Source organism: Niallia taxi (assembly GCF_032818155.1).
Taxonomy (GTDB): domain Bacteria; phylum Bacillota; class Bacilli; order Bacillales; family Cytobacillaceae; genus Niallia; species Niallia taxi_A.
Map to the genome: position 1 here is coordinate 114,490 of NZ_CP102590.1, position 230,686 is coordinate 345,175.

The following is a 230,686-nucleotide window of genomic DNA, read 5'->3' on the forward strand; positions in this document are numbered from 1 at the left end:
TGACTGTATAAAAGGAACATTAAATTGGACAAAGCCACTGAATAATTCAGTGGCTTCCGTTATTCTGATAAACTTATTGTTCAGATTTAACAAGTATTTTCACTTGGTTCTTTTCTTTGATTAAGCTTTCAAAGCCTTCTTCAATAACATCGTCTAAGGCAATTTTTTTCGTTACTAGTTTTTCTGCTGAGAAATAGCCTTTTTGCATTAGTGACAACACTGCAGGGAAGACATTACGGTAGCCAATTATTCCTTTGACAGTTCGTTCTTTAATAACAATGTCATTTGGCAAAATTTCAGCGCCTTTTTCCCAGATGCTAACGATAATTGTTTCTCCGCCAATTCCAGTAGATTGAATTGCTTGACGCAAGACGACTGGCACTCCTGTAACTTCAAATGAAACATCCACTCCGCCGTCTGTTAATCTTGCAATTTCAGCAACTGTATCTTCAACCTCTGCAGGGTTAATGATGATTGCTCCTAATTCTGCTGCTTTCGCTTGGCGTTCAGGAGATAGCTCAACAGCATATATATCTGTAGCACCTGCAGCTTTAAGTGCTTCGATTACTAGCAAGCCGATTGGACCACAGCCAAATACAGCAACTTTGTCACCAGCTTTAACTCTGCTTGAACGTACAGCATATAAAGCAACTGCCGCTGGTTCAACTAATGCACCTTGCTCATAGGATAAATCATCTGGAAGCTTAAATAGGAGCTCCTCATCGACAGCAACATATTCACTAAGACCTCCGCCACCACCGGCAAGTCCTAAGAATCCCATGTTTTCATCTAAATTGTATGCACCTTGATGTCCGTGCGTAGCAAAAATCGGTTCTACAACGACACGATCGCCAACTTTATAATTGTTTACTCCTTCTCCAACCTCGACAACTTCACCGGAAAATTCATGACCAAGTGTTACAGGTGCAACCTCGTTCGTAAGTGGATGAGGCTGATCAACTGGTATGAAAATCGGTCCGCCTAAGTATTCATGTAAATCACTGCCGCATATACCGCACCATTTCACTTTCATTTTTACTTGACCTGGATTTAATTTCGGCTCGTCTATTTCCTCCAAGCGAATATCTTTTTGATTATGCCATCTTAACGCTTTCATCTAAAAACAACCCCTTATGTAGTTTATTTACATATATTAGTATACAGCTAACAACACTTATGATAAATTTAGTTAATATTAACTAAGGTTAAGTACTGCTTAACTAAAAAATGAGGTTTATATGAATATTGAACAATTAAAATATATGGTTGAAATTGCACGAACAGGCTCCTTGAAGGAAGCGGCAGAAAATTTACATATAACATTGCCAGCATTGAGTCAATCGATTAAAAATCTTGAAAAAGAATTAAATATTAGTATTTTTCACAGATCAAGACGAGGATCTGTTCCGACAGAAGAAGGTCACAAGCTAGTAGAAAAGGCAAATTCTGTTTTACAGAAGCTTCAGGAGTTTATGGAGGAAGCAGAAGCCTACACAAATACAATGAATGGTGAAATGAAGATAGCGACATATCCAGGGCCAATGGAAATTCTCGTTGATCTTATTTCAGACATTAAAAGGGAATATCCTAATATTAAAGCATCTATTTATGAAAACAGTACAGAGCATATAATTGAGAAAGTGCTAGAAGGGGAAGTGGATGTTGGCTTTATAACATATACAGAAAAAGAAGAAAAGAAATATCGGAATCTCGTTTTCAAAAAGCTGCTCGATGGCCATATGGTTGTGGCGGTAAACAAAAATTCGCCATTGGCACAGAATAAACTAATAACTGCAGAGATGTTAATTGATCAGCCAATCGTATTATATAATGATGTCTACATTAACGAATTCATGAAAGGCTTCAGCTCACTGCCTTTTGATATTTTATTTACTACAAATAATGTCGATACAATACGGCATACTTTGGAAAACAATACAGCGATAAATATAGGGTTTGACTATGCATTTAAAACAGATGCAGGTTTGTCTAGAAGTGATAAGTATGTAGTCATTAACTTTGCTTCTCCTCATTATAAAACGTATTCCTTCGGATATTTTTATAATGCAAATAATGGTCTATCGAGGATATTACGAGAGTTTTTGAAGCGGATACATATAACGATAATTGATAATGAAGAAGAGGCTGAGACTGCAAAAGGACAAAAATTAAGCTATCGAAATTCTAAACTTTGAAATGATGAATCTTGGGATTATATAGAGAGATAGGTTTTTAGATTAGTCCGTTTCATTGCGCATACGTCCCCTCGCTTTCCGCGGGGAGGAAGATGAGCCTCCTCATCTTCGCCTGCGGGGTCTCATCCTTTCCTCTATTTCCCGCTGGAGTCGAGTGGCCAACGCTCCATTCCACTATGCAGTTTAAATATTGTATTCCAACAGAAATACAAAGACACAAACTGAACTATTATTCAGAAATACTTAAATAGGTGGTTTGTGATTGGTCTTAGTTACTTATTGTAAGCTCTTTTAACTTTATGGAATTTCTCCTCTTTAAAATAAGTCTGTGCGCTCTAACACATGATGGACTAAATGAAACAGGGCTGGATTATGATTTTCTCTTTTGTAGGAAAGAATCCATTCTGCTGTTAATTGTTCTTGTGCGAATTTTTTGTATAGTACATCTAAATTAAACAGGCGTTTAGCTGAATCAGGTACAACGGCAATCCCGATGCCTGCGGTGACTAATCCAATGACCATTTGATATTCAGTTGATTCCTGCACGATATTCGGATGGAAGCCATTTTTATTACATAGTTGGATAAAGTCCTCATACAGAGAGGGCCATGCCTCTTTTGACAAGGAAATGATTGGCTCATTTTTAATATCAGACATGGAAATGGCAGGTTTATCTGCCAAGTGATGATTTTTGGGGATGGCAAAAACACATTCACTAGTTTTAAGACTTCTGCTGATGAGTTCACAGTTAGTAACAGGAGGATGTGAAAAACCTACATCAATATCGCCATTTAATAACGCGGTTAGCTGATTTGGGGCAGATAATTGGCGTAATTCAATCTCAATCGACGGAAAAATAGCTCTAAATTCCTTTATGGCTGGCGGCAAAATCTCATATGTTGCTGTACCGACAAACCCGACTACAATCTTTCCAAGTTCACCTCTTGCGGTATGGCGCGCTGTATCAACGGCTCTGTCTAATTGATTTAATACAGAAGTTATTTGTCCTAAAAAAACGTTTCCGGCAGTTGTTAATTCCACAGCCCGACTGGAACGATGAAAGAGGGGAAAACCCAGTTCTTCCTCCAATTGCTTTATTTGCTGGCTGAGAGGTGGCTGTGTCATATTAAGTTTTGAAGCTGCCCTTCCGAAATGAAGCTCCTCTGCCACTGTTTTAAAATACTGCAAGTGTCTAAGCTCCATGATTATAACCACCTTACTGATTCATTCGTAATACATATCAATCCCACGTTTAATGGATATTGGAAAAAATATCATGTGAAATGTATAGTAAATCATATCATGAAATTCCAAATTTTATAAGGAATTCAATTTAAGGAGTGAAGCTGAATGAATCTTCAGGACCAAACAAATATCACAAGACGAGGAGCAGAACTAATTGTTGACACACTGATTGCTCAAGGTGTCACACATGTTTTTGCTATACCAGGTGCAAAAATAGATGCTGTTTTTGATGTGCTTCAAGACAGAGGACCAGAGCTAATTCTTTGCAGACATGAACAAAATGCAGCATTTATGGCAGCAGCAGTTGGAAGACTGACAGGAAATCCTGGAGTATGCTTGGTAACCTCAGGACCTGGAGCTTCAAATCTAGCAACAGGCTTATTGACGGCTAATACAGAAGGAGATCCAGTTGTGGCGATTGCAGGTAATGTCATTCGAGCTGACAGATTGAAACGCACACATCAATCACTGGATAATGCTGCATTATTTAAACCAGTAACAAAATACAGTGTGGAAGTACAGGATGTCAAGAATATCCCTGAAGCATTAACAAATGCCTTTCGTGCAGCTAAATCAGGCCAGGCAGGCGCAGCATTTATCAGCTTTCCTCAAGATGTCGTCACAGAAGAAACATCTGTCCAAGCAATAGCAGCACTGCCAGCACCAACACTTGGTGCTGCAGCAGATAGCAGCATCCGTTCTGCCGTCGCAAAAATTCACAACGCCAATCTTCCTATTGCCATAGTAGGAATGAAAGGAAGTAGGCCAAAAGCAGTAAAATCAATCCGGAAATTTCTCCATACATTAGGAATCCCCTTTGTAGAGACATATCAAGGAGCAGGCACTCTTTCAAGAGAGCTCGAAGCTCAATATTATGGACGTATCGGGCTTTTTGCCAACCAGCCAGGTGATCTTCTCATTGAACAGGCAGATCTCATTATTACTATCGGCTTTGATCCAATTGAATATGATCCAAAGTTTTGGAATGTAAATAATAATCCGAATATTATTCATGTTGATGAAATTCAAGCAGATGCTGACCATTTTTATCAGCCCTGCCTTGAATTGATCGGTGACATTTCTGCAACAGTTGCCGAATTAGACTTTTTCTCTGTTCCGGCAAAAATAAGTGGAGAGAAAAATGAATTTCTTGCCAGACTTAGAGATCTTCATGAAGAAATGGAATCACCAAAGCCAATTCAAAAGCAAGGTCTGTCCCATCCATTACAGGTAATCAATGCGTTAAGAAGCCAAATTGCAGATGATGTGATTGTTACATGTGATATTGGCTCTCACGGGATTTGGATGTCACGTCACTTTCGCTCCTATGAACCAAATACACTGCTGATTTCAAATGGAATGCAGACACTTGGAGTTGCTCTTCCTTGGGCAATTGGTGCAGCTATATTGCACCAAGACAAAAAAATCGTTTCTGTATCTGGTGACGGGGGCTTTCTGTTCTCTGCGATGGAGCTTGAAACGGCTGTTAGGATGAAGGCTAACATCGTTCATTTAGTTTGGAATGACAGCAAATATGATATGGTATCCTTCCAGCAGATAATGAAATATAACCGAGATTCCTGTGTCGAATTCGGACCAATAGATATCGTTAAATACGCAGAAAGTTTTGGTGCAACAGGACTTAGGGTAAACTCTCCACAAGAGCTGTCAAAGGTTCTTGAAAAGGGTCTGCAGCAGGAAGGACCTGTCATCATTGACATCCCAATTGACTATAGCGAAAATATCGATTTGGCAAATCAAAAATGGCCGGATTATTTCAAACAGCAAGCAGTTGAAAGAGAGCTTTGGCATTCATAAAAGGCATCCAAGCAATATATTTTTTAAGATTGAGGTGATGATGCATGGAAATGGTTAAAACTTTACATGCTGACATAATAGAGAACAACGAAGACCAGAAGCAGGAGGTTTATCAGGTTTCGACAATGACGGCGCTTCTGGATGGTGTTTACGACGGAGACTTTTCATTAGGTGAAATTCATGAACATGGGGACTTTGGTATTGGTACCTTTAATAAACTCGATGGTGAATTAATCGGGTTTGATGGTGAGTTCTACCGACTCCGCTCAGATGGAACAGCAACACCAGTTAAGGAAGAGGATAAATCACCATTTTGCTCGATTACATTTTTTGAAACAGAGATTACACACCGTGTAAACCGCCAATTAACATTAGAAGAACTGGAGCAGGAATTAGACAAACTTCTCCCTAGTAAAAATGTTTTTTATGCGATTAGAATGGATGGTGTCTTTAAAAAGGTTCAAACGAGAACAGTTGAGGTACAGGAAAAGCCATATGTGCCGATGATTGAAGCGGTAAAAACACAGCCGATCTTTGACTTTGAAAACATCGAGGGAACGATTGCTGGCTTTCGCACTCCACAATATGCCCATGGAATCGCAGTTGCTGGATATCATTTGCATTTTATTGATAAAAATAGAAGTACCGGCGGTCATGTTTTTGACTATACGGTGGAGAATGCTACAATCCGCATTTCTAAAAAGCAGTACTTGAATTTAAGACTGCCTGAAACAGAAGAATTTTTCAAAGCTGATATAGATCGTGCTGATTTAGCCAGTGATATAGCTGAAGCAGAAGGAAGCCCTGAAAAAAGATAACTCAGTTAGTGGAGTAATGTATAAATATAATATTATAGTAGAAAACTGTCTTCCTTTGTGGGGAAATCTGCAATTGGAAGGCAGTTTTTTATTAAACTTTTAGTGTGTGAATGTTTAGAGAAAAGAAGTACCATTACACATCATTCTCTTATCTTTTGTTATGACTTGGAAATTAAAGCTTATTAGAAAGGAATAAATGAATGATATAATAGCTGAAATTTTGTCTCATAATATAAAATTTAATATAAATAAAATTTAATATAAAAAATTAATTTCTAAGTTATATTCTAGTCAAAAGAGAAATACCTTGTTATATATCTTATTTTAAGTTAGAATCAATTGTAGATATTGAGGGTCTTTAATATATTTATATAATCTATTGTTTTTTAGTTTAATAATAGATATAAGGAGTCTTTAATAGATTTAATAGGAGAGGATATAATATGGTATTAGATTGCGTAATTATTGGTGGAGGCCCAGCAGGACTTAATGCAGCACTTGTGCTTGGAAGAGCAAAAAAGAATATCATACTTTTTGATGATAATAAACCAAGAAACGCTGTTACTCACGAATCTCACGGGTTTATTACGAGAGATAAAATTAAACCGGCTGAATTTAAAAGATATGCTTTAAAGGATTTAAAGGAGTATCCTAATATAATCATCAAAAATCAAAGAGTGTTTGATATAAAGACAGAAAATGATCGTTTTCTGATTTTAACGAAGGATGGCAATACGTTTGAGGCAAGAAAGGTCATTTTAGCTACTGGCCTTACAGATATTCTTCCTGCTATTAAAGGAATCCATGAATTTTATGGAGCAAGTCTGTTTAGCTGTCCGTTTTGTGATGGATGGGAATTAAAGGACCGTCCATTAGTCGTCATTGCAGAAAATGAGCGAGCATTTCATATGACAAAAATGATTAGAAATTGGAGTAAAGATGTTGTTCTGTGTACAAATGGACAAAAGGTTTTGTCAAGTGAGCAAAGAGAGCTTTTTGCAGATAAGGACATCGAAGTGATTGAAGAAGAAATAGAATATCTGCAGGGAGTGGACGGCAAATTGCGGAAAATTATCTTTAAGAGTGGAAGAGAAGTAGCAAGAGAAGGCGGCTTTGTCACCTCAGGTTTGCAACAGGCATCTCCATTAGCACAACAATTAGGCTGCAGTCTGAATAGTATGGGAGGAATTGACACAGATAATTCTGGTCGAACGACCATTGCAGGAGTTTATGCATGTGGAGATAATTCCATTATTGCCCCTGCTCAATTGATTATTGCAGCTGCAGAAGGAAGTAGAGCTGCGATGGCTGTTGTAGGAGATTTAGTGAATGAGGACTTTTAATAGTAAGAAATGATAACACCCCCAAGGCCAAAATCATCATTTTGGTCTTTTTATTTTGGCAAAAAAATAAAACGATAAAGACAATTTACAGTGGGCTCGGAGAATTAAAGTAGAGAAAATCGTTCACTATATACAATATAATTATTTACAATCCATTTACTATATTTACTTACAGATGTTTTTATAGTTGTTTTACAAAATGCAAATTACATTACTAGTCTCATTCAGACCAGTTTTCTTCTAAAGTTAATAGTATTATTAGGTTAGATGATTTACACAATCTATTATTAGTTCCAGTTAAATTAGGAGGAATTCACTCATGACAAAACTTACTTTTCCTGAAAATTTCTTATGGGGTGGAGCTACTGCTGCCAACCAATTAGAAGGTGGATATAATGAAGGCGGTAAAGGATTAAACCTTGCTGACGTATTGCCAGGAGGCAAAATTCGTTTACAAGTTATTGCACAAACAGGGTTTGATTTCGAAATAGATAAATCTAAATATGTATACCCTAACCATGATGGTATTGATTTTTATCACCGCTACAAGGAAGATATCGCGCTATTTGCTGAAATGGGCTTTAAATCATACCGTATGAGTATTGCTTGGTCTCGCATTTTCCCTAATGGTGACGAGCTTGAGCCGAATGAAGAAGGCCTTGCGTTCTATGACAAAGTATTTGATGAACTTGCTAAATACGGCATTGAGCCAGTTGTAACAATTTCTCACTATGAAACACCACTTCACTTAATCAAAGAATATGGCGGCTGGAGAAGCCGTGAACTAGTTACATTCTTTGAGCGTTATGCTACTGTGTTGTTTAAACGCTATAAAGATAAAGTGAAGTATTGGTTAACATTCAACGAAATTAATGGTGCAACACATATGCCTATTTTAGGTCTAGGATTCTCGCCTGAAAACCAAGAAACAAAACTGCAAGACAGCTTCCAAGGCTTGCATCACCAGTTCGTTGCTAGCAGCTTAGCTGTTAAAGCAGGACATGAAATTATTCCTGATGCGCAAATCGGCTGTATGCTAATTTATGCACCAGTATATGCATTTGACAGCAATCCTGAAAATATCCTGCATGCACTTAAAGAAGAGCAAGTATTTAACTACTTGTGTGGTGACGTTCAAGTAAGAGGAGCATACCCTACTTTTGCTAAACGCTACTTTAAAGAAAACAATATTAACCTGAAAATCGAAGATGGCGACTTGGAATTGTTAAAGCAATATCCAGTTGATTTCATCAGCTTAAGCTACTATATGTCTCGTACAGAGAAAAAGGTAAAAACAGACGAAGAAAAAGCGCAAGGAAACCTTATAGGTGGCATTAAAAACCCATTCTTGAACGCAAGTGAGTGGGGCTGGGAAATTGACCCGACAGGACTTCGCATTTCCTTAAACAACCTGTATGACCGTTACCAAGTACCATTGTTCGTAGTAGAAAATGGTTTAGGTGCATACGATAAAGTGGAAGAAGATGGTTCTATCAATGACGACTATCGCATTGATTACCTGCGTGAGCATATTAAAGCAATGGGCGAAGCAATCGAAGACGGCGTTGAGTTAATGGGCTATACTTCATGGGGCTGCATTGACTTAGTTAGTGCATCATCAGGAGAAATGTCTAAGCGTTATGGCTATATCTACGTTGACAAGCATGATGATGGAAGCGGAACATTCGACCGCAGCAAGAAGAAATCCTTCTACTGGTACAAAGATGTTATCGCTACAAACGGAGCGAATCTATAAAACAACGGGGCTGCTTTTTATAAAGCAGCCTTTTATTTATTTACAAGCAAATGATCAGTTCCTTTTTGGTCTATTTGGTATAGACTTATGATAAATATGATAACTTAAGGAGCTTTCATGACGAAAAAAATTGTGTTTCATTATGATTATAATAGCCAGAGTAAATGGGCAACGGGGTATTTAAAAATAGGTGATAACAAATTTGAATTCGTATGTTCGTATTTGTTCTCCGATCCATTAGAAGACATTCTTGCTTCCATATGTCAGCTGCTTCCAGGTGCGGTTCCGTATCCAAGAAATTATTTAACTTTTACTTTATTGGAAGAGCCTGAAGAATATCACTGGGAACTGCATAGAGTTGGTAAAGATGAAGTAAGTATAAAAATTCATCTAAAAGAAAATGATGATGGCAAATTAGAATTGGTTTATGAGGAATTATGTGATATAAAAAGGTTGGTAGTAGCAATTGGGAAACATCTATATTCTAATAAGGAATTACTATCAAATCAGAAAGTGAACCGCCTTTATCAAGACTTACAAAAAGGCATAAGATACATGAAGAATATTTAGGATTATACGCAGAAGCGAGGTTAATATGGAGTCAGAACAACGGTATAAGAAATTAAAAGAGTTTCAAGAGCTATATGAAAGCATCTTTAGAAAAACAAAAACCAAAAACGACTTTTTTCCAAAAACAGATTTTAACTTAAGTGACGGTCATATTTTAATTTTGACATATCTCTATAAAGTGAAAACTTGTACAGCATCTGAAATCACCAAGTATTTAGGAATTACTTCAGGTGGAGGTACAGTTCTTACAGATACGTTATTAAAGCATGATTTAATAAATCGATATCGCTCAAGTGAAGACAGGAGAGTAGTGAAGCTGTCTTTAACAGCTGAAGGGGAGAAAATTGTTAATCAGATTATTGAAAATAGAGCAGCAGTATTTGTTGAGCTTCTGCAGGACTTGGAAGAAACAGAAATTGATCAAATGCTGAATGTTTTTCACAAGTTAAATAAGAAGCTGAAATAATTGAGAGAAGTTCTCATTGACTAATAATAAAAATCTATGTTAACCTTACTAATACTTAATATCTTAGTAAGTAAGATATTTATTTAATAATATATATGGAGGTATGTTTGATGTTTGTTAATCAAGCGAGCTTTGAAGGGGATAAAGCGAATGAAGCTAAAATTATCGCAAAGATGAAAAAGACGTTTGCAGAATTACAAGATGTGTCTGGTTTGCTAAGTTCTGAATGCTGGAAAAAAGAAAAAAATGACGTTGTAGAATATTCGATTGTGACAAAATGGACGGCAAAACAAGATTTCATTGCATGGCTTTCAAGAGAAGAACATGTAAATGAGCATAAAGAGATGAATAAACAAAGGAAGCAAGGGATCAGTGAAAACCCAAGTATGAAAAAGACGATTACTCAATATGAAGAAGTAGAGATCGCAAACTTATAAAAGTATTGTTAAGGGGTAGTTATGAAGATTCATATAAAATATAAACAGCTTGTTTTTGCTTTCTTTATGTCGTTAAGTATGAGTGTATTTATTTCATTTATACTTGTTTCGATTAATTTTGGGTATAACAGTCATTTTCTTCCACAATGGTTAAAAACATGGAGCCAAGCATTTATTTGTGCATTTTTTGGAGCTTATTTTTTCCCGAAATTTATTCATAAAATTATGGTAAAAATTCGATTTGTGGAAAATGAAATAAAAGATTCAGAGATTGGTTGAATGCTTGCATTTGCTGGTAGACATAAGTAATAAAGTAACAACACCCTGCGTAAAAGGGTGTTGTTTTTTAGCGAGGAAGAAAGTCTTTAAAGCTTTTTCGAAGCTTATCAAGCTGTTCCATATTTTCTAATGAAGGAATTGCCTTTCCAACTTCCACAATAAGATTTTCCATTAGGAAAAGAGGGGCAATCATCGAATGAAACTCATTTTTTTCGCCTCTGTCAGCATACAGAAAGATATCATATTTAATAGGGGCTTCGAGTCCAGGTTGGTCACTTATCACAATTGTTTTACAGTTTTTGTGATGTGCATGCATTAAAAGCACCTCTGCTTCCTTAAGTAGCCTTCCAAAGCTAAAAAGCATAACAGTGCAATACTCATTTATGTGTAAAAGCTCCTCCAATATTTCACTTCCAAGCCATCTTACAATCCGCACATCAAGACCATATCGCCGCAATCTATAGCTTAAAAGCTCACCAAGTCCAAGGGAAGGACCTGGTGCATAAATATATAGCTTATTTGATGTACAAATGGAGGAAACGGCTTGTTCAAATGCTTCCTTTTGAAATAAGTTTAATGTGGCCTGCAGGTGGTGAATACTTCGGTTTAAATGATGACTTTGCAAGCTAGAATACTCTAAATCTGTCATTGTATTCAACAGCTTTTTTGCTGGTGTAATTTCTCGTTTTTCCTTTAAAAATTGCTTAAAGGCTTTCAAATTATCAAAGCCTACTGCCTTCCAAAACCGTGATACAGAAGCAATGCTTACACCAGTTGCAGCCGCAATATCCTTTTCCGTAGAAATAAGGACCTCTGCTTCATTATGGACAATCCAGTTACCTATTCGCCATTGACTTGAAGACAGCTCATTTAAATTAAACACTGGTTTTCTCCTTTTTTCTAATATCGTAGCATTTCCTGCAAAAAAAATATCAAAATGAAAGAAAATGATAAAAAGTTTACAGTTTTCTTACAATTGCAATATTAGCTATTTATATTTGTTTTTTACAATGTAATAGAAATGACAAAGGAGGGAACCAAATCTATGAAACGAAATTACACGCTTACCCAGTCACAGAAAATGATGGTATTTATTTTATCGATGTCTCTTTACGGCCTTTCTAACATGATTACGGAACTTGTACCTTCTATTTATCTTGGTCCAGTTGAATTCTCCATTGAGTATTTTGCATTTATCCCACTCACACTATGTATTTTGTTTCACCCCCTTTATGCTGGGATTGGAGCTGCATTGGGCGAAGTAATTTTTGGAGAAATTATGCTCGGCCAATTTGGAGGCTTTGGAGAGTTAGAGAAATTTATCTCCTTTTCCCTTGCGATGTACATAGCTGGCAGTCTGGTTAAGGATCCAAGGAACAAGCGTCATGTTGGTATTGCCGCAATGACCGGCGTAGTTATTCATCAACTGATAAGTATGATGGTCGATATAGGAAAGGTTTGGGTAGGTGTTGATGATTTTGAAGCACTTCCTGGACTTGCTGAGAGTGTCGTAGTAGTTGAAGGATTCTCATTCTTGAATGATGTGCTTTTTTCCGGTATCTTATTTGCACTCTTGCCAACACTCTATCTTGTGCCAAGACTTTACGGAAAAATAGAACCATTGCTGGGAATGAAGCCTCGTACTCCTGATAACGCTTATGCTATTCGTGGGATTTTACACCCAAGGTTTTTGATTCCAGTTATTTTATTGGCGATATCAGCATTCGGGTTTGAATATTTATCAGAAACAGAATGGAACATCTTCGAATGGGAAGCAACATTTTCTTATATTTCAGAATCAACGTTAACCTTGATTTCCTTAGGCATTGCAGCGGTAGTTTCTGCCACTATTGTATATGTACTTATTAAGCGTTCTAAAAAGGAAAGGAATAAAGCAGCATGAACACAATAATAGACATTCAGAATGTAAGTTTTACTTATCCTAATGAGGAGGAAGCAATCTTAAAGAATGTCAGCATTACTGTTGAAAAGGGAGAGTTCTTAGCTATTATTGGGGGGAATGGGAGCGGCAAGTCAACACTATGTAAGCTTCTGAATGGTTTAATTCCCCATTATTATACTGGTGATTTTGAAGGAGAAGCTTGCATTAATGGACTGAATATAACCTCAAATACTGTAGCAGATCTTTCCGAGCATGTAGGCTATGTTTATCAAGATTTTGAGAATCAAATAGTTCAAGCAAGAGTAATGGAAGATGCAGCATTTGCTCCACTTCACTTTGGTTATGCTGATTATATGGAAAGAGCACGTGAAGCACTTAAAATTGTCGGATTAGAAGATTATGAGAATGAATTTGTGTGGCAGCTAAGTGGGGGGCAGAAGCACTTGCTTGCATTGGCAGGATGTTTGGCATTAAATCCAAAGATTATCGTGCTTGATGAACCGATAGCACAACTAGATCCATACCATGCAAAATCTATGTATGATGTATTAAAGAAACTGCATCAACAATACGAGAAAACAATCATTGTTATTGAGCATCACACAGAATTTATTGCCGAATATTGCTCGACCGTTTTGTTAGTCGATAAAGGAAGGGTCGTATGGAAAAGACCAGTTCGGGAGGCTTTAACTGCTGTTGAAGATTTAACAGCGCGAAATATATATCCGCCGCAAGTAACACAGGCTGCATTTGGGTTAAACGTGCATCAGGCAACTGTTCCGATTACATTGGAAGAAGCTGGGGAAAGTTTTGCGCATCTCGTGAAGAAGGAAATTCCCATAACTGATGTCCCGTCTATGAAAAGCAGCGAAGCAATAGCAGAATTTAAGGATGTCCGTTTTTCTTATCAAACTGTTGAACGATCGTATAAGCAAATTTTACAGGATATAAATATTACTTTTTCCAAAGGAGAAAAGGTGGCGCTTGTTGGAAATAATGGTGCTGGAAAATCGACGTTGCTTCGTTTGCTGACAGGGTTTCGAAAACCTAATGCTGGAACTGTTTCTATTAAAGGGAAGTCAACAGCAAAACAGTCACCAGAAAAACTGGCAGACATTGTTACATATATATACCAAAATCCAGAACAGATGTTTATTGAGGACTCTGTGCGCAAGGATGTAGAGTTTTTCTTGAAGGCACGTAAACAACAAGGATACGAAGAGATAGTAGATCATATTCTGGAGCTTTTCCATCTTTCCGAGCTACAGCATAAAGACAGCAGGCTAATGAGTGGTGGCCAGCAGCGGAGAGCATCTCTTGCCATTGGTGCTGCTATGAATCCAGCAATTATTCTCCTTGATGAACCAACTGCCAATTTAGATATTGCTACTCGGAAGCACCTCACACAATTCATTGATAAGCTGGCAGTTAGAACAGAGTTAGTGTTAATTGCCACACATGATATGCAACTTGTCAGTGAATGGGCTACACGAGTTGTCGTTATGAACAATGGCCAAATTATTTATGATGGTGACAAGGAAGGATTATTCTCTAATTCCTTACTGATGAGAAGGGCGGGAATTATTCCTCCGCAAATTGTGGAGTTATCACATAAGCTCAACATAACACCTGCTAAGTATACGATTGATTCATTTATAGATTTTTTTCAGGAGGAATCTGCATGGATTATGCAAAAAACATGATCGACAAGCTGAATGTGGAGCAAATGAAAATCGAGCTGATGAATACGGCATATGCCAATGACCAAACATTCATTGCGAAATTAGACCCGCGTATCTTGTTCATCTGGTATGGTTTTTTTGGAATTGCACCATGGTTTATTGATGAACAAGTTGTATTACTAGGGATGCTCCTTGCGACAATTATCACTACCGTTATGACGAAAGTAAGCAGGTTGATTTTGTTTATTCTTATTCTTGGCATACTTGGTCAAGGCGGCTATATGTTTATTGCTACCTTATTTTTTGGTGGAAATATCACTGTATTACTCCCATTAATTATGCTAACAGTGAAGCTGGCAGTTATTTCTTTAGCAAGTATCACGGTCTTTTGCTCCATGAGTCCTGAAAAGCTAAGTGTTGGGTTATTGAGTATTGGGGTGCCAGGACAAGTTTCATTTTCGATTTCGTATGGCTATAGAATGCTTCCACTGTTGCTTGAGGAGTATAATCATGTATTTATGTCCTATCGGTTAAGAGGAAGAGCGCCTGATAAGAAGGGGTTTCTTTATTGGAGAATTACCTATTACTTCATTAGGCTTGCAGTATTGTCCTTTTATCCGCTGCTTCTTAGTGTAGCAAAACGTGCACGGACAACGGTTGAGGCACTTGAAACAAAGGGAAGCAAAAATGCATTCAAAAATCCAGTTGTTAAAAAGCTGAAGCTCCAAACACTTAAAATTGGCAGAAGTGATTATGGATTTCTAACAATCAGCATAGTTTATATTGTTTCCCTGTATATCGTGGCTTTCCAATTATAAATGAAAAGGAGCTTCTAACATGAAAATTGATTTACACACACATGTAAAAATATCGAAAAAATCGGAATTTATGCCAGATTATTTTCAAACAATGGTGAAAGAAGCAAAAGCAGCGGGCCTTGATGCAATTGCCTTAACAGAGCATTTCAACACACTAAGATTTCTGGATGTTTATGATTATTTAGACCAGCAATACCTTTATAAAGATGATTATTATGAGGTAGAAGGACTGAAGATATTTCCAGGCATGGAGGTAGATGTGGAGGGCGTTGGTCACATTCTGCTGATTAGCAATCGTGATGCAATATTACATATGTTTAAAAGTTTACAGCCTCATTTAGAGGAAGATAAATTTATTGCACTTGCTGCACTACTCGACATTGCTGATTCCTATGAAACTATTACAATTGGGGGACATCCGTTTCGTCCGAGTACACCACTTACCCAGCATGAACCAAGTGTATTAAGAAGGTTAGATGCCCTTGATTTAAATGGAAAAGATCTTTATTCCATTGGGGTCGAAGAAAATAAAGAAAATGTGTATTGGCTAGCAGAAAAATTAGGACTTCCAGTCACAGCAGGAAGCGATACACATCAATTTCTTCAGTATGGTGCCGTTTTAAACGATTTAGAACAAGACTGTTCCACGATAACTGAATTAAAAGCAGCAATCAAAAGCAGGCAATACTCAGTTGAAATTTCTCCAGATTTACATTTGCGCGTGCGCTCTGCAACGCTAGCAAAAAAACTGATGAAGCAGCTCCTTGCTAAAAAGGAAGTTATCAGTTAAAAAGGACAAAAAGAAATAACTAATACTTCATTAAGAAAGATATTAAATGATATCCACCTTAATTACATTCATGTTTGAGATAAGCTAGAATTCCCGAGGAGATGAACGTATATATAAGCTGTAATATTAAAACAGAATAAAACCGAACAAACTAGACTTGTTCGGTTTTATGAGTTGATATTACTAGTATTTATTATACTTCTCTATGAAACTAGCTTTAACCCAACTGCTGCACCTAAAACCATTGCGATAAATATAAGTCTTCGCCAGTCTTTGGACTCCCCGTAAAGAATCATACCAAGTATTGCTCCACCTGAAGCACCAATTCCTGTCCAAATGGCGTAGGCAGTACCCATAGGAAGTGTTTCCATTGCGTATGCAAGGAAAACAAAGCTTAATCCAAATCCAAGAATCAGTAGTAGGACAGACTGCCAGTTGCGGTCTTTATGCAATTTATTTATCATTGTTACACCAAACATTTCACAAATTCCTGCTGCAATTAAAGCGATCCAGGCCATGTTAAGATACATCTCCTTTTTGCGTTTTATCCTTTGTTACTAATTTCAATCCGATTACTCCTGCCAACAAAAGCAGGATCAAAAGAACTTTTTCTATCTTAAATGGAACACCAAAGAATAGAATTTCAGTAAAAATTGTTCCAGCAGTCCCCAATCCTACAAAAACAGCATAAACTGTTCCGACGGGCAGTTTTTTTCCTGCCATAATCATGACGTAAAAGCTAATAACGATACATATAGCAGTTCCTGTCCATGTTAGAAAACTATCAGAATGCTTTAAGCCAATAACCCAAAATACTTCAAAAAATGCTGCAATAAAAACTTGAATCCAAGTGGAATTCATGTCATGCACCTCCAAATTTATTTTTGCCCGAAAAAAAAACAAAAGCCTGAGAGTAAACTGTAAACAGTTTCTCCCAGGCTTTTGTCCTTCCGTGACACAGCAATTGCTGTGAGTTTTCTCTCGGACCAGACCAGCAAAAATTGCTGCGGAACCCTAGAAAACATTTTCGAGCTATATAATTAATTTTTATTATACTGCTATCTTTTTATTATTCAAGGAAGATATAGTGGTGGAAAAAGGAGGTTTTTTCAAAAAAGAAGAGAAAAAGAGAGATAATGAGAAGAGAAGGGTTATTTTAACCCTTCTCGATTATTTATAAAACGGAATGCGCAGACGGCTTGCTAGCTGAATATTGATGCCAGCCACCGAAGCGAGTAATGTCCTTTCCTTCATCTACAGCCCATTGTTCACACAAAAATCCTTTAACAAATGTACCGTCTTTAAGTTCAATCGTACCAATGCTAAGTGGTGATGGGATGAGTGATACGAAAGCACCAAGTTGTTCAACAGGCATTTCCCATAATTCGAGATCAATTTCAGCTCCATTATGTGGTTCACGAATGAGGCCTGGCTTTGCTGGAGCAGTATTTAATGCGATCAGCTGATAGTTTGCAGAAGTTTTAGTCTTTCTTTTAAATTTGGCATCATGCTCCTTCATTTGCACTTCAAGGGGGTACCCTTGCATGTGCAGGCCACAAACTGCAATCGTGACCGTATTTGTTTGCGCCGGCACAGGAGGCTCATTTAAAAATTTTTCTGCAAGACCTGTAATAAGATGTTCATCATTAGCACCTGAAAATAAAGTAATTCCAAATGGCAATTTATCCTCTATAGGTTCAGAAGGAATGTTAATTGCAGATAAATCTAGTAAATTACAATGATTTGTATATAGTCCCATTTGACTGTTTGTTTGAAGGGGATTACTGCGAACCTCAGCTCGTGTCCATGTTCCTCCAGCAGTAGGCATTATTAATACTGCATCTTCGAGCTGGAGATGTGCTTTCCGTTTTGATGCTTGCAGCTTATGCATTGCTTGAAACAGAGAGGAGGCAGTATATGCTGATTTGGCACCGGTGCGTAACAAGGTTTCTGTTACAGTCAGGCTTGAGTTTGGATGCTCCTCAATAAACGCTCCTAAATCAGACCATCTTTCTGCAACCCAAGGCCCATCATATAAAACAGATGCTGCTTCTAACAAGTAGCTTACATCTATCTTTTCGATAAGGATTCCGAGTTTGTTCATTTTTGTTAAAGCTGTTTGCCAGGCTTGTTCATATTCCTTTGCAAAAGGTCCGTAAAATTCAGGCAAATCCTCTGGGATTAATAGGCGCTTAGGCAGGGAGGAAGGCTCTCTCTTTACAGTCTTTGACCAAGGATCTTCTTTATCAAAGCCTCGAACAACTTCATCCACAAAAACAGTGTCTTGAAGATTATTAGAAAAAACAGTGACACAATCTATGCTTGCACATGCAGGGACAACCCCTTTAACTGGCCATGCACCAACACTTGGCTTGAACCCGATAAGTCCGTTTAAGGCTGCTGGGACACGACCAGAGCCGGCAGTATCTGTTCCAAGGGAAAAGGCTGCTTGACCGCGCGCCACAGATACTGCAGAACCAGAGCTTGAACCACCACTGATTAGCTCTGGTCTTAATGCGTTTTGTGTTTCGCCGAAAGGACTTCTCGTGCCGACAAGTCCAGTGGCGAACTGGTCTAAATTTGTTTTTCCAATCGGAATGGCGCCTGCATTAATTAAGCGTTGAACAATAGTGGCACTTTTTTCTGGTGTATAGGCAAAATCAGGACAACCAGCAGTTGTTGGAACGCCTGCAAGATCAATATTATCCTTGATGGCAAAAGGAATACCCCATAAAGGTGACTTTTCTCTGTCGATTAAATCGAGATTATCAATATAGGAACGAATAAAGCTCCAGGAAGGGGGAGTAATCCAAATATTGAATTCTTTATCAGCCTCTGCCCGTTCGATAATAAGCTCTATAAGTGCTTCAGGCGTTAACGTGCCGTTTTCATATCCTGCCTGAATTTCATGAATGGATAATGTCTTTAGGGAATTTGTCTGCACTTAAATCACCTCTTTCTGCTCTTTTTATTGAAACAATTAACTGGCCTGCATATACCTCATCACCTGGGGCAACATGAATAGATTCAATGGTTCCATCAAAAGGAGCTGCTTGTGGAAATTCCATTTTCATGCTTTCTTCAATTATTAATGTATCGCCTTTTTGAACGCGGTCTCCAGATGAAACTAGTACCTTCCAAACACTTCCTGGCATGGAGCTGCGCACAGCTTCTGCACCATCTGGAAGTACTTCCTCTGCAGGCTCAGCTGTTTCTTGCTCTGACACATACTCTGCCAACCCAAGCTCCTGCCATCTTTCACGCTCTTCATGGAAGGCGGCTTGCTGTTTGCTCCGGAATGTATTTGTACTTTCCTCAATTGAGGATAGAAATGCTAAATAATCACCAAGCTTAAAGGTTGTTTCGGTTATATCAATTTCAAATCTTCCGCGCAGGAAGTCTTCGCGCATTACTAGTAATTCATCTGCACTTACTGGATAAAATGAAATTTGATCAAAGAAGCGAAGCAGCCATGGCTTTCCAGCCTGAAAGCTTTCTGTTTCCCGCAATTTGTTCCATACCTGAACAGTTCGGCCGACAAATTGATAGCCTCCTGGTCCTTCCATACCATAAACACACATATAAGCACCGCCGATACCAACTGCATTTTCTGGTGTCCAAGTTCGGGCAGGATTATATTTTGTTGTAACAAGACGGTGGCGCGGGTCTACTGGTGTTGCGACAGGTGCGCCAAGATACACATCGCCAAGGCCAAGAACAAGATAATTGGCATCAAAGACAATTCGCTTCACGTCTTCCATATCATTTAATCCGTTAACACGTCGTATGAACTCTAAATTACTAGGACACCAAGGAGCATCAGGTCTAACATTCTTTTGGTATCTGTCGATAGCCAATTGTGTTGATGGATCATCCCATGAAAGGGGAAGGCGGACAATACGTGATGGCACTTCAATTTCCTCTAATGGTGGGAGTGAGTCATTGATAGAAGCAATCATGTTGCTTAGTTCTTTAACTGTCATTTTGGATGCATCAATATGAATCTGCAGTGAACGTATGCCTGGTGTCATTTCAATGATAGGCAAATCAGTTTCTTTTTGCATGGCTTCCATTAAGGCATGAACTTGAAAACGCAGCAGTAAGTCAAGCTCCATCTCACCATATTCGACTAACACATGCTTATCACCAGCCGCTCTGATTTTCATCGGAATTCTTCCTGTTGACTGTTCCAGTAAAACAGGGTAATCGCAGGGAAGCTGGACAATATCCTCGGTAAGTGCTGGCAGAACCGCTACTTCCCTTTCTCCAATGCTTTGAAGATATTGCTCCTGCGAGTCGCGAAGCGCTTCTGCCTCTTCCAGTGTAATCAGCTTGAAGCGGATTTTGTCACCAGCATGAAGCTGGCCAATTTTCCAAAATTCTGCTGAAGCAGTTGTGACAGGGCAAACAAATCCACCGAGACTTGGCCCATCAGGACCGAGTAATATCGGCATGTCACCAGTTAAATCAAGTGTACCAACTGCATAAGCATTATCATGGATATTTGATGGATGCAGTCCAGCTTCACCACCGTCACTGCGTGACCACAAGGGAGCAGGACCAACTAAGCGAACTCCTGTACGTGAACTGTTAAAGTGAACCTCCCAGCTTGTATCTGTAAGCTGCTGCAAATATTCAGGCAACAAAAACTCTGTTGTGCAATGCGGACCAGGGATGACACCAATTGTCCATTCTTTAGTAATCACTGGTTTACGGTCATTTATGACTGCAGTATAAGCAGGCAGGGAAGCATCGTTAACAGATAATACGTCACCAGTTCGTAATGCTCTGCCGCCATGTCCACCAAAACCACCAAGAGTAAAGGTTGCAGCACTGCCTAAATAAAGGGGCATATCCAATCCGCCTGCAATAAGGAAATACGTCCTCATACCTGTATCAGCTTCTCCGAATGTTAACGTTTGACCTCTTTTTGCATTGATTACAGTGTACATTGGCACTTCCACATCCCCAAGCGTGGCATGCATATCGGCACCAGTTAAACAGAAGGCAGTGTCAAAGCGGAAGCGGTATGTGCCGCCGCGGAGAGTTAACTCCAATCCTGATGCATTTTCGGTATTGCCTAATAGTTTGTTTCCAATTCGGAAGGATAGTGGGTCCATTGGTCCGCATGGAGGAACACCAACGTCCCAATGACCAATTCTTCCTGGCCAATCCTGCACAGTAGTTTGAATACCACCATCAAGCACCTCTATTGCTTGTTCAGCAGGTGAAAAGCCTTCAAGCATCCGCGTATAAACAAGTCCGTTTCGGCAATTGTCTTCCATTAAAAGTGCGCGAATGTAGGACAGATTTGTAGTGATACCATAAAATCTTGCCTCTGCTAGGGCTGTGTCCAGCTTATGAAGCGCTTCTTCCCGAGTGTCTCCATGCACAATAATTTTTGCAAGCATCGGATCGTAAAAAGATGTAACCGTAAGTCCGTCACGTACCCACGATTCTACCCGAGCATTTTCAGGGAAAACTACTTGATCTATCTGACCACCGCTTGGACGGAAGTCATTTAAGCAATCTTCAGCATAAATTCTTGCTTGGATACTGTGACCAACTGGTTTTTTGTATAATTGCTCAAGGCCACGTAACTCGCCGGCTGATTCTCTGACCATCCACTCGACTAAATCAATTCGAAGAACTTCCTCTGTCACGCCATGCTCTACTTGCAGTCTTGTGTTTACTTCAAGAAAGTAAAATTGCTCTGTGTCTGGATCATACAAAAATTCAACTGTTCCTGCACTGCGATAACCAACCTCTGCTGCAAGGCGCTTTGAAGCCAGCAGCATTTGTTCACGAACTGCAGAAGACAGGCAGGGAGCTGGACTTTCCTCAACGACTTTTTGATTGCGGCGTTGAATCGAGCAATCTCGTTCACCAAGTGCTGCCACCTCGCCAAATTCATTCCCAAATATTTGGACTTCAACATGACGGGCCTTTTGAATATATTTTTCTAAAAAGACGCCACCGTTGTTAAAGTTCGTTTGAGCCAGCCTGCTTACAGACTCGAAAACATTGCTTAATGCTGCTTCATCCTCGCAAACGCGCATGCCGATACCACCGCCACCAGCTGTGCTTTTCAGCATGACTGGATAGCCGATTTTTGCTGCTTCTGACAGAGCTGCTGAAAGCTCCGTTATAAGCTGTGTACCAGAAAGCATCGGAACATTTGCTCTTTCGGCAATTTCCCTGGCGGAATGCTTTAAGCCAAACAGCTCGATTTGCTCTGGTGTTGGCCCGATAAAGGCAATGTTATTCTCAAAGCAGGCCCGTGCAAAATCAGCATTTTCACTTAAAAAGCCATAGCCAGGATGGATTGCTTGGGCACCTGTTTCCTGCGCTATATTAAGAAGAAGCTCTCCATTTAAATAAGAATCCTTTGCAGCACCTTCACCAATCAGAATGGCTTCATCTGCCAAATCAACATGAAGGCTGTCTTGGTCAGCCTTCGTATAAACAGCCACAGACTGAATTCCCATTTTTCGAAGAGTACGTTCAATGCGAACAGCAATCGCTCCGCGGTTGGCAATTAATACTTTTGTATACATAGTTGTCACTCCTTTATCATTTATCCCAAACAAGCACTTGTATTGGGGTTGGGTTATAAGCATTACAAGGATTATTTAATTGTGGGCAGTTGCTGATTAACACAAGTACACGAGCTGCTGCTTCCATTTCTACATAATAGCCAGGAGCAGAAACACCATCAGCAAACGTTAAGCCGCCATCTGGTGTGACGGGAACATTCATAAAAAAGTTAATATTTGGAGCCAAGTCCCGTTTTGTAAAGCGGGGGTCATTGTTTGATAGCTGCAGCATAAAGGTATCTCGGCAGTTATGCATTGGCAGTGTTTCATGTGCATAGCGGACAGTATTGCTTTGAGCCGAACATGCGCCGCCGAGTGTATCGTGGTTACCACATGTATCTGCGACAATTTTCACTAACTCCTTGCCAGACTCTGATAAAAGGACAGAACCAGTCGTTAAATATACATTGCCTTGATTGGTAATCGTATTGACTGCACTATAATGGTCAATAGGATTCTCCGCATCATAAAAGAGCGTATCAGCAGCTTGATTTCCTTCTAAATCGACGATTCGCAGAACCTGCCCTGGCTCTAAAGTGTATGTCCAGCCATCGCCAGCCGGAATTGTTTCTGATATGAAGGCATTTTCCTGTTTACGTTCGCTTTCAACTCGGTAAAGTACTGCCATTATTGCATTCCTCCTATCGTAAGTGCTGAATAATTCCATGTGTTTTCAAAGGCACGCCTGTTTTCTGGACAATAATTGAGGCAGCAATCATCCTCACTAATTGGAGTCGCAGCTGTGACCTCCAGTTTTACTGGAACAGCAGGATAATTGGTGCTTGGATTTAAAGGATTCGGTGTATTGGATGTAATAAGGAGGACATCCATTTCTGTTCTTAGGACAATAAAGTCGCCTTTTTTTGCATGCTTAAGGGCATAATGCATGTTTCCATCCTCTGTGCAATAGACCTTAGAGAATAAATTGACAACAGGCACAAGATCACGAACAGTCATCCCATTACGGAACAATTCAACTGCAAAGTTCTCCTCACCACTGCGGTGCCAGTCATTTCTAAATTCCTGATAAGTTGTTTTGCCATAGCGCTCATCGACAAGTCGACGTGAGATATAGCCCGATATAGTGTCATGCCAGCCCAATGAATCGTCAATAATACTTGCAAGGACGCGGCCGTTATCACTCATCAGCACATTTCCCTTCGTTAAGTGAGAGGTATGCTGTGCCTTTAATGTATCTGGCATATTATACCTTTCAGCAGTATCTGCAGCAGAATACAAAAGCAGGGAAAGATTTGCACCATCCTCAGTTGCTGTAAATTTAATCGTTTTTCCACGGCTGATCACACCAGACCATTTTCCACCACCAGGAATGTTAATAACTGTATCCATAAATAGAACCTCCTTAAAAAAATAAAAGGACAAAAGCGTAAGAGAGATTATCATCTCCCAGGCTTTTGTCCTTCCGTGTATACAGCAAATGCTGCACGCTCTCTCTCGGACCTGACTTTAAAGAAAACTCTTTAAACGGAACCCTAGACAGCTTTTTGTTTTCAACGATATTGTGATTGTGAAAACCTTTATTAGATTGTTAATAAACTAAAGTATAACTATTCTGAAAATAAAAACTACTAATCTGTCAGATTATCTGACATAGTTTTTTGTTGCAGCAATTTTTTCCTTGTTGTGGAGCTTTTATCTTTTGATGTTATCCATGCTTTTCTTATGGCCATGTAAATAAAGCCAATAATAAGCCAAGCCAATCCATACATGAGTGTTTGTTTATTAAGCAGTGTCAACAGCCAGCATATAAAACCAGCGCCAATTAAAGGGAAAACAAGATAGACAAAGGTTCCCTTCAAGGAACGTTCTTTTTGCTTAATATAGTAGTGTCCAATAACAGAAATATTCACAAAGGTAAAGGCAGTCAAAGCACCGAAGCTGACAAATGTTACAGCTGTATCAAGATCAAAAAAGACAGCAGCGAAGGAAATTACTCCGACAAAGATGATGTTAGCAACAGGAGTTTTGTATTTTGGATGAATGGCTGTAAACAGCTTCACAGGGAGAATCGATTCACGACCTAAAGCGAACAGGAATCTGCTCACACTTGTCATCGAGGAAACTCCTTGAGTGAAGGTAGCAATTATCAACACCATAATAAAGATAGAGCTTAATAGATTACCACCAACAAGCTGAACAAGTGCGTATGCAGCATTATCTGGATTCGAAAATGCAAAGTTAGGAAAAGCAACTTGTGTTAAATAAGAAATTGCAATATACATGACAGCCGCAATAAGGACGATCAGAAAAATTGCTTTCGAAACGGTTTTTTCCGCTTTTATTGTTTCTTCAGACATGGTAGTGACTGCATCAAAGCCAAGAAAACAGAAGCAAATTAGGGAAGCACCAGTGAATACTGCGCTTAATGAACTATGATCACTTAAAAACGGTGCAAGGGAAAAGAGCGAGCTAGCAGCAGTGTCACCAGAAAGAACATCCTTAACAATTAATGCACAAAATAACACGATAAAGGCAATTTGCACAAGGACAGATATACCGCTGATACGGGCTGCAGACTTAATGCCGATGATGTTAACAATAACTAGCACGATGTTCATGATAATAATCCAAACGAATACCGGAATAGAGGGGAATTCTGTATTCATAAAGATACCAAACGTTAAAATAGCAATAATAGGGGAGAATACATAATCTAATAAAAGTGCCCAACCGACTAAGAAACCGACCTTCGGATGAATGGATTTTTTTGTATACGTATAAGCGGAGCCAGAAATAGGGTAAGCCTTTACCATGCGGCTATAACTGAAGGCGGTGAAAAAGATCGCTATAAAAGCAATCAAATAAGCAGGAGTCATCATGCCATCTGCAGCTTCAAATGCCACTCCATAAACGGTAAAAAATATCATTGGTGTCATCCACGCAAGCCCCATGAATACAACTTGATGGAGCTTTAAGGTTTTTGCGAGTGTCGGTTTTTGATTAATCATATTATTCATCCTCTTTTCCAAAATAAATTTGAAAAAATAAAAGCCCGGGAGAATTTTTATACAAAATTCTCCCGGGCTTTTATCCCTCCGTGTATACAGTATTGCAATACCGTACGCTACCTCTCGGACCAGACGTTTTACAAACCGGAACCCTAGGCGGCATCTTTGTTCTATGACAAGAACCAATATTAATTGATAGTTATGAGTATAAAGACAAAAACCAAGACGTCAATTAAGTTGTCAGATTATTTAACATACTATTTTTGAAAATTTAGAATATACAAATAAAAAGATAACGCTCTCATTATGATGCGCAGAGCATTTTTAACTAAAATTACTTCTGTTAGGAAAGAAAGTAAACAACATGGCTTTTACCTTAAAGGGGATTTTGGGAACTTTTCTAATATTGATTCGTATTAAGTTGTAGCGAAGTTTAAAAATTGCAGTTCTAAACTACATAAATATGGAGGAATCTATATGGTCGAATGGGTTCAAAGCACAGATGGGTTGTGGCAATATTTTGCCTTATTTATTATTTCGTTGTTACCATTTTTAGATGTTTTTTATATAATTCCAGTTGGTATTCTTTTTGATATGTCACCAATTGCAGTTGGAATTATTGCCTTTTTAGGTAATTTTTTAATGGTGTTAGTTTTCGCGATATTTTTTAGACAAATAGCTGAATGGCGTAGGAAAAGAAAAGCGAAAAAAGGAATAACAGAGCCATCCAAACGAGAAACACGAGCCAAACAAATTTGGGAAAAGTACGGTTTGCCTGTGTTTGCTTTGTTATCACCTTCTATCCTTGGCACAGACCTTGCTGCATTAATGGCACTTTTATTTGGTTCTTCTAGAAAGAAGGTTGTTACTTGGCTTGGTGTTAGTTTAGTTATTTGGTCTGTTGTAATGACAGTGGGCTCTGTTTATGGCTTGCAGTATATAAAATGGTATGAATAAACGGAAGCATTTTAGCATGAAGGATGGAGAGTAATTGTGAGGAATAAATTAAAAAAATCAGCAACAGATAAGGCGTTAACAGGTGTTTGCGGTGGAATCGCAGAATACTTTGGGATATCTTCATTTGCAGTGAGACTAATATTTATTGTTCTGTTACCTTCCAATATCATTATATATCTCATTCTTGCTAATGCGATGGCAGATAGTCCCCGCTCATTATAAGCGTAAATATATGTTGAACTCTTAAGGGAATAGTGAAATAATTTTATTAGTATAAAACTGGTTTGTGAGAGAGATGGTTGAAGTAATTGCTGCTAAAAATGTGTCTTCATTTTCAAAGATACCTTTATGTACTTATTATTTAGGCCGTCTTAAAGTAGGATTATTTAAAAGGGAAGGTATTATATGAGAATAATTCATTTGCTACTAGCCATCGTAATAATAGTTATAGGCAGTGTTTTTAGCAGTATCACTTTTAATGACGAATTAACTAATACAATCATTATAAAAACAATTGGAATTATTGTACTTATTGGCGGTGCTTACTATCTTAAGAAAAAGGTAGTTATGCGAAAAAAGCCAGCAATAATATTAAAGGACAGGGACAATGAAGGTTAATATTAGATTCTATGAAATATCAGATGCTCACATGAAGCTGCAGCTGGAATTAAACAATAAAGAGCATTTCGAAAGATGGTCACCAATTAAACCAAGTGAAACGTTTTATACTTTAGAGGGCCAAACAGATTGGATTGAAAAAAGTAGAGAAAAAGCAAAAAATGATGAAAGATACGATTTTGGTATTTTCCTAGAAGCAGAATTAATTGGTGCAATCAACTTTTTCTTTGTCGAGAGAGGCCCAAAGCAAACGTGCATGGTAGGATACCAGTTAGACTCCAAGCATAATGGAAAAGGCTATATGCAGCAGGCTTTAACGGAAGGATTGAAAATCATCTTTACAGAATTGAATTTTCATCGGGTAATCGCAGGTGTTAGCCCGCAAAATCCTGGTTCGATTAGAGTGTTGGAAAAGGCCGGATTTGTGCAAGAAGGCTTAGAGCGGAAGAGTCTATTGATAGATGGAGAATGGCGTGATCATATCCTTATGGCAATACTGGAAGAGGACTTTACCCATCATCCACAAAGGAGTTTCTAAACTGTTCTTACAATAATAAAGAAAATGGCTGTCCGTTAGCGGATAAGCCGTTTTTTTGCTTTTGAGGAATTCATGTTTATAAACAAGACAAGCAACCCTTTAAGCAGACAATAATTTTTAATTTACTGTTTACTTAAAGGGGGAGATTATTTAACAAATAATTTATTTTCGTTTCTTGCCTGCTTTAGCTGCTTCTGTATTAGGAACAGATTGTGGAGAATGGTGCTCTGCACTTCCTCCGTTCGAAGGCCCATATGTATGAGCATCATCAGTGACTTTTGCTCCTTCTAAGAAATCATCTTTTGTTTTCATCTCTTTCACCTCCCATATTGTTAGTATGTGATTTCATATTCATATTATTAGTTGGATTTGGATGGAGCAGGTAAAAATAAATTGAAAGACCCCACTCAATAGAGTAGGGTCTTATCATAAATGTATTGATTGTTTATCATGACTTCAAAAGAAGTGGTGCTTTATCTCCATTCTGTAATCGTATCAACAGGCAGACGATAAGATTGGAAGCCTTCATTTGCAGCTTTACCAATTGTTAGCAGCATAATTGGAATATAACGATCCTTTTCTAAACCAAAGCTTTCGGCAATTTGGTCTTTTTCATAACCGCCGATTGGATTTGTATCATAACCATGTGCACGAGCAACTAGCATAAGCTGCATGGAAACAAGACCAGCATCAAGCATGATAGTATCCTTCATTACATCATCTGACATATTTGCGTAGTAAGGTGTGAATGCGTTTATTTGAGCATCCTTAACTTCTTGAGGCATGTAGCCAAGCTCAACAGCATTACTGTAGATTTCTTCAGCATAATCAAAGTTTTTCTTGTCTCCGAAAATAGCAATTACTGCAGACGAGCTTAATACTTTCTCTTTATTAAATCTAGATAGAGGAGCTAGCTTTTCTTTACCTTCTTCCGTATCAATCACTACAAAGCGCCAAGGCTGCATATTAATGGAAGAGGGAGCTTTGGAAGCTTTCTCTAAAATTTCGCTCATTTCCTCACGGCTGATTTTTACTGTTGGATCATATACTTTAATGGAACGACGACCATATACAATTTCATTGAAGTCATTTGTTTTTTGGAATTTACTCATAATATAATAATTCTCCTTTAATATTATTTGATGTATCAATAGTTGACTTATCAATAATTGATATATCAAATAATATTATATTTTTGCTTCGATTGCAATCAAAAAGTATTGGAAAGATGTAATTTGCATTTTTTAAAAGGAAAAACCGAAGTTAAAAGACAAAATTAGCAAAAAAGAAGAACAGTGTTCATGGTAAAGGTGGTATGAAGAGCAATAATTTTATAATATTTGGATAGTTTTAAATAATTGTAATAGAAATATAGTTTTTTCTATTATAAACTGTTATAGCAGTACTATTTATTACTAATAATTCATTTGGTAAACAGAAAAGGAAGAAATAATATGAAATTATTTAAACGAATGATTTTAAAACGTCCTGCCGAAAAACGGCTTATCTATTTTTATACAATAGTATCTATGGATGAGCAGGTTTGGTTGCTGCGCGATGAAAATGGTGATTTGTTAACGCTGGAAGAAGAGGGCGATTTTGAATTTTCATTGCCTGTTTGGCCAAGGAGAAGCTTTGCGGAGATGGAGGCTGAAGTGATAGGTGGGAAGTATGAGGCATTCAACATTCCATTGAATGAGTTTATGGATGATTTACTTGTTGAAATAGAAAAGGATAATGGCGTGGCTGCCATATTTCCAAGTGAAAAAGGGGCAATCCTGCAAACTCGTGATGAGATAAAAGAAATGCTTCGTAATATATAAAGGTTTTTTTACTTTTTCTCTTGAAATAAAAGTAGCATGATTGGTAAAAAGGGGCTAATTCAATCCATTAGTCCCTTTTTTGTTTTCTAAGATTATTAGCCCATTTATTAAAATGGTACTTGAATTAATGTAAAGTGTATTATACATTGTGTATAAGAAACTTTACCTTATGTCAAACTAAATATACAAAGGGTGATGATGGATGACTTATCAAGAAAAGAAAAGTATTGTATCAATAGTCAGTGCTGTAATCATTTTTGTATCATTTTCTTTTTGGATGTACCCACAATATCCAATAGGGGGTGTGCTAGAAGATCAGTTTCTTCACTTTTGGGGCAGATTCGTTCTGCTTTTGACACTAGTTTCCATTATTGCACATATCATTATCAGCATTATTTTTAACATCATATTTAGTGTAACAACTAAAGAAAAGCAGCCATCATTTGAAGATGAGCTCGACAAGTTAATTGCGCTTAAAGCAAATCGAAATTCCTTCTTTATTTTTATCCTCGGTTTTCTTTCATCAATGACAGCATTAGTAATTTCACAACCATTGCAAGTAATGTTTATCATCCTAATTATTTCAGGTTTCCTTGCTGATGTAACTGGATCAGTTACAAAATTTTATCATTACCGGAAAGGAGTTTAATATGGGAAAGCATCTTGTCGGCAATCATATTAGAAGATTGCGATTTAACCATAATGAAATGACACAGCAGCAATTGGCTGACAAGGCAGGCGTGACAAGACAAACTATTGTGGCACTCGAAAAAGGTAACTACTCCCCATCTTTAGAATTAGCCTTTCGTATTGCCCATGCTTTTGATTTGCCATTAGAAGAAGTTTTCTTTTACGAAAAAGACAATTAATAATTTTTTAGTTGTGCGGTTTCAACGTTTTTGAATTTATTAACGAGAAGGGGATTTTTATGAATTCAAACAAAAAAGCTGCTAGATTAGTCGGAATTCTGTTTATACTTGCTGCCGTTACAGCAGTCATAGGGCTATTACTATATGATCCGATTCTAAATGAATCAGATTATCTTACTGCAGGTGCTGAACATTCAAGACAGGTAGTATTAGGGGCAGTTTTGGAATTAATACTTGTTGTATCAGCAGTTGGTACTGCTACAACGATGTATCCGATATTGAAAAAGTATGATGGAACAATCGCACTTTGGCATGTTTGCTTCCGGTTTCTTGAGGCTGTTGTTATTATAATCGGAATAATCAGCGTGTTGGCATTACTAACATTAAGCCAGGAATATATAGCGGGTGGTGCGCAAAATTCTTCTGCCTTTGAAGCATCTGGAACCGTACTAAAAGCGATACATGAATGGACATTTTTACTTGGTCCGAATTTCATGCTTGGCATCAACACAATGATGTATAGTTTTATCTTTTATAAATCGAAGCTCGTACCGCGGTTTATCCCTATAATAGGAATGACAGGTGGAGCGCTCGTATTTATTTGTTCTATTTTAGTAATGTTTGATGTGATTGAACAAGTTTCAGTCTGGGGTGCTTTATTAGCTATGCCGGTAGCAGCTAATGAAATGATTCTAGCAGTTTGGCTTATTACTAAAGGCTTTAATGATGCCCCACTTCTAAAAATGATAAAAGAGAAACAAAATATGAGCAGTTAATATTATCGGTTTAATAAACGATTGTTCATTTATCTGCAAAAAGCCTGCTGGTTGAAATGAAAAACAGCAGGCTTTTTGATGTTTGGATGATACTCTTCATTTTGATGAAGAAAAAGCAATGCAGGAATTTCGTTGAATGATTTCTGTATTCACAAGGGTTTGTGTTCCGCCATAATTATTGCTAGAAATGGATTGAACAAGCTTTTCCACTGCTGTTTTTGCCAGTACATCTTTTCTGACTTGAACAGTTGTTAATTCAGGACTAATAATGTTTGCTTCATATATATTGTCAAAGCCTAAGACAGAAACTTGTTCAGGTACTTTAATGCCAAGCTCATGCAATGTTTTAATTGTACTTATCGCCATATAATCATTTTCGCAAAAAAACGCTGACGGAAGACTTTTAAGGCTTGCAATTGATTTTTTTAATGATTCTTGAGATAAAACCTGCATCGGTGCAACCTCAAAAACGTACGATCCATTCAAGCTAAGTCCATTTTTGTCCAACGAATGCAGGAATCCTGCCTCTCTTTTTGAAAAATTGTATATACGTTCATTTGATTTAATAAAGCCAATTTTTCGATGACCTAGCTTGTACAAAAACTCTCCAGCTTGAAATCCGCCTAGAAAATTATTTATGGACACAAAGCTCATTTTAGAAGCTTCGAATAAAGTATCCAACACAACAATGTTAGGGTGTATGGATTCAACTTCTTCAATCTTCTCTAGCGGCAGGTCTGTTCCCAACAGAAGAATACCTGCTGATTCTTGGTCTGCTTCCAATTGAGATAGGTTACTTTCTAGTTCATGTATGTTTATTGAAGATATGGCTAATGTATATCCATTTTCCCTCACAATATCAGTCAAATAATTAAGCAGTTCTCTAAAGAAAGGCTGGGAATCGTATTGGTCTGTAATTACATCTGTATTTTTACAAGCGACAAAGCGAATAATATGGTTCTTCTTTAAAGGGCTATCATTCCTTTTTTTAACGGTTCTAGGTGTATAGCCGTGAATAGCTGCTGTTTTTAAGATATGCTCCTTTGTTTGTTCACTGATGCCAGGTTTATTATTAAATGCCAAAGAAACAGCTGATTTAGAAACACCGGCTAATTTTGCGATATCATCGATTTTCAATCGTATTCCTCCTATATATACTATCGTTCCTTAATTATACCACCACTATTCTATTTAGTTTAGTATAGTTTAGTAAAACAATGGGAGGGAAAAAACATATTGCTTATAAATTATTTTATTATTTATAACTAATGATGCATGTAAGTGTATAACTATTTGCCGATTAAACTTTTGAAATTGAATGAGCTTTTAGAGGATGGATGTTTTAAGTTTATATTATTTTGGTAGCCTGCTTCTTTTTATTCTGTATTCCTTTTATTAGGATTTTTTTATACAAGTGCTTATTAGAGAGTTGTTTTAATAAAAGATTTGAAAAAACGCTTACAACGCGATATGGTGTTAACAGGTTAACTAGCAGTTTTAGGTTTAGTAATTTTAGGAGATGAATGTATGGAAAGTGTTGTATTAAAAGAATTTTGTGCAGAAAACCTGACCAACATTCCTGCTGCAATAAAAGCGGGAGCAAAAAGAATTGAACTTTGTGACAACTTAGCTGTAGGGGGAACGACTCCATCTTATGGGGTAATTAAAAAAGCGGTTGAGATAGCCCATAATGCCGGTGTCACGGTTATGACTATGATCAGACCAAGAGGTGGAAGCTTTGAATATAGTCATGCAGAGGCAGAGATAATGGCAAATGATATTGAAATATGTGTGCAGCTTGGTTCCGATGGGGTTGTATTTGGGTGCTTGGAGAATGGGTGGATTGATGAAGAGTTGACTTCTCAGTTGATAAGTAAATCAGAAGATATGGAAATCACTTTTCATATGGCATTCGATGAATTATCAGAAGAAGATCAGTTTAAAGCAATTGATTGGCTTGCTGAAAAGAAGGTTAGCAGAATTTTGACACATGGTGGCAGTGCAGACCAGAGCATTGAAGCTAACTTCCCACATCTAAAGAAGCTAATTAAATATGCAGGTGACCGGATTATTATCTTACCAGGTGCTGGTGTTAATTATCAAAACTTAGAAGGTCTATTAGATGCTTTGCAGGTGAAAGAAGCACATGGAACAAAAATAGTAAAGCTATGATGAGTATATTAAAGTATCCCCCTTCCACAAAATTGGAAGGGGATATTTCTACTTATCTTCTTTAATAACGAATAACACACCTATTAAAATCAGGATAGAACCTATCCAAAACATAAAGCCGATTTTTTCATCTAATAACAGCCAACCAAGCAATGTTCCCACTACTGGCTGAAAGAAGAAATAAATTCCGCCGCTTGAGGCATTAAGCATTTGTAATCCACGGTTCCAAAGAAGAAAGCCGCCTGCTGTTGAGATAATACCTAAATATAATAGTCCGCCCCAAATAGTCGGATGAGTCAGTTGTATCATATTCAACTCAGGTAAACGCGGTAAAACAAATGGTGTTAGCACAATAAGTGCGACCAAAATAGAATAGGTTGTTACTACAATTTGCGAGTAACTGCTTGGAATGCGTTTCACTAGAACAGACATAAGTGCCCATGTTAAGGCAGCAATCACAAGAGAAACCCCGCCAAGTGTGCTGGACAAATTGATATCCCCTATGCCAACAATAAGAATAACTCCTATTGTGGCAAGGCATACTGAGATTCCTTTTTTAATAGTTAAGCTTTCTTTAAGAATGAGGCGGGCAAAAATAACCATAAATGCAGGTGTTGAAGCTGTGATGATTGCCCCCATTTGCGCTGTTGACAGCATCGTCCCTGTTTCTTGTGCAACAATCGAAATCGCATTGCCTATAATCCCAATGGCAACGATTATCCAAATAAAACGCTTTTCGATTCGCCATTTTTGTTTTGTCACAAATCCTATGAGGAGAAGTGTCAAAATAGCAATTAAATAGCGCAACCACACAAGCTCAAGTGGGGGAATAACCGCCACCACAATCTTCACGACAACATACATGCCGCCCCAAATACTAGAAGCAAGAATTAAATATAAGGAACCTAATAAGGTGTTTTTCATTTTTTATACCCTCCGATATTTTGTTTAAGGTCAAAGTTGCCCCTATCGGAGAGATTCAGTCATTTCCCTCCATTAGAAGCTGAAGGGTACTGCTGGTACGTCATTTTCAAATAAAGGAGTCCAATACATGTTTTTCTCACCTCATATCACTTAGTGTATTACTTATATCCTATCGTATTTTACTAGATTTTCACAGAGGAAAACCTAGAAAGATATTGATATACTCCATCTTCATCACAAGTGAATTCTGTTACATCATTAACGATTTTTTTGATCGGCTCTGCAGCATTTTTCATTGCTACCGCATAATCAACAAACTCAAACATTGGCAGATCATTATAACTATCCCCAATTGCTAAAATGTCTTCTTCTAATATCCCGAAATGAGCCAGCATCTGCTTAATGCCAGTTGCTTTATTTACATTTGCGTACATCAATTCCACATTATGGCTTGAAGAAGTTGACGTAGTAAAGTCAGTTTCTTGCTTTAGTTCGTTAAGTATATCTTTCCATTCATTAATATGCTCTTTTGTTCTTGCAAAGAAATAAAACTTCGAAAACATATTTCCTTCAATAGAATCCTTCCAAGCAATCTCTTCTTTTATTGCTTGTTTACGTGAAAGCCATTCATTAATCTCAACACCTTCGGGCTGTGGATCTCTAATCTCGTTTTGAACATAATCTTTATCTTGATTTAATGTGATACGTGCTGAATCGTATGGAAAAAGCTCGTAATATATTTTATTTAGTCTTGCCTTTTCAATAACTGATTCAACTAATTCGCGAGAAAGGGAATGCTGAAACACAGGCTTATCCTCGATATATCCTGCCATTCCATTTGATGTAATAAAGCCATCTACCTGGAATCCTTCCGGAACTAGTTCGGCTATCTCATCGAATGCTCTTCCTGTCGCAATAAATACAAAGATTCCTTGTTCCCGTAAATTATCAATAATTTCTTTCGTTTTCAAGCTGACTTTATTAAATGAAGTTAAAATTGTACCATCCATATCTAAAAAAATTGCTTTAGGTTTAAAAGACAAGGTTATTCCTCCTATATTGCACTGTTTATTTGTGAGCATTTTTCGTAAGTCTCCATATTATAACGACTATTTACAGTTAATTGTAAACCATTTTGCCTATATACTTCGTTATTTTTTTGTAAAAAATGCTTTGCGCTCATTTGTAATCCATTTTTCTAAATCATCTGAACTGCGCCGCACTAGACGATTAACTAATACATCATGCCATACATAATCCTCTAAAAGATAAATATGAACAGGATCATCTGTATAAAAAGCAATACTTCGCTCCTCAAAGGATGGTCCGTACAGCATTTCTTTTGAATCAATAGATATGATGAACCAATGCTCAGTAGAGGAAGTCTCTGTAAAAGGAGTAATCCGGTGGCTCTCTAAATTATTTAGCGGATTCTCTACATGAATGGTTATCCCTTTTAAGGAAACTTTATTGGAAGCTTCTGCAAGATCATCCTGCAGCTCACTGTATAAATCATCCCATATGGAAATAATAATCTGCTTTTCAGCTTTTTTAATTAATGTTTTACAATAGCTAATTATTGTTTGATAGTCCTTTAATGTAATTACCCGATTATCTGGTTCATTAGCAGATGTTTCAAGCTCCCTCAATGAGTCGTTTAAAACATCATAGGTATTTTCCCATTCTGATTGTGCTTTTTGAAGAAAAATTTCAACAGGGAGGGGGGAATAACGAGCAGCATCATTTATTTCCTCTTTTAAGACAATCCCTTTTTCGACAAGCGTATTTAAAACATCATAAATTCTAGCTCTTGGAATGCCTGAAGCCTTGCTGACTTGATAAGCAGTAGCTGGTCCTAATTTTACAAGCGCAACATATGATTTAGCCTCGTATTCATTAAAGCCTAGTTTTTTGAGCTGTTGTACAATATCGCTCACAATTTTTATCCTCCAATTATTCCTGTACTATAGTTTAACGATACAATAACTATTTACATTTATCAAATGATTAGTTACTATTTTGATAGTGACTAGTGAAGGAAGTGTTCAATCTTGTTTGATATAGACCTATCATTATTAATAATTTTAATTATTTTTGGATTTTTAGCCGCATTTATTGATTCGGTAGTAGGTGGCGGTGGACTGATTGCTTTGCCTGCATTATTATTTACAGGATTGAATCCAGCTGCTGCAGTTGCTACAAATAAATTAGCTTCTACAATTGGCTCGTTAACTAGTACATATATGTTCTATCGTTCTGGGAAACTTGACATAAAATCAGTATATAAATTATTTCCGCTTACCTTTATTGGTTCCATGCTGGGAGCTTGGTGTGTTCACTTAATGGATCCCGAAATGCTGAAACCATTGATGCTTATCATGCTTGCAGCAGTAGCGATTTATACTATCTTTAAGAAAGATTGGGGCAGTATTTCATCACCAAAAAGCTTATCTCCTCGCCACTACATCATGTTTTTAGCTGCCATTTTCGCCATTGGCTTTTATGATGGATTTCTTGGTCCAGGTACAGGCTCGTTTTTAATGTTTGCCTTCTTATTAATTGGATTTGATTTTTTAAAGGCTGCAGGAAATGCTAAATTCTTAAACTTTGGCAGCAATATTGCTGGCTTATTGATGTTTATGTTCCTAGGACAAGTAAACTATACATATGGATTAATTATGGGAGTTGCCCAACTGGCTGGTGCGATTTGTGGTTCAAGATTTGCTATAAAGAAGGGAAGCAGTTTTGTACGAGTATTGTTTATTGCGGTAACCTGCTTATTATTAGTAAAAAATATTTATGATTATATTCAATAAACTTTTAATAACTAATGCTTTCATGCCATTTTACACTACATATTTTTGAGATTAAGGCTGCCATAGGGCTGCCTTTTTTTCATTTTGAATAGTTGATGAAAAGAAATCATACAAGGGTAAATTGATTTGTGTGGTTTCATCTGTATATTTGTAATTCAAAATAGTAGATCGATTTATTAATAGAAAAATTAGTTGAATCAATCAAAAACAAAATAGGTGGCTTAATAAAGGATAGTAGCTTATTCAGTATTTTCATTTTTCCATAGTATGTAAGGATATTAAATCTTTGTATAGGAAAGGAGAGAAAAATGAGTTTACTGAATTTAATTAGTAATGGCGGTTTTGAAACAGGAAACTTGAATGGCTGGATTTCTTCCTCCAATGCAACCACGACAAATCAATTCTCAAATTCAGGCACATACTCAGCATTGCTTCCACAAGGAACAGAAACCTCTTATATTGGTCAGTTTGTTCCTGCTAGTACAGGAGATGCACTTGAATTGAATTTATCATTAGCAAGACCAAGTTCACTTCCTGCACCTGCAGTGTTAATTCAGATTTTCTTCTTTAATGCAAGCTTTCAGCAGTTAGGGACAGGCTTATCAACATTTATTCCAGCAAACAGGCTTCCAAATGCTCAGAATAGCACATGGCAATCAATTAATTTAACAACGGTTGTAGCACCTTCGGGAACAACTCAAGCATATTTGCTTATCAACTTAATACCTTTACAGGGTGGTTCTGGTGTTTTAGTTGATGATGTATCGTTGTTGACTGCTATTGGGATTGTTGGTCCAACTGGGCCAGCAGGTCCGGTTGGTCCGACAGGAGCAACAGGTCCAGCAGGAGTAGCCGGCCCAACAGGAGCAACGGGTCCAGCGGGAGTAGCGGGTCCAACGGGAGCAACAGGTCCAGCGGGAGTAGCGGGTCCAACAGGAGCAACAGGTCCAGCAGGAGTGGCCGGTCCAACAGGAGCAACAGGTCCAGCGGGAGCAGCCGGTCCAACCGGAGCGACAGGCCCAGCGGGAGTAGCGGGCCCAACAGGAGCAACAGGTCCAGCAGGAGTAGCGGGACCAACGGGAGCAACAGGTCCAGCAGGAGTAGCGGGTCCAACAGGAGCAACAGGTCCAGCAGGAGTAGCAGGCCCGACAGGAGCAACAGGACCAGCGGGAGTGGCAGGCCCAACGGGAGCAACAGGTCCAGCAGGAGTAGCCGGCCCAACGGGAGCAACAGGTCCAGCGGGAGTAGCGGGTCCGACTGGAGCGACAGGCCCAGCCGGAGCAGTCGGAGCAACCGGAGCGACAGGTCCAGCCGGAGCAGTCGGAGCAACGGGAGCGACAGGTCCAGCAGGAGCAGCCGGTCCAACGGGAGCAACCGGTCCAGCAGGAGTGGCCGGCCCAACGGGAGCAACAGGCCCAGCAGGAGTGGCAGGCCCAACGGGAGCAACAGGTCCAGCGGGAGTGGCAGGTCCAACAGGAGCAACAGGTCCAGCGGGAGTAGCAGGCCCGACAGGAGCAACAGGGGCAACAGGCCCAGCCGGAGCAACGGGTCCAGCGGGAGCAACAGGTCCAGCAGGAGTAGCCGGTCCGACAGGAGCAACAGGTCCAGCAGGAGTGGCCGGTCCAACAGGAGCAACGGGTCCAGCGGGAGTAGCCGGCCCAACGGGAGCAACCGGCCCAGCGGGAGCAGCAGGTCCAACCGGAGCGACAGGTCCAACAGGAGCAACAGGGGCAACAGGCCCAGCCGGAGCAACGGGTCCAGCGGGAGTAGCCGGCCCAACAGGAGCAACAGGTCCAGCAGGAGTAGCCGGTCCGACAGGAGCAACAGGTCCAGCGGGAGAAGCGGGCCCAACCGGAGCAACGGGTCCAACAGGAGCAACAGGGGCAACAGGCCCAGCGGGAGAGGCCGGTCCAACGGGAGCAACAGGCCCAGCGGGAGTAGCGGGACCAACGGGAGCAACAGGTCCAGCAGGAGTAGCCGGTCCAACGGGAGCAACAGGTCCAGCGGGAGAAGCGGGTCCAACGGGAGCAACAGGTCCAGCGGGAGTAGCCGGTCCAACGGGAGCAACAGGCCCAGCGGGAGAAGCGGGTCCAACCGGAGCAACAGGTCCAGCGGGAGTAGCCGGTCCAACGGGAGCAACAGGTCCAGCAGGAGTAGCAGGCCCAACGGGAGCAACAGGTCCAGCGGGAGGGGCCGGTCCAACAGGAGCAACGGGAGCAACAGGCCCAGCGGGAGTAGCCGGTCCAACGGGAGCAACAGGTCCAGCGGGAGAAGCGGGACCAACCGGAGCAACAGGTCCAGCAGGAGTAGCAGGCCCGACAGGAGCAACAGGTCCAGCGGGAGAAGCGGGTCCAACAGGAGCAACAGGTCCAGCGGGAGTAGCGGGTCCAACAGGAGCAACAGGACCAGCGGGAGTAGCGGGTCCAACAGGAGCAACGGGTCCAACAGGAGCAACTGGGGAAACAGGCCCAGCGGGAGTGGCAGGTCCAACGGGAGCAACCGGTCCAGCAGGAGCAACAGGCCCAGCGGGAGTGGCAGGCCCAACGGGAGAAACGGGTCCGACGGGAGCAACCGGTCCAACGGGAGCAATCGGTCCAGCAGGAGTAGCGGGCCCAACGGGTCCGACAGGAGCAACAGGCCCAGCGGGAGTGGCAGGTCCAACGGGAGCAACAGGTCCAGCAGGAGTAGCAGGCCCGACAGGAGCAACAGGTCCAGCGGGAGAAGCGGGACCAACCGGAGCAACAGGTCCAGCAGGAGTAGCAGGCCCGACAGGAGCAACAGGTCCAGCGGGAGAAGCGGGTCCAACAGGAGCAACAGGTCCAGCGGGAGTAGCCGGTCCGACAGGAGCAACAGGTCCAGCAGGAGTAGCGGGTCCAACGGGGGCAACAGGTCCAGCGGGAGCAGCCGGTCCAACCGGAGCGACAGGTCCAGCGGGAGAAGCGGGACCAACCGGAGCGACAGGTCCAGCAGGAGTACCGGGTCCAACGGGAGCAACAGGTCCAGCAGGAGTAGCGGGCCCAACAGGAGCAACAGGTCCAGCAGGAGTAGCCGGTCCAACAGGAGCAACAGGCCCAGCGGGAGTAGCCGGTCCAACAGGAGCAACAGGCCCAGCGGGAGTAGCGGGCCCAACGGGAGCAACAGGTCCAGCAGGAGTAGCGGGACCAACGGGAGCAACAGGCCCAGCGGGTCCAACCGGTCCAAGTGGTTTGCCGTCTGTAGCAGCTTTATTTTATGATCAACCCACTACTACCTTGGCAGTACCGTTAGGAACAGAAACAACAGTCAATACGGTGAGTGTTCCTGTTACTGCAGGTAATGAAATTAAAATAGATACTTCTCAGCAGGTCGCGGTTGTAACTACTGCAAACTGGGCATTGTCTTTTAATATTAATATTAGGAGAAATGGAACTCTAATTACGCAACAGACAATTGCTAGAAGTGGAAACACCGCAGGGACTCAAAAGTTTATTGGATCAATTTCCTTTGTAGATGTTCCCCTTGCGACCGGAACTGACACTTATACAGTAAGTATTCAAACAACAATTGCTACATCCGTTACTTCTGCTACCTCTGAGCAGAGATTAATCAATATTACCCGATTTGTCTAATAATCTTAGGAGGAATAGGGAAATCCCTTTCCTCCTTTTTCTATAATTGATGGAGTTTATGAGGGTCTCAAGATTATAGAAAAATACGGCCTAAGCTCAGTGGTACGCATTAATTCGCTGTACATCGAATGCTTACATAATTACTACATAATGTACGAAGGTTCTGGAATAAACATGGGGAGAGGTGATGTAGATGCTCAATATTATTGAGGATACAGTGCGTTTCCCTGAGGCTTTAGAAAAAGGGAGAACTATTACTAGAACGTATAAAACCTATCCCTATCGTGTTTATCAAGCAACCAGTGTTATAAGCGGCATTGATTATGGATTTTCCGACGAGGAAGGTATGTTTTTTAGGAGTACCATTGACACAAAGACGCAAATTGTCAATCCATATGAAGTGAAGGTAAGTGTAACGTTTGGATTTCGTTCAAGGGAATTTGATAAAAGAACAGATGCAACTATTAAATATTCTGTTTTCATGCAGTTTATCAATTACTGACGATAGTAGCCATCAATGAATTTTATATAAAAATGAAAAAAAACAAGTAAAACACTGGGTATTTTACTTGTTTTTATAGTACTTAATTTGTTGATTCTTTACGATGTGCATTTGAATGCACTGTTGAATAATTTCTATTTACCGTTTTTCTTGTTATTGAAAAAAGTGCACATAATAAAGAGACAATAACAATAATACCCCCAAACCAAGCTGTTTGGGAAACAGTTCCGGTTTGTGTTAACACAAAACCGCCAAATCCAGAGCCAATAGAAATTCCTATTTGTAATGCAGAATTATTAAAGCTTTGCTGAATGTCAGATGTAGCAGGGTCTGTTTGTATTAAATAGCTTTGCTGAGGTGGTGCAAGGCTCCAGCTTAATGCTGCCCATATCATCATGACAGGTATGAAAACTATTAGGGAAAATGTAGTGAATGGTACTAAAAATAAAATAACAGCAAACGCACTGATCACGGCGATAATGCTTTTAGGTGCTCCGATTCTATCAGAAAGAATCCCTCCAAATGCTCCGCCGCTTACCGCTGCAATTCCAAACAATAAATAACAAAGGCTGATCCAATTGGCATTAAGATGAAGCTCTGTTTCTAAAAACGGAGTGAAATAGGCATAAAGTGTATAATGTCCTGCTAGCATAAACATCGTGGCAAGATGGGCACTGCCTATTTTGAAACTAGCAACAGCTTTAAGCTGCTGTGTAAGTGGTACAGTGTTTTCACCAGGAATTTTTTCTAAAAAGACAGATATTAGGATGAAGGAACCTATTGATAATATAGCAATACCAAGGAATATGATGCGCCATCCAAAATTAGTGGCAATCAAAATTCCGAGTGGTACACCCATGACAAGTGATGAGCTAATACCCATATAGATAAGTCCTAATGCTTTTGCTCTATGTTCTGGTGACACAACCTTTGCCGCAATGATTAATGATAATACAACAATAAGAGCTGTACTCATCGCAGTAATGATTCTTGCAATCATCATGAAGGTGAAATTGGGACTAATATAAGTCAAAATATTTCCAAGAAAGAATACTGCTAAAGAAGCAAGATATAATTTTTTTCGTTCCATTTTACTTGTTAATACAAGCAACACTGGCCCTGAAATTGCATAGATAAGTGCGAAAATCGAGATTAATTGGCCGGCAGAGCTTATGGAAATATGGAAATCATCAGCGATAGTTGGCAATATACCACCTAAGATTAGTTCAACTAAACCTACAGCAACAGTTGATATTGCTAGGATAATAACTTTTAAATTCATATTTACATCCTTTCTTAAATACATATAATGAATTTTTTTAACAACAAAAAAATCCTGATTACAAAAAATGAATTAAATTCATTTTCTGTAATCAGGATTTTAAGGTTCCTGGTAGAGACCCTCAAGCCATATTCTTGAGGTTATACAGGTAATATTTTTCGTTGTAAGAAGTACCTTAGTAAGTCTACTAGGTTTTCTGTGGATTTTCAAGTCTCATTTTTTGGCATTGTTTATTTTAATGCAGATACAAAGAACAAGTAGTTAAATCTCACTTCAACACAGTAAAGTAACATTCGCTTTTATATTTCTTTCGTTAATCGGAAGAAGAAGTTAATGAAATATAGCTAAAAACATACATATAAGAGAATATATAATCTCATTGTCTTCATACTAAAAATAAAAGTAATAATATGGTGATATCGATATGAATTTTGAAAGATGGTTTCTTATTGGCTTTACAATAATATGTATCATTTCGTTGTTTAAATTTGTGCCAAAGGATAAAAGGCGAGATGCATGGGTGTTATTTTTATTTCTTCAGCTTATCACTTGGCCGGCAGGACTGTTTACTGTTGAAAAGGGTTGGATTGAGTATCCTATACAGCTTCTTCCACAAACAAACACATATAATAAAACTAGCTTCTCCTTTGAATTTTTCTTTTTTCCTGTCGTAGCCATTTTTTTCAGCTTATATTTCCCGCGAAGGAAGAATTGGATGATTATATTATTATATTACGTAGGTATAGCTGGTTTTTTTACTATTCTGGAAGGGTTTTTAGAAAGATATACTGCATTGGTTAATTATAAGGAATGGACGTGGTATTGGTCCTTTATAACTGTCGTGATTTCACTTGTCATAAATGACAGTTGCTATAAATGGTTCAAAAAAGGATTTACAGCAGGTACAAGTGAATGATAAATATATTAATTCTTATCATCTCTTGGTTACTGTCCATTTGTTTATTATGGCTGTTTGTTCCTAGAAAACAACTGAGATATTATGTGATCACTTTCTTATTTTCCTCAACAGTTGCTTGGGCATATGAATATGTACAAGTTTCCTTTGGGCTAATAGAATTTCCTTTTAGAGAGTTTGAGAAGGCTTCAAAAATGAGCTTTTCGCTTCATTATGCAGTCTATCCTACTTTTTGTGTCTTCTATATTTTATATTTTCCAGTCAGCCAAGGGAAAATGAAGAAGTTTTTACATACCTGCCTTTTTAATTTACTATTAGCCTTATATACTTTCCTGTTAAATAAATATAGTTCATTAATTGAATTTAGGCATTGGAACTTTATCTATAGTATTGGCATAAACTTTATCCTTTTATATAGCATAAAAAGGTTTGCTTTTTGGTTTAAAAAAGGATTGAACGAATAAGCTTAGAGCTTTGTACACTAGGCTTATTCTTTATGAAAAACTATAAATTTCCTTTGCGTTCCTTTGAATACAGGAAATATAATAAAAGGATGTAATATCTTTGTTGAGTATATATGTGCTATAAAAGCACAATGTCGTTAAAGGTGGAAAGTTGAATGGTTTTGCAAAAAAGTATATTGGAACAACCTGGTGTATTTCAAAGCTTTTATAAAAATCATCCTGACGGAATAGTATTTTTGGATGAAAATGGACGAATTATGGAAGTTAATGATTCAGCTTTGAATATGCTCGGTTACACAAGGGAAGAGCTGTTTGCGGATTTGGATCAGCTGCTGAATTGGTCGAGCCTCATTTCTGCTGACATTGGTGTTTTTAGAAGAGAAATGGCGATACCTCATAAAAAAGGAAATCTTCTTTATGTTAAATTGACTTGTATGCCTCTGATAGACAATGAAAAAGAATGCGGAAAAATAATCACTTTTGAAAATATTACGCAGTACTTTAAACATCGCAAGGGTGCTTTAAATATCCACGAAATGTTTACACTCATTTCTGAGAAATCTCAGAATATTATATCAGCTTTTACAAATGATGGGGTATTTACGTATATATCTCCGACAGTAAAAGCACTTCTTGGCTATACACAAGAAGAAGTCATAGGACAGCCACAAGTGATTTTTAATCATCCTGATGATTTTAAGAGACTAAAGGATGTTCAAAACACCTATTTTATTGATCAAGATACCGTGCGATTTACAGGGCGCGTTCTTCATAAAGACGGCGAATATCGCTGGTATGAAACAACGGTAGAAATGATTCGTAATGAGTCTGGTGAAATTGTGGAGAAAATATGTGTTGGTCGGGACGTAACAGACCGAATTGAAGCTGAAAAGACCATTTCACACTTAGCTTATCATGATGCTGTTACAGACTTGCCGAACCGCCGTTTATTTAAAAAGGAAGTGGAGAAGCATCTGCAGGAAAGTAAATCTAAAGTCCACTGTTTGATGTTACTTGATTTAGATGGATTTAAGCATGTGAATGATAACTTTGGACATGAAATAGGTGATCTACTCCTAATTGAAGTTGGAAAAAGACTGACAAATGCTGTTGGAGAAGCAGGCTTAGTTGCTCGTTGGGGTGGAGATGAGTTTACAATCATATGTGGAAATATTAAAAACAAAATAAATGTTAACAGTTTAATAGAAAAGATAGAGGATAAGATTGCTAAGCCCATTTTAATTGCAGGAAATCAACTTTTTATTGGTGTCAGCATTGGCTTCGCCTTAACTAAAGAATTTGGCAGCACGATGGAGGAGCTTTTGAAAACAGCAGACGCTGACATGTATCGAACGAAAAATAAACGGAAATAGAAAAAGAACTAAAGGCTGTCGCAGAATGGATAACATGATGCAACAGCCTAATTCTAATTTAAAGACTAAAAAGGAGAAACTATGAATATCATCATAACAAATATACATAAAGAAGAAGCATGGGAAATAAGGCATAAAGTGATGTGGCCAGATAAAGAATTTGAATTTATTAAGCTGGATAATGATGAGTCAGGCATCCATTATGGATTATATAAGGATAACCAAATCGTTTCTGTTCTCTCCTTATTTGTTACCAATAATGAAGGGCAATTTCGGAAGTTTGCTACACTAAGCGAAGAGCAGGGGAATGGTTTTGGAAGTGTACTATTAAACTATGTAATTAAGGAAGGTGTAAACCTAGGTTTAAAAAGGATATGGTGTAATGCCAGAGAACAAAAGGTCGGCTTCTATCAGAAATTTGGCATGCAAGCAACAGGAGAAGGCTTCATGAAAGCAGGCAAAGCATACATAATAATGGAAATGACTTTAAATAACGTATAATCAATTCCTATATAAAGGATATAGCGACATTAGTTGGAATATATATAATAGGGTGATTTGTATGATTGGAGGCGTTGGAATGAAAAAAGAGGATAAGGAGAAGGAAAACAGTAAAATAGATACAGACGATGGCTGGAATAGAGCTGTTTATGGAAGTCCCACAATTGGCGGTTTTATTGTTGTAGCAATTATTATTGCGGTCATCATCTATAATGTCTATTTATAATGTCGTCAATTTATCCCTTTTGATTATATGAGGGGTCTTTTTTTAGAAATGCAACTATTCCTCTATATAAGATAGCACTTTTTGATAGTTTCTCACTCCATTTATAATTGCAGCTAATTATCCAAAGTGGTTATGGTTCCACTTGCGGAGTTCTCAAAAAACCAATTTTTTTACTTAATTACAATCCATGTTGTTAAAAACATTAATATGTTAAAAAAATCGCCAGCCTTGCCGAAATATATAAAAGGGAGTAACACTTGCTGACGATAAAATAGATAGATTCCAATTACAAGAATGAATTCGTCATTAATCGACAAAATATGATAAATTTAGAGTATAATTGTGGAATGATCTCCAGCTTATATAGCGAAAGTTAAAATACTAGTCGTGCGATAGCCAAAAATAAAGTTTAACTTAGGAAAGGTAGCGAAAATGAGTATAATAAAAGATTTTTTGTTGCAAATGACTCTTATGGTTTTACCCATTTTCATATACTTTACAATCATTACAGAAAGGGTTAAACATGATCGAAATAAAACCATTCTGATGACTGTTTTCTGGGGGATTTCCATCCTGTTATGCATGTCCTTTCCGCTGAATTTTGGGCACGATTCAAGATTAGATATTCGTATTATCCCATTATTGTTTGGAGCATTATACGGTGGGTTCGGGCCAGGTGTGTTTCTAGCAGCATTGATTATCCTTTATCGGCTTAATTTTGGGGGCATAAGTATTGGGTTTTACAATACGGTGCTTGTTTTGGCAGTTACTTTACCTGTTATCCTGTTTTATCAAAAATTATTTATGCGCTCACGGAAATATAAAAGGGTTTTGATTGCCGTTTGTCTTTCCTTCTACTATTGTTTTGTTGGAATATCCTTATTAGGTATAATAAAAGGATTTTCCTTCGATGCGATAAAAGTGCAAGTTATTCATATGGTTTTTGTAGTTGGAGTGACTTGGTTTTTTGTAATGCTATATGAAACAATCCGAGAAATTCAGCAGCTTCGTTTAGATATTCAAAATGCAGAAAAATTGCGTGTTATAAGCGAACTGACGAGTGTTTTCGCACATGAAATCAGGAACCCAATGCAAGTTACCAGAGGATTCCTGCAACTACTTGACGACCCTGACATGTCAGAAAGTAAGAAACAGTATATCAAAATATCTATTGAAGAGTTAGATCGAGCGAATGATATCATTAATGAATTTTTAGCCTTTGGAAAACCAACTGTAGATAACAGTACAAAAATTAATGTTGGCCAGCAACTGGAACAGGTAGTGAATATCCTTGAAAACTTTGCTTTGAATTTTGATGTAAAGATAAAAAAAGATATTCATGATAGCTGCTGTATATATGCAAATCCACAAAAACTGAATCAGTCACTAATTAATATATTAAAAAATGCAGTTGAATCTATGCCAAATGGTGGAAGTGTTTGGGTTGCTTGTATGTCTACAGAAGATGGCTATATTAAGGTTATGATAAAGGACGAAGGCATTGGCATGACAAGAAAGCAATTAGATAGTCTTGGTTCACCATTCTATTCCTTGAAGGAAAAAGGAACAGGATTAGGAATGATGGTAAGCTATCAAATAATCCATTCGTTTAAAGGAAAAATCAAAGTGAACAGCAATCAAAATATAGGAACAGAATTCACTATTTTGTTCCCGCAATATCCATGAATTATTAGAAGTTGAAAACAGCTGCTGTGAGCGGCTGTTTTTTTTGTGTAAAGAAGTAACAATCTTTTTATCAAGTCTGGCAGCAACTGACAAGTATAAACAGAGTTTAAAAATGTACAATTTCAAACATAATTTTAGTTAACGGCTCATAAGTATCTTGTAACCGTTTTCATTAATTATGAGGAGGTATTTTATGAGTAAAGTTAATACGTTTTTAGAAGAAAAAGTAATGCCGGTTGCAGCGAAAATTGCAGAGCAAAGACATTTACAAGCATTAAGAGACGGTATTATCCTTGCAATGCCTCTTATTATCATCGGTTCTGTTTTTTTAATTTTGGCTAATTTGCCTTTTCAAGGGTATCTAGATTATTTAACAGAGCATCCGAAGCTTAAAGCAAGCTTGCTTTATCCATACAGGGGAACATTTGAAATCATGGCTTTAGTAGCCACGTTTGGGATTGCCTACAGGTTAGCAGAATCCTATAAAGTCGACCCATTAGCTTCTGGAGCGATTTCTCTTGCTGCCTATTTTGTTGGTACACCGTTTGTTTCATATGTTATTGGTAAAACACCAGAGGGAGTTGATATCGTTGAAACAGCTTATCAAACAGCCCTCTTCACAAGTAAAGGCTTGTTTGTCGGGATGGTTATTGCTGTTTTATGTACAGAAATATACCGGAAAATTCTGCAGAAAAATATCGTAATCACATTACCTGATGGAGTTCCTCCTGCTGTTGGTAAATCCTTCACCGCATTGATACCTGGTTTTTTTGCAATTGTTGTTGTGTGGGTTTTACGTTTATTAGTAGAAAATCTAGGAGACTTTGGCAGCTTGCATAATATTGTAACAGTCCTATTACAAGAACCGCTAACACGAGTTGGAACGAGCTTTTTAGGGACAATTTTTATTTTCTTCCTCATAACGCTGTTATGGACAACAGGATTGCATGGGGCTAGTATAGTTGGTGCAGTGATGACCCCTGTTTGGCTCACTTTAACGAATGAAAATGCCATTTCCTTTGGAGCTGGGGAACCAGTGAAGCATATTGTCACAGATCAATTTAATGACATCATCTTTATTGGAGGATCTGGAACAACCTTAGGCTTAGTATTTGCCATGTTATTTTTTGCAAAAAGCCAACAAATGAAGCAGCTTGGGCGTTTAAGTATAGGACCGGGAATCTTCAATATCAATGAACCAATTACTTTTGGAATGCCGATTGTTCTTAATCCATTAATGATAGTTCCCTTTATATTAACGCCAATAGTGTCTGTAATTATTGCTTATGTATCAATGGATATAGGACTTGTCGCCAAACCGATAGGCATCGTACCACCTTGGACAATGCCACCTATCATACAAGGGTATTTGATTACCGGCAGTATTTCCGGGGCGGTCCTTCAGCTTGTAATCATCCTGCTTTCGTTTATTATTTACTTTCCGTTCTTTAGAATTTGGGATAAACAGAAGGCAGAGGAAGAGAACAGCTTGGTCAATACGGAGAAGGAGTAACATTATAGGAATACTTCGGGGTGCGTGCCAAAATGCCACGCATCTTTTTATTGGATTTTTTTATTATGAAAGTATCAGGCAAACATCTCTAAGCATTGAAACAACGAGACGAGGTTAATATTTTGATACGCCAGATGTATTACAACTTTTTTGTAATTGAGGGAGGAGGAGAGTTAGCACCTAAGCTTTTCCATTAACAGTTGTAAAAATGGGAGAATCATCAGTAGGATTAATTATCTATTCTTCTTAGGTAAAAGTGGAGGGGAATCTAAGTATCCAACTTTAAACGACCGTGATTATGTTCTACTAGTTATGTTATAGCCAAAAATAAAAAGTGAAGGTCAATTATACTTAGTTTATAAAAAATTTACGCACTCATAATACAATAAAAAAATTTCTTACCATTAGAGTAAGAAAAATTATGTTACCAAATCAATGAATACACCAAGATCGGAATTAGAAAAAACCTTACGGGGCAGTATTCCTGAACCTTCCTAATGGTGGGAAAGAGGCAGGTTAATGAAGAAAAGAATACCAAAATGAAGTCGAAATCTTAATTATAAGGATAATGAGAGGGATATATCGTTAAAAAAATGGGAACTATTTTGTTTGCAATTGGTAAAATAATGAATTTAATCGGTATGCCTTATTTATTGGGATATTCAATTACCAAAATTTAAAAATACTCTTTATATTCAGAGTTTATGATAAAAGTTATATTTGCCCCTACAATAAAAAAGCCAAAAAGTAAAATAAGATAATTCTATTGAATTAACGGGGTGGGAGTTCCTTAAATAAAAGGGAAGCCTATTTTTATGACACTATAGGGGCAGTTTTGTGAATAATTCCTTTTGAAAATTGATGCATCAGATTCCTAAGCTTTGATTAGATGATGATTTATTAGCGTTTGTTTTATGTTTTACAATTTTTGTCCTGTGAGATGAGCATCAAATAAGTCTATAATTTCAATGAATCTTTCTGCTTCTCTAAATGTATGGTCCGCTAAAAGTGGGTGGATATTACTTTTTATTCGGCAAGCTTCGATTAAATCCCTAGCTGTCTTCTTGAAGTCCCTTAAAGAAGCTACAGATATTCTATTCTGATTCAAAAATTGGTCTAAGATTGGCACTGTCTCTGACTGGGGTCTCATGGAATCTAAATCGATTGCCTGAAATACTAACTGGTCAAAATCGTGGCTAAACTCATTCGCTTGTTGTACTAACTTTCTCTCTGATGGGTCTAAAAGGTGTCCGATGAATTTAGCGTGGTCGGCCATAATTCTCAAAAAGAACACATTCTCTTGAATGATTTTATCCGGTTCAGGGGTGAGCTTTCCATCATTAAGTTCTTTAAGCCTATTCGCAAAAAAAGCCGCTTCTCTGCTAATATGGTCTACTAACAATGGGAAGTTATTTGTCCGAATTTCACATCTTAAAGTTAGCCCTAGAACTTTCCTTTTGTACCCCCAAATGTCAACTGCTGCTTGATAAACCTCACTGTTAAATGCTTGAATTTGACGAATATCAGAGTTGACAGAAAATCTTGCTAATTTTTCCTCTATTCGTTCAAAACGTGCAATAAATTGTTTCGCTTCTTCTATCAATTGTTGTTGTTCATATGTAAATCCAAGGCTTAAAAACAAAGCATGTTCCTTCATGATCCTTGACCAAAACTGTATTTCGTCCAATGATCTAGCGACAATAGGGTTAGCCATGGTATTCACCTCTTTTTAGACTTTATCAAATGATATGTGGAAGAATACCTGTCCTATTCTTAATTTTTTAATATTTAACCTGGGAAATGTACCTGTTCCCATACTGAAAACGGAAGTTAAGATTCTCAGCACCGATTGTTAGTTGGAAGTTGTTCTCCTTGTAAGAGTCTTGGTATATTAGCTTAGTTGGGAGAGCATCTAGCTTACAATCAGAGGGAATGGCGGTTCGATTCGAACGTCGATGTAGCTAAATTGGAAATGTAATGTCGTGCAATCAGGTTTGGGGTTCAAGTCCGTTCTAATTCTCTCCTGTCCAAAAAGCATGGTGTTAATCGTGTTCACGTTCACATTAAACTACATTAATTTGTACTATACTTAATGAAATATAGAACGGAAATGCGGTCTTTTTTATGCAGAATTTTTTAGAAAACCCTTTATTTATATATTGTAAAGGTGTGTAGAGTACAAATTTTTGAAACACTACACTTAAACAATCAAGGGTTACGATATATAAAAGGAAAGCTATTTTCTTATGTTTCAATAGTGGCAGCATTCCTGTTATAACTGAAAATGTGGTTTGATTAAAAACACTTTAAATGGACTTACTTCATAACGCAAATATATTCATTTTGACCGCTAAACTAATTGCGGTCTTTTTTACAAAACTTATTATTGACAATATACCTATAGGGGTATATTATAAAGCTTGTAAGTGAAAATATTTCATTTGCTGATACTTTATCAATGAAATCCTGATATAAAAATGCTAAAAATTTAAATACTAATAATAAAATGCATCAATGCATGATTATTTATTATGAAAAGGGAGGAAAAAAATGGATTATAATGAACAAATAAAAAATAGAGTTAAACGAATAGAAGGACAATTAAGAGGAATTTTAAAAATGATGGAAGATAATAAAGATTGCAAAGAGGTAATTACACAATTATCTGCATCAAGAACTGGAATTGACCGAACGATAGGACTAATTGTTAGCTCAAATTTGATTGAATGTGTTAGGGAAGCTGATAAAAATGGCGAGAATACAGAGGAATTAGTAAAAGAAGCTGTAAACTTACTTGTAAAAAGTAGATAAAAAAGAGTCGATACCTTCTCTTTTTTTAATTGGTATTATACCCATAGGGGTAAAGGTATAATGAAAGGTGGTATCTATTGAAAATTGACAAATTGTTAGATGGAAAGGATTAGCATATCCGTTGCCAATTGTAAAAACAAAGAAGGCAATGATGGAATTAGAAACTGGTAAAATACTAGAAATTCATACTACTGATATAGGGGAATAAATGATCTTTCTGTGTTGTGATGAAAATGGTATATGAAAGTTTTGGATTAAAGTATGTTAATTTTTTTTGCTATTTATAATACCCATACGGGTAATGGTTATATTTTATACTGGAGGTAACAACATGACTGAAAAGAAAAAAACAACCATAGTATTATTTAGTGGTGATTATGATAAAGCAATGGCGGCGTATATTATAGCTAATGGTGCTGCAGCTTATGATCATGAGGTAACTATTTTCCACACTTTTTGGGGGTTAAATGCCTTACGTAAGGAAGAAGATATTGCGGTGAAAAAAGGATTTATGGAAAGAATGTTTGGCAAGATGATGCCTAGAGGTGCTGATAAAATGGGGCTATCCAAAATGAACTTTGCTGGAATGGGCCCTAAGCTGATTAAGGATATTATGAAAAAGCATAACGCTATGCCTTTACCACAATTAATTGATTTGGCTAAAGAACAAGATGTAAAACTTGTAGCTTGCACCATGACAATGGATTTATTAGGACTAAAACAAGAAGAGTTATTAGGTAATATAGAATATGCAGGTGTAGCTGCTTATTTAGCGGATGCTGAGAATGGAAATGTTAATCTATTTATCTAACGAAGTAAAAATTCCCCAGTTTAAAGGAGGTTTTAATTTGGCATATTTAAATTATATTGTCCTTGCATTATTACTATTTTTCTTAATGAAAAGGGTTCTGACGATAAAGGGAGTTAACAATATTACCACTAAAGAATTAAAAAAAGAATTAAATAATAAGAACAAACAATTTGTTGACGTTCGAACAAATGGAGAGTTTAGAGGAAACCATATTAAAGGTTTTAAAAATATACCACTCCATCAACTTGCTCAAGTTGCTGGAAAAGACCTTTCGAAGGAAAGAGAAGTTATCGTAATTTGTCAAAGTGGAATGAGAAGTCAACGAGCAAGTAAAGTCTTAAAAAAGTTAGGTTTTAAAAACATAACTAACGTTAAAGGCGGCATGAGTGCTTGGTATTAGAATAAATAGAAGGAGAACTAACTAATGAAACAAATGACCGTAAAAGAAGTAGAGGCTCTAATAAACGAAGGAAAAAAATTTAATATTATTGATGTACGAGAGGTGGATGAAGTTGCCACTGGGAAAATACCAGGTGCGGTTAATATTCCATTAGGGTTAATTGAGTTTCGCATGCATGAATTAGAAAAGACTAATGAATATATCATGGTATGCCGTTCTGGTGCAAGAAGTGGCCGTGCCACACAATTTCTTAAGGAATATGGATTTAATGTAATGAATATGACTGGTGGAATGCTTGCTTGGGAAGGGAAAATAGAATAAATTTTTTTGAAATAAATAATACCCTTGTGGGTATAGATGGAGGATGGAAAAATGAAGAATTTAAAAGCTAACACAATTTTAGATGCTAAAGGTTTAGCATGTCCCATGCCAATTGTTAAAACAAAAAAAGAAATGAATAACTTAGAGGCAGGGCAAGTATTAGAAGTTCAAGCGACAGATAAAGGCTCTAAAGCAGATATGAAAGCTTGGGCTGAAAGCACTGGACATCACTATCTAGGAACAATGGAAGAAGGGGAAGTGCTGAAGCATTATTTGCGAAAATCTTCTAACGAAGAATCGAATGAAAAAAAACACCCAAATGTTATTAGCAATGAAGAACTAGAGAAGAAGATGGAAGCAGATAAGAACATTGTAGTTATTGACGTTAGAGAAAATGCAGAATTTGCTTTTAACCATATTCCTAACGCTATCTCTATCCCATTGGGTGAATTGGAAAACAAATTGAATAAGTTAAACAATAATGATGAAATTTATATAGTTTGTAGAACAGGAAATCGTAGCGATCTTGCTGCACAAAAGTTAACTGAAAATGGATTCAAGAATGTATTTAATGTTGAACCAGGTATGAGTCAATGGAGTGGAAAAACAAGTAGTATAAATGATTAAAAAATGGGGGAATTAACGATGAATAAAAAAGTAGCAATTATTGCAAGTAATGGTGGATTATTTGATGCTTATAAGGTTTTTAACATTGCAACTGCGGCAGCTGCAACCGATCAACAAGTATCTGTTTTCTTTACTTTTGAAGGGTTGAATTTGATTCATAAGGAAGCATATAAGCAATTAATCATGCCTGAAGGTAAGGAGCAGTTTGCAGAGGGATTTATTAAGGCAAATGTTCCTCCCATTCCAGAATTAGTGGCTATGGCAAAAGAAATGGGAGTTAAATTTATAGGTTGTCAAATGACAATGGATGTTATGGGATTGGAAAAAGAAAATTTTGTCGATGGAGTGGAAGTAGGCGGAGCAGTAACATTTCTGGAATTTGCAAATGATGCAGATGTAACTTTAACTTTTTAACATCATATATTTTTTAAATAAGATAATACCATAGGGGGTATTTGGATGACTGTTAATGTAATGACTTCAAAGGATGTAACGAAAAAAGTTTTGAATAAAGAAGAGTTGTTTATTCTGGATGTTCGTAATGAGAGTGATTTTATTGATTGGAAGATTGAAGGAGAAAACTTTGAATTTTTAAATACTCCTTATTTTGAATTACTTGATGGCGTGGATGAAATCATAGATGAAATCTCCACTAGTAAAGAAGTACTGGTTGTTTGTGCAAAGGAAGGTTCATCTGTAATGGTAGCAGAAATGCTTTCTGATGTCGGATTAAATGTTTCCTATTTACAGGGTGGAATGAAGGCATGGAGTGAACATTTAGAACCGGTTAAGATAGGTGACTTGAATGATGGTGGTGAAATTTATCAATTTGTTCGAATAGGTAAAGGTTGTCTATCCTACATGGTGTTATCGGAAGGAGAAGCAGTAGTAATTGATTCAACGCGTATGACGGATATCTATCTTGATTTTGCAGTAAGTAAGGGAGTGGAAATTAGACACGTATTTGATACTCACCTTCATGCTGACCATATTTCCGGAGGACGTACAATTGCTGAGAAAACTGGTGCTGTCTATTGGTTACCACCTAAGGATGCAACGGAAGTGACTTTTTCTTACCAGCCATTAGAAGATGGAAATGATGTAACAATTGGTAATACAACCATTAATATTGCAGCCTTGTATTCACCTGGACATACGATTGGATCTACTTCCTTTATTGTGGATGATAAATACTTGCTGTCAGGCGATATTTTGTTCATTGATTCTATCGGAAGACCTGATCTTGCAGGTATGGCAGAAGACTGGGTGAGTGATTTAAGAGAGACTTTATATAAACGATACAAAGTATTGTCAAAAGAGCTAATTGTCCTTCCAGCACACTTTATGATAATAGCTGAGTTGAATGAGGATGGAAGTGTTGCAGAAAAACTAGGGGAATTGTTTGCAAAAAACCATGGACTCCATATAGATGATGAAAACGAGTTTAGAAAAGTAGTAACTGAAAACTTGCCGCCACAACCAAATGCATATCAAGAAATTCGTGAAACAAATATGGGGAAAATGAACCCGGAATTAGATAAACAACGTGAGATGGAAATTGGACCTAACCGTTGTGCCGTTCGTTAATTAAAAAATAGGGGGAATAACAAATGGATTCAAATAAAGTATTAGATGCAAAAGGTTTAGCGTGCCCAATGCCGATAGTAAAGACAAAAAAAGCAATGGTAGATATCGAAACAGGTGAAGTATTAGAAGTCCATACAACAGATAAAGGAGCGCTTAACGATTTAACAGCTTGGGCTAAATCAGGAGGACATGAATTAATAAAACATGAAGACGATAATGGAGTATTAAAATTCTGGATTAAAAAGGGTTGAAAATAAAGGGGACCAAATAAGGTTCCCTTTTTATAAAGAGGTGTAACAACATGGATATTACTATTATATCTACAATTTTTGTTATTGGATTTGTCGGTTCTTTTATTTCTGGGATGTTAGGAATTGGTGGTGCTATCATCAACTATCCCATGTTGCTATATATACCAATAATGTTAGGAGTAGGACATTTTACAGCACATGAAGTTTCAGGGATTACTGCCATTCAAGTGTTTTTTGCAACACTTGGAGGTGTTTTAGCTTATCGTAAGGATGGATTTCTAAATAAAACGTTGATCATTTACATGGGAGTAAGCATATTAATTGGAAGCTTTATTGGAGGACTCAGTTCTACTCATATGCCGCAGAATGGAATAAATATTGTTTATGGAATCTTAGCTCTTATTGCCGTTATTATGATGTTTCTTCCTAAAAGACGGGTTGAGGATGTTCATTTTAATCAAATAAAGTTTAATAAATGGCTTGCATCCTTGTTTGCGTTCATAGTGGGTATTGGTGCAGGAATTGTAGGTGCAGGTGGAGCATTCTTGTTAGTACCTATAATGCTTGTAGTCCTTAAAATACCAACAAGAATGACGATTGCTTCTTCCTTGGCCATTACATTGATCTCATCCATTGGGGCTGTTTCTGGAAAAATCACAACAGGAAATATACCTATACTACCTGCATTAATTATGGTTGTAGCGAGCTTAATCGCTTCGCCTATAGGTGCCAACATGGGTAAAAAATTGAATACAAAAGTATTACAAGGGACAATGGGTCTATTAATTTTAGCAACTGCAGTGAAGACTTGGTTATCTATCTTATAAAAATGAGGCTGGGACATAAGTATGTGAATCTGCGCAAAAACCGAACTAATTAAACCCATATTCTATTTAGTCTCGGGATTCATTTATAAAATTTAGATGTAATCTTATTATTCGTGTTTAGAAAGTTTATCTTTTGTTTTGTCCCAGCCTCTTCTATTTAATCAATGGTACGAAGAGAATTTAGGTTTTTAAATACAGCTTATATCTGGTTTTTCTCAAAAATATCTTTTAAAAAAAGGATTACTGGATTATAAATTAGACAAATACCTATTCTTAAATAGACAACCTTCCTTGACCTGCATCATGCATAGTATAAATTAAAAAATGGAGGTAAGTTTATGTATCCTTCTGTAACAACTGGCCTAAATGGAGTAGTTTATCAGGGTTATTCTCATGCTCATCACGGTCCTTGGGGGCAACCTTTACATTGCTCTGGTCCTTCCTGTCACGTTCACTTTGGTCAAAAAATGTATAATATACCACATCCACCCCTTTCCCCATTTAATTACTATCAATATCTTGGACCAATGGTTCCAGCAGCCCATAGGCAAAATGACATAATCCCTTTAATTGAGAAATCTATAGATGGTGAGTTTTCTGCAATAGCGTGTTATCAGCAACTAATAAATATGGCACCAACAAGAGAACAAAAAGAAATAATCACTGAAATTAGGAAAGATGAAATGAGACATTTAAATACCTTTTCTAAAATTTATAGTCAACTAACAGGGCAAAAATACAACCCGAAAATAACTGAAGAGTGTCCTAGTAACTTTAAAGCTGGATTAGATTTTGCTTTTCATGATGAACAAAAGACTGTTGATCATTATTTAGAGATAAGTTCCAAAACAAATAATGAATATATTAGAGAGCAATATAAAAGAGCGGCCAGTGACGAACAAAATCATGCAGTTTGGTTTCTATATTTTCTAAAGTAATATTCATTGGTCTTAAATGTAAAGTTGAAATGGAATTGATTCTACTCTTTATCTATGGGTGAACTAATAAAGTCATTATAACAATCGATATAAAGGTTGTTTTGTGTAAGTAAAACAGCATAAAATACTTCTTTTATGTCTACTCGACTTCTCTTGAGTTCATCATCTAACCACTGTGTTTTAAGGTTATTTTGTTGCAAATTTGCATCTATAACCTTTCCATCCATAATTAACTCTATAGGCAGTTTTTCTTGAGAAGATATGTATAAGTGCAAGTCCTGCATGGTAACATTTCGATACTGTGGTTTTTTTAATACGGTTAAAGTACCTTTTGTCTCCACTAATGCATATAACACTTCCTGTATATTAAAAACATTTTTCTCTCTTAGCTGTTGATTTAAATAGTCAATTGTATAACGCATTTTTTTCATATTATCTTCTAATATCTTTCCATTTTGTATAACTACAGTAGGATCTCCTGATTTCAATATTTTTTTCTTGATAATGAGTTATTATTCTTCCAGCACATAATTCAGTAATTAGATAGGTTAAAGCTAAAAAGGAGGGGAGATACATATGTTGTCTTGTCTATAGGTTCTGTGAACCCAAAAAGTAATAAAATTTGCCTCCCATAATGGATATGTTGATGTGTTAATTGATAATTAACCTGTTTTCAGGGGAAATTAACACAGCAATTAATTGCATTGGAGGTTTAAAAATGAGAATAAGTAAATATCCAAAATCAATGGCACTGTTAATTTTGGTTATTCCTTGGTTATCAGCACCTTTGCTAGGAAAAGAATCTATAAAGCGTTTTCTGCCCGCTGGAATATTTATATCGTTCATAGTCCATATGTTCAATTTTATAGCCAAAAAGCGTAAATGGTGGCTATGGTACCAAGTACTTTCTCCAAAGTTAACTTGGGTATTACCTTTTACATGGGGTCCATTTATAATCGGTTCTTTGTGGATATTAAAGTATACATATGGGAAATTTTTTAGTTATTTAGTGTTAAATTTAATTGTAGATGGAGCATTCACTTATATTTTTGTTTATTATTTTAAAAAAACCAAGGTATTTTCGTTGTTGAGATTCAAAAAAATTCAATTACTAAGTATTTTTATGATTGATACCTTATTATTGTATTTATTTCAATTTTTTCTGGAGAAGCAAAAAGGAAAATGAATTTTTAAAAAAAGCGGGTTGTTATTTTGGTGACCTTTGATTCAGGAAGAAATAATGCTCTGTTTGACTTTGATCCTATCGTGGCAGCATTCCTGTAATAAAAGAAATAGCGAAAAGACAAATTTGTGAAGAAAGTACGTACATTGACGAGGGCATTATTTAAGTTAATTAATTCACAAAGCATTTAAAGTCGATGTTCCAACTTAGTACATCGACTTGTACCATTTTAATTATCAATAATACACCTAATGAGAGGGCGGCATTATATCTTTTAGCTATTTAACTGGATTGGTATCATCCGGAATGACTTGAATGATAATTTCATGGTAATGTTTTTCTTCTATCAATTGGGCTCACGCAGCTTCTTTCTGATTTAAGATAATTTCATAACGCTCTTGAATAGTAGAATAACCTTCTAAACATAAATCTGCATAGTATTTAATTTCATCCAAATATTCCACATTTTTTTAAATTAGGTGATTATTCGCTATATCCACTTTTGGCATGTGCATATGGAATATGTATAACGTTAACTGTTAAGATAATAAGAAAATGCGCTTTTACTGTCATTTTCCTCATTATGATAGCAATAGTTTATTTAAGGGTGCTTGCTCAATTTACAGGTGATGACACAGCAGGTCCAATATCACTTGGTCTAATGGGGATTTTAGCAACAAGCGTAGTCGCAACTTTTGTGAACGTTCTTCAAAAACAATCAAAAATGTCTTGGATGAGAGACCAAAAAACGATTAACATTTTTAAAAATAATGTGAGGCATTATTATGAAGATATCAACCAACCACATGTGTTTTTGAGATGGCAAGAGAAAATACAAGCGGAATCCTGCTACCGAATTAGGATGTATCTAACAGCAGAACTAATGATCATCTTTTGGTGATACTAAAACTAATAGAAAATATTAGAGTTTCTTTGCGGTAGTTTACCATTTAAAGAGGGAAGTTATGCTTAATAAGTGATTTTAAGGGAATAGGAAACTTATAAAATATTAAAAGAGGTGATTATATTGGGTGAAAGAATAAATTTAACAGCAGAACAAGAAGGACTTAAACAGCGTTTGCAAGAAAGCTTTAACCTAGTTAGAGAGGGTAACAGTGCAGGAGGTTATGGAGAAGCTTATAATGAAGAGTTTAACGAAATGACTGAACTTGCTTTTCAACTAGCTACATCATTAAATACGCTACCAGTATTTTCTCAGGATGTACTAAATGGAGCAGATGATTTAACACCTGCAGACAGAGCATTTTATAACCATCAGCATGTTGTTGAAGACTTACTAAACTATTTAGAGGATGATGAAGCAAACAATCAGCCTGCTGATGTCACTCTAAATAAAACTCTTGATTTTTGAGTCACACGAATAGATGGGGGTTTGATGATGTAATCCGGCTTACACGTAATGAAGAAGGATGGGAAGCATCGGCAAATTTACAGGGTGGATAAGCAGATATTGAAGATAAAAGTACTACAGCATGACAGTGTAAGCTATCCTTACGACCTAAGCAGAAATATGGAATGCATCTAATGGAACAAGTAGAGAGGAAATTCAGGACAGCTTATTGCTGTTGCTAGAAGGTTTTCTATAGACAGGAAGAAGTAAGCCAGATTTACGATAAATGATTAATCCAAGTAAAATAATACCCACATATAATAAAATGTACCCTATAGAGTAGACGCTTTGAAATAATGTCTATCTATAGGGTGTTTTTTTGATAATGGATTAAAAATAATTTAATATTGAGGGGGTTATTATGTCTTATTTACTAATAAGAAATTGCAGTAGTATCAAATAATCTGTATGTAAATTCGGTTAATCCAAAGGGGATTACTTATTCGGAGGAAATAAAACAAGAACATCATAAAGGAAAGTTAGCAAGAGAGATTTTTTGAGGAGGCAGGATTTGACGTGTTAATATACAAGAAACTGATGCTATTAAAGAAAAAAAATTTTAGATTAAATTCCAGAATTAACTCAAGAGACAGTAGAGTTTTTTAAAGAGACCTAATATAGACACTATAAACAGACACTATATTTTGCTGTTTGTGTTGTGTTGAGTAATATATCACCAAATGCTGAAGTAGCATTAATTAATCTATGGAGGGGAATTCTGAAATTTCAGTAGTTATGCAGAGCAGCTTGCCCCATTTGTATAGTGTTCCAGTTGGAAAGTAAAAGCAATCTAGACATAGTTTAAGTCACCATCCATTGTTGATGATTTATCATTGTTAACTTTTTATTTTTTACAGACTCCACCTTTGTACACTACCGTGTTCACTTTCTTTCATACTATAAGAAAAGTATGAATTTACAAAGGAGGCAAGAAATAGTTGAGTGACCGTGCTACTTTATTTAAGTCTGCAAAAGGACCAAAGGGGAAATTTCTTACAGGTAATTTGGATGCATTCCGTTCCGATCCACCAGCATTTCTTCAACAAATGGCGGAGGAATATGGCGATCTTGCAAAATTCCGTTTAGGTCCATTGAAAAAAGTTTATTTAGTTTCTAATCCAGATATGATTAAGCAAATTCTTGTAACAAAACAGCAAAATTTTGTGAAATCTGATGATTTTAAGGTATTAAAGCCTATTTTCGGTGAGGGGCTTCTGACTAGTGATAAAGAATTTCATATGAAGCAAAGAAGACTTATTCAACCAGCCTTCAAAAAAACACATATCATTGATTATGCTCAGGATATGATCAATATAACAAAGGAATATTTGTCAACCTGGAAGGATGATGAGGAACGGATAATTACCCAGGATATGATGAATATCACCCTCGGTATTATTTGTAAGACGATGTTCAGTATGGATTTTAAAGAAGGATATCAGGTTGTTGGAAAACCACTTGAAACTGCTTTAAAATTAACCGTTAAAAGGATGAGAAGCGTAATTAAGCTGCCATTATGGATTCCGACGCGTACTAATCGAGAGACTAAGAAGGCAATTAAGGAGCTTAATCGTGTGATTTTAGAAATAATCCAAAAAAGAAGAAATGATCCAGTAAAGTATGAGGATATGCTTGGCATCTTAATGGATGCAAGGGATGATGAAAATGACATTGGTATGTCAGACAAGCAGTTGCGTGATGAAGTGATGACTATTTTTATCGCTGGACATGAAACAACAGCTAACGCCTTGTCATGGACTTGGTATTTACTTTCCCAAAACCCCGGGGTGGAAGCAAAGCTGTACGAAGAAATCGATAACGTTATAGGAGATAACGAGCCAACTCCAGCAGATTTCATGAAATTAACTTTTACTCAAAATCTTATATGGGAATCCATGCGTATGTTTCCTCCATCCTTTGTCACTAGCAGGAAAGTGGATAAAAATGTAGAAGTAAATGGATATCACTTCAAAAAAGGTGACATGATTCTTGTCAGCCAATATGTGATGCATAGAAAAGCCGAATATTTTGAGAGTCCAGAATCCTTCATTCCGGAACGCTTTGAAAATAATTTTATAAAAACCATTCCACAATATGCGTATTTTCCGTTTGGAGGAGGACCAAGGGTATGCATCGGAAATCACTTCGCATTAATGGAGGCAGTTCTAGTATTAGTGTCAGTGGCACAGCGTTTCAAACTTAACTTAGCTCCAAACCATCATGAAATTAAAACATTCCCTTCTATTACACTGAGACCGAGGCGTGGTATACGGATGATACTGCAAAAGAGAAAGACGACAGGCCAATAACGACTGTTATAGAGTTCCTCCTCAAATAATTGTTCACAACTTTCAAAAAAAATAAAGACTAAAAAGCAGCAATTAAATGTAGTAACATTATTATAACAATATAAGATGGGGAGATGAGTGACTTGGCAGGTTTTGAATTACAAAACAGCATAATAAACAACATCATAAAGGAAGAAAGATTTGTAACCGTCTATACAACCAAAAAAGGTGTTCCCATCCGCTGCAAAATAACGGGAAATGATAAGTTCACATTATTGCTGGACGTGGAAGGCAAACAGCAATTAGTGTTTAAAAGCGGGATCAGCACGATTTTAGCAGGTAAACAGGTAATAAAATTTTAATGAAAAAAATAACTCCCTACTGCGTAGTAGGGGGTTATATCATTTAGTCAGCTTATTCCGATCCTCCATTTGTGGAGGCTCCTCCATCCACCCGTTCTTAATCATAATTTTCCCGCCATCTTGCGCAAATGTGTATATGTCTTTTGCAAGTAGTGACATTTTTGTAGGAAGATCATTGCGCAAGCTGAATGCACCGCCTAATGCATTTGTTCCAAGTCCAAATGAAGTTAATAAGCTAGTATTATACATCATTAATTTGTCTGAAAAAGGCGCGACTTTGGAGGCAGTTGCTTTTCCTGCATGGGTTGCTGGAGGTTCTATATAGCTGTGCCGCAGAAATTCTCCTAGATCAACCTCGATTTTTTTTGATAATTTCATGCCTTTAACAAGGTAGTCTTGAACAGCTTTGTTTTCCGCTACTTGAGCAAACCCAATCATTAATTGCATACCTACAAGATTTGTTTCAATTGCATGATGAATGAGTGAAACCTCTATCGTATTTAAAGACCTTTTTTCACCTAACAAACCAAAACCATTTCTGTATTGATTTTCTTGCACAAAATGCACTTCTTTTGGCATGGAAACAAATGGTGGCCGAACTAAAACGCCTTTCTTTAACAAATATTGTGTTACTTGGTTGTTAATTGCTTGTGATTCAGCCGTCAAACTAATAAAAAGATTATTAATATCCTCCCGATAGGAAATCCCACAAAAAAGGGAAAATAAGCTCATTTCCACTTTCGTCATCATATGTAAATACATGATGTCAAAAAGGAAATCAAACAGCTTAGGTACACCATTATTGACATCATTCGCAGTAAAACCGATTGGGATTGCAGCTCCTTCTTCCTTGAAAATTTCCGTAATCAAATCAACTGCTTTAATAGTGCTATCATAATGCATTTGTAAAAGCGGCTTCGCTTCCACATCAGCATGCTCTATAAAATGTTCCAGCATTCTTAGCAACATCGTTTTTTCTTGATACGTCATCCATAAATTCGCCAATTCAGATGATGTAATTGGAACTTCACGTGAAGTCATATTAATGCCTCCCTAGTTTTATTCATTTATTTTAACCACAATAAAATATTTTACTAAAATAAATTTCGGGAGGGAAAGGACAAGTGCTGATACAAGGATGGACAAGAGGCATAGGATAATATCAGGATAATTCATCACATATCTCTATGTATGAAAACCCCAAACTCCTTTAACATCCTTTGAGATGCGCTTATGCGCATCTCTTTTTTTTGAATATTTCTTAGTGTACCAACACTCCTTTGCTCGATAAAAGCTTGAAAGCATAACTGTAAAAACACATGAAAGCGTTAATTCGCTTTATTGCACTAAAGTGAATTTCTGTTTATAATGGCTTGAAAGAAAGGTGGGAATAGTTTGAAACAAATAAATTATTATACGTCACTAGTGGTAGGCACTCTTATTATTTCTTTATCATTTACCTTATTACAGGGCCCGAATCAAATTGCTTCTGGAGGGCTTACAGGTGCATCGCTAATTATAAGCAATATATTACACTTGCCTTCATCCTTGGTTTTATGGGGAGCTACAGTATTTTTATTATTAGTTTGCTCTTATTTTCTAGGAATACAATTGTTGGTGAAATCTATTGTCGGTTCACTGTTAATACCGCTTTTCGTCTATTTAACGAATGGGATGCCGGTTCTAACAAATGATCCATTATTGGCATCGATATTTGGTGGATTAGGTGTTGGGATTGGATTAGGTATTGTCTTCCGTGCAGGTGGTAATACAGGAGGATTCACATTAATCGCACAATTGCTTTTTCAGTTAAAATCGGTTAAGCACAGCACAACGGTACTATGCTTGGATGCACTTGTTATGATTGCTGGTGGAATAGTGTTTTCGCCTGAAAATGCATTGTACGCCTTAGTTGGAGCCTTCATAACACGTAAAACAATGGATGTCATCCAAGGTAATAAAAAGGGTTCAAAAGTTGCGTACATTATCTCTTCCAAGGAGTATGAAAATGAAATAAGCAATAAGGTATTACATAGGCTTGACAGAGGCTTAACAAAACTGACAGGGTCTGGCGGTTATACAAATACGGAAAGAATTATTATGATGATTGTCCTTCATCCATCAAAAGTAAATGACTTAAAAAACCTGGTTCAAAGTATAGATCATCAGGCTTTTATTATTATGAGTGATGCAACTGAAGTGTTTGGCGAGGGGTTTAACTCTTCTGGACTTTCATTAGGAAAAGGTTAAGGAAGTATAACAAAGACTTGTGCACAAGAATGTCATAAAGGAATGAAAAAAGCTGCTAAAGAATACTTATTAATAACTAATCAGGGGCAATATAATTAGTATCTCTATTGAAAATAGTTTATGAAGGGATGATGAATGATGAAAATATCAACAACATGGACAGGCGGGATGGCGTTTTTAGGGAAAACACCTTCTGGACATGAATTAAAAATGGATGCTGCAGAACAAGTAGGTGGCAATAATACTGGTGCAAGGCCAACAGAATTACTTCTCCAAGCAGTCGCTGGTTGTACGGGAATAGATATCGTCTCAATTTTAAGTAAAATGCGTTTAGAAATAGTTTCCTTCGAAATGGAATTGAACGGTACACGTGCAGAGGATTATCCGCAGCGATTTACAGAGGTCCATATTCATTACTCACTTGAGGGTGATTTGCCCGAAGAAAAGGTAGTGCGTGCTATTCAACTTTCAAAGGATAAATATTGCTCAGTATCTAATTCCATAAACGCGAATATTACTGTCAGCTATTCCATTAATGATAAGGAGCGCAAACAGCTATCGTAATTTAGTGATTAATTTCATGAAAATGGTATCCTCTCGTTGCAACAGCATAAAATCCTCCTATATAATATTTTTTTTGGAGGTGCAAAATGCAGGAAGGGCAAATTCGAGCAATTGTTATATGTGTATTTAACAAAAATGATACAATCCTAGTATGTGAAGGCTTTGATGAGGTTAAGCAGGAGTATTATTACCGGCCGATTGGCGGTGGAATTGAATTCGGAGAAACAAGTAAGGAAGCATTAATTCGGGAAGTACAGGAAGAAATTAATGCAAAGATAGAGCATGTAAAGTATTTAGGGACAATTGAAAATATCTTTTCATATAATGGGATGCATGGACATGAAATGGTTACAGTTTACGATGCCATGTTTGTAGATGAAACATTTTATGAAAAACCTGTCTTTTTTGGCCAGGAGGATAATGGAGAAACATTTAAACTGCTATGGAAACCTATTAGTGATTTCGGAACAGGAAGGTTAAGATTAGTTCCAGAGAATTTGCTACGGTTGCTGTAAGAAGCATTTTACTTTGTATAAAATTGTCCTTTTTTACAAAATATATATATAAATTATTTATTTCATTCATCGAATGAAGGTGGGTTGATTTATGTATGTATTATGGATAACTTTTGCTATCTTGATTATTGTCCTATTTGTTATGCCGAAAAGGTTAACGTGGCGGGAAAATATCCTTGCCATTTCAGTTGTAAGCTATTGTGCTTGGATTGCCCATTTTCTTATCGCCGTAAAACTAGATTACGTAGATTTCGGCCCAACAAAAGAGGTAGAGTATACGGATTTTTTTCTAGTGACACTTATACCTCCATTACTTGCGATTACATATTTAAACTATTTAAAAAATAACCATTATATTATGTATGCTGTTATTTGGTCGGTAGGATCTTTTTTAATTGAGTATTTACTATCTCTATCAGGATTTATGAAGCATTATGAGTGGAGGTTATGGTATTCCTTGCCTGTTTACCTTCTTTGCTATTTAGGATTAAGAGTAGTGTACAATAAATTGATAAAATGTCCTTCGCAGGTTTCGTCAGAAAATTGACATGTAAAAGGTTTACTTACTACTTGTTTTGAATTAAATTGAAATTATTCCTTTAAAAACCAATAAATACCATGTTATAATAATAGTGTAGCTGTCGCATAAAAAATGTGGCAAGAAAAGAACTTCCACCTGTCCTACGTGGAAGTTCTTTTTTATTATCAATTTTAGGAGAAAAAATAATGAAACTTGTTGGATTTGTTATTGCAATCATTTCAATTATTATTGTCTTTTTTCAATATAATCTTGCAGTATTACTCTTTGGTACGGCATTGGTCTTTTTTGGGATTGACGATCATAAATCAAAAAACAAGTCCCTTTCATACATCTTTATGACAGCTGGTTTTGTATTTATTATTGGAATCTTGATTAAAGGTCTTTGATGTTGGCAGGAACGAATATTTTGTTTCTATTGAAATTATGCCTATAAAATTAGGATTTAAGTCTAAGGTGAAAACGAACTATTTTATCGGTTAATAGTTCGTTTTTTGTATTTTCATTTTTTAAGTTCACCATTTATATATATTAGATTATGCATCTTTCTTTTTGTTACTGTAAATGCAGAAAATGAAACCCATTTCAATGTTAATCCGTATACTTACTATCAGCAAAAAAAATTAATAGAAAAAGTAGCACTCAAATGGAGGTATTCTAATGATTTCTGTTATTCCATGGAAGTTCCATTCACTTATGCAAAGGACTACTGACAGTGGTTTTCCTATTTTAGATGCACAAGCAAACCAAATAGGATTAATTGAATTGTCGTTTGGACTGTTTTCTAGAAAAAAGGAAGAAGGCAATTTATTTTCAAACAAAGAGGTTCTAGTAAGGCAAAATTGCATTACCCTGCAGGACAATCGCAAGGAGAATATTGTCACCATCACATGCAATACGCGTCCTAGAACAATAGGTAATCAAGTACTAGAAAGAAAAGTCAATTATACTCATGATGGAGAGACACATACATTTCATATTGATTATCTTAATGCATCAGCTAAGTATTACTATCAATTTCATTTCAATGATGACACATATCAAGTGTTTTTTGACGATGATGGCTTAATATTTGAAATCCAAAAAAATAGTGCGTTTGTTGCTAAATTTGAACAGGGCAATAACAATAAACAAAGTTATGAAGTAGAGGCTCATTACGAAAAGGATGTATGGCTGTGGCTCGCTTTGTTTGTTCATTTGCAGTATAACTTTCCAAGAAACAATGGCATTATATTTCGAGGATAATAATTATGCAAGAAGGAAAAACGACTACTTATGCAGTCGTTTTTTTTACTGTATATTCGCGGAAAACTGTAAATCTTATCTTAAAAAGAAGTGAGAATACTAAAACTGCGTGCGTTATTTCTGATCAACCGTACAGTATGATTGCTAGTATTAAACTCCATTCCTTTTATCAAAGCTTAGATTCTACTTTGCTGTATGCGTTAACTTCTTTTGTTTAGTTAGCTAGTTAGTTGGGAATAAGTAACTATCCTAAAAGATAATAATGCGTGCATGAGCGCAAATACATACTATTTTCGGACAGGCATCGAAAGGGAAGGAGCATACATGAAGAACAATGCAAAAGAAATAACAATCCCAAGAAGTATAGGCTATGGATTAACGGATATTATGGGAGGCGGAGCATTTACCATTATTTCAGCATGGCTGCTGTATTACTACACAACCTTTGTTGGATTAACTCCTGTTGAGGGAGCATCTATCATTGCGATTGCTCGAATAGTTGATGCGATTGTCAGTCTTGCTATTGGCAGCATAACAGATAATTTCTATAAATATAAAATCGGCAGGAAATTCGGCAGGAGAAGATTCTTTCTTTTAATTGGTGCTCCGTTAATGTTTACTTATATTTTGCTATGGGTAACAGGCATGAATTACTGGTATTATTTAGTTAGTTATTTATTATTTGAAATAGTGATGGCATTAGTGTTAATTCCATGGGAAACATTACCGTCAGAAATGACAAAAGACTTTAATGGGCGCACGAAATTATCGACAGCCAGAATGTTCTTGTCCAGTTTAGGCGTGTTTTTAGCGACATTTATTCCTGGAAGACTAATTGCGTTCTTTGGTGAAGACAATGGCTATGCTTATTTTATTAATGCAGTTATTTTTGCCATTATATTTGCCATTTGTATCTTCATTTCTTATAAGGTTACTTGGGAAAAACAGCTGAGTCCTGAAGAAGAACGAGAGTGGATAAATAGAAGTAAAACAGGCGAACGAAAAGGTGCTAAAGAATTACTTGCAGCCTTTTCCGAAACGGTAAAAGCGTATATTTCCACTTTAAAAATCAGAAGTTTCAGAAAACATTTAATGATCTATTTATTTTCTTATACGGCAAAGGATGTATTTAATGCTGTGTTTGTTTATTTCTGTGTATTTGCATTAAGTATTTCTTCGTCAGTAGCAGGAAATATGCTTTCTTTAAGCATCATTGGTATTCCTATTACAATTGTTGCTGGGTTCCTTATGATTAAAATTGGCCCAAACAGTTTATATAAGGTTTCTTATAGTTTGATGATTATGTGTTTAGCAGCCTTTTATGCAGTTTATGTTATAAAACCAGACTCGATGATAATGTACATATTTATTATTTCAGCTCTTTATCAAATAGGCAGAGCAATATTGGACTTTACTCCTTGGAATGTTTTCCCGTTTATTCCGGATATTGATGAAATTGTAACACAACAGCGACGTGAAGGTGTTTTTGCTGCAGTAATGACATTTACAAGAAAAAGTACTGTCGCGCTTGCAACCTTCTTTGTAGGGATTATATTACAATTTGGTGGTTACACTGCTGGGGCAACGACGCAAACACCTCAGGCAGTTCAAACCATTGTATATACGATGGTAATTGGTTCAACATTGCTTCTTATAGCAGCATTGGCAGTTGTATTTACCTTTAAGTTAAATAAAAATACACATCAAATTTTAGTGGCAGAGATTGATCGATTAAAAAATAACGGTTCTAAACGAGAGGTTGACCCAGAAACAAAAGCAGTAGTAGAAGACCTGACTGGATATAAATATGAAGATGTTTGGAAGGAAACGAAGGGAAATTCTATAAAATCTGCTTGCGGTTAATACCATCATATCATAAGCTGCTAAAGGACATTGTCGTGTAAAAATAGACAAACCTTTGGCTTTTTTCTTGTCTTTAAAAGCTTAAGGAAAACAACCTGACCACTGACATGAAGAGGTGCGTTTTTTCATACTATATTTTGGGGGTGGGAAAATGCCGCGAGTAAATTATAAAAGCTCGGATGATGAGAGCGGAAGCAGAAGGCGAAGGGCAACAAGGAATGTTATACGTTGGAAATGTTATTGTAAACCGCCTGAAAGCAAATTGCTCCGACTTTGAAGGATTGCGAACAATTCCACAGGTTATATATCAGGTTCAAGGAAATAATTATTCATTTGAAGCCGTACAAAAAGGCAATGTTTTTTATCAAAGAGCGAGAACAGCAGAAAAAAAATTAGCAAAAATGAACTTGGATTATTGGCGAGATCATCCAGGAAAATTTGCTCTTTGGTATTTTAATCCATATGCTCCATGTCCCCCGACTTGGTACGGTCAGCCTCAATCAGGTCAATATAAAAATCACTGTTATTATGAACCAAAGGCAGGCACGTGTGAAGGTGTTTATACAGGGGGATAAGCAAGGCTTCCATACTATTAAGGGGATATTCCTGAACATGCAGGCAATCCCTTTTTTTAAAGGACTCTTAGAGAGCACCTGTTAGACTCATAATCTCTCTATCTATTTTATAAGTATATGTATATAATAATGGTGTGTATGACATGAAATAAGTTTAGTTAAAATTTAGGAGATTATAATGCATTTTCAATACAACCAGCTCCTGCTTCAAATGTTAATCGTTCAAATTCCTATTATTCTCTATTTAGTGTTAGCAAATGGCCGAATAGACGATAAAAAGGAAAAAGTCATGTGGGGATTATTTTGTACTATTACACTGGCACTATCCATTACTTTTTCCATTATTCTTGATGGAGTTCGTCTTGATGCTCGTGTGGTGCCTTGGTATTTAGCGTTTATATACGGGGGAACAGGTGCAGGATTATTTGTTTCGATTTCGTTCTTTTGTGTTCGATCCTTATTTGGTGGAGTCGGTATGATTCCCTCCTTTGTCGCAATGCTGATTTCTATTATGTTTATTTTCATTGCACAGAAGAAGTTTCATTCTTTGCCTGTTAAGAAGAAAATTTATTTATCTGTTTTTTATGTTACCATTTGTTCTGCGATGCTGCCGTTTATTGCGGTATTATTCGGTAACGATATAATGACTATGACAATATTATTAAATTATCTTTTGTTTATCCTAGTCAACGGTATTCTAGCTTGGTTTTCGATCTACTTAATCGAGTCACACCGTGAAAAGGTGCTGTTAAGAAAAGAAGTTCAAAGAAATGAAAAGATGCAGGTTGTTGGCGAGCTTGCTGCTAGTGTAGCACATGAAATAAGAAACCCGATGACGAGTATTAAAGGCTTTTTGCAGCTTCTCCATACAGCTGATAATATATCAGAGCCGCAAAAAGAGTATTTAAAAATAAGCTTAGAGGAAATAAATAGAGCTAATGAAATAATTTCTGATTATCTCTCTTTAGGAAAAAATCAAACAAGAAAAAAACATAGTGTTATGGATTTAGAGCTAGAAGCAAAAAAATCAATTTCCTCCCTATCTTCTTATGCACTTATGAGCAATGTGGAGATTTCCTTAGAAGTAGATGGACGAGCGGTCATTTCGGGAAATTCATCCCAGATTCAACAAATGTTTATCAATATTATTAAAAACTCCATTGAAGCAGCTGCGAAAAATGTTAGTGTAAAAATCAGCCAGAATAAGAAGCAGGTTGATATTTTTATTGTAGATGACGGAGAAGGCTTAACAACAGACCAAATCGATAAGCTTGGTTTGCCTTTTTACTCAACAAAGGAAAAAGGGACAGGCCTGGGGTTAATGGTAACACTTCAAATAATTGGTGAGATGGGAGGAAAATGGCGCGTAACAAGCGATAAAAAGAATGGAACCATTTTCCAAATAACTTTCCATGAAATTTAACAAAATACTGAATAAAGCGGTTTTCCGATATAAAGGAAAACCGCTTTATTTTTTTATAATTTTCAAATTCATTAAAAGAAATGCTTGAATGTAAGTAAATGTTTAGTAAATATGAATTGGTATCTATATTAGAACCTGATATTTTTTACGTTTATTTAGTAATTAAATTCTAATTTTACTTATAAAATAAGTGTAAGAACAAATATTTAAGTGTTTTTTTAAGAATCTATTGAATGTAAGCGTATTCCATGTTATATTTTCGTTAGAATATTTAGTTAATATAACTAATGGTGGTAGGTGAACTAGTGGCAACTATAAAGGATATTGCAGAAAAAGCGAATGTTTCTACTGCAACTGTCTCAAGAATACTTAATAAAGATCAAAGCCTGTCTGTAACAGAGGAAACGAAAAAGCGTGTAATGAAGGTGGCAAGTGAGTTAGATTATAAACCAGTAAGAAAAAAGCAGACGAAAGAAATAAAAAAAGTAAACAATTATCAAATCGGGATTATCTTTTTGAATGATGAAGCAATTGATCCTTATTTTCAATCCATCCGCCTTGGTGTAGAAACCATTTGCAGTCAATTTTCTATTAATCTTGCAGTAATGATGACAGTCGGAAACACTCCCGTTTCATCAGAAGGTCTTGTTGGGTTAGATGGATTGATTGTGATTGGCGACATTGATATAGCGGATCTGCAAACACTATATATGGAAAACGAGCATATTATTGCCGTAGATCAAGTGCCAGCAGTTTCGAATATTGATGTTGTTGTTGCAGACTTGAAAGGAGCAACACGGAATGTGCTTAATCATCTCTTTGAATTAGGGCATACAGATATTGCCTATATCGGAGGAGAGGGAAAGGTATTTAGTGTGAGCAATCTTCATACAGCTGCAAAGGTAGATATAAGAAGAAAAACGTATGAACACGTTATGAAGGAGAACGGGTTAATCTGTCACGTGCTTGAAGGAGATTGGGGACCAAGTGGAGGCTATTCCTTAACAAAGCAACTCATTGACTCCAACCAAATTCCAACAGCTATTGTTGTTGCAAGTGACCCGATGGCTTTAGGTGTTCTTCGTGCATTGCATGAAAATGATATAAACGTACCGCAGGACATCTCTGTATTCAGCTTTGATGATATTGAAGCAGCTGCATTCATGAACCCGCGGCTTTCTACTGTAAAAGTATATGGGGAGGAAATGGGGAAAACAGCGGTAAAGCTGCTTTATGACAGATTGAATGGCAGAAGTGTTCCAATGAAAGTGACAATACCTACTGAACTAGTGTTTCGTGATAGTGTAAGTGATGCAAAAAAATCAGTATAGCGAATTATCTATTATATAAATGTTTTGGAAAAGAAAACAGTGTGACTATTAATAGAGGGAGTTGGCCGTTTATGGGGATTTTTTTTGATGCGAAGAGGAAAATTTTTCATTTAAAAGCAAAAGATACAAGTTATGTTATGGAAGTGGTCAGAGACGGTTATTTAGTTCATCTTTATTGGGGCAGAAAGGTTCAGGAATACCATCATCCTAACTATTTGCAGCAAATGGACAGAGGATTTTCGGGAAATCCTTATCAGCATAAGGAGGACAGAACTTTTTCACTTGATACATTGCCGCAAGAATATCCGCAATATGGAAACTCTGATTTTAGAAAGCCAGCCTATCAAATTCAGCTGGAGAATGGATCGACAGTGACCGATTTGCGTTACGATTCGCATACTATTCATAAAGGGAAAATGCCGTTAGATGGGCTTCCTGTTACATATGTTGAAAAGGAAGAAGAAGCGGAAACATTGGAAATCACAATGATTGATAAGCTAATCGGGTTAAAGGTCATTTTAAGCTACACGGTGTTCAACCATTTTAATGTGATTACCAGATCAGTGAAAATTGTTAATGATGGCAATACCTCACTCAAGCTCTTAAATGTTCAGAGTCTTTGTGTAGATTTTCGGGAGGCTGACTTTGATTTTCTGCATCTTCATGGAGCACATGTAAGAGAGCGTCATATAGAAAGACAGCCATTGCGACATGGCATCCAATCAATTGAAAGTGCACGTGGTTCGAGCAGTCACCAGCATAACCCGTTCATCGCCTTGCTTAGGAAGGACGCAACAGAACATGCAGGTGAGGTATATGGGTTTAACTTTGTCTACAGCGGCAATTTTCTGGCACAAGCGGAGGTAGATCAATTCAGAAACACAAGGGTCACAATGGGAATTAATCCGTTTGATTTCAGCTGGAAGCTTGATCCGGGAGCAGTTTTTCAAGCACCTGAGGCTGTTATGGTGTATTCATCAGCAGGGCTTGGGGATATGTCGAGGACCTTTCACGACCTGTATCGAACACGTTTAGTAAGAGGAGAGTTTAGGGACAAGGAACGTCCGATATTGGTTAACAACTGGGAGGCCACTTATTTTAATTTCACTGCAGACAAAATCCTTGAAATAGCTGATGCTGGAAAAGAATTAGGTATCGAATTATTCGTTCTTGATGATGGCTGGTTTGGAAAGCGAGATAATGATAAGTCATCCTTGGGTGATTGGTTCGTCGATCTTCGTAAGCTTCCAGACGGACTTGATAACTTGGCCCTTCAAGTAAAAGAGAAAGGTATGCAATTCGGCGTATGGTTCGAACCGGAAATGGTCTCTGTTGACAGTGATTTGTTCCGTGAACATCCAGATTGGTGTCTTCATGTACCAGGACGTGAATCCTCAGAAAGCCGCAATCAATTAGTGTTAGATCTTTCGAGGGAAGATGTTCGCAAAGAAATTATAAAACGAGTTAGCGACATTTTAACAAATATCCCGATTTCCTATGTAAAATGGGATATGAACCGTAATATGACAGAAATTGGATCAGCTCAGCTTCCCGCGGACAGACAGAGAGAAACGGCACATAGATATATGCTTGGTTTATATAAGATACTTGAGAAAATTACTGGAGATTTTCCACATGTCCTTTTTGAAAGCTGCTCAGGCGGTGGTGGAAGGTTTGATGCGGGGATGCTCTATTATATGCCGCAAACATGGACCAGCGATAATACTGATGCAGTCTCAAGACTGAAAATTCAATATGGAACAAGCTTGGTTTATCCGGTTTCTTCTATTGGAGCACATGTCTCTGCCGTTCCAAATCACCAGGTACAGCGAATAGCTTCTATTGAAATGCGCGGACATGTTGCTATGTCCGGCAACTTTGGCTATGAACTAGATTTGACGAAGCTGACAGCAGACGAGAAAACTGCAGTGAAAAACCAAGTGTCAAGCTATAAGGAAATTCGCAAGCTCATACAGTTTGGTGATTTTTACCGCTTGAAAAGTCCATTTGAAGGAAATGAAACAGCATGGCTGTTTACCAATAAAGACAAAACAGAAATGATTGTTTATTATTTTAGGGTGCTCGCAGAACCAGCAGCCCCAGCTTCTGTTCTGAAATTAACAGGGGTTGATGTTCAGAAAATATATCAAGTAAACGGTACAGATATTATCTATGGTGGAGACGAACTCACATATGCTGGAATGAGCATACCAATAGAATTGCAAGGAGACTTTCAAAGCTATTGCTGGCATTTAAAAGCAATTAAAGAATAGGTTCCTAAAGGCGATCGTCATGCACCACAGTTTAGCAAACGTTAATCATTGTTATATCAACGTTTCAAAGCACTTCTCTTTTTCGAGGGAAGTGCTTTTTAATTTTTGGTTACGAGTTTGGTTACGACTTTTTTTAGAGCCGTTAACAAATTATTCTTGCCTGCGATAGTTCTCTAATGCATGAATAGTATCGACTCTTGTTTTTTCGTTACACACTAAGGGTTACAAAGAATGAGGCAGCTGTTCATACAAGTGATAGCGGTAGTTCGGAAACCTATAAACACCTAAACTTGAATGACATAGTAGAAGTGGTAGAACAAAGAGGTACTTGGTTTAAAATTAAAGATGGCGCCACATATGGATGGATATGGGATCAATATGTATCCACCGATTTAACACCAGAAAAGATTCTTTACAAATTAAGGGTTACTAAAGACGAAGCTGCTGTCCACATAAGTGATAGTGGAAGTTCGGATACTTATAAACATTTAAAATTCAATGACATAGTTGAAGTGGTAGAGCAAAAAGGTACTTGGTATAAAATTAAAGACGGTACTACATATGGATGGATATGGGATCAACATTTTGTAGGGGAGAGGGAATATCGCTTATTGTATTTTCCTGCTTTTTTTCTTCCTGGAACAATTCATCGAATGATATTTGGCTCATTATATTACTCCGATCTTTTAAATTACTGTTTAAAAATATACTTAAAAAGAGGGAAGAGGTTATTTATTTCGATTTTCTTCCATCTTCTCAATAATCTTTTTACCTTCATCCCTTGAGAGGTTTGTATACTTTGAAGTTGTTTCAATGCTGCTGTGCCCTAACTGATCTCTAAGTGTGATTATATCTCCACCTTGAAGTATCCAGTCATTAGCAAACGAGTGCCTCATTTTATGAGGACTTAAACCTTTACCAGTACTAAATTCATTCTGGGCATAAAATTCTTTGGTATATTTACTAACTAAAGTCTGTATTGACCTAACGGAGAGAGGTTGGACCATGCCGCCTTTATATTTACTCACAAATACATAGATATCCGATTCCTTTGTGTTAAACGTTTCTTGTCGGACTCTCAGATAGGCTTTTAACTCCTCAAGTGCAGCTTGTAGAACTAGTACCGTATCTTCTTTATTACCTTGACATTTCGATAAAAATAACATTCTCCATCTTCATTTTCCGTCTTTGTGGTTAAGTAGCTAAAGAGGGATTTTAATGCATTTATATTGCTATCTACTGCATCTTTGCTCCGGCGACAAATAGGGGCAGGGGGAGACTTGGTTTTTTCCTTTTCTGTTCTAATGTCTTCGTTTTAGTTAAAAAACTTTAAGTATTCATGTACATATCCTAATAGAGAAGAGGGAGAATATTTAGCTCTTCGTTTAGACCAAATATACTCATGTACATAATCAGGCATGCATTTGAGGGAGCATGAAATTTCACGCAGACTTAATTAAATTAGAAATAAGGAGGCTGAACAGTCTTGCCCATTGAATCTAGGCAAAGAATTATACATGAAGAACATTAGTTGACATATTAATATTATTATAAACTATAATAGCTACTTTTATTAATTACTCTGATTTTGTGTATTATTAGAAGTCTTCTTTTCTAATGTAATTAGTACCAGAAAGGATAAAACGAAAACTAGTATATCAACAATAGATAAGAGTACTGTATTTGCAGCTAGATATGTAAATGAATACGCAGCTGAGAAGAAAAAATAAAAACAAACCAGTTGCATTACTTATTACTATCTAAATCGAGTTAATTATTGAATTAATGTACAAAACTAGAGCACTACGACAATACATTACTAAATGAACCATATTATAAACGTATATCTCTGCTTAACGATCTATCATACTACCCAAACCAAACAATTTATCTGTCGCCCCTGTATATTCAGATGGAGACACTTAGATTTAGAGAGAGCAGTAGCAAGAGATAACAATAAGCCTTATTACTTGGACCCTCGTCCTAACAATGTCATTTTTATAACCAAATATTATCAATATTCCACTGTCTCTATAAGTGGAATAAGAGAAGAAAAATTTGGCTGACTTATGGAGGGAGATTCCAAATATAGAGGAATATTAGAATTTGTTCCACCCGATGAAAGAAAGGCTGATACTTCAGAAGCTTATGAAATCTTGAATAGAATATTAATTACTAAATTTATTAAATCAAATAAAGAGAAAAGTGAAGTATTTACTTAAAATATTAGATTATTGTTCAATATATTCTAATAAGGAATATCTAGCTTTTATTAATATTTTAATCCATTTGTTGAAAGAGAAGAGCCTAATCACTATAAATATAATTGGACATACCCAGTTTGTTGGTGGACTGGTAAAAATAGATTGAATAGAAAAGCGTTTAAGGTGTTTTTTCCTAATTCTATAGAAATATTAAAATGAAAAAGTACTTTCACCACAGTATAGAAATGTACTTAAATAATCAGGGGCATTGATTCAATAAACATTATTGCTCTTTTCTTATATTTCTTAGGAGACTATATTGCATTACAAATTGTAGAATAAGTACAGTTAATTAATTTGAGGGCTGACCGTTATAGTTTTCTTTGCTATGACAAGATATGTCTAAGCAAGTATGGTAGAGGAACTTTCACAAAAAGTCTGTAAAAATAAAAAAGAGTAGCCTTTGCTACTCTTCAATAAAATAATTTCTGCAATTTCCAATCAAAGGATCAAAAGGATCAAAAGGATCAATCCTTATTATCATTTTCTTCAAAAATTATTTTTTTAACCACAAAAACACTTTTTTATAACCTAATATTAATAAAATGAATATAAAAGCAATAATCATTAAAAAAATAGGCACTATGATTTTCAAAAAGAACACTCCCATATATATATGTTATAAAACAACAATAAATTTCCCGATAATTTGCATCTCTTCTATATTTCCAATCATGCGGCTATCTACAGACACATCTCTATTATCTCCTAATAAGAAATAAGAATTATCTGGTATAATAACTTCAAAATCTTCAGTGAACCTATATGGCATTAACTCTATATTTTCGTCTAATTTTTGCCCATTTATATAAACTTCATTATTAATTATACTTAATTATTCACCAGACATTCCTATAATTCTCTTTACATAAATTGAATTCTCATACTCGAAAAAAATTATATCAAATCTATTTAAATCATGATACTTTATACCCAATTTTAATTAACGTTGACATTTTGTCAACTGATGATATCTCCAAATCTCCATGTCTACCCTGTAATAGTAAAATATTTTATGTAAGTTGACTCTTCTCCTTTAATAACAGGTTCCGTAGACGTTACCTGGCCTTCTATGTATGGAGCTAAATCTTACGAATTACAAATGTATAATGGAAAAAGTTTTGAGACTGTATATACAGGTTCAGGGACAAGTTGGTCTTCAAAAAATAAAAAAATGTTTCCTAAATCACCTTACTCTACAAGCAGTAGTTACAAACTTGATGGTACAGGTTTGAACTTCCAGTAGATCCAAGTGCTTTTTATTCGGCAAAGAATGGTACTTCAACAACAAGAAAAGAATATGGATTTAAAGTAAAGGCTATATATGAAAATGGGTCAAGTGCTCTATCTTCTGAAGTGAAAAAGGCAATTCCAGCTAATTTGGTAGATATACCTGATATTCCGACAGTAAAAGCCTATTCTTATGCTGAAAATGATTCTGTGAATAAAGGAAGAGGATGGCTTGATATCTCATGGGATTCGGTTCCTGGTGCTACAGGATATAAAGTTCTAATCCTCAATGGTGTTAAATACGAAGAGTATTCGGTTGGGAATGTAACAAAATGGTCAACCAAAGGACAAAAAATATGGCCAACTGACGCAGAAATTGCTGCAGGAAAATATGCTCTTCATAAAGATAAAATGGGTGCAGAACTTACTATTAATCCGTACTCTATTTATCTAAATTCAGGCGATTATTTCATGTTCAAACGCTATTCTATTAGAGTTAAAGCAGAATCGGCTTTAGGAGATACTATTCAATCTGATTCTCAGTACGGATATATACCTTTACCTACAGTAAAAGATATCTCCGTAACAAATGAAATTGTGGATGATGTAAATAATCGTGGAATTCTTAATATTAAATGGGATAAGGTAACCGATGCTGGGGGCTACATCGTAGAAATCAATGATGGAAGTGGCTATCAAAGTTTTGATGTTGGGAATGTCACGTCTTGGTCTACTTTGAAAGATAAAGATGGAGAAACTTTTAGTTTATTCCCTGATGTAGACTATCTTCCAATGGATCCTACCCCGTACTATAAGGATACTGACTCATCTTTACTTAAAAAGGGTTATGAAGTAAGAGTAAGAGCTTATACAATAAACGATAATACAGAACCACCAAGTGAAAGGGATAAAATTGATGGACCAAGAGGTTTAAGCGCAGCATCTTCAACAATCACTAGCTCTTTTGCTCCAAATGATGAATTAGCTGGGATAGAAGATTACTATACTGTTGGAACTCACACAATGGGTAACACTACAGCATCAGTTAACGTAACAACAGGGAACGTTAACCTAAGCTTTAACGACCATTCTTTATATGCACGAGGAGTATTAGATTTTGATTTTAGTAGATATTATAACTCCAAATCAAGCCAAACTTCTGCATTAGGTAAAGGGTGGACATTTGATGGAAACGAATATTTTGTAAAGAAATCAACTGGTTCTTCAGATTTTATTACTTTGATGAAGATGGTACTCGACATGAGTTTGTTTATAATTCTAGTACTGGTGTATATACTTCGCCTAAAGGTAAGTATCTACAATTAAAAGATGCTATAGTCAATAGCAAAGCTGGATTCATATTGACAGATACTGACGGTTTCTCAAAGTATTTTGAAGCAGATCCAACAGAAGCTAACAAATACAGACTATCTTACTACCAGGATAAAAATAATAATAGAATTGCTTTTAAATATACTTCTGATAATCTATTATCCGAAATTGCAGAAGTAGATACAGACTTGCAAGAAATAGTTTTTTAATAGAGAGCTGCCGAATGGCAGCTCTTTTCTATTTCCATTTATGGCTGTTTCCACCATTAGTTGTATATTCATGTGAAAATTATAGTAAATCAACCGATAAAAGAATGAAGAGTATTATTAAACGATTGTATTGTAAAGAAGGAAGAGGTCAATATGGATAATCCAGTAAGTGAAAATTCGTTATTTGATACTTATAAATCACTATTTAACTATAATAGTGAAGCTTGTTTTGCTTTAAACATGCGCGGTGAGTTCCTATTGGTTAATCCGGCTGCGGAAATCCTGACAGGTTACTCTGATAAAGAGTTTTTTCATTTGTCGTATGAGGATTTAATTGAGAAACAGGATAGGGAAGCAACAATAAAAAAACTGGAAGGCTTGCTAAATGGCGATAAGGATAGTGTTGAGGTATCTATTCGTAATAAACAAGGAGAAAAGATTGATTTATCAATAGTTGCTGTGCCAATTTTTAGAGCTAAAAGGCCAATGGGGATTGTAGGTGTTGCCAAAGATGTCACACAGCAAAATTATATGGAGTTTCTTGTAAAGGAACAAAATAAAATCCTCAAAATGATAGTGGATGGCACAAATTATACAACCATTTTAGATGAGATTGTTTCGATAGTGGAAAAAGTTGCGAAGGATAGTCGCTGTTCAGTCATGATTGCTGACAAAGAACAAAACAAATTATATACGGCTTCATCGCCAAAGCTGCCAAGTGAATTTGCTGCCTTCATCGATGGTATTTCCATTGGCCCAAACAGCGGGTCCTGCGGTACAGCAGCTTATTTTAAGCAGCGGATTATTGTTTCAGATATTGCTGTTGATCCATTATGGGAGGATTTCCGCGATGAAGCGTTATCACATGGACTGCAGGCTTGTTGGTCAACACCGGTATTTGATAGCTTTAATAATGTTATTGGCTGCTTTGCGATTTATCATTCAAAACCAAATACTCCAAACCCTAAATATATAAAGCTTATTGAAGAAGCTACATATCTGACGAGTTTAGTCATTCAAAGAAGTATGGCAGAAGATAAGATCCAGCATCTGGCTTACCATGATGAGCTGACAGGGCTGCCTAACAGACGCTTCTTTGAGGAAAAGCTGAAAGTCGCGATTGCTGATTTTCAGCCTGCTAATAATAATCAACATTTAGCACTGCTATTTATGGATCTGGATCGCTTTAAATTTATTAATGATACACTTGGTCATCATGTGGGAGATATTCTTTTAAAGCAGTTTTCAGAGCGGTTAAATAAATGCATTCAAAAAAAGGAGACAGTTTCAAGACAAGGCGGGGACGAATTTACGGTACTGCTTAGAAATGTTACGGAAGAGGAAGTAAGAAAAAAAGCAAAAAAAATCATCCAAATCCTCTCCTCTCCATTTCTTATTGATGGACATGAAATTTTTATTACACCAAGTATCGGGATTGCTATGTATCCAAAGGATAGTGAAAATAATGTGACATTGATTCGAAATGCAGATATCGCTATGTATGAAGCAAAAAAAGAAGGAAGAAATAATTATCAATTTTACAATGAGAAGTTCGACTTTCAGTCATCTGACCTGTTTCTTTTAGAAACGGAGTTAAGAAAGGCTGATATTTCTAAGCATTTTAAACTACATTTTCAACCAATAGTAGATTTAAAGACGAATACTGCTACAAGTGCTGAGGCTTTAATTAGGTGGCAGCATCCAGAGCTGGGTCTTATTTCACCTGAAAAGTTCATAAAAATTGCGGAAGATACTGGTTTAATCATTCCGATTGGTGAATGGGTGCTAAGGAAGGTTTGCCAGGAACTGAAAGCAAGAAAAGAAAGGGGCCTTTCCCCAATGAACTTTTCTGTCAATCTATCTTTACGGCAATTTTTTGACAGTAGCTTTGTTTCTACAGTGGCAAGCATTTTAACTGAGGAAGGTATAAATCCTTCCTACATTACGCTGGAAATTACGGAAAGCATGACAATGGATGTTGAAAAAGCCACTCAAATTCTTTATCAACTGAAGGATTTAGGAGTAGAAATTTCTATCGATGATTTTGGAACTGGTTACAGCTCTTTGCAGTATCTGCAAAAGTTTCCGATTGATTATCTGAAAATAGACAAATCCTTTATTCAAAACATCGGGGAAAATATGGACGATTGCAGTATTGCCTCCACAATTATCGTAATGGCTCATAATCTAGGTCTGAAGGTTATTGCCGAAGGAGTTGAGACAGAGGAGCAAGTGAATATATTAAAAGAAATGAATTGTGAAAAAGCACAAGGCTACTACTACAGCAAGCCCTTGCCACTTAATGAGCTTCATTTAATAGAATCTGACTTGGGCAGTTGGTTATAGAAAGAAAAGGATCAGTTTGACATGTAAAGCTGATCTTTTTTTATGATTGGAATAAGGAAGAGATATAAAAATCGTTTTTTTTTAGTTAAAAGACTTGCAAATACCATTTTACTCAACTAAAATATATATTTATATAACAACAAATCGTAATTATTACGATTTGTAAGCAACTGATAATCACTTATCGGTATTATGATTAGGAGGAATTATAATGAGAGTAAAAATTACTTTAGCATGTACAGAAACTGGGGACAGGAATTATATTACAACCAAAAACAAGCGGAATAATCCAGATCGTTTAGAGTTTATGAAATATTGCCCTCGGTTACAAAAAAGGACACTGCATAGAGAAACAAAGTAAAAATTAAATGGTTAATGGAAAAGTATAGATTTTAAATCGTAATAATTACGATTAAGAAAGGGATGAATGGAATGGCAAAAAAGTCTAAAGTAGTAAAAGAAAAAAAACGCCAAGTTATGGTAGAAAAATATGCGGCATTAAGAATGGAGTTGAAAGAAAAAGGGGATTATGAGGCACTTAGAAAACTCCCAAGAGATTCTTCGCCAACACGATTAAAAAACAGATGTGAAGTGACAGGAAGACCAAGAGGTTACTTGAGAAAATTCAAAATGTCGCGGATTGCTTTTAGAGAATATGCACATAAAGGACAAATTCCTGGTGTGAAAAAGGCTAGCTGGTAATAATAAAAACAGCCGTCATATCTAGTATTGACGGCTTGAATATCTTTACTGGAGGATGTTATGGATATGAATTTGATTAATCCTATTCTGGTTGAGTTCCTTTATAGGAGTACAATTGAAAGCCTGCCGCCAACAATGCGAGAAATTTACCAATTCATTGAATTCGAAGAGGATGAATTAGAAAGGATGGCAGTAAATGAAAGCCATTTTATTAAACTAATGAGTGAAAAACCTCCTATAAGAAAAGCGGCAGAGCATTTTTCACTGAAGGTAGCACATATTAAAGCAGTAATTGATCAAGCACAAGGAGAAATTGACCGGGCAATGATAGAGAGATACAAACAAATAAAATGGGTTGATATGACAGATTACAAGCCAGCAGCCAAAAATAAAACAAAAAGTAAATGGTCGTTTGTTTTTGTGAATTAATCCATATACATAAAATATGAAAAAGAGGGCGATGAGAAATGAAAAAAATACCTGTAACAGTGCTAAGTGGCTATTTAGGTTCAGGGAAAACTACCTTGCTTAATCATGTGTTAAATAATCGAGAAGGGCTGAAGGTAGCAGTTATTGTTAACGATATGAGTGAGGTTAACATTGACAGTGAAATCATCCAGACACAAGGTGGCTTTTCCAGAACAGAGGAAAAGCTAGTTGAAATGTCTAATGGTTGCATTTGCTGCACATTACGAGAAGACTTGCTAGAAGAGGTAGAAAGGCTTGCTAAGGAAGGAGATATTGATTATATCCTGATAGAATCTTCAGGAATCAGTGAACCAATTCCTGTTGCTCAAACCTTTTCCTATATTGACGAGGAGCTGGGGATTGATCTTACGAAATTTTGCGAATTAGATACAATGGTAACAGTTGTGGATGCTAATCGGTTTTGGCATGATTATGAATCTGGAGATTCCTTACTAGACCGAAAAGAAGCAGTTGGCGAGGATGATGAGCGTAATATTGCAGATCTTTTGATAGACCAAATTGAGTTTTGCGATATTCTGTTATTGAATAAATGTGATTTAGTATCAGAGGAAGCAATTGAAAGTTTAGAAAAGGTGTTAAGAAGCCTACAGCCTGAGGCAAAAATTATTCGCACTGTAAATAGTTCAATAGATATTAAAGAAATTTTACATACCAATTTATTTGATTTTGAGAAAGCGAGTCTTTCTGCTGGGTGGCTGAAGGAGTTAAACGCAGGACCTGCACAACATACGCCAGAAACAGAGGAATATGGAGTGAGCTCCTTCGTTTATTATAGCAGACGGCCATTTCATTCAGAACGATTTAATGCGTGGTGCGGACAAATGCCCATGCAAATAGTCCGTGCAAAGGGGATTGCATGGTGTGCATCTCGTAATAATATAGCTATCCTTCTTTCACAAGCTGGTCCTTCTGTGAAAGTCGAGCCTATTTCCTATTGGGTTGCTTCCCTCTCTAAAGACAGGCAAGAGGAGATAATGCAAACAAACCCCCAATTGATTGATAGCTGGGACAAAGACCATGGAGATCGTCACACAAAATTAGTGTTTATTGGAATGGATTTAGATGTCGATTTAATCAGAAAAGAATTAGATGAGTGCCTATTAACAGAGGACGAATATGCTGATGACTGGTCTGCACTAGGTGACCCATTCTACTGGGAAATTGCATAAGGCACAGAGGTTCGAATAATAAATAATTACATCTAACCCTGAAACAATGGAGCTTTGGATTGTAAATAGAATAAGACTTCAAATCGTTTCATTGCGCGCAAAGCTTGAGACTCCCTGGCTTCAATTGCGGGGTGTCTCATCCTTTCCTCTATTTCCCGCAAGAGTCGAGTGGCCTCCGCTCCATTCCACTGAGATTTTTAAAATTGAAAACACTAAAACCGAACTATTAACGATTAAATAGTCGGGTTTGTTTCAGATTTGCCACCTTATTTCTCAGCCCCTGTTTTCCACTTCGGTTAATAGCAGCATGCTATCAGATCTATTTCCATTCTTCAGTTTGAGTGCTACTCTCCATAGTCCTAAGTCTTCTAATAATTAATATTCGAAAACCATATCCCTTACAGATAAACTAAACATGAATATATACATGGAATCTCCCTAAATTGTTTCGGATTAATCTATGGTGGTTATGCTTTTGACCCAGCTGCTTCTACACTTTTATAGGTGGATAGTGGAACAATATGCTGCCATATCGTATAATACGTTATAATGCTATGGAATTCGCTTACAATAGATGGAAACTAATTATATGGAAGAAATTGTAGTGAAACTTTTTACTTCTTTTTTACGTATAATTAATAAAGGGATTAATAGTGAATAAAAAGCAGTGGTTATGGAGGTATGTACCAAAGCATAATTTTTCGGAATTATTAGGTGTATCCCATTTTCTCACACTCTCCATCCTATATAATTTACTAGACCAAAAATGGTACACTTGTAAATGATAAAAAAATTCATATGGAGACGGATATAAAAGATAGAGGTTGGTGTTAAAAATAAAAAATTTAAATATGTACAAAGACACAAATAAACAATATTTATACTTCTTTTTTGCTGCAGTGTTTCTGCTATGGATTAAAACATATGTGGTACAGCTGACGCAATTTGATTTAGGATTAGGTAATTCACTTCAGAAATTTTTGCTTTTCTTAAATCCGCTTGGTTCATCCCTTTTATTTCTGGGGTTAGCCCTTACATTCAAAGGCAGAAAAAAATATGTTATGCTAATTGTTATTGATTTTGTCCTTTCATTCCTGCTTTATGCGAATGCACTTTACTATCGCTTTTTTAATGATTTTATTACATTGCCGACACTTACTCAAACGCAAAACTTTGGAGATGTCAGCGGCAGTATATATTCATTATTAAAGCCATTAGACTTTTTGTTTTTTATTGACAGTGTGCTGCTAGTTTTATTGCTTGTTTTTAAAAGGGTGAAAGTCAATGTTAAGCCCATCGGCTTTAAACAAGGTCTAAGTATTTTCGGCATTGCCTTAGGAATTTCAGGCATGAATTTAGCATTAGCTGAAGTAGACCGTCCTGAGTTATTGACAAGGGGATTTGATCGAAATTATATTGTTAAATATTTAGGGATGTATAATTATACCATATATGATGCAGTGCAAAGCACAAAGGCTTCAGCTCAGCGTGTTCTTGCAGATACAGATGATATGGCGGAAGTTATTAATTATACTCAATCAAATTATGCAGAACCAAATGCTAAGTATTTTGGTGTCGGAGAGGGCATGAATGTTATTTATGTCCATATGGAATCAATTCAAAATTTCATTATTAATTATGAATTAAACGGGGAAGAAGCAACTCCATTTCTTAATTCTTTGACAAAGGAAGAAAACACATTGTACTTCGATAATTTCTTCCACCAAACAGCCCAAGGAAAGACAGCAGATGCTGAATTTATGATTGAGAATTCCTTATACGGTCTTCCACAAGGCTCTGCTTTTACTACAAAAGGCTTGAACACATACCAGGCAGCTCCTGGAGTATTAGGTCAGCTTGGTTATACGTCGGCTGTATTCCACGGAAATACTGGTAGCTTTTGGAATCGAGATGAAATTTATAAATCGTTTGGATATAACAGCTTTTATGATTCAAATTCATATGACATGAATCCTGAACAGTTGGCAGACTATGGTTTAATGGACAAACCGTTCTTCGAGCAATCCATGCCGTACTTGAGTTCGATGAGTCAGCCTTTCTATACGAAATTCATTACAGTGACAAATCATTATCCTTTTACAATGAAACAAGAGGAAGCAACAATCGCACCAAACAATACTGGCAATAAGGTTGTAGATAACTACTTTCAAACAGCACGTTATGCGGATGAAGCGATGGAGCAATTCTTCGCAGACCTGAAAGAAAAAGGCCTATACGACAATTCCATTATTATTATGTATGGTGACCATTATGGTATTTCTGAAAATCATAATGCAGCAATGGAAAAGGTTATCGGTAAAGAAGTAAATTCCTTTGAAAGTGCCGGACTGCAACGTACTCCACTTCTGATTCGGGTTCCAGGAATGGAAGGCGGAACAATGCATCAATATGCTGGTCAAATTGATCTTCTGCCAACATTGTTACATTTGTTAGGTGTTAATACGAAGGATTACATCCATTTTGGGACAGATATTCTCTCGGATGAGCATGATGAAGTAATCCCATTCCGGAACGGAGAATTTGTCAGTCCTGAATTTACATTAACAGATGGTATATACTATGATTCCAAATCAGGTGAGTTAATTGATGATGAGGAATTACTTGAAAAAGCGAAGGATTATCAAGCGAGCGTGGAGGAAACATTAAGACTTTCCGATAAGGTAGTTAATGGTGATTTACTACGCTTTTACACACCGAAGAGCTTTACTCCGGTAGATCGTTCTGACTACAATTACAGTAGTATCCAAAAATAATAAAGTACTGCACTCTGATTGGAGAGAAACCAATGTAAGGGTGCAGTTTTTTTAGGATTAACAGTAAAGGGGTATCTTTATGAAGGATTATTTTACAATTGGCGAAGTGTCCAAACTGTTTGATATTAAAGTGGCGACACTCCGTTATTATGATGAAATAGGGTTACTGCATCCAGCCTATATAGATGAAAAAACAAACTACCGTTATTATTCGACACAGCAATTTGAACGGTTAAATTCAATTAAATACTTAAGAGCATTGGATTTACCTATAAGCAAAATTATCGATTTTTTTACACTTCGAGATATTGATTCGCTTGTTAGCATGCTAAAAGAACAACAGGATGAAGTGGCAAAGAAAAAAAGAGATCTGGAGATAATTGAAAAAAAAATCTCTCATCGAATTATGCAGATAGAAGATGCTGTCCATACACCACTTGACGAGATTACGGAGATAAAGCTGCCTGAGATGCGATTAGCTTACTTAAGACATCAATATGTGCTTGGGGAAGATCTTGAGCACCCTATAACAGAACTAAGAAGTAATTTCGGCATAAACGGGGGTGTGTTTTTAGGGAAGATAGGAATATCTATTTCTATGCCTCAATTAGAAGCTGCCAACTTTTCTACATATTCAAGTGTGTTTATGGTTTTAGAGGAGGGAGATCAAATCGATTCTGACTCAATAACGATACCTGCGAGAGAGTATCTTAGAATTCGCTTTAAAGGTACCCATATGGAAGCTGCCCATCATTATAAAAGATTACTTACTTATATAAAGGATTGCGATTACAAACTTATTGGTGATTCAATTGAAATTACCATCATTGACTCTGGGTTAACAAATGACGTGGAAAAATATGTAACAGAAATATTGCTGCCATATAAAAGATAATTTTTTTCTTGACCCTCTAGTTACTTGAGGGTTTATTTTTAATTTTAGGTTCATTAAAGTTTGAAAGGGGAAAAGACATGTTTGGAACGTTTTTCAATGTCGGAATGATTATAGCAGGCAGTATTATCGGCAGCATTTTTAAAAAAGGGATAAAGGATGAATACCATTCCATTCTCATGCAGGCGATGGGGTTAGTTGCAATGGGATTAGGCATAAATGCTATCGTTCAGCATTTACCTTCAAGTGAATATCCAGTTCTCTTTATTGTCAGTCTTGCAATTGGAGGAATTATCGGTCAAAAGCTTGAATTAGAAACAAGATTCAATGCCTTAGTCAATAAATATTCAAAAGGAAATTTAGCAGAAGGATTATCGACAGCCATATTATTATTTTGTATAGGATCATTGTCTATTTTAGGACCTGTAGAAGCAGCACTTAAAGGGGATTATACTTACTTGCTTGCAAACGGTATGTTAGACGGCATCACATCCATTGTTTTAGCCTCAACATTTGGAATTGGCATAGCAGTTGCTGCTATTGTCCTTTTTTGCTGGCAAGGCTCCATTTACTTAATAGCACTCTTAATGGAAAACTCCTTAAGCAATGCCCTACTAAATGAAATTACCATTGTGGGGGGGATATTAATTCTCGCTTCAGGCCTAAGCATATTAGGAATAAAAAAATGCAATACCCTTAATCTTTTGCCATCATTGCTGATTCCTCCATTAGTGTTTCTTATCATGCATGTATTGCACTTATAGACAAGTAAAAGCTGCCATTTGTTTGGCAGCTTTTTTTGTTGTCGAAACTAAAAACAAACGGAAAAGAATATGAGAAATCACACTGTAGCATAATAAAAGTACTCTTAATTTTTAAATGTGAATATTGGCGAAAAAAGGGAGGGAGAATATGTCAGTAATATTAACAGAGCAAGCCAGGAAATATGAAGAAATAAAGGAGGCGCAAGAAGCAGTCTTCGATCTTTGGAATGAATATTGGCTAGAGTATTCTGCTTTTAATACATGGCAATTTTGGTTTAATGTATTAATGATTATCCTGCCATTAATCATACTTTGCTTATTTATTGATCGGAAAAGATTGTTTTTATTGCTTTTCTTTGGATTTAATATACATGTGTGGACAGCTTATATCGATAGTATGGCTACAAGAGCCAATTATATCGGATACCCGTATAAAGCAATTCCCACACTTCCGATTCATTTTGGGATGGACAGTTCGTTAGTTCCTGTTCTCTTTATCTTTATGTACCAATATACGCTCAAAAAGAAGGCTAACTTTTACCTGCATTCCTTATTACTAATTGCCCTTATTTCATTTTTGTTAAAGCCATTTTTTGTGGAAATTCATTTGTTCTATTTAAGTAAGGGAACTAATTACTTTTATATTTTCTTAGGCTATGTACTAATAACAATTGTGTCAAAAGGAATAGTGGAATTCTTCTTGAGATTGCAAAGTAAATCAGAGCTTCCAAACACAAAATCATGAGTAATTATTAAAGGTGGATACTATGAAATATCAAGAAGGTTTGCGGCTTATTGATGAAGCTAACGATAAAATTACAGAAGGAAATAGTATGATTGTGGATGCAATCCTTCACGCATTTTTATTTACATGGCAGTGGTGGATCGCCGTTGGCATGATTATTATCCCATGGTCAGTGTGGCTCATTATTCGTGATAAAAATAGTTCAGGTAGATTATTTGCTGCTGGCTTATTGGTAATGGTTATGTCAGAAATACTGGATACGGTTGGAGTAATGTTTGGAAGCTGGTCCTATCCAATAAAGGTTTTACCGGTTGCAACGATTAATTTTTCCTTTCGGCTTTCGGTGTTGCCTGTTGTTGTCATGTTATTATTGCAATATAAGCCAAGGATAAACCCATTTATTAAAGCTATAGGGTTTGGAGCTTTTGGTTCATTTATAGGCTTACCGTTGCTTAGTATGATTGATTTATATAAAAAGCTCCAATGGCAGTATACGTATTCCTTTATTATTCTGACGGTTTTTTATTTGTTGAGCCACTTCTTTGTTTATAAATGCAAATTTAATGAGATTAAACCAGAATAAAAAAGGGGAGCCCATTCGGAGTCCCCTTTACGCGTTGTTATGAGGTTTTTAAAACCTTTTTACTGCCAGCAACCTTCTCTTCCTTCGCTAATAGTATGCCTACAAGGCCGAATAATGAGAATATAACTGGAACGATAAAGCCGTAATGATAGCCTAGACTGATTGACTCCTTCGGAAAGAAGTCTAATACATGACCAAAAAAGATTGGCAATAACACAGCACTTAAAAAACCACCCATATTCGCGAAACCTGTTACAACACCTACTTCTTCAATTGGGAACGACTTGCGCACAATGGCAAATGTTAAGGCACTTGCGCCATTACCAAATCCTAAGATGAAGAGCATAAACAGTACCATTAAGAAAGGCGGGCTTGTGTTTAAGCTGAATAATCCAACCCAGCCAATAATGACAATTAGATGGACAATTGTATAAGTTTTTTTTATTTGACCGGTTCTGCTGGAAATCCAGCCAAGGAATGGTCCTCCAATCATTGTCCCGACTAATGCGTACATCACAATTTGACTCGCACTAGAGCGTGTTAAATCAAAGACATTCATGCCATAAGGTACAGCCCATGAACCGATAAAGCCAACATACGTTCCGACTACGCCAAAGTGACAAAGAAAGGTGGCCCAAGCTTGTCGGGTAGTTACAACACGCCGGAGAATATTCCAGACACTTTCCCTTCTAACAGGCTTATCCGGATTTGATGGAGTATTTTGTTTGAATATTCTTCTAGACTTGGAGATTAATACGAAATGAAGCACGAACGAGAACAAAATCAACATGATGCTGACGCTTAAAAAAGGAATTCTCCAGCCAGCATTCGTAATCCACAAGGAAAAAGGCAGTGTCGCAGATAACGATCCAATACCGCCGATAAGTGCAACGATCCCCATCAATTTAACAAATTCATTTCCTTTAAACCATTCATTAAGTATTAGTACTAAGTTTACAAAAATAGCAGCATCCCCAACTCCAACTATAAAACGGGATGTGATTAGTACATATTCATTAGGTGCGATACTATAAAAAAGACTTCCGAGTCCTGTTAGCAAAGTACCAACGATTAGAAATCGGTTTGGTCCAAAGCGATCTGATAATAGGCCAACAGGAATTTGCAATCCTGCATATGCTAAAAATTGAATACTGCTTATCATTCCAACTGTTGAGGCTGAAATATGAAAATCATTCATGATTTGCTCCGTAATAAGTCCTGGAGCAGTTCTTTGACTTACGATTAAGAAATAGGCAAACAAGACGGCGCTAAATACGATCCATCTATAGCCACTTTCCTTTTTGTCCAAGCCCAAGCTGATGCGCCTCCTCTTTCATATATCGATCTGTTTTAGGACTGAATTTAAGTCCACTTCTTTCATTTTAGTATTAAAGAAACGGAAGAACAACCACAAATAATGTAAACATCCTAAAAAAGGAAATTCATTGCTCAAAAAAGCTTTTTCAAAAATATAGTTTATTTTGAAAAAATAGGTCTTTCCTACGTGGAAATAGGGAAAGTTCATTCCGATATTAGTGTATAGGAAGGGGTTTTCACATGTATGTTGAGCAACTAATTGAAACGGTTAATGCTAAGGTAGAAGAACTGGATTTAGTAACTGCAAGAAAGCTAATGGAAGATAATATAGATTATTTGAGGAAAAACGAAAGAAAATTAAAGAAAAACGGCAGAGAACTGTTGAAGTTTATTACAGATTCCATTGAATCAGGTTATCAGCATCCAACCCGGCACGAGTTAGCTATCTATAATTCTATCAATTCATATGCTTCCAAGTTTGATGTTAGAGGCTTAAAGCTGCTCATTCAAGGTAATGAACAAACATTATTGAAAAAAGCAGCCAGAAGTTATTTAAATGGCGATGCAAAGGTATTACTAGAAGGCTTAGGTGCAATAAGCAAGGAATAGGAAATAGGGAGTGGCTATCTAAAGCATCTCCCTTTTGTTTTGTTTAAGGAGTAGCGTATAATTTATTCACAAAATAGGTTTAGGAGTGCATCTAATGAAATGTGGAGCGAAATGTTTTTTTGTGGAACTGGAGAAAAACGGAGAGAAGCTTGTATTGCCAATTACAGCAAGGACGCCTGTTGCTGCAAGAAAAACTGTCAGGCTCGAATACGGGCAAGCTGCTAATATTATTTCGGTTCGTACAGATAAGAGGAAATAGATTTTTTATGAAGAATAAATGTAGGGAGTTACCATTTATGTAGAATAGTTTCATACATATATATAGAGCTAGAAGGAAAATGAAATATTATATGAAGCACCAAAAAAGATGCAGCAGAATGACTATTAAATTTTCCGGATCAGAAAATTTGAAGGGAGACAATAATGGAAAAGGATCAGGCTTTTTATGACTTTATTAAGGATGGAAATCGTGCTTTCAAGGGCTGGGATCTCTCCTTTTTGAGCGAAACAGGGCGTACCTCCAGCAGTGTGCTTTCATGGTCGTATGGAAGTATGGCAATACCGCTCACTCGCAATACGGATTGTATGCTTGATATGGGTACAGGCGGCGGTGAATTTTTATCATTGCTTTACCCATTATCTGCAAGCGTTTTCGCAACAGAAGGCTATGAACCGAATGTAGCAATTGCTAAGAAGCGATTGCTACATTCGGTGTTCAAGTTACCTTTATTGAAGAAGATAATAATCTGCCATTTGCTGATAATCAATTTAGCCTTATACTTAACAGACATGAATCCTATTCTCCTTTTGAGCTGAGAAGAATATTAAATAAGCACGGAGTTTTTTTAACACAGCAGGTTGGTGGATCTGATTGTGCCGAAATAAATAAAGCCTTAGGTGTTCCTGTAAATGGTGAATTTTCTAAATGGAACCTTCAATTAGTGACGGAAGAGTTAGAAAACCATGATTTTCAAATATTGTTTGCGAAAGAGGAATTTCCAGTTACTCGTTTTTACGATATTGGTGCATTGATTTATTATCTTCATGCAATTTCCTGGCAGGTTCCTGGCTTTAGTGTTTCAAAATACGAACATAAATTATTTGACATACATCAAGATATCCAGAAAAATGGTTACTTCGAGGCTAGGCAGCATAGGTTTATCGTGAAGGCTAGGAAAATGTAACGTAAATTGTCGAGAAGATCAAGGCAGCAAAACTCCTTGTTCTTTTTTATTATGGTCGTGCTCCAAAGAATTTATCATTATGGTAAAATACAAAAAAGCCAATTAGGAGGGGAAAAGATGTTCCTACATAAAATCAATGCTGACCTATCATTAAAGCTGATCCAGCTTAACGATGCTGACCGTGTTTTTGAGTTAACGGAAGAATCGAGAAGCTATTTACGAGAATGGCTGCCATGGCTTGATACAACAACGAAAGTAAAGGATACAAAGGACTATATAAAGTTTTGTTTAAAGGGGTTTTCAGAGAATAATAGTTTGACTACTGTGATTCTTTTTAAAGGGGACATTGTAGGAGTAGCAAGCTTTAACAGTATTAACTGGTCAAATAAGACAGCGTATATCGGCTATTGGTTAGGACATGCCTATCAAGGAAATGGAATTATGATAAATGTTGTAAGAGCATTAACTGATTATGCTTTTCAAGAGTTACAATTAAATAAAGTCGAGGTAAGAGCCGCATCAGGAAATAAAAAAAGTAGAAGTATTCCTGAAAAGCTGCAATTCACGGAGGAAGGCTGCATTAGAAAGGCAGAATGGCTTTATGATCATTATGTGGACCATGTTGTGTATGGTGTTTTGGCAGAGGAGTGGGCCAGCTAATAGGAAGTGAGGTTGCTTGCCAATGATAGAAATTCAGGAATATAACGACAGTTGGGAAGTCTGCTACAAATTAATGGAACAGATTTTAAAGGACAGCTTAAAGGAAGATATTCTTCGCATCGAGCATGTTGGCAGCACTTCTGTTAAAGGCTTATGTGCTAAACCAATTTTAGATATAGATGTTGTTATTGAAAATATTGCCATTTTTCCAGAGGTGGTAGCTGTTCTTGGCGCAATTGGTTACTACCATCAACAGGATTGGAGCTTTGAAGGGAGAGAAGCCTTCGGACGAAGGGATGACCTTGTCCCGTGGACTGCTAACAAACACAACCAAATTTGGATGGAGCATCATCTTTACGTTTGTACAAAGGACAGTGAGGAATTGACAAGACATCTGGCCTTTCGCGATTATCTCCGTTCAAATGAGAAGGAAGCAGATGAATACGGCAAATTAAAGCATTACTTGGCAAGTACATCAAAAACCCGTCAAGCTTATACAGCAGGTAAAAATGAGTTTGTATCAAGTATTTTGAAAAAGGCATTAAGGAGCAAGTAATGAACGAAATAATAGCTCATATAATGACAAAAAAGCCTGGAATAGATGAAATTGACATAGGAGCTACTGAAGAAAAGCTCGGTGCAGCTTTTCCTGTACAATTTCATCAGTTATATAAGCTGGTTAATAATGCAGAAATTGGAGATTGGCTATTATTTCCCATTAAGGCTAGGAAAAATGTAAAAAAGACATGGGACGACATTGTCAGACAGAATATTGAAGCACGAAAAGAAGGGCTTGCAGAAGGATGGATTGCTGTTGGAGAAGATGGCACAGGAGATAAATTATGCCTAAAAACGAGCAATGGTCTTATGGAAGAACCAATTTATGTTTGGTATCATGAGGATGGTCAAACAGAACAGATTGCTCAAAGGTTAATGAGCTTTATTATGCTTCTGTCACAAGAGGAATAAAGAAAGGATGTGCCTATATGGGCACATCCTTTCTTGTACATACAAGTTATTCTTTATTATCGACAATCACTAATTCATCATGGTCCTTTCTGGTCATATTTTCTGCGAAAACTAGATTAGTGTGCAGTCTATAAGTAAAATCTGCGGCGGTTGGCTCAAGCTTATCTGTAATCAAGTAAGAAAAGGGAAGCTCGACTTTCTCCTCACTGTTTATGACTTTGGACATCAGAATGGTTGTGACCTCTTCTACAGTTTCTGTATGACCATTTTCATATTCCTTCACTAAAGTGCATTCCAATCTTTTAATTTTGCAGCTTTTACGTCCCCCTTGAATAAAGAAATGGCCTTTGACTATCTCTCCGTAAGCAGCTGATTCCTTTGATAAAGAAAGATCAACAGAAGGGGCACCAGTTTTTAGTAAATTAGTCAATAAAGTTAACAAACTATAATCCTCCAGTCCTATTTTTAATAGGATATTGTTTTGGGTTTGTAATGCGTTGGTTATGTTTTAAATGTTATGTTTGTATCAAAAGATAAGTCTGTTGTAATAAGAAATGTTAGCAAACAAATATCGTTGCCTTACACACTCCAATTATACGTCTTCTACTCTAATAATATAATAGATTTTTATAGATTTCGATAACTTGTTTATATTGCTGTTCTCCTCCTTAATGACTTAGGTTAATGTTTTGTTTAATGATTTTTTCTTCCACCCGTTTTTCAATTTTTTCTACTAGGCTTCTATCCTTTAGAAGCTCTTCCTTATTCTTTTTAATCAATTCATACAAGTTCAATTTTAGTTGTCTTTTCATAATAATCATCCTCACTATTATTCATTTTTCGTCCACCTTTGTATAAAAACAAAAAAACCTTCACCGATGACGGTAAAGGTTTTTGGATAATAAAAGACCTTTACACATTCACATGTAAAGGTCTTGCTAACAACTTTTCAGTTGCCAACAAAGCCGAGAGTTTGCACTCTGTAATGACGACTTTGCTGTAAAAGCTACTCCCCTTTAGGGATATTCGAAATATTATATATCTATCATAAAAGAGAAAGAGGATTTAGTCAAATGAATGAAGAATGTAAAAAAAATATTTTTATTTCCTATATATATATGGGAAATAAGTTTTTTTAATTGTTTATACTTTTTAAGGAAAGTTACCGGCAACTTAATACAATACTAGGGAGGGATGGGGGAGGAGTACATAAAAAATGGTGAAGCTGTATTTGGATAAATTTAATTCTATTTAACGTGCGATTGATAAGGACATATGTTTTATTGGTTAAGGAGATTTTAATTATAATGTTAATGAGATAAAGAAAATGAAAACTGCTAACAATGTGAATTTAAATTGCAAGTATGACTGCAAACATAAAAATATAGTTAGTGTGTACATATATTGAGTTTTGTTTCCTTGTAAAGTATTTAAATTGTCAGTAAGAACAGTAAAAAAATAATTGTCTGTGATTTTCATTTAATCACGGGTGAATAGTCTCAGTTCATTTTTCTTTGCGATGGTAGAGTTGCAGTATGTAGAATTTTGACACAAATCAAAAAATAGAGAATTTCGTCAGCCTATAATTTAAAAGTAAAAAAAGTATGAAGGTTTTATAAAGTTATTTGGTGGGAAGAAAAGATAAATAGAATATATTTTCGTATAAAAAAAGTCTAATGAGGACTACTCTCATCAGACTTTTTGCATTTTTTTAGAGTAAATTCAAATCGAAAATCGTTAAAATTTGAGTAATTTTGTTGACAAAAAAATTCAAAGAGACTCTATTGACTCTAGTTCCAAAAAAGGGTTGAATAGTGTTTAGACACAACATATTGAGATATATTTATAAAAAACATCTGTATTTAGTAGCCCTTGTATGTTTTAAGGGTATAGGATAGAATATTGCTTTTGCCCCTATTCTATCAAAAATCTTAAGGAGGGAATAATTTTGTTTATCGTGTTTGACAGTAAAACCGGGAATGTGCGCCGCTTTGTCCAGAAACTAGGGTTACCAGAACATAATTTAATAGAACTAAAGGCTGGACTTAAAGTCTATGAACCTTTTATACTATTAACTTATACAACTGGGATGGGGCAGGTTCCTCAAACAACATTAGACTTCCTTAAGGCAAATCATACCAATCTTTATGCAGTCGTATCGAGTGGTAATAAAAATTGGGGGCAAAACTTTGCTTTAAGTGCAAATAAGATATCAAATATGTACGGGGTACCGATTCTTCATAAGTTTGAGATGAGCGGCATGCCCGAAGATGTGGAGATAGTTAGGGAAAGGGTGCAAAATATTAGCTATGAGACACATAGAATTAAACAACGAAGTGACACAGCTTAACGAAAAAGGTTTCTTCCGTCTGGAGAAGGATAAGGAGGCAGTTGCTGAATTTCTAGTATCCGAGATTGAGCCGAAATTGATTCGTTTTGAATCCGTGGCACAAAAATTTACTTATATGGTGGAAAAAGATTTTTATTATCCGCAAGTGCTTGACCAATACAGCATAGCAGACATTGAAGACATCACAAATGCTGTTTATAACTATGAATTTAAATTCCAGTCTTATATGGCAATTTCGAAATTCTATAAAGATTATGCCTTGAAGACAGATGACAAAAAGAACTACTTAGAAACATACGAAGATCGCATTATCATCGTTGCACTATTTTTAGGACAAGGTGATGCTGCGAAGGCGAAGAAAACCGCAATCGCAATGATTGAGCAGCGCTATCAGCCTGCTACACCAACATTCTTGAATGCAGGCAGAAGCCGCCGCGGAGAAATGGTATCCTGTTTCCTATTGGAAATGGACGATTCCTTAAACTCCATCTTCCATAATATCAATACATCAGGTCAGCTTTCGAAAATAGGCGGCGGTGTTGCCCTTAACCTTTCGAAGCTGCGTGCACGTAATGAACAAATCAAAGGCATCGATAATGCAGCTTCAGGCGTTGTGCCCGTTATGAAGCTGTTAGAAGACACATTCTCCTACGCTAACCAGCTTGGTCAACGTAAGGGTGCAGGTGCTGCTTACTTGAACATCTTCCATTGGGATGTTGTAGAATTTTTGGATACAAAAAAAATAAATGCCGACGAAAAGTCACGTATTCAAACACTGTCCATCGGTTTAATCGTAGAAAATAAGTTCTTCCAATTAGCGAAGGAAAACAAAGACTTTTATGTTTTTGCACCGTTCAGTGTATTTAAAGAATACGGTGTACATTTAGATGATATGCGCATGGATGAAATGTATGACGAGTTAGTGGCAAATCCGAACGTGAAAAAACGTGTCGCTATGACAGCACGCGAAATGATCACAAAGATTGCCCAAATCCAGCTGGAATCAGGCTATCCATACTTTATGAACAAATCCAATGCAAACAAAGCGCATGCGCTTAAAGACATTGGCCAGATTAAAATGAGCAATTTGTGTTAACTTAACTAGCACCTTCAGTCAGTAATGGCTGTCGAATAACTCTGTTAAACGGGGGAAGTCCTATTTGTGTGAGAGCAATAGCGATAACCTGCCGTGCTAAATCTTATCGTATTACTTCTCTTAAGATGAAAGAGGAGGTTTTCAGAAAGCGTCCTATGGATAGTGATAAGACTTCTATCTATAAGAGACTTTCTGACAGAATAAGATAAGTAAATGCCTAACGACTATCGAAAGCATAGCTGAATGAAAGACTTCAGTGAAGAAGCGAGTAGAGTAGAGCCAAGTGGTAGGTTGCTTATGTGGAATGGCATAAGCTGTAAAATCCTTTAAATCGAAAAGCAGAGCACCCCATCAGGTCAAGCTGAGGGTGATGATATAGTCTCCTCTATAGGGTATGACCTATAGCAGTTAAAAAACGGACTGAGTGTAACGAGCTCAGTTGAAGATGAGGACAGAAATCTTCCAACTTCAGGAAACTTCTGAAATTACCGATTACGGTCAAGAGGATATTATTCGCCGTGATATAAACTGTAATTTAGGCTCGCTTAATATTCCTAATGTGATGCAGCCTGGTGATGTGTTCAGAGATTCTGTTCATGTTGGAATTGAAGCTTTAACAACCGTTTCAGATATTTCAGATGTGCAAAACGCACCATCTGTTAAAAAAGCGAATGAAGAACTGCATGCGATCGGGTTAGGCGCGATGAACCTGCACGGATACTTATCGAAAAACCGCATCAGCTATGAGTCTGATGAAGCAAGAGACTTCACTGCAACCTTCTTTATGATGATGAACTATTACTCCATTGAAAAAAGCATGATGATTGCTAAAGAACGAAACGAAACGTTCATGGACTTTGATAAATCTGAGTATGCAAAAGGCACTTACTTTGCAAAATATAAAGAAGTGAGCTATGCACCAAAAACGGAGAAAGCGAAGCAATTATTCGAAGGTATCTATATTCCTACTTGTGAAGATTGGGCAGAACTAGCTTCTTTAGTACAAGAATATGGTATGTACAACGCTTACCGTTTAGCCGTTGCACCGACACAATCTATTGGTTATATCCAAAATGCTACTGCATCTGTAATGCCTGTCGTTAACCAAATTGAGTCACGCACATACGCAAACTCAACGACATATTACCCAATGCCTTATATGGATGAAACGAATTTCTGGTTCTATAAATCAGCGTTCGATATGAACCAATTTAAGGTTATGGATTTGATAGCGGCAGCACAAGAGCATGTTGACCAAGGTATCTCAACAATTCTTTATGTAAACTCAGATGTTTCTACAAAGGAATTGGCACGCTATTATATTTATGCAAATGAAATCGGCTTAAAATCACTATACTATACACGCACACGTAACTTGGCGATCGACGAATGTATCGCATGTGCAGTTTAATGATAGAACACGGGGAGCTGCGTCTCCCCCTTTATTTTTGGGTACACTGGGGGAAAGAAAATGACTAAGTATGCTGTTAACTGGAATCAGCATGAAGATGATTACACACAAATGTTTTATACACAAAACACGAGACAGTTTTGGCTGCCTGAAGAAATCAGTCTTTCATCTGATAAAAATACTTGGGGCGAATTGTCGCCAACAGAGCAAGACACTTACATGAAAGTGCTTGGCGGTTTGACATTGCTTGATACAGAGCAGGGCGGAGAAGGAATGCCGCTGATCAGCATGCATGTAAGCGGATTGCAGCGTAAAGGCGTACTGTCTTTCATGGGGATGATGGAGCAAATCCATGCGAAATCTTATTCTACGATCTTTACAACGCTTGCTACAGAGGAAGAGATTGACCAAGTATTTGATTGGGTTCACAATCATCCTCAATTGCAGAAAAAAGGCAAGCTTATCTCTGAATATTATCAGAAGCTGTTCAAGCCAGAAGTAAGCAAGTATGACTTGTACATGGCTACAGTTGCTTCTGTTTACTTGGAATCATTCTTATTTTATTCTGGATTCTTCTATCCATTGTTCCTAGCAGGGCAAGGGAAGCTGACAGCATCTGGCGAAATAATAAACTTAATAATTCGCGACGAAAGTATTCACGGTGTTTATGTTGGTTTAATAGCGCAAGAGCTATACGGCCAACTGACAATCGAGGAACAAGAGCGTGCAGCTAAGGAAAGACTTGACCTAATCGAAACACTTTACCAAAATGAGTTAGGCTATACGCAGGATTTGTACGAAAAAATCGGCTTAGTAGACGAGGTTAATAAATTCATTCGTTATAATGCCAACAAAGCGTGCATGAATCTTGGCTATGAAGCTGTTTTTGCATCAGAAGCAATCAATCCAATTGTTGAAAATGGAATGAAAACAGATACAAAAAACCATGACTTCTTTTCCGTTAAAGGAAATGGTTATGTTAAAGCAACGAAGGTGGAACCATTATCAGATGATGATTTTGTGTTTGACTGGAAAACTAACGAGTAATGATAAAACCAGCTTCTTTTTTGAAGCTGGTTTTTTATTTTGGGGCAGGCCCGGTGGACTCCCTTACAAGCAGTGTGGCAGGCAGAAGTACTTCTTGATTGGCTGTTTCTTTATTATTGATTCTCCACAATAACTGTTCAACCGCTCTTTTCCCGAAAAGTTCAAGATCGATGTCCATTGTTGTGATTTTCGGTGTGGCAAGCTTTGATAGTTGCCCATTATCAAAATTACAGACAGAAATATGTTTAGGGATTTTATAGCCAGATTGCAATAGATACGAGCTGACAAGAAACCCTAAGCCATCATTAACACAAAACCAGGCAGTTGGTTGTTTAGACACTCGTTTCATCGCTGCTTTAACACTGTCCTCATCTTCCTCAATGTCTGTAAGTATGACACTGTCATCTTTATTTAGTCCATATTGGCTTAATGCAAGCTGAAATCCTTCCAATCTTTCATAATAACTTGGAGAAATGGAAATATTGCCAACAAAGCCGATTTCCTTGTGCCCCAAGTTTACTAAATGTTCTACAGCGATAAAGGCGCCGAAACGATTATTTGTTAATACTGCATCAGCGTTGATGTGAGGATGATGATGATCAACTAACACTGCAGGAATGCCTGTAGAGATAATTTTTTGAATATATTCTGTTCTCAAGTGTGACAGGATTAAAACTCCATCAACTGCACCATTAAGAATAAAGGAGGGTAACTCAAGGGACTCAATGGCTTCTTTGCTTATCGATTGGATCATCAAGCTATTGTTTTGACTAGTTATCTCTTTTTCCATACTTAAATAAATTTCCCCGAAGAAGCCTTTAAGTGAAAATGCATAATCAGAGGCAATAAGCGCAATTTTTATGGTTTTGCGGTCAGAGTTATAATGATAATTTTTGCGAAGAGGCAAATATTCATAGCCTAGCTCTCTTGCAGTTGCTTCTACTAAATGCCGTGTTTTTTCACTAACTCCCGCCTTCCCTGTTAATGCTTGCGAGACGGAATTTTTTGAAATATTTAATTGGTCTGCGATATCTTGCATCGTAATTTTTTTTGTCATAAACTCATTCCTTTAACTAATTGAAAACAATATTATTCATAATACTATCATACATGACAAAATAATGTCATGCTGCAAGGCATTTATCCTTATTATTAGTTTGAATTAACTATGTTTTTTATCAAATATGTAGTCCAAATATAGCGTTGAATTATCTAAAGGATAATGTAATAATTTTAGTTGTAACGTTACAATAATTATAATTAAAAGCTAGTAATTTGTTTTGTAATTAGGAGGTTGACCTTACTGAAAAGGACTTTCACATAAAAGTTTTCTGGAAAAGTAATGAAATATGAACGGGGTGATATCATGAAGAAAAAACTTAATAAAGCGGTGTCTTTAGTGGTGGCAGCAACAGTTTCGGTATCGGTTTTAGCAGGCTGCAGCAAGGGAGACAAAAAAGACTCTGATAAGAATGGAGTCACAACGATAGAATTTTGGGCTGCACCAAATCCTCCGCAGCAAGCATATTGGAAAGAAATGGCCAAGGAATTTGAAAAGGAAAATCCTAAGGTTAACATTAATGTTAGCGCTATCAAAGAAAGTCCCTCATCAGAAGCTAGCATACAATCAGCTATTGCTGGGAAAAGTGCTCCTACTATGTCTGAAAATATAAATCGTGGATTTGCTGCACAGCTTGCTGAAAGTAAAGCGCTTGTGCCTCTCAATGAAATAGAGGGATGGGAAGACATTTTAACAAATCGGAACATGACAGAAACAGTTGAACCGTGGGAGTTCTCTGATGGAAATCAATATGTACTGCCTATTTACTCTAATCCGATGCTATTTGGCTGGAGGCTGGATATTTTAAAAGAATTGGGAATAAATGAGGCTCCTAAAACATATAGCGAAATGCTTGAAGCTACAAAAAGGCTGAAGGCCAAGTATCCTGATAAATTTTTGTGGGCCAAGCCGGACTTAGCAGATCCCACAGCGTGGAAACGATGGTTTGATTTCTTTATGCTGTATGATGCTGCATCAGAAGGAAATAACTTCATTGAAGGAAACAAGCTAGTTGCAGATGATAAGGCCGGACTACAGGTATTGACCTTCATGGATGATCTGCGTAAAGAAAATGCCTACTTATTAAAAACAGTAACAGATCCTTTTGAAACAGGTGTGGGTATTTTCACTGACATTGGTCCATGGACGCTGACATACTGGGAAGAAAAGTTTCCGAAAATGGTGTACGGAGAAACATTTACACTTGCACCGCCGCCTGTTCCAGATAATATGAATACAGAAAATGTAAGAACATTTGCGGATACTAAAGGATTAGTTATCTACGCTTCAGCAACAGATCAACAAAAACATGCAGCAATGAAATTTATCAGTTGGGTATATGCAAACCCTGAACACGATTTAAAGTGGCTTGAACAAACAAATCTACCTCCTGCACGGGACGACTTAGCTGAAAATGAAGCTTTTACAACATTTTTCAGTGAAAATCCTGCACTGCAGCCGTATGCAAATGCTGTGCCATTTGGAATTCCATCAATAGACAATCCAAAATATAATGAGCTGCAAACCTTTATTGGCCAACATGCTGTCAATCCAATTGTAAAAGGAAAAAATACTCCAAAAAACGGGTGGAATGACATGAAAAAGGCAATAGAGGGAGGGCTTTGATTTGAGAAAGCAAAATGGGGTGGGCTGGCTGTTTGCCAGTCCTTACCTCCTCTATGCCATCTTATTTTTTGCGATACCGTTAGTATGGTCCTTTTATTTATCAACAACTGATTGGAACTTAATATCACCAGAATACAATTTTAAAGGGATTACTAATTACATCGATGTGTTCCGGTCTCCTGGTGTACAAGCAGCATTACTTGTTACCTTTAAATTTATGGCTGTGTTTGTGCCATTGGTTATCGTCATGTCTATGATTGTTGCTGCAATCGTTCATGGACTCCCAAAATTTAAAGGTATCTTTCTAATCGGATTTTTCCTGCCGTATTTAGCATCTGGAGTTGTGTCATCCTTTATCGTTAAAGGATTGCTTTCATATAATAGTCCCCTTAACACAACTCTCAGAGGAAAGTTTGGAATGGATATTGATTGGCTTGGTTCTCCTTTTGCTGCATTATGTGTCGTCGCAGTTATCATCGCTTGGAAGTTCACTGGTTATTATGCGTTAATACTTACCTCTGGATTTGAAAGTATAAATGCTGAAATATATGAAGCAGCAGCAATCGATGGAGCGAATGCTTGGCAGCGTTTCTTTAAGATAACACTGCCACTGCTATATCCAGCAATTTATACTGTTATAATTTTGTCTATTGGTGTTACATTCGGAATCTTCACGGAAGTATATCAATTGACCGGAGGTGGACCGGATTATGCAACAAATACGTGGCAAATGGAAATCTTCACACAAGCCTTTAAAAATTTGCAGGCTGGTTATGCATCTGCGATAGCAATTGTTGCTTCTGTTGTTACGTTTTTATCCATCTTTGTTATAAGAAAACTATTAGAAATGTGGGGAAAGCGCAATGGTTGGGTCTAATAGAAAGGGAATGTTGCTCCGCTATATAGTCGCAAGCGTGCTTTTATGCATGATGGTTTTTCCATATCTATATATGGTGATGAGTTCATTTGCCGTGTGGGATCAAGTGGACCAAAGTTTGGTGCCAACTAAGCTCACATTACGCTCATATGAATGGCTGTTCGGTGGAGGTGATGTGTCTGTTCCAAGGCCATGGATACGTGCATTCTTCAATAGTGTCATTGTTTCTGCAGGATCAACTGCACTCATGATGGTCACTGGTGCTGTTGTTGCATATGCATTAGCTAAAATGAACTTTAAAGGACGTAAAACAGTCGATAACATCATCCTATTTCAAATGTTTTTCCCAGCGATAATTTTGTTAGTACCATCATTTTTGATTATTCAAAATGCAGGATTGTATGACACTTATTGGGCGATGATTATTCCGAAAGCAATGAGTTTATGGGCGGTGTTTATGTATACGAACTTTTTCCGGGCAATTCCAGATACTTTTTTAGAAGCAGCAAAGCTGGACGGCGCAGGCCATCTGCAAATCCTGTGGAAAGTAGTGCTGCCGATGTCAAAATCAATTACAACGGTTGTTTTTCTGTTCTTGTTTATGGAAAGATGGTCAGAATTATTATGGGATATGCTTGTCATTAAGAGTGATAATATGCTGACACTAAATGTACTGCTATCGCAAATGTTTGGGCCGTATGGCGGTTATCCAGGACCGATGTATGCTGCTTCTGTATTATTGACGTTACCTATTATAATTCTGTTCCTCTTCTTTACGAAAAAATTTCAAGAGGGTATGCAATTCACATTAAAATAATGGTTGCAAAATGATTATAGAGGAGTCGACCGATGACGAACCAACAAATACAAACATGCAAAGAATTGTTAACAGCATTTCAGAATAATCCTCAGACAACTAATCCTGAAAAGTTAAGATTTACAAATGATAATCATAAGGATATATACAATATAACAGCACCATTTAAGAACGACGGAAAAGGAACCATTGCTGGAAGAGTTGAGTCACGGGACAGCGAGGAATCAGAAGTACACTTCTTTACGGAAGAAAATGGGGTATGGAAACAGAATAGAGATACCCCAATATTTAAGCTTCAAGATCCTTTTGTTACTAAAATTGCCGGAGAGCTCCTATTCGGAGGAGTCGAAACTTTTCCTCACCCAACAAAGAAACATTCTTTAGGTTGGCGAACTATTTTAATGAAAGGTAGCACAATAGCTAACTTAGAACAATTTGCGATAGGACCTGATGGCATGAAGGATATACGATTAGTAGAACTACTAGACGGTTCTATCGGTATGTTTACAAGGCCTCAAGGGGAAAAGGGCGGCAGAGGCAAAATAGGATTTAAACGGTTATCTTCCATAGACAAAATAACAGTGGACGAAATAGAAAATACACCATTGCTAGAAAATCAGTTTGTGGATAATGAATGGGGTGGAGTTAATGAGGCTCAAGTGCTGTCGAACGGAAAAATTGGTGTATTAGGACATGTTGCCCGATTTGATAAACAAAAAAATCGCCATTATTATCCGATGGTGTTTATGATTGACCCTGAAACTGGCTATTATTCAGATATGAAAATAATAGCAACAAGGGCTAATTTTCAGAAAGGACCATGTAAACGAGCGGATTTACAAGATGTAGTTTTTAGTGGGGGATTAATCCGAAAACCTAATAAAACAGCAGATTTGTATGCAGGAACTAGTGACGTAGAAGCGCAAAAAATAACGATTCCAGACCCTTTTTTTCAATATGAAACCTAAGGAGGTTATGAGATGAAAATCTATCGATACGAACAAAATCCATTGCTAACACCCCATGATGTAATGCCGTATCATGAAGGCTTTGAAGTAATAGGTGCATTTAATGCGGGGATAACAGTGTATCAAGCAGAGATAATAATGCTCGTTCGGATTGCAGAAAGACCGTTATGTGATGATCCTAATATTGTAAAAGCACCTGTCTATAATTCTTGCACAAGTACACTGGAAATATATAAATTTTTTAAGAGTGATTCAAAATATGATTTTTCAGATCCTCGCGTAATAAGAAAAAAAAATCAAGAAAAGTGGTCCTACTTAACCTCTTTATCGTATTTAAGAATTGCCCGCAGCAAAGATGGGCGTCATTTTACTATAGATAATGAGCCATTTATTTATCCATCTAATAAATTAGAGTCATTAGGAATTGAAGATCCTCGGATAACAAAAATAGAGGATACCTATTACATTTACTATAGTGCTGCATCCCAAGTCGGTGTTGGCGAAGCAATGGTATCAACAAAGGATTTTAAAGAAATACAATATCATGGGATGATTTTCGCACCTGAAAATAAAGATGTCGCTATATTTCCTGAATTGATAAATGGAAAGTATTATGCACTCCACAGACCGGTTCCGTGTAGCAATGCATCACCCGAAATTTGGATTGCTGAATCTGAAAACTTACTTCATTGGGGAAATCACCAGCATTTACTCGGTACTAGAGCAGGGAAGTGGGATGCATGCAGAATTGGAGGAGGTGCAGTACCATTCAGGACAAATAAAGGCTGGTTAGAGTTGTATCACGGCGCAACAGAAGATCACCGTTACTGTATGGGTGCTGTTTTACTAGACATTAATGATCCTGCAAAGGTTATTGCTAGATCAAAATACCCATTAGTAGAACCGGAGGCGGACTACGAAACAGATGGATTTTTTGGCGGAGTGGTGTTTTCATGTGGTGTCCTGGTAGAACAAGACATAATCAAAATGTATTATGGAGCTGCAGATACTTCCATGGCATGTATTGAAATGGATTTGAAGGAAGTTCTAGACTCATTGACATATTACTAAGTTTAAAACCAAAACAGATAATCTACTGTTTTGGTTTTTTTGTAAACTTCTTTCATACAGTATTGTTTGATGAAAAATTTTGAGGAAATACTAAAATAATATATAATAAATAAATAAGAACATATATTCTTACCAAGGAGGTTAAGGGCACGATGGAAAACCGAAAGCTAGTTGTATACATTGCACAAAGCTTGGACGGATATATTGCCACAAAGGATGATTCCTTGGAATGGCTGTTCCAGGTCGAAGGAGAAGGAGACAACGGTTATTCAAAATTTTATAACACGGTTGACACTATTCTGATTGGAAAACGTACATATGACTGGATAATGGAGCAGGAGAAAGGTGAATTCCCGTATAAAGGGAAAGAATGTTATGTTTTTTCAAGAACACCTAAAGAAGCAACAGAGCATGTTCAATTTGTCCAAGGAGATATTGTTTCGTTTATGCAAGACTTGAAAAGCAAGCAAGGCAAAAATATTTGGATGGTTGGCGGTGGAAACATCCTTCATCCATTTTTGGAAAAAGGATTGGTAGATGAGCTGATTGTTACCATTGCTCCTGCCGTCATTGGCGATGGAATCCCTTTATTTAAAGCTGGAGACTACAAGCTTAATCTTCATTTAAAAAGCGCGAGAACATTTAACCAATTTGTCGAGCTCCAATATAAAGTACTGCATGAATAGCATATACAAAAAGACTGCAGCACTAATCTGCAGTCTTTTTGTTAACCAATGGTTTTTAGTAGCTGATTAAGCTCACCTGCAGCATAAAATGCCTTTTGATCAGCCATTATGTCTCCAGGTTTGTTGCCGATACCAAGAATGTAGCCTGCAAATTCCATACCAATAAAGCTAAAGATGAACTGAAATTGCTGAATCATCGGCAGGCCCTTTATATGTGGAGCATCGCCTCCAACTGCGATGACATATCCTTTTTTTGCAGACATTTGTTGTTTGAAGTTGGGATAATTAGCATCCCTTAGGCTTTGGGACCAGCGATCAATAAAGTTTTTCATTATTCCTGACATACTGTACCAATAGATGGGCGTTGCGAATATAATAGTATCATGAGGGAGAATACGGTCTAAAATGGAATTATAATCATCATTACGATCATGAAATCCCGCAGCGTCATGGCGTTTATCCAAAATCGATTCAATATGAAAATCCCCTATATAAATTCTTTCTGCTGTAATATTTGTAAGCGCTTTTTCTGTTAGTATTTCTGTATTGCCTTGTGGACGTGTTCCTCCAAAAATAACTACAACGGACATTGTTCATCACTCCTAAACAAATGATTATAGTTATATATTGTATATGGAATAAGTAAAGAGGAAAAGCAGATATTTTTGATTATGTGCATCAATTATTTCGATTGATAAGCTACTCTATTATTTTTCACTTTGTAAAAATTTCTCTGTTCAAGTTAAGGGAACGATAAGGAAAAGATGATAAAATAGCAAGTAGCGGAGGGGAATGATGAAGAAGAAATTTATTCATTTAATAGAAACAGAGCTTTTAAAGAAAGTAGTCATAAGGAGCGAAAAAGCTCATAACCCGGTAACGGCCGAGCATATTCCAATCGGCTGGAAATGTATCGGAGTTGGGAATTATGCGGCTGTGTTCATGCATTATACAGAACCAGAGCTAGTCGTTAAAATAAATATAGTCGATAAAGAGAATTTAGAAAAGGAAGCAGATATATACAGAAGATTAGGCAATCATCCGAGCTATTCTCATCTAATTTATGAGGGAAATAATTATCTTGTATTAAAAAGGCTAGAAGGCATCACCATGTATAATGCTTTCGCAAAAGGAATAAGGATACCTGAAACAGTTATTAAGGATATCAATGAAGCGCTGGAATATGCTAGAAGCAGAGGCTTAAATCCATTTGATATTCACGGGAAGAACGTGATGATGAAGGATGGCAGAGGGTATGTTGTGGATGTCTCAGATTTTTATAAACAAGGGAAAGATGAGAAATGGGAGGATTTAGTAAAAGCTTATAATAAAATATATAAAAAAACCTTATATAAATACCCTATGAAAATTCCTTTTAAAGCACTGGATATAATAAGACATACTTACAGGTTCTATAAAAAAATCAGAAGAAAACTTCAATGGCAAAACTAAAGAATATTTTTCTAAGATAGGAATAGCCTTTCTAGTAGAATAATATCAAAAAATAACTGGCTTGATGCCGGTTATTTTTTTTTGTCAATAATGGAAGAAAATTATCATAATGAATTCAATTAGTATTGACATAAAAGGAAAACGATATTATGATTATTTCATTCGCAAATGATTATCATTCTCAACAAAAACAAAAGAGTGGTAATGAGGAGGCTGACATAAAACAATCTTAGCACTATATGTTTATAAAAAAAGAACCACATCTGTGGCAATTACATTAAATAAAAGGGGACTCATACTTTGAAGAAATTACTTGTACCATTCATTCTTTTACTCGTATTAATCATCAGTGCATGCGGTAACAAAACAACAGGATCAACAGAAGAAGATGCTAAAGGTGCAGAGGAATCTGACACTATTACATATGAATCTGAAAATGGCCCAATTGAAGTTCCAGCAGATCCACAAAGAGTAGTTGCATTAACAAACGCAGGTAATGTTTTAGCACTTGGTGTTAACCTTGTAGGGGTTGACTCTTGGACAATGACTAACCCGCGCTATGAAGAAAAACTAAATAAGGATGTTGAAGTTGTTTCGGATGAGAATATCGAAAAAATCGCTGAGCTTAAACCAGATTTGATTATTGCTGCAAGCACAACGAAAAACCTTGATAAGCTTGGAAAAATCGCGCCAACTGTTTCGTATACATATAATAAAGTCGACTATTTGACACAGCATCTTGAAATCGGGAAGCTTTTGAACAAAGAAACAGAAGCACAAGAATGGCTTGATAACTTTAAAGCAGACGCGAAAGCTGCAGGAGAAGAAGTCAAAGCAAAAATCGGTGAGGACGCAACTGTTACAGTATTAGAAAGCTATGATAAGAGCATGTATGTTCTTGGCGACAACTGGGGCAGAGGAACAGAAGTACTATATCAACAAATGGGCTTGAAAATGCCTGATAAAGTAAAAGAAATGGCTCAAAAGGAAGGCTATTACACAATTTCTTCTGAAGTACTTCCAGAATATGTTGGCGATTACTTAGTAATCAGCAAATATAACGACCAAGATAACTCATACCAGGAAACAGATGTATATAAAGAAATTCCTGCTGTGAAAAATAATCATGTAATGGAAGCAAATGCATACGAATTTATCTACAATGACCCAATTTCTTTAGATTATCAATTAGAATTCTTTAAAGAGAATTTCTTGAAATAATTTTTAGTAGAAGCGCATCGACTAGGTGCGCTTTTTTACTTTTCGTAAAATTACTAAAGGCCTATGTATTGTTATTGAATAAAATTCGGTTAAGATTTGTTTGTTTGCAGATGGAAATTTAAACTAGTGAACAATGACATATCAATTGAATGTGACTTTCTAAAAAATTTAAGTGGAAGAAATGCTATAATCCATTTAAAGAGTATTTACTTTATTTGATTGGAAAGGAACTAACATGAATCTTAATGCAAAGGCGATTGAATTATATGAAAACAATGAGTTGGATCAAGCACTGTTGCTATTTAAGGAAGCTGTAAGGCAGGAAAGGAATGTGCAGTCTTTACATAATCTAGCCTGGATGCTTTGTTATGAGGAGGATGATTATCTTCAAGCTATTGTTTTGCTGGAGGAGGCAATTGTTAAGGAGCCAAATTCGCACTTTCCTTATCATTTACTCGGAGAAATATATATTAGAATAGAAAAACCTGATAAAGCGATCCCGATTCTTAAAAGAGGAATGGAGATGCTGTCTACAAAAGAGGCATATAATAATTTAGGTGTTGCGTTTTTCCAGGCCGGAGATAAAGCAAATGCTTCTGCTTTTTTTCTGAAAGCATCTGGAAGCTCTGACTATGCATTATACTCTCATGTCAAATGCTTAATTGAGCTTGGCAGTTATGATAGAGCTGAGTTACTTTTAGATACATTTACGAGAGAGGATGAGGAGTTTGTTGGTGAAGTAGATTTGGCAGATTTATATGCAGAAATTAACTCGTTTAAGAAGGCAAATCATTGGTACGATAAAGGTTGGGAAGGATATTTCAAGGAGCCTTATTGGGTAAGCAGGTATATTTATTGCCTTGTACAGGCAGGTGAAATAGAAAAGGCGAGAAACATTGTAGAAAGCTTAATCAAGGAAAAACAGTTAGAATTAGAAGAAGGTTTTGGAGATGAGTGTTTTGATGATTGGACCGAGAAAGAGAAGGAAGAAGAAATAAAAGAGCTTAAAACACATAAAATTGAGTACGAAAAAATGATAGATGCAGCAATTGAAGGTATTAAGGAGCCACTGCACTTTGAGCCACAAATACAAACAGCTTGCTATTTATTTGGCTGTAAACGACACGGTAATCCAGAAGTTAAGGAAGTGTAGAGGTTAAAAATAGAAGAAGTAACGCTCTAGAAAATAATATCTGCTTTTTACCAAAACTCCATTACAATTATAATCCCTTACATGATTGATTTCTGTATTGTAAGAGACTACCTGCAAGCAGATAGTCTCTAAGCCATATATTAAGTTAGAAAATTATTAGCGAGTTGTACCTTGTTGACCAGCTAATTGTGATTGAGCTGTTGCTACAAGACGTTTTGTGATCTCACCACCAACTGAACCGTTGGCACGAGCTACTGTTTCAGCACCAAGCTGAACACCGAATTCTTGTGCAATTTCATATTTCATTTGCTCAAGTGCAGATTCAGCACCTGGCACTAATAGTTCGTTGCTGCTATTGTTGTTTGCCATTGTGTTTCACCTCCTTGACGATTATCATTTCCTTTCATCGTTAAGTAATGTAGTGTAAATTTTGCCAGAATTCCTATTAAATGCGGATCATTTATGTTTATGCTATTGGTCTCTTTTCACAAGCATCCTCGAAAATCACGTTTTCCGAAAAGAGAGGGGTTGAACGAAAGGTATGAAATTTTTTTATGTACAAAAAAACGAGAATGGCAAGGCATTCCCGTTTTTATCCATTGATTATAGCTTAACTGTCTTGATCTTGGTCATTGTCTTGATCGTTATCTTGGTCTTGATCTGCATCAGCGTTAGCACGAGAACGAGATTGCACACGTGCTTTTGAATCGGAATGAACATCAATGTTTAAGTCGATTTTCGCATTTCCAGAATCTCTTACTTTCGCGACATTCGTGTTTTTATCAAGGTTTTTGACAGTGTTATCATTATCCACTTCTGTGTCTGTTCTTAAATCATTATCAACATCGAAATCTACATTAGAATTAGAACGGCTGTCACTATCCCCTGAGCGAGAATCGGAGTCGTTTCGTTTATTCGAATCTCCTCCGTTATTCCCTCCACCTAAGAACCATGGTCTTCTACTCACAAAAATCCCTCCTTCGTTATTATTCTTAAATAGTTTATTCAGAAATCAAAAGTTGAAATAGTTATATACATTAGGACAAGCATGGATTTTCAGCACCAAAATGAAAAAAACTTAATTGAAAACTTAATTGTATATTGAATATGGGATAATTTAGGTGATATAGAAAATTAAGATAAGCTGAGAGAACATACGAGATTGCCAAAAGGGTGTCAGTGCAAATGCTATCGTAGATCTAGCTGCGATATAATTCAATTTTGAATGAGAATGGGGAGGGCGATGCTATATTTTCACAGACGAGCTTGGCAAATTATATGTATACGAAGACCTCGAAAAAAAAAGTTAAATAATCTTGAGTTAAATATGGAGCCATTTGGGGAAATGGGAGGCCGCTATTTATTTTCAGCAGTACCGATTACGAATGCTGCAGACAATCATTTACAGCTTGATGGTGTGTTTACAGCAAAGGAAACTGTTTGGAAAATTTATTTGTATAGTGCTGTCGATTTACTACAGTAGGAATGTACACTAAAAGCCTTCACTCATAATGGTGAAGGCTTTTAGTGAAGGTAATAAAATATATTTTCGGTAAATCATGATTATTTTTATATTACCCTAGTGATAGTAAAGTAAACGTAAAATTTAAATTTTGTTTAGTTTTCGGGAAGTTGTGAATGGAAAACTATTAATAACATTTATTCAAATAATTCAACACTCATTGGAGCATACTCATTGAAGAGAATGTTAAAAGAGGGGCGAGTTATTTGAAGTGTCCACAATGTGTATATACAAATCCAGAGGGTGTGAAGTTTTGCATAAGCTGTGGAGAGAAATTTATTAAAGATAATGCTCCTGGCGACGACAACAGCTTCTTTTACGAATTTGCTCATTATGTTGATATGGTTCCAAACAAAGAACGCTCTGTTAACCCAAAATTCAATAATATATTTTCACGTGTATTCCATGATCACAGTGAATTAGAAGCAGAAAGGCTTTTTATCGTAGGCACTGCTTTAACAACACCAAAGCTGTCTGAGGTGACAGATACGTGGCCGAAGCCTTGGCTGTTTGCGAGGGTTTTTATTATTGCACTCCTTACGTTTGCAGGGTTTTACATAGGTGTCAGCTATTTTCATAATGCTAACTTTATTCCAGGTCTGATTTTAACAGGCTCATTCGCTGTCCCATTCACGACTTTAATTTTCTTCTGGGAAATGAATGCCCCACAAAATATTGCCTTTTACAGAGTAATGTATATCGTATTGCTAGGTGGAATCCTTTCGATGCTAGTTGCATTGCTGTTTTTCGATATACTGAGAAACACGTCTAATGCCATAACAACAGGTATTGTCGAGGAGCTTGCGAAAACAATTACAGTTATTTCATTTGTGCGCTTTCGGAAATACAGATTTATCCTAAATGGCCTGCTTATAGGAGCTGCTGTTGGTGTGGGCTTTGCAGCCTTTGAAACAGCGGGATACGCATTAAGGGCATTGCTATCAGGTGGTGGGGAGCATTTGTACTATACCATTTTGTGGAGAGGTATTCTTGCACCAGGTGGACATGTTGCTTGGTCGGCATTAGCGGGAGCAGCATTTTGCAGAGTTCAAGGCTCGGAAAATTTCAGACCAAGCATGCTGCTTCGCTTCCAATTTTTGCGTGTGTTTGCATTAGTGGTGCTGATGCATGCCTTTTGGGATTATGATGCACCATGGATGTTTCCGTACGGACAGCTTGGCCTCATGGCAGCCTCATGGGTTGCTGTATTTCTGCTAATTCGTGCAGGTTTAAAAGAGATCGGAAGAATGAAATTAAAAATTTGAGAAGCAGACCACTGCTTCCTTTTTTGTAGTTTATATATAATTCTACGCACTCAAAGATATAAACAAATAAAAAAACAAGCAACTAAGAATTTCAAAAATAAACCCACTAAAACATTTTCTCTAAAATAACTAAACATATTAGTGGAACTTTACTCCATATACTTCGTATAAGACTATAAAGATAACAAAAAGGTGGAGGAGTTCTTTGCAGATAAATAAGGAAAAAGTAAAAACATCAAAAGGAGTCGTAGAGTATTCAGTTTGTGGGAGTGGAGAACCAAATATTATCTTAATTAACGGTGGTTCAGGTCCTATTGAAGGTTGGATGAAGGTGTTAGAAGATGTTTCTAAATTGTCTTCCGTGTTTTGTTATAATCGGTTAGGTGTAGGAGGCAGTGACAAACCGCAAGAAAATCAAGATGGAATAACGATTATAGAGACCTTGCGTGAAACACTTTCATTAATTTCCATAGATCCGCCATATGTGATTGTTGGTCACTCGCTTGGTGGTTTATATGCTAATCTTTTTGCTCGGCTTTATCCTGATGAAGTAGCTGCGATTGTTTTTTTAGAGGCAAGCCATCCCGAGGATATGAAACTGGATGAGTATCAAGGCAAAATAATTAAAACAATTAATAAATTGCTGTCCATATTCGATTCATTATCACAACATAAAAAACTCGGCGAAGTACATTTTGTGAAAGAGACAATTAACCAAATCAATCTTCATGAAACTTTTCCAGACATTCCTTTATATGCAATTACAGGAACTAAGGAAAATTGGTTTATGCCTAAAGAAGCTTTAACGATTAGACGAAAAAATCAACTGGATCTACTTTCTTTAACAAGTTATAGTAAACAAACATTAGCAGATAACAGCGGGCATTTTCCTCAGTTAACAGACCCAAATATAGTCATTGAGATTATCAATAATGCAGTCCAAAAGATAAAAGAGAATTATTAAAACGAAAATATTGCGCTTACAAGCCTTTTTTGCTACTATAATTTCATAGCTAATGATTTTGAAAATTCATTTTTACTAAATAAACAGGCAGGTGCAGTATGCAAAAAATCATATTTTTGGATATAGACGGAACACTAGTTAATGATCATGGAATAATACCAGATTCAGCAAAATTAGCAGTACGTTTAGCAAGGGAAAAAGGTCATTTAGTTTATATATGTACAGGTCGTTCTAAAGCAGAGCTCTTTCCTGAAATATTGGAGGTCGGCTTTGACGGGATTATCGGGGCAGCTGGCGGTTATATTGAAATAGATCAAGAGGTTTTGCTGCATGAAAAGGTAGCTACAGAAGATGTGCGACATATTGTAGCATATTTTGATAACCATGGAGTAGATTTTTATTTAGAATCCAATGGCGGATTATTCGCAAGTAAGAATTGTAAAGCGCATATCCAAAACATTATTAATAGATTTCTTGATGAAAACCCTCATGCAAAGGAAGAAGTGGAGAAAGGTATACAGCCCTTTCATGATTGCTTGATTGAAGGTGAAGATTTGATCAGAGAAGATATAAATAAAATTTCCTTTTTAGGTTCAGACTTGCCAATTGCTGAAATCAGTAAAGAATTCTCTGCTAAATTTAATGTTATTTCAAGCACTGTTCCTATCTTCGGTGAAAACAGCGGAGAATTATCTGTTCCAGGCATTCATAAAGCAACAGCTATTGAAAAGCTTCTAAATCATTTGCAACTGGATAAGCAACATAGTTTTGGTTATGGTGATGGGTTAAATGATTTAGAAATGCTTGAATATGTCCAATATGGGATTGCAATGGGAAATGCAAAGGAACCCGTTAAGCTTGCTGCAGATGATATAACAGATACCCATGACGAGCACGGTATTTATAACAGCTTTAAGAAATACGGTTTACTTTAAAAAAACATGCGGAAAAGCAAGCTTTGCCTTTCCGCATGTTTTTTTATCCTTCTTTTTTAAAACGGTCACTCAAACTGCCATAAAGTAGCTGGGAGCCATACAATACAAACGTTTTTATTAGGAAAATGACAGACAGTTGAACTTTAGTTAGTCTGACTAAAGTTACATAACCGATTTTTTTAAGTAAATCCATCCCAACAAATGTAAACAGGGAGTCCACAACAAGATTAACTAAAAGGTATAGATTGAACTTACCAAAGGTATATTTTAAAATCCAGATGGAACCAATAAGAAATGGACCGATAATTAAAGGCAGTTCTGCTAATACATTCGGCCTTACATTATAAGGAAACCACCACCATTTTCTTTTTTCAGCCAATCTTCCTTCAAGAACAAGATATGTGCTCATCGTAAGTGCTGCAAAAAAATACTTCTTAAATGCCTTTTTTCCGATTAAAGGGATGGACAGCCACGGCAAAACAGTCATGAGAATTATTAACCAATTATTTTTTTTCATTCATATCAATTCCTTAAATAGATGTCTTTTTACTTTTTACTGTTTTCGTTTTCTTATACGGTTCATTCACATAAAAAAGCAATAAATGTCAAAAAAACATCTTTTTATTTTGCTATCTTATAGATAGGAGGTAGGAAGTATGACTTACAGTGACGTAATTCGCCAATCAATTGAATTTATCGAGAAAAACATTCACGATGAACTACAGCTCGATATGCTTGCCAGAAAAGCAGGCTTTTCAAAGTTTCATTACCATCGGATATTTCTAAAGGAGGTTGGGGTTTCCGCTTCTGAATATGTTCGATACCGCAGACTTGCATTTGCTGCAAACATGCTTCTGTATACAGATGAAAAAATAATCGATATTGCGTTTTACCTACGTTTCGAAGCACAGGAATCCTTCAGCCGCTCCTTTAAAAAATATTATCATCTGCCACCAGGACAATATCGAAAAATCATGACTAAGTTAACAAGACAAAGGGAGGAAACCGACATGAAAAATAATCAATTATTAAAAGGCTGGCATTTAAGTGGCACAAGTCCTGCTCAATATGAGATAGGGATTGATCGAGAAATTGTTCACAAAGGAAAGGCATCAGGATTTCTAAAAACTATTACTACGACACCCTCCCATGAATTTGGAACAATGATGCAGCAATTCAAGGCAGAAAAACATGCTGGTAAAAGGTTAAAGCTATCAGGTTTTATTAAAACAAAACAGGTAGATGTTTCTTGTGGTTTTTGGATGAGAGTCGATGACAATTTTGGTGATGTATTGCAATTTGATAATATGAGCAACCGTCCTATTACAGGTGACACAGAGTGGAATCATTATGCCATCGTTTTAGATATACCGAAAAATAGTGCAGTCATTGCCTTTGGCGTTTTGCTTTCAGGCAGCGGTCAAGTCTGGTTAGATGAATTGCGTTTTGAGGAGGTAGACGAACAAACACCAACAACAAATATTGATTTTCTTGAGGAGCTATTAGAAGAGCCAGTAAACCTATCATTTGAGGAATGAGCAAGTTTATACAAGTAAATGGTTAATTTCAAAAAATGACCATATGTAAAATTATTTATCACCTCTCAAAATTTTAGGAGCACTGGTTTATTCCTTTTCCGAGGCCGTTTATACATAAAAATGTATAAAATAACATTTAATTATTGGCCTTTTATTTTATGTAGAAGCCTTTGTTAACTTATAAGGAACCAGCCGTAAAGCCTATAATAAATCGCCTGCAGAATATGTCGTCATCTGACAATATTCTGCAGGTTTTTTATTGTCGAAAAAGCGCACCAGCTATATTCATCTGCTCTATCTTTCGAGAAAAAAATACATAAATATACAATGTTTTCAAAATCTATACGTTTATTATCATAAAATTCACACTGGATTTACAATTAATCATTAAACTTACGTTGAAAGTTAAATATGGAGAGAGAGGGAAAGAAATTTGTCGAATAAAAGAGTGCAGAAAAAGAATAAAAAAAATCAAAAGTCTACAATCCCAATTTTACTATTAACAACATTATTAACTACACAAGGTGCATATACAGCTTCAGCAGCAGATAATTCTGCCATTGAACCAAAACCAGGAGCTTACGGTTATTATGTTGATGTATATGGCAGTAATGAAAGTTCAAATATGACCCCCGAAACAAACTCCTCTATCGGTGTGCTCTCCAAATTTTTAGACATTTGGCAGCCAGGAGATTCTTGGGATAACGGTAAAGTTTTAAATGAGAGTGTACATAATCATAATATAAATACATCTATCGCTATCACGAAAAATCGCACAGAAGCAGAAGCGAAGGACGCATACCTTAGTGACCGCCGCAATCAGAACTACAGTGTAATAACAGGTCTTGGTCCTTATGCTGATAATTTTAAGACTGGTGCCAATGCTGGAACAACGATTCCAGATGAGATTCCTCAAGATGCGACAAGTGTTAAATATGAGGATGGCGGAAACAGTAACGGCAATTGGGCAGAAACTAATTCCAGTCTCGGAAATATGGTGAATCTAATTAATACTATCCGCTGGACAGGAGCTTCAACCTCGTCTGCAAAAGCTTATTACAGCTATAAACGTCCATTCCGTTGGAGTGAGGATGTAAGCATGCTGCCAACGCTTGTTCCAGCGAAAAAGGATGACCCTTCAAGCGACGGAGGCTTCCCAAGCGGACATACGAATGCTGCTTATTTAGCATCATACGGACTTGCTTACGCAGTGCCAGAACGCTTTGAAGAAATGATGACAAGAGCATCAGAGCTTGGAAACAGCCGTATTGTTGCGGGAATGCATTCACCACTTGATGTCATTGGCGGCAGAGTAATGGCGACAGCTGTTGCTGCAGCAGCATTGAATGATCCAGCAAATAAAGCGGTGAAGGATGCTGCCTTTAAGGAAGCGCATGAAGTACTGCTGACACAGGATGCCACTTCTTATGATGCATACAGTGATTACGAAACAAATAAACAAAACTATACAAAACGTCTTACATACGGGTTCCAACAAATTGGCGACACAACAAAACCGATGGTCGTGCCAAAAGGTGCAGAAGTATTGCTTGAAACACGTTTTCCTTATTTAGATGACATGCAACGCCGCTGGGTGCTGTATACAACAGGCTTGCCATCTGGATATCCTGTTTTAGATGACACAGAAGGCTGGGGCCGCTTAAATCTATTTGCAGCTGCAGGCGGATATGAGGATTTTGAAACAGATGTAAATGTAACAATGGATAGCTCACTTGGAGGCTTTAATGCCGCTGATAGCTGGAAAAACGATATCGCAGGTTCAGGTAAGCTGACGAAGGATGGAACTGGTGTGTTAACACTTACTGGTGATAACACATACACTGGTGGCACAGTTATTGAGGAAGGTTCCCTAATTGCAAGTTCAAGCACTGCGTTTGGTTCAGGTGATGTCATTAATAATGGCGGAACAGTTAATGAAAATGTATCGAGCGGTCTGATAATCGAACAAGACTTTATCCAAACGGATGCTGGAACACTTGAACTTCATATTGGCAGCAAGGAAGAAGTGTTAAATATTGATGGAGAAGCTACATTCGGCGGTACCTTAAAGCTTGATTTTACGGATGGTTATGTACCTGCAGAGGATGCAACTATCATCAGCTACAGCTCATTGACGAATGACAGCAAATTTACCGAAGTCGAAATAACAGGATTACCGGAAAACTATCAAGTAGCATATGCAGATAATGCAGTCCATATTGTATCAACGGATCAAGAAGAAACAGATAACAATAACCCTGAAAATCCATCGAATCCAGATGAACCAGTTGATAACGAAGAAGAGAACAATACAGACAATCCAACACCAGTAAACCCAGATGATAATACGAACGAAGAAACTACAAATAATGAAAACACAAACCAAGATAACAATAATGCTGGAAATGATAAGTATGAAGAAAATACTGCTGAAACAGGAAGCAAGAGTGAAAATGTAAGCACTGGTAGTAAAACAGCGGACACAGATTCAGTGAAAAATCCGCACACTGGTGATGATACAAACATCTTTTTATATGTAGGTACATTACTAGCATCAGCAGCAGCTGCTGCCATCGTATTCTGGAAAAGAAAGCTGAAAAAAGCAGACCAATAATTCATCAATCAAGCTCCCCTAAGGCCTTGGCTAAAGAGGAGCATCTTTTATTTCAAGATATAAGGCGGGGTGAACGTGACAACAACTATACAGCGAAAAAAATTCAACTGGATCCAAGCATTAATCCTGTTTATTTCACTTGGCATATTCGTTTTTAGTCTATTAAAAATTGGCGATATTGTGTACGGTTATGCGAAAAACGACCAAATTATGAAGGATATTCAAGCAGTTTATCATGAAGAGGCAAAAGCAAATGACCAAGCTTCAGTTACACCGCTCCAAAGTCTAACAGACATAAATCAAGATATTGTTGGCTGGCTGACAATTGCTGATACAAAAATTGATTATCCGATCCTTCAGACCACCAATAACGATTACTACTTAACACATAACTACAAAAACGAAGTGTCAAAGGAAGGCAGTATTTTTATGGACTATCGAAACAGTGCAGACATCACAGAAAAACAAACGATTCTTTATGGTCATGAAATGAAAAATGGCTCTATGTTTGGAGAACTCAAGAAGTTTTTAGACTTAGATTTCATATCCCAGCATAAGAGTTTTTCCTATCAAACAAATGCTGCCAGTTACGAGGTGGAAATATTTTCTGTGTATGCAACAACTACAAGCTTTGATTATTTAAAGACAGAGTTCTCAAGTGAAGCTGACTACAAAGAATATTTACAAACTATTTCAGATAAATCTATTTATGACTTAAATATGCCGATAAGTGAACAAGACCAAATCATTACATTATCAACATGCAGTAACCTTTCAAATCCAAAGGATGGCAGACTTGTAGTGCATGGAAAACTTAAAAAAATCCCGTCATAATGGATAGTGAAATAAAGGAAATTCGCCTTTTGCGCAGAAACATTAGATATAGCGAAATAACAAAAAGTCTTTAACAGGGTGATAAAAATAGAAAAACTAATGATGCAAAAATGGATGGATTTCTCCTCGAACATGAATTATGTTGATGGTCAAATAACAAATGACGGAACATTAGTGTTGATAGAAACGGAATTACAGGAACTCGAATATATACAGTGGCCTGTTCCTAAAAGAAATTGGACAATTAGAATGATAAAGGAGGATAGGGACGAAGCCATAGAATTAAAGAATGTTCCGCTCACACCGTCAATGGTTGATTTTTTTTCCGATGGTACTATTTTAATTGTACAATCTCGATGTAAAGGTGATGGAAAAAATCTTGGGCGAAATGCCAGACGGTATAATCCAAATGGACAATTAATCAGTGCATTTACACTTGGTGATGGTATCAATGACGTGCAAATTGATGAGACAGACACTATTTGGGTCGGTTATTTCGATGAAGGTGTATTTGGAGATTATACTTATGGTGAACCAATGGGCAGTGATGGTTTAGTTGCTTATTCAATCGAAGGACAAAGGCTTTGGGGCGCAGGTCAATATGAGATTGCTGATTGTTATGCACTAAATGTGGTACATTCAAAGGAAGTATATTTTTACTACTACGATGATTTTCATCTTGTTCAGCTTAATGATCAACAAGAAGTAGCACGGTTTCTGGTAGAAGGTGATGATACCTTTCAACAATTTATCTTCGATCAACAAAGCTTAATTGTTCAAGTGGATAGCTACACAATAATGCGCTATAAAATAAGAAATCGTACGATTACTCCAGTTGATAATCTGTACCTTATTGATGAACACGGAAAGCGAATAAGTGGGCAGGTTTTCATGCGGGGCAAGTATCTTTATGCTTTTGGCAAAAACGGATTATATAAAAAAATCTTTTCGTGAGAAATCACTTTCGGATATAAAAAGGCGGGGCTCAACCATTAGGCTGAGTCCTTTAATTAGTTAGGTGATAGTCATAATAATCTTGAGAGTGGTAGCTTCTAAAACCACAAGCTTCATAAAGCCTAAGGGCATGATGATTTTTGGTCTCTACCTCAAGATAAATAGATAGACCTTTCTGATTCATGTTGTTTACAATGCAGGATAAAGCTTTTCTACCAATACCGTTTCCTTGAAGTGCTGGAAAGATCGCAAACCCATAAATCCATGCTTCATTATTTGCTTCAGCCACTCTCATTTTCCCTGCCGTTTCCCCGTCTACTGTAATAATAAATCTTTGCTCTTGGCTGTTTTCTCTGAGTATTTCATTATAATGCCGTGCTTCCTCTTCCTTAAAACCGAATGCTTGGATATCAAGCTGAACTTCCGCTTCAAAATCCTCAGTTGAAAGGGATGGCCTAATAATGACTGTAGGATCTACATTCATTTCTATTGCTTGCCACTTCATTTGATACTCTGTCATATAATACGTACAAGGTATGCTTTTAAGGAAGCTTTTTGCAGATGCAGAGTCAGCAGGTGCATTCAATAAAAGACTCTCGATATTGCGATCGTTTAAATCTTTAACACAAGCTTCAAATAGCATCGAAAAAACCCCTTTGCGGCGAAAGTCCGGATGAACCATGCCACAAATCTCTACTTTATTGCCAAATCCATAGCTGCCGAGAAATCCGACTAGCTGACCGTCTTCATAATGAAAATAATCCTCCTGAAAATCTCCTTTTCTGGATTCCAGCATATCGAAATTAAGCTTCAGCTCGTATTTTTCTTTGCTTTCACATATAGCTTTAAGGTCTTTTATTGCTAGTAATTGTTCTTTTGTTAGCATGATCTCAGGCACCTCACTTCTTATTTCTTACTATATAACTATCATACATGATTTTTACCGTATATTAGTTAACAATAAAAAAGCTTTTTCCATAAAATATATCAAATCATTCTTAGGTTCATCATCAACATGCTTAAAAGGTTATATAGCATCAACATCAAAGCTTGAAATGATCACTTGATTGTCTATCCTATTTTTCGAGGCTTTTTTTAATAATTAAAGACAAAAAAATGGAAAGCAAGTGAATAAAGTCTATTTGTAGGATGCAAACCATGTTTTGGTGTAAAATATGGTTAAAAAGCTGAATTGGAGTTATCTTCATGGAAATAAAAACAGTTGCCAAATGGGACGAAGAGCTTTGGCAGGATGCTAATACCCTGTACAATGAAGCATTTGGAGAAAAAGGGGCCAAGCCAGTTAAAATTATCAAAAACATGCTGGCAAAAGGCATAGCCGAGCTTCATGTCGGCTACAGTGACAAAAAACCAGTTGTCATGGCACTCACAGGGAAGCTAATAAATGACAAGGTAATGCTCATTGACTATTTGGCCGTATCAGAAACAGAGCGGAATCACGGTATTGGCAAACAATTTGTTGCATTAATGAGACAAAAGGCAATTGCAGAAGGATATGAAATGTTAATTATCGAAGCAGAGTCAGAAATGACACCAGACAATAAAAGGCGTATGGCCTTTTGGCAAACATGCGGTTTTCGGCTCACTGCGTATATCCATACATATATTTGGGTTCCGGAAACCTATCAGGCGATGTATCTTCCGTTAACAGATAAAGTGACGGAGAAACAAGGGGAAGAGCTGTTCGTTTCTATTAATACATTTCACCGTTTATCTTTTAGTGAGGTTAAGAAATAAGACTGTTTGCGCAGGACAACTATGAAAAAATAGACAGACAGTTCTGAAATACGGATTTTCCAGCCTTAGAAAAAGACATGCACGTAAGGTGTCGCTATAATGGAATACGGAGGTGTTATCATGACAGAGAATTCTATTACCATACGATTTGCGATACTACTTGGATTACTAGAGGGACGCGAGCCGATGCCAAAGGATGTTGGTATGGCGGTTTCCCCAGAAGAGTTTAATGCAGAGGTGCAAAGAATGGAGCACGAAGGCATTATTGATAATGTTAAATATGCAAAAGGTGCTCGCGATGAAGTGCTGGTCGTATTTCTTAAGGAAGCGGTAGTAACTCCCCGCGGCAATGCATACATAGATGAATTAATGAAACGTTATTCTTAAAAGACAATCGAATTATTCGGTTGTCTTTTTTGTTGGAAGTATCAACGAGTAATGCAAACTGAAATTATGGTATTATATGGTAAAAGGTAATGTTAAGGGGGAAATTCAGTTGGGATTTTTTATTGCCATAATGGTGTTGGTTATCATGATTAGCTGCTTATCCATCGAAGGCAACATGAAAAAGCAAGCACACCAACAGAAAGAATTAATTGAATTATTACGAGAGATTAAAGAGAAATTATAAGCCGTATTTGCAAATTTAAAATCATATACATAGAAATGGTATAATAACAAGAAGCATTTATGCTTTAATTGGATAAGAACTATTTAATGGGGGATTTATTTTGAACTATGTTTTAGACCATGTCGGAATTGCCGTACGAAGCATTGATGATACATTACCATTTTATCTTACTGTTTTAAAAGGCACATTAGAGGACCGTTATACAAGTGATGCGCCAGGTGTTGAAGTGCATGTAGCTGTAGTGCGAACGGAAGATAAAGTAATCGAATTACTAGAACCAACAAACAAAAACTCGCCAATGGCCCGTTTTATTAAACAGCGCGGGAAAGGGGTACACCATCTTGCTTATCGTGTTGATAATTTAGATGATGCAATATATGAAGCACGCAAAGAAGGAGTCCGTTTTCTCGATGATACACGAAGAGTAAACGCACGAGGAAGACGGCTAATTTATTTAAACCCAGCTTCGACGAATGGTACATTGATTGAGTTTTGTGATTATGTAAAGAGCTATTAGCATAAGTACAATTAAAGTATGGAGAAAAAGGAGCATGTTTCATTGCTCCTTTCTCCATACTGTTTTAAGTTTCTGGTATGATGGTTATTGCAACGGTTCTAAAAGGCTCACTGTCCTTATTTGTTTGCGATCTGTTATGGTATTTAACTATTAGCTCATTCAGCTCTTGCTGGAAATGGTGGAAGCTCTTTTCATCGAGCTTCATTTCAGCTAAAGAGAAGGTAGAAAGATCCTCTGTCCTTTCTTGGTCGTTTAATTTTGCTAAATAGCTTTCGTATTGATTTAAAAGCGCTATTTGATAAAACGAAAAATAATTCAGCTTCTCCTCTGTTGTTGCGTTCTTCCAATCTGCCCCCTTTAATTTCGCTTCCTCTGCATTTAAAACATAATACTTTTCCACAACAGAACGAACTTTTCTTTCCTTAACAATCCGTATAATACCGGCATCCAGCATGACTTGAATATGTCGATACACAGTTGCTTGTGGTACATCCTTAATCATCTTTACCATTTCTAACGGTGTCAGTCCGTTTTCACCACTTCTTATTAGGGCTTGAGATATTTTTATTCGCACAGGATGGATTAATGCTTCCGCTTTATTTACCATAATTAGCTCCAGTCTAAAAGTGGTATTCCTCTAAAACACAGTTATAATAGTCGATTTGTGCCAATAGGAGCACCCGATTTTAACTGTCCTTCTTCACAACGATCCACTTCTGCCATTTAATTTTATATTTTGATAATGTTATCATTATATAGAATAATAATGAATTTAACAATAATAGGCAAAAAATGAGTGCTAAAAGGAAAAAAATATGTTATCGTTATCGATAATGATAATAAAAAGGAGGAAATAAACTGTATGAATTTACATTACGGGTTAGATGATTTAAAGGACTTTGATTTTGTCGCGATTTTGCCAATTATATTACCGTTTTTTTTAATAGGCTTTATTTTAGTTCTCCTTGCATTAATTGATTTATTTAGAAATCGAACATATCGGCAGCATGTTTTGATGTGGACGCTTATCATTTTGCTTATTAACCCAATTGGCCCAATTTTGTATTTTATTATAGGAAGAAAGGGGTAAGAGTAACGATGAAATTAGAAATAAAGAATGTAACGAAAGCATATAAGCAAAAGATTGCCGTTCATAACTTTTCAATGGAAGTCCAAACGGGTGAATGTCTTGGTTTAATTGGACCAAATGGAGCAGGTAAGTCAACTTTAATTAACATGGTCGCAAATATTATTGAATCCGATACAGGACAGATTTTATTGGATGGAAAGAGAATATCATCCATGAGGAAAGAAATAGGCTATTTGCCACAATTCCCAAATTTCTATAACTGGATGACAGCAACGGAAACGCTTATGTTCATGGGACAGCTTTCAGGGTTGAAGAAAGAAAAGCTAGAGAGGGAAATTCCGCAGCTACTAACGAAAGTCGGCTTAAGTAAAGAGGGGAACACACGAGTTAAAACCTTCTCAGGTGGTATGAAGCAAAGACTAGGAATTGCGCAAAGCTTATTGCATAAACCGGCATTTATTGTAATGGATGAACCAGTCTCAGCATTAGATCCTATCGGCAGAAGAGAGGTATTGAACATCATTCAAGAAATAAAAAAAGACACCACGATTCTTTTGTCTACCCATATTTTGCAGGACGCAGAAGAAATTTGTGAAAGATTTGTCATTATTAAAGAAGGACAAAAAATCGAGGATACTACAATCGTCGAATTATTAAATAGAGATAGCAATAATAAAATTAATTTTGAGATTACTGCAGCTAGTTTACATTGGCTTAATATTATTAAAGAGCTCTCCTATGTTAAGAACGTCGAGGTCTTTGGTAATAAAGTGAAAATAGAAGTGGAAGATATACAATCGAATAAAAATATGTTATTAGCTAGTGCTCTAGAGCATCATGTAGATATTATAAGATTTGCCATGGAAAACGATAGTTTAGAAGAAATATTTTTGAAGCTGGTGGTGTGAAAATGACTAACTTTGCCGTGTTAACTAAAAAAGAATTAGTGCAAATGCTGCGTGAATTAAAAATTGTTTGGTTCCCACTTGTGTTTGTCTTTTTAGGAATGAGCCAGCCAATTTTGAACTATTATTTACCTGCTATTATAAAATCTTTAGGAGGAAATCAAGGCATAATCATTGATCCTAATATGATAGCTCAAAAAGGTGGAGATGTGTTAGCAGGTACGCTCGGCTCTCAATTTGATCAATTAGGGGTTATTATAATCATCGTATCATTAATGGGTGCAGTACAATCCGACAAAGCAAACGGCATGTTAGCATTTATCATGACAAGGCCAGTAAGGATAGCAGAATACCTTTCAGCTAAAATATTTTCTAATTATCTCTTTGTTGCAGCGAGTGTTGCAATAGGCTATCTGGTTTCCTGTTTATATGTGAACTTTTTATTTTCCAATGTTAATCTTGTTGATATGCTGTTAGCACTGTTTTTCTATTTAGTATGGGTACTTTTTATAGTTTTGTTCACAACAATGATTAGTACATTATTTAATGGTCAGGGTATAATCGCGTTACTATCCATTGGATTTTTATTACTATGCAGAGTTATTGTTGGATTAAGTCCTGCTATTGATTTGATTAATCCTGCTGCTATGAGCAAGCATGCTATGGAAGTGCTAACGATGAGTACAATCAGTTCTACTTTAGTTTGGAATCTTCTCCTAACAATGCTTTTAAGTATATTAGTAATACTGGTGTCACATAAATGGATCTCAAAGAAAAAATATCACCACGTATAAACCTCTTTTAGATTTGTTTCACCATGAAAAGAGGGCACCAAATATATGATTGGTACCCTCTGTTAATTATTGATTTTTATCCATTTACACTTATATCATTTAACATCCCCACATACTTCTTCACTTCTCCAGATTTACTCTTAATTGCACTTATAGTAATCCATTGCTGGTAAAGCTCTCCGTTTTTTCGTTTGTTATAAATTTTTCCTTCCCAATATCCGCTCTTGTATATAGACTCCCACATATTTTGATAGAATTCGGGATTATGTTTGCCTGATTGAAGAATGCTTGGATTTTTGCCAATCACATCTTCCTTTGCATAGCCTGTTAATTTTGTAAATGAAGCGTTAATGTCTTCGATAATACCATTTTTGTTGGTAATTAATATGGCTTCTTTCGTTTCATGAATAATTTGTTTTTCAATAAAAAGATTGTCCTTATAGAACATCCATACAACAATCACAAAGCTGACTAATGCAAACTCTGAAATGGCCATAAAACCGATTGAGTATTGACCAGTTGCATTAAACACAAAGGAGAGTACTAGTGGTGGAAAGAACCCGCCTAAGCCGCCCATTGCCGACACGATTCCATTAACGATTCCAGCTTGCTTGGAGAAGTACATTGGAACAAGCTTGAAAATGGTCCCATTTCCTATCCCTGCCGCTAATGCAATCGTTAATACACCTGCTGAATAGAGCTCAATAGAAGGGGAGAATGACAGTAGAACCCCTGCTAACGCCAGTCCAATAAATACAAACATCAATATTTTATATGGATTAAATTTGTCTGCTAAAAAGCCGCCTGTCGGACGCATAAGTGTTGCTAATACGATAAAGCCCGCTGTTCTTAAACCAGCGTCCACTCTGTCTAATTCAAAATGAGTAGTAAGAAAGTTTGGTAGATAAACAGTAAAGGCAACAAAGGCACCAAAAGTAATGAAATAAAATAAACATATGAACCAAAGTGTAGAGTTTTTATATACTCCCTTGATCTGGTTTACTAGTGAAACTGTTACCTTTTGTTCTTTCCTGTCGCCTAAGAAAATATTTAAGGCAGCAAATACGAGCAGAAGAATTAAATACAGCTGCACAGTTTGAGCCCAGCCAATCGATTTCGCCACAACTGGTGCGGCAAATGTACTAATCGCAGTACCTGCATTACCTAATCCGTAAATACCATTAACAAAGCCATGGTTTTCCTTTGGATAATACTTCGGGATAGATGTTACCCCAACGGAAAATACGGAGCCGCCAATACCGATAAGCAACCCGCCGATAATTAAATCAGCCATTGAATCCGCTTTACTTATTAAAAAGACAGGCAGCAAAAGCAGGATAAAACTGATACTATGAATAATTCTTGCTCCAAACCGGTTTGTATAGTATCCAACAGGTATCCGCAATATGGACCCCAGAATAACCGGAACAGCTGTCACTAAGGCAGTCTGCCCGTCTGTAAGGGGAATATCCTCCTTAATAAACGAAATAAGTGAGGATATTAATACCCATACCATAAATCCAGTTATTAAGCTTGATGTTTGAAGAGATAATTGTACGCTTCTTAATTTACTCATTGTAATCATCCTTTCTCCAAAAGTGTGTTTTTAAAATACGTGAATTCATGAATAAAAAATATGCTTACTAGAAGTGCTATTTAAAAGCCTAGGAAGTCCCGTTACAAGACATAGGGTACATGATTGCCAAACAGCCCGCAATAGAGAAAATAAACCGTAAACTTTGTGAATTACATGAAGGGATATTAAAGCTCATATTATTATAAACGCTGATAAAACAGGCTTTTAACTATGCATTTACTAACTTATTTTTCTGTAACTTTGTGAAAGTTTTCAAAAAACTGTTCGGTTGCTTGAAAAAATAGGGGGATTCCCTTAAACGATTTTTAAGGAGCTAACCACTGTAAATTTGAACATTTTGCGACAATTGATTATTACGCCCCCCTAATAAGGCAATATAGGGAAAATCCCTAATATTCCTTCAGTTGTTGGCTCGATACAATGGAATGGTAGATAGAGTCGGTTTTAAACAGGAGGGCTCAAATAATGAGTAAAACAGCAAAAGGATTAAACTTTTTTAAGAAAACGGAAAAATTTAACGGGAACTGGTCCTTACTACAAGAAGCGGACCGTGATTGGGAAAATGTCTACCGCGGGCGTTGGGCACATGATAAAGAGGTGCGGACTACCCACGGTGTTAACTGTACAGGTTCATGCAGCTGGAAGGTTTTCGTGAAAAGCGGAATTATTACTTGGGAAAATCAAGCAACAGATTATCCAAGCTGCGGACCTGATATGCCAGAGTTTGAGCCAAGAGGCTGCCCTCGCGGAGCAAGCTTTTCATGGTACGAATACAGTCCGCTCCGCATTAAATACCCTTACATGCGTGGGCGTCTTTGGAAGCTGTGGCAGGAGGCTTTAAAAATACATAAAGATCCAGTCAAGGCTTGGGCAAGCATTGTGGAGGATAAAGAAAAAGCAGCGTCCTATAAAAAGCTTAGAGGAAAAGGCGGCATGATTCGGGTAACATTTGAGGAAGCGAACCAGATGATCTCTGCGATGCTTATCTATACGATAAAAAAATATGGACCTGACAGAATTGCTGGCTTTTCCCCAATTCCTGCTATGTCTATGATCAGTTATGCAGCAGGCAGCAGGTTTTTAAGCTTAATAGGTGGAGAGCTATTGAGCTTCTACGATTGGTATGCGGATCTTCCGCCTGCATCTCCGCAAATATGGGGAGAACAAACAGACGTACCAGAATCAAGTGATTGGTATAACGCTGGCTACATCATGATGTGGGGCTCAAATGTACCATTAACACGTACACCTGATGCGCATTTTATGACAGAGGTTCGTTATAAAGGCACAAAGGTTGTTTCAGTAGCACCAGACTATGCAGAAAGTGTGAAGTTTGCAGACAACTGGCTCGCACCACATCCAGGAACAGATGCTGCTTTAGCACAAGCGATGACACATGTAATTTTAAAAGAGTTTTATATTAACAGAAAAGAAGAAGCCTTCATTCAATACGCGAAAAAATATACAGATTTGCCATTTCTATTGAAGCTGGACCCAATGAGTGACGGCAAGTTTAAAGCTGGAAGGTTTTTACGGGCAGAAGAGGTCCTGGAGGATGACAATATGGTAAATGGTGCGTGGAAGCCGGTTCTTTTAGATGGAATTTCCAACAGCATCGTTGTGCCAAATGGAACAATCGGACAGCGCTGGAATGATAAAGAAAAATGGAACTTGAAGCTTGAAACGGAAACGGGCGAAGCAATTGACCCGCTCCTATCGACTTTCAATCAAGCTAACCGTGAAAAAGCAACGATACAATTTCCGCTCTTTGATTCCAATGGAAATAAAGTCTTTGACAGACCAATATCCGTTATTCCGATTCCGCTTGCAGATGGTACGACTCAATATGCGGCAACCGTTTATGATGTAATGCTTGCTCAATACGGGGTATCAGAAGATGCAACAGTTACGATAGAGGATGATATTTATACACCAGCATGGCAAGAACCAATTACTGGAGTGAAAGCTAGTATTGTGGAACAGATTGCAAGAGAATTTGCGCAAAACTCAATTGATACAAAAGGGCGCTCGATGATTATTATGGGTGCAGGCATTAATCATTGGTACAACAGTGACACTATTTACCGTGCTATCTTAAACTTAGTTATTTTAACGGCTTCAGAAGGGGTTAATGGCGGAGGCTGGGCACATTATGTTGGTCAGGAGAAATGCCGTCCGTATGAAGGGTGGGGAACCATTGCCTTTGCGAAGGATTGGCAAGCACCGCCACGTCAGCAAAATGGAACATCTTTCTTCTATTTTACATCGGATCAGTGGAGATATGAGGAGGAGGAGCTCGGCAATAAGCTATATGCTTCACCGCTTGTAAAGGATATTACATACAAGCATCCTGCTGATTATAATGTGCTTGCCGCAAGACTTGGCTGGCTGCCTTCTTATCCGCAGTTTGATAAAAACTCCTTAAGCTTTGCAAAGGAAACGGCAAAGAAGGAGGATATCATCCCGAATTTAGTAGAGGAATTAAAGTCAGGCAAGACGTCCTTTGCTGTAGAGGATCCAGATAATCCGGTGAACTTCCCCCGTGGTTTGTTTGTGTGGCGTTCTAATTTAATGTCAAGCTCCAGTAAAGGGCAGGAATACTTCATGAAGCATTTACTTGGAACAACAGAAAATGTATTAGCTGAGCCAAGCAACAGCTTTAAGCCTGAGGAGATTAAATGGCATGAGGAAGAACAGACAGGCAAGGTTGATTTATTAGTCACATTAGATTTTCGCATGACGGCAACACCAATGTATTCAGATATTATCCTGCCTGCAGCAACTTGGTATGAAAAGGAAGATTTAAGCAGTACAGATATGCATCCATTCGTGCATCCATTTAATAAAGCGGTTGACCCTGTTTGGGAATCAAAATCAGACTGGAATATCTTTAAAGGTCTTGCGAAATCATTCACAGAAATGGCCCAAACGCAATTTGACGGACCTGAACTAGATGTTGTGACAGTACCGCTTAATCATGATGCACCGTCAGAAATAGTTCAGCCGTATGGATTGGTGAAGGATTGGAAAAAAGGCGAAATTGAGGCTGTTCCTGGTAAAACGATGCCTAACTTTGCACTTGTTGAACGGGATTATCGCCAAATCTATGACAAATTCATCTCATTAGGACCTAAAGCAGGCACGTATCCAACAGGCGCACATGGCGTTAACTACAAAACGACCGAACAGTATGAGGAATTAAAGCAATCATTAGGCGTATATGACGACGATACCATCAAAAATGGTTTACCGATCATTGCTAATGAAAAAAATGTTGCGAACAGTATTTTAGCTTTATCAAGTGCAACAAACGGAGAGTTAGCGGTAAAAGCTTGGGAAACGATGGAAGAAAAAACAGGCATGCCATTAAAGGACATTGCTGTAAAGCGTCAAGGTGAAAAAATGACGTTTGAAAGTGTAACAGTGCAGCCGCGGGAAGTCATTCCAACACCAATTTTTACTGGCTCTAATAATGATGGTAAACGATATTCCCCTTTCACAACAAATATTGAAAGATTAGTACCATTTAGAACGCTGACGGGGCGTCAGCACTTCTATCTCGATCATGAATTGTTCTTTGAGTACGGGGAGAACTTACCAGTTTATAAACCAACATTGCCGCAAATTGTCTTTGATGAAAAGGATAATATGGAGGTTGGTGAGAATAATCTCGTTCTGCGCTTTATGACACCGCATGGTAAATGGAATATTCACAGTATGTATCAGGATAATCAGCATATGCTGACACTGTTCCGCGGTGGGCCAACCGTTTGGATAAGCGATATGGATGCCAAAAATTCTGGTATTAAAGATAATGATTGGCTAGAGGTATTTAATCGAAATGGTGTAACAGTTGCTAGAGCAGTAGTCAGTCATCGTATGCCGCGGGGCTCCATGTTCATGTATCATGCCCAAGACCGCCATATCAATATGCCTGGCTCCAAACTGACTGGGAATCGTCCAGGAAGTCATAATGGCCCAACAAGAATACATGTAAAGCCTACGCAGATGGTAGGCGGTTATGCACAGCTAAGCTACGGCTTTAACTATTATGGTCCAATTGGCAATCAACGGGATTTATATGTAATTGTCCGTAAGCTTGAGGAGGTTGACTGGCTTGAAGATTAAAGCACAAATCGCAATGGTTTTAAATTTAGATAAATGCATCGGCTGCCATACATGCAGTGTCACATGTAAAAACACATGGACAAATCGGCCTGGTGCTGAATATATGTGGTTCAATAATGTCGAAACAAAACCTGGTATTGGCTACCCAAAACGCTGGGAGGACCAAGAGTATTATAAGGGCGGCTGGGAATTAACTAAAAAAGGAAAGCTTCAGCTTAAGTCTGGTTCAAAAATAAACAAAATTGCAACAGGAAAAATCTTTTACAATCCAGACATGCCTAAACTGGATGACTACTACGAGCCTTGGACCTATTCATACGATAATTTATTTTCACCAAAGGAACGTGCACAGCAGCCTGTTGCACGTCCCCAATCCTTAATAAGCGGCAAGGAAATGGAGATTGAGTGGGGACCGAACTGGGAGGATGACTTAGCTGGTGCTCCCGAAACAGCACCACTTGATCCAAATATCCAAAAAATCGAAGAAGAAATAAAAATGAATTTTGATACGGCGTTTATGACCTATTTGCCAAGACTTTGTGAGCATTGCTTAAATCCAGCCTGTGTTGCTTCCTGTCCAAGTGGTGCGATGTATAAACGGGATGAGGACGGCATTGTGCTTGTTAACCAAGAGGCTTGCCGAAGCTGGCGCTTTTGTATGTCAGGCTGTCCCTATAAAAAAGTATATTTCAACTGGAAAACAAATAAAGCGGAAAAATGCACATTTTGTTTCCCAAGAATTGAAAACGGCTTGCCGACAGTATGCTCTGAGACGTGTACAGGACGGATTCGCTATTTAGGTGTTTTGTTATATGATGCAGATCGTGTAGAAGCAGCAGCTTCAACGGAAAACGAACAAGATCTGTATAAAGCACAGCTTGATTTATTCCTTGATCCAAATGATCCGGAGATAATTAAGCAGGCAAAAAAAGACGGTGTGCCAGAATCATTTATAGAAGCAGCACAAAATTCGCCAATCTATAAAATGGCGATTGAATATAAAATAGCGTTCCCGCTGCATCCAGAATATCGAACATTGCCAATGGTTTGGTATGTGCCGCCGCTTTCCCCAATTATGAGCTATTTTGAAGGCAGGGATTCTATTAAAAATCCAGATATGATTTTTCCGGCCATTGAAGAGATGCGAATTCCTGTAAGCTATATCGCAAGTATGCTTACTGCAGGTGATACGGATGTGGTTATCCTTGCCTTACAGCGCATGGCAATGATGCGGCAATATATGCGTGCAGCATCCTCCAATAAAGAATTTGATCTAACTCGCTTAGAGCGTGTTGGTTTAACGGAAAAGACAACAAAGGAAATGTATCGTTTGCTTGCTATAGCGAAATACGAGGATCGATTTGTTATCCCTACCTCTCATAAAGAAGCCTATATGGATGCCTATAATGAACAGGGAACGTCTGGTTTTGACGCATGCAATGGCTGCTCTCTTGCTGGAAATGGAGTAGGCGCAAATAATAGTCCCGCAGTGAACACGGCAAACCAAAGCTCATATGAGAAGAATTTTTATGGAGGGATATGGCGTGATTAATCAGCACGAATTCGAACAAAAAAGACCAATAATGCAGGAACTAAGTGCTATGCTGCTTTATCCGCAAGGAAGTCCTATAAAGCAGCAGGACTTCCCAATCCTTGAGTCATATGGTGACAGCAATAAAGAAGTGGCAGCAAATATCAATCGGTTTTTTGACTATTTTAGTGAATTAACCTTATTGCAGCAACAGGAGTATTATGTTCAAACATTTGACTTTAATAAAAAAACACCGCTGCATATGACATTTGCAAAATATGAAGATGCAAAAGAAAGAGGCCAAATACTAGTTCAATTGAAAATGATGTATGCGATGAGTGGTCTGGAATTGAACTCGAAGGAGCTATCAGATCACTTGCCATTAATGCTCGAGTTTTTGGCAAATGGAGAGTGGATACATGCTAATCGTCTTCAAAAATGGCAGCTGCTATTTGCGATAATGGAAGATGGAACCTATTTTCTTTATCAGGAATTAAAGAAACAAGAAAACCCATATCAGTATGTCATCCAAACTGTGCGAATTCTATTAAAATCATGTATGGAATTAGAGATGGAGGCGGAAAAAGTTGAATAGTGTTACACAGCTTTTTTGGACAATTATTCCCTATATATTTATCATGATTTTTATTTTAGGTATGATTTTTCGCTATCGATATGATCAATTTTCGTGGACAGCTAAGTCAAGTGAATTACTAGAAAAGAAGAAATTAATGATTGGCAGCAGTTTATTTCATATCGGGATTATTTTCGTGTTTTTCGGTCATGTCGGTGGACTGCTTGTGCCAATCGAAATAACAGAAGCATTTGGTGTTAGCGATCATCTGTATCATACAATCGCAGTTTGGAGCGGTGGATTTTTCGGGTTCATAGCATATGTCGGAATCATCCTGTTAACATGGAGAAGACTTTCAGATGTTCGGGTGCGATCCATTAGCACCTTTTCCGATATAGCTATTAATATAATTTTAATTATTGTCATGTCTCTTGGTATTTTCAGTACCTTTTTCGGCACAAGCAATCAACCGGATTTTAACTATCGTGAAACAGTATCCGTTTGGTTTCGTCAGTTATTTATTCTACAGCCAGACGGCAACCTGATGAGTGGGGTTCCGCTGTTGTTTAAATTACATATCCTTTCAGCCTTTGCCTTGTTTGCTTTATTTCCCTTCAGCAGATTAGTACATGCATTTAGCCTGCCAATAGGATATATTAAAAGACGATATATAATTTACCAAAAAAATGTAGTGCGCAAGTAAATCAAGAAGATGCCAGAAAAGGGAATGAGGACAAGTGACTCTTAGTTTAGAACAAAAAATCACAGATATACTAATTGAAATACGACTACAGCTTGAAGTAGATTTTGTTGGGTTAGCGATGGCAGCGGAAAACGCAGACGGAGAAATAGTTATTAAGTGGAAATACGTTTCTAATAATCGCAATAATCGCTATCAAAAAATTGTTCTGCAAGTAGGAAAAGGAATAGCCGGCATTGTATGGAAAACAGCTCGACCATATGTAGTGGAAGACGCAAAAAAAGATATCCAGGAAACGAAGGATTTTCCGTTAACCATAACAGAGCAATTGGTCAGTATGGCAGCTATTCCTCTTTTAAACGGGAATGAGGTTCAAGCTGTTTTATTAGGTGGATTTAGAAAAAAGAAAAAACTGAATCAAGAATTTATAGATCAATTGATTTCTCTTTGTACAGAAATAAACCCATTATTACTTGAAGTAAGGGGATGAAAAAATGGGAGTTGCCATGTCTAAACAGAAATTAATCGAAGCTATGTTTCAAAAAATGAATGATGCGGTATTTTTTCTGAAGCGAAATGAAGTACTTTATATGAATCCAAAAGCAATGGAGCTTATCAGTAAATTCGAAGTGGATTTATTTAATATGCCGTCAATATGCCATGTTTGTAATGGGATGACGAATGAAAAAGGCTATCAAACCTGCTCAAGCTGCTTTATAGAAGGCGACAAGAATCTAGAATCCTTTCAATTATTTTTAGCGAAAAAAAACGATACAAATTCAGGTGATATTCCATTTAGCGGCAGCTACTTTCTATTGGATGAGCTTGAGGAAGTTAATGTGTTAGTATTAAGAAATTTAACGAATCAACAAGAAACAGAAAAGCTTCAGTATCAGAAGTCATTAACAGAATATGTGATTCATGCGTCAGAGGAAGAGCGAAAACGACTTTCAAGAGAACTGCATGATGGTTTAGCACAAGAAATATACAGTGCGCTCATTCAATTACAGTCAATGCGTTATACACCAGATTTCGATAAAGTAAAGGAAACAGCAAGTAAAGTGGAAACCATTATTGTTAAATCCCTTAACTCCATCAAATCAATGGCAATAGACTTACGTCCAGCCGCATTAGATGATATGGGACTTTATGCTGCACTTAAATCTTATTGTAAAAGATATGAAGAAACATTCGGGATGGAGGTAGAGTTATATAGTAATATTCAATCCGAACGTTTTGATGGCAATATCGAAACAATGGTCTACCGAGTATGCACAGAAGCACTTATAAATGCAGCGAAATATGCCGATGTTGAGCAGGTTGTTGTGTACCTATTGGCTGGTAAAAAGCAGCTTCGTGTAGAAGTTATGGACGAAGGGGTAGGCTTTGATTTGCATAATATCCATGTTAAGGGCTCAGGCCTTGGCCTTCGTAATATGGAGGAGAGAATTTCTCTACTTGGGGGAAAGGTTTCTATCGAGACATCCATTGGCATCGGAACAAAGGTTTTAGCTGTTATTCCATTAGAACAGGAGGATAACAATGATTAATGTGTTGATTGCAGATGATCATGCCATTGTAAGAAGCGGTCTGTCATTTTTAATTGAGGCACAAGAGGATATGCAAGTGGTAGGGACTGCTGCTGATGGTCTTGAAGCTTCTTATTTAGTAGAAAGACTGCAGCCAAATGTAGTTTTAATGGATTTAAGCATGCCTCCTGGAGAGAATGGCCTTTCGGCAACTAAAAAAATTAAAAAAGCTTTTCCACATATTAATATATTAATACTAACGATGCATGATGATGAGGAGTATCTGTATCATGCATTTAAATCAGGCGCAACAGGCTATATTTTAAAGAATGCCAAGGATGATGAGCTGCTGAATGCGATTCGCTCTGTCAAAAATGGAGGGAGATATATTCATTCAAAGGTATCAACAAAAATGGTGCGTGAGCATATTGAGAGTCCTTTGCAAGAGCCTGAATTCGTGGATTCTTATTTTTTATTATCCAATCGTGAGCAGGAGGTCCTTCCATTAGTTGCACTGGGATATGGCAATAAAGAAATTGCTGACAAATTATTCATTTCTGTTAAAACAGTGGAAGCACATAAAGCAAATATGATGAGTAAATTAGGGTTAACAACAAGACCGGAGCTTGTTCAATATGCCATTAAGAAAAATTTAATAGATTTATAAGGTAAGCCCAGTATATATCTTTGTATATGATTGGATGATGTTAAATGAAGCTAACTCGAAAACCGCTACAAGTTAACAGCGTAATAGAGAAATTATGGGAATACCGCCAACCTGGTAAAACAGAGCTTGTGTCCATTGAAAATACTACAGGACGCTTCCTTGGTGAAGCTATCATCGCAAAATCGGATGTACCAGCATTCGATAAATCACCGTATGATGGCTTTGCCATACGAGCCGAAGATACGATTCAAGCATCACAAGAGCATAGCATCGAGTTGGAAGTTATTGATCAAATAGGTGCAGGTACAATAACACAAAAAAAGGTTCAGCAATTTCAAGCGATACGTATCATGACAGGTACGCAAATTCCGTTTGGCTGTGATGCAGTGATTATGATAGAGCTAGTTAAAGAGATAAGCAGAGACGGAAAGAGCTTTATACAGATTAAAAGAAGCATGAAAACAGGAGAAAATATTTCTTTTCAAGGTGAGGATATAAAGGCTGAAACTTTGTTAGTTAAAAAAGGAACAAAGATGAATCCTGGTATCCAATCATTGTTAGCCACATTTGGATACCACCAGGTGGCAGTCATGCAAAAACCCAAAATCGGTGTACTTGCTACAGGTGACGAGCTATTGGATGTAAATGAACCACTAGCTCCAGGTAGGATTCGCGATAGTAATAGCTATATGGTAATGGAACAAATCAAACGAAGCGGCGCTGAAGCCATCTACTATGGCAGGATTGCTGACAGCTTTGCAGCTACATATGCTGCCATAAACAAAGCAATAAGTGAAGTGGATATGCTCATAACAATCGGTGGAGTTTCGGTTGGTGACTTTGATTATATGCCAGAGGTCTACGAAGCACTTGGAGCAGAAATTCTTTGCAATAAAATGGCGATGCGGCCAGGAAGTGTCACAACAATAGCAAATTATGCGGGCAAACTATTATATGGATTGTCTGGTAATCCATCCGCTTGTTATGTTGGCTTTGAGCTTTATACTCGGCCAATGATTCGTCATTTATTAGGAAGTGACAAACCATTTGCCAAAAAAGTAAAAGCCATTTTAGACACTGATTTTCCGAAAGTAAATCCTTTTACACGCTTTGTACGCAGCAAGCTTTATGCACACGAAACAAAAATTTATGTCTCACCAATTGGAATGGATAAGTCGAATATCATTTATTCATTAGCATTTGCCAACAGCTTACTGATCCTTCCAGGTGGTACAAGAGGCTATACAAAAGGGATGGAAGTGGAAGTTCTATTACTAGAGGATCAAGAAGGAAGTGAAGCATATTGATTCTTCAATTTGTCGGCTTTCAAAACAGTGGTAAAACAACAGCGATGGAGTGGACTATTAAAACTTTAAGTGAAAAAGGATTTAAAGTCATTGCGATCAAGCATCATGGTCATGGTGGTCCTCCAAATTCACTTGTGAAAGATTCCACAAAGTATCATGATGCAGGTGCGATTGCCAGTATAGTCGAAGGGGACGGTGTCCTTCATCTAGAGATGACACAACAACACTGGAATATAGAAAAGATGCAGTCACTGCTAGCCTTTTTGGATTATGATTTATTATTAATTGAAGGATATAAGCAGGAAGATTACCAAAAGGTTGTGTTTTCTTCATTAGGTGAAGACCGTGAGAAATGGAGATCTCTTGTCAATATTCAATTCACTATCCCATATTGTAAGAATCTAGAGGATAAACGGAAGCATGTGTGTAAGGTCATTGAATGGTTAGAAGGGGAATTGGTTAACAAGGAAAAATAACTTATCTTTTGGAGAGGAGGCTTTCGCATGGTTTTGCCAAGAGAGCATGGGACGTGGATGATGTTTTTTCTTCCCTATCTGTTGGGAATGGTTTTATCTGGAGCAAATTGGCTGCATCTCTTCTTTATGATAGGCTGGTTTTTCGTTTTTCTAACCTCCACACCATTATTAACGATTATTCGGAAACCACGCCATAAAAGGGAGATGCTGCCATGGGTATATAAGTATAGCGTTATCGCTATTATTTTTTTATTACCAATTCTATGGCTGAAGCCTATTCTCCTATGGGGCGGAGCAGTATTATCATTATTGCTTGTTGTTTCTATTTATTTTATAAAAAAAAGGCAAGAGCGAAGCTTATGGAATAATTTGAGCGGGATTCTTATCTTTTCATTTGGAGGAACTGCCGCCTATATAATTGGGCAAGGGTCACTAACGAAAGATGCCATTATGTTATTAATTATAACCACGCTATATTTTATGAGCAGTGCCTTTTACGTAAAATCATTAATCAGAGAGCGGAAAAACACAGCCTTTAAAAGAAAATCTCATATTTTTCATGGCCTATTATTACTTATGCCTTTTTTAATAAGCGTGCCATTGTTAGTGATAACATATGTACCGAGTGTGTGCAAAGACTTTTTAACTCCTCGAAAAAAAGCTATAAAGCCTATCATTATTGGAATTATTGAAATTATTAATGGGGTTGTATTTTTTATCATATGTTTATATGTACTAAAATAGGAAGAGAATCAGAAATGATTCTCTTTTTAGTTTGTAGACATACTTTTTGGAAATGCTTTTTTGATCACCTCGATAGGGTACTAAGAAGCCGTGAGAATCCTAAACGCAGCTATATGATTTTTTCTAAGAGAGACTTTTATGATTAAATAAACGTAGTATAATCCTCCTGAAAATTTATATTAATAAAATGCTGTTTGTCAAAGTCTTCTACAAACTTCACGTTTATTTGCTGCAAAAACCTTTGCATCGATAATTCCTTCTGGCTTAACGCCTGATAGATTTTCTTCTGGATTCTTTTGTTATAAACAGCAATGAGCGGCTGCTGTTTTTTGTTAATGACGGGTACTACTGCATCATACCCATCCTGGATGTGTGAGAGTAGCTTTTCGATTGTTTTAGTTGTAATGAATGGGCTATCTATAGGTAAAACAACGAACCATTCAGCGTTTTGTATAGCCATTACAGAATAAATGCCTGCTAGTGGACCGTATCCTTTAAACACATCAGCATCCTCGATTACAATTATATCTTTTAATGATTGAAAGCTGCTTTTAATTTCCGGGTGTGCAACAAGATAGTTAGAAGAGGTGAATGGATGCAATGCATCAATAGAGTATTGGTAAAAATACTTGCCTTCTCTACTAGCAAAGGCCTTTTGGCTGCCAAATCTTCTTGATTGCCCACCAGCTAAAATAATCCCTGTATATATATGATTTAATGGCACAGGATTCCCTCCTTTACTTTTGTATTTATATGGTTAATTACCTTCTATTATATAGATAACTAGACTTGAATAAAATGCTTATAAAGGTAAGTGGTGCTTGCTTTTTCCACAAAAAAAACACTTACCAAATTCAATGTGAACAAGGTAAGTGCTTTTGTATCATGATAATGTTTTAACGAGAATACTTGCAATAATAACAGATGCTACCGTAACTGTTGTGAAACCTCCGATTAACATTGGCGGAGATAATTCATTTAACAGGCGGTTTTCTTCTTCTTCTGTTCTACCGACACTGCGGCTTACTTCCTGACAAAGGATATAATCAGCTGGGAAGCCAAACATCGCAGTAAGGGCAAGTGACATTCCTTTGTATGGATGCCATTTCACTAATTTTGAAACGATATAGCCACCAACTAGAATGCCGATTTCACCAATAATGATAATCGTAACAACCTGTGGGATAAAGTGCAGGAATTGTGTAAGGCTTACTTTGCTCATGGAAGCTATTACGATAAAAATCGTTCCTAATACTGCGATACTTGAAGCCTTCGCTTTATCCATGATGTTTTCATTATAGAAGTTAACCTTAGTACCTAATACACCGATGAACAAACACCAGATTGTTCCGCTTATACCAGTTAGTTCACCAAGAACGGTACCAAGCGACGCACCAACAAATAATTTAAACAATAAAATATTCGCTGTATTGAACTCATATTTCTTTCTTTTCTTCGGTTCGCTGGCAACGGCCGCTCCATGGAGAGGCACCTCTGCAGCAGCAGCAATATAAGCACTTGAATCCGTTTGATCCCATTTATTACGAAGAATCAATGCATACTTACGAAGTAACATGGATGCTACTGGCAGACCAAATAATTTATGTACTGCTAAAACGAGTGCTGGTATTGCAACTAAATACTCAAAGCCAGACCCATTTAATGCCTCAGAAGTAACAATAAATGCAACGATTCCACCGACTAACGGGCCTGTACCAGCAACAGCTGTTTCATAGCCAAAGAGCATGGTGATGATAGGTAAGACGAATAATAAGGCAACGAGAGAACCACCTAAAGCGATAAGGACGGCACGATATTGTTTAGCCATTAAGGTAAGAGGTATCAGTGTACCTAAATGAACAACAAGTGGACCTGTCAGCAAAGTCCCCATAGCACTAAATGAAGATGTATCTACGATATCGGCAGGGAATATTCCTGTCCAAATAAAAATAAGAAATCCTAATATTGCAATAAGTAACATTGGTACACGTGCACGCGTTAAAATGGAAACAACTTCCCCAATAGCTATTAATGCAAGAACTAACATAGCTGCATAAACCGGTTCATTAATAGTCATGTAGATCCTCCTAATATACAATGAATAAAAATACAAGATTAAAAATTTTCAGACTAAAAAAAATATAAAAAAATTTCTCCTTTCTCTGCAGTAAATCTCGATGTTTTTAAAGTCAGATGTAAAAATGCAAAATTCTGACTTTTTTACAATGATGAATACTATGAATAATAATTAATATTTTTATTTATATCACATCTTGTTACGAAATGTAAGTGTTTGAGGATAATTTCTTTAATTATTTAACTAAATAAAAATAGTATTATTGCAAAATGAAATACATATTCTTTTTTATTTACTATTAAATATCAATATGGTTAAATACAGTCAACAATGCTTTTCTTATATTGATAGAAAGCATACGAAAGAGAGGTCATGATTAGGTTGTCGTCAAGTTATAGTGTCCCCAATTTAGTACTAGATGAAATTGATAAAACGATCCTTTCCATGCTGCATGAAAATAGTCGAGTTTCTTATACTGATATTGCAAAAGAAGTGGATTTGTCCAGAGTTGCAGTCCAAATGCGCATTAATAATTTAACAGAAAAAGGCGTCATTGAAAAATTCACAACTGTTATTAATCCGACAAAAATCGGTATTCATGTATCTGCGTTTTTTAATGTTGAGGTAGAACCTCAATATTTAGAGGAGGTAGCGGCAAAGCTTGCTGAAGAGCATTCTGTCACAAGCTTGTATCATATGACAGGGCCAAGTAAATTACATATGCACGGTATCTTTGAAGATAATCATGAAATGGAAAAGTTTATGACAGAAAAAATGTATCCACTTCGAGGCGTTGTAAGTGTAGATTGCCAAATCCTTATTAAAAGATATAAAAGCAGAATGGGTATGAAGCTGTAATGACAATGAAATAAAGGCGAAAGAATGTAGTTATTCTTTCAACAGAACTCAGTTGTCAAAGGACAGCTGTTTTTTGTATAGAAGGGGTCCTTATATAATAGGAAATAGGCTTAATTAAGCGACAAAATTGTCGATAAATAATAAGGATGATAAGACAATAACTCACATATTATAAGCCGTGATTTTGTTACAGGTAAAAAATTTCCTTTTTTTACGAAAAATCACGAGTTTATAATTGTAGGAGCCGAAGGAAAGCGTTACTATAAAAAGGTACAGAATATTATTAGAAAAGCCTTTAACAGACTATCCTCATCCACTGTTTTAAATGACTTGAAGGAACTGCTTAATTAGTTATTTGAATTGGTTTTAAAGAATTTGCTTAAAAAGGTACGGAGGGTACAATATGGAGAATGGAGCACGTAATCTTATTGCAGATGACGAGAATAAAAGAGGAAACAGGTTCAACAAGAAGGGTAATTCGAAGCTTATTATTGGAATTGCCGCTGCCATTGTAGTAATAGCAATTATTTTAGGAGGATTTTTCTATTATCAAAGCACTCATTTTAATTCTCAAATAAAAATCAACGGTATAAACATAGGCGGATTGACAGCTGACCAGGCATTAAAGAAATTAGGCTCAACTGAATACAAAAATGTCGTTTATATTGGAGAAGACAAAGTCTTTGATGGTGAGGATACGAAAATAGAATATACAGATGATGACTTACCAAATATCAAAAAATTGTTAAAAAGCCAGCGGACATGGCTGCCTTCTTCCAAAGCAAAGGAATTTGAGTTGGAGCCAAGCACAGATGCTTCATCATTCGCGGAAATAAAGCATCAGCTCCAAGATGAGCTGACAGACAGAAATAAAAGCTTAACACCACCAAAGGACGCACAAGCTGAGCTTAAAGATGGTAAAATTATCATTACAAAAAGTGAAGACGGCAAGCAATATGACATTGATGGACTTCTCAAGCAATATGAAAAACAGCAGTTTAAAAGTGAAATCCATTTGGAAGCTGCTTATATTACACCTATTAAAGAGGATAATCAAATTGTAAAACAAGAAGAGCAAAAACTACAAGAGCTTTTGGAACAAACAATTGATTACAAGGTACAGGATAAAACTTATGCTTTAAAAGGCAGTGATGTCATAAAAAATGCAACTATCACCAAGGATTTGAAAATTACTGTTGATCCAGGTGACATAGAAAATAAAGTAGCAGAAATAAATGACACTCAATCAACCTTAAATAAAAACTTTAGCTTTAAGACACATACAGGTTCAGTTATCCAAGTAAAAGGACAGGGATATGGATGGGCGCTAAATGAAGAACAAGAGGCTGCAAGTGTTCAAAAAGCCTTTGAAAATGGCGATAAATCCCTTTCTGCTTCTAATATTTACGGTAATGGCTGGACAAATGAAGGAATTGGTTATGAAACAACAGGCAACAACGGTATAGGCGATACGTATGCTGAAGTATCCCTTGCAGAACAAAAAGCATGGATTTACAAAAACGGGAAATTAGTAGTAACAACAGATGTTGTAACAGGAAGACATAACACAAATGAAGATACACATCCAGGTGTATGGTATATCCTTTATAAACGAACACCATACACACTTAAAGGAACATCTGTTGGTCATGGCGGTGCATATGAGGTAGAAGTTGACTATTGGGCACCATTTACAAACGATGGTCAAGGTTTCCACGATGCTAGCTGGAGAACAAACTGGGCAAGTGATGCCTATTTAACAGCAGGATCTGGTGGCTGTGTTAATACACCTGCAAACATAATGAAAAAAGTGTATGATAATCTTGACACATACGAACCCGTGATAGTTTATTAGTTTAAATGATGAGATTAGTAATTAGATAGAATGGTTGCTTTGTAAGCATATATTTAAGGCAGCCATTTAAAAAGACAATTAAGCAATCTTAATTGTCTTTTTTTATTACATCTGTTAAAAGCAATAAGTTCTTAATAACTATGAAAAGAGAGTAGAATAATCCTGCTCAATAGTATTATTCGTATAATACTCATTTTACGAATAGTTGTTTTAGATTAAATTATTTTTAGATTGAAGACAGCTTAGTTAACATAATAACGGGAATCACTAATATAAATGCACGTATCGCTGATTTTAAGCCAATTATATTCTGGAGCGATTTCCTAAAAATTAATGGCTAATATGCATAAAATTTTCATATGTCGTAATTTGCCTAGTATTAACATGCATGTATTTTGGTTAATAAGTTAAAGATTTTATCTTAAAATCTACAATAAATCATTTTTGTTAACAATAATCTTATGAAGGATTTATTATGGATCACCGTAATGAATGCTATTAAACAGGTTTGATCTATAAATAAAGTATAGAAATCAGAAATCAGTCACAATATCATTGAATAAATCTGTTTGAAAGCAGACTGCAATTGGTTCCCCTTCCCTTTTTTCCTGTTTGAATACGGATGCGTTTTAGCTGGAGTCATTGTCCGTAAAACCTTTAAATTAATCTGATTATCAAGATACCAAAGACCATTTTTCATTACACAAACCAACTTTACTATAATTAAATTATGTAAACTAGTATTCGTAAAAATTGTATTATACGAACAATTGTTCGGTTGTGTAAAAAAGGGCATTTTTTTGTTTGATAATAACATTTTCGTTTGCAAATCGAAATCAAATTTTGAATCTAACGTTGATTTTAAGCCTTTTTCCAGGTGTTTTGACATCATATCACAGCAGCTACCTCTCTGCCATAAATCAGGATACATTTAATAAGCGCTCCTACTCCAAGTAGAAACGCGAACAAAATGCGAACAGACGTAATTTAGTACAATTGCTGTAAAACCTCTGCCCTTTTTAATTGGTTCAATCGATTTTCTTGGTATTCCATTTGATACATTGCCGAAAAAAGGACATTTAATATGTAGTCAAATGCTATTTGCGAGGAATATGTAGCTATTTTTTCCACTTCCTTCGTTTCTAAGCGAGGCACTGTGATGATTACATCAGCTAGATTACCAAGCTCACTTTCTGGTATAGAAGTTAGTAGCAGGATTGGTACCTTATGTTTTTTTATTAATTGTGCTGCATGTAAATCATTTATAGACTTTGCATCATAACTAATGAATAAGGCACAGTCCTCTGGCATAAGGTTTGCTGCGTTTAATGCCCATTCTTCCCGCTCCTTTGCAAGGACAGCATACTTGTTAATCTTCCAAAGCCTATTTTGAAAGCCCTCCGCTCGAATATGCGAATCACCTGCAGCAAACAGAAAAATACGCTTGGCATGATATAAATGCTTTGTCATCTCCAGTAATGACTCTTCCTTTAACTGATGATATGTCTCTTTAATCGCTTGCTGCGACAAATACATAATATCCTCACTTATATTCATAAGAGACGAGTCACCTTCAAATGGAATATCTGGATTTATTTCTTTATTTAAATCAGCTCTTTGTTCAATCGACTTTAAAAGCAGGATCTTAAACTCCTTAAAGCCTTTGATTCCCAGCTTTTGCACAAACCGAATGATCGATGCATTAGAGGTGTATGTTTTCCGAGCTAACTCTTGAATTGATATTTTTTCCATTAATGCTGTATTTTCTAGTATAAAATCAGCAATTGTTTTCTCTGTTGTCGTAAAATTTGTTTTGCTTTCAATCTGTCTTAACAACAAGCTTAAACGCTCCTTTACACCTGAACTATTGTTCCGGAAATCTCTCGAAAAATAAAAGAAATCCAGAACCATTTTACCTAAATAAGCGTTTCCATGATAGATAATAGTATTCTTCCTCTCCTGCCCCTATAATATAACTATCAAGAGTATTAAGGAGTGAAGATAATGTTAACAATTGGCTATATTGGCAATGGAAAAAGTACAAACCGTTATCATTTACCATTCGTTTTACAGCGCGATAATATTAAAGTAAAAACAATTTACCGTAGAAATGCCTCACGTGATGCTTGGGAGAAACATCCTGGTGTTAATTATACTACGAATTTGGATGAAATAATGAAGGATGAAGAAATTCAGTTAGTTGTTGTCAATACTTCGGTTGAGTCTCATTATGAATATGCAAAAATGGCTTTAGATCATAATAAAAATGTTCTTGTAGAAAAGCCATTTATGCTGACAGCAAAAGAAGCGGAAGAAATTTATGCATATGCCAAAGAAAAAGGATTATTAGTGCAGTGTTATCAAAATCGCCGCTTCGATTCTGACTTTTTGACTGCTAAAAAGATTATGGAAAGTGGAAAATTAGGCGAGCTGCTTGAAGTAGAAATGCATTATGATTACTTCAGACCACAAACTCCAGAATCTACACACACATTTACGTACTATAATAGCTATTTATATGGACATGGCTGCCATACAATTGATCAAGTGATTTCGTATTTTGGCAAGCCAGATCATGTTCACTATGATGTTAGACAGCTGCTTGGCACTGGCCGTATGAATGATTATTTTGACTTAGATTTTTATTATGACAAGCTGAAGGTTTCCATTAAATCCAGCTTCTTCCGTTTAAAAGAGCGTCCAAGTTTCGTTCTTTACGGAAAAAAAGGTGTGTTTGTTAAACAAACGAAGGATCGCCAAGAGGAGCATTTAAAGCTGTTTTATATGCCTGACAATGAAGATTTCGGTATAGATTTACCAGAGCATTATGGCGTATTAACGTATTTAGACGAAGATGGCAACTATCATGAAGAAAAGGTTGTTTCCGAAGTCGGCGATTATGGCCGCGTCTATGATGGCATGTATCAGGCTATTATTAATGGAGCAGACAAAATTATTAAAGATGAGCAAACCCTTCTAGCAATGGAAATTCTTGAAAAAGGAATTAGCTATTGTAAATAAGCAGACAAAAAGACCTTCACAATGAATGTGTTGGTCTTTTTGTCTTATATAAGTCCGTATTTCTTAAAGCTATTATAAATCCCGTCTTCATCATGGCGATCTGTAATATCAGCTGCTGCTCTCTTCACTTCCTCATTAGCATTGCCCATGGCAATCCCATATTGAACAAATGAAAGCATTTCAATATCATTCAGCCCATCTCCAAATGCAAACGTATTTTCTTTGTTTATGTCTAAATGCTGAATGATCTTCTCAATTGCAGTTGCTTTATGTACCCCTAATAACGATATCTCCCCACTATTTTCACCGAAAAACGGTACTGTGCTTGGAATGACCGTAAACATTGTTGAAAATTGCTGGCTGATCTTCTCAATAGGATAATCAGATCCTAAAAAAGCTACCTTATTGATATCTTCTCTTACTATCTCATCTTCTTCTATTAAACTGTCATAAAAGGACTGCAGCCAATTCTGCAGCTCCTCTTTTGACTCTTGCTGTACTACTAGTAAAGAATCAATTATACCCCTTATTCGCTGCTTACAGCTTTTACTAGCAAATAATCCAGCATTGGATTCAAAAAAGAAGTCGATTTTCTGCTCATTAAAATAATCGATTAATGTATGCAGGTCCTCCTTCACGATTACATCATGTGAAAATACAGTTCCATCTAGCTCGATATAACCACCTGCTGCTCCAACAATTCCATCAAAACCAATATCTATTACTTCTGGAAACAAAATTGATTTAGATCTTCCTGTACATAAAAGAACTAAATGACCGTTTCTCCTAGCTGTTTGTATTGCTTGAATAGCTGAATAAGGAATTACCCCATTATCTGTTACAAGTGTTCCGTCTACATCCATAAAAATAATTTTTTGCATGTCCACACCCGCTTTAATTAAGTTTTTTAACAAAGCTTACTACTAAAAATTATATCATCTATTCACACAGAAAAATTATCCATTTGAAAAAGAAAAGATCTTACAAATAGTATGATATGTAGAGGATAAAGTGCTATAATAAAAATGTAAGTACATATGTTCCCTATTGAAATACACGAGAGGTCGGAAGCTCCCCCTCCCTATCTATAAATTCAAACGAAAAGATTTTGTTATCCTGATAAGAGGTGTGATAATGGCAATAACGAAACAACATGAAATGTATGAAAAGAGGCTCCAGGAATTGCTGAAGGAAATGCCTTATTATGTCGTTGAATATGTTGACGACAAATTGGATATTCGCTCCCCTCTCACTTTATTTAATTATGTTCGGGATTATAAGGAGTTTTTCTCATGGCTGCTCGCAGAGAATATCGTGGCATGTCCAAATATAAAGGAAATACCTGTTACTGCATTAGGAGAATTACCGCTTGCTGACGTACAAAATTATTTTAAGTTTGCGGCAAGGAAAAAATACAAAATAACAGAAAAAGACGATATTACGAAAAAAATCAGTCCGAAAACGATTAATAGGCAAAAGTCGGCATTACGTTCTTTGTTTAATTATCTCACTTTAGAAGCAGAGGTCGACGGCGGTGAACCGTATTTCCACCGTAATGTCATGAAAAAAATTCCGATAAAAAAAGTGTCCGAAACATTTAATGAACGAGCCAAGAAAATTACCGAAAAGATTTTTATTAATGACAATGATGTCGAGTTTTTGGACTATATTGAGAATCATTATGAAGAAACACTTACCACAACAGAGCTGCGCTACTATAAGCGTGATAAAGAACGGAATTACGCCATTCTTTCCTTATTTTTAGGAAGCGGAATACGTGTGAATGAATTGACCTCTCTGCGCTTGAAGGATGTTGATATTACAGCTGGTGAAATCAGTGTCATTCGTAAAGGTGGCAAAAAGGATACAGTCTCTGTCACTCCCTCTTCGCTAAAGGATGTCATTAAATATTTAGATGTAAGAGCAACGAAGTATAAGGCTGGCAGTGGTGAAAATGAGTATCTGTTTATTAAATTGTATAAAGGCAATCCAGAGCCGTTAACAAATAGAGCGGTTGAGGATATTGTCTATAAATATACAAAGTCGTTTGATAAGCGAATGTCGCCTCATAAATTGCGCCATACGTATGCTACGAACTTAGCAGAGCATACTGGCGGTGATATACCCCTTATCATGAATCAATTAGGCCATACTCAATCAGACATTTCCCTCCTTTATATTAATACATCAAGAGAAAAAGCGAAGATGGCTGCAGAATTACTGGATAAAAGGCGGCAAAATAAAGATGATTAACGAGAAGGCACTTCGCCTAAATATGGAGTGCCTTTTTCCTTTAGTTAAGAAGTAATCCCTTTTCTCAAATACACCATTAATGATAAATTACACTTTTATTAAAGGTAACACATCATTTAATAATCGTTATCTCTCTCCTTAAGTAAGCCCAATTTTGTGGTGCAGGTAAATTAATTTGCCAAAATGTTGTACCTGCTAATTGATTTCTATCTATCAATTTATACTTTTCCATAAAGCTTCTTATATCCTCAAACCAGACAATATGCTCCATCGTCCCAGTAAAGTATTGGTACCAGGGTGATTGTGCTACCGTATCATATTGGATTGTTACTCCTAATGAAATAGCATTATTTTGTGCTGCTAGAACAGACAAGCCTTTAGTAACATTTGTGGAAACTTCTTTGTCATAACCATATAAAGCCATCGCAATCAATAGCTTTTGTGGACTAACTAAACTTAGTGCATATGCCACGACCTGCTCGACAAATCCGATTGGCGAAACAGCATCCGGCGGACCGCCTGGATAACCGTAATCAAGTGTCATGACTGCCATTAGATCGGCTGTATTACCTATAAAGGCATAATCATACCCGCCAACAATTCTATTTGTCGGCAGGTCAGCTGTTTTAGCATGCACATTAACTTGTAAAATCAATGTGCCTAACTGCTGTTTTAATGCCAGTATAAACGAATTAAATTCCTGCCGTCGTGCTGGCGGGACAAACTCTAAATCGAGACTGACTCCACCAAAACCACGAGTTGCTGCTAAATTAACAATACTTGCTACTAAGTTTTGCCGGTATGTGGCATTTTCTAATACAGCACCAGCTAAGGCTGCATCAAAGCCTGCAGAGGTAAAATTTCTGATCATTAATAATGGAATGGTATTTAATTGCTTGCATCTTGTTATAAGTGCTGTATCATCTGCTTGGACATAGGCATATCCCTGTGCAGTGAAACTATAGTTTGCGATTGCGATATAGGTCAGCTCATTTGCAAGTGCATTAATAGTCGCAAGATCTGTAACCGTATTGGAAGGCAGGATAAATCCTATTGTGCTTATGGAAAGTTTCGTTGCGGAAGGGATATTAAGCACTTGATCTATTTTTAATGTAGATAAATTAACACCAGGATTTGCGACAGTTATCGAGGAAATGGATGTGTTAAAGCTTTGTGCTATATTCCAAAGCGAATCTCCGCTTTTTACTTTATAGGAACGAACTGGTAGCGTATCATCTGGAATGTAGAGAGCAAGCCCTGGGACAATAGAAGCAGGTGTTAGTAAGCCATTTGTGGTGATAATGGTATTAATATCTATACTATAGCTTGCAGAAATAGACCATAGATTCTCCCCGCTCTCCACAACGTGAACAGTCATTAAACATCACCCCCTAATTTATTTATATGGGGTAGTTTTAAGAATATACGGGTTTTATCATATGGTCTTCTTTCGGAATACACATAATAAATTACAGCAAATGACTGTTTCCTTGCAGAAAAAAATGAGATTGCTCGTAATTGTAGGTAACCTTAGAAAAATCAAATGGTTGGCCATTTGTTAAATGAAATATACTTTCTGTACACAGTTTAGGGTCCCCGCTTTGTAAACCAAGCAAGCTTGCCTCTTCTTCCTGCAGTTTGCCGACTTGAAGATACATATCAGAGAATCCTACCTTCAATCCTAAGCCTTCTGTAATGTAATGAAAAATTGATTCGGATATTATTTCTTTATTCAAATACGTGATAATGCCTTTATGATAATAAGATTCCTCCAAACATAATGTTTGGCCATTGATATATCGAACCCTCTTCACGTAATAAACCTCATCAGTCTCCTGCAGATTCAAGCTTTGTGCAGCCTCTTGTGTCGGTTTTCTGACATCAAAATCAATGATTTGTGATGTTATTTGATAATCCTCTAGATCTTTTTTAAAGCCTTGATTAGAAAGGAGACTTATATAGCCTTTTCTATGATGTCTTCTAACAAAAATTCCGCTTCCTCGCACTTGAAAGATAATGCCCTTTTTCTCAAGCAGCTCAAGCGATTTTGTAATTGTGCTCTTGCTGACCTCGTACTGGTTCATTAATGCTTCGATTACAGGTAGCTTATCTCCTTGCTGAAGCGAGTTTTCTTCAATGTATTTTTCGATTTCTGTTGCGATTTGCTGATACTTTAGCATAATAGATACCCTCTTATTTAGTCACTTAAACAGGATTATAGCATAAATAAGCGAAAAACTCATTTTCTATTATTCACGCATAAAATAATTTGTTGGTACTTGATAAATTATACCGATACAATTATAATTTAAGCGTATAAAGCATGAAGGAGGGGTACAATTTGGCAGGAAATGTTAGAGATTATCCGAAGCTGGCCAAGGATATTTTAGAAGCTGTTGGCGGTGAGGAGAACATTGTTGGAGCGACGCGCTGTGCCACAAGGCTGCGCTTAGTATTAAAGCGTTCTAATCCAAAAGCAAAAGAAGAAGTATCTGCTATGCCAGGTGTTGTGACAGTTGTCGAAAACAGCGGTCAATTCCAGGTTGTTATCGGTCAGCATGTTGGCGAGGTTTACGAGGAGTTTTCCAGTCTCATAAACTTAGATACAACAAACGACACAGCAGCTGAACATAAAGGGACGATCCTTAATCGGATTATCGCCACAATGTCCGCTGTGTTTGCACCATTTGTATACATATTAGCAGCAGCTGGTATACTGCAAGGTTTGTTAATTATCATAAGCTTATTGTTTGATAGCTTCGCAGAATCCGGTACTTATCAAGTTTTCAGCTTCATCTCTTGGGCACCATTCACATTTTTACCGATTTTCATTGCAATAACGGCTTCCAAGCATTTTAAGACAAACATGTACATCGCAGTAGCATGCTGTGCGGCATTGGTGAGTCCTACTTGGGCAGAAATGGCTGCGCAAATTTCTGAAGGTTCAAACATCAACTTTATCGGAATTGCGTTAACAGAAACAACTTATACATCTTCTGTATTGCCACCATTGTTTCTAGTGTGGATCTTATCTTACTTGGAGCGCTTCTTAAACAAGCGAATCAATGAAGTGATAAAGCCATTATTTGTTCCCTTTTTCAGTTTAGTAATTATGGTACCGTTAACAATCGTGCTTATTGGTCCTTTATCTACAATGGGTGCAAACGGGATTGCAAACGGCTATAACTTTTTAGCAGAAAATGCACCTATCGTGGCAGGAGCTATCATTGGCTCATTATGGCAGGTTATCGTTATATTCGGTGTCCATTGGGGCGTAACACCGATGGTTCTGGCTAACTTTGATTTGTATGGAAGAGATTCCTTCCAAGCGTATCAAACAATCGCTGTTATCGCACAGGTTGGTGCAGTACTTGGTGTTATTTTAAAGGCGAAAAGCCAGGAGACGAGAAAAGTCAGCATCTCTGCTGGTGTAACAGGGGTTTTCGGGATAACAGAGCCAGCTATTTATGGAGTCAACCTACGCTTTAAGAAGCCATTTATCTTTGGTTGTATTGGCGGCGGTATTGGAGCAATAACAGCGAGCTTCTTTAATCCATATTACTTTGCTTATGCAGGTTTACCAGGACCATTGACAATTGTGAATGGCATCAATTCAGAGTATCCATCATCTGTTTGGGGAATACTTATCGGTTCTGCGATAGCGATCATTCTACCTGTTGTATTAGTCCAAATCTTTGGATATGGTGAAAAGCAAGAAAGCACGAAGAAAACAGACAAGCAGCCTGAAGCTGCAGCAGGTGCGATGGAAATGGCAGCATCCTCTGAAAACGAAGTAACAATTGGTTCCCCGCTCAGTGGTAAAGTAGTGCCTCTGACTGCTGTGCCTGATGAAGTGTTCAGCTCAGGTGCAATGGGTCAAGGTATTGCGATTGAACCAACAGAAGCAAAAGTGTATGCTCCTTTTGAAGGAACAGTCGTAATGATTGCACCAACCAAGCATGCTATTGGATTAAAAGCAGAAAATGGTGTTGAACTATTGATTCATATTGGCTTGGATACGGTGACACTTGACGGCAGTCCATTCACTGTCAAAGTAAAGGATGGAGAAAAATTCAATAAAGGTGATTTATTAATTGAATTTGATAAAGACTATATCTTGGAAAAAGGCTTAAAAACGATTACACCTGTAATCATTACAAATTCCTTTGCTTATGAACAAATCATCAGTGAGGATTTGGAAAATTGTACATTTAATCAAAAATTGTTTACAGTAGTTAAATAAGGAGGAAGACAAACATGAGTAAATTACCGAAGGATTTTCTATGGGGCGGCGCACTTGCTGCACATCAATTTGAAGGCGGCTGGAATGCTGGTGGAAAAGGACCAAGTGTTGTCGATGTTATGACAGCAGGTGCACATGGCGTAGCACGAAAAATTACCGATACAATTGAGGAAAATGAGTTTTATCCAAACCATGAAGCAATTGATTTTTATCATCATTATAAAGAGGATATTGCCTTGTTCGCAGAAATGGGCTTAAAATGCTTACGAACATCTATTGGTTGGAGCAGAATCTTCCCGAACGGTGACGAGGAAACACCAAATGAAGCAGGCTTACAATTTTATGATGATGTGTTCGACGAGCTGTTAAAGCATGGAATCGAACCTGTTATTACCCTTTCTCACTTTGAAATGCCGCTTCATTTAGCAAGAGAACTTGGCGGATTCCGCAATCGTAAAGTAGTGGATTACTTTGTGACATTTGCAGAGGCTTGCTTTGACCGCTACAAAGACAAAGTGAAATACTGGATGACCTTCAATGAAATCAATAACCAAATGGATGTTGACAACCCGCTCTTCCTTTGGACAAACTCAGGTGTTACTGTTCAAGAAGGCGAAAATCCTAAAGAAGTAATGTACCAAACAGGACATCATGAGCTAATTGCAAGTGCCCTTGCTGTAGCTGCTGGTAAAAAAATTAATCCTGAATTCCAAATTGGCGCAATGGTATCACATGTACCTATTTATCCATTCTCTTGCAATCCAGAAGACATCATGCTTGCAGAAGAAGAAATGAGACAACGCTATTTCTTCCCTGATGTACATGTACGCGGCGCTTATCCGAAATACGCTTTAAAGGAATTTGAACGTGAAGGCTATAACATCAAATTTGAAGAAGGCGATGATGAAATCCTACGTAACGGAACTGTTGATTACCTAGGCTTCAGCTACTATATGTCAACAACCGTTAAAAGTGATGTAGTAAATGATAACAGTGGTGACATCGTAAACGGTGCATTGCGTAATGGCGTGGAAAATCCATATATTAAATCAAGTGACTGGGGCTGGTCTATTGATCCGACTGGCTTGCGCTACACATTAAATCGTTTTTACGATCGCTACCAAATCCCTCTTTTCATTGTAGAAAACGGTTTTGGTGCAATTGATACGATTAGTGAGGACGGCTCTATTCATGACCCGGAAAGAATTCAATATTTAAAATCACATATTGAAGCATTAGAAAAAGCAGTTGAGTATGATGGTGTAGATCTAATTGGTTATACTCCGTGGGGAATCATTGATATCGTTTCCTTCACAACAGGAGAAATGAAAAAACGCTATGGTATGATTTATGTGGACCGTGATAATGAAGGAAACGGCAGCATGAAGCGTTATAAAAAAGACTCTTTTGATTGGTATAAAAACGTTATTGAAACAAATGGTGAAGAGCTGTAAAAAGCAATTAGAAAAAGAACCTGAATTAATACTGTTCAGGTTCCTTTTCTGTTTACGCAGATTTAATAGAAATTACCCACTTCCGTCATACAATGGACATATTCTCATCCTACAATATACTTATATCACCGGGCATCCATCTCACACACCAAGCATGCATCGGAATAAAAAGAAAACAGGAGAGGCTATTATTCCCCTCCTGCTTTTATTATGCATTTAAATCATAGCGCTTCCCTGTCACTAAATAAATGACATGCTCTGCAATATTAGTGGAGTGATCTGCCACTCTTTCAATATAGCGGCACACAAAGGCTAGCTGTGTAATTTGGTTTGTGTTGTTAGGATTTTGCTGAAGATAGCCCATCAATTCCTTCACAAGCATGCCATACATTTCATCCACCTTATCGTCATCCTCAGCACATTTCCTTGCCAAAGCTACATCCTCCTGCAGAAAAGACTGCAAGGAATCGCTCAGCATTTTCAATGCCATATCCATCATTTTGGGAATATCCACTATTTCCTTAATAAGCTTTTCATTGCCAATATGTAAGGTTGACTTGGCGATGTTCACTGCATTGTCAGCAATCCGTTCCACCTCAGAGGAAATTTTTAATGCAACAATAATTTTGCGCAAGTCCCTTGCCACAGGGGCTTCCATTGCAATGAGTGAAATAGCTTTATCATTGATATCGTTCTCTAACTCATCTATAGCATTATCACGGTCTATAATACCTTTCGCCTGTTCAAGATCCTGGTTAATTAGCACTTGGATACTGTCTTGAATAGAGCTTTCCGTAAGACGAGCCATATCCATCAGCATATCCTTTAATTGGTTTAAGTTGCTGTCAAAATTTGATCTTATATTCATGAGTTAACTCACTCCTCTTATCCGAATCTTCCTGAAATATAGCCCTCTGTTCGGTCATCGGCAGGGTTGGAGAAGATCTTGGCTGTTTTGTCAAGCTCAATAAGCTCACCCATTAGAAAGAAGGCTGTTTTGTCTGAAACGCGTGATGCCTGCTGCATATTATGTGTGACAATAACAATCGTGTACTTTTGTTTAAGCTCAAGGATTAATTCCTCAATCTTTAAGGTGGAAATCGGGTCAAGGGCGGAAGTTGGTTCGTCCATCAACAGCACGTCTGGCTTTGTCGCTAACGCTCTTGCGATACATAGTCTTTGCTGCTGTCCGCCAGACAAGCCGAGTGCAGGCGCTGTAAGTCTATCCTTCACTTCCTCCCATAAAGCTACATCCTTTAGCGAGCTTTCCACAATCTTATTTAGTTCATCCTTTTTCTTCATGCCGTGGATTCTTGGACCATAAGCAATATTATCAAAAATCGATTGCGGAAAAGGATTTCCTTTTTGGAAGACCATTCCTACCTTCTTCCTTATTTCAACTAGGTCTAGTCTTTCCCTTAAAATATTTTGACCGTCAAAATTAATTTGTCCCGCCATTTTTACATTTGGCACATAGTTAATCATCAGGTTCAGCGTTTTAATAAAAGTCGATTTCCCACAACCAGAGGGACCAATAATGGCAGTAACCTCTTTTTCGTTAATTGGAAAGTTGATGTTCTTTAATGCATGGTGGTCCCCATACCATAAGTTAAGATCTACACAATCAAATATCGCCTTCATACCAGTATTTGTAGACAAATCTTTTCCTCCTCACCCAAACCGTCCAGAGATATACTCTTCCGTTTTCTGATTGGAAGGCGCTGTGAAAATCTTTTCTGTTACATCGTATTCAATGAGATCGCCAGAGAAAAAAAAGGCTGTTTTATCGGAAATACGAGAAGCCTGTGACATATTGTGAGTCACGATGATGATAGTATAATCATTCTTCAAATCCAGTATCAATTCCTCCACTTTTGCGTTAGAAATTGGATCTAATGCAGAAGAAGGCTCATCAAGCAGCATAACAGTCGGTTTCATCGCAATTGTTCTAGCAATACAAAGCCTTTGCTGCTGTCCGCCGGAAAGAGATAAAGCAGATTTGTGGAGACGGTCCTTCACTTCCTCCCAAAGTGCTGCTTTTGTTAAGCTTTCCTCGACAATTTGGTCAAGCTCTGCCTTCCTTCTTATTCTATTGTATTTTAAAGCGTGTGTAATATTATCATATATTGATTTTGGAAAGGGATTCGGCTTTTGAAAAACCATGCCAATTTCCTTGCGCAATGCTACCACATTAATATCGTCTGATAATAAATTAATGCCTTCATAGAGAATTTCTCCCTCCGCTCTTGCACCAGGTATAAGGTCATTCATACGATTAACAGTTCGCAAAAATGTTGATTTTCCGCAGCCAGACGGTCCAATAAGAGCTGTAATCGAGTTTTTTTCCATTTGCATGGAAATGCCATTAACTGCCCGCTTTTCCCCGTAAAAAAACTCCAAATTTTTTACATCTAAAATAGTTGTTGTCAACGTATTCACCAGCCTTCTATTTCGTTGCCGTGATTTTTTTATGAATAAGTGTGCCAATCCATCTTGCTAGCAGATTAAAAATTAGGACCGCTAAAATTAATACAGCAGAAGCACCATTGGAAACCTGCTCTATATCAGGAATTAATCCTTGTGTATTAACAGACCAGATATGAACAGCAAGCGTTTCGGCAGGTCGGAAAATATTTAATGGTGATCTGTCAGAAAACGGGTTCCAATCAAGATAATTCAATCGTGGAGTAGACAGTCCTGCTGTAAATAACAGTGCTGCTGCTTCTCCAAAAACACGACCTGATGCTAATATTGCCCCTGTTAATATGGATGGAAAAGCACTTGGCAGGATTACTGTTTTAATGGTATGCCAATGAGTAATTCCTAAAGCAAGACTTCCTTCCTTCAGTTCTCTTGGAACCGTTCTAATTGCATCCTCACTAACCCTAACTAGTACAGGTAGGTTAAATACAGTTAAGGCTAACGCTCCACCTAAAATCGTATAGCCCCAGCCAGTTAAATTAACAAACATTAATAGCCCGAACATCCCAATAACAATCGATGGTAAGGAGGATAATACTTCAATACAGGAGCGAATAATGTCTGTCACTTTTCCTGGTCGTGCATATTCGGCCATAAAAATCCCGCCTCCAATACCAAGCGGAAGGGAAATAATCATCGTAATAACAAGAATATATAAGGAATTAAATAACTGATCTCGTACCCCGCCGCCTGCACGAACATTGCTTGAAGGGGATGTTAAGAAATCAAATGAAACGTACCGTAACCCATTAATAAGAATATATGCAAAAAGACCAACGAGAATGGATACAATCACAGCGGCAATGACTACCAATACGACAGTAGCAATACGGTCTGCTGTTTTACTGTTCATTACATTTTCCTCCTTGACGATACATAGCGAATGAGGATGATAAAGATGAATGACATAATAAGGAGAATTAATCCCATAGACCAAAGCGTATTATTTTCCACACTGCCATATGTTGTATGGCCCATATTCAAGGTGATGATTGTTGTTAATGTTGCGGCAGCATCAAGCAGGCTTGACGGTATCACCTTCACATTTCCGATAACCATTTGCACGGCTAACGCTTCTCCAAAAGCTCTTGCCATACCAAGAATGACTGCTGTTAACAGTGTTGGCAATGCTGCAGGGATAAGGACCTTGCGAATGGTCTGCCATCTTGTTGCACCTAATGCATACGAGCCTTCACGGAGATTCTTTGGTAATGAGCTCATCGCATCTGTCGCAATACTCGTAATGGTTGGCAATATCATAATGGACAGGACGACTGTTCCAGCAAGCAAGCTAAACCCAAGTCCGCCAATATGATCGCGAATAAATGGTACAAGTACGGTTAAGCCAATAAATCCATACACGACAGATGGAATACCAACAAGCAGCTCGATTACAGGCTGAATGACCTTTTTTCCCCAGGAAGGAGCTATTTCTGTCATAAAGATCGCTGCACCAATTCCAAGTGGGGCTGATACAAGTGCAGACAAAAACGTTACGGCAAAGGAACCAAAAATAAATGGCAGTACACCAAACTTTGGATTTGCTTTATCGGTCGGATTCCAATCCGTGCTTGTCAAAAATTCAGTTAAACTAATTCCGTTTTTAATAAATGATTGTAGTCCTTTCACACCTAGAAATATCGTAATGGAAATAGTGACGGCAATCATGATAATGGCACATAATGTTACCAATATTTTTCCACGAAACTCATTCCCAAGACCGGTTTTCCCTGATTTTAATAATCTTTGTTTTGCAGGAATCGTTTTTTCTTCCATGCCGAAAATCACCCCTTTACGGAAACAGGGTAAATGCTTTTCATGCATTTACCCTGTTCAATTTTTAAAGATTTTTTAGATTACCTTCAGCATCTCTTTCTACCTTCATTTCCGTAACAGGCAAGTAGCCTTGTTCCTTGAGTAAAGTGCTTTGAATATCATCAGACATCACGTAATCAAGGAACGATTTTCCAAGTCCTGTTGCCTCACCCTTTGTGTAAGAATGCTGATATGCCCAAATAGGAAATTTACCTGCTTGCACATTTTCCTCTTTTGCCTCTACTCCATCAACAGACAATGCTTTTACGGAATCATCTGTAAAATATGAGAAAGCCAGATAACCGACAGCACCTTCTGTTTCTTTAAGGATTTTCTTGACCGTATTAGAGGAATCCTCTGTAATTCCCTCAGCAGGTGTAGCACCATCTAATCCAAATTTATTAAAAACAGCACGAGTTCCTGAAGAGTCTGGGCGGTTCACAAGGACAATCTTTTGATCCTTGCCGCCAACGTCCTTCCAGTTCGTGATTTTACCAGTAAAAACTTTAATTAAGTCTTCTTTTGAAATATCGGTAATACCAACATTCGGATTAACTGCAGCAGCAATACCAACAACCGCTACTTTATGATCCACTAGCTTCGCTGCATCAATGCCTTCCTTTTCTTCTGCATACACATCAGAGTTTCCAATATCAACAGACCCTTCCGAAACTTGAGACAAGCCTGTACCAGAACCGCCTGCGTTTACTTGAATGTCCGCATTTGGATTCTCTGCCATAAATTCCTCCGCTGCAGCAGCAATTAACGGCTGCATGGCAGACGAACCAGAAACAACAAGAGAACCAGAAGTTCCATCATCACTATCTGTATTATTATTACCTCCACCACATCCAGTGGCAATAACCATTAATGCCAACACCATTAAAACGTAGCCTAGTTGTTTTATACTTTTCATGGTAATCCTCCTATGTAGACAAGATTTGATTTTTTACTAATGAATGCACATGTAAAAAGAAAATTTCCACAAACTTAGTATGTGTTACAAAATAAGTAGTTATTATCTATATTCCTACTCATTTAATGCCAAATTTTAGGTATGCAGAGATTCGCCCTCAGACGAAATTAACTATTGCTTCACATACCTACGTTCATTTAATTTCCTTCTAGAGCGTTCTAGAAATGTCCTGGTTTATGCCATAATAAACCACTTATTTTCAGCTTCCTACGAAGTCCAATTTGAACAAATGCTGTTTTTTTTTATATAAATAGGGCTTAAATGCTTCTCTTTTAAACTGACTTCCGATAATATATAGTTATCGGAAGTTAAGAAATGCAGTTAGGAGAGGAACAAATGCTCGTTCCAGACAATAAAAGCACCCCCGCATTCAGCAAGCAGCAAATGGACAAAATAAACTATTATATCTCCCACTCGAAAAGCAGCAATACGAAAAAGAGCTATTATGCGGATTGGAAGCATTTCACCGATTGGTGCACATTACATAATGTTTCACCCATTCCAGCTGAGGTGGAAACGATTTGCTTCTACTTAACAGAGCTGGCAGAAACTCATCGGTTCTCGACATTAAGAAGACGTATTGCTTCTATAAGTGAAGCACATAAAATGAGCATGCATGTCAGTCCGACAAAAAGCTTAGAAGTGATTGCGCTGATGGATGGAATACGCAGAGAAAAAGGATCACGACAAAAGCCGAAGAAAGCATTGATGCTTCAAAATCTGCCTGATTTAATAAGTGAGATTGATACATCAACATTAGCAGGTGTTCGAGATAAAGCGATTATTCTGTTAGGCTTTGCCCTTGCAAGCAGACGGTCCGAGTTAGTGGCGATAAATGTTGATGATTTGGAGTTTCATGATTTTGGCATGGACGTTAGTGTACGGGATACGAAAACGAGAAATGATGATTTGATTAAAGGTGTTGTGTTTTCGAATAATGATTATTGCCCTGTGAAAGCAACAGAGGATTGGATCGAAACAGCCAAGCTTTTTAATGGAGCATTGTTCCGCTCGATTGATCGACACGGTAATATGAAGGGACGCCTTAGTGATAAGTCCATTTCTTTAATCATTAAGAAGTATGTTGCATTAGCCGGCATGGATCCAAGACAATTTGGCGGTCACAGCCTGCGGAGCGGATTATCAACGAGTGCGGCGATGATGGGCATGACCGATATTGCGATTATGAAACAGACTGGTCATAAAACAAGAGAAATGGTTGATCGGTATGTGCAGGCAGGGCAAAGGTATCGGAATAATGCGAGTAGCGTTTTGCGGAATTTGTGAGTGTAGATATTTGCTATATATAATGTAAGAAACTCGGTTTTTTTTTCGAGGTTTTTCATAAAAAAAGAGAAATGGATGGTGCTCCATTTCTCTTTTTTGTCTTACAGCTCTGCTCCGTTTGTTTCAATCACCTTCTTATACCAATAAAACGAGTCCTTTTTAATTCTGTCATACGAACCATTACCTAAATCATCTGCATCAACATAGATAAAGCCATAGCGTTTTGACATTTGAGAGGTGGACGCACTAACGATATCAATGCAGCCCCATGAAGTATAGCCGAGCATTTCGATTCCTTCCTTGCAGGCAAGATTCATTTGCTCAAAATGCTTGCGGAAGTAATCGATGCGATAATCATCATGCACCTTGCCATCAACTAATTCATCAATCGAGCCAATCCCATTTTCGACGACAAACAATGGTAAATGATAACGATCATACAAATCAATCAGTGATATACGTAAACCGACAGGATCTACTTGCCAGCCCCAGTCACTAATATCTAAGTACGGGTTTTTTACGCTCGTAATTAAATTGCCGCCAACCTTTTCCATTTTATCTTCATTCACGCTTTTAATCATCGACATATAGTAGCTGAAGGAAACAAAGTCAACGGTATGCTGTTTTAATATTTCATCGTCTCCAGTCAGTTTTTCAATGATAATATCATTCTCAGCCAAATAACGCTTCATGAACAGCGGATATTCACCAAATACCTGGACATCTGCATAGAAGGAGTTATCTCGATTATGTTTTTGCGCAAGCAGGACATCCTCTGGATTAGAGGTTAATGGGTACGCCAGCGTTTTTGTCAGCATACAGCCAACATGAGCGTTTTCAATCATTTCATGTGCGTATTTCGTTGCTAAGCTGCTTGCGATAAATTGATGGTGCAAGGCTTGATAGATTGCTGCTTCTGCCTCTTTTTTGCTTGCATACTTTTCTTCAACAACACCAACTGTTGTGAATGGATGTCTAAAGACACTGTCAATTTCATTAAAGGTTAGCCAGTATTTCACATACTCTCCAAAGTGTTCAAAGCAAACCTTCGAGTAGGTAACAAACATATCCACTACCTCACGAGAAACCCAGCCATCATAATGATTAACTAAATAAAGCGGCATCTCGTAATGAGACAGGGTAACAAGCGGTTCGATATTTCGTTTGCGCATTTCTTTAAAAAGACGTACATAGTAATCAATCCCCGCTTGAATGGGCTCTTCTTCTGTTCCTGTTTGAAAAAGCCTTGTCCAAGCAATCGAAACTCTTAAAACCTTCATGCCCATTTCTTCCATTAACGCTAAATCCTCTTCATAGCGATGATAAAAGTCAATGCCCCGTCTTTTCGGATAATAAACAGTATCATCTGTTTGCATAGCTTCTTCTATTTGCTCTGGACTAACATGCCACTGACTGACATAATCGCTTTTATCAATATTCGGCTTATACATTGCCACATCTGCGACAGACATTCCCTTGCTGTCTTTATCCCAAGCACCTTCTGCTTGGTTTGCTGCAATCGCTCCACCCCATAAAAACCCTTTTGGAAAATAACTTTTCTCTGCCATTTATATCTGCCCCTTTTCATCTGCTGCTTGAAGCTCAAGGCTAGCACCATTTGTTTTGATAATCCTTTTATAATAATGGAAGCTTTCTTTCTTTAAACGTTTCATACTGCCACTGCCGTCATTTTGCTTATCAACATAGATAAAGCCATAGCGTTTTTCCATTTCACCTGTTCCGGCTGAGACAATATCAATCGGTCCCCACCATGTATAGCCAATAATATTGCAGCCATCCTTGATTGCCTCTGCCATCATTTCTACATGGTCCTTTAAATAATGCATTCTGTCTCGATCGTCAATTTTTCCATCTACTACCTTATCATGCAGACCAATACCGTTTTCTACGATAAAGAGCGGCTTTTGATAGCGATCTGTCAATTCATTACATACATAGCGAAGTGCTAATGGATCAATCGGCCATCCCCAAGGAGTTTCCTGTAAATACGGATTCTTTTTGCCTATGATGCCACCTGTATTTCCAAGAATCTTCATGCCTGCTTCATGTAGAGAACTGCGATAGAAGCTGAAGCCAAGATAGTCACAAACACCCTCTTTGATCACAGCTAAGTCTTCACTTGGAATAGTTAAATTCAATTCATGTTCTTCTATTATTCTATTAAAGTAAGCCGGATAGTCTCCTCTTAATTGCACATCACTGTAAAATAACGATCTTCTTCTTAGCTCATTTGCTGCAAAGATATCCTCTGGATTACAAGTTGCTGGGTATACCGGACTTAATGAAAGCATACAGCCAATTTGATTTTCCTTATCGACTTGATGACCAATTAAAACAGCTTTTGCGCTTGCCACAAACATATGGTGACTAGCATGATACATATCCTCAAGCTTCTGTTTTTCATCGACATCACCAATATGAAGTCCTGCCCCTAAAAGCGGGAGTGTATGGGTATGATTTATTTCATTGAACGTCATCCAATACTTAACTAAGCCTTTGTAGCGATTAAAGACAACTTCACAATATCTTTCGAAGAAGCTAATCAGCTTGCGGTTCTTCCAGCCACCATATGCTTTCACTAAATGAAGCGGTGTTTCAAAATGGGATAAGGTAATGACTGGTTCGATGTTGTAAGACTTTAATGTTTGAAACATATCCTCATAGAAGGCAAGGCCTTTCTCATTTGGTTCTTGTTCATCTCCATTTGGAAAGATTCTGCTCCACGCAATCGAGGTACGGAAGCATTTCAAGCCAACTTCCGCTAATAACGCAATATCCTCTTTATATGTGTGGTAAAAATCAATCGCCTCATGGCTTGGATAAAACACGCCATCTCGCACCTCTAGCTTTAAATCATCGAATCTATTTTTTCCTACTGGCAGAATATCTGAAACACTTAACCCTTTGCCATCCTCAAGATATGCTCCCTCTGCTTGATTGGCAGCAATTGCACCGCCCCATAAAAACCCTTCTGGAAATTTACTCATATTGTTGCACCTCCACTGTTATTCCACTTCATTAAAGGCACAAAGTCCTTAGCATGGTTTTTGATAATGTCTGCTTGCGCTGCTTCTGGCACATTCGTAAAAATCATCATCGTTGTCGGATCAAATCCTGCTTCTTTTATTACTTCTAAATCAAACTCAGCCAGCACTTGACCTTTTTCGACTTTATCGCCGACTTTTACCTTAGGCTGAAATCCTTTTCCGTTTAACTCGACTGTATTAATACCAACATGAAGCAGGATTTCTACACCAGAAGAGGAAGTAATCCCAAATGCATGACCTGTTGGGAAAGCGACCTCAACTGTACCTGAAACTGGTGCATAAAGAATGCCTTTCTCTGGTACAATCGCAATCCCATCTCCCATAGCACGAGAGGAGAAAACCTCATCTTTCACTTCATCAAGTGAAATAGCATGACCAATAACAGGCAACTGAATTTTTGAAGGATCTCCATCTGCAGTCGGTTTAACCTCTACCTCATCTTCATTAATCCCAATAAAGTAGGTTAGTGCAGCACTTAAGATAAAGGCGCCTGATATACCGATAACATAATAGATAAATGTATCTCCAAGAAAGGCAGGTAATGTTGTTAATGCTGGGAAAACATAAACAATTGCTTTTGTTTGCATCGCACCCATAAAGGCACCCATAATTCCGCCGGCAATCGCTTGAGCTATAAGCGGTCGCTTAAATCGAACTGATAAGCCGTATACGATTGGCTCTGTGATGCCACCGAGTAATGCTGGCAGAATTGAAGACAATGCTAATGTTTTCGTTCCTTTATTTCTGCTTCGTAAGAATACGCCAAGGGCAACACCTGCACTTGCAAACGTAGCGGCTGCAATCATTGGACGAAGTGTATCAAAGCCATATGTGGAGAGGTTATTGATCATAATTGGCACAATGCCCCAATGGATCCCGAGCATAACTAAGAATGTCCAGCCTGCACCAATCACTAATCCTGCTAATAAACCACTCTTACTGCTAATAAAGTTCATTAAATCGCCAAGTCCATTCCCTAAACCAACACCAATTGGACCGATGACCATAACTGTTAACGGAACCATGATTAATAATGCAACCATCGATAATGCGAAAATTTGAATGCTTTTCGGAATAAAGCGCTTTAAAAGCTTCTCTAAATGAGAGTAAACATAGATGGCAACAATGGCAGGAATAACTGTTCCTGAATAACTCATAAGGACTGCAGGGATGCCAAGGAAGTCAACTGTCACACCATTCTCTGTCACAAGCCCTGTGAAATTCGGTTCTAATAATGCTGCAACGATTGCTAATGCTACGAATTGATTTACCTTAAATACTCTTGCAGCACTCACAGCAAGAAATAATGGTAAAAAGTAAAAGACACTATTGCCTGCAGCAGATAAAATTTTATACGTACTGCCTTCTGCATCTAAAATATGATATTGAGATAATAGCACTAATAGAGCTTTCGTCATTCCTGCACCGGCCAAAGCAATGATAATCGGATTAAATATCGATGAGATTACATTAAAGAAGCGAATTAAAATATTGCCTGATTTCTCTTCTTTTTCATCCTGTGACACATCATCACTATCTGAACCAAGTGCACTTTTTATTTTGTATTTATTCATGATATACTGATACACGTCAGCAACTTCATTACCAATCACCACCTGGAATTGACCATTTGCCTCAACAATGGACAGAACACCTGGCAGATTTTGAATTTTAGCCTTATTTGCTTTAGCAATTTCAGCATCCTTTAACTTAAAACGTAATCTTGTCACACAATGGTACAGGCTAACAATATTTTGTTCCCCACCAACGCTGTCAATGATTTCCTGCGAAAGCTTACCATAATCTTTTGACATATTGAACGCTCCCTTTACTTTATGAAGTTTTTCTTTGCACATTTACTATAACAATTTAGTTAACGCTTTCATTAAAATTTCGATTTTTGGAAACCGTTACATGATATAAGGAGATTAAAAAATGGGGCAATTAATTTTACGATTACTTGTTGTGCTTAATAATGAGAAATTAGATTCTACCAACTATCATATTGCGATGACTTTGTTGAATCATTATCATAATATAACCACTTTAAGCATTACAGAGGTTGCAAAGCTATGTAATGTCTCTAAGTCAACTGTATCTAAATTTGCGCGTTCAATTGGCTTTGATGACTATTTTGATTTAAAGGACGCGGCAGTCTTTATTGAAAATCGCTTTCAAAATGATTTGAATTATGTCTCAAACATTCTTTCCTCCATTGAAAGGCTTGGAACAGAAAGCTATTTTGATGCCATTATCAAGGATATTGAAGCATACAAAAAGCAAATAGATTTAGATGCTATCAATCGATTAGCCAGTGACCTATTAAACTACGAAAACGTAGCTGCATTTGGATTACTATTCTCTGAATCAGCAGCAATTGATTTACAATATAAATTGGCATATAACGGAAAATTCATTGTGACATTCCAAAGTGATATAAAGCAGGAGGAGTATATTGAGCAAGCAAACGAGGATACGCTTATCATTATTTTCTCCAATTCAGGGAATTTCCTAGCGAAACAACAGCTGCGGGCAGGAACACCAAAAAAGAATGTGTTCAAGCATACAAAAGCAAAAATCGTGGCCGTCACATCTAATACAGAAGTGAGGGATTATCCGTTCGTCTCTGATGGTATATACTTTCCACATCAAACAGATATTCAGACACATGCGGTGCTGTATCAGATTATTATGGATATGCTTGTTAGTCGGTTTCGGTATTATCGTAAGTTGGGGCAGGTAGAATAGGGCAATTAGAAAACAATTAGCTAGCCATGTCTAATTGTTTTTTTGTATTTGGATTTGAAGTTGTTCCATTTTCCAAATGGCGCTATTTTAATGGAAAGCATATATTATAGAAGGAATGCGGATTTGTTCTTGTAGATTATGGGAGTCAAAACGAAGGTAGTTAAAAGGAAACATGCTAACCAGTTTTCGTGGATTAATTGCGTTACAAGGCACAACGCAACCAGGAGCAATGCTTCATGCTCCTGTTCTTCATCATGCCTTAAATCGGATTTGTTGGTTCAGAATAAAACTCAACTAAATCACCTCTCGCCATTCCCTTTGTATATTCTATAATTTTACCTGAAAGATCATGGGTTGTACCCTCTGTTAATAAGCATGGACTTTCACTTTTGATATTCAGTAATTGGCTTTCCTTCTGGTCTGAAAAGGAAATTCGCATCCGCTGTTTTTGCTTTACTAATGTTATGTCGTATTGGTCTCTTAACACTTGATATAAGGAAACATTCTCTTCCATATGCTTTTCAATCCCAGAACAAAACTTATAGGGAAGTACACTGAGTTCAATGACAACTGGTGTTCCATCAACAATTCTTAGTCTTTGCAAGCAAAAGATTTCTTCCCCTTGTGAAATCTCTAATGTTTTTGCCATAAATTCATTGGCTTTCTCTCTTTTCATATAAATCGTTTTTGTAGAGGGTTTCAGCCCTTTATCCAGCATCCCTTTTGTGAAGCTGTTTACAGAAATAAAGTTATATTGAATCCTTTTGTTGGTAATAAATGTGCCGACTCTTTCTCTGCGCTCAACAAAGCCCTCCTTTTCCAAAACGGAAATAGCATGTCTTGCGGTCATTCTGCTGATTTTGTGAATTTCCGCCAATTCCCGCTCTGACGGAAGTTTGTCACCATGCTTTAATGTTCCGTTACTGATTTCTTCGATTATTTTTGTTTTTATTTGCTGATAATATGGAATGTCTTCCTCTATCTCTTTCATTAAGCAACTCCTCACATTTACCCATTTCTAGGAAACTCCTTATTATAATGATACTCTTATTCTATCAAAGAAAAAAAGAAGCTTTAAATAAAAAGCCCCAAAATGTCTATACATTCACAGATAAATCTTTTTTTAAGCCATATCCAAAAGCACCATAGCTTTCACAAACCTTTGCAGCAGCCGTGGCTGCAAGCTGCATTGCTTCTTGAGCATTACGAGATGGATGAAATTGTGTTAAAAACATGGCAATAAACGAATCCCCGGCTCCAAGCGTATCAATCACATTGGCATTGATAATTGGCTGTTCAAATATATGACCATCAGCAAGTAATAATGACCCTTCATCTCCTCTAGTTATGCCAACAAATGGAGTTCCCAATTCATTCACATGGTGCATGAACGCGATACACTCTGATTTGGTGAGATCACTACCAGAGAAAAAGGCATATTGAATATACGGGCAAATTGTTTGGATATATTCATCTTCGCGGCGTGATGAAAAATCAAACGAGATTGGCACCATATCGGCCAAAACAGGCAGCTCTGTTTCAATACGGCTATAGACGCTTGTATGCATTAAGTCGTGTGATGCAATGAAATCCAGGTCTGCTTCCGTGAAGTTCAATTTAACAAGAGATTGGACACCACCCTTATTAGAGCTAACGAAAACGCGGTCACCATCGTCATTTAACGCAACGACAGATTCCCAGTTTGGTCCATATGCTTTTCTAATTCTTGAGACATCGATATTTTCTGAAACAAGACTTTTTAATACATGGTCACCTGCCGTATCATCACCTAATATTCCAATGTAGGAACTTTTTGTGACACCATTTCTTTTCGCTAAAACAGCCACATTTAATGCATTGCCGCCAGGGTAAATCTCACCTCGATCTTTATAAAAATCAACCACGTTATCGCCAACACCAATTAACTTCATTCTATCCACCACCAATTTAGTCTTTAAAAGTAACACCCCTTCGATACGAAGGGGATTTTTTGCACCTATACGGCATTTCTAGTTAGAGTATTTAAAAATTTATGGATGCGTTCATTTTTATTACTGGAATGGAAGAAGTGCTGCGGTGGCGCATCTTGAACAATCACCCCTTGGTCGATAAACACAATTCTGTCGCCAACCTCACGAGCAAAGCCCATTTCGTGCGTAACCACCACCATTGTCATACCTTCTAATGCCAGGTTCTTCATGACAACAAGCACTTCCCCCACAAGCTCAGGATCTAATGCAGAAGTAGGCTCATCAAACAGGAGCATCTTCGGCTTCATCGCCAAAGCTCTGGCAATCGCAATCCGTTGCTGCTGTCCACCTGAAAGGGAGTGTGGATAGGCATCCTGTTTATCCGACAGTCCTACTTTTTCCAGCAGTACCTTTGCTTCTTCAATAGCTGCTTCCTTTTTCATTTTTCTGACATGGATTGGTCCTTCAATAATATTTTCAAGCACTGTTTTATGTGCGAATAAATGAAAGCCTTGAAAGACCATGCCAATTTCTGTGCGGAATCTACTAAGTTCCTTTTCAGAGTATGGATGCTTTTTTACTTTGCTCTCTTTAAATAAAATCGAGTTACCTTCTAAAAGAATATCTCCGCCAGAAGGATATTCAAGCGCATTAATCATCCGGAGAAGCGTGCTTTTGCCGCTGCCGCTTGGGCCAATTATTACGACAACCTCGCCTTTATTTACAGATAAATCGACCTCTTTGATTACCTCTTTTCCAGAGAAGGACTTTTTAATGCTGGCTAGCTGTAACATTCCGTTTTCCTCCCCGCTTTTCTAAATAATTAACGGCGATTGCAAGTGGATAATGCAGAATCCAGTAAATAATCGCTACAAGTGTAAAAATCAGCATATTCTGATAGGTCGAGGCAGCAAGCAAATTCCCTTGATGCATCACTTCAGTTACTGTAATAACAGCAGCTAAGGACGAATTTTTGATTAAGATAATCGCTGAGTTGCCGATAGCAGGAAGAACATTACTGAATGCCTGGGGAAGTATAATCCTCTGCATCGCCTTTGAATAGTCCATGCCAACTGCCTTCGCAGCTTCCATTTGACCCGTTGGTACAGCTTTGATTCCAGCGCGGAAGGTTTCCGCTAAATAACCGCCCTCATTAAAGGAAAGCGCAATAATTGCAGACTGAAACGCTGTCAGTGTTATGCCAAAGGAAGGAAAAACAAAGTAAACGTACATCATCTGAACTAGTAAGGGAGTGCCTCTAACGATGCTGATATAAATACTACATATCCTATTAATCACTTTATTTTTCGATAATCTGCCCAATGCAACGATCAAACCCAGTATTAAGGATAGGATGAGCGAAAGAATCGTTAATTCAATCGTAATAACAGTTCCTTGCAGCAAGCTTGGCATAAAATCAACAATATTTTCCCAAATCGCATTCATTTATGAACCCCCTCTCATTCATTAAAGTCCCAATCTACTCCCCATTTTTCATAAATTTCCTTAAACGTGCCATCCTCTTTTGCTGCTGTAATTGCTTCATTCAATTTATCTACTAAATCTGTGTTATCCTTGGCAATACCGATGCCAATCTCGCCAGCAAGGGAAGGAGCATAATCCTCTACTACACGGAATTTAGCATCAGGATTTTTGCTTTTTAAATAAGTGAATGTTGGTGAATCAGCAATTGCTGCATCTAGACGTTTGTTTTGAATATCCTTTAATAAATCAGCATTAGTTTCATATGTTTTAATATTTAAATCAAGTGAACCATTATTTTCTTCGAGCATGTCTTTATAGGATGTACCGATTTGCACTCCAACTGTTTTCCCTTTTAAATCTTCAAGAGATGTCGTTTTCGTGTCACCTTCTTGAACAATTAATCCTTCTCCGTAACCAAAGACAGGCTCTGTAAAGTTAATAACCTTTTTTCTCTCCTCTGTAATATACATACCATCTACAATCACATCTGCTTTGTCAGATTGAAGGGATGGAATAAGAGAATCCCATTCTGCCGTTTGCATTTCTACTTTAAGTTCAGCTCTTTTTGCCAAGTCATTAATGATGTCATACATAAAGCCTTCATATTTACTAGTTTTTGGGTCAATAATCCCGAATGGTGCCCCACCGGCTGTAGTAATTACGCGAATCGTATCATCACTGTCAGATCCTTGGCCAGATGTAGATGAGTTAGAATTACCACAAGCAGATAAAGCGATTAAAAGCATACAAAGCAAACCAATGAATAGACCTTTTTTCATTTTTATTCCCCCATGTTGGTTTATTGTAAGATACTCCGAATTCTCCCATTTAAGGTAAGCGCTATCATTATTTTTTAGAAGATTAATAAAGTTTCTCCTTCCTTCTTCTTGTCAACTCACCCTTTCTTTATTTATCTGAATTTTTAGTTTTTGTTGAATTTATCATATCATAGAATTTCTTCTTGGTATATACCAAAAGATGATTTTCTATGTCAGATATTCTACCAATTTACATGAAAATTTCCGTTAACCTTCTGTGTTGGCAAGGATATGACAAACGCATCTGAATCGATATTTTTCACCACTCGCAATAATTCCGTCCATTCACCATTAACAATTACACAAAGCAATACGGAACGATCGGTATGACTGTAAACCCCCATTGCCCTCCATGAAGTGACGCCCCTACTTAGCGTCTTATTTAATTGCGTGGAAACAGCTTCACCTTGATTTGTAATAATCATGATCGTGTTTCTTTGCGCAATATGTAAAATCGCATCATATGTTTTTGTACCCACAAAAAACGATAGAATTGTAAACATGGCTGCTTCTAAATCAAAGAGATATGCTGAGACGACAACGATACTAGCACTGAAAATGAGACCGAAATTACCAATGGAGATATTGTAATATTTCGCTACAACACGAGAAAGAATGTCAAGACCGCCCACTGAACCACCAAGCCTGAGAATTAAGGCCGCTCCTATTCCCGATATCATTGCTCCGAATATGCCATTTAGCAGCATATTATTCGTCCATACTGCCTGAATGGCAATCCATTCGAGAAAGACAGAGGAAATGATAACAGATAAAATGGTATAAAGGATAAATTTCTTGCCAATATGAATGTAGCCAAGAACGAGCAAAGGTATATTGAAAAGCAAATACTGAATTCCAATCGGCCAGCCGAATAGATGATAAAATATGACACAAACACCACCAAGTCCTCCAGCCAAAAGCTCAGCAGGTGCTAAAAATTGATTAGTACCTAAGGCGAATAAAAAGCAGCCTGCCGTTAATCCTGCCATATCAAAAGCGATGCGAGATTTTTTGCCAAGTCGTAAATTGTGCTGAAGCTTTAGTGAATATCCTTTTTCCATCTTACTAACCGAGTATATTTCTATTTATTTTTTGCAAATGCTTTAGGCTAATATATGATTTTGGATAATAACTAGTCATAGCCAATTTTAAAACAGGCTGGGACAGACATGTTTTCCTCATTCCTTCATCACTCCATTTAATAAGGGTTAAATACCTGTACAACCTTTGAAGCAATGTTTGCACCTGATTGTAAGCATTCCTGGATGTTTTTTCCTTTAACAAGACCATGTATATATCCTGCTATAAACGAATCACCGGCGCCAACTGTGTTTACAACAGGAACACGGACAATATCCGCTTCGTAGAAACGGTTGCCATCATAAGCAATGCTGCCCTTTTCCCCTAATGTAACAATAACCGTCCTTGGACCAAGCTGATGCACATCTTTCATGTATGCTTCAATATAAGCGTCTTTTTGTTGATAGGAGAAAAAGGCATAATCGACATTTGGCAAAATTGCCTTAACCTCTGCATTTTCAAGCTTCACGGTAAAATCATAAACAATTTGCACACCTGTTTGTTTTATTAGTGGAAGCTGATGATTTATTTTTCCCCAAAAGGATGTGTGTACGAGATCATGTTCAGCTATGAACTCCATATCATTCTGATTTAGCTGGAAGTTTTCAAGCACACCTTCAAAATACTTTGTATGAATTCTTTCTGTGCCTTTTAAAGCCATCTTCGTGATAGCTGTATTGCCTTGTTTTTGCTTAAAAAAGGAGAGGTTGATGTTATGTTTTTTCAAAAAGCTAAGCATTTGCTCCCCATAATCATCATTACCTGTCACACTGACAAGGGAAACTGGCACAGACAATCTGCTTAAATGAACAGCAACATTGACAGAATTACCAGTCGGACAGCTGATGCCAAGCTCTTCATAATCATCGATACAGTTATCACCAACAGTTACGACCCGCATGATCTCCCTCCTATTCTCCGAGAATATGGACAACAAATTCCCGAAGCAATGGTCCGTCCATTTCCACAAAATAGATGGTTTGCCTTGAGCCTATCACCATTTCCCCGTCATGGAGCGGAAAAAAAGTATCTTTCCCAATTAGAGCAGATCTTAAGTGGGAATAGCCATTAACCGCCATTTGTCCATCTGAGTGCAGGAATCGTGCATGATGATAATCATTTACTCGTGGTGCAAGGCGCTCCAGCATCTCAAGCAGGTCCTTTTCAATATCAGGCAACCCTTCATTAACGGTAATGCCACTAGTTGTATGCTTTGTCATAATATGAACAGTGCCAATAGTTAATCCTGCTGTGGCAACAGCTTCTTTCACGGTGTCTGTAATATTAATGATTTCCAGATCATGTTTTGTTTGCAAGGAAATTGTTTTTACAACTGATTTCATCCCTCGTTCCTCCGATCCAAATCCAGTAATACAGCAGCATTATCATGAAAAATATTCGCTTCAAGCTTAGGATTTAACTGCAAATCCTGTACAGCCCAAACAAGCCTTTTAGGATCAACTCTTGGTGCATTAGAGCCAAAAACAATCTGCTTGGCAAGGCTTCGCTTTATATTGTTTAGACCAATCTGCTGCTCAAGCACCTGTCTAACTGAATCAGATGGAGTACCACTGAAAAGGATAGATGTATCAAAATAAACATTTTTGTATTTAACTCCAAGCATAAAGGCTTCAGAAACCCATGGCCACGCAAATTGTGCAATGATAACCTTTAAGGCTGGAAAATCTTGAATGACTTTTTCGAGCATTAGCGGATGTGCCAATGCCGCTTGACCTATTGGTGATAAGCTCATGCCACAGTGAAAAAAGATCGGTATGTCTAGTTCACAGCAAAGCTGATAGATTGGATAAGCATAATCTTTATTGTTTATATCAAATTGCTGTAAGGAAGGATCTAATTTCAGTCCTTTTAGTCCATATTCCTTGATTGATTTTTCAAGCTCCACTACTGCATTAGGACTCTTGGGATCGACGGAAGCGAAACCAATAAAGCGGGAGTTTTTTTCCATCAACCAGGAAATTTGTTCATTTGTGACGAGCTTACAGCCATGTGCAGTGGTGCAATCAATTGGCATTATAACCGCCTTTTCAATGCCCGCCGCATCAAGCTGATACATATGGGACGCAAGTGAGTGCGGTGAACTGTAAACACCATAAACATCCTTAACGTATTTTTCGAGTGCTGGGTCTTGATCAACGATTTCCTTTATATGCAGCGGGTGCTGATGAATATCAATCAGAATAATCACTACCTTTCATTAGAATGGTGTGCTGAAGGAGTATGTTAAGAATACTCCTTCAGCATTTGCTATTAGTAAGCAAGTGTCCGGTAATATCTTCTCTTATCCAATGAATGACCGCGCTTATCCTCTAAATGAATACTCACACGTTGCAAAGCAGTTGCTAGGACGAGCGGTGCTAAATACTTTCTGAATTCTGTGCTGATACCCTCAAGAGCATAGTCTTTTGTATCAAAGATCGTTAGCTTTTTCGTAAAGTCATTCGCAAAATTCTCAACACGATCCATTAATGGACGAGTCTCATCCTCTGATTTTAAAAGAATCATACTCATATTCTCATCAACAATCTCGATTGTGCCATGGAAAAACTCTGCAGCATGAATCGCCTTTGTCGGAATCCATTGCATTTCCTCCAGCACACACATGGAATAAGCATATGTTCTGCCCCATGCAGTGCCAGAGCCGACAAGCATATGATACGTTTCATCCTTATATTTATTGGCAAAATCCTCTGCCTTTTTATCACTGTCTTGTTTCACTTGTACTAATTGATCGGGTATTGCCTCTAATTGAGAGATAAATCTTTCATAGTCTTGAAACTCACCGTTGTTATGAATCAAGCGGAAAATAACGATATACATTTGCAGATTAATAGAATCTGCCGCAAAATCATTTTCAGCATAGTTAGCAATTGGATAATCAACGATATTCGCTAAAGCAGTTCCCATTTCACCAACTAAGCCAAGCGTTGTTGCTCCTCTTTGCTTACAGAATTCCGCTGCAGCAACTGTTTCTGCAGTTGTCCCTGATAACGATGACAAAATAACAAGCGAATCCTCGCCAAATTGCTTATGGTTTTGCAGCATAAACTCTGAAGCAATCTCCGCGTATGTTGGAATTGTTGAAATCGAATTTAGCATATAATCAAATGGATACATAATCGCAATCGAACCGCCTGATCCAAGCAAAAAGATATTTTTAAATTTTTTCTTGGAGATTTCATCAACCTTTGCTTCAATTTCGCCTCTTAATCCAACTGCCCCTATTGTGACTTTTAAATAGTTTTCCTGATTAAATTTTAACAATGGTAATCACTCCTTATCTGATTGTATTTCTGGTATATACCAAAAATAAGAAAATAGTTTTGTGTTGTTGCAGATAATAATGGTACGGGATAAATCATAGGAACCTGCTTTGATGGCTGTAACGGAAGAAGTTAAAAACTCTTGTTGAAAAGTTTCGTAATGTGGTAAGGTGCTAGTTTGTTCCCTATGTATCAGTATTTCTTTAAATAACACATAGATGACGTGAATTCTTTATATACTGGTATATACCAAATCATTGTTGATATGGTATATACCAAGATTTACTTTGATATTAACACAGTCTGTTATTTTGTACAATATTCTAAATTATATTTATTTTTCGACAAATTTCCTCAACTATTAAAGATTCGATATAACCGCTCTACTGCTTCGACAATCTTGTCTTCCTCCACATTGGCAAAGCCTAATACCAGCTTAATCCCTTTCTCCTTCGTACAGATGTCCTTTAACAAGAAACGTTTCATACTATAAATCTCAAGCTTTTCTTTCACGGCTCTTTCCTCTATTTCCTGATAGCTTTTTTCTGAATGAACATGAGCAAGAAAATGCAAGCCTGCAGGGACAGCGTCTACTTCGATTTTATGAGAAAACCTTTTATCAAGCTCTGTGATTAACCGCTTTCTGCGCGACTCATAGTGGTGGTTCATCTTCTTGACATGTTTTGCATAATTCCCACTTTCTATAAAATAATGCAAGGTGTAAAGCATTAATGAATTACTGTACTGGATGAAATTAGTGTAATATTGCCGATATTTTCTTAACAATTCAGGAGGTAAAACCATATAGCTGATCCGCATTCCAGGCAGCACTGTTTTTGAAAAGGTACCCATGTAAATAACGCGTTGATTTCGATCTAAGCTCTGTAAGGAAGGAATATTATCTGTCTCATATTTAAATTCACTGTCATAGTCATCCTCCACAATATATCTATCATCCCCTTTTGCTGCCCAGTTCAACAGCTCGATTCTTCTTGAAATCGGCATGATTTTACCTGTAGGAAATTGATGGGACGGTGTCACAAATACAATATTGGCATTTGTAGCTTCTACATCTGCCAGTTTGATTCCTTGGTCATCTAAGGATATCGGCTCAACAGCAAAATTCATTTTTTTTAGCAGCTCGTAAAAGCGGGCATACCCTGGATTTTCTAATGCGATGACAGAATTATGGTTCATACATTCCATCAATTGATCAACCAATAATTGTGTACCTGCTCCAATCACGATTTGTTCTGGTTCACAATTAACACCACGTGAAATAGCAATCATGCGACTAATTGTTTCCCTCACTTCATATGGTCCCTGGCTGTAAGTCATTTCGGATAGCTCTCTTGTATAGGACTTAATCGCTTTTTCCTGACACTTCAGCCATTCCTTAAATGGAAAATAGGAAATATCAGAAGTCATATGTGAAAGGGACAGCCACCCATCTCGACGTACTGGTTTTTCTCTTAAGTCTTCAGGCAGTTTATCTGTACCCCCGCTTTCTTGTTGTACAAATTCTGTTATGTTTTCTACAAAATAGCCTTTTCGTTCCTGTGTGTAAATATAGCCTTCTGCCAACAGCTGTTCATAGCCAATCTTTACTGAATTAATACTAACATCCAAGCCTTCCGCTAATGCTCTTTTCGATGGCAATTTTTCATGGGCCTTCAGTTTACCATTGAGTATATTGTCTTTAATTCCTGCGTAAATTTGCTGGTAAATAAAATTGGTATCTCGTTGTTTATCAATTAATAGGAACATACTCTCCTCCCATCTGGTACCAGATTTTTTTCAGATTTGGTGCTTTTTATTATATCAGATTATTGCCATAATTCTCTCATAATCTATCGACAAGGGAGAGACTAAGATGCCAACCTCTTATTCACTAACAGCACAATTACAGGAAAAAAGAGCTAAATACGTGCCGAAGGGTGTCAGTAACGGCAATTTAAATTTTGTCAAAGATGCCAAAGGAGCAACGGTAACAGATATTGATAATAGAGAATGGATTGATTTTGCCGGTGCAATCGGAACATTAAACGTCGGCCACAGTCACCCGAAAGTAACGGCTGCTGTTAAAAACCAGGTAGAAAAGTTTTTGCATCCTGGCTTTAACGTCATGATGTACGAGGGCTATATTAATCTTGCAGAAAAACTATGCCAAATTACTCCTGGAGATTTTGAAAAACAAGCGATTTTCTTTAACTCTGGAGCAGAAGCGGTTGAAAATGCGATTAAAATTGCGCGCCGCTATACGAATAGACCTGCAGTCGTTTCGTTTGTCCGAGGGTATCACGGCCGCACTAATTTAACTATGGGCATGACAAGTAAGGTGAAGCCATATAAGTTCGGGTTTGGTCCCTTCGCTCCCGAAATCTATCAAGCTCCTTTTCCATATTTGTATCATAAACCAGCTGGAATGACAGACGAGGAATATGTAGACCAGGTTATTCAAGACTTTGAGGATTTCTTTATCGCAACAGTTGCACCAGAAATGGTCGCTTGTATTGTGATGGAACCAGTACAAGGTGAAGGCGGGTTTGTTATCCCTCCAAAGAAATTTGTCCAAGCAGTGAAGCAATTCTGTGAGTCACATGGAATTGTATTTGTGGCAGATGAAATTCAAACTGGCTTTGGCCGTACTGGCAAATTATTTGCAATCGAGCATTTTGATGTGACTCCTGACTTAATCACTGTATCCAAATCACTAGCCGCTGGTCTGCCGTTAAGCGGTGTTGTCGGTAAAACAGACATATTAAATGTTGCGGATCCTGGCGAGCTTGGTGGCACATATGCAGGCAGTCCTGTTGCATGTGCGGCAGCATTAGCAGTTATTGATATTGTAGCAGAAGAAAATTTGGTAGCAAAAGCAGAAATCATCGGGCAAACCATCGAAGCGAAATTGCAGACGCTTCGTACAAGACATGACTTTATCGGCGATATCCGCCGCTTAGGAGCAATGGTTGCTTGTGAGATTGTAGAGGGTCAGGGAAACAAAAAGCCAAACAAAATAAAAACAGCACAAATTACAAAATTTGCAAATGAAAATGGATTACTACTCCTTTCAGCAGGCCTTAAAAGTAATGTCATTCGCTTCTTAGCTCCACTTGTTATTACAGATGAAGAGCTGGAAACGGGATTAGCAATTCTTGAAAAAGCTTTTGAATAAGGGTGGGATATAGATGACCAATATATTAGAAGTAAAAAATCCGGCGACAGGTCAAGTTATTCAAGCGATTCCTATTAATACAAAGGAGGAAATTAAACAAGCCATTAAAAACGGCCATAAAAGCTTTAAAAAATGGGCAGGAATCCATGCTCATGAGCGCTCCCGTTTGCTGAAAAATTGGGCGCAAATCATACAAGCACATAAAGCAGACATCGCTGAAGTTATGACATTAGAAAACGGCAAGCCTTTGGCAGAATCACTCGGAGAAGTCGATTATGCGACAAGCTATATTGACTGGTATGCAGAGGAAGCAAAACGCATTTACGGAAGAACGGTGCCTGCAACCTCTGAAACAAAAAGGATTGTTGTAACAAAACAGCCAATCGGCTTAGTTGCTGCCATAACACCATGGAATTTTCCTGCGGCGATGATGACGAGAAAAGCAGCACCAGCATTGGCTGCAGGCTGTCCGTTTATTGTCAAACCAGCTCCTGAGACACCATTAACAACGATGAGGCTGATCGAGCTTGCACACGAAGCTGGTATTCCTGTTGATGTCATTCAATATGTAAATGGTGATGGACCTGATATTGGCGAATTGTTTACTAGCAGTGAGTATATTCGTAAAATTACGTTTACAGGGTCGACACCTGTTGGGAAGCAGCTAATGAAAAACAGTGCAGATACTGTCAAACATATGACGATGGAATTAGGCGGTCATGCCCCACTCATCGTTGCAGAGGATGCAGATCTCGAATTTGCTGTGCAGCAAACAATGCTGACAAAATTCCGCAATGCCGGCCAAACATGCGTTTGTGCGAACAGAATTATTGTTCATGAAAGTATTGCCGAGGTTTTCTCAACAAAGCTTGCAGAAGCAGTCAATAAATTAAAGGTTGGTAATGGCCTTGATGAAGCTACACAGATAGGACCAATCATTAACGAAAAAGGCTATAACAAAATAGTCAAGCAAATCAATGATGCCCTTGCTAAAGGCGCAGTCGCTCTTGCAGGAAATCATTATACCGCAAATACAGAATACGGTTATTACTTTGTTCACCCAACTGTTTTAACAAACGTAACCCTTGATATGACCATTATGCAGGAGGAAACATTTGGACCAGTTGCGCCAATTATTACGTTTAAGAATTTAAAGGAAGCGGTCGAAATCGCGAATGGCACACCATATGGTTTAGCTGCTTACTTCTTTACAAATAACTATAAAACAGGCATCTATTTGAGCGAAAATCTCGATTTTGGGATTGTTGGCTGGAATGATGGTGCACCATCTGGAGCTCATATTCCGTTTGGAGGCATGAAGGAAAGCGGGATTGGCCGTGAAGGCGGCTTGGAAGGAATGGAACCATATTTAGAGACAAAGTATTTATCCATTGGCAATCTGTAAGTAATTATGATAAAAGGCTTGAGCTATCGGATAGCTCAAGCCTTTTTATCATTTTTATACAGCTACACTCTCGTTAACTACCACTTTCTTCTCAACCGTAAATTGATCAAGTGCTTGATCATCTATATCATAGCCAATACCTGCTTGTTGTGGCACATCCACAAATGTGCCGTTTAGCTCGATTTCTGGTTTAATGATATCTTGGTTGTAATAGCGGGAGGATGCTGCAATATCATTTGGCAATGTGAAGCCTGATAGTGTAGCAACTGCGACGTTATGTGCACGCGCGATACCTGAATCTACCATGCCGCCACACCATACTGGAATTCCGTGGCTCTCACAAAGTGCTTGGATTTTTTTCGCTTCTGTTAAACCGCCGACACGGCCTACTTTAATGTTGATGATGCCACAGCTTCCTAGTTCAATTGCTTTGCGTGCATCCTCGACTGTATTGATGCTTTCATCAAGACAAATTATTGTGTTGATTTGGGCTTGCAGTGTTGCATGGTCTACAATGTCGTCATGATCAAGTGGCTGTTCGATCATGATTAAATCTAATTTATCCAGCTCCTTGAATACTTCGATATCATCTAATGTGTAAGCAGAGTTAGCATCTGCCATTAGCATTATGTCGCTGAATTGCTCGCGGACAGCTTTCATGATTTCAACATCTTTACCTGGTTTGATTTTGATTTTAACTCGTCTGTAGCCTTCATCTAAATAGCCTTGCACAATCTTAACCATTGTGGCTGCGTCCTTTTGAATACCAATGCTGACGCCTGTTTCTACTTGTGTTTTCGTTCCGCCAAGAAGCTGGTAAACAGGCTTGTTTTCGATTTTTGCATACAAATCCCAAAGTGCACAGTTAATTGATGATTTTGCTAGGTTGTTTTTACGGATATGCTCGAAGATTGTGCTTGTTTCGTCAGGATGAGCAATATCGCCTGCTTTAAGCAATAATGGAATTAAGCAATCCTGTAATGCTGCCCAACAGCCGTTTACGAACTCTTCATTGTATAATGGGTATTCAAATGCAGAACACTCCCCGTAACCAACTTTCCCTTCGCCATGAATCTCAACAATGATGCATTTTTTTGCCGTCATTGCCGCAAAGCTTGTTTCAAATGGTGCTTTCAATGGAATATCAACTTTTCTGAGAACAATTTTATCAATTTTCATGGTCAAACACTCCTTAAGATTGTTTTTTCAAATATTCTTTTAAATTTGTTAATACACGGTTGTTGTGAGTCAGCAGGATGTCCTGCAGCTCTTCAAACTTAGCTTGTTGTATCAAATCAAGCATCTTCTCATGCTCCGTTATAGAGAGATGGATGCGATTTTCAAATGTGAAGTTGAGGTTTTGGAACATTAATAAAGGATATTTTAATTTCAAGTAGAACTCCTTCAGCACATCACTATTCGTTAAACAAATCATGTGATAATGAAAGTTAAAATTCATCAGTGTATAGTCTACTTGATTTTTCACTGTTTTCATTTGCTTCAATTCATCTTGGAGTGAATTGAACGAATAATCAGATATATCATTTTGGTTTAAGCGGCGAATTGCCATTTGTTCGATATTGTTTCTTATTTCGAAAATATCGTACACATCCTGCGCCGAGAATTCCTTAACAAAGCTGCCTTTTCGCGGCACCTTCACAGCAATTCCCTCCTGCTCCAACCGGTACAGTGCTTCTCTTACAGGTGAACGGCTGACAGAGAATTTCTCCGCATAATCACTTTCTCGAATCCGACTGCCCTGTGGTAATTCACCATTTATGATTTGATTGACCATATAATGAAAGATCTCATTGGGCAATTGTTGGGTTTGCAGTAACATCCTCTTCTTCCTTTCTTTTTGGTACAGCACGTAAAGTTAATGAAACGATAAAGGAGAGAGCCACAGCAGCAATCAAGAATATAAACGCTGCATTGTATGAACCATTAAATAAATCAATCAAGAATCCAATCGCAAGTGGTGCAACAAAGCCGGCAATTTGTCCGCCGAAATTAACAATCCCAGAAGCGGAGCCGAACTTATCTGGTAAAATGAAGCTCGCTAATAACGCAAAGATTGATCCAAATGCAATTGATTTAAAGAAATAAACTAGTATTTGGAAAATGATTACGGAAGTTAATGTTTTTGATGAGTACATTCCGTAAATAAGTACTGCAGTTAAGATAGAGACAATACTTAGCAAGTATTTTTCTTTTTGCTGGAAGAACTTCATCATCAGCCATCCGCTCAAGGCTGCCCCAAGTCCTGCGGCAATGAATGGGAGCGGCACAAGAATCGAGATTGCTTTTAAGTCAACACCACGGACATTTAATAAATAAGTTGGCATCCATGAATCTAACCCCTTATTTACAATACTTACACCGAAACAAATGATGACTAATTGCCAAATGATTGTGCTTTTTAATAGCTCTTTATAGCTGATAGAGTTTTTCGTTTTTGCTTGGGCTGCAGCTGTAGTTTGCTTCATTGGACGAAGCCAGAAGTAGTAGAAAACAGCGAAAACGATACCGATAACACCAATAATATAAAACGTGCTTCTCCAGCCAACAGCTAAAATTAGCGGTGCAATGACCAATGGTGCAATGGCACTGCCGACATAGTTAGAAGACAGCATACCTGTAACAGCTTTTGGTCGCTGAGACTGTGGGAATACTTCAGAAACAGCCTTCAAGCTAGCTGTTGGATAAGCACCTTCACCAATACCGAAAAGTATACGGATAAACAATAAGGACACTAATGACCAAGCCATACCAGTCATCGCTGTGAAGACCGACCATAAGAGGATCGCAATAAGTGCGACAATATTGGAGCCGAACCTATCTGCTAGCCATCCACCTGGTATTTGCATTAGGGCATAACTGAAGAAGAAAACACTGACAACTAAACCAAGCTGTGTTGCATCAAGGCTGAATTCAGCCCCTATGTACGTTAAAGCAAGCGAAATGGCAGCCCTGTCGATATAACAGATACAATAGCCAATGTACACCAATGTAAATACAAAATATTTAGATCGAACTCCCTTTAACGTACTCATCTTCCTTCACTCCGCCCTCTATAATTTTAGAAATTTCCGAGATAATATGATAAGTAGATTTAATACCACTTTCAAAATTAACAAGCTTAAGATTTTCATTCGGCGCATGATTCGCTTGATCAAAGTTAGCATAAGGAACAATAAGAACTGGAACATTTAAAATATCTGTCCACACATAGTTTGGCAATGTTCCCGGCATAACCGGCTCTAAAATAGGGTCTGTGCCGAAGCCTTGTTTAAGTGCTGCCAATACTGGCTTAACAAAAATGGAATCAATGTTTGTACTAGACGGAGGAGTGGAAACCATTTTTATAACAGAAACGCCTTCAATTGGTTCAATCATTTTTTCGATATTTTGATAGATTTCATCAGGGTTTTGCTTGCCGACAAGACGCATGTCTAATTTCAGCAATGCTTTTGATGGAATAACCGTTTTTGCGCCTGCATCAACATAACCACTGTTAATACCTGAGATATTTAGGGTTGGTTCATACATTAATTTTGTGAAGTATTCTTCTTGGGAGAGTGTCAGGTTAGGTAGCCCGATCTTAGCTGCTAATGTTTCATTATCATATGGAATCTGATTTAATATCGCTTTTTCTTGCTCATTTGGTGCTTGTACGCCTTTATAGAAGTCTTTAATTGCCACCTTGCCATCATTACCCTGCATTTGTGACAATAATTCCACTATCTTCCAAGCAGGATTTTTAATAATATTGCCAGTGTTTCCAGAATGATTATCCTGGCTTGCAGAAACTGCCTCAAGCTCTATATATAACATTCCGCGAACACCAAGACGAAGCACAGGTGCGCCGCTTTCATGACACGAGCCGTCGATGGAAATCGCTAAATCTGATTTTAATAAATCATCCTTATGCTGTTCGACAAAGCTTCCAAGGTTTGCACTGCCTTGCTCTTCCTCTCCTTCAAACACAAATTTCACATGAAAAGGAAGCTGTTTATGTATTTCTAAATAAGCCTTTATCCCAAGCAATTGCGCCATTAGCTGCCCTTTATTATCACCAACACCACGGCCATACAAGCGGCCATCTCTTACGTTTGGCTCAAATGGCGGGCTAACCCATGCATCAACAGGATCTGGTGCCATCACATCGTAATGACCATACAATAAGACAGTAAAATCCTGCTGTCCTTTTATTTCCCCAAACACAATCGGGTGACCAGCAGTTTGAATGACCTGCGTTTTAGCTTGAATGCTTTCTAGTAGCGCAGATACCTTTTCTACCGTTTCCTGCATCCCTTCACCGCTGGAGCTTATACTCTTTTGTTTAACAAGTGCGATAAGTTCATCTATATTCTTCGTTCTGTTCGAATCAACAAATTCTTGAATATTAGTAGCTGCCACACTAAAACCTCCTTCACCATTGTCGATTGTCGACAATTTCTAATCAATAAGTTACTACCTTGAATACAAGAAGTCAATATATTTTCAGAAAATTATCTATATTAGATTTATTTGGATATGATGCTTTTTTGAGATAAGATGGTTGATTTATTATTGTGGGATAGAAACTATGAAACTTATGATTGGTATATAAGAAAAGGTGGAATATTGGTTTCCTCCCTTTATGTGTGGCAAAATTGGTTTTTCTTTATTGCTTATTTTTTAAATTAATTTTGCATTTATTTGGATACGTAAAATTTATTATTCGTTAGTTAATCCATGCTCTTCGTTTCTTATTTCGACTTGTTTATCTGTGCGAATTGGTATCCTATCTAATTGCTGTAATGTTTTCCAAATCATCAGAATAAACAGCTTAAGTCCCGTTTGGTCAATGTCTTAACATATAACTTTACCTCATTTCTTAAAAGCATTCCTTCCAGTTGAAAACCTACTTCTCCTCATCATCACATATTCTTACTATATATGACTGTGCAACTCATATAACCCTAATTTTATAACATACCTTAGTTTAATTTTCATAAAAAAACAGCTTTAAAATGTTACTAAAAAAGCACCTACTTCCGAATTAATGGGAGTAAAATCGTTGCCCTTTCCGTGAAAAGTAAATATAGCGTTTGAGTCATAATCTATAAAAATAAAATAGACTGCCCGCAAACCTAAATTACAATAAGTTTGTAGACAGCTTAAAGAGAAAAGTATTTCCCCACTTACTTATAATTAGTTTCTATTAGACCTCCTCTATTACCAAGGGTTATAAACTAATTCAGGTCCTTTTTGGGTGCGTAAAATCAATGAGTCTGTTCGTTTATTTATCCATTCTCGCAGTAAAAATGCGCCATTATTTGTTTCTATTTGGATATCTGCGCGGATTTGTAAGCTATCTAATTTCTCCAGTACCTCTATTGCCTCGTTTTTATTAATCGGATGTGGTGCATATACGACGATATCAAGGTCGCTTGTGGCTTTTAATGCTGGGTATCCAGTTGCTATTTCGAAGCCTGCACTGCCTGTTGGACCCCATTGCCAGTCACCCATGATTTCTGCCACTTTATCGATGCTTTTTAAAACAGGCAGTTCTCGTCTTTGTGCGTCAAGTAAATTCCAGCTTTTTTGTTGTGCCAGCATGTATGGAGTGATAATCTCTTCGATTCCGTTGCGATGTAATATTGCTGCTTGCCGCTGATTACGTTGCTCGCCTCGGATACCTACAGGAATGAAATCATTTGTTTGTTCTGCTCGGCGCACGACAACGAATGGGGCACTCCTTAATGAGGCAGTGACCCATTCGTTGTCTTCCTTCCATTCCAGCAGTGATAGATCAGAGACTTTTATTAAGTCATGTGGCTGAATTACCATTGCTGTCTCAGCATTTTACGGACCTTCAGTGTTGCAGCACGTCCACCGTTTATTGCTTCGTCTGTTTGCAGACGGAAGCTTAAATCAGTCGCTGCATCATTTGTACTCGCAATTGCCTCATGCAATGTTTGTTCTACTGTTTTTAAATCATGTTCTGTCGGTGAATCGGCGTTAATATTGGTAAGTAATTTATACAGCGGTCCTAATGAATGATAGCTGTGAACATCATACGCCATAGACGGCACTGACTTTGTTGCTTTTTCCAGCTGTTCGATCGTGCGCTTTGTTATTCTCGCTGCTGACGCTTTTGACATTGCTTGAATGTTAATTTTGTCATCGTCTAATGCGATAAGACGGTTCGACTGCAAGCCATGTGCTAAAAAGGCCCCGGAAATGGCATTGCCGCAAATTAGCCCGATAACTGGGTGACCCTTTTGTCTTGCTGTTGCATACGCATCTGCACTTGCGGCAAGTGCTAAGCTGATGCCAACCAGTTCCTCTTTATAGCCATATGCCTGGCTTGGCACATCAATTACGGCGATAATTGGGCGTTTGACTTCTTTATCAGCATCTTGACTTATAACATCGCGTACTATTTGTGCTGCAGTCCAGCCTTCAAGCAGTCCTACTTCCCCATTGCGAGCTCGAGGAAAATGATTATTCGCATCTGGAACAATCGCAATATAGCGAGCTGATTGACCATTTTTGATTACATCGGCCGCTAATACAGATGGTGTTGCACCTGTCGGATGAGTGATGCCAGTCAGTTCAGAGAACCATTTATAGCCTCTTGATTGTGAAATGTCTGCATTCCCGTCTTCCGCCATTGGTACGGCCTGCTTTTCCGCTTGATGCTGTTTAAAGTAATCTGCATACTTTTCAGGATTCCATTCTGCAGAAGAATCGATTCCTTTAAGTAATGAAAGATGGAAGTCAACCTGTTCTGTTTTGGCAGGTCTTTTGCCTTTAGATAGCGCCACCTTAATTGCCTCAGCTATCGACTCCATGTCATCTTCTACTACTTGATCAAGCAGCCCCGTTCTAACGCGTTGTTTTGCACCAATTGTATTCCAAATCAATGCCTTGTCACTTGAATCAAATTCCAAAACACCAGCCTCTTGCTCAATTACCTCTGGTCCATTCAGTCCTAAGCGGGCTTTGTTTGTGGCAAGCAATGTTGTGCAAAGTTCAGCGACAATCGACATGCCACCGAATGCACCGACTCGACCTGGAACCAAACCAACTACAGGGACATAATGACGTAATGCAACAATTTGATTCGCAATTTCGGAAATTGATAATAGCCCATAATTCGCTTCCTGAAGGCGCACACCGCCAGTATCAAATAAGATAATCGGATAAACAGCATTGCCTTGTTTATTATCTTCCAAAGCCAGTTCAAGTGCTCCAGCAATTTTCGCACCGCTGACCTCGCCAATACCGCCACCTTGAAACGAACCTTCTAATGAAATAATGACAACATTTTTCTGATTGATTTGTCCGCGCGCAATTATAACACCATCATCGCTTTGTGGAACGATTCCTTGTGGCTCTAGGTGCGGTGACTGCATTTTATCAAGAGGTCCCAGCAATTCACGGTAAGTGTCTTTATCCAATAACGCTTTTGCCCGCTCACGTCCATTCAATTCTACTAAACTATTCCTCAATTCTGAGCACCTCCAATGCTTGGGTAAGCCTTAATTGGACCACACCTGGTGTTGCACCAAAATCATGTATTGTAATATTTGCGGTGATAGGATAGCGATTGAAAAAACGTTCCAATACATTTCCCCATACCTCGCCAAAGCCATCACTGCCTGTAAGTACACTAACTTCCGTTGTCGTTCCCTCAACCGGCTCGATAATAATTTCCAAATCTCCTGACCCGACAACACCAATATGTGTGGCGGACTGAATCGGTTTAGAAGTTTCAAATTGAAACTGTAGTTTTTCCATTCATGAACACCTCCGTAATTAACTGACTAAAAATATTGTCGCTGCTAATAAATCAGCGCTTCCTCCTGGTGAAAGCCGTTTGGATTTGCAGTAGGCAGATAAGCATTGAAAAATGTCTCTGCCCAGTTCTGTCGCAAATCCCCCATTTTCTAAAAACTCGTGTGCCATGCTTTTTATTTCTACTAAATTCGCCCAGTCTCCACGGTGCAAAATACATGTATCGTCAACCGTTGCCATTAAGGATAAGAGGGCATCAATTCGGGCAGCATCCTCCGTCTTCCCTAGAGTACGGGCATTTATCAATGCAGGCAATGATGCATGACGAATATGAGGAAAACCAAGCTGTGCTTCTTCCTCCGCACCCATAACAGGATACTTCTTTTTTACGGCCTGTCCGTGGGTTTTGCTTATTGGTCTGTAGCGATCTTGATAGGATGCAATTCTTCCTGCTGTTTCTAATATCTTTATAGGGTTTTGCTCCTCTGGATTCGTTGCCTTTGCACTAACCAATAACCCTAATGCCCAAATAGCACCTTTATGTGTATTAACTCCATTTGTAGCGGAAAGCATCGTCTGCTCCCCTTGCCTTCCAATTGCAGCTATTTTCTCACGCAGCTCTTGATTGACAGGATGGAGATAGGAAACAGAAGCAATTTCTCTGAATGTCTCTTCTAATGCATATGCTGATGTCAGCATGAGTTCAAGAGACATATCAGCATGTGAGCCACTATTGTCTGCATCAACTAAACCTGGCTTAGGTGTCAGCATCGCTTCATCAATTAACGCTTTTACCGCTTTTGCAGCCAATGCCTCCTCAAGAGTTGCAGCAAATAGCATTAAGACCAGCTCCGGAATTTCGCAGGTGGCTCGTAAAGGCCCTCTGACCATTCTACTAGGTCACTAACAGACTGTGCGGCAAGCAGGGAGCGTTTAGCTTGCTGTCTGGCAATGCCAAGATCCTCTGGATAGGCGACAATGCCTTGGTCTCTAAGACTTTTAACGTCCTTTTCTATGCTTTCCATACCTAACGGTGTAACACCGGCGATTGCAGCAAGGGCTTTTTTCCGTTCTTCTAAGCTATCAGACTTATAAAGATAAGCGATGCCTTCTTCTGTAATTACATGTGTCACATCATCGCCGTAAATCATCGTTGGTGTAACCGCAAGTCCTGATTGTGTTTTTACTTGTATCGCATCTAAAGACTCAACAAACACCGGCTTTTTATTTGCACCAAATGTTTCAACCATTTGCACAACAAGCTTTCGGCCTTTCGCAAGCTCATGCGGTTTTTCAATCATATCAAGCCATGCTGGTGTTGCATGACGGCGTCCGCGTGGATCATGCCCCATATTTGGTGCACCGCCAAAACCTGCTAACCGTCCTGCAGTTACAGTTGAAGAGTTTGCTTGAGCGTCCATTTGCAGTGTGGAACCGATAAACATATCAACCGCAAATTGGCCCGCTACTTGACATAATGCACGATTGGAGCGCATCGAGCCGTCTTTACCGACGAAAAAGATATCTGGTCTTGCCGCAATATACTTCTCCATGCCGACTTCACTGCCGAAGCTGTGAATACTCTCGACCCAGCCGCTTTCAATTGCCGGTATTAAGGTTGGGTGAGGATTTAATGCCCAGTTTCTAGCAATCTTTCCTTTTAAGCCAAGCTGTTCCCCGTATGTTGGCAGCAATAGCTCGATAGCTGCTGTATTAAAGCCAATTCCATGATTTAAGGATTGCACCTGATGCTTTCCATACACCCCTTTAATGGCCATCATCCCCATCAACACTTGTAATTCGGTGATGTTTTGCGGATCACGTGTAAACAATGCTTCAATAGCATATGGCTTATCAGCTTTCACCACTACATCGACCCATGAACCTGGTATATCAACACGAGGCAATTCATCAACAATGTCATTTACCTGCACAATGACAATTCCGTCTTTAAAAGCAGCCGCTTCTACAATCGTCGGTGTCTCTTCGGTGTTATTGCCTGTATACAAATTTCCGTCTCGATCCGCTTTATCTGCCGCAACTAACACGACATCTGGAATTAAATCGATAAACAATCGTCCAAATAACTCTAAGTATGTATGTATATCGCCTAGCTTCAACGTGCCATCCTCAATCATTTGCGCAACACGCAGACTTTGCGAACCAGAATAGGAAAAATCAATTTTTGAGGCAATTCCATAGTCAAATATATCTAAATGTTCAGGCATTGAAATGCTCGACATAATCATATGCAGATCATTTACCTTCGAAGGATCCACTTCTAATAGTTTTTTAGAGAGGAAGGATGCTTGCTTTTGATTATCCCCTTCTAACACTACCTTCGAGCCTGGTTCAATCAGCAGCTCCATTAATTCCACAATCCGCGATGTGTCTACAAATTTTCCGTTCAGCAAGCGGCTTGCTTTTTCTAATTTCGCTCGTTTTTTATCACGCTTTTGCGTCCATTTATTCACTCTGCTTGCTCCTTCCATTTATTAAGTAAGTATCTTGCTGCTTCAAGACCGACCTCACCAACAGTGATTTGCTTTGTTGTTCCATGTGCTTGCTTAACAAGGTTTGTTAAAACATTACCAGGCGGCATTTCTACAAAAGTATCCGCACCTGACTCTACACATATCTCAGCCATATCATGCCAGCGCACAGGATACGCAACATTCAAAGCCAAGTCTTCAGCAATTTTGTCTTTTTGTCTTAAAATCCTTCCAGTGTGATTTGCTAAATAAGGAATTTTCGGATTATTTAAGGTAAACGTTCCTACTAACTTCAGCAGCTCTTGTGAAACATCAGCCATTAATGGGCAGTGTGATGGGATTGCTACTTTAAGCATTGTTGTTTTTCTGGCGCCGAGCTTTTGGGCATGTTGGAAAGCTGTATGAATACCTTCAACTGATCCAGACACAGCAATTTGCTGTTCTGCGTTAATATTGGACAGATACACCGGCAATGCTTCTGTATGGGAAAGCTCAACTGCCTTTTTCACCTCACGCTCTGTAAGACCGCTGATAACACCCATTCCATAACCGTCTGGATATGCTTCCTCAGTCAGCTTCGCCCGCTGATACACTAGTTTAATAGCATCGTCAAAAGTCAATACACCCGCAATAACAGCCGCCGCAAATGCACCAATCGAATGCCCTGCCACAAACTGGGGCTGAATTCCCTGCTTCATTAACTCTCTTGCTGCCGCTACTCCTTTCACAAACAAAGCTAACTGCACCCAGAAAGTCGATTGAAAAGCGTACTCATCATCTCTTAAAGTAATTCCAATATTCTCTTTGACTTGATTCACATAGTCTGGCACATCACTCAGCATTCCAGGAATTTGTGCACCTTGCCCTGGAAAGGTAAAGGCAATTTTCATGCTTTTCGCTCCTAAAGGTTTATACAATTCTTTACAAACTTTATTTTAATGTGTTTCAATAAAAAATAAAAATATATTTTCGGCACCGATTAATAACCAAATGGTTATAAGGAGAGTTTCGATATGGATTTACTGCAGTTAAGATACTTCCAAGTAACAGCAAAGCATGAAAATATCACACATGCTGCCAATGAACTATTAATATCACAGCCTGCCCTCAGTAAAATGATTCGCAAGCTTGAGACAGAATTGGATATAAAGCTGTTTGATCGGAAAGGCAAAAACATCTTTCTCAATACAGCTGGCGAAAAGTTTTTAAAGTGGGTAAATCTATCACTCTACGCCCTAGAACAGGGCGTTTCAGAAATGAAAGACATTAAAAACGGGCAAATGGATACGATTACCCTTTATGTAACAGTCGGTTCGATGCTGCTGCCAAAGCTTCTCCAGCAGTTTCGGACTAAGTTTCCAAAAACGCGCTTTAATTTGACACAGCACACGAATAAAAGTATTAGCTACAATTTTGCGATTACCTCAGAACCATTGGAAGGTAATGAGCACATCGTCTTACTGGAGGAAGAAATATTACTTGGTGTTCCTATCTCTCATCCGCTAAGCCATTTAGACTCCATATCTCTCAAGGACTTGGAGAAAGAGAAATTCATCAGCTTAACGAGTGGCAAACCATTGCGGCACACAACTAATAAACTATTCGAACAAGTACATTATGAGCCAGATATTATTTTCGAAAGTGATGATCCAGCTACAGTACGAGGACTGATTCAAGAAGGACTTGGAATATCCTTCATCCCATCTATTCTTTGGAAAAATGTCAGGCAGGATCCCCTTAAGCTGCTGCATATTAGCGAACCAGAATGCAAACGGACGATTTATTTATGCTATCCAAGCGGGCATTCGTTTACAAATGTAGAGAAATCATTGTTCGATTTTCTCGTTGGTTTTTTTGAAGAACAGATTAGTGAATCACAAGGTCATTGAAGCTTTTAATCTTCAATGGCTTTTATTATGTTGAAATATGTTGATATTTATCTGTTAACTTACAAGGAAATGCTTAATCTTGTCAAATATTATCAGAATTTTTATACAAGTAATTGTTGTTTCCTTATTTTCACAGTGTTAACATTATTTTTGTAAGCGATTACAAACAATGAGGAGGAGTTACATGACTCAATTATCTGGATTGCTAAAAGAAAAGGTAGAAAGATTCCTTAACGGCCAGAAAAAACTATTTATTAACGGTGAATTTGTTGAAAGCACCTCACAAAAAACCTTCGATACATACAACCCGGCAACAGGAGAGGTGTTAGCAACTGTTTTCGAAGCAGGCCCAGAAGACATTGACCGTGCTGTCAAAGCAGCCCGCAAAGCATTCGATGAAGGCCCATGGTCCAAAATAAGCGCATCTGAAAGAAGCCGCCTCATGTATAAACTCGCAGATTTAATGGAAGAAAACAGTGCCGAGCTAGCACAGCTCGAAACATTAGATAACGGCAAACCAATCCGCGAAACAACAAATGCCGATATCCCACTGGCAGTCGAGCATATGCGCTACTACGCAGGCTGGTCCACAAAAATCGTCGGCCAAACAATCCCAGTCAGCGGACCATTCCTAAACTACACACGCCATGAGGCAGTCGGAGTCGTCGGCCAAATCATTCCATGGAACTTCCCGCTTCTAATGGCAATGTGGAAGCTCGGCGCTGCACTAGCAACAGGCTGTACCGTCGTCCTAAAGCCAGCCGAACAAACACCACTGTCAGCCCTTTACCTCGCAGAATTATTCCAACAAGCAGGTTTCCCAGAAGGAGTCGTCAACATCGTCCCAGGCTTTGGCGAAACAGCTGGCCAGCCGCTAGTAGATCACCCATTAGTAGATAAAATCGCCTTCACCGGATCGACTGAAATCGGTAAATTAATTATGGCAAATGCCTCAAAAACATTGAAACGAGTTACATTGGAGCTTGGAGGAAAATCACCGAACATCATCCTGCCAGATGCAGATTTATCAAAGGCAATACCAGGTGCACTTAACGGCGTGATGTTTAACCAAGGACAGGTTTGCTGTGCCGGCTCCCGTGTGTTTATCCAGAAGAAGCATTTTGATAATGTCGTTGCTGATATGGCATCACATGCAAAAAATATTCAACAAGGTGCAGGTATTCATGCAGATACAGAAATTGGCCCGTTAGTTTCTGTTGAACAGCAGAATCGAGTACTTGGCTATATTGAAAAAGGCCTAAACGAAGGTGCACAGCTTGTAGTCGGCGGTACTAAGCCACAAGAACAGGGCTACTTCGTTTCCCCTACGATATTCGCTGATGTACGCGATGAAATGACAATTGCGAAGGAAGAAATCTTCGGCCCAGTTATTTCAGCAATGCCTTATGATGATTTAGATGAATTGATTAGCCGTGCTAACAGCAGTGAGTATGGCTTAGCAGCAGGAGTATGGACGCAGAATGTTGGCAAAGCCCATTATATTGCGAGCAAGCTCCGTGCCGGAACTGTTTGGGTGAATTGTTATAATACGTTTGATGCTGCTTCACCGTTTGGTGGATATAAGCAATCTGGAATTGGGCGTGAGATGGGCTCTTATGCGTTGGAGAATTATACGGAGGTTAAGAGTGTTTGGGTTGGTTTGGAGTAGGGTGTAATAATTTAAATGATTAGAAGGTGCTGGGTTCTAGTACCTTCTTCTTGTATTCTCAAATAATAATGAAAGTGTGATGGATATTTCTAACAGTATTAAGAAAAAGAAGTAGCTTTTGACTAGGAACTCTCCCTTTAATTAAGCTATTTCCAGAAATCTAAATACTATCTTGCTTTGGTTTCTTCCTCTTCCTCATTGTTAATTTTATTCAACATGAAACAAGCTGATGCAGTTATAGCAAGTGGAATGAAGGCTTGATAAACCTTTGATACATCATCTTTAATAGCGTAGACTACTAATGCTAGGATTGAGACTATGGTATATAGAACTATTATAATTGTATTCATGACAAATCTATGGTTATTTTTCATAGAAATTCACCTCATCATTTTCGTTAACCACTATAATATCTTCATCTTATTGAAGGGTTTTGTCCAAGCCTCTTTCAATTTAGTGTTAAATACTTTTATAAATCGCTAATAACTCTATTAAAATAAAGAATACCAACCCTAAAAAAACAAAACATTTAAATTAGGAGATATTATTTCAATCCTACAGTAAAGTCATAAACATGTATTTATATAAAAAACAACTCTATTATATGTATAATTATACCTACAGTTCTTTAAAATGTCAGATATATAACAAAAATATTCTAATTATTATTTATTTAGTTTTTTAAATATGATAATAGATATTATTGTAAATACAATCATTGTAATAACAATCATCCAAATACTATATGTTGTACTGGCCAGCTTACTGTTCATTTCATATACAATTCCATAGTGTTTTTTGTAATCTAAGATTTGTTCTGGTGTCGCATGTTCAAACACCGTTTAAAATACAATATACTGTATTTTCACTAAATTTAACTAGTTGTATTATAACATAGAAAGTCAATATTTGAGTGCTTCTATATATTTTTTTGAAAATTTTGTATAAGATTGTATTATTTTGTTTTACATAGATTATAGATATACATAAAAACTAGTACAATTTATGGGTAAATTCACTAAGAGTGTCAAAAATAAAGCGGTTAATTGTGATGATTATTGCTTACATTTATTTAAAAGATTGAGAATTATAATTCTTTATTTATTACCATTGCAAGCGTTAATGGAACAAAGGGAATTCCGGCAAGTTAGCCCTGTGATACATTCTCATGTCTTTGTGCATCAGTGAATTCGTTGCGAAACATGTCTTTGCTCGTAAGTTATTTAGATAAACTATTAGGAATAACACGTTAAGATATTTTCGATTTAATTTATAATGAGAATACGGTAAAGCAAACGTTTTTTAAACCTGGTATACCTATTAAGAAAGTTAAGCTGTTATATCAAATAGTACTTCAAAAATTTGCATCTAGGAATATAAGGAAGAGGTCTTGTTACTAATGTTAGCGAACTAAGTTCAAGTTAATAAGCTTTTGTATCTAGATATAAAAAAGCAGTGACAAAATATCACTGCTGAACTTTAAAAAAACAATCTTAAATTTTTGAACTCGACTCCAATATATTTTTATACTCCGATTCTTCATTAAATACTAATCCACTATTACAAAAATCTACAAAGTCTTTAAAAGAGGTTTTTATTACTTCAATCAATTCATTTGAAGGGATAGATACCTTTGAAGTACCATCATGCTCTCCTGAATGAATGGAATCCAAAATAAGAATATCATTTGTTCCATCTTTAATGATTTTGAATGTTGATGAATTATCTAATAAAATAATTTCAAACTCATCTACTTTTTCATGATTAATAACTAGCCAAGCAAGATCATCCCATGTAGAGAGTAAATCCCCAGTTTCCTCTATATCATTTAGGAACGTTAAATCGTTATATTTAATTTCTATATAACCATTAAGGTAAATTTGATTCTCATATTCAAGATACTTTTCAGCAGCTTTTTTTGCATCAGGATGATGAATTGGTATGAATTTTTTAGATTCTTTAGATAAGTAACCAAACTCTGGGATATAGTTGCTAATATATGTGTTTATTTTAAGTGTTGTCAATTTAGTAACCTCCGATTAACTACTATTCTTCTACTGGAAATGCAGTACTAATGCGTTTATCCTTGGTAACTATTACTCTATATTTTACACCATTAACTTTTGATTCAATTGTTGTTTTTTGCCCATTCTTTATTCCTTTCTCAACTTTAGAAGAATTTTTTCGTATAACTGTATTAATAATATTTTTAACATCATTAATAGATAAATCTGGGTTATACATATTTTTCTTTTGCTTGCCAGTCCAATACCTCGGATGATGAGTTTCAAGAACATGTGACATTTTACTCTTAGTTACAGTTATTTTGTATTTTCCTGCTGTAACAGTATAATCTTTAAAGTTTTTTAAAGCACTTTTTGCCGTTTTATTTGAAACTTGTTTGAAAGTTCTTTTTCCAATTGTGATTACTGCCTTTTTTCCAACATAATTAATAGCTATCTTTACGGCTGTAGCTCCTATAATATAAAAGACGTATGGTGCTATTGATGCACTTAATTCTGTATTATCATACTCAATTGTTTCTCCGGTAATAGAATCTGTAAAGGTTACTTTAAACTTTTCTCCATCTACTTCATTTACCTCAACATCATAATCATATGCTGTTGTTTGCCCCTCCGAATCAGTAACTTCTCCTGTCAATTTTATATTCTCAGATTCAGCATCCATGTCTACTTCAACTTTTGCAGACAAATCTTCATTTTCAATATTACTTTCAAGTGTGATATTATCTTCAGTTGCTTCAGTTATTTCTGCATTGAGTTCTTCTACATTCTCTATACCTACTTCATCAGCAATTTCACCTATTTGATTTTGAAAATCTTCATTTACTTCTTGGATATCCTCATCAATATTATCTACATCCATTTCATTCTCAGTATCCATTTTAGAATTTATGTAGCTAGTGTTATCTATTCCTTCAGCCGAGGCTATTCCTAAGACTTTTGGGTGAATCAATGAAACGATTAAAGTACAAGCTATTAATAATGATGTGACTTTTTTCATTTTATTCCTCCTCTTCTACTATTAAAATACCGTAACCATAATCTTTAATAGGCTCTTTTTGTATTACAGACTGTCTTATTATTTGCATAAATTCGATATATGAAGAGTGGGATTTAATAGGTCCAAACTTTACTAGTTTTCTAGCGATAATGCCAGTTGCAAAGGCGGTAGAGAATGAGGTTCCACTAAAATACTCATATTTTCCGTCATTCGAGGTTGAGAAGATTTTATCACCTGGTGCCGAAAAGTCAATTTTACCTTTGGCAGCAGAACTAGTCCTTTTTAATTTTGTATTTACTGAATTTATCGACAGAACATTCTCATATTTAGCTGGAAAATCCACACCAAAACCATAGGTATTGCCTGCTGCTGCAACAATTATTATTCCTTTATTTATTGCATCATCTATTGTTTTCTTGAGTTGTCTGTCGTCTATTTGTACACCAAAACTAATATTGATAATATCCACTCTTTCGGCAATACACCATTCTATACCTTTTATTAAATTTTCGATTTTACCTTTTCCATTTTTGTCTAGCACTTTAACATTATATAATTCAATATTTTGGGAAACGCCTGTTATACCATTATTATTATCATTGGCAGTAATTATGCCGGCAACGGCCGTTCCATGTCCATACTCATCTTCTAAGGGCTGATTATTAAATGTATTAAGTGCTTTAGTTATTTTTCCACTTAAATCATCATGAGGAAATATACCACTATCTAAAACTGCAACTTTTATTTTAGACTCGCTTGGTTTTTCTTTGTAATATTTAATAGCATCAAATCCCCAATTGTAACTTTCTTCTTGATTTACTTTTGTTTTTCTCTTGTCTAAAGGATTACTATCGCCTTTTGAGCCGTAGATAATGAGAAAAATAAAAGTAATTAATAAACAGGCTGTGAATACATAATATTTCTTCATAAATCTCCTTTCATTATATTATTATATTATTCATAAATTTCCTTGTAAACTATAATTTGGTAAAAAAACAGTAAATTGGTAATTAGAGACTGAGTATACTAGTAAAAAGGGTCTAGACATATTCAAGTTTAATATAAATGAAGTAAGCAGAAAAACATTCAGTATGGGTAAAAAAAGAGCAAGAATTATTAAATGGGAATTATAGCTTTACATAAGTAACGAGTTAAAGCGCATTGAATTCAACTCTCCTTGCATGCAGATATCTTAAATATGCAATTAAAAAATGCCGACATCCATTGATATCGGCATCCCTAAAACAAATAAATTAATAGAATTTAACTTATTTATCTAAGTTTGATAAAAGTTGCTCGTATTTCTTCTTTATTAGGAGAATAGAATCACCTTTAACTTGCTCAATAGAACTAATAAAATTCTCCACTATTGTATCATCCACTACTAGGGCAATTGGTTCTGGAAAGTATTCTACCCCCTCCTTTTCCATAGCTTTTCGACTTGTATAAGCAACTGTGTTAATAATGCAGTTCCATGCAGCGCTATCTTTCTCATTTTCGGACAGCTCTTGAATAATTGTGATTCCATTCTCTTCATCATCTAATAGATTATAAAGTTCATAACCAATTACTTCCTTGTTTTTTACCCATTTCAAGCATTTTGAAAGTGCGTTTTGTGCGAGCTGTCTATCTTCATCTTGTGAAAAGTCGCTTAAAATTTCTTTTGAGAGCAGAATAAAAAAGAGTACTTTTCCTTCATCTGATAAAATGCTGAATTTATTTTTGTTCATAATATCCCCCTAACAATCACTCAACTTCACTAAAACATAGTCTTCAGTAAATTCATATAAATAGAGTCTTAAAAGCCGTTCTTTCACTATTCAGTATTATCTTATCTCCAACGCCAATTTATAGCTCCATCTGGATAAACAGCAGGAATCTCAATTCCTCCTTTATTCCCCTTGTCATCTGTAATAAACCAGTTGCTTTCATCTAACCATCTTGCATCAAATTGATTTTCTTCAAACTCATGGTCTTCATTCGTAAGAGCCTCAAAGAATGCTTTATACTTATCGATGTTTCCTGTCAATTTCAATGTTCCATATACCCATGCACCTTCTCCAGTTGGATCCTGAATGTCACCTAGGTATTCGTCTTTAAAGTATAACTTCATTCTGTATCCACCTTATTGAATATTTCATCAAATTGATTCGGAACTTTTCCTGCATTTTTATACTCTGTATCAGAATTCCCTAGTAGCTCCTTCACTCTATCAATAATTTGTATTTCTGCTACTGAATTACTTTGTCTTGTAGAATATACTTTACACGTCTTTTTAACAACACCCTCACTACTATGCCCAGAACAAATGGAAGACTAAGGATGTTGCATTTATTTGCCATATGGCTTCTGAAGATTTATTAATTTTATAATTTCTTCCCCCTCTGCTGCTTTGATATTAACCTTTTTAGTGTTGTTGAGTATCTCTTCTGTATCTTCTTGAAGTGTTATTTCATCTACATCAGGAGGAGGTGCTTCCCAACGCATTGGAGTGTTATAAACATTTATTGTCCCATCTCCATTCCCTTTATAAGTTATGGAGCCATCAATCAGACGAGAGCCTGATAACTGTATAACCCCTTCCGGGAAGGTAGCACTGTTATTGATATTAGGGTTAATGGGTTCCCCAACTGGTATATGTCGAATATTTAATTCATCTATATCTTGATTTGCTCCAAGTTGCAACCAAACTCGTGCATATTCTATTTGTTCACTGGAATATGGTGCTAAAGGATCTTTACTGTTTTTATCATCTGTGGTTGAATCATTACTTTCACCCGATTTGTCATCAGAAGCAGTATTGGCTGATTCATTCAGGTTGGAGTCAGTTGATTGGTTCGTGTCTGTTTTTTCACCATGGTTGGTTAATGTCTTGTTGTCTGTCTCAGGGGATTCTTCTGTTTGCTTTGGCGCAGTGTTATTGGTTTCTTCGTTTGCTTTGCCGAAGCATCCTCCCAACAATATTAACGCAGCAAGTAAAACAACTAGCCTTGTAATCTTCTTCATTCGTTAAGTCAACCCTTTCGTTTGAAATACCAATCTGTGGGAATAATTTAAATTCTATATAAATTATTTTACCATAATAATCCATTTTGTGGGTTGGCACTTTCAATAAATAGCAAATATTTATCTAACAATGTCAGTTCAATCTCTTGTTTTAACCTAGGTCCTACTTTTGAGTGGCAGCCAGCTCTTTAGAAGCGAGAGATTATATTCCTCCCCTTTTCCAATAGGAGTAAATCCTTTATCCATTTATAAATAGTCACTTCAGAAACGCCATATTCGTTGCTTAATTCTTTAACAACATAGGTAACTGAATGATATAAATCCACTACTGTTTTTTGACATCTTCAATACATTTTTGTTTGTATTATTACGTCCCATATGACACATCCCTCCATGAATTACATTGTATGGACTTACTAAGTTGTGTCCAAAAAACTATACTAACTCCACTTTTTAATTTACCCTTTATAATGGACTATCTTCAAGATTTCAGGTTAGTCCTCTGGATTAACGCCATCAGGTAAAAAAAATGGCTTCACATTAATATTTGGTCGTATTTAATACAGAATTATTGTATTGTTCAGTAAGCCTATATTATGAAAGACTCTTCTTTTATCCATTTTTTCATTGTGCATATACAGCAGGATTACATGTTTTTCAATCATTAGCTTTCTCTCCTTTTTTAAACTAGTTCAAACAGCCTCTTAAAATAAAAATCACCCTAACATAGAGTTAGAGTGTTATCTTCAGTTATGAAAGAATCCAGGTACCCTATTTTCCTTAATTTGAGCACGGTTACGAATTATTTCATTTACATTATTTTGTTCTAAGAGTGTCATAAATCTTTCCGCTAGGATCTTATTGGCTTCTGTTATATGATAAAAACCATCTAAAAATTGTTCTACAAGGCTCAAATCAACGTTCTCAATAGGGGCAGGTAAATATCCTAGACCTTCATTCTGAAACACAATCCAATTTGTATAAGAGACAGCATCTACAATACAGCCAAATGCTAATTCGTTCACCTCTTCGGTTTCATCCTGCATTAGCATAAAAAGACTAGTTTCCTCTGTTCCATCATCTAACAAATTGTAAATATCATCAGCTGAATGTTCTTTAGTTTCAGCCCACTCCCAGCATGTTTCCAATGCATTCTTTGCAGCATTAAAATTTGGAGAGGTCGATAATCGTTTGATTATTGCCTCACTTAACCCTAATAAATAAACAACCTGTTTATTCGAATTTAATCTCTCAAATCTATTTAACATGTTATCCTCCACCTATTCAGCAAGCTTGCCATGTTGCAGCACGAATTCTTGTTTAACCGACACACGTACACCGTCTTTTACCTGAGTTGTTACTACTATTGACAAGTTCGGATACTTGTACGTAAATAAACATTATCATTCTCTCCCTTTCATGTTAGACCAATAGAATCATTGGCTCTGTCTTCAAAAGAACAATTTAGAAGAATAAGTGAATTAATTAATAATACAATTTTGATATGGAAATAAAGTTTAAACAATACTATCATAATAAAAAGTAACTCTAACTATTTATGTTGGAGTTACTTTTTTTTAATTAGTCATCATCACCATACATAAGGTCATCCAGTTCTTGATTTTGTTTTTGAATTTCTTTAAAACGATTTATTCTATTAACTAAATACTCAGAAGACACTTCTTTATTAGGATTTAAAACACCATCATAGAATTTTAATTCTGCTCCTAAGTCTGTAAGAGACTTAATTAATGATTCTGCTTTTTCATCTTGTTCTTCATCTTTAAATAGCACCCATTCTAATACCGGTTCTCTATTTTCTATTTTACTCTTTATATCGGATAAGCCTAAAAAAGTATTCTTTCTTACTGTTGGTATATACTTTGTAACATTATCATCTTTCTCTACAATCACAAATATTATTGATTTCATTTTGTTTCCCCCTTAAAAATCATTTTCAATAGACTCATTTAATGGCTTACCTGGTAAGCTCTTTTTATAACTACCGCCATGCCATTTTTTGGAGAGTCAAGGCCAGTTGAATCGTCCTAATGGGTATCAATAACTGTATAATCAGTATCATTAACTTGCATACCGATTCAAGTATTGGATAGTTATATGCCATGTAAGCCAGCAAGTTCAACTAAATCTTTATCATTATTTGCAGCTATACTGGTATTAATTTTTGGTGAACCTTTAAGTGTCTCTATATATTCACCTGCTTTATTCCTTAATAATGTAATCCGGGAAACCACGTTTTATTGAATTTTCTTTAGCCCCTTCAGCACTTTGTTTATCAATGAAGTTATCATTGAGCGAGAAGCTATAGGTACCAGTTGGTATTGAATCCATCTCCTCTAACTCTTTTGTAACTTGGTTGAATATTTCTTCACTTGGTTTTGCCTGCTTGTCAGCCATAAATAACTGAATATTAATTTTGAAATTTTCAGCCTTAAACAAGTTCTCATCATAGGCATTCCGCAAATTTTCTGCACTTTCATCAGGATTGCTTATATAAAGGTCATAAACAGGTTTAATCGCCTCTTCTTTACTTGTTAGCGCTAAAAAATAATACGGAGTCATATATCCATGTCCACCAACATTTTGGAGAGCTTCTTTTGTTTTACCAGTAACTTGCCCTTTTGCTGCAAGCGACTCAAGGTAACTATCAAGCTTTTTGAATTCTTCATTAAAAATCATGTGATATAATCCGCCTTTAATGGCATTTTCCACCTGGTATTCTTCTGCCCAAATTTTATCTGTCAACACTTGCTTTCCTTGTTCATCAATTGGTACAACGGCATAAGTATAGAAATGTACTTTCCCTTTGGATTCTACAAAAATCGTTGCCCCATCACTGCTACCGACTACATTATGTACATAAACATCCGTTTTATAGTTATCCTTAAAAAACTTTAAAGCTGCTTCTTCTATCTGGTTTTTGTTCTTTTCAGCAAGTTTATCGGTATCTTTTCCATATGACAGAGCATAACCTTCGCCTATATAATCCTGAACGCTCACCAAGCTGTCGTTAAAAGGTTCAGCTTGTGTTTCTTTAGTATTATTCATACCAGAACAGCCTCCAAGCATTATTGATAACCCAATACTGCAGAGCAAAATTTTTGTATTCTTGACCATAGTTAGTATCTCCTCCCTAAAGGACTGTTCCATATCTATAATTGATTGTAGCGAATAAAGTTATATATACAATTCAAAAGGTGAAAAGTCACCCTTTTTAAGCAGAAAAGAGGAAAGTCAGGAATAGGCTCCTCATTAGCTTACTTAAAAAGATAAGAAGGTAATCAAACGTAGTATAAAAATGGAAGATTACTTGATAGATATGGTTCACTTGTTAATGCTGACAGTATATTTTTGAACTTTAATTATAAAGCCCTGAACCAATTGAAAGGGTATAAACTCCCATGACAAAAAGGAAATAATTGTTTATACTCACTTTTGGAAACTTCTTCCTTGTTTTAAAGAATGGGAGAACAAATAATAGCTAATCATTATATGGCTAATAACATCGGGGGAAACAGATATGAAAGAATTAGTAATAAAAAAAAGAATAGTGCTTCGGTGCTTCGCTGTATTGGCTTTAATGCTGATTATTGGCGGATGTGGAGAGAAAAAAGAAGCTGGCGGGAACAAACAAGAAGATGAAAAAGCGACTGAATCATCACATGATGCGGACTCCGTTAAATCGAATACTAGTGATTCCGAAAAAGTATATGATGGAAGTACAAATGAGCCAAACGTCTTCGAGTTGGATTGGGATGAATTTAAAAGTCGCTGGGAACAAAATTTAAACAGCCTTGGTCGCCCGGAACTTGGTACCATAGAAAATGAGCAAGAAAAGGAAAGTGCTTATGGTTTATTAAAATCTGGAACATTGGATGAAACCGAGTTATTTGGTTTGTCTGCTAATACGGATCGAGATACAGGCAAAATAATAACTGTAGTAGCTTCTGGTTTTGAAAGCGAGGAAGGTATAGAGAGTGGTAATAGCGTATTCTTTGCTGCATCCGCATTAATAGACGTTGCTGATCCTACACTCTCAACTAATAAGGTTCTGGAACTAACCGAAAAATTAGATCTATACGGTACGATTACAGATGAAGGGCAAATTGTCATAGAGGAAAATGGTTTGATATATACTTCTATGGCTCAAGAGACAGCTGATATGGGACCACTTGTTTCGTTAACTATTCAGAAGGCAGCAGAATGATTTTTTGCTAATAAAAAGATAATATTTAAAAAGAGTGGGTGATTAGTTAAAAGAGCTAGTCATCCTTGTGTTTCCTATGAACAAGACAAATGAGATGCACATACAACTATATATTGTTCGATTAATTGGATTTCTGTCCAACACACAATTGAACTGCAAAATCATTATTGTGTGAGACCTCTTTCCACTTGCATTCTAGTTTTTGCTGATAATCCTTAGTAATCAGCTATAAAAAAAGAGTGAAAAAAACTACAACAAAAGAGCAGGAAACAATACCCGCCCTTTTGTAAATCTACTATTCGAATGAATATTCTACTTCTTGTATTGAAGTTATGTCTTCATACGTCTCTCCATCCATAGAAGGAGCAAAAACAAACTTAATTTTTGAGATATCCTCCGCTTCCTCTAGTTTGAAAATGAATCCATCATCAAACTCCTTTGTTACTTTACCTGCGAATGGCGCCAAGCTATCAGCTTCCGTGTAGATAATGTCATTTCCTAATCTATCAACCTGCTGTCCTTTATCTGTTACCACATGCTTTAAACCGTCCCAAGCAATGTTCTTATCTTCCTTGTTTTCCACCTCATAGCGTACCTGCACATAGACATATTCATCTTTAATGTCATCTGCAGCCTGCGAAGCAATCTTTAGCACATCTATATGCTCTTGTGTAACATTCGTCATTTTAAATAGTCTCATATCTTTAATTGTTACTGCTAATGGTGAAACATCAATCGTTTTATTTATTTCCTTCATTTTCAACAACTCAAGCATGCCATCCTTCGTTTCTGCCTTTTGACCAGCTTTAGTAAGCTCCGATCGGGCAGCTTCTGTAGATGTCATATTTTGCTCATCAGCCTTTTTTTCTACTTCTGCTGAAGATATTTCTGCATCATTGCCACATGCAGCAAGAAATAAGCAAGTTGCTAATACTAGTGATGTTACTAACTTCTTTTTCACTTATAGTCCCCCAATATATGTAATTCGTCCATATTATACCAAATAAAATATAATAATTGGGGTTTATTTCCTTTTTCAGTTCTTTAATCCTAGTACTGTTATGTGTAAATAAGCCTATGACTAGATTGGGAGTATCGAGGTCAATGTTCTTAAAAAAACATCAAAATTAAATTATCCGAACTAAGCAATTAAAAAAACAGTAAAAAATTCTTATACCCTTTGTATTATCACTTTGTTCTACTTATTACGTAGAAACTGTTCGAAGGTAACTTCCCCCTTCTGAATATTTATATTTGTGTTCTTTCCTTCAACGAAAGCCTTAGATATCCTACCCGGCAAAGAAACATCAAATACTAAATTCTCTTCTTTCTTCGTGTTAATTTTTACTTCAGCCATCTCTCTAATTGTCATTATCTCAGGTCCACCATAGTCCTCCACCCTTTCTTGGGGACCTATATCCACCAAATCAATTAGATGCATAGCAAATTCATGCACGTCTACACTCTGCACCTTCCATCTCCCTGGAATGACATATCTGTTAAAGAAAGGTTTGGATAAAAGTAAATTTTCTACAAATCCATGAAATTGCGTGGCACGTGCAATTGTGTAAGGAACAGTACTTTTACTTAACAGTTCTTCGGCTTCTAACTTCAGTTGATAGTATTTCCAAGGTATTTCTTCGATGCCCACGATGGAAGGATAAATAAAGTGCTGTATATGTTGTAACTTACTCAACAGATTTCCTAAACCTTCTATTTCTACCTTTTTGATGTTTTTCATTGGGCTTGTTGCTGCATGAATGACGACATCTACATCCTTTACAGCATCTTCCAATCCCTCTCCTGATACCAAATCGCTATAAACCCAATCCAACTGTTGCCAATCTCGAGGTCTTTTTCTAGAGGTTATCTTAACCTTGTATTCAGTATCTTTTAGACGAAACAGCAAGGCGGAACCTAAATAACCTGTTGAACCTGTCACCAACACTCTCACGTCGAACACGACCCTTCTGAGACTATTTCTTTATATTGTATTATTCGTTTGTCTTCTGCTTTATACGTCTTATTATAAGAATAACGTGATATAAAATAAGCCACCGAGCAAAACAATGTTCCCAAACACAAAGCGGTTAATTGGTGGCAGAACATAAATATCATGCTGGAGCAATTGATTATCAGAGGTTTGCGCCAGTATCTCAGGTATCGGGTCATGGTAGCCTTCAAATATTTTAATCAAGTTCTGTACAGTAAAGTTTCTTAATGGAGAATTCTTAAATTTGGCATTAACGCAAGCGAACCAATAGATTCGATTGTCCTGTAAAGGAACCAAACCAAAGCTTCCCTTCCGGCCCCAAGTTTCTATAAATACTTTCGGATTGTATCCTCTCAAGATTGGTTCAGTCTGTACAACAGCCCTCCAACAGGTGTATCCCGCATACCTGGGTTTAACATTTGGCATTAGAGTATCACGAATGGTAGAATGAATACCATCAGTAAATCTCCTTCCTCTGTTGTACCGTCTTCAAACAATACTTTCACACCGGAGTCATTTTGTTCAAAGCGACTTCAAGTCTTTCCAGTATGAACAATTTGCTGCAGACCTAAGGAGTTTATTAGCAACTCTAAGAGTTTTCCTCGCTCAATGGCAACATTGTCAAGTCCATACTTGCGACTAATTAAAGCTGTGTCCGTCTGTTGTAGGATTTTCCCCTCAGATGTAAGGATGCGAAGTTCATCCAATACTTTCCCTTCCCGAGCAACTTGATCATCTACACCTAGCTGCTGCAATGCCCGAAAAGCATTCGAGCTAATTCTTAGTCCGGACCTGCGTAACGCACTTCAGGCTTACTCTCAAAAACTTCTACTTCCATCCCAATTTTACGAAGGGCAATGGCTGTGCTAAGTCCTCCAATTCCTGAGCCTATGATGATTACTTTCATCGTATCACCGCTTTCACGTAATTATAATCCAACCTTTTAGAATTAATTACTAGCCAAGTCTTTATAATGTTTAAAAATAGAGTAAAAGAAACAAAGTGTTTACGGCTTCAAATAAGCCAACTATCCAGTATAATGAACCGATAACACTTCATGAAATAAATTAACAAGGTAAACGAAAACTCACCAATTTACCTCTATATAACTCAAATGCAACATATCTTAAAACAACTAATGCTCGTAGTGAAATACTTCTTCTCTACTTAGATATGTTTTTTATTCATTTTCAATAATCCCTACTAACCATAAACAATATGTTATTTTATAAAAAAATGCTCCATTTACTCTTATTTTGGAAATGAAGTTACTGGAGCGGCTACACTTAGCGCCTATTTGTTCCTCCACAATATTAATTCTATATTTCTATTGGTTTTAATTGATGAATTTATCTTTTATCTCACATGCACCACTTATTTAGCCGATTACCCCCAGCTATTTGGTCTGGTTAACTTTGCTAAAAATCCGCTATTTGTTCAAAGTAAGATAACTAACTAAATCTCACTCACTCTAATTTTAAAAATTTTTCAAACCTATTTACCATATCGTCTTTCGTACTTGGGACTTCTTGAGGCAGATAATTAACAAAACTCACCATATCTTTTGGATAGTGATGATTTCCATAAAACTCTGCAATTTTATTTAATAATTCATTATCTTCTTTACATCTTTCTTTTATTTGAGATAAACAAACAAATCTGAGTTTTCTATTCTCCTCTACTAATATTGCGCTTTCTTCATCTAATTCAGGAAAGAAATTAGTTTTTATTTCTAGCATAACTTTATCTAAATCTTCACTAGATACTCCCCATGCAAGTTCACTAACAAACTCACTTTCATCACCAATCTCCATTAATTCAACCGCATAGTCAGAGATAACGTCTTTACTAAAATAATTTTCTTGGACACCTACAAAAATAGTTTTCCAGTCATACTTAATATTTTTATTTTTTAAGTCTTTTAAGTTCATATAATTCACCTACTATTTTTTTTGAACTGGATTTGGCTTACCTGTTATAACACCATTTTCAATAAATCTCCAGTGACTCAACAATCCATTTGGCTCAACAAATCCTTTCAAAAACACCCTTTTTACCATTATTACTCCCCATAACTTGATAAAATTCCCTTTCAATCTCATCACCACCTACCAGTGGAAACTTCTTCGAAAATCTTGAATAATTATCAATAACATCCGAAAAACCATGTTCCTATGGTACATGTGGGAACTCTTTTTCTATAAAAGGTCTCCCTTTTTCGTCTCTTCCCCAAACTGGTTTAACTTCATCAACCTTTTCCCTACTTCCAACTCGTTTTCCATCTATAATAGGACCTTCAAGTTCCTCAATCACTTTAGATTTAGAACCACTGACTTGCTGACCAGCTATTTCCGAGCCCTTTCTAACTTCAGTATTAACCTTATTTCCCTTTACCTTCTCTTTTATCCTCGCCAAATCACCTTTAGAAACCTTAATCGGCCTACCAGAAATCTTCCTACCTCTAAAACCATAAACACTCCCAATTAAACTGCTAAAGATAATGGAATTAGATTCTAGCTTCGATAACTCTTCTCCAGTCCAAAGATTATATCCTTCTTTGGCTGCTTGGATTTGTTCGAGGTAAATATCTGAATCAGGCTCGTTGTCTAACTTGATTTCTCCATTTTTTAAAGCCTCATTATATGCTAGGCTGGTTTTGGCTGCATCTTGATCTGTGCGGCCATTTTTACTGAGAACCCATGTATTGCCTACGAGCTTTTTCTCGTATTGGCTGAAGTCGTACTTCACTTCTGTTTTGCCAGCGATTTTCTTAATGGTGTTTTCTTTGCTGGTGCTTTTAACGGAGTGATTGGAAACTCCTTTGACGTTTTTGTTTACATCGTCTGATTTAAACATAGCCATACTTGGACCAAGTGGGGAGAGCTGATTGTTTGGTTGTAAAACACTTGTCAGGAAGCCTTTAAAGGTTAATTTGCTATTGCTTAATCCTGTTTTAATTAGCTGGTATGTTTTATTGACTGGTATTTCACTCATTCGAACGGCTTCTTTTATCATGCTAGGGGCATATGGGACAAATGGTATTGCTCCAATCATGCTTTGGGTGATGCTTGCTTGGCGCTGTTTTCGGAAAGGTCGTCGGCAGATAAGGGGCTGTAGGGAATTTGACTCCTTCATCTAGTTTGACACTGCAAACAAAAAAACACTTGATCCTTAATACAATCAAGTACTTTCTGCATATTAAATAGGGTCATCCATTTTACAGTATCCATAAGAAAGACCCGAATGATTTCTTAGTAAACGGCTTGATGGATTTATTAGACAATACCAACGGCTTGAAATTGCCCTGAAAAATCCATGTCATAACTACCGCTGACATGTAAAATGTCATCTCGCCTAATTATCGTACTTTTCTTACTATCCAAGTATTGAAACGATACTCAATGATGATACAACCATCATGAGCTTTCGATTCTCAAACAAATCACATTCTTATTGTCTCACTCAAAAATCTTCACTTTTTATTATTCACTATCTTTATGTATCCGTATCGATACCACCTTTAGCATTACGAGCTTTGTCATTGTCTTTAGTTTGTGGGTTTTGCAGTATCAAAAGTCCCCACACCATGAAAATGTCAAATCACCCAATTATCGTACTTTTCTTATTATTCCAATATAAAATAAAACTCCATGATGGCAGTACCTTCATGGAGTCTCTATTTTCAAACGTATCATTGCTCTTTTTGTCCAACTCAAATATTTTAATTGTATTTTAGTTCACTTGCTTTATGTGCCTATACGTAAAACCCTTTCATATAACTAGTTTAGGCACTAGAGTGCTCTAAACACGTTACCTTTCCTCTTTTCCATTAGCGATAATGCCACCATATTGATACTTACCTGAATAGAAATTCCTTCTATCCAATATTCGCTTTACTTGGACTTTCGTAAACAACTTTCCTTGTTTCGTTCGATGTCCTTCTTCATTCAATCGTTCTGCCAGTTGTGTTAATGTCCATAAAGGATACTGTTCCTTTAGGTCAAACACTCTTTGAACGGTTTTCGCTTGTCTATCATCTATGACAAGACTTTTCTTACCTTTTTCCACTTTGTAGCCTAATGCAACATTTCCTCCTGCATAGCCACCCTGTTGGGCTTTCTTGTTTCTCCCTCTCCCTAGCTTTAAAGAAATTTCTAATCGTTGATATTGGACTAATAACTCCATTAAGCCATTGATTAAAAAGTCGCTAGGGTCTTTCTTGTAAATGCTATATTGAGGTTGCTCAATACTCCGAATGTCCACTTAATTTTTCTGTCCAGATAAGTGTAGACGCTCCAGAATTGTTCGACACTGGGTAGCCCCACATAAAAAAAAGAAACCTTGAAGTGAATAGCCCTTCAAGGTTCTACAAAGAGTATTCTATATACAATTATTTTTCTTCTTTATATGCTAATGCAATCTCCACTACTTCCTCTGGTGATAAATCCTCATCGTTCCAAAAAATTAAGTCACTGGGAGCAGGGTGAGGAACATTTTCTTCTAAGATTTCTATATATTCACTTACCTCTTCATCAGATAGCATAGGATTATATATTTTATTTACTAGTTCAACTAGTTCTTTAACGGTTAGTTTCTGATACATAATTGTGTACTTATCCTTGTTGAGATATTCGACACTAAATAAAATGCTATCTTTTCAGTCTCAAATTCCCTATTAATTCTTGGATATTCTCAGCAATATGCTCAAATGTCCCTCTTTCAAAATCTTCTAATTGTATTATTCCATTATTGTTCTCAATAACCACCAACAAACCATTCCCTTCAATCCCAATAGGTATCTTCTTTAAACTATCCCCATGATTTTCTTTATATCCTTTCAGTGACTCTCGGAATGAACTTATCTCGCTATTCGGTAGCACAGGCTCTAATGCAATATAGTGTTCCTGATAAAATCCATCTAAATCTGCAAACCAATATGAGTTAAAATATTCCACTATTGATTTATGCAATTTTATATCAAATTCATCTTCTAAACTTGTAAAGTCCTGTAAAACAGTCCTTTCTACAGGTTTCCATGAGATATATTCTTCCTCATCAACTTCTCCATCATAAATTATTAGGTTATCTTCACTACTAATTGGTGTTTTAAATAAAAAATCTAAACCTTCATTAGCTATCTCTTTTCTCATTTGAAAGTATATCTGCATTGCTTCTTTTATTGACAAAGTTATCACCCTTTACTTATTTAAAAATTTTTCAAGTAATTCAGCATACTCACTGTCATTTCCCCAAACACCTGCAGCTTTTTCCGCATTATGTATACCACCTGTTCCTGGGTGTAGCTTGGAAGGCACTGCAACTGCTTGACCACCCCCACCTACATGATGATGGATTAATTTATCATTATATAATTCCTTTATATCATATTGAGGGAAGTGTTCTCTATATGTTTTATCATTTATCGGAGAGAAACCCAATTGAATTTTTTGTTTATTTGCTTTACTTAAACTTTCTGGATGTTTATTCATTATTTCTTTCCAATAAAAGTCTTTATCACGTAACCAGCCTTCTGAATTGGTTCCTGCTTTACTCTTACCCACATAAGGCATTTCTACTGTAATTCTTGGGTCTGCAGTATATTTTTCTTCTAATTTTTTTAAATCAGCATTCCTATAAGTTCTTATAGGATGATTAACCTTATCTATACCCTTAGTAACTTCAGTATTACCCCTATTTCCCTTAACCTTCTCTTTAACCTTCGCCAAATCACCCTTAGAAACCTTTATCGACCTACCAGAAATCTTCCCACCTCTAAAACCATAAACACTCCCAATTAAACTGCTAAAGATAATGGAATTAGATTCTAGCCTCGATAACTCTTCTCCAGTCCAAAGATTATATCCTTCTTTTGCTGCTTGGATTTGTTCAAGATAGATATCTGATTCTGGTTCGTTATCTAATTTGATTTCGCCCTTTTTTATAGCTTCATTATATGCCATACTGGCTTTGGTAGCATCCTGATCAGTACGGCCGTTTTTACTAAGGACCCATGTATTGCCAACGAGCTTTTTCTCATATTGGCTGAAGTCATACTTCATTTCTGTTTTACCAGCGTTTTTTATAGGTGTACTTTCTTTGCTGGTACTCTTAACAGAATGATTGGAAACTTTCTTTACGTTATTGTTTACATCGTCTGACTTAAACATAGCCATACTTGGACCAAGTGGAGAGAGTTGGCTGTTAGGTTGATAAATATTTGTCAGAAAGCCTTTATATTTTAATTGGCTTTTGCTTAATCCAGTTTGCACTAGCTGGTATGTTTTATTGACTGGTAGTTCGCTGATTCGAGCTGCTTCTTTTACCATGCCAGGGGCAAATGGGACAAATGGTATTGCTCCAATCATGCTTTGGGTAATACTTGCTTGGCGCTGTTCATTAGTGAGCTTGTTGCCGAACATATCTTTTCCTGTTATATATTCCGATAGTCCATTTGCTGAAATAAGGCCATATATGCCCATTTCTGTTTGTTCTAGTTTAGTAAAGGTGTGGACATTTTTATAAGCGTCAAGCGCATGATCAGCTGTATTAATCGCTTTCGTTGCTGAATAGATGCCTTTGCCGCCTTTAAGGGCTCTTCCTGCCCAGCCGACAATTGGGATGAAGCCTGCTGCTGCCATTGCGCCAGCCGCTACTCGTTGTCCTTCCGTTAACTTTGCACCTGTAACGGGATCAACTCCGTCTTTAGCTCGTATGTAGTCATAATAACCGGTTAACTCGCCGGCGAAGGTTTTCGTGCCCTCCCATAGGTCTTCATACCATGGGCGGTTTGCTATTTCCCTCGCTTCTTTCTCTTCCTTTTTAAAGGAGAGGTAGCTGTTAGTTTGTGTCTTTGCTTCTACCATGGACTGATATGCATCACTCGATTGATAGGCTTCTGCATCAAAATGGATGGGTGAAATACTGCTTCCTTGTCTTGTTGCTTCCATTAAAGATTGGAAAAGAGCTTGAACATAGTGCTCTTCTCCTTCTGAAGAAAGGTATTCATCTTTTAACTCTTAATCGACTTCCCCAACTGCATCGATCGTTTTGGTCCGTTTTTTGTTTGCAACCATCATCAAATCGTCAAAGCGGGAGCGGGAAAAAGGCGTTAAAGACACTAGATCATCAATGTCCCTAAAAATTTGCTCCATGGCCCTTCGTTGTTCACTAATCATTTCGTCTGCCTGACGTTCTTTATATGCAAGCTCCTCTTTTAAAAAAGCTGTTTCCACACGAGTATGGCCACCTAATTCTTTATCTTCTAGCCTTGCGCTTACTCCTTCAAAGAAGGCAATCTGTCTGTCAATCAGTCGCTGCCAGGCATTCACCACTTCCAATTGTCCTAGGTAGAAACCTTTAATAGCTTCCGCACCCTTGCCTTCAAAATCATCTAAATCAACAATTCCCTGTAATGCTTTATGAAGTAGTGTAAACTGTGTGCGCAGCTCTTTATAATGCTTTACCCTTGCCTTCATTGTATCACGTAAACTAGATGCATCTAAAACTTTCATTCTCTCGCCTCTCTTTATAGAGATATTAGCCTTTTAACAAGCTGCCAACATATCCCATATATTGCTATTTTAAAAAAGAGAGATAGTACTTTATATAGGAAAAAAGATACAAATTCAAAAAGCATATGGAGAAAAGCTAAATTATCAATTATGAATTGCTTACGAGAGAAATTGATGTAAGAGCATTTATATTAATACAAGTTCCCAGTGAGTAATTTAAATGATCAATTATTCGTAGATTAAATAGACAGAAAAGAGTATATACAAATGACTTAATACCTATCGGCTAATCTTGTTTAAAGTAGACATATTCAATCAGATTTTCAATACATGACCGGATTATCTTTTTCTAGGTTTTCAAATTGCAAATAAGTATCATCTTTTTAAGCATATGTTTTCTTATTTCCCTGATATCGAATTATATCTTGCTTATGCTTCGATTTGTTTTTTGTTACTAATTATTGAATTAGGTTAACCTGGAACGCCATGCAGTGTAAACTCTTGTGTGGGAGTTAACAGTCTGTAGAAAAAGCTAATAAAAGGTTCTTTTAATGTTGGTCTGTTTTTAATAAATCTTTTTGAAGAAACAAAAACAACCACAGAAACCAGCTAAACTGCCACTTCTAAGCAATAAAACTACATGAGCTATGAAAATGCGCGATTTGACTTTATTGTTCAGTAGCCTTGACCTTGATAAAAACCTTTTATGGCTTCACGCCTTTTCCTTAGATATTTTCATTTTTTAAATCCCAACTATATAGATAAATTAATATGTAAAGAAAGGAATATCTAATTAAAAATGTAACCTCCGTGTTATCATAGTTATTTATTACACACTCTCCACTGTTAGTTTCTCACCAATAACCCAAATACCCTTGTCAACCTTTCTCATTCCTCACCCGAAACTTCAACTAATCCATTGAAAAATGCTGTATATTGTTCGTAGTGAATCCAGGACATAGATTTTGTATGTTTTTTAAGATTTTCACCTTTGTTCCAATTGTAGGTACGCCAAACCTTAACGTGTAGAGTTGGGAATTCAGATGACTTCCATATATGAGTATAGAAGGCAGGTAATACAGTTGAGGTGCCTGTAATAGAGCTTATTTCACTTTTAAACTTATTAAAGGTCATTTTGTTATCCCGAAACTTTAATCCAGCATTTATATGCCCTTGTTCCGTTGCTTTTGCTTTAGCCTGTTTATTTTGTGGTGTTGCTTGTGCTACATAATACTTTTTTCCATCTATGTTAACCTTCGAACTACTTCTCGACCGATACTTTCCCTAACTTCCAATCATCAAATAATTAACCGCATCCACCAGCTCTTGGGTAACCTCTGTTTCACTCTTAACAACAACTAATAAATGATGATAGAAGGCATGAGAATATTTTAGTTAATTAAATTGAGTTACAGCCGTAGATAGTTCTTCCCCCGTAAAACGGTATTCCCATTTATAATTCTCGTTCATGCCATAATGGGATAGTACCTTCTATTGCATTTTCCCATTAATATAATGCCCTGATAACTCTGACAATCTACCATTTGCCCACTTTTGTTGGGATGTAGTTAACCAAGAATCATCCTCAATATTTTCATATTCAATTTCATGTACGAAAGCAAGATAGTATTGGGTTACATCTTGAGGAGATTTATCTATGTAACCCTTAATTTTCCTAACATCAGCTGTAAAAGGCTTTCCGCCAAACAAGCCTTGTATTTGATTTCAACAATAGCAAGAACTGACTCTACCTCATCCTTTAAATAATCATTGATCCTGGATAAACATAAAGCTTTACAATTGCAAGATCTGCTACAAAGCCTTTATAAAAAGTATTCAGTGTAAATCCTTACGGTGTTCTGTTCAAAAAAATGCTGAAGCCTTGTCCAGAGGTGGTAATAAAGAGCATTCTTGAGTGTATCCTCTTTAAGCAAATAGAATGATTTATAATCCTTTGATATATTTAATATCCACACTTCTTTTATAACTCTATCTATTACCTCTTGCAGCCCTCTTAAATCCATAAGTACACGTCTTCTATCCTCGCTACATTGATACAGTCATTATCATAACAAACTGCTAAAATATGGAAAAGCGTAGATACTAAAAGAGAGCATGTCACTTGTCTAATTAGATAAGTAACATGCTCCCTTTTAGCAGTACTATAAATTGGAATTCAATATATCTTTCTAGAGTTAGCACATAGTGTTTTTTTGAATTTGGAAATTCCTTTTCAATAGCTGCTTTCAAAGTAGGAGTCATCAGACTACCTCCATTATAGGTCCCTCTGTTGATAATCCCCTTGTAACGACCCACATAATCCTTAGCTGAGCTTTCACTTAAATGATATTCCTGTATTAAAAAGTCTTTATATCTCCGCATAAGAACTTCAAAATCTTGACCTTGATGCTCAATAGCTGGAACAGTTCTGTCCAATTTCGGTACTCTCTTTATCGATCTTTTATACGGAAGAAGTTCTACATCATTTGAAAGGTATAATGGATGTCTAGGATATCCGTCTCTAGTTAGTGGTCCCAAACTATCAATGTCATAACCATCTAAAAGTTGGTCAATCTCTATATCTCTTTGGTGAATTGTGCAGTTTTCTCCCCAGGCTGCAATTATCTTATCAGCACTATTTAATGCTCGAATTAAATACTTATAATTTTCTCTCCCAATTGCTTCACTTTTTTCTAAATCTTTAAGTTCTTTATATTTAGGGGTAATGTAAGCAAATAGATTCACTACATCCAACGAGCCATATCCAAACTTTTTTGCGAAATTTATTATTCTTTTAGTTGTCCTATCATCTTCTTTATCGTTTGCCAAGCTAGGATTAAGCATAATAAAAACAACTTTAGGACCTTTTTCATTCCAGTCACGCGTTAAAGAATATCTATATTTCCTATATTCATCAAAGATAGCTGACCTTTTCATTGAAACCTCTCCTTTTCAATTACCAATAAGGCTAACAATCTTACGATCTTAGGCACGATCTAACCGATCACTTTCTGAAATTAACTACCAGAACTCCCCCTAGTAATCGTTTCTCGAACGTTGATTATAATCTCGTTCAATTCTTTCTTTCCAACTTCGGTCGATTTTTTTTCCGTGTCGTAGCTTTATTACTGCCTCACTTACCATTTCATAGTTTAATTTTGTTCCTACATTGGCCGCATGATAGTCAACTGCAAAGTCCTCATTGATTCCAAATTGTGCAGCAGTTGAAACAGCATCAATATTGGCCCCTAGAAACATGAAATCCCATCCGTGTTTCTCTTTTTGGTGTTCTATCATTTTCTTTATTTTGCTAAGGGAGAATTCACGACTGGCATTTTCCATACCATCCGTTGTGATGATGAAAAGTACCTGACCCGCTCGTTCTTCTACACTGGTGCGCTTCTGTATATTTACAACTTTTTGGATGGTAAAGCCGATTGCATCCAATAATGCTGTCGTCCCACCTACTTCATAATCCTTATCAGTAATAGGTGAAATACCTCTTACATTGATGTGATCGTGCAATAACTCATAACCATGATCAAATAATACAGTAGTGACAAAAGCTTCTCCTTCGGCTTTTTTTTGTTTATTCAGCATTGAATTAAAGCCACCTATTGTATCCGTTTCCAGCCCCGACATTGAACCACTCTTGTCTAAAATAAACACTATCTCGGTAATACTCTTTTTCATCACTTTTCATCCTCCACTCTTCATTTCTTCATTTTACTTATAAATGAAGGATACCAAGAATTCAGTTCGAGTTGGTCGCATGAAAAGCGACATTTTTAAGCACCTAGTAAAGTTTGATCAAAAGCAAACAATGCTTCATTTATTTGGTGAATATTATAATTGCCCTGCTTGATAAAATATTTGATAATTACATCAAATATACTACTATGTGACAATGTATATCCTGCAGCAGACAGTAAGTCGTTTGTTTCATCTACATTTAGATGTAAAGCGATGGCAAAGGCAATAGCTGTTTTCTTTTTAGGCGAGTAACCCAATTCATTCCGAATTTTCGAAAATAAGCGACGATCAATATTTGCTCTTTTATAAGTCTCAACATCTGTCATTTCTCTTTCATCAATCATCCTAAGTAAACGTTCTGAAAAAGACTCATCAAGTTCCTCTACTAGATGCAGTAAGCTACTTTCGATTATGATTTCACTCTGTTTTACCTGGATTTCGTCCGATATTATCTCAGATTCTAGCAATGGTTCATTAGTAAAATGTTCGATACGACGACTGAAATTAGCCTCTACTTCCTCTACATAATTCTCATCTATATATTCATTAATTGATTGGAATAAATGTTGACTTAACCCAAATGACGTTTTATCAAAAACGACTAGGTAAACATGCATCTCATGATTCACTAAAAATTCACTAATCGTAGATACAGCAATTTGTAATGCCTCTTCTTTTGGATATCCTGAGAAGCCTGCTGAAATGAGTGGGAAGGCAACTGACTCACATTGATATTTTTCAGCTAGTTCCAGAGAATGAGCATATGAATTCTTCAAGAGTTCTGCTTCCCTATAAGAACCACCCTTCCACACTGGTCCTGCTGTGTGAATGATATATTTGGAAGGCAACCGAAATCCATTCGTTATAATGGCTTGGCCAACTGGACAACCACCTACATCATCAAATGCTTGTTTCAGCTCAACCACACCGGCAGCTTGAAAAATAGCTCCACTAACGCCTCCGCCTATTTTCAATTCTGTATTTGTGGGATTCACAATCGCGTCTACCTTCATCTTCGTAAGATCCTGACGAACAATTTCCAATGGCATTTATTTTGTTTCCTTTCTTTGAGTATTATATGGACATTTCAGTCGTTTTACATTACTTTAACAAAATACGCACTTACCTTTCCGTCATGTGTATTTTTACATACACTAGGGAAAATTTGTTTTGAGTTTCACACTTAACTAACTATATAATGAACTTCAAAAAAGTTTCTCAGATGATGTAAATAAGTACTAGGATAAATTTGTCTATGTTATTCAAAAAGTAAACGGTATAGACAATCTGCTTGATTGTTTGGCCGATCACTGCAACTTGCTATCAATTGAGATTCATTATAGATCTCCCTCTTACACCCAAAGCCCTGGAAGGTAGACCATACAAACATTTGAAAGCATTTTAGAATCATGTTTAAAGTCCAACGTTTCGAAAACATGTTGATAATGAGAAAGCCACTCTTCCTTAGACGTCTTGATGTAAGTTTCATCTCCTTTAAAGTTAACAAGCTTCGAATCCATGGAACACTAGGTTATGTAAGCCCGATTGACTACAAACAATCGTCCCTTAAAAAAGCTGTTTGATATAATATTGACAATCCAACCAACGAAAACTTCATCATAGGTGATTAAAATCTCTGCTATAGCAACATCTACAATAATAACCTCTATTTTTCCTAAGTTATTAAAATCATCTGCTAACCTTGCTATTGCATGTCTATGTCTTGAATTGTTTCAAACAACTCGTTATATGTCCAGTCTTCCATTAAAAATCTCTCCATTACTTACATACTAGTTTGGTTTTAGTCTATTTCCGTTATTATGGATTACCTCTAATTCAATGTTTATATATTTTTTGGCAAAATCAGCTATTACCTGGCTACAACTATCACATGTACCATGTATCTAGTTCTGTAAATAACTTAATTTTACCTGTCGCTTTTGTATTATTCCCAAGCTGAAAAGCGATATCATTTAATATTTTATACTCTGTATCAGAATTCCTTGTAACTGCAGTTAACTTTTTATTTAAAGTTATACTGATACACCAAACATACCCATTAGAAAGTTATATATATAAGCCATACTCACGAATAAATCATTCTAGCTTTCAAAGTAAATTCATTAAAATTTCTCGCAGTACTTAGTTCAGTCGCTTGTTTCTCGCGGATAATATCGACAAGAAAATCATAAATACCCATTGCTTCTTCGTAGTCTTCTTTACTGATGGCGAGGAGAAAGATCAGCTGTGCTTTCTGCCCGTTTCCCCAATCAATTGGTTCTTCTGTTAGAGCGATACCAATCTGTGTTCGCTTGGAAAGAAGATTTAAAGGATGCGGGACGGCTACTCCTTCTCCCATTACTGTTGAGCCCATTTCCTCCCTTTTTAAAATAGCAGCTAAAAATTCCTCTTCATTATCGATTACTTCTTCTAACGCCATAGCGTGAGTTAGTGCTTTGATTGCCTCGTCTTTATGTTTAAAAGAATTCTTTATAAATAACTTTGGCGAGAAATAATTCAGTAAAAGATCTGTTGTATGACTTAGCTCTTTCGTGATTTTTTTATCTAAATCAATAATCTGCCTCCTTGATGGCAAATTCTCTATTTTGAAAATTGGTTTATTCTTTTCCTCTATATCAATGGTCGTAATTACAACGTCTTCTTCCACATAAGGTAATGTGCTGTACCTCTGTGCTGAAATTGTTTTTGTTATAAATAAATCTGGAATAGTCTGTTTAATTGCTGTTTCAATAATTCTGGCAGTTCCTATTCCAGAGCCGCAAACTATTAAACAGGAATTATGCCGTTCATATTTAACCTGATAATTCCTCTCCAATGAAGCACCAATATGTAAGGATAAATAGGCAATTTCTCCATGGTTAACCTCATAATCCAACTCATTTTTAATTGATTTCACAGCATATAAAGTAATTTCATATGCAAGTGGAAAATACTTTTTTATATGTTCTTCCATTGGGTTTCTTACTCTAATGTTATTTTTCACTCGAAATAGCATGGAGTTAATATGGCTCTGTAAATCACTTCTTAACTGTTCATCATTGTTGAGGTCATAATAATAATTTTCATTAATTTTATCTAAAAATAACTGGATATAATCCGTAACAATATTATTTAAATGCTGACTTTGCTCCACAACAGAAATAATTTTACTTCTGACTTGAATAAATAGGTAATCTTGCTCCGACAGTGGAATGTCTATTAAGAAGACATCAGACAATAATTCGATTAAACCTTCCATTAATTCGGTGTATTGTCCCCACTTATCGCGCCCATACTCAAGCTCAAGTACAAATTGATTCTGTATTCGATCCGCCATTATAACAAGGTGAAAGATAAGGTTCTTTAGGTTTTCATCACTAAAATACAGATGAAAAGTACTAAATAAGTGTGGCAACCGCTTTTGTAATGTTTCCAAAAAATGCTGTTGATTCTTCCAGCCAAAATACCGTTCTATTTGAGAATTGTCAAAGGATTCATCAATAAGTGATAGCAATGCACACCGTTTATTACGCTCTGAGCCCTCGATAAATATTCCTTTTCCAACCTTGGAGTGTAAGGAGAGATCGAAGCTAGTAAGAAGATTTCTTATTTCTTTTATCTCATGGCTTAAAGTAGTTCTTCCAACATACATTTTTTCAGCCAATTCCTCCAAGGTCATGAATTGCTGTGCGTTTAACAGAATGATAATACATTGTTTTATTCTCTCTTCTTTTGAATTGATATCGAAATAAATAGGGGAAGTTACATTACTTTTTTTAAATTGATGGAAATTTTGATGGTCCAATACATCTATGTATAAACCTTTCCCACGCATATTTTTGATACTAAACCCATGATTCTTACCAACTTCATTCATCACCTTAATTTCCTTACGGACAGTTCGGTCTGATATCGATAATAATTCGCCAATTTTTTCTCCATTAAATTCGCACATATTTTCTTCTAAAAGGGTAAAAATTTTATTTTTCCGGTTGTCTGCAAACATGTTGAACTTCTCCTTTCCATGAAGGATTGGTCATCTCAGCAAATGAACATAAAACAATGCCCCACTCAAATTTTTATGTAAATGAAAACTTCCACCCACTTATTGCAGTAGGTGGAATGCTTCTATAATGGGATAGAGATGGTACAGAATTTATATGGGGCTAATTCTTCTGTAAAATCTGCTTTCGTTAATTCATCTAACATCACAAAGCTCCCTTTTTCTATTAGTTCTTTTTCAATCGTTGATACCTTTTCTATATAAGGATTAAAGAGACGGACAATTAGATTATTACTTTCTTCTGCTTTCTTAATTGTGCTAATAACAGAAGTCATCTTTTCAACAGTAAACAGGCTGTAAGATAACGGATTGGTTTTTTCTTCATCGCGATAAGCATAAATCATTCTTCCATTTAGAAAATCAGAGAATTGGTAGGACGGAATTGGTGATAAATATTCCTTTGCCATTCTTGCAATATTCACTTCATCAAATGATTGGTTATTCTTCCTATAATAAGCAAAAGTTGCCTTTAATTTTCCAAGTAACTGGGCATCTGGGGTCTCAACAATGCTTTCTCCAGATGCACGCCCTGGTCTGTAGAGTAGGTCCGTTTTTCCCATATGACTAAAGGTTCTAAATAAAGTTAATTGAATGGTGTCATATGAGTTTCCAACAATCTCATATTCTCTTACCCCTTCTGTGAAAATAGCAGCAACAGAATTCTCATCATGTAAGGAAACAAAGCTTTGCATTGGTTCGATTGATATCGGAGCCTCCTCCCACTTCTCCTCTTTCCAAACCTCCATTTCTGGTAAATAAACTGGTCTAGTAATTGTTCCAAATAACTGATCTGCAGTAGAGAATTTGCTGATAATTTCTGTATTAAATTGAACACAAAGGCGATGACTCAGTACTTGATTGTCGATATCAATTTCAAAACGGATCAATTCTTCATTTTTCCGAAGGCCAACTTTTGCGGTAATGATAAAGTCCTTGTTGGCAATCCCGTTTGCCCTATCCTCGAGATTATATGGCACCTGCATTTTTAGTGCTATTTCAAGATGTTCCTCTACCTCAGAGGTAAAATAATTTACATCTATTAATTCAGAATCTGTTGAATAGCTTACTAGGTCCTCTCTAGGTGGAGAGTAATTATATGAGTCACCATCATCCCCATTTTCAACGAAAATCATCTGGTTTTTATATTCTTTTCCGGATGCTTTGTCTAAAATAGTTAGTGTATTATTTACAGCTGCTGAAATAGCATAATAGTCATTTTCTATTAGGGATTTAGACGATTCTTTAAAGGTATTACTTGAATTTTCAAGGCTCTTATTCGATTCACTATCCAGCTCCAAATAAAAGCTATCATAGCCAAGGCCATTTAGATTTGTCACATATATTAAAATCTCAGCTAAAAAGACCTTTTCTGGTATATAGATCTCTTTGCTTGGATTCAAACGAATTGTTTGTTTTAACACATAATCGGTTAATTCAACTTTGTTTAAAATGGCAAATGGCATGGCATTTCCATGATAATCTTTAATAACAAAGTTCTCTTCTGGAATATACAGCCCCACTTTAACGACTCCTGACCGTTGATATGGAAGCGGATTAAATAAAGTGAAATTCAAATGATGCTGATACGGTATTCTTTCCGTCACTAACCGCATATGTATATCCAAAAGGTTTTCCGCTTTTTCTTTCGCTAGCTTATAACGATACTTCACATCCTGATTCGTTGTATCACTATTACAGCCGCCAATACTATCATGAGCAGCATTTTCAAACATCAGCTTCCAGATCTCTTCAAGCTCTCTATGCGGGTACACATTCCCTAACGAAAAACTAATTGAAAGTACTGGCTCTAGGACATTTACCAAAAAGTTTTCAATCTCATTGTTTGCTTGTTTTAAATCTGCTCTTGTCGAGAAAATAGACTTGTGCAGCCTACTATGCTTACCCTCCGTTAATTCACCTTTAATCACAGGAAGGTTTTCTACCTCTTGCTCAAGAGCATCAAAGAATTTCTCCGGTGATTGGAGAATATATTCTCGACTAGGATCCATCTCATTAAATTTATTAATAATTTCAGGAAGATTCGTTCTAATAGGTGCCTGATCAAAGCCATTAGGAAAATACACGTTATTTGTTGAGGCTTTTTCTTCTAGCTTACCAACAAACTCCTCTAGATAAGGGATGATATCTGCCTCTTCTTCTGGGATATTGCCACCATGGTAATATCCAAAGGGGATTTGCTCAGCCAGCATCTGGCTTCCGTCATCACCCTCCCAAATAAACTCAGTTTGTTTTAAACGGTTGTCCGCCACACCACGCCAAAATAAAAACCGATTAATACCAAAGTTTTTGTAAATTTGCGGCATGTTTCCACCTTGACCGAATGCATCAGGCACATAACCAATTTCAAAGGAGTGTCCTAATTGCTTTGCATATTTAGTACCATAGAGTAGATTTCGTGCGACAGATTCCTGTGAAATGACTAATTGGTCTGTTTGAGTATACCAAGGCCCTGTTAAAAGCCGCTTCTCCGCAACTAATTTTTCAAGTCTGTTTCTGTCCTCTGGTTGATATTTTAAATAGTCTTCGATAAGAGATGTCTGAGCATCCATCAAGTAATATTCAAAATCCGTATTGTTTTCCAATGTATCGAGAACCTCTCGAAGATGCTTTACTAAATAAACAGTTGATCTAGACGATGTAAAGTACCATTCTCTATCCCAATGAGTATGTGGAACTACATGGACTTTTGTTTTTTTCATTAGTACAAAACTCCTTATCTTTAATTAGTGGATACATACACTTCATAATTTTAAATAGTAGATTCCTGACTTGATAGATTATAAGCAGGAATCTACCCAATGAAAATTAATATTTAGTCAAAACTAATATCAAGCTCATCCAATTCTTCCTTTTGTTTATCAGCCTGTTTGGTTTCCAGTTCCTTGTCATCCCGGAAATTAACTAACAAATTTGATCCAATGCCAATAATAAATGCACCAACTAAAATACCAGCTAAATATGCCCAGCTACTGCCGACAGTGAAGAAGCCATAAACTCCACCTACCGGAGGCATAATCTCATGCGCACCAAGCAGTACAGCAGTGGCAGCTCCTACAGCACCAGCGACAACGTTTAACGGTATCAGCTTTAACGGACTTTTTAAGGTAAATGGAATCGCTCCCTCTGTAATACCAATGATCCCCATAACTAAGGACCCTTTACCTGACTCTAAAAGCTCTGGAGAGAAGTTTTTCCTTTTAAGCAATGTAGCAATCCCATAACCTAATGGCGGTATACAAATTGCAATATTCACTAAAATCGCAGGCAGGTATATCCCACTCATCATCAGTGCATTACCAGCCATCCATGCCGCCTTGTTAACTGGTCCTCCCATGTCAAAGGCAATCATGGCACCAAGCACCAATGCTAAAACAACATTATTAACATTACTTTGCGTCATTTCCGTAATCCAGTTTAATAAGGATGTATTAATCCAGCCTAACGGTCCACCTAAGACCAATGCCATTAAAATTCCTATCGCGCCCACCGTAATTAATGGGAGAATAATTAATGGTACTGCACTTGCGAGTGAGCCACTAATAACAATCCGCTTTTTCACCCAATTTGTCAGCCAACCAGCAAAGAAACCAGCCACAACAGCCCCAATAAAACCAGCATTTGTTGAGCTTGCTAAGGCGCCACCGACAAGACCTGCTGCCAGCGCCGGCCTACCTCCAATGGAAAAGGCTATATAACCTCCTAGCACCAGGTTCAATAACCCGATTGCAGTCCAGCCAACTTGTTCAAATAAATATATATAATGAAGGAAACCACTTGTTTCAGCAAATTGACTTAAATCTGTATAACCAGCTGCAAAGCTTATGATTTTCGCAAGTGCCACAACTAAAGAACCAGCGATAATAACCGGAAGAACATACGAAATACCTGTCATTAAATGGGTTTTAAATGCATTGGCTTGTGATTTCATTTTCTTTCCTCCATAGCATTAGGATTGGTTTCTTTTTTCTAAAGCCTGAACAATTTTTTCAATAACAGCTTCACCATGGGAAACCGCCTGCCCCAGCTTCACCCGGACAACTGGCTTCCCCTTAAACCGTTCCTCCCCTTCAATAGCCTTATCTGCAGCTATAATTACTGCATCAGCCTCACGAATATCTGTCTCTGTTAAATCATTTATAAAGCCCATAGCCCCTTGCTGTTCCATTTTTACCGAATGCCCTAGCTTAGCCCCGGCCTTTTCTAAAGCTTTAGCCGCCATTGGCGTATGAGCTAACCCTGCAATACAAGCTGTTACTCCTACAAACTTCATCTTTACACAACCTCCATTTCAACACTCTTAAATAAATTCAAAATATCATCTTTCGTGTTCACTTTAAAAAGCCGTTCTTGAAATTGCTCCTCTATTAGATTCCCAGCAAGTGCTGACAAAATTTTTATATGCTTCGTACCTGCCTCCATTTCCGGAACAAGAATAGCAAAAATAAATTTCACCTTAAAGTGATCAGGAGAGTTCCAATCAATGTTTTCTGTCGTTTTAATAAAAAAGAGCGTAGCCTTCTTAACCGTCGCACTTTTAGCATGAGGAATAGCAATCCCCTCCTGAAAAGCTGTAGGATACTGCTCTTCCCTGCTAATAAAATCCTTTAACAGAATTTCCTGATTTTCAATTAATCCTAATTGCTGTGCTTGAACAGAAATAAACTCTAATACCTCATCTCGATTACTTAACTCTAAATCTAAAAATATTTGGCTATCATTTAAAAGCAACCCTAACCCTCCTTTTGTTATCGCTTACAAATTGATTATAAGGTAATTGTGTGGAATGTTTAATGCGGAATTTGGCCAGTGGAGTTGGAATTATTTGTACTAGGTTTTTTGGAGTTTGGGGTTTTATTTTATGGGGTAATTTGATAGTTTTGATTTTACATTTTTTTCGTATAACTTATATAATTACCTGCCAAGCACAGAAAAAGAGCCTTTCCTTATTGAAGGAAAGGACTCGTAATTATAAAGCCATATATTTAAGTTCTTCTTACATTTTTAATTTATAATGGAAATGTCTAATTAAAGGGGTCAGTGACGACTAAGTTGTAACTTACTGGAATAGGAGCAAATATTAAATTTTAAAGCACTTCCATTCCGCTTAAAAGGAATATGTTTAATTAGCATCCACTCTTTTAAAATGCTATTAATTCTATTTGTTAAAGCGATAATTAATGTGGACCTTACACCAAGGCTTGTATCAAGTTTCTTCGGTAATAGTACAATCTTGAAAGTTATTTAAGCTTGTAAGAATCCTTATCTATTGAAGGCTCTTCTAGGTCCTAAAATACACACTAGTATTTGTTGTATATTTCTGAAGTGCTTTTTAGCTTTAACACAATAGTTCTAAGTCATTTAGTAACTAGATACAATTTGACTTTCAAGTTTTTTATCTTCTGAAAATATTTGTTTTTCAACTCTTCTCAATTCATCATTCAACCAGACTACTTTTTCGTCCAACTCATTCTGCCAATCCCGTTTCATTGCTTGGGGATACTTAATTGGATTAGCTTCCGGATTTTTAAGTTTATATCTTTCAAATTTTTTGCTATTAATCACACTCCCAATATTAGGAGTTTCCTTAATGCCTACATCGTACTGTA

221 protein-coding genes, 13 pseudogenes and 4 riboswitches (2 of these 238 running past the window's edge) are annotated in these 230,686 nt (G+C 37.1%); of the genes and pseudogenes, 131 read left to right on the forward strand and 103 right to left on the reverse strand.

Annotated features, from left to right (window positions below):
- A protein-coding gene (locus NQZ71_RS19735; RefSeq protein ID WP_144456726.1) for a VOC family protein crosses the window boundary here: on the forward strand, positions 1-11 show its 3' portion. The gene continues 370 nt to the left of window position 1, outside the view; 11 of the gene's 381 nt are visible here — the last part of the coding sequence; its start codon lies off the left edge, out of view; its stop codon occupies positions 9-11.
- Positions 12-73: 62 nt separating this feature from the next.
- Here NQZ71_RS19735 and NQZ71_RS19740 read toward each other — a convergent pair whose 3' ends face one another.
- Positions 74-1,117, reverse strand: a complete 1,044-nt coding sequence (locus tag NQZ71_RS19740) for a 2,3-butanediol dehydrogenase (protein WP_144456724.1) — start codon at positions 1,115-1,117, stop codon at positions 74-76.
- 121 nt (positions 1,118-1,238) lie between these two features.
- Here NQZ71_RS19740 and NQZ71_RS19745 point away from each other — a divergent pair, with 121 nt between their 5' ends.
- The gene (locus NQZ71_RS19745; protein ID WP_275007297.1) at positions 1,239-2,195 is read left to right on the forward strand and encodes a LysR family transcriptional regulator; all 957 of its coding nucleotides are present in this window, start codon (positions 1,239-1,241) and stop codon (positions 2,193-2,195) included.
- A gap of 315 nt (positions 2,196-2,510) precedes the next feature.
- On the opposite strand, the gene alsR is transcribed toward NQZ71_RS19745, so the two are convergent.
- On the reverse strand, positions 2,511-3,398 hold the full coding sequence (gene alsR / locus NQZ71_RS19750) for an acetoin biosynthesis transcriptional regulator AlsR (protein ID WP_317012169.1): 888 nt from the start codon (positions 3,396-3,398) through the stop codon (positions 2,511-2,513).
- Positions 3,399-3,545: 147 nt separating this feature from the next.
- Between alsR and alsS the strand changes: the two genes are divergently transcribed.
- From alsS to NQZ71_RS19790, 8 genes are all read left to right on the forward strand, one after another.
- A complete protein-coding gene (gene alsS, locus NQZ71_RS19755) occupies positions 3,546-5,258 on the forward strand; it encodes an acetolactate synthase AlsS (RefSeq protein WP_317012170.1) in 1,713 nt (570 codons plus the stop codon).
- Positions 5,259-5,308: 50 nt separating this feature from the next.
- Complete coding sequence (gene budA / locus NQZ71_RS19760; protein WP_317012551.1) at positions 5,309-6,076, forward strand: acetolactate decarboxylase; 768 nt, start codon at positions 5,309-5,311, stop codon at positions 6,074-6,076.
- A 443-nt stretch (positions 6,077-6,519) separates the two neighbouring features.
- On the forward strand, positions 6,520-7,419 hold the full coding sequence (locus tag NQZ71_RS19765) for an NAD(P)/FAD-dependent oxidoreductase (protein ID WP_317012171.1): 900 nt from the start codon (positions 6,520-6,522) through the stop codon (positions 7,417-7,419).
- A gap of 319 nt (positions 7,420-7,738) precedes the next feature.
- Positions 7,739-9,175: a glycoside hydrolase family 1 protein gene (locus NQZ71_RS19770; protein ID WP_144456715.1), complete on the forward strand. Its 1,437-nt coding sequence runs from the start codon at positions 7,739-7,741 to the stop codon at positions 9,173-9,175.
- A 117-nt stretch (positions 9,176-9,292) separates the two neighbouring features.
- Positions 9,293-9,745 carry a hypothetical protein gene (locus tag NQZ71_RS19775; RefSeq protein WP_317012172.1) on the forward strand — a complete coding sequence of 151 codons (453 nt, stop codon included), beginning with the start codon at positions 9,293-9,295 and terminating at the stop codon, positions 9,743-9,745.
- A gap of 25 nt (positions 9,746-9,770) precedes the next feature.
- Entirely contained in the window at positions 9,771-10,211 is a 441-nt protein-coding gene (locus tag NQZ71_RS19780; protein ID WP_275007286.1) for a MarR family winged helix-turn-helix transcriptional regulator, read from the forward strand.
- Between the two features lie 110 nt (positions 10,212-10,321).
- Positions 10,322-10,648 carry an antibiotic biosynthesis monooxygenase gene (locus NQZ71_RS19785; RefSeq protein WP_144456711.1) on the forward strand — a complete coding sequence of 109 codons (327 nt, stop codon included), beginning with the start codon at positions 10,322-10,324 and terminating at the stop codon, positions 10,646-10,648.
- A 21-nt stretch (positions 10,649-10,669) separates the two neighbouring features.
- Positions 10,670-10,927, forward strand: a complete 258-nt coding sequence (locus NQZ71_RS19790) for a DUF2798 domain-containing protein (protein ID WP_144456709.1) — start codon at positions 10,670-10,672, stop codon at positions 10,925-10,927.
- Positions 10,928-10,994: 67 nt separating this feature from the next.
- Here NQZ71_RS19790 and NQZ71_RS19795 read toward each other — a convergent pair whose 3' ends face one another.
- Complete coding sequence (locus tag NQZ71_RS19795; protein ID WP_275007281.1) at positions 10,995-11,810, reverse strand: MurR/RpiR family transcriptional regulator; 816 nt, start codon at positions 11,808-11,810, stop codon at positions 10,995-10,997.
- A gap of 162 nt (positions 11,811-11,972) precedes the next feature.
- Here NQZ71_RS19795 and NQZ71_RS19800 point away from each other — a divergent pair, with 162 nt between their 5' ends.
- Genes NQZ71_RS19800 through NQZ71_RS19815 form a run of 4 tightly spaced genes read left to right on the forward strand, consistent with a single transcriptional unit; the run spans position 11,973 to position 16,120 of the window.
- On the forward strand, positions 11,973-12,830 hold the full coding sequence (locus tag NQZ71_RS19800; protein ID WP_317012174.1) for a DUF8171 family membrane protein: 858 nt from the start codon (positions 11,973-11,975) through the stop codon (positions 12,828-12,830).
- Positions 12,827-14,533, forward strand: a complete 1,707-nt coding sequence (locus tag NQZ71_RS19805; RefSeq protein WP_275007277.1) for an ABC transporter ATP-binding protein — start codon at positions 12,827-12,829, stop codon at positions 14,531-14,533. Before NQZ71_RS19800 ends, NQZ71_RS19805 begins: the two co-directional genes overlap by 4 nt.
- Positions 14,512-15,330, forward strand: coding sequence for an energy-coupling factor transporter transmembrane component T family protein (locus NQZ71_RS19810; protein WP_275007275.1), 819 nt, complete (start codon positions 14,512-14,514; stop codon positions 15,328-15,330). The genes NQZ71_RS19805 and NQZ71_RS19810 overlap by 22 nt, the downstream gene beginning before the upstream one ends.
- 19 nt (positions 15,331-15,349) lie before the next feature.
- Positions 15,350-16,120 (forward strand): PHP domain-containing protein, encoded by a 771-nt coding sequence (locus NQZ71_RS19815; RefSeq protein ID WP_317012175.1) that lies wholly within the window; start codon positions 15,350-15,352, stop codon positions 16,118-16,120.
- Positions 16,121-16,323: 203 nt separating this feature from the next.
- On the opposite strand, the gene NQZ71_RS19820 is transcribed toward NQZ71_RS19815, so the two are convergent.
- The 7 genes from NQZ71_RS19820 to NQZ71_RS19850 form a co-directional block, all read right to left on the reverse strand.
- Positions 16,324-16,638, reverse strand: a complete 315-nt coding sequence (locus NQZ71_RS19820) for a DMT family transporter (RefSeq protein ID WP_144456697.1) — start codon at positions 16,636-16,638, stop codon at positions 16,324-16,326.
- A gap of 1 nt (position 16,639) precedes the next feature.
- Positions 16,640-16,981, reverse strand: coding sequence for a DMT family transporter (locus NQZ71_RS19825; protein ID WP_127739146.1), 342 nt, complete (start codon positions 16,979-16,981; stop codon positions 16,640-16,642).
- A 68-nt stretch (positions 16,982-17,049) separates the two neighbouring features.
- Positions 17,050-17,149: riboswitch (guanidine-I (ykkC/yxkD leader) on the reverse strand.
- A 145-nt stretch (positions 17,150-17,294) separates the two neighbouring features.
- Complete coding sequence (atzF, locus tag NQZ71_RS19830) at positions 17,295-19,064, reverse strand: allophanate hydrolase (protein ID WP_317012177.1); 1,770 nt, start codon at positions 19,062-19,064, stop codon at positions 17,295-17,297.
- The gene (gene uca, locus NQZ71_RS19835; RefSeq protein WP_317012178.1) at positions 19,027-22,677 is read right to left on the reverse strand and encodes an urea carboxylase; all 3,651 of its coding nucleotides are present in this window, start codon (positions 22,675-22,677) and stop codon (positions 19,027-19,029) included. The genes atzF and uca overlap by 38 nt, the downstream gene beginning before the upstream one ends.
- 16 nt (positions 22,678-22,693) lie before the next feature.
- Positions 22,694-23,344 (reverse strand): urea amidolyase associated protein UAAP2, encoded by a 651-nt coding sequence (locus NQZ71_RS19840; RefSeq protein WP_317012179.1) that lies wholly within the window; start codon positions 23,342-23,344, stop codon positions 22,694-22,696.
- On the reverse strand, positions 23,344-24,066 hold the full coding sequence (locus NQZ71_RS19845; protein WP_275007261.1) for an urea amidolyase associated protein UAAP1: 723 nt from the start codon (positions 24,064-24,066) through the stop codon (positions 23,344-23,346). The genes NQZ71_RS19840 and NQZ71_RS19845 overlap by 1 nt, the downstream gene beginning before the upstream one ends.
- 52 nt (positions 24,067-24,118) lie before the next feature.
- Positions 24,119-24,224: riboswitch (guanidine-I (ykkC/yxkD leader) on the reverse strand.
- 81 nt (positions 24,225-24,305) lie between these two features.
- Positions 24,306-25,685, reverse strand: coding sequence for an APC family permease (locus NQZ71_RS19850; RefSeq protein WP_317012181.1), 1,380 nt, complete (start codon positions 25,683-25,685; stop codon positions 24,306-24,308).
- Between the two features lie 66 nt (positions 25,686-25,751).
- Positions 25,752-25,852, reverse strand: a riboswitch (guanidine-I (ykkC/yxkD leader).
- Between the two features lie 310 nt (positions 25,853-26,162).
- Between NQZ71_RS19850 and NQZ71_RS19855 the strand changes: the two genes are divergently transcribed.
- The 4 genes from NQZ71_RS19855 to NQZ71_RS19870 all read left to right on the forward strand — a co-directional run bounded on the left by NQZ71_RS19855 (position 26,163) and on the right by NQZ71_RS19870 (position 27,798).
- The gene (locus NQZ71_RS19855; protein ID WP_275007260.1) at positions 26,163-26,642 is read left to right on the forward strand and encodes a small multi-drug export protein; all 480 of its coding nucleotides are present in this window, start codon (positions 26,163-26,165) and stop codon (positions 26,640-26,642) included.
- 36 nt (positions 26,643-26,678) lie between these two features.
- Positions 26,679-26,864: a PspC domain-containing protein gene (locus NQZ71_RS19860; RefSeq protein WP_144456683.1), complete on the forward strand. Its 186-nt coding sequence runs from the start codon at positions 26,679-26,681 to the stop codon at positions 26,862-26,864.
- A 183-nt stretch (positions 26,865-27,047) separates the two neighbouring features.
- A complete protein-coding gene (locus tag NQZ71_RS19865) occupies positions 27,048-27,260 on the forward strand; it encodes a hypothetical protein (protein WP_317012183.1) in 213 nt (70 codons plus the stop codon).
- On the forward strand, positions 27,250-27,798 hold the full coding sequence (locus NQZ71_RS19870) for a GNAT family N-acetyltransferase (RefSeq protein WP_317012184.1): 549 nt from the start codon (positions 27,250-27,252) through the stop codon (positions 27,796-27,798). The genes NQZ71_RS19865 and NQZ71_RS19870 overlap by 11 nt, the downstream gene beginning before the upstream one ends.
- Before the next feature lie 162 nt (positions 27,799-27,960).
- On the opposite strand, the gene NQZ71_RS19875 is transcribed toward NQZ71_RS19870, so the two are convergent.
- Both NQZ71_RS19875 and NQZ71_RS19880 read right to left on the reverse strand, forming a co-directional pair.
- Positions 27,961-28,110: a hypothetical protein gene (locus tag NQZ71_RS19875; protein ID WP_164849822.1), complete on the reverse strand. Its 150-nt coding sequence runs from the start codon at positions 28,108-28,110 to the stop codon at positions 27,961-27,963.
- Between the two features lie 161 nt (positions 28,111-28,271).
- Positions 28,272-28,910, reverse strand: a complete 639-nt coding sequence (locus NQZ71_RS19880) for a nitroreductase family protein (protein WP_144456677.1) — start codon at positions 28,908-28,910, stop codon at positions 28,272-28,274.
- 342 nt (positions 28,911-29,252) lie between these two features.
- Between NQZ71_RS19880 and NQZ71_RS19885 the strand changes: the two genes are divergently transcribed.
- The 4 genes from NQZ71_RS19885 to NQZ71_RS19900 all read left to right on the forward strand — a co-directional run bounded on the left by NQZ71_RS19885 (position 29,253) and on the right by NQZ71_RS19900 (position 31,266).
- The gene (locus NQZ71_RS19885; RefSeq protein WP_186304112.1) at positions 29,253-29,621 is read left to right on the forward strand and encodes a DUF2750 domain-containing protein; all 369 of its coding nucleotides are present in this window, start codon (positions 29,253-29,255) and stop codon (positions 29,619-29,621) included.
- A gap of 202 nt (positions 29,622-29,823) precedes the next feature.
- A complete protein-coding gene (locus tag NQZ71_RS19890) occupies positions 29,824-30,270 on the forward strand; it encodes a hypothetical protein (RefSeq protein ID WP_275007250.1) in 447 nt (148 codons plus the stop codon).
- A 1-nt stretch (position 30,271) separates the two neighbouring features.
- Complete coding sequence (locus NQZ71_RS19895; protein WP_144456671.1) at positions 30,272-30,490, forward strand: helix-turn-helix transcriptional regulator; 219 nt, start codon at positions 30,272-30,274, stop codon at positions 30,488-30,490.
- A gap of 59 nt (positions 30,491-30,549) precedes the next feature.
- Entirely contained in the window at positions 30,550-31,266 is a 717-nt protein-coding gene (locus NQZ71_RS19900; protein ID WP_275007246.1) for a DUF4386 domain-containing protein, read from the forward strand.
- A gap of 96 nt (positions 31,267-31,362) precedes the next feature.
- On the opposite strand, the gene NQZ71_RS19905 is transcribed toward NQZ71_RS19900, so the two are convergent.
- Positions 31,363-32,403, reverse strand: a complete 1,041-nt coding sequence (locus NQZ71_RS19905) for a LacI family DNA-binding transcriptional regulator (protein ID WP_144456667.1) — start codon at positions 32,401-32,403, stop codon at positions 31,363-31,365.
- Between the two features lie 390 nt (positions 32,404-32,793).
- On the opposite strand from NQZ71_RS19905, the gene NQZ71_RS19910 reads away from it, so the two are divergent.
- Positions 32,794-33,438, forward strand: a complete 645-nt coding sequence (locus tag NQZ71_RS19910; RefSeq protein ID WP_317012185.1) for a copper homeostasis protein CutC — start codon at positions 32,794-32,796, stop codon at positions 33,436-33,438.
- Between the two features lie 48 nt (positions 33,439-33,486).
- Here NQZ71_RS19910 and NQZ71_RS19915 read toward each other — a convergent pair whose 3' ends face one another.
- From NQZ71_RS19915 to NQZ71_RS19925, 3 genes are all read right to left on the reverse strand, one after another.
- Positions 33,487-34,362, reverse strand: a complete 876-nt coding sequence (locus tag NQZ71_RS19915; RefSeq protein ID WP_144456664.1) for a DMT family transporter — start codon at positions 34,360-34,362, stop codon at positions 33,487-33,489.
- 182 nt (positions 34,363-34,544) lie between these two features.
- Positions 34,545-35,405 carry an HAD family hydrolase gene (locus NQZ71_RS19920; protein ID WP_275007238.1) on the reverse strand — a complete coding sequence of 287 codons (861 nt, stop codon included), beginning with the start codon at positions 35,403-35,405 and terminating at the stop codon, positions 34,545-34,547.
- A 108-nt stretch (positions 35,406-35,513) separates the two neighbouring features.
- Positions 35,514-36,299, reverse strand: coding sequence for a TrmB family transcriptional regulator (locus NQZ71_RS19925; RefSeq protein ID WP_317012186.1), 786 nt, complete (start codon positions 36,297-36,299; stop codon positions 35,514-35,516).
- A gap of 111 nt (positions 36,300-36,410) precedes the next feature.
- On the opposite strand from NQZ71_RS19925, the gene NQZ71_RS19930 reads away from it, so the two are divergent.
- The 3 genes from NQZ71_RS19930 to NQZ71_RS19940 all read left to right on the forward strand — a co-directional run bounded on the left by NQZ71_RS19930 (position 36,411) and on the right by NQZ71_RS19940 (position 41,288).
- On the forward strand, positions 36,411-37,178 hold the full coding sequence (locus NQZ71_RS19930) for a TSUP family transporter (RefSeq protein WP_317012491.1): 768 nt from the start codon (positions 36,411-36,413) through the stop codon (positions 37,176-37,178).
- Between the two features lie 308 nt (positions 37,179-37,486).
- Complete coding sequence (locus NQZ71_RS19935; RefSeq protein ID WP_317012187.1) at positions 37,487-40,786, forward strand: NTTRR-F1 domain; 3,300 nt, start codon at positions 37,487-37,489, stop codon at positions 40,784-40,786.
- 193 nt (positions 40,787-40,979) lie between these two features.
- Positions 40,980-41,288 carry a hypothetical protein gene (locus NQZ71_RS19940; protein WP_317012188.1) on the forward strand — a complete coding sequence of 103 codons (309 nt, stop codon included), beginning with the start codon at positions 40,980-40,982 and terminating at the stop codon, positions 41,286-41,288.
- An 82-nt stretch (positions 41,289-41,370) separates the two neighbouring features.
- Here the strand turns inward: NQZ71_RS19940 and NQZ71_RS19945 are convergent, their stop codons facing one another.
- Positions 41,371-42,570, reverse strand: a complete 1,200-nt coding sequence (locus NQZ71_RS19945) for an MFS transporter (RefSeq protein ID WP_317012189.1) — start codon at positions 42,568-42,570, stop codon at positions 41,371-41,373.
- Positions 42,571-42,638: 68 nt separating this feature from the next.
- Positions 42,639-42,738, reverse strand: a riboswitch (purine riboswitch).
- Between the two features lie 256 nt (positions 42,739-42,994).
- Between NQZ71_RS19945 and NQZ71_RS19950 the strand changes: the two genes are divergently transcribed.
- The 7 genes from NQZ71_RS19950 (at position 42,995) to celB (ending at position 49,249) form a co-directional block, all read left to right on the forward strand.
- A complete protein-coding gene (locus NQZ71_RS19950) occupies positions 42,995-43,486 on the forward strand; it encodes a CBO0543 family protein (protein WP_275007228.1) in 492 nt (163 codons plus the stop codon).
- Positions 43,483-43,950: a CBO0543 family protein gene (locus NQZ71_RS26210; protein WP_394374146.1), complete on the forward strand. Its 468-nt coding sequence runs from the start codon at positions 43,483-43,485 to the stop codon at positions 43,948-43,950. The genes NQZ71_RS19950 and NQZ71_RS26210 overlap by 4 nt, the downstream gene beginning before the upstream one ends.
- A gap of 155 nt (positions 43,951-44,105) precedes the next feature.
- Positions 44,106-45,323, forward strand: coding sequence for a diguanylate cyclase domain-containing protein (locus NQZ71_RS19955; RefSeq protein WP_317012191.1), 1,218 nt, complete (start codon positions 44,106-44,108; stop codon positions 45,321-45,323).
- An 81-nt stretch (positions 45,324-45,404) separates the two neighbouring features.
- A complete protein-coding gene (locus NQZ71_RS19960) occupies positions 45,405-45,824 on the forward strand; it encodes a GNAT family N-acetyltransferase (protein WP_144454614.1) in 420 nt (139 codons plus the stop codon).
- Between the two features lie 79 nt (positions 45,825-45,903).
- On the forward strand, positions 45,904-46,050 hold the full coding sequence (locus NQZ71_RS19965; RefSeq protein ID WP_186304003.1) for a hypothetical protein: 147 nt from the start codon (positions 45,904-45,906) through the stop codon (positions 46,048-46,050).
- A gap of 432 nt (positions 46,051-46,482) precedes the next feature.
- Positions 46,483-47,736, forward strand: coding sequence for an ATP-binding protein (locus NQZ71_RS19970; protein WP_144454613.1), 1,254 nt, complete (start codon positions 46,483-46,485; stop codon positions 47,734-47,736).
- Positions 47,737-47,929: 193 nt separating this feature from the next.
- Positions 47,930-49,249: a PTS cellobiose transporter subunit IIC gene (celB, locus tag NQZ71_RS19975; protein ID WP_317012193.1), complete on the forward strand. Its 1,320-nt coding sequence runs from the start codon at positions 47,930-47,932 to the stop codon at positions 49,247-49,249.
- Between the two features lie 919 nt (positions 49,250-50,168).
- Here the strand turns inward: celB and NQZ71_RS19980 are convergent.
- Positions 50,169-50,963, reverse strand: a complete 795-nt coding sequence (locus tag NQZ71_RS19980) for a DUF2935 domain-containing protein (RefSeq protein ID WP_144454611.1) — start codon at positions 50,961-50,963, stop codon at positions 50,169-50,171.
- Between the two features lie 836 nt (positions 50,964-51,799).
- On the opposite strand from NQZ71_RS19980, the gene NQZ71_RS19985 reads away from it, so the two are divergent.
- From NQZ71_RS19985 to NQZ71_RS20030, 11 genes and pseudogenes are all read left to right on the forward strand, one after another.
- Complete coding sequence (locus NQZ71_RS19985; protein ID WP_144454610.1) at positions 51,800-52,060, forward strand: metal-sensitive transcriptional regulator; 261 nt, start codon at positions 51,800-51,802, stop codon at positions 52,058-52,060.
- Between the two features lie 77 nt (positions 52,061-52,137).
- Positions 52,138-52,262: pseudogene (locus NQZ71_RS26215) on the forward strand (sulfurtransferase TusA family protein); the annotation flags it as partial.
- A gap of 129 nt (positions 52,263-52,391) precedes the next feature.
- Positions 52,392-52,871, forward strand: a complete 480-nt coding sequence (locus NQZ71_RS19990; RefSeq protein ID WP_144454608.1) for a DsrE/DsrF/DrsH-like family protein — start codon at positions 52,392-52,394, stop codon at positions 52,869-52,871.
- A 37-nt stretch (positions 52,872-52,908) separates the two neighbouring features.
- Positions 52,909-53,271, forward strand: a complete 363-nt coding sequence (locus tag NQZ71_RS19995; protein ID WP_275007540.1) for a rhodanese-like domain-containing protein — start codon at positions 52,909-52,911, stop codon at positions 53,269-53,271.
- 24 nt (positions 53,272-53,295) lie between these two features.
- Positions 53,296-53,592, forward strand: a complete 297-nt coding sequence (locus tag NQZ71_RS20000) for a rhodanese-like domain-containing protein (RefSeq protein ID WP_317012194.1) — start codon at positions 53,296-53,298, stop codon at positions 53,590-53,592.
- A 51-nt stretch (positions 53,593-53,643) separates the two neighbouring features.
- Positions 53,644-54,219: a sulfurtransferase TusA family protein gene (locus tag NQZ71_RS20005; RefSeq protein ID WP_144454605.1), complete on the forward strand. Its 576-nt coding sequence runs from the start codon at positions 53,644-53,646 to the stop codon at positions 54,217-54,219.
- An 18-nt stretch (positions 54,220-54,237) separates the two neighbouring features.
- Positions 54,238-54,633: a DsrE/DsrF/DrsH-like family protein gene (locus NQZ71_RS20010; protein ID WP_275007211.1), complete on the forward strand. Its 396-nt coding sequence runs from the start codon at positions 54,238-54,240 to the stop codon at positions 54,631-54,633.
- 45 nt (positions 54,634-54,678) lie between these two features.
- Positions 54,679-55,806: an MBL fold metallo-hydrolase gene (locus NQZ71_RS20015; RefSeq protein WP_144454603.1), complete on the forward strand. Its 1,128-nt coding sequence runs from the start codon at positions 54,679-54,681 to the stop codon at positions 55,804-55,806.
- Between the two features lie 23 nt (positions 55,807-55,829).
- Positions 55,830-56,057: a sulfurtransferase TusA family protein gene (locus tag NQZ71_RS20020; RefSeq protein WP_275007209.1), complete on the forward strand. Its 228-nt coding sequence runs from the start codon at positions 55,830-55,832 to the stop codon at positions 56,055-56,057.
- A 50-nt stretch (positions 56,058-56,107) separates the two neighbouring features.
- Entirely contained in the window at positions 56,108-56,884 is a 777-nt protein-coding gene (locus NQZ71_RS20025; RefSeq protein ID WP_275007207.1) for a sulfite exporter TauE/SafE family protein, read from the forward strand.
- A 527-nt stretch (positions 56,885-57,411) separates the two neighbouring features.
- Positions 57,412-57,822: a ferritin-like domain-containing protein gene (locus NQZ71_RS20030; RefSeq protein ID WP_144454646.1), complete on the forward strand. Its 411-nt coding sequence runs from the start codon at positions 57,412-57,414 to the stop codon at positions 57,820-57,822.
- A gap of 41 nt (positions 57,823-57,863) precedes the next feature.
- Here NQZ71_RS20030 and NQZ71_RS20035 read toward each other — a convergent pair.
- A pseudogene (locus NQZ71_RS20035) lies at positions 57,864-58,331 on the reverse strand (DUF421 domain-containing protein); the annotation flags it as partial.
- Positions 58,332-58,540: 209 nt separating this feature from the next.
- Here NQZ71_RS20035 and NQZ71_RS20040 point away from each other — a divergent pair.
- The 5 genes and pseudogenes from NQZ71_RS20040 to NQZ71_RS20060 all read left to right on the forward strand — a co-directional run bounded on the left by NQZ71_RS20040 (position 58,541) and on the right by NQZ71_RS20060 (position 63,066).
- Complete coding sequence (locus NQZ71_RS20040; protein ID WP_144454599.1) at positions 58,541-59,008, forward strand: hypothetical protein; 468 nt, start codon at positions 58,541-58,543, stop codon at positions 59,006-59,008.
- Between the two features lie 475 nt (positions 59,009-59,483).
- Positions 59,484-59,761, forward strand: a pseudogene (locus NQZ71_RS20045) (DUF2975 domain-containing protein); the annotation flags it as partial.
- 271 nt (positions 59,762-60,032) lie between these two features.
- Positions 60,033-60,377, forward strand: coding sequence for a hypothetical protein (locus tag NQZ71_RS20050; protein ID WP_144454598.1), 345 nt, complete (start codon positions 60,033-60,035; stop codon positions 60,375-60,377).
- 977 nt (positions 60,378-61,354) lie between these two features.
- Positions 61,355-62,725, forward strand: coding sequence for a cytochrome P450 (locus tag NQZ71_RS20055; protein WP_317012195.1), 1,371 nt, complete (start codon positions 61,355-61,357; stop codon positions 62,723-62,725).
- Between the two features lie 122 nt (positions 62,726-62,847).
- Positions 62,848-63,066, forward strand: coding sequence for an RNA chaperone Hfq (locus NQZ71_RS20060; protein WP_275007199.1), 219 nt, complete (start codon positions 62,848-62,850; stop codon positions 63,064-63,066).
- Positions 63,067-63,105: 39 nt separating this feature from the next.
- Here NQZ71_RS20060 and NQZ71_RS20065 read toward each other — a convergent pair whose 3' ends face one another.
- On the reverse strand, positions 63,106-64,107 hold the full coding sequence (locus NQZ71_RS20065) for a DUF3231 family protein (RefSeq protein ID WP_317012196.1): 1,002 nt from the start codon (positions 64,105-64,107) through the stop codon (positions 63,106-63,108).
- 354 nt (positions 64,108-64,461) lie between these two features.
- Between NQZ71_RS20065 and NQZ71_RS20070 the strand changes: the two genes are divergently transcribed.
- The 12 genes from NQZ71_RS20070 to NQZ71_RS26220 all read left to right on the forward strand — a co-directional run bounded on the left by NQZ71_RS20070 (position 64,462) and on the right by NQZ71_RS26220 (position 76,428).
- Positions 64,462-65,316 carry a YitT family protein gene (locus NQZ71_RS20070; RefSeq protein WP_144454594.1) on the forward strand — a complete coding sequence of 285 codons (855 nt, stop codon included), beginning with the start codon at positions 64,462-64,464 and terminating at the stop codon, positions 65,314-65,316.
- Between the two features lie 138 nt (positions 65,317-65,454).
- On the forward strand, positions 65,455-65,880 hold the full coding sequence (locus NQZ71_RS20075) for an OsmC family protein (protein ID WP_275007539.1): 426 nt from the start codon (positions 65,455-65,457) through the stop codon (positions 65,878-65,880).
- Between the two features lie 86 nt (positions 65,881-65,966).
- Positions 65,967-66,395: an NUDIX hydrolase gene (locus tag NQZ71_RS20080; protein WP_275007196.1), complete on the forward strand. Its 429-nt coding sequence runs from the start codon at positions 65,967-65,969 to the stop codon at positions 66,393-66,395.
- Positions 66,396-66,486: 91 nt separating this feature from the next.
- Positions 66,487-66,942: a hypothetical protein gene (locus NQZ71_RS20085; protein ID WP_144454591.1), complete on the forward strand. Its 456-nt coding sequence runs from the start codon at positions 66,487-66,489 to the stop codon at positions 66,940-66,942.
- 179 nt (positions 66,943-67,121) lie between these two features.
- Positions 67,122-67,322 (forward strand): hypothetical protein, encoded by a 201-nt coding sequence (locus NQZ71_RS20090; RefSeq protein ID WP_144454590.1) that lies wholly within the window; start codon positions 67,122-67,124, stop codon positions 67,320-67,322.
- Between the two features lie 271 nt (positions 67,323-67,593).
- Entirely contained in the window at positions 67,594-68,178 is a 585-nt protein-coding gene (locus NQZ71_RS20095; RefSeq protein WP_317012197.1) for a hypothetical protein, read from the forward strand.
- A gap of 324 nt (positions 68,179-68,502) precedes the next feature.
- Positions 68,503-70,041, forward strand: a complete 1,539-nt coding sequence (locus NQZ71_RS20100) for an MFS transporter (protein ID WP_317012198.1) — start codon at positions 68,503-68,505, stop codon at positions 70,039-70,041.
- A gap of 218 nt (positions 70,042-70,259) precedes the next feature.
- On the forward strand, positions 70,260-70,616 hold the full coding sequence (locus NQZ71_RS20105; RefSeq protein ID WP_394374147.1) for a cell wall hydrolase: 357 nt from the start codon (positions 70,260-70,262) through the stop codon (positions 70,614-70,616).
- A gap of 178 nt (positions 70,617-70,794) precedes the next feature.
- A complete protein-coding gene (locus NQZ71_RS20110) occupies positions 70,795-72,039 on the forward strand; it encodes an ATP-binding protein (RefSeq protein ID WP_317012199.1) in 1,245 nt (414 codons plus the stop codon).
- A gap of 305 nt (positions 72,040-72,344) precedes the next feature.
- Entirely contained in the window at positions 72,345-73,370 is a 1,026-nt protein-coding gene (locus NQZ71_RS20115) for a LacI family DNA-binding transcriptional regulator (RefSeq protein ID WP_186304002.1), read from the forward strand.
- Positions 73,371-73,441: 71 nt separating this feature from the next.
- A complete protein-coding gene (locus NQZ71_RS20120) occupies positions 73,442-75,643 on the forward strand; it encodes an alpha-galactosidase (RefSeq protein ID WP_317012200.1) in 2,202 nt (733 codons plus the stop codon).
- A gap of 308 nt (positions 75,644-75,951) precedes the next feature.
- Positions 75,952-76,428 carry a GW dipeptide domain-containing protein gene (locus NQZ71_RS26220; RefSeq protein ID WP_375545233.1) on the forward strand — a complete coding sequence of 159 codons (477 nt, stop codon included), beginning with the start codon at positions 75,952-75,954 and terminating at the stop codon, positions 76,426-76,428.
- On the opposite strand, the gene NQZ71_RS20125 is transcribed toward NQZ71_RS26220, so the two are convergent.
- Both NQZ71_RS20125 and lepB read right to left on the reverse strand, forming a co-directional pair.
- Positions 76,372-76,809, reverse strand: a complete 438-nt coding sequence (locus NQZ71_RS20125) for a tyrosine-type recombinase/integrase (protein ID WP_317012201.1) — start codon at positions 76,807-76,809, stop codon at positions 76,372-76,374. The two genes, NQZ71_RS26220 and NQZ71_RS20125, sit on opposite strands and share 57 nt — an antisense overlap.
- A gap of 1,717 nt (positions 76,810-78,526) precedes the next feature.
- Positions 78,527-78,844 (reverse strand): annotated as a pseudogene (lepB, locus tag NQZ71_RS26225) (signal peptidase I).
- Between the two features lie 419 nt (positions 78,845-79,263).
- Between lepB and NQZ71_RS20130 the strand changes: the two are divergent.
- The 12 genes from NQZ71_RS20130 (at position 79,264) to NQZ71_RS20185 (ending at position 91,142) form a co-directional block, all read left to right on the forward strand.
- Positions 79,264-80,463, forward strand: coding sequence for a DUF6531 domain-containing protein (locus NQZ71_RS20130; RefSeq protein WP_317012202.1), 1,200 nt, complete (start codon positions 79,264-79,266; stop codon positions 80,461-80,463).
- Between the two features lie 35 nt (positions 80,464-80,498).
- On the forward strand, positions 80,499-80,678 hold the full coding sequence (locus tag NQZ71_RS20135; protein WP_317012203.1) for a hypothetical protein: 180 nt from the start codon (positions 80,499-80,501) through the stop codon (positions 80,676-80,678).
- Between the two features lie 153 nt (positions 80,679-80,831).
- On the forward strand, positions 80,832-83,024 hold the full coding sequence (locus tag NQZ71_RS20140) for a sensor domain-containing phosphodiesterase (RefSeq protein WP_317012204.1): 2,193 nt from the start codon (positions 80,832-80,834) through the stop codon (positions 83,022-83,024).
- A gap of 211 nt (positions 83,025-83,235) precedes the next feature.
- Positions 83,236-83,385 (forward strand): 50S ribosomal protein L33, encoded by a 150-nt coding sequence (gene rpmG, locus NQZ71_RS20145; RefSeq protein WP_127740395.1) that lies wholly within the window; start codon positions 83,236-83,238, stop codon positions 83,383-83,385.
- A gap of 71 nt (positions 83,386-83,456) precedes the next feature.
- Complete coding sequence (gene rpsN, locus NQZ71_RS20150; protein WP_144454580.1) at positions 83,457-83,726, forward strand: 30S ribosomal protein S14; 270 nt, start codon at positions 83,457-83,459, stop codon at positions 83,724-83,726.
- Between the two features lie 60 nt (positions 83,727-83,786).
- Positions 83,787-84,155, forward strand: coding sequence for a hypothetical protein (locus NQZ71_RS20155; protein ID WP_317012205.1), 369 nt, complete (start codon positions 83,787-83,789; stop codon positions 84,153-84,155).
- A 38-nt stretch (positions 84,156-84,193) separates the two neighbouring features.
- Entirely contained in the window at positions 84,194-85,384 is a 1,191-nt protein-coding gene (locus NQZ71_RS20160; protein ID WP_275007168.1) for a GTP-binding protein, read from the forward strand.
- Positions 85,385-86,235: 851 nt separating this feature from the next.
- Entirely contained in the window at positions 86,236-88,158 is a 1,923-nt protein-coding gene (locus tag NQZ71_RS20165; protein ID WP_317012493.1) for a lipoteichoic acid synthase, read from the forward strand.
- A gap of 79 nt (positions 88,159-88,237) precedes the next feature.
- Positions 88,238-89,053, forward strand: a complete 816-nt coding sequence (locus tag NQZ71_RS20170; RefSeq protein ID WP_317012207.1) for a MerR family transcriptional regulator — start codon at positions 88,238-88,240, stop codon at positions 89,051-89,053.
- Between the two features lie 77 nt (positions 89,054-89,130).
- A complete protein-coding gene (locus NQZ71_RS20175) occupies positions 89,131-89,814 on the forward strand; it encodes a DUF554 domain-containing protein (RefSeq protein WP_317012208.1) in 684 nt (227 codons plus the stop codon).
- A 148-nt stretch (positions 89,815-89,962) separates the two neighbouring features.
- Positions 89,963-90,559 (forward strand): CBO0543 family protein, encoded by a 597-nt coding sequence (locus NQZ71_RS20180; RefSeq protein ID WP_275007162.1) that lies wholly within the window; start codon positions 89,963-89,965, stop codon positions 90,557-90,559.
- Positions 90,560-90,581: 22 nt separating this feature from the next.
- Positions 90,582-91,142: a CBO0543 family protein gene (locus NQZ71_RS20185; protein WP_317012209.1), complete on the forward strand. Its 561-nt coding sequence runs from the start codon at positions 90,582-90,584 to the stop codon at positions 91,140-91,142.
- Between the two features lie 37 nt (positions 91,143-91,179).
- On the opposite strand, the gene NQZ71_RS20190 is transcribed toward NQZ71_RS20185, so the two are convergent.
- Positions 91,180-92,451 carry an MFS transporter gene (locus tag NQZ71_RS20190; protein ID WP_260054736.1) on the reverse strand — a complete coding sequence of 424 codons (1,272 nt, stop codon included), beginning with the start codon at positions 92,449-92,451 and terminating at the stop codon, positions 91,180-91,182.
- A 248-nt stretch (positions 92,452-92,699) separates the two neighbouring features.
- Between NQZ71_RS20190 and NQZ71_RS20195 the strand changes: the two genes are divergently transcribed.
- The 6 genes and pseudogenes from NQZ71_RS20195 to NQZ71_RS20220 all read left to right on the forward strand — a co-directional run bounded on the left by NQZ71_RS20195 (position 92,700) and on the right by NQZ71_RS20220 (position 95,881).
- The gene (locus NQZ71_RS20195) at positions 92,700-93,068 is read left to right on the forward strand and encodes a hypothetical protein (protein WP_144454576.1); all 369 of its coding nucleotides are present in this window, start codon (positions 92,700-92,702) and stop codon (positions 93,066-93,068) included.
- A 94-nt stretch (positions 93,069-93,162) separates the two neighbouring features.
- A complete protein-coding gene (locus tag NQZ71_RS20200; protein ID WP_186304001.1) occupies positions 93,163-93,327 on the forward strand; it encodes a hypothetical protein in 165 nt (54 codons plus the stop codon).
- A 164-nt stretch (positions 93,328-93,491) separates the two neighbouring features.
- Positions 93,492-94,252: pseudogene (locus tag NQZ71_RS20205) on the forward strand (class I SAM-dependent methyltransferase).
- Positions 94,253-94,369: 117 nt separating this feature from the next.
- Positions 94,370-94,912: a GNAT family N-acetyltransferase gene (locus tag NQZ71_RS20210; protein ID WP_317012211.1), complete on the forward strand. Its 543-nt coding sequence runs from the start codon at positions 94,370-94,372 to the stop codon at positions 94,910-94,912.
- A gap of 22 nt (positions 94,913-94,934) precedes the next feature.
- Complete coding sequence (locus NQZ71_RS20215) at positions 94,935-95,468, forward strand: GrpB family protein (protein WP_144454573.1); 534 nt, start codon at positions 94,935-94,937, stop codon at positions 95,466-95,468.
- Positions 95,468-95,881 (forward strand): SMI1/KNR4 family protein, encoded by a 414-nt coding sequence (locus NQZ71_RS20220; protein WP_317012213.1) that lies wholly within the window; start codon positions 95,468-95,470, stop codon positions 95,879-95,881. Before NQZ71_RS20215 ends, NQZ71_RS20220 begins: the two co-directional genes overlap by 1 nt.
- Before the next feature lie 46 nt (positions 95,882-95,927).
- Here the strand turns inward: NQZ71_RS20220 and NQZ71_RS20225 are convergent, their stop codons facing one another.
- Both NQZ71_RS20225 and NQZ71_RS20230 read right to left on the reverse strand, forming a co-directional pair.
- Positions 95,928-96,323, reverse strand: a complete 396-nt coding sequence (locus tag NQZ71_RS20225; RefSeq protein ID WP_317012214.1) for a sporulation protein — start codon at positions 96,321-96,323, stop codon at positions 95,928-95,930.
- A gap of 226 nt (positions 96,324-96,549) precedes the next feature.
- Positions 96,550-96,693, reverse strand: coding sequence for an FbpB family small basic protein (locus NQZ71_RS20230; protein ID WP_260054707.1), 144 nt, complete (start codon positions 96,691-96,693; stop codon positions 96,550-96,552).
- A 1,136-nt stretch (positions 96,694-97,829) separates the two neighbouring features.
- On the opposite strand from NQZ71_RS20230, the gene nrdI reads away from it, so the two are divergent.
- The 4 genes and pseudogenes from nrdI to nrdF all read left to right on the forward strand — a co-directional run bounded on the left by nrdI (position 97,830) and on the right by nrdF (position 101,785).
- A complete protein-coding gene (gene nrdI / locus NQZ71_RS20235) occupies positions 97,830-98,231 on the forward strand; it encodes a class Ib ribonucleoside-diphosphate reductase assembly flavoprotein NrdI (protein ID WP_127740423.1) in 402 nt (133 codons plus the stop codon).
- Positions 98,191-99,324 (forward strand): annotated as a pseudogene (locus NQZ71_RS20240) (ribonucleotide reductase N-terminal alpha domain-containing protein); the annotation flags it as partial. The gene nrdI and the pseudogene NQZ71_RS20240, both read left to right, overlap by 41 nt.
- Positions 99,325-99,778: 454 nt before the next feature.
- Positions 99,779-100,738, forward strand: a pseudogene (locus NQZ71_RS20245) (ribonucleotide-diphosphate reductase subunit alpha); the annotation flags it as partial.
- 60 nt (positions 100,739-100,798) lie between these two features.
- Positions 100,799-101,785 carry a class 1b ribonucleoside-diphosphate reductase subunit beta gene (gene nrdF, locus NQZ71_RS20250; RefSeq protein WP_127740427.1) on the forward strand — a complete coding sequence of 329 codons (987 nt, stop codon included), beginning with the start codon at positions 100,799-100,801 and terminating at the stop codon, positions 101,783-101,785.
- A gap of 34 nt (positions 101,786-101,819) precedes the next feature.
- Here nrdF and NQZ71_RS20255 read toward each other — a convergent pair whose 3' ends face one another.
- Positions 101,820-102,842: a LacI family DNA-binding transcriptional regulator gene (locus NQZ71_RS20255; RefSeq protein ID WP_260054705.1), complete on the reverse strand. Its 1,023-nt coding sequence runs from the start codon at positions 102,840-102,842 to the stop codon at positions 101,820-101,822.
- Between the two features lie 309 nt (positions 102,843-103,151).
- Between NQZ71_RS20255 and NQZ71_RS20260 the strand changes: the two genes are divergently transcribed.
- The 6 genes from NQZ71_RS20260 (at position 103,152) to NQZ71_RS20285 (ending at position 108,890) form a co-directional block, all read left to right on the forward strand.
- Positions 103,152-104,471 carry an ABC transporter substrate-binding protein gene (locus NQZ71_RS20260; RefSeq protein ID WP_317012215.1) on the forward strand — a complete coding sequence of 440 codons (1,320 nt, stop codon included), beginning with the start codon at positions 103,152-103,154 and terminating at the stop codon, positions 104,469-104,471.
- 1 nt (position 104,472) lies between these two features.
- Positions 104,473-105,348, forward strand: coding sequence for a carbohydrate ABC transporter permease (locus NQZ71_RS20265; RefSeq protein WP_317012216.1), 876 nt, complete (start codon positions 104,473-104,475; stop codon positions 105,346-105,348).
- Positions 105,335-106,165: a carbohydrate ABC transporter permease gene (locus NQZ71_RS20270; RefSeq protein ID WP_317012217.1), complete on the forward strand. Its 831-nt coding sequence runs from the start codon at positions 105,335-105,337 to the stop codon at positions 106,163-106,165. Before NQZ71_RS20265 ends, NQZ71_RS20270 begins: the two co-directional genes overlap by 14 nt.
- Positions 106,166-106,197: 32 nt before the next feature.
- Positions 106,198-107,133 (forward strand): DUF1861 family protein, encoded by a 936-nt coding sequence (locus NQZ71_RS20275; RefSeq protein ID WP_317012219.1) that lies wholly within the window; start codon positions 106,198-106,200, stop codon positions 107,131-107,133.
- Positions 107,134-107,145: 12 nt separating this feature from the next.
- Positions 107,146-108,204, forward strand: coding sequence for a BtaManbiosPhlase (locus NQZ71_RS20280; protein WP_317012220.1), 1,059 nt, complete (start codon positions 107,146-107,148; stop codon positions 108,202-108,204).
- Positions 108,205-108,356: 152 nt separating this feature from the next.
- Entirely contained in the window at positions 108,357-108,890 is a 534-nt protein-coding gene (locus tag NQZ71_RS20285) for a dihydrofolate reductase family protein (protein WP_317012221.1), read from the forward strand.
- A 41-nt stretch (positions 108,891-108,931) separates the two neighbouring features.
- On the opposite strand, the gene NQZ71_RS20290 is transcribed toward NQZ71_RS20285, so the two are convergent.
- On the reverse strand, positions 108,932-109,480 hold the full coding sequence (locus NQZ71_RS20290; protein ID WP_317012222.1) for a flavodoxin family protein: 549 nt from the start codon (positions 109,478-109,480) through the stop codon (positions 108,932-108,934).
- Between the two features lie 202 nt (positions 109,481-109,682).
- Here NQZ71_RS20290 and NQZ71_RS20295 point away from each other — a divergent pair, with 202 nt between their 5' ends.
- The 3 genes from NQZ71_RS20295 to NQZ71_RS20305 all read left to right on the forward strand — a co-directional run bounded on the left by NQZ71_RS20295 (position 109,683) and on the right by NQZ71_RS20305 (position 112,716).
- The gene (locus NQZ71_RS20295) at positions 109,683-110,342 is read left to right on the forward strand and encodes a serine/threonine protein kinase (protein ID WP_144454560.1); all 660 of its coding nucleotides are present in this window, start codon (positions 109,683-109,685) and stop codon (positions 110,340-110,342) included.
- Between the two features lie 300 nt (positions 110,343-110,642).
- On the forward strand, positions 110,643-111,563 hold the full coding sequence (locus NQZ71_RS20300) for an iron-hydroxamate ABC transporter substrate-binding protein (RefSeq protein WP_260054697.1): 921 nt from the start codon (positions 110,643-110,645) through the stop codon (positions 111,561-111,563).
- A 235-nt stretch (positions 111,564-111,798) separates the two neighbouring features.
- Positions 111,799-112,716, forward strand: a complete 918-nt coding sequence (locus tag NQZ71_RS20305) for a tetratricopeptide repeat protein (RefSeq protein WP_317012224.1) — start codon at positions 111,799-111,801, stop codon at positions 112,714-112,716.
- A 156-nt stretch (positions 112,717-112,872) separates the two neighbouring features.
- Here NQZ71_RS20305 and NQZ71_RS20310 read toward each other — a convergent pair whose 3' ends face one another.
- Positions 112,873-113,085, reverse strand: a complete 213-nt coding sequence (locus NQZ71_RS20310; RefSeq protein WP_127740449.1) for an alpha/beta-type small acid-soluble spore protein — start codon at positions 113,083-113,085, stop codon at positions 112,873-112,875.
- A gap of 241 nt (positions 113,086-113,326) precedes the next feature.
- Entirely contained in the window at positions 113,327-113,683 is a 357-nt protein-coding gene (locus NQZ71_RS20315) for a hypothetical protein (RefSeq protein WP_317012226.1), read from the reverse strand.
- 262 nt (positions 113,684-113,945) lie between these two features.
- Here NQZ71_RS20315 and NQZ71_RS20320 point away from each other — a divergent pair.
- The 4 genes and pseudogenes from NQZ71_RS20320 to NQZ71_RS20335 all read left to right on the forward strand — a co-directional run.
- Positions 113,946-114,199 (forward strand): annotated as a pseudogene (locus tag NQZ71_RS20320) (DUF6044 family protein); the annotation flags it as partial.
- Positions 114,200-114,444: 245 nt separating this feature from the next.
- Complete coding sequence (locus NQZ71_RS20325; RefSeq protein ID WP_260054696.1) at positions 114,445-115,503, forward strand: PrsW family intramembrane metalloprotease; 1,059 nt, start codon at positions 114,445-114,447, stop codon at positions 115,501-115,503.
- 205 nt (positions 115,504-115,708) lie between these two features.
- Entirely contained in the window at positions 115,709-116,467 is a 759-nt protein-coding gene (locus NQZ71_RS20330) for an alpha/beta fold hydrolase (RefSeq protein ID WP_260054695.1), read from the forward strand.
- Positions 116,468-116,565: 98 nt separating this feature from the next.
- On the forward strand, positions 116,566-117,402 hold the full coding sequence (locus NQZ71_RS20335) for a Cof-type HAD-IIB family hydrolase (protein WP_260054694.1): 837 nt from the start codon (positions 116,566-116,568) through the stop codon (positions 117,400-117,402).
- A gap of 43 nt (positions 117,403-117,445) precedes the next feature.
- Here NQZ71_RS20335 and NQZ71_RS20340 read toward each other — a convergent pair whose 3' ends face one another.
- The gene (locus NQZ71_RS20340; protein ID WP_260054693.1) at positions 117,446-117,919 is read right to left on the reverse strand and encodes a hypothetical protein; all 474 of its coding nucleotides are present in this window, start codon (positions 117,917-117,919) and stop codon (positions 117,446-117,448) included.
- A 139-nt stretch (positions 117,920-118,058) separates the two neighbouring features.
- Between NQZ71_RS20340 and NQZ71_RS20345 the strand changes: the two genes are divergently transcribed.
- The 4 genes from NQZ71_RS20345 to NQZ71_RS20360 all read left to right on the forward strand — a co-directional run bounded on the left by NQZ71_RS20345 (position 118,059) and on the right by NQZ71_RS20360 (position 123,342).
- The gene (locus NQZ71_RS20345; protein ID WP_317012227.1) at positions 118,059-118,940 is read left to right on the forward strand and encodes a helix-turn-helix transcriptional regulator; all 882 of its coding nucleotides are present in this window, start codon (positions 118,059-118,061) and stop codon (positions 118,938-118,940) included.
- Between the two features lie 433 nt (positions 118,941-119,373).
- The gene (locus NQZ71_RS20350) at positions 119,374-121,554 is read left to right on the forward strand and encodes an acid phosphatase (RefSeq protein ID WP_317012228.1); all 2,181 of its coding nucleotides are present in this window, start codon (positions 119,374-119,376) and stop codon (positions 121,552-121,554) included.
- Between the two features lie 75 nt (positions 121,555-121,629).
- Complete coding sequence (gene srtB, locus NQZ71_RS20355) at positions 121,630-122,388, forward strand: class B sortase (RefSeq protein ID WP_317012229.1); 759 nt, start codon at positions 121,630-121,632, stop codon at positions 122,386-122,388.
- A gap of 99 nt (positions 122,389-122,487) precedes the next feature.
- Complete coding sequence (locus NQZ71_RS20360) at positions 122,488-123,342, forward strand: hypothetical protein (RefSeq protein WP_317012230.1); 855 nt, start codon at positions 122,488-122,490, stop codon at positions 123,340-123,342.
- 52 nt (positions 123,343-123,394) lie between these two features.
- Here the strand turns inward: NQZ71_RS20360 and NQZ71_RS20365 are convergent, their stop codons facing one another.
- The gene (locus tag NQZ71_RS20365; protein WP_317012231.1) at positions 123,395-124,228 is read right to left on the reverse strand and encodes a GNAT family N-acetyltransferase; all 834 of its coding nucleotides are present in this window, start codon (positions 124,226-124,228) and stop codon (positions 123,395-123,397) included.
- 320 nt (positions 124,229-124,548) lie between these two features.
- On the opposite strand from NQZ71_RS20365, the gene NQZ71_RS20370 reads away from it, so the two are divergent.
- The 4 genes from NQZ71_RS20370 to NQZ71_RS20385 all read left to right on the forward strand — a co-directional run bounded on the left by NQZ71_RS20370 (position 124,549) and on the right by NQZ71_RS20385 (position 126,248).
- Entirely contained in the window at positions 124,549-125,100 is a 552-nt protein-coding gene (locus tag NQZ71_RS20370) for a GNAT family N-acetyltransferase (protein ID WP_275007113.1), read from the forward strand.
- A 120-nt stretch (positions 125,101-125,220) separates the two neighbouring features.
- On the forward strand, positions 125,221-125,487 hold the full coding sequence (locus NQZ71_RS20375) for a hypothetical protein (RefSeq protein WP_317012232.1): 267 nt from the start codon (positions 125,221-125,223) through the stop codon (positions 125,485-125,487).
- Positions 125,488-125,596: 109 nt separating this feature from the next.
- Positions 125,597-125,731 carry a hypothetical protein gene (locus NQZ71_RS20380; protein ID WP_260054687.1) on the forward strand — a complete coding sequence of 45 codons (135 nt, stop codon included), beginning with the start codon at positions 125,597-125,599 and terminating at the stop codon, positions 125,729-125,731.
- A 100-nt stretch (positions 125,732-125,831) separates the two neighbouring features.
- Positions 125,832-126,248, forward strand: coding sequence for a VOC family protein (locus NQZ71_RS20385; protein WP_317012233.1), 417 nt, complete (start codon positions 125,832-125,834; stop codon positions 126,246-126,248).
- 64 nt (positions 126,249-126,312) lie between these two features.
- Here NQZ71_RS20385 and NQZ71_RS20390 read toward each other — a convergent pair whose 3' ends face one another.
- Positions 126,313-126,855 carry a helix-turn-helix domain-containing protein gene (locus NQZ71_RS20390; RefSeq protein ID WP_317012234.1) on the reverse strand — a complete coding sequence of 181 codons (543 nt, stop codon included), beginning with the start codon at positions 126,853-126,855 and terminating at the stop codon, positions 126,313-126,315.
- Positions 126,856-127,110: 255 nt separating this feature from the next.
- Here NQZ71_RS20390 and NQZ71_RS20395 point away from each other — a divergent pair, with 255 nt between their 5' ends.
- Genes NQZ71_RS20395 through NQZ71_RS20405 form a run of 3 tightly spaced genes read left to right on the forward strand, consistent with a single transcriptional unit; the run spans position 127,111 to position 129,037 of the window.
- Positions 127,111-127,338 (forward strand): PLD nuclease N-terminal domain-containing protein, encoded by a 228-nt coding sequence (locus NQZ71_RS20395; protein WP_144454547.1) that lies wholly within the window; start codon positions 127,111-127,113, stop codon positions 127,336-127,338.
- An 8-nt stretch (positions 127,339-127,346) separates the two neighbouring features.
- A complete protein-coding gene (locus NQZ71_RS20400; RefSeq protein ID WP_275007104.1) occupies positions 127,347-128,246 on the forward strand; it encodes an ABC transporter ATP-binding protein in 900 nt (299 codons plus the stop codon).
- Between the two features lie 2 nt (positions 128,247-128,248).
- Positions 128,249-129,037, forward strand: coding sequence for an ABC transporter permease (locus NQZ71_RS20405; protein WP_260054684.1), 789 nt, complete (start codon positions 128,249-128,251; stop codon positions 129,035-129,037).
- Positions 129,038-129,113: 76 nt separating this feature from the next.
- On the opposite strand, the gene NQZ71_RS20410 is transcribed toward NQZ71_RS20405, so the two are convergent.
- Positions 129,114-130,613, reverse strand: coding sequence for a nitrate/nitrite transporter (locus NQZ71_RS20410; RefSeq protein WP_317012235.1), 1,500 nt, complete (start codon positions 130,611-130,613; stop codon positions 129,114-129,116).
- A 486-nt stretch (positions 130,614-131,099) separates the two neighbouring features.
- On the opposite strand from NQZ71_RS20410, the gene NQZ71_RS20415 reads away from it, so the two are divergent.
- The 10 genes from NQZ71_RS20415 to NQZ71_RS20460 are packed head-to-tail and all read left to right on the forward strand — an operon-like array spanning position 131,100 to position 142,290.
- Positions 131,100-134,762, forward strand: coding sequence for a nitrate reductase subunit alpha (locus tag NQZ71_RS20415; RefSeq protein WP_317012236.1), 3,663 nt, complete (start codon positions 131,100-131,102; stop codon positions 134,760-134,762).
- Positions 134,752-136,314 carry a nitrate reductase subunit beta gene (gene narH / locus NQZ71_RS20420; protein ID WP_317012238.1) on the forward strand — a complete coding sequence of 521 codons (1,563 nt, stop codon included), beginning with the start codon at positions 134,752-134,754 and terminating at the stop codon, positions 136,312-136,314. The genes NQZ71_RS20415 and narH overlap by 11 nt, the downstream gene beginning before the upstream one ends.
- On the forward strand, positions 136,307-136,888 hold the full coding sequence (gene narJ / locus NQZ71_RS20425; RefSeq protein ID WP_317012239.1) for a nitrate reductase molybdenum cofactor assembly chaperone: 582 nt from the start codon (positions 136,307-136,309) through the stop codon (positions 136,886-136,888). The genes narH and narJ overlap by 8 nt, the downstream gene beginning before the upstream one ends.
- A 43-nt stretch (positions 136,889-136,931) precedes the next feature.
- A complete protein-coding gene (narI, locus tag NQZ71_RS20430) occupies positions 136,932-137,570 on the forward strand; it encodes a respiratory nitrate reductase subunit gamma (protein ID WP_317012494.1) in 639 nt (212 codons plus the stop codon).
- Positions 137,571-137,604: 34 nt separating this feature from the next.
- Positions 137,605-138,057 carry a GAF domain-containing protein gene (locus NQZ71_RS20435; protein WP_317012240.1) on the forward strand — a complete coding sequence of 151 codons (453 nt, stop codon included), beginning with the start codon at positions 137,605-137,607 and terminating at the stop codon, positions 138,055-138,057.
- Positions 138,058-138,061: 4 nt separating this feature from the next.
- Positions 138,062-139,117 (forward strand): sensor histidine kinase, encoded by a 1,056-nt coding sequence (locus NQZ71_RS20440; protein WP_260054679.1) that lies wholly within the window; start codon positions 138,062-138,064, stop codon positions 139,115-139,117.
- Complete coding sequence (locus tag NQZ71_RS20445) at positions 139,110-139,763, forward strand: response regulator transcription factor (protein WP_144454537.1); 654 nt, start codon at positions 139,110-139,112, stop codon at positions 139,761-139,763. Before NQZ71_RS20440 ends, NQZ71_RS20445 begins: the two co-directional genes overlap by 8 nt.
- A gap of 44 nt (positions 139,764-139,807) precedes the next feature.
- The gene (locus tag NQZ71_RS20450; protein WP_317012241.1) at positions 139,808-141,070 is read left to right on the forward strand and encodes a molybdopterin molybdotransferase MoeA; all 1,263 of its coding nucleotides are present in this window, start codon (positions 139,808-139,810) and stop codon (positions 141,068-141,070) included.
- The gene (gene mobB / locus NQZ71_RS20455; RefSeq protein WP_317012242.1) at positions 141,067-141,546 is read left to right on the forward strand and encodes a molybdopterin-guanine dinucleotide biosynthesis protein B; all 480 of its coding nucleotides are present in this window, start codon (positions 141,067-141,069) and stop codon (positions 141,544-141,546) included. Before NQZ71_RS20450 ends, mobB begins: the two co-directional genes overlap by 4 nt.
- Positions 141,547-141,573: 27 nt before the next feature.
- Complete coding sequence (locus tag NQZ71_RS20460; RefSeq protein ID WP_317012244.1) at positions 141,574-142,290, forward strand: YwiC-like family protein; 717 nt, start codon at positions 141,574-141,576, stop codon at positions 142,288-142,290.
- Positions 142,291-142,432: 142 nt separating this feature from the next.
- Here NQZ71_RS20460 and NQZ71_RS20465 read toward each other — a convergent pair whose 3' ends face one another.
- Complete coding sequence (locus tag NQZ71_RS20465) at positions 142,433-143,014, reverse strand: molybdenum cofactor guanylyltransferase (protein WP_186303996.1); 582 nt, start codon at positions 143,012-143,014, stop codon at positions 142,433-142,435.
- A 159-nt stretch (positions 143,015-143,173) separates the two neighbouring features.
- Positions 143,174-144,367 (reverse strand): hypothetical protein, encoded by a 1,194-nt coding sequence (locus NQZ71_RS20470; RefSeq protein WP_144454532.1) that lies wholly within the window; start codon positions 144,365-144,367, stop codon positions 143,174-143,176.
- A gap of 372 nt (positions 144,368-144,739) precedes the next feature.
- On the opposite strand from NQZ71_RS20470, the gene NQZ71_RS20475 reads away from it, so the two are divergent.
- A complete protein-coding gene (locus tag NQZ71_RS20475; protein WP_375545232.1) occupies positions 144,740-145,225 on the forward strand; it encodes a chromate efflux transcriptional regulator ChrS in 486 nt (161 codons plus the stop codon).
- Positions 145,226-145,628: 403 nt separating this feature from the next.
- On the forward strand, positions 145,629-147,080 hold the full coding sequence (locus tag NQZ71_RS20480) for a L,D-transpeptidase (RefSeq protein WP_144454531.1): 1,452 nt from the start codon (positions 145,629-145,631) through the stop codon (positions 147,078-147,080).
- 987 nt (positions 147,081-148,067) lie between these two features.
- Here the strand turns inward: NQZ71_RS20480 and NQZ71_RS20485 are convergent.
- On the reverse strand, positions 148,068-148,919 hold the full coding sequence (locus NQZ71_RS20485; protein WP_144454530.1) for a MurR/RpiR family transcriptional regulator: 852 nt from the start codon (positions 148,917-148,919) through the stop codon (positions 148,068-148,070).
- A gap of 165 nt (positions 148,920-149,084) precedes the next feature.
- On the opposite strand from NQZ71_RS20485, the gene NQZ71_RS20490 reads away from it, so the two are divergent.
- Positions 149,085-150,101: a Gfo/Idh/MocA family oxidoreductase gene (locus NQZ71_RS20490; RefSeq protein ID WP_317012247.1), complete on the forward strand. Its 1,017-nt coding sequence runs from the start codon at positions 149,085-149,087 to the stop codon at positions 150,099-150,101.
- A 44-nt stretch (positions 150,102-150,145) separates the two neighbouring features.
- On the opposite strand, the gene NQZ71_RS20495 is transcribed toward NQZ71_RS20490, so the two are convergent.
- Positions 150,146-150,982: a Cof-type HAD-IIB family hydrolase gene (locus tag NQZ71_RS20495; protein ID WP_317012248.1), complete on the reverse strand. Its 837-nt coding sequence runs from the start codon at positions 150,980-150,982 to the stop codon at positions 150,146-150,148.
- Between the two features lie 253 nt (positions 150,983-151,235).
- Between NQZ71_RS20495 and xerS the strand changes: the two genes are divergently transcribed.
- Entirely contained in the window at positions 151,236-152,354 is a 1,119-nt protein-coding gene (xerS, locus tag NQZ71_RS20500; protein WP_144454527.1) for a tyrosine recombinase XerS, read from the forward strand.
- 112 nt (positions 152,355-152,466) lie between these two features.
- On the opposite strand, the gene NQZ71_RS20505 is transcribed toward xerS, so the two are convergent.
- A complete protein-coding gene (locus tag NQZ71_RS20505) occupies positions 152,467-153,732 on the reverse strand; it encodes a LysM peptidoglycan-binding domain-containing protein (RefSeq protein WP_317012250.1) in 1,266 nt (421 codons plus the stop codon).
- A gap of 91 nt (positions 153,733-153,823) precedes the next feature.
- The gene (locus tag NQZ71_RS20510) at positions 153,824-154,534 is read right to left on the reverse strand and encodes a GntR family transcriptional regulator (RefSeq protein ID WP_260054670.1); all 711 of its coding nucleotides are present in this window, start codon (positions 154,532-154,534) and stop codon (positions 153,824-153,826) included.
- Between the two features lie 161 nt (positions 154,535-154,695).
- On the opposite strand from NQZ71_RS20510, the gene NQZ71_RS20515 reads away from it, so the two are divergent.
- On the forward strand, positions 154,696-156,597 hold the full coding sequence (locus tag NQZ71_RS20515) for a beta-glucoside-specific PTS transporter subunit IIABC (protein ID WP_275007076.1): 1,902 nt from the start codon (positions 154,696-154,698) through the stop codon (positions 156,595-156,597).
- Positions 156,598-156,611: 14 nt separating this feature from the next.
- Positions 156,612-158,051, forward strand: a complete 1,440-nt coding sequence (gene bglA, locus NQZ71_RS20520) for a 6-phospho-beta-glucosidase BglA (RefSeq protein ID WP_144454523.1) — start codon at positions 156,612-156,614, stop codon at positions 158,049-158,051.
- Positions 158,052-158,259: 208 nt separating this feature from the next.
- Here the strand turns inward: bglA and phoU are convergent, their stop codons facing one another.
- The 6 genes and pseudogenes from phoU to NQZ71_RS20550 all read right to left on the reverse strand — a co-directional run bounded on the left by phoU (position 158,260) and on the right by NQZ71_RS20550 (position 163,263).
- A complete protein-coding gene (phoU, locus tag NQZ71_RS20525) occupies positions 158,260-158,919 on the reverse strand; it encodes a phosphate signaling complex protein PhoU (protein ID WP_144454522.1) in 660 nt (219 codons plus the stop codon).
- Positions 158,920-158,936: 17 nt separating this feature from the next.
- The gene (gene pstB / locus NQZ71_RS20530; RefSeq protein WP_317012495.1) at positions 158,937-159,692 is read right to left on the reverse strand and encodes a phosphate ABC transporter ATP-binding protein PstB; all 756 of its coding nucleotides are present in this window, start codon (positions 159,690-159,692) and stop codon (positions 158,937-158,939) included.
- A 30-nt stretch (positions 159,693-159,722) separates the two neighbouring features.
- Positions 159,723-160,481 carry a phosphate ABC transporter ATP-binding protein PstB gene (pstB, locus tag NQZ71_RS20535; protein ID WP_317012251.1) on the reverse strand — a complete coding sequence of 253 codons (759 nt, stop codon included), beginning with the start codon at positions 160,479-160,481 and terminating at the stop codon, positions 159,723-159,725.
- 16 nt (positions 160,482-160,497) lie between these two features.
- On the reverse strand, positions 160,498-161,385 hold the full coding sequence (gene pstA / locus NQZ71_RS20540; RefSeq protein ID WP_144454520.1) for a phosphate ABC transporter permease PstA: 888 nt from the start codon (positions 161,383-161,385) through the stop codon (positions 160,498-160,500).
- Positions 161,385-162,276: pseudogene (pstC, locus tag NQZ71_RS20545) on the reverse strand (phosphate ABC transporter permease subunit PstC). The gene pstA and the pseudogene pstC overlap by 1 nt, the downstream one beginning before the upstream one ends.
- Positions 162,277-162,372: 96 nt before the next feature.
- Entirely contained in the window at positions 162,373-163,263 is an 891-nt protein-coding gene (locus NQZ71_RS20550) for a phosphate ABC transporter substrate-binding protein (RefSeq protein WP_260054666.1), read from the reverse strand.
- A gap of 375 nt (positions 163,264-163,638) precedes the next feature.
- Here NQZ71_RS20550 and NQZ71_RS20555 point away from each other — a divergent pair, with 375 nt between their 5' ends.
- Complete coding sequence (locus NQZ71_RS20555; protein WP_260054665.1) at positions 163,639-164,610, forward strand: site-specific integrase; 972 nt, start codon at positions 163,639-163,641, stop codon at positions 164,608-164,610.
- Positions 164,611-164,711: 101 nt separating this feature from the next.
- On the opposite strand, the gene NQZ71_RS20560 is transcribed toward NQZ71_RS20555, so the two are convergent.
- From NQZ71_RS20560 to NQZ71_RS20570, 3 genes are read right to left on the reverse strand one after another with little or no spacing between them, the layout of a single operon-like run.
- Entirely contained in the window at positions 164,712-166,178 is a 1,467-nt protein-coding gene (locus NQZ71_RS20560; RefSeq protein WP_317012254.1) for a glycoside hydrolase family 1 protein, read from the reverse strand.
- Positions 166,179-167,618 carry a glycoside hydrolase family 1 protein gene (locus tag NQZ71_RS20565; RefSeq protein WP_317012255.1) on the reverse strand — a complete coding sequence of 480 codons (1,440 nt, stop codon included), beginning with the start codon at positions 167,616-167,618 and terminating at the stop codon, positions 166,179-166,181.
- Positions 167,615-169,492 carry a beta-glucoside-specific PTS transporter subunit IIABC gene (locus NQZ71_RS20570; protein ID WP_317012256.1) on the reverse strand — a complete coding sequence of 626 codons (1,878 nt, stop codon included), beginning with the start codon at positions 169,490-169,492 and terminating at the stop codon, positions 167,615-167,617. Before NQZ71_RS20570 ends, NQZ71_RS20565 begins: the two co-directional genes overlap by 4 nt.
- A 121-nt stretch (positions 169,493-169,613) precedes the next feature.
- On the opposite strand from NQZ71_RS20570, the gene NQZ71_RS20575 reads away from it, so the two are divergent.
- The gene (locus NQZ71_RS20575; protein ID WP_317012257.1) at positions 169,614-170,426 is read left to right on the forward strand and encodes a MurR/RpiR family transcriptional regulator; all 813 of its coding nucleotides are present in this window, start codon (positions 169,614-169,616) and stop codon (positions 170,424-170,426) included.
- A gap of 259 nt (positions 170,427-170,685) precedes the next feature.
- Here NQZ71_RS20575 and NQZ71_RS20580 read toward each other — a convergent pair whose 3' ends face one another.
- The 11 genes from NQZ71_RS20580 to gabR form a co-directional block, all read right to left on the reverse strand.
- Positions 170,686-171,417, reverse strand: coding sequence for a GntR family transcriptional regulator (locus NQZ71_RS20580; protein WP_144454512.1), 732 nt, complete (start codon positions 171,415-171,417; stop codon positions 170,686-170,688).
- Between the two features lie 106 nt (positions 171,418-171,523).
- Complete coding sequence (locus tag NQZ71_RS20585; RefSeq protein WP_317012258.1) at positions 171,524-172,357, reverse strand: PfkB family carbohydrate kinase; 834 nt, start codon at positions 172,355-172,357, stop codon at positions 171,524-171,526.
- A 65-nt stretch (positions 172,358-172,422) separates the two neighbouring features.
- Positions 172,423-173,190, reverse strand: a complete 768-nt coding sequence (locus NQZ71_RS20590) for an amino acid ABC transporter ATP-binding protein (RefSeq protein ID WP_317012259.1) — start codon at positions 173,188-173,190, stop codon at positions 172,423-172,425.
- Positions 173,168-173,842 carry an amino acid ABC transporter permease gene (locus NQZ71_RS20595; RefSeq protein ID WP_317012261.1) on the reverse strand — a complete coding sequence of 225 codons (675 nt, stop codon included), beginning with the start codon at positions 173,840-173,842 and terminating at the stop codon, positions 173,168-173,170. The genes NQZ71_RS20590 and NQZ71_RS20595 overlap by 23 nt, the downstream gene beginning before the upstream one ends.
- A 14-nt stretch (positions 173,843-173,856) precedes the next feature.
- Complete coding sequence (locus tag NQZ71_RS20600) at positions 173,857-174,660, reverse strand: substrate-binding periplasmic protein (RefSeq protein ID WP_317012262.1); 804 nt, start codon at positions 174,658-174,660, stop codon at positions 173,857-173,859.
- A 221-nt stretch (positions 174,661-174,881) separates the two neighbouring features.
- Positions 174,882-175,760, reverse strand: a complete 879-nt coding sequence (locus NQZ71_RS20605; RefSeq protein WP_317012264.1) for a YitT family protein — start codon at positions 175,758-175,760, stop codon at positions 174,882-174,884.
- 137 nt (positions 175,761-175,897) lie between these two features.
- Positions 175,898-176,680 carry a fructoselysine 6-kinase gene (gene frlD / locus NQZ71_RS20610; protein ID WP_317012265.1) on the reverse strand — a complete coding sequence of 261 codons (783 nt, stop codon included), beginning with the start codon at positions 176,678-176,680 and terminating at the stop codon, positions 175,898-175,900.
- A 10-nt stretch (positions 176,681-176,690) separates the two neighbouring features.
- The gene (locus NQZ71_RS20615) at positions 176,691-177,122 is read right to left on the reverse strand and encodes a secondary thiamine-phosphate synthase enzyme YjbQ (RefSeq protein ID WP_127740543.1); all 432 of its coding nucleotides are present in this window, start codon (positions 177,120-177,122) and stop codon (positions 176,691-176,693) included.
- A complete protein-coding gene (locus tag NQZ71_RS20620) occupies positions 177,119-177,988 on the reverse strand; it encodes an amidohydrolase family protein (protein ID WP_317012266.1) in 870 nt (289 codons plus the stop codon). The genes NQZ71_RS20615 and NQZ71_RS20620 overlap by 4 nt, the downstream gene beginning before the upstream one ends.
- Positions 177,989-178,050: 62 nt before the next feature.
- Positions 178,051-179,064 (reverse strand): SIS domain-containing protein, encoded by a 1,014-nt coding sequence (locus NQZ71_RS20625; RefSeq protein WP_317012267.1) that lies wholly within the window; start codon positions 179,062-179,064, stop codon positions 178,051-178,053.
- Positions 179,065-179,417: 353 nt separating this feature from the next.
- A complete protein-coding gene (gene gabR / locus NQZ71_RS20630; RefSeq protein ID WP_317012268.1) occupies positions 179,418-180,830 on the reverse strand; it encodes a MocR-like transcriptional regulator GabR in 1,413 nt (470 codons plus the stop codon).
- A 106-nt stretch (positions 180,831-180,936) separates the two neighbouring features.
- Here gabR and gabT point away from each other — a divergent pair, with 106 nt between their 5' ends.
- The gene (gabT, locus tag NQZ71_RS20635) at positions 180,937-182,238 is read left to right on the forward strand and encodes a 4-aminobutyrate--2-oxoglutarate transaminase (RefSeq protein ID WP_317012270.1); all 1,302 of its coding nucleotides are present in this window, start codon (positions 180,937-180,939) and stop codon (positions 182,236-182,238) included.
- 13 nt (positions 182,239-182,251) lie between these two features.
- Positions 182,252-183,643, forward strand: a complete 1,392-nt coding sequence (locus NQZ71_RS20640; protein ID WP_317012271.1) for an NAD-dependent succinate-semialdehyde dehydrogenase — start codon at positions 182,252-182,254, stop codon at positions 183,641-183,643.
- Positions 183,644-183,697: 54 nt separating this feature from the next.
- Here the strand turns inward: NQZ71_RS20640 and menC are convergent, their stop codons facing one another.
- The 10 genes from menC to NQZ71_RS20690 all read right to left on the reverse strand — a co-directional run bounded on the left by menC (position 183,698) and on the right by NQZ71_RS20690 (position 194,813).
- A complete protein-coding gene (menC, locus tag NQZ71_RS20645; RefSeq protein WP_317012273.1) occupies positions 183,698-184,822 on the reverse strand; it encodes an o-succinylbenzoate synthase in 1,125 nt (374 codons plus the stop codon).
- A 13-nt stretch (positions 184,823-184,835) separates the two neighbouring features.
- The gene (locus tag NQZ71_RS20650) at positions 184,836-185,483 is read right to left on the reverse strand and encodes a GntR family transcriptional regulator (protein WP_144454500.1); all 648 of its coding nucleotides are present in this window, start codon (positions 185,481-185,483) and stop codon (positions 184,836-184,838) included.
- Positions 185,452-186,696, reverse strand: a complete 1,245-nt coding sequence (locus NQZ71_RS20655; RefSeq protein ID WP_144454499.1) for an MFS transporter — start codon at positions 186,694-186,696, stop codon at positions 185,452-185,454. The genes NQZ71_RS20650 and NQZ71_RS20655 overlap by 32 nt, the downstream gene beginning before the upstream one ends.
- The gene (locus NQZ71_RS20660; protein WP_317012275.1) at positions 186,668-188,062 is read right to left on the reverse strand and encodes a M20/M25/M40 family metallo-hydrolase; all 1,395 of its coding nucleotides are present in this window, start codon (positions 188,060-188,062) and stop codon (positions 186,668-186,670) included. The genes NQZ71_RS20655 and NQZ71_RS20660 overlap by 29 nt, the downstream gene beginning before the upstream one ends.
- An 801-nt stretch (positions 188,063-188,863) precedes the next feature.
- The gene (locus NQZ71_RS20665; protein ID WP_317012277.1) at positions 188,864-189,478 is read right to left on the reverse strand and encodes a malonate decarboxylase holo-ACP synthase; all 615 of its coding nucleotides are present in this window, start codon (positions 189,476-189,478) and stop codon (positions 188,864-188,866) included.
- Positions 189,472-191,145, reverse strand: coding sequence for a biotin-independent malonate decarboxylase subunit beta (gene mdcD / locus NQZ71_RS20670; protein ID WP_317012278.1), 1,674 nt, complete (start codon positions 191,143-191,145; stop codon positions 189,472-189,474). Before mdcD ends, NQZ71_RS20665 begins: the two co-directional genes overlap by 7 nt.
- Complete coding sequence (locus NQZ71_RS20675) at positions 191,135-191,434, reverse strand: malonate decarboxylase subunit delta (RefSeq protein ID WP_317012279.1); 300 nt, start codon at positions 191,432-191,434, stop codon at positions 191,135-191,137. Before NQZ71_RS20675 ends, mdcD begins: the two co-directional genes overlap by 11 nt.
- Before the next feature lie 18 nt (positions 191,435-191,452).
- Positions 191,453-192,271: a triphosphoribosyl-dephospho-CoA synthase gene (locus NQZ71_RS20680; RefSeq protein WP_317012280.1), complete on the reverse strand. Its 819-nt coding sequence runs from the start codon at positions 192,269-192,271 to the stop codon at positions 191,453-191,455.
- Positions 192,271-193,905 carry a malonate decarboxylase subunit alpha gene (mdcA, locus tag NQZ71_RS20685; RefSeq protein WP_394374148.1) on the reverse strand — a complete coding sequence of 545 codons (1,635 nt, stop codon included), beginning with the start codon at positions 193,903-193,905 and terminating at the stop codon, positions 192,271-192,273. The genes NQZ71_RS20680 and mdcA overlap by 1 nt, the downstream gene beginning before the upstream one ends.
- A complete protein-coding gene (locus NQZ71_RS20690) occupies positions 193,902-194,813 on the reverse strand; it encodes an ACP S-malonyltransferase (protein WP_317012282.1) in 912 nt (303 codons plus the stop codon). The genes mdcA and NQZ71_RS20690 overlap by 4 nt, the downstream gene beginning before the upstream one ends.
- A 123-nt stretch (positions 194,814-194,936) precedes the next feature.
- Here NQZ71_RS20690 and NQZ71_RS20695 point away from each other — a divergent pair, with 123 nt between their 5' ends.
- Entirely contained in the window at positions 194,937-195,812 is an 876-nt protein-coding gene (locus NQZ71_RS20695) for a LysR family transcriptional regulator (RefSeq protein WP_317012283.1), read from the forward strand.
- A 184-nt stretch (positions 195,813-195,996) separates the two neighbouring features.
- Positions 195,997-197,481 (forward strand): aldehyde dehydrogenase family protein, encoded by a 1,485-nt coding sequence (locus NQZ71_RS20700; RefSeq protein ID WP_317012284.1) that lies wholly within the window; start codon positions 195,997-195,999, stop codon positions 197,479-197,481.
- A 1,493-nt stretch (positions 197,482-198,974) separates the two neighbouring features.
- On the opposite strand, the gene NQZ71_RS20705 is transcribed toward NQZ71_RS20700, so the two are convergent.
- From NQZ71_RS20705 to NQZ71_RS20745, 10 genes and pseudogenes are all read right to left on the reverse strand, one after another.
- A complete protein-coding gene (locus NQZ71_RS20705) occupies positions 198,975-199,505 on the reverse strand; it encodes a hypothetical protein (protein WP_317012285.1) in 531 nt (176 codons plus the stop codon).
- 22 nt (positions 199,506-199,527) lie between these two features.
- Positions 199,528-200,505 (reverse strand): SAR2788 family putative toxin, encoded by a 978-nt coding sequence (locus tag NQZ71_RS20710; protein WP_317012286.1) that lies wholly within the window; start codon positions 200,503-200,505, stop codon positions 199,528-199,530.
- 1 nt (position 200,506) lies between these two features.
- Entirely contained in the window at positions 200,507-201,433 is a 927-nt protein-coding gene (locus NQZ71_RS20715; RefSeq protein WP_317012287.1) for a S8 family serine peptidase, read from the reverse strand.
- Between the two features lie 340 nt (positions 201,434-201,773).
- Complete coding sequence (locus tag NQZ71_RS20720; protein WP_275007025.1) at positions 201,774-202,235, reverse strand: Imm6 family immunity protein; 462 nt, start codon at positions 202,233-202,235, stop codon at positions 201,774-201,776.
- Positions 202,236-202,336: 101 nt separating this feature from the next.
- Positions 202,337-202,618 carry a hypothetical protein gene (locus NQZ71_RS20725; protein ID WP_275007023.1) on the reverse strand — a complete coding sequence of 94 codons (282 nt, stop codon included), beginning with the start codon at positions 202,616-202,618 and terminating at the stop codon, positions 202,337-202,339.
- Positions 202,619-202,836: 218 nt separating this feature from the next.
- Positions 202,837-203,511 carry a hypothetical protein gene (locus NQZ71_RS20730; protein ID WP_317012289.1) on the reverse strand — a complete coding sequence of 225 codons (675 nt, stop codon included), beginning with the start codon at positions 203,509-203,511 and terminating at the stop codon, positions 202,837-202,839.
- A 746-nt stretch (positions 203,512-204,257) separates the two neighbouring features.
- Entirely contained in the window at positions 204,258-204,779 is a 522-nt protein-coding gene (locus tag NQZ71_RS20735) for an Imm6 family immunity protein (protein ID WP_275007019.1), read from the reverse strand.
- A gap of 313 nt (positions 204,780-205,092) precedes the next feature.
- Positions 205,093-205,443 (reverse strand): hypothetical protein, encoded by a 351-nt coding sequence (locus NQZ71_RS20740; protein WP_317012290.1) that lies wholly within the window; start codon positions 205,441-205,443, stop codon positions 205,093-205,095.
- A gap of 44 nt (positions 205,444-205,487) precedes the next feature.
- Positions 205,488-205,721, reverse strand: a pseudogene (locus NQZ71_RS26230) (SA1320 family protein); the annotation flags it as partial.
- A gap of 13 nt (positions 205,722-205,734) precedes the next feature.
- Entirely contained in the window at positions 205,735-206,649 is a 915-nt protein-coding gene (locus NQZ71_RS20745) for a DUF1672 family protein (protein ID WP_317012291.1), read from the reverse strand.
- A 403-nt stretch (positions 206,650-207,052) separates the two neighbouring features.
- On the opposite strand from NQZ71_RS20745, the gene NQZ71_RS20750 reads away from it, so the two are divergent.
- Positions 207,053-207,739, forward strand: coding sequence for a hypothetical protein (locus NQZ71_RS20750; protein WP_317012293.1), 687 nt, complete (start codon positions 207,053-207,055; stop codon positions 207,737-207,739).
- A 295-nt stretch (positions 207,740-208,034) separates the two neighbouring features.
- On the opposite strand, the gene NQZ71_RS20755 is transcribed toward NQZ71_RS20750, so the two are convergent.
- From NQZ71_RS20755 to NQZ71_RS20785, 7 genes are all read right to left on the reverse strand, one after another.
- A complete protein-coding gene (locus NQZ71_RS20755; protein ID WP_317012294.1) occupies positions 208,035-208,700 on the reverse strand; it encodes an LptM family lipoprotein in 666 nt (221 codons plus the stop codon).
- Positions 208,701-208,937: 237 nt separating this feature from the next.
- Entirely contained in the window at positions 208,938-209,681 is a 744-nt protein-coding gene (locus NQZ71_RS20760; RefSeq protein WP_317012295.1) for an SDR family oxidoreductase, read from the reverse strand.
- A gap of 84 nt (positions 209,682-209,765) precedes the next feature.
- Positions 209,766-210,029 (reverse strand): flavin-dependent monooxygenase, encoded by a 264-nt coding sequence (locus NQZ71_RS20765; RefSeq protein WP_317012296.1) that lies wholly within the window; start codon positions 210,027-210,029, stop codon positions 209,766-209,768.
- Between the two features lie 484 nt (positions 210,030-210,513).
- The gene (locus NQZ71_RS20770; RefSeq protein ID WP_080714293.1) at positions 210,514-210,639 is read right to left on the reverse strand and encodes an NAD(P)-binding protein; all 126 of its coding nucleotides are present in this window, start codon (positions 210,637-210,639) and stop codon (positions 210,514-210,516) included.
- 559 nt (positions 210,640-211,198) lie between these two features.
- The gene (locus tag NQZ71_RS20775; RefSeq protein ID WP_317012297.1) at positions 211,199-211,663 is read right to left on the reverse strand and encodes a DUF2247 family protein; all 465 of its coding nucleotides are present in this window, start codon (positions 211,661-211,663) and stop codon (positions 211,199-211,201) included.
- A 12-nt stretch (positions 211,664-211,675) separates the two neighbouring features.
- The gene (locus NQZ71_RS20780) at positions 211,676-211,828 is read right to left on the reverse strand and encodes a hypothetical protein (RefSeq protein ID WP_317012298.1); all 153 of its coding nucleotides are present in this window, start codon (positions 211,826-211,828) and stop codon (positions 211,676-211,678) included.
- 76 nt (positions 211,829-211,904) lie between these two features.
- Positions 211,905-212,867: a hypothetical protein gene (locus NQZ71_RS20785; protein ID WP_317012299.1), complete on the reverse strand. Its 963-nt coding sequence runs from the start codon at positions 212,865-212,867 to the stop codon at positions 211,905-211,907.
- A gap of 77 nt (positions 212,868-212,944) precedes the next feature.
- Between NQZ71_RS20785 and NQZ71_RS20790 the strand changes: the two are divergent.
- Positions 212,945-213,042: pseudogene (locus NQZ71_RS20790) on the forward strand (recombinase family protein); the annotation flags it as partial.
- Positions 213,043-213,542: 500 nt separating this feature from the next.
- Here the strand turns inward: NQZ71_RS20790 and NQZ71_RS20795 are convergent.
- The 17 genes and pseudogenes from NQZ71_RS20795 to NQZ71_RS20870 all read right to left on the reverse strand — a co-directional run.
- A pseudogene (locus tag NQZ71_RS20795) lies at positions 213,543-213,995 on the reverse strand (recombinase family protein); the annotation flags it as partial.
- A gap of 127 nt (positions 213,996-214,122) precedes the next feature.
- On the reverse strand, positions 214,123-214,335 hold the full coding sequence (locus NQZ71_RS20800; protein ID WP_026906919.1) for a bacteriocin immunity protein: 213 nt from the start codon (positions 214,333-214,335) through the stop codon (positions 214,123-214,125).
- A 46-nt stretch (positions 214,336-214,381) separates the two neighbouring features.
- Positions 214,382-214,900 (reverse strand): SecY-interacting protein Syd, encoded by a 519-nt coding sequence (locus NQZ71_RS20805; RefSeq protein WP_275007535.1) that lies wholly within the window; start codon positions 214,898-214,900, stop codon positions 214,382-214,384.
- Positions 214,901-214,930: 30 nt separating this feature from the next.
- The gene (locus NQZ71_RS20810; protein WP_317012301.1) at positions 214,931-216,679 is read right to left on the reverse strand and encodes a pre-toxin TG domain-containing protein; all 1,749 of its coding nucleotides are present in this window, start codon (positions 216,677-216,679) and stop codon (positions 214,931-214,933) included.
- Between the two features lie 69 nt (positions 216,680-216,748).
- A complete protein-coding gene (locus NQZ71_RS20815) occupies positions 216,749-217,243 on the reverse strand; it encodes a T7SS effector LXG polymorphic toxin (protein WP_317012302.1) in 495 nt (164 codons plus the stop codon).
- Between the two features lie 2,130 nt (positions 217,244-219,373).
- Positions 219,374-220,180 (reverse strand): DUF1643 domain-containing protein, encoded by an 807-nt coding sequence (locus NQZ71_RS20820; RefSeq protein WP_317012303.1) that lies wholly within the window; start codon positions 220,178-220,180, stop codon positions 219,374-219,376.
- A gap of 99 nt (positions 220,181-220,279) precedes the next feature.
- Positions 220,280-220,936, reverse strand: a complete 657-nt coding sequence (locus NQZ71_RS20825) for a vWA domain-containing protein (protein ID WP_317012497.1) — start codon at positions 220,934-220,936, stop codon at positions 220,280-220,282.
- A gap of 95 nt (positions 220,937-221,031) precedes the next feature.
- Positions 221,032-222,045 carry a macro domain-containing protein gene (locus tag NQZ71_RS20830; protein WP_317012304.1) on the reverse strand — a complete coding sequence of 338 codons (1,014 nt, stop codon included), beginning with the start codon at positions 222,043-222,045 and terminating at the stop codon, positions 221,032-221,034.
- 537 nt (positions 222,046-222,582) lie between these two features.
- Positions 222,583-222,761: pseudogene (locus tag NQZ71_RS20835) on the reverse strand (Imm3 family immunity protein); the annotation flags it as partial.
- 25 nt (positions 222,762-222,786) lie between these two features.
- A complete protein-coding gene (locus tag NQZ71_RS20840) occupies positions 222,787-222,900 on the reverse strand; it encodes a deaminase domain-containing protein (protein WP_317012498.1) in 114 nt (37 codons plus the stop codon).
- Positions 222,884-223,039, reverse strand: coding sequence for a deaminase domain-containing protein (locus NQZ71_RS26235; protein ID WP_394374156.1), 156 nt, complete (start codon positions 223,037-223,039; stop codon positions 222,884-222,886). The genes NQZ71_RS20840 and NQZ71_RS26235 overlap by 17 nt, the downstream gene beginning before the upstream one ends.
- Positions 223,040-223,082: 43 nt before the next feature.
- Positions 223,083-225,002 (reverse strand): BglG family transcription antiterminator, encoded by a 1,920-nt coding sequence (locus tag NQZ71_RS20845; protein WP_317012306.1) that lies wholly within the window; start codon positions 225,000-225,002, stop codon positions 223,083-223,085.
- Positions 225,003-225,124: 122 nt separating this feature from the next.
- Positions 225,125-227,779 carry a mannosylglycerate hydrolase gene (mngB, locus tag NQZ71_RS20850; protein ID WP_317012307.1) on the reverse strand — a complete coding sequence of 885 codons (2,655 nt, stop codon included), beginning with the start codon at positions 227,777-227,779 and terminating at the stop codon, positions 225,125-225,127.
- Positions 227,780-227,892: 113 nt separating this feature from the next.
- A complete protein-coding gene (locus tag NQZ71_RS20855; protein WP_317012308.1) occupies positions 227,893-229,008 on the reverse strand; it encodes a PTS fructose transporter subunit IIC in 1,116 nt (371 codons plus the stop codon).
- An 18-nt stretch (positions 229,009-229,026) separates the two neighbouring features.
- Complete coding sequence (locus NQZ71_RS20860; protein WP_317012309.1) at positions 229,027-229,350, reverse strand: PTS fructose transporter subunit IIB; 324 nt, start codon at positions 229,348-229,350, stop codon at positions 229,027-229,029.
- Positions 229,351-229,352: 2 nt separating this feature from the next.
- Positions 229,353-229,808 (reverse strand): PTS sugar transporter subunit IIA, encoded by a 456-nt coding sequence (locus tag NQZ71_RS20865; RefSeq protein WP_317012310.1) that lies wholly within the window; start codon positions 229,806-229,808, stop codon positions 229,353-229,355.
- A 630-nt stretch (positions 229,809-230,438) separates the two neighbouring features.
- Positions 230,439-230,686: the 3' end of an AbiH family protein gene (locus tag NQZ71_RS20870; RefSeq protein WP_317012311.1), read on the reverse strand. The gene runs 2,593 nt beyond the window's last position; the window shows 248 of its 2,841 coding nt (coding positions 2,594-2,841); its start codon lies off the right edge, out of view — the gene reads right to left on this strand; it ends in the stop codon at positions 230,439-230,441.

Excerpts from the sequence above, each read along its gene's own strand:
- NQZ71_RS20020 (WP_275007209.1), top strand. The coding sequence starts at position 55,830 with ATGGATTCAAATAAAGTATTAGATGCAAAAGGTTTAGCGTGCCCAATG.
- NQZ71_RS20390 (WP_317012234.1), bottom strand. The coding sequence starts at position 126,855 with ATGGTAAATAAAGCGGAAGCATTAATCCATCCTGTGCGAATAAAAATA.
- NQZ71_RS20575 (WP_317012257.1), top strand. The coding sequence starts at position 169,614 with ATGGGGCAATTAATTTTACGATTACTTGTTGTGCTTAATAATGAGAAA.
- NQZ71_RS20580 (WP_144454512.1), bottom strand. The coding sequence starts at position 171,417 with ATGAAAGAGATAGAGGAAGACATTCCATATTATCAGCAAATAAAAACA.
- NQZ71_RS26210 (WP_394374146.1), top strand. The coding sequence starts at position 43,483 with ATGATAAATATATTAATTCTTATCATCTCTTGGTTACTGTCCATTTGT.
- NQZ71_RS19845 (WP_275007261.1), bottom strand. The coding sequence starts at position 24,066 with ATGGATACAGTTATTAACATTCCTGGTGGTGGAAAATGGTCTGGTGTG.
- NQZ71_RS19980 (WP_144454611.1), bottom strand. The coding sequence starts at position 50,963 with ATGGCTAACCCTATTGTCGCTAGATCATTGGACGAAATACAGTTTTGG.
- NQZ71_RS20770 (WP_080714293.1), bottom strand. The coding sequence starts at position 210,639 with ATGAAAGTAATCATCATAGGCTCAGGAATTGGAGGACTTAGCACAGCC.
- NQZ71_RS20215 (WP_144454573.1), top strand. The coding sequence starts at position 94,935 with ATGATAGAAATTCAGGAATATAACGACAGTTGGGAAGTCTGCTACAAA.
- NQZ71_RS20080 (WP_275007196.1), top strand. The coding sequence starts at position 65,967 with ATGCAGGAAGGGCAAATTCGAGCAATTGTTATATGTGTATTTAACAAA.
- NQZ71_RS20005 (WP_144454605.1), top strand. The coding sequence starts at position 53,644 with ATGAAGAATTTAAAAGCTAACACAATTTTAGATGCTAAAGGTTTAGCA.
- NQZ71_RS20195 (WP_144454576.1), top strand. The coding sequence starts at position 92,700 with ATGTATGTTGAGCAACTAATTGAAACGGTTAATGCTAAGGTAGAAGAA.
- NQZ71_RS19895 (WP_144456671.1), top strand. The coding sequence starts at position 30,272 with ATGGGAAAGCATCTTGTCGGCAATCATATTAGAAGATTGCGATTTAAC.
- NQZ71_RS20075 (WP_275007539.1), top strand. The coding sequence starts at position 65,455 with ATGAAAATATCAACAACATGGACAGGCGGGATGGCGTTTTTAGGGAAA.
- NQZ71_RS20810 (WP_317012301.1), bottom strand. The coding sequence starts at position 216,679 with ATGGAAGCAACAAGACAAGGAAGCAGTATTTCACCCATCCATTTTGAT.
- NQZ71_RS19770 (WP_144456715.1), top strand. The coding sequence starts at position 7,739 with ATGACAAAACTTACTTTTCCTGAAAATTTCTTATGGGGTGGAGCTACT.
- NQZ71_RS20000 (WP_317012194.1), top strand. The coding sequence starts at position 53,296 with ATGAAACAAATGACCGTAAAAGAAGTAGAGGCTCTAATAAACGAAGGA.
- pstA (WP_144454520.1), bottom strand. The coding sequence starts at position 161,385 with ATGAACAGTAAAACAGCAGACCGTATTGCTACTGTCGTATTGGTAGTC.
- NQZ71_RS20695 (WP_317012283.1), top strand. The coding sequence starts at position 194,937 with ATGGATTTACTGCAGTTAAGATACTTCCAAGTAACAGCAAAGCATGAA.
- NQZ71_RS20600 (WP_317012262.1), bottom strand. The coding sequence starts at position 174,660 with ATGAAAAAAGGTCTATTCATTGGTTTGCTTTGTATGCTTTTAATCGCT.
- NQZ71_RS20735 (WP_275007019.1), bottom strand. The coding sequence starts at position 204,779 with ATGTTAAATAGATTTGAGAGATTAAATTCGAATAAACAGGTTGTTTAT.
- NQZ71_RS19850 (WP_317012181.1), bottom strand. The coding sequence starts at position 25,685 with ATGATTAATCAAAAACCGACACTCGCAAAAACCTTAAAGCTCCATCAA.
- menC (WP_317012273.1), bottom strand. The coding sequence starts at position 184,822 with ATGAAAATTGATAAAATTGTTCTCAGAAAAGTTGATATTCCATTGAAA.
- alsR (WP_317012169.1), bottom strand. The coding sequence starts at position 3,398 with ATGGAGCTTAGACACTTGCAGTATTTTAAAACAGTGGCAGAGGAGCTT.
- NQZ71_RS20490 (WP_317012247.1), top strand. The coding sequence starts at position 149,085 with ATGTTAACAATTGGCTATATTGGCAATGGAAAAAGTACAAACCGTTAT.
- NQZ71_RS20185 (WP_317012209.1), top strand. The coding sequence starts at position 90,582 with ATGAAATATCAAGAAGGTTTGCGGCTTATTGATGAAGCTAACGATAAA.
- NQZ71_RS19805 (WP_275007277.1), top strand. The coding sequence starts at position 12,827 with ATGAACACAATAATAGACATTCAGAATGTAAGTTTTACTTATCCTAAT.
- NQZ71_RS20590 (WP_317012259.1), bottom strand. The coding sequence starts at position 173,190 with ATGTTACAGCTAGCCAGCATTAAAAAGTCCTTCTCTGGAAAAGAGGTA.
- NQZ71_RS20410 (WP_317012235.1), bottom strand. The coding sequence starts at position 130,613 with ATGAGTAAATTAAGAAGCGTACAATTATCTCTTCAAACATCAAGCTTA.
- NQZ71_RS20665 (WP_317012277.1), bottom strand. The coding sequence starts at position 189,478 with ATGGTAATTCAGCCACATGACTTAATAAAAGTCTCTGATCTATCACTG.
- NQZ71_RS20040 (WP_144454599.1), top strand. The coding sequence starts at position 58,541 with ATGAGAATAAGTAAATATCCAAAATCAATGGCACTGTTAATTTTGGTT.
- NQZ71_RS20230 (WP_260054707.1), bottom strand. The coding sequence starts at position 96,693 with ATGAAAAGACAACTAAAATTGAACTTGTATGAATTGATTAAAAAGAAT.
- NQZ71_RS20615 (WP_127740543.1), bottom strand. The coding sequence starts at position 177,122 with ATGAAATCAGTTGTAAAAACAATTTCCTTGCAAACAAAACATGATCTG.
- NQZ71_RS20475 (WP_375545232.1), top strand. The coding sequence starts at position 144,740 with ATGATTAGGTTGTCGTCAAGTTATAGTGTCCCCAATTTAGTACTAGAT.
- NQZ71_RS20560 (WP_317012254.1), bottom strand. The coding sequence starts at position 166,178 with ATGGCAGAGAAAAGTTATTTTCCAAAAGGGTTTTTATGGGGTGGAGCG.
- NQZ71_RS20180 (WP_275007162.1), top strand. The coding sequence starts at position 89,963 with ATGTCAGTAATATTAACAGAGCAAGCCAGGAAATATGAAGAAATAAAG.
- NQZ71_RS19790 (WP_144456709.1), top strand. The coding sequence starts at position 10,670 with ATGAAGATTCATATAAAATATAAACAGCTTGTTTTTGCTTTCTTTATG.
- NQZ71_RS20655 (WP_144454499.1), bottom strand. The coding sequence starts at position 186,696 with ATGAGTACGTTAAAGGGAGTTCGATCTAAATATTTTGTATTTACATTG.
- NQZ71_RS19840 (WP_317012179.1), bottom strand. The coding sequence starts at position 23,344 with ATGGCAGTACTTTACCGAGTTGAAAGCGAACGTAAACAGGAAAATGCC.
- NQZ71_RS20480 (WP_144454531.1), top strand. The coding sequence starts at position 145,629 with ATGGAGAATGGAGCACGTAATCTTATTGCAGATGACGAGAATAAAAGA.
- NQZ71_RS19900 (WP_275007246.1), top strand. The coding sequence starts at position 30,550 with ATGAATTCAAACAAAAAAGCTGCTAGATTAGTCGGAATTCTGTTTATA.
- NQZ71_RS20445 (WP_144454537.1), top strand. The coding sequence starts at position 139,110 with ATGATTAATGTGTTGATTGCAGATGATCATGCCATTGTAAGAAGCGGT.
- NQZ71_RS20570 (WP_317012256.1), bottom strand. The coding sequence starts at position 169,492 with ATGTCAAAAGATTATGGTAAGCTTTCGCAGGAAATCATTGACAGCGTT.
- NQZ71_RS19825 (WP_127739146.1), bottom strand. The coding sequence starts at position 16,981 with ATGAATTCCACTTGGATTCAAGTTTTTATTGCAGCATTTTTTGAAGTA.
- NQZ71_RS20025 (WP_275007207.1), top strand. The coding sequence starts at position 56,108 with ATGGATATTACTATTATATCTACAATTTTTGTTATTGGATTTGTCGGT.
- NQZ71_RS20505 (WP_317012250.1), bottom strand. The coding sequence starts at position 153,732 with ATGACTGTTCACGTTGTGGAGAGCGGGGAGAATCTATGGTCTATTTCT.
- NQZ71_RS20255 (WP_260054705.1), bottom strand. The coding sequence starts at position 102,842 with ATGACAAAAAAAATTACGATGCAAGATATCGCAGACCAATTAAATATT.
- NQZ71_RS20065 (WP_317012196.1), bottom strand. The coding sequence starts at position 64,107 with ATGACTTCACGTGAAGTTCCAATTACATCATCTGAATTGGCGAATTTA.
- NQZ71_RS20830 (WP_317012304.1), bottom strand. The coding sequence starts at position 222,045 with ATGCCATTGGAAATTGTTCGTCAGGATCTTACGAAGATGAAGGTAGAC.
- NQZ71_RS20105 (WP_394374147.1), top strand. The coding sequence starts at position 70,260 with ATGTTATACGTTGGAAATGTTATTGTAAACCGCCTGAAAGCAAATTGC.
- NQZ71_RS20370 (WP_275007113.1), top strand. The coding sequence starts at position 124,549 with ATGGAAATAAAAACAGTTGCCAAATGGGACGAAGAGCTTTGGCAGGAT.
- NQZ71_RS20740 (WP_317012290.1), bottom strand. The coding sequence starts at position 205,443 with ATGAAATCAATAATATTTGTGATTGTAGAGAAAGATGATAATGTTACA.
- NQZ71_RS19955 (WP_317012191.1), top strand. The coding sequence starts at position 44,106 with ATGGTTTTGCAAAAAAGTATATTGGAACAACCTGGTGTATTTCAAAGC.
- gabT (WP_317012270.1), top strand. The coding sequence starts at position 180,937 with ATGCCAACCTCTTATTCACTAACAGCACAATTACAGGAAAAAAGAGCT.
- NQZ71_RS20155 (WP_317012205.1), top strand. The coding sequence starts at position 83,787 with ATGGATATGAATTTGATTAATCCTATTCTGGTTGAGTTCCTTTATAGG.
- NQZ71_RS20345 (WP_317012227.1), top strand. The coding sequence starts at position 118,059 with ATGACTTACAGTGACGTAATTCGCCAATCAATTGAATTTATCGAGAAA.
- NQZ71_RS20270 (WP_317012217.1), top strand. The coding sequence starts at position 105,335 with ATGGTTGGGTCTAATAGAAAGGGAATGTTGCTCCGCTATATAGTCGCA.
- NQZ71_RS20260 (WP_317012215.1), top strand. The coding sequence starts at position 103,152 with ATGAAGAAAAAACTTAATAAAGCGGTGTCTTTAGTGGTGGCAGCAACA.
- nrdF (WP_127740427.1), top strand. The coding sequence starts at position 100,799 with ATGACTAAGTATGCTGTTAACTGGAATCAGCATGAAGATGATTACACA.
- NQZ71_RS20700 (WP_317012284.1), top strand. The coding sequence starts at position 195,997 with ATGACTCAATTATCTGGATTGCTAAAAGAAAAGGTAGAAAGATTCCTT.
- NQZ71_RS20365 (WP_317012231.1), bottom strand. The coding sequence starts at position 124,228 with ATGCTAACAAAAGAACAATTACTAGCAATAAAAGACCTTAAAGCTATA.
- NQZ71_RS20340 (WP_260054693.1), bottom strand. The coding sequence starts at position 117,919 with ATGAAAAAAAATAATTGGTTAATAATTCTCATGACTGTTTTGCCGTGG.
- NQZ71_RS19915 (WP_144456664.1), bottom strand. The coding sequence starts at position 34,362 with ATGAAAAACACCTTATTAGGTTCCTTATATTTAATTCTTGCTTCTAGT.
- NQZ71_RS20295 (WP_144454560.1), top strand. The coding sequence starts at position 109,683 with ATGATGAAGAAGAAATTTATTCATTTAATAGAAACAGAGCTTTTAAAG.
- NQZ71_RS19745 (WP_275007297.1), top strand. The coding sequence starts at position 1,239 with ATGAATATTGAACAATTAAAATATATGGTTGAAATTGCACGAACAGGC.
- NQZ71_RS20855 (WP_317012308.1), bottom strand. The coding sequence starts at position 229,008 with ATGAAATCACAAGCCAATGCATTTAAAACCCATTTAATGACAGGTATT.
- NQZ71_RS20305 (WP_317012224.1), top strand. The coding sequence starts at position 111,799 with ATGAATCTTAATGCAAAGGCGATTGAATTATATGAAAACAATGAGTTG.
- NQZ71_RS19945 (WP_317012189.1), bottom strand. The coding sequence starts at position 42,570 with ATGAATTTAAAAGTTATTATCCTAGCAATATCAACTGTTGCTGTAGGT.
- NQZ71_RS19940 (WP_317012188.1), top strand. The coding sequence starts at position 40,980 with ATGCTCAATATTATTGAGGATACAGTGCGTTTCCCTGAGGCTTTAGAA.
- NQZ71_RS19780 (WP_275007286.1), top strand. The coding sequence starts at position 9,771 with ATGGAGTCAGAACAACGGTATAAGAAATTAAAAGAGTTTCAAGAGCTA.
- rpsN (WP_144454580.1), top strand. The coding sequence starts at position 83,457 with ATGGCAAAAAAGTCTAAAGTAGTAAAAGAAAAAAAACGCCAAGTTATG.
- NQZ71_RS20710 (WP_317012286.1), bottom strand. The coding sequence starts at position 200,505 with ATGAAAAAAGTCACATCATTATTAATAGCTTGTACTTTAATCGTTTCA.
- narI (WP_317012494.1), top strand. The coding sequence starts at position 136,932 with ATGATTTTTATTTTAGGTATGATTTTTCGCTATCGATATGATCAATTT.
- NQZ71_RS20200 (WP_186304001.1), top strand. The coding sequence starts at position 93,163 with ATGAAATGTGGAGCGAAATGTTTTTTTGTGGAACTGGAGAAAAACGGA.
- NQZ71_RS20375 (WP_317012232.1), top strand. The coding sequence starts at position 125,221 with ATGACAGAGAATTCTATTACCATACGATTTGCGATACTACTTGGATTA.
- NQZ71_RS19800 (WP_317012174.1), top strand. The coding sequence starts at position 11,973 with ATGAAACGAAATTACACGCTTACCCAGTCACAGAAAATGATGGTATTT.
- rpmG (WP_127740395.1), top strand. The coding sequence starts at position 83,236 with ATGAGAGTAAAAATTACTTTAGCATGTACAGAAACTGGGGACAGGAAT.
- frlD (WP_317012265.1), bottom strand. The coding sequence starts at position 176,680 with ATGCGGGTCGTAACTGTTGGTGATAACTGTATCGATGATTATGAAGAG.
- NQZ71_RS19820 (WP_144456697.1), bottom strand. The coding sequence starts at position 16,638 with ATGGCCTGGATCGCTTTAATTGCAGCAGGAATTTGTGAAATGTTTGGT.
- NQZ71_RS20010 (WP_275007211.1), top strand. The coding sequence starts at position 54,238 with ATGAATAAAAAAGTAGCAATTATTGCAAGTAATGGTGGATTATTTGAT.
- NQZ71_RS20170 (WP_317012207.1), top strand. The coding sequence starts at position 88,238 with ATGAAGGATTATTTTACAATTGGCGAAGTGTCCAAACTGTTTGATATT.
- NQZ71_RS19880 (WP_144456677.1), bottom strand. The coding sequence starts at position 28,910 with ATGAGTAAATTCCAAAAAACAAATGACTTCAATGAAATTGTATATGGT.
- NQZ71_RS20730 (WP_317012289.1), bottom strand. The coding sequence starts at position 203,511 with ATGAAGAAGATTACAAGGCTAGTTGTTTTACTTGCTGCGTTAATATTG.
- NQZ71_RS20310 (WP_127740449.1), bottom strand. The coding sequence starts at position 113,085 with ATGGCAAACAACAATAGCAGCAACGAACTATTAGTGCCAGGTGCTGAA.
- NQZ71_RS20415 (WP_317012236.1), top strand. The coding sequence starts at position 131,100 with ATGAGTAAAACAGCAAAAGGATTAAACTTTTTTAAGAAAACGGAAAAA.
- NQZ71_RS20165 (WP_317012493.1), top strand. The coding sequence starts at position 86,236 with ATGTACAAAGACACAAATAAACAATATTTATACTTCTTTTTTGCTGCA.
- NQZ71_RS20440 (WP_260054679.1), top strand. The coding sequence starts at position 138,062 with ATGGGAGTTGCCATGTCTAAACAGAAATTAATCGAAGCTATGTTTCAA.
- celB (WP_317012193.1), top strand. The coding sequence starts at position 47,930 with ATGAGTAAAGTTAATACGTTTTTAGAAGAAAAAGTAATGCCGGTTGCA.
- NQZ71_RS20555 (WP_260054665.1), top strand. The coding sequence starts at position 163,639 with ATGCAGTTAGGAGAGGAACAAATGCTCGTTCCAGACAATAAAAGCACC.
- NQZ71_RS19960 (WP_144454614.1), top strand. The coding sequence starts at position 45,405 with ATGAATATCATCATAACAAATATACATAAAGAAGAAGCATGGGAAATA.
- NQZ71_RS20825 (WP_317012497.1), bottom strand. The coding sequence starts at position 220,936 with ATGAAAAAGAGTATTACCGAGATAGTGTTTATTTTAGACAAGAGTGGT.
- NQZ71_RS20405 (WP_260054684.1), top strand. The coding sequence starts at position 128,249 with ATGACTAACTTTGCCGTGTTAACTAAAAAAGAATTAGTGCAAATGCTG.
- NQZ71_RS20460 (WP_317012244.1), top strand. The coding sequence starts at position 141,574 with ATGGTTTTGCCAAGAGAGCATGGGACGTGGATGATGTTTTTTCTTCCC.
- NQZ71_RS20605 (WP_317012264.1), bottom strand. The coding sequence starts at position 175,760 with ATGGAAAAAGGATATTCACTAAAGCTTCAGCACAATTTACGACTTGGC.
- NQZ71_RS20110 (WP_317012199.1), top strand. The coding sequence starts at position 70,795 with ATGCATTTTCAATACAACCAGCTCCTGCTTCAAATGTTAATCGTTCAA.
- NQZ71_RS20800 (WP_026906919.1), bottom strand. The coding sequence starts at position 214,335 with ATGTATCAGAAACTAACCGTTAAAGAACTAGTTGAACTAGTAAATAAA.
- NQZ71_RS20275 (WP_317012219.1), top strand. The coding sequence starts at position 106,198 with ATGACGAACCAACAAATACAAACATGCAAAGAATTGTTAACAGCATTT.
- NQZ71_RS19810 (WP_275007275.1), top strand. The coding sequence starts at position 14,512 with ATGGATTATGCAAAAAACATGATCGACAAGCTGAATGTGGAGCAAATG.
- NQZ71_RS20280 (WP_317012220.1), top strand. The coding sequence starts at position 107,146 with ATGAAAATCTATCGATACGAACAAAATCCATTGCTAACACCCCATGAT.
- NQZ71_RS20140 (WP_317012204.1), top strand. The coding sequence starts at position 80,832 with ATGGATAATCCAGTAAGTGAAAATTCGTTATTTGATACTTATAAATCA.
- NQZ71_RS20860 (WP_317012309.1), bottom strand. The coding sequence starts at position 229,350 with ATGAAGTTTGTAGGAGTAACAGCTTGTATTGCAGGGTTAGCTCATACG.
- NQZ71_RS20720 (WP_275007025.1), bottom strand. The coding sequence starts at position 202,235 with ATGAACAAAAATAAATTCAGCATTTTATCAGATGAAGGAAAAGTACTC.
- alsS (WP_317012170.1), top strand. The coding sequence starts at position 3,546 with ATGAATCTTCAGGACCAAACAAATATCACAAGACGAGGAGCAGAACTA.
- NQZ71_RS20690 (WP_317012282.1), bottom strand. The coding sequence starts at position 194,813 with ATGAAAATTGCCTTTACCTTTCCAGGGCAAGGTGCACAAATTCCTGGA.
- NQZ71_RS20550 (WP_260054666.1), bottom strand. The coding sequence starts at position 163,263 with ATGAAAAGTATAAAACAACTAGGCTACGTTTTAATGGTGTTGGCATTA.
- NQZ71_RS19870 (WP_317012184.1), top strand. The coding sequence starts at position 27,250 with ATGAAGGTTAATATTAGATTCTATGAAATATCAGATGCTCACATGAAG.
- NQZ71_RS19985 (WP_144454610.1), top strand. The coding sequence starts at position 51,800 with ATGGATTATAATGAACAAATAAAAAATAGAGTTAAACGAATAGAAGGA.
- NQZ71_RS20680 (WP_317012280.1), bottom strand. The coding sequence starts at position 192,271 with ATGCTATTTGCTGCAACTCTTGAGGAGGCATTGGCTGCAAAAGCGGTA.
- phoU (WP_144454522.1), bottom strand. The coding sequence starts at position 158,919 with ATGAATATAAGATCAAATTTTGACAGCAACTTAAACCAATTAAAGGAT.
- NQZ71_RS20640 (WP_317012271.1), top strand. The coding sequence starts at position 182,252 with ATGACCAATATATTAGAAGTAAAAAATCCGGCGACAGGTCAAGTTATT.
- NQZ71_RS20675 (WP_317012279.1), bottom strand. The coding sequence starts at position 191,434 with ATGGAAAAACTACAGTTTCAATTTGAAACTTCTAAACCGATTCAGTCC.
- NQZ71_RS20750 (WP_317012293.1), top strand. The coding sequence starts at position 207,053 with ATGAAAGAATTAGTAATAAAAAAAAGAATAGTGCTTCGGTGCTTCGCT.
- NQZ71_RS20715 (WP_317012287.1), bottom strand. The coding sequence starts at position 201,433 with ATGAAGAAATATTATGTATTCACAGCCTGTTTATTAATTACTTTTATT.
- NQZ71_RS20095 (WP_317012197.1), top strand. The coding sequence starts at position 67,594 with ATGATTTCTGTTATTCCATGGAAGTTCCATTCACTTATGCAAAGGACT.
- NQZ71_RS20585 (WP_317012258.1), bottom strand. The coding sequence starts at position 172,357 with ATGAAGTTAATTGGTGTTGGCGATAACGTGGTTGATTTTTATAAAGAT.
- NQZ71_RS20395 (WP_144454547.1), top strand. The coding sequence starts at position 127,111 with ATGAATTTACATTACGGGTTAGATGATTTAAAGGACTTTGATTTTGTC.
- NQZ71_RS20565 (WP_317012255.1), bottom strand. The coding sequence starts at position 167,618 with ATGAGTAAATTTCCAGAAGGGTTTTTATGGGGCGGTGCAATTGCTGCC.
- NQZ71_RS20805 (WP_275007535.1), bottom strand. The coding sequence starts at position 214,900 with ATGCAGATATACTTTCAAATGAGAAAAGAGATAGCTAATGAAGGTTTA.
- NQZ71_RS20495 (WP_317012248.1), bottom strand. The coding sequence starts at position 150,982 with ATGCAAAAAATTATTTTTATGGATGTAGACGGAACACTTGTAACAGAT.
- NQZ71_RS20085 (WP_144454591.1), top strand. The coding sequence starts at position 66,487 with ATGTATGTATTATGGATAACTTTTGCTATCTTGATTATTGTCCTATTT.
- NQZ71_RS20175 (WP_317012208.1), top strand. The coding sequence starts at position 89,131 with ATGTTTGGAACGTTTTTCAATGTCGGAATGATTATAGCAGGCAGTATT.
- NQZ71_RS20650 (WP_144454500.1), bottom strand. The coding sequence starts at position 185,483 with ATGTTACTGCAAACCCAACAATTGCCCAATGAGATCTTTCATTATATG.
- NQZ71_RS19950 (WP_275007228.1), top strand. The coding sequence starts at position 42,995 with ATGAATTTTGAAAGATGGTTTCTTATTGGCTTTACAATAATATGTATC.
- NQZ71_RS19785 (WP_144456711.1), top strand. The coding sequence starts at position 10,322 with ATGTTTGTTAATCAAGCGAGCTTTGAAGGGGATAAAGCGAATGAAGCT.
- NQZ71_RS20220 (WP_317012213.1), top strand. The coding sequence starts at position 95,468 with ATGAACGAAATAATAGCTCATATAATGACAAAAAAGCCTGGAATAGAT.
- NQZ71_RS19865 (WP_317012183.1), top strand. The coding sequence starts at position 27,048 with ATGAGAATAATTCATTTGCTACTAGCCATCGTAATAATAGTTATAGGC.
- NQZ71_RS20120 (WP_317012200.1), top strand. The coding sequence starts at position 73,442 with ATGGGGATTTTTTTTGATGCGAAGAGGAAAATTTTTCATTTAAAAGCA.
- budA (WP_317012551.1), top strand. The coding sequence starts at position 5,309 with ATGGTTAAAACTTTACATGCTGACATAATAGAGAACAACGAAGACCAG.
- NQZ71_RS20030 (WP_144454646.1), top strand. The coding sequence starts at position 57,412 with ATGGTTCCAGCAGCCCATAGGCAAAATGACATAATCCCTTTAATTGAG.
- NQZ71_RS20510 (WP_260054670.1), bottom strand. The coding sequence starts at position 154,534 with ATGCTAAAGTATCAGCAAATCGCAACAGAAATCGAAAAATACATTGAA.
- NQZ71_RS20285 (WP_317012221.1), top strand. The coding sequence starts at position 108,357 with ATGGAAAACCGAAAGCTAGTTGTATACATTGCACAAAGCTTGGACGGA.
- NQZ71_RS20785 (WP_317012299.1), bottom strand. The coding sequence starts at position 212,867 with ATGAAGGAGTCAAATTCCCTACAGCCCCTTATCTGCCGACGACCTTTC.
- NQZ71_RS20775 (WP_317012297.1), bottom strand. The coding sequence starts at position 211,663 with ATGAACTTAAAAGACTTAAAAAATAAAAATATTAAGTATGACTGGAAA.
- NQZ71_RS20815 (WP_317012302.1), bottom strand. The coding sequence starts at position 217,243 with ATGAAAGTTTTAGATGCATCTAGTTTACGTGATACAATGAAGGCAAGG.
- NQZ71_RS20725 (WP_275007023.1), bottom strand. The coding sequence starts at position 202,618 with ATGAAGTTATACTTTAAAGACGAATACCTAGGTGACATTCAGGATCCA.
- NQZ71_RS19875 (WP_164849822.1), bottom strand. The coding sequence starts at position 28,110 with ATGAAAACAAAAGATGATTTCTTAGAAGGAGCAAAAGTCACTGATGAT.
- NQZ71_RS20745 (WP_317012291.1), bottom strand. The coding sequence starts at position 206,649 with ATGGTCAAGAATACAAAAATTTTGCTCTGCAGTATTGGGTTATCAATA.
- NQZ71_RS20100 (WP_317012198.1), top strand. The coding sequence starts at position 68,503 with ATGAAGAACAATGCAAAAGAAATAACAATCCCAAGAAGTATAGGCTAT.
- uca (WP_317012178.1), bottom strand. The coding sequence starts at position 22,677 with ATGTATACAAAAGTATTAATTGCCAACCGCGGAGCGATTGCTGTTCGC.
- NQZ71_RS20090 (WP_144454590.1), top strand. The coding sequence starts at position 67,122 with ATGAAACTTGTTGGATTTGTTATTGCAATCATTTCAATTATTATTGTC.
- NQZ71_RS19885 (WP_186304112.1), top strand. The coding sequence starts at position 29,253 with ATGAAATTATTTAAACGAATGATTTTAAAACGTCCTGCCGAAAAACGG.
- NQZ71_RS20400 (WP_275007104.1), top strand. The coding sequence starts at position 127,347 with ATGAAATTAGAAATAAAGAATGTAACGAAAGCATATAAGCAAAAGATT.
- xerS (WP_144454527.1), top strand. The coding sequence starts at position 151,236 with ATGGCAATAACGAAACAACATGAAATGTATGAAAAGAGGCTCCAGGAA.
- mngB (WP_317012307.1), bottom strand. The coding sequence starts at position 227,779 with ATGAAAAAAACAAAAGTCCATGTAGTTCCACATACTCATTGGGATAGA.
- NQZ71_RS20015 (WP_144454603.1), top strand. The coding sequence starts at position 54,679 with ATGACTGTTAATGTAATGACTTCAAAGGATGTAACGAAAAAAGTTTTG.
- NQZ71_RS19965 (WP_186304003.1), top strand. The coding sequence starts at position 45,904 with ATGAAAAAAGAGGATAAGGAGAAGGAAAACAGTAAAATAGATACAGAC.
- NQZ71_RS19765 (WP_317012171.1), top strand. The coding sequence starts at position 6,520 with ATGGTATTAGATTGCGTAATTATTGGTGGAGGCCCAGCAGGACTTAAT.
- NQZ71_RS20160 (WP_275007168.1), top strand. The coding sequence starts at position 84,194 with ATGAAAAAAATACCTGTAACAGTGCTAAGTGGCTATTTAGGTTCAGGG.
- bglA (WP_144454523.1), top strand. The coding sequence starts at position 156,612 with ATGAGTAAATTACCGAAGGATTTTCTATGGGGCGGCGCACTTGCTGCA.
- NQZ71_RS19990 (WP_144454608.1), top strand. The coding sequence starts at position 52,392 with ATGACTGAAAAGAAAAAAACAACCATAGTATTATTTAGTGGTGATTAT.
- NQZ71_RS20595 (WP_317012261.1), bottom strand. The coding sequence starts at position 173,842 with ATGAATGCGATTTGGGAAAATATTGTTGATTTTATGCCAAGCTTGCTG.
- NQZ71_RS19890 (WP_275007250.1), top strand. The coding sequence starts at position 29,824 with ATGACTTATCAAGAAAAGAAAAGTATTGTATCAATAGTCAGTGCTGTA.
- NQZ71_RS20845 (WP_317012306.1), bottom strand. The coding sequence starts at position 225,002 with ATGTTTGCAGACAACCGGAAAAATAAAATTTTTACCCTTTTAGAAGAA.
- NQZ71_RS19910 (WP_317012185.1), top strand. The coding sequence starts at position 32,794 with ATGGAAAGTGTTGTATTAAAAGAATTTTGTGCAGAAAACCTGACCAAC.
- NQZ71_RS19775 (WP_317012172.1), top strand. The coding sequence starts at position 9,293 with ATGACGAAAAAAATTGTGTTTCATTATGATTATAATAGCCAGAGTAAA.
- NQZ71_RS20450 (WP_317012241.1), top strand. The coding sequence starts at position 139,808 with ATGAAGCTAACTCGAAAACCGCTACAAGTTAACAGCGTAATAGAGAAA.
- NQZ71_RS20360 (WP_317012230.1), top strand. The coding sequence starts at position 122,488 with ATGATGCAAAAATGGATGGATTTCTCCTCGAACATGAATTATGTTGAT.
- NQZ71_RS20290 (WP_317012222.1), bottom strand. The coding sequence starts at position 109,480 with ATGTCCGTTGTAGTTATTTTTGGAGGAACACGTCCACAAGGCAATACA.
- NQZ71_RS19935 (WP_317012187.1), top strand. The coding sequence starts at position 37,487 with ATGAGTTTACTGAATTTAATTAGTAATGGCGGTTTTGAAACAGGAAAC.
- NQZ71_RS20125 (WP_317012201.1), bottom strand. The coding sequence starts at position 76,809 with ATGTTATTTTTATCGAAATGTCAAGGTAATAAAGAAGATACGGTACTA.
- NQZ71_RS20335 (WP_260054694.1), top strand. The coding sequence starts at position 116,566 with ATGCAAAAAATCATATTTTTGGATATAGACGGAACACTAGTTAATGAT.
- NQZ71_RS20820 (WP_317012303.1), bottom strand. The coding sequence starts at position 220,180 with ATGAAAAGGTCAGCTATCTTTGATGAATATAGGAAATATAGATATTCT.
- pstB (WP_317012495.1), bottom strand. The coding sequence starts at position 159,692 with ATGAAGGCGATATTTGATTGTGTAGATCTTAACTTATGGTATGGGGAC.
- NQZ71_RS20470 (WP_144454532.1), bottom strand. The coding sequence starts at position 144,367 with ATGACTATTAATGAACCGGTTTATGCAGCTATGTTAGTTCTTGCATTA.
- NQZ71_RS19970 (WP_144454613.1), top strand. The coding sequence starts at position 46,483 with ATGAGTATAATAAAAGATTTTTTGTTGCAAATGACTCTTATGGTTTTA.
- NQZ71_RS19740 (WP_144456724.1), bottom strand. The coding sequence starts at position 1,117 with ATGAAAGCGTTAAGATGGCATAATCAAAAAGATATTCGCTTGGAGGAA.
- NQZ71_RS20210 (WP_317012211.1), top strand. The coding sequence starts at position 94,370 with ATGTTCCTACATAAAATCAATGCTGACCTATCATTAAAGCTGATCCAG.
- NQZ71_RS19855 (WP_275007260.1), top strand. The coding sequence starts at position 26,163 with ATGGTCGAATGGGTTCAAAGCACAGATGGGTTGTGGCAATATTTTGCC.
- NQZ71_RS19815 (WP_317012175.1), top strand. The coding sequence starts at position 15,350 with ATGAAAATTGATTTACACACACATGTAAAAATATCGAAAAAATCGGAA.
- gabR (WP_317012268.1), bottom strand. The coding sequence starts at position 180,830 with ATGTTCCTATTAATTGATAAACAACGAGATACCAATTTTATTTACCAG.